Below are 230686 nucleotides of genomic sequence, written 5' to 3' on the forward strand. Positions count from 1 at the left end.
CCCCTCAGCCTCCACCATATAACTTTTATAACGACGCGGGGTGGAGCAGCCCGGTAGCTCGTCGGGCTCATAACCCGAAGGCCGCAGGTTCAAATCCTGCCCCCGCAATTAACTTTCCTTTGAGAAAGTACTATGGAACCGTGGTGTAGTTGGCCTAACATGCCTGCCTGTCACGCAGGAGATCGCGGGTTCGAATCCCGTCGGTTCCGCCATTTTTTTAATTAAATATACACCGTGCCGGTGTAGCTCAACTGGTAGAGCAACTGACTTGTAATCAGTAGGTTGGGGGTTCAAGTCCTCTCGCCGGCACCATTTTTAGTATTTACATCTGAATTTGTGATAGAATGTATATTACAAGTAAAAATTGTTAATACTAAGATTCTCTTAGTGGATGAATGGCTTACTCTATGGCGGTCGTGGCGAAGTGGTTAACGCACCGGTTTGTGGATCCGGCATTCGGGGGTTCAATTCCCCTCGATCGCCCCATGATTTTTTTAATGGGGATTAGCCAAGCGGTAAGGCAACGGACTTTGACTCCGTCATGCATAGGTTCAAATCCTATATCCCCAGCCATTTCACTATGAGTCATTAGCTCAGTTGGTAGAGCACCTGACTTTTAATCAGGGTGTCGAAGGTTCGAGCCCTTCATGACTCACCATTTTATTTTGCGGTCGTGGCGGAATTGGCAGACGCGCACGGTTCAGGTCCGTGTGGGCTAACCCCCCGTGGAGGTTCGAGTCCTCTCGACCGCACCATATATTTTGCGGAAGTGGCTCAGCGGTAGAGCATCGCCTTGCCAAGGCGAGGGTCGCGGGTTCGATTCCCGTCTTCCGCTCCAATATTTGCGCCCTTAGCTCAGCTGGATAGAGCGTTTGACTACGAATCAAAAGGCCGGGAGTTCGAATCTCTCAGGGCGCGCCATTATTTTCATAAGTATCGGGATGTAGCTCAGCTTGGTAGAGCACCTGGTTTGGGACCAGGGGGTCGCATGTTCAAATCGTGTCATCCCGATTTTTTTATTTTGCGGGTGTAGTTCAATGGTAGAACTTTAGCCTTCCAAGCTAATAGCGTGGGTTCGATTCCCATCACCCGCTTCCTAGTAACGTATAGAAGAGCCTTTGCTTATAGCAAGGGCCTTTTTGTTTTCCCCTATAAGAAAAGGTGATTCTCTAAAAGGCAGGGTCTAATATTACTTAAATAACTGATTTCATTTCGTTCACTACGCAAAAAAAGACAGGCTCCTTTCCTACGATGTACGCAGGAAGAGGGGCTTGTCTTTTTTGTTATAGCTAGCGATTAATATCTTTCCAGAATGGTCTGTGTTTTCAAGCCATCCGCAGGAATTAGCCAGTTATTGTTCTCCAGCAATTGCAGCAGTTGGGTACGCAGTCCGGATACGGCTACAGCATCATCGGTTTTGAAAGAGACCTCTACGATATTTTCAATACCTGTACCTGCTGCGTTACGGATCGGCCATACTTCGAGTGTAAGCTCTTGACCATTCCATGTACCTTCATATCGTTGAAACGTTATCGGACCATAAGCACGGGATTGTGTAAGCTGCTGTTTGCCCCAGTTGGAAGAAGTCCAGTTTTTCAATTTGCCTGGAAGCTTGTCAAGTAACATGTTTAAGGCTTCTTGCTCCGAAGGAAGTTGGACACCTGTTGCATTGGTATCGACTTTTTTGGTGTTGGAAAAGCTCAGGGTTTGTTTGCCATATCCCCAATCAATCTCAGCCTCGTAATTATCATCCGATTGATCAAAACCTTCTTGATTAGCCAAAGTTAGTGCTGCATTGATGTCGCCATTGATCACAGGGTAACGCTTTTTGTAGGTCAACTCGTAATTGTTTTTGTCATCTTTTTTACGAAAACGGACGTTCCATCCTTGTTGATCCAGTCCGAGAGAATTCGTATCGAAGTACTCTGCGTTAATGTTTCTTGGCGTGGAATTCAGGCCGAGTGTCTGAATTACTTCACTGCGTGGTGTCCCATCTGTATTCAATACAAGTTCCGGCTTGGCCAGAAATTTCACTTCATAAGCAGGAACGGCATTGGCAGCAGCTGAAGCCTGTGGTGCTCCCAGAAATGTCATTCCACTTCCCAATGTTACGATGCTCAGCATCAATGAGGCGGTTACCTTTTTCCACTTTTTCAAAACCAATCACTCTCCTAATCTGGATTAACGTACAGCTCAACTTTATCGCCCGAATATATGAAAGCGATTAACGGGGAGAGCTCATTGCGTTAACCCTGCATAGATTTGATGAATGGCAAACGATACTTTATTGAGGGTCAGGTTAGTCATGCGTGGAAAAGGGGAAAGTTGTGACTCACCTCTCGCAGTACTTCTTTGAAGCGGTTTACCTGAACTGACGGGTGGCGATCCTTGTTATGTACAGTGTAAATATGTCGCGGTGCCTGCTCTCCTGGAATGGGGAGAACCTGAATGAGCCCGTGTTGTTCCTCCCATTGTACCGCCATTCGAGACATGAATGAGACATGCCCCCCGAGTAGTACGAGTTGTTTGATCGCTTCTAGGGAATCCATCTCTACGGTGCTCCGCAAACGGATGTCATGTTGCGCGAGCCATTGATTGGTTAACCGACGAGTACTGGATTCATTGCCATGTAAGGCAAAAGGAATCTGTGCGATATGATCAGGTGTTAATATATCCTTCTGGGCTAACCCATGCTGAGGAGAACAGATTAAAACCAGGTCATCTTCACACAGTGTCTCGGCTTGCAGCGCGGGTCCAACAAACGGCTCGGAAGAGATCACACCCAGATCAATCTGATGTCGAATCAGCATCTCGCGAATAACAGGTGATGGTTTGACGGATAAGACGATACGAATGCCCGGGAATTCCTGCGAAAAGGTATTGAGCATGGCGGGCAGCAGGTATGTAGCCGGTACATAGCTTGCCCCAATGTGCAGAGTGCCCCGATAGAGACTGTCATATTCCTTTACAACCCGTCGTGCCTCCTGGGTCAAGGCATTGATTTTGACGGAATAGTGGAGTAGAGCTTGTCCAGCCTCGGTTAGAAACGTCTTTCCACTGCGCGACTCGAATAATCGCACACCCATCTCTTCCTCCAACGACTTCATATGAAATGTAACAGTGGGTTGCTTGATCCCCAGTAACTCGGCCACGCTTGTCATGTGATGATGCTTGTCGATCAGCTCAACAATTTGCAATTTGATCAGATTCAATGTCCAAACACTCCTCTCACTTCTACTAGCCCCAATATATAAGATGATCTAATGTTTTCATAAAGACGGAGAGTACAGAACCAATCTGAAGAAGCGGAGCCAAAAGCTTTCTGGAAGAAAGCTACTTTGGAAGCATATGCTTCGCCTTTATCCCCGGATTTCTCCCTTCATAAAGGGAATATAAGAAATCTGGGGATAACAGCGATCGGAAGATGGTACTGTAATCGAAGCGACAACATGAAAATTAATTTAGTTCACCTACTATAGATTTAATCTATGAACATCAACAGAATTCATCTAAAAAGTTAATTCCAATTTTACATACAAGACATACAACTCGCGAAAGCGGACGTTAGACTGAGAACAGTGCAAGAGATCAAGTAACAGAAGACAGGCAGGGATGCTTATGAAATTAGAGATAACAGGAATTCAAAAATCATTTAATCAAACACCCGCACTGCTGCCGACAGATCTAACGCTTGAACATGGAAAGTTCACGACACTGCTTGGCCCATCTGGCTGTGGCAAAACAACACTGCTCCGCATGTTGGCCGGGCTGGAACAGCCGGATGCGGGGGAGATTCGTGCAGATGGTCAGTGTATCTACTCTGCGGCGAAGCGGATTGATATACCGACACACAAGCGTAATCTGGGCATGGTGTTTCAGGATTTTGCATTATGGCCGCATATGACCGTATACGAAAATGTAGCGTTTGGCCTGAAGGCCGGAAAACAGAAATCTGATCTGCGGCAAAAGGTGAACGAAGCACTTAGCATGGTTCGCCTGCAAGGCATGGAAGATCGATATCCTCATCAGCTGTCTGGTGGACAGCAGCAACGGGTTGCTTTTGCCAGAGCCGTAGCAGTCAGACCTGGTGTGATCCTGTTCGATGAGCCACTGAGTGCACTGGATGCTGTACTCCGGGAAGAGATGCGGATTGAGATGATGTCGCTGGTTCGGGACATGGGACTGACTGCGCTGTACGTCACACATGATCAGATTGAAGCGATGTCGATGTCGGATGAGATAGTGGTGATGCAGAAGGGGCGGATATTGCAAAAGGGAAGCCCGGAGACGATCTACTCGGCGCCAAGTGATCCGTATGTTGCTTCGTTTATCGGAAAGTCCAACTGGCTCACGCCTAATCAATCGATGGTGCGTCCGGAGCATGTCACCTGGAACAAAACAGGTCATGATGATCTGTGCTATCCGGGGACAGTACTTAGTGTCAGCTATGTAGGTGAGCGTTATGAAGTACGAGTGCAGATGGAAGGGCTTGGCGTATGGACAGCCTATATGAACCAAAGAGTGCGGGTGGGAGAGCGGGTTCAGCTCTATATAGCCCCCGAACGGATATGCCGAATGGATGGTTATGATAACCCGAGTGTGAAGCACAGAGAAGTTATAGCAGCGGCCAATTAAAGTAGTGAATATCAAACAGAAACCAAGGGAGATGGAATGATATGTTAGGGATGAACACACGGAAAAAGAGCACAATGCTGTTATTAACTGCGGTAATGAGTATCAGTTTGTTTGGATGTAGTACAGGGAACACAACCACAGGCAACGCGGCACAACCCACGGGTGAAGGAAACACAGCAGCAGCGGAAACAACGAAACCGGCTGGCGGCAAGTTGGTGTTGTACAGTGCTGGCCCACAGAAGTTGGCAGATAACATCGTGAGCGGATTTACGGACAAAACAGGTATCGAAGTCGAGATGTTCCAGGGAACAACAGGCAAAATTCTGGCTCGTATGGAAGCAGAGAAATCCAATCCGGTTGCAGACGTTGTGATCCTGGCCTCTTTACCTTCTGCACAGGCTCTGAAAGCTGATGGACTGACTATGCCTTACCCGGACGCAGCCAATGCAGACAAGCTGAACAAGGATTGGTCGGATGCAGAGGGCAACTATTTCAGTAGCAGTGCTTCCGCACTGGGTATTGTGTATAACACCAAACTGGTATCTACACCACCAACAAGTTGGGCAGAGCTGGCTACGCCTGCATGGAAAGATGCAGTGAACATTCCCGATCCAACATTATCAGGTTCAGCACTCGACTTCATCACAGGATACCTGAGCGCGAACGGTGAAAAAGGTTGGGATCTGCTGAGTGCCTATAAAGCCAATGGTGTAGCGATGGCAGGCGCCAATCAGGAAGCACTTGATCCGGTCATTACGGGTGCCAAAAGCATCGTAGCGGCAGGTGTGGACTACATGGCGTATTCCTCCAAAGCAAAAGGTGAACCACTGGATATCGTATATCCTGAGGAAGGCACAGTAATCAGCCCAAGACCGGCAGCGATTCTGAAATCCAGTCCGAATGTAGAGAATGCCAAAGCGTTCATTGACTACTTGTTGTCCGATGAAGCTCAGAAGCTCGTTGCAGATGCCTATCTGATTCCGGGCCGCGAAGACATTGAAGCGACGAACCGTGCCAATGTGAAGGATATTCCACAACTCAAAGTGGATTGGAACTGGATGAGTGAGCATGGCGAAGAGACTGCGGCTCGTTTCTCCGAGACTTTTAAATAAGACATAGTACGAAAAAGACAATTAGGCAAAGGGAATACCTGCTGTCTGTGGAAAGTCATGTGAGGTGAACGTAGTGAAACCTGTTGGAATGGACAACAACCGAATTTTTCGGAGAGTGGGCGTGATTCTGGCCCTCTTTCTGCTGACCATAAGCATTGGCGTGCCGCTCTTGCTGATCTTCTGGCAAAGTGTGTATCCGGACGGACAATGGGATTGGATGGCACCGATTCGTACGATTACAGGTCATCATCTATCGGGTGTATTGCTGAACTCCGTCTGGCTTGGCATCTGCGTTGTAGCGGTAACCACACTGCTGGCGCTGCCGCTTGCCTGGATGATGGCGAAGACCCGTATGGGTGAGCATCGTTGGGTGGATGTGATCCTGATGATCCCGTTCATGACTCCGCCGTATATCGGATCAATGGGGTGGATTCTGTTTATGCAAAAAGGGGGATACCTGCAGCAATGGGTGCCCTCATCTGCAGGCTGGAGTGAGCTGTTCTTCAGCTTCTGGGGCATGGTGCTCATCATGAGCTTGCACCTGTTCCCATTCCTGTATCTGCTGCTTCGGGATGCATTGATCCGCATCGGTGGCAATCTGGAAGAAGCGGGAGCCGTGCACGGTGCACGTGCAGGATACCGTTTCAGACGCATTATTCTACCCTTGTTGCTGTCATCCTACGGCATGGGGATCATGCTGGTCTTTGTCAAAACGATTGCGGAATTCGGAACACCAGCAACCTTCGGGCGCAAGATTGGCTATTATGTCATGACCTCCGAAATTCATAAGTACATCTCCAGTTGGCCGATTGATTTCGGCAAGGCGACTTCACTGGCATCGGTGCTGCTGTCCGTGTGTCTGGTGATGTGGTATATGCAGTCTGCCATGAGCCGGAAGTTCACGTATCGTCTGGTAGGTGGCAAGGGGCAACGTTCGAAGCGATATTCCCTTCGTGGCGGAGCAGGATGGTTGTGCGGGGCGTATCTTGCGATCCTGTTGATCCTGTCGATAGGTATCCCGTATTTCTCCATCATCGCCGCTTCGACCATGAAGCTACGGGGATCGGGAATCGCTTTTGATAATCTGACCTTGGATCATTACAAAGAGCTGTTATCTTGGGGTTCGGTGAGTATGAAGGCGATCGGGAACAGTCTGGGATTATCCCTCGTGGCTTCAACCGTTGCTGTTATTATCGGTACGGGTTTTGCGCTGGCTATCGGCAGATCGTCTTCATTCATGCAGCGTGTGATTGACTTGTTCAGTCTGTTACCTAATACGGTGCCGGGCATCGTGATGGTGGTGGGTCTGATTCTGTTCTGGAACTCACCGTGGATGCCAGTCACGTTGTATAACACCTACGGTATGGTTGTGCTCACGTACGTTGTGCTCTTCTTGCCTTACACCGTGCAGTATGTAAAATCGAGCTTTACCCAGATTGACGGAACATTGTTCCAGGCGGGGCAAGTATTTGGCGGGAAGCCGCTGTATATTCTGCGGCGCATCCTGATCCCGCTGATCCTGCCCGGCATGCTCGCCGGCTGGATGATGACCTTTACGATTGCAACAAGGGAACTGGTCGGATCGTTGTTGATTCTTCCCCCGTCGATGCAGACGTCGGCTACGTATATTTTTGCCCAATTCGAACAAGGTCAGGTGTCACTCGGAATGGCGATGGCCGTTGTAACTGTAGGTATGACGGTGCTCATGCTGCTTGGAATTGAAATGCTGAATTCAAAGAGAAAGTGGAATGCATCATGATCAAACTGAACGTATGGGGCGGTGCAGGGGAACATGGACGTTCCGCCTATCTCCTGAGCGGGAGCAATGTTCGCCTTTTGCTGGATTGTGGTGTGAAAAAAGAAGGTACGGGCGAGTATCCGATGATTGACCCGGAGATTGTTCCGCAACTGGATGCGGTTCTGTTATCCCACGCCCATGAGGACCATTCGGTCGCCATTCCATTGCTGTATAAGATGGGCTACCAGGGTGAAGTGTGGACGACGAGAGAGACGAGGGCGCAGCTGCGTACGTATTTTGCCAACTGGCGCAGGTTTGTAGAGCGTGTAGGCGAAGAACTTCCTTATGATGAAGCAGATGAGCAGGCTATTCGTTATCGGTATCTGGAGGATGAGGGGGTATCCCAAACCTGGTTCGAACCCATTCCTGAAGTGAAAGTGATGTGGGGGCGGAGTGGACACCTGGCTGGATCCGTGTGGTTTGGGCTTGAAGTGGAAGCTAAGCGGATTTTCTATTCCGGGGACTACACGTCCGAATCGATGCTTTTACAGGAGGATTGCCCAGCGGAGGCGTTCTCGCAGGCAAACATGACTCGTGAAAATATGGTGTTTGATGCTCCGAGCAGCGAGCGGTGGGGTACGGAGGAACTAATCGCTATCAACAGTGGGCAAAAGGCGGGAGAATTCATAACGTCACAAGATCAGACATCTGTTGCATCAGAGGCGTCGTCAAGAACACTTGTATCCATGGAGATACCCATGAAGCAGGGGAATTTCACATCGAACGGAGCAGATGGAGCAGGCAGAGCAAACAGAGCAGAAAGAGCAGACAGAGCAAACGTAGCAGACGCTGCGCCAATATCTTCCGTCGGGCTGGTGGATCTGGCGATCGTTGATGCGGCCTACGGTACGGACCAAGATACACAGGCTGACAAACTGGAACAGCTGGAACGAGCCATTCGCCAGACGATTGATCAAGGTGGAAAGGTGCTCTTACCCATGCCCGTCGTAGGGCGTGGACAGGAGATCATACTGTGGGCACAGCAACAATTTTCGGCTGTTCCAATGGTAGTTGAACAAGGGCTGGTGGACGGCATGAAGCAGCTTATGCATGTTCCGTACTGGTTGAGGGACAAGGGTGAACATGTCACCGGAAGTTCGTTGAAAGACGATATTGATTGTTTTCTGACCGGACGAGGATGGGATCTGCCTATGACCACCCAAGAGCGGGAACAACTGTTGAAACTACATACTGCTTCGCTATGGTTCATTCCGGACGGCATGATGCAGTCCTCGCTTGCCCGTTGGTACTATAGCCAATTCTCGGACAGGGAGGAGAATCTGATTCTGCTCACCGGGCATGTTGCTCATGGTACATTTGCTGATAAGCTGCTACGGGTTCCTGACCAGTATGGAGTGTGTGAGGTGCGGAAAATACGTTATAAAGTGCATCAGGGCTGGAAGGATGTCGAGCGGATGCTGCATCGGACTCCAGCAAGGCATACGGTTCTTGTGCACGCTGACCGGGCAGAGACGGACCGATTAAAAGAAGGTTTGCTCAGAAAAAGCCCGTCACCGGGAACAGTTATACATTCACTGTCTGCTGGTGACGAGCTATATGTGTGAATTGTGCATGAATCGAATTATTGCGTTATCTGAGAACGTCCCTGGGGACGTTCTTTTTCCATTGAATTGTTATAATTTAGGATTCGCGATGAATGGGGTGCTCCAGTTCGGCATGGCCCATCAAACTATCAACGGCTTCACCGTCCACCAGTATATCCAGGCTGTTCACTTCCTCAAATTGAAACATCGTTGTTGTTAAAGCTTCCAATGCGAGCAATTCTCCACTGGTACCCAGGTTGGCTTCAGCGGGGATATGAACATCCAAAGTCACCGTACCCTCAGTATATTGGATAGAGAGCAATTCAACCTGCTCCCAGAGGGAAACGAGCTCCGAATCGGTGTTCGTTTGCATAGCTGCGAATGTTTTTTCGTATTTCTCGGAATCATCCTTGTATTCAATTTCCTGCTCTGTTTTCTCAAGCTCCAGCACCTGAGAATCTGCCAAATAAACATCGACGACTTGTGTGTTCATTTTGCCCAGATCCACCTCCGTTTCGGTTGGATTTGGTGACTGCGCCTGTCCTCCCTGAACAGCAGGTTCATTTGAACCGGATTCGCTCACTGGCTTCTGAGCACATCCAACTCCGATAAGGATCAAGCATGATAATATAAGTGCACAACCTAGTTTCTTATTCAAAGAATCACTTCCTTCATCTGATTTATTTGATGATTTACAGGCCTAAATACTCCTTGATTCCATCGGCTATCGCTTGAGCGGCTTTCGTCTGAACAACTTCGGACGACATCAGTTCTTCATCGAGTACATTACTCAAGAATCCCACTTCCAAAAGTACTGCAGGCATGGTCGTGTCTCGGATTACTTCCAAGTTGCCATTTTTCACACCACGATCTCTGAGACCCATGGCTTTCACCAAACGTTGATGAATGATAGTGGCTAATTCCTTGCTGTTACTGCGTTGATAATAATATGTCTCCGTACCTGTCGCTTGGGGGGCGGACTTCACACTATTGCCATGGATAGATACAAATACATCTGCATTTAATTGATTGGCGAGCTGCACACGCTCAGGGCGGGTCGGATAAGTATCACCCTCACGAGTCATCACCAATTCGATATTGGGTTCATTGAGCAGCAGGGCTTGTACTTTGTGAGCTAATTCCAGGTTGTATTCCTTTTCGGGTTTGTTAGTGATGCTGATCGTCCCTGGATCACTGCCACCGTGTCCTGGATCGATCACAACGACCTTGCGTCCTGAATCGCCTACTGGAGTGACAGGAGCAGGTGCGATGTTGTCTCCCGCAACATTCAGATCAATAATCAGTTTGTTGGCAATCACATTCTGGCTGAACTGGACATCCTTCACATTATTCAATTCTACGACAATTCGAACTTGTCCTGGATCTCGTTTGAAAAGCGAATATCTCACTTCCGTCACATTGGGATAACCGCTCACATCCAACTTGCCATTGAGTCCTTGATCCAGCGGTTGGGAGATATCACCAAAGGTGGCTCCAGGCAAGTCCACAACCAGACGATCAGGGTACTTGAGGGTCGTTACTACCGGCTGAACGGCCCCATCCGTGGATAAGACGAGCTGATTGTTGGCAAATTGGATATCGGTAACCTGGGCGACAGAAGAGGAGTCCCCTTTTCCAGGACTGTTGCCAGGGTCTACAGCAGGTTCTTTGCTGGTGTTTGTTAAGTATACGATCTTGTCTTGATTGTTCCATTTTACCTTAAGCCCCATTTGTTCACTGACAAATCGAATGGGCACCACCAGCGTTTTATTCAAAATTTGCGGGGCTGTGTTCAAAGTGACTTGTTTGTCCGCAACCATGGCTTGCTTTTGATCGACGGTTAGGGAAATCGTCTGTTGATCTTGCTGAATTTTTACAGTGCGTGCCTGTTGGTTCCAATCGACTTTGAATTTCAAATTCTCGGCAACGACGCGAATCGGGATCATCACGTTTTTATTGATAATCGTCACCTGTACATCACTTGGGAGGACTAATTCCTCTCCATCCATAAAGATTTTCGACGTGCTTGCAGCGGCATTCCCCTGATGAGGGAGCAAAACGAGTAAGAACAGACTCAAAAACAGTAGTAAAATGGTTTTCTTCATTATGCACCTCGACTAGTATTAGATCTATTTCTTAATTCCAGAATATACCTACATAATATAAACGGTAAAATTGTAAAAATGTTTCTTTTTTGATCTTAAATTATCTAATTTATGTATAGATGAGCACGTATTCTTTTGAACGTTGATGGGATTTCTGCTAGATGTATGTATTCGAAGTCGGAATTGAGGATGTATCTAGAACAAAGAGACGATCCTGTTGAAGGACCGTCTCCTATTACTCTTTATGACAATAAAATTATTGCAATTGCAGTGCTTTGGCTGTTCTTGCCTCAACTTCATCCAAAAGTGAAGTCATGTCCATACCTGCGTGGTTGCCGAGCAGGATAATGGTGATATCATCGGACAGATTACGTGAAAAAGCTGTGGCAAACCCGCCGCCACTACCGTTATGGAAGACGGTACGATTCGTGCCGTTTTCTTTGAGAATCCAGGCGTAGCCATAGTTTTTGTCGGAGTAAGGCTCATACATCTGTTCAATCGTATCCTGGCTTAGAATCTTGTCTGTATAGAGCGCGCGATCCCATTTGAGCATATCGTCCACCGTGGAATAGATGGTTCCTGACCCGGATTGAGACACATAGTAGGGAGCAGTTACCCATGCGTTATCTTGTTGAACAAAACCACTAATTGTATGCACTTTACGGGAAGCCTCTCCCGAATTTTTCATGCCAAGTGGTTTCAGTATTGTCTGTTGCACATAATCGGCATAACTCATGCCAGATACCTGTTCAACGACGTATGCGAGCAGAACATACCCGCTGTTGCTGTACAGATAGGCACTCCCCGGTTCGAATTTCAGCGTTTTGTGACGAATCTCTTCCACAGTCTCTTCCATAGAAGTTCCTTCACCCCGCCCGAATGCAGATGGCAGACCTGAAGTTTGGGACAACAGCATATGCAGCGTGATCTGATCTCCCTTCGGTATACCGGAGATATACTTGGAGATTGGATCTTGTACATTAATCTTACCATCCTCCACCAGACTCAAAATGGATGCAGCCGTGAAAGATTTGCTAAGTGATGCGATTCGGGTCTTCTGATCCGGGCGATTCAGCGTCAGTTCATCGGCAAGTCCGTAGCCTTGCTTCAGAAGTACTTCACCATCACGGGCAATCAGAGCCATACCTGGATAGTTGATCTCACGCAGATACGTATCTACGCTGGCAACTTCGCTGTTCAGCAGGCTGACTTGATCAGTTACCATATTCACACTCATCTGACCTGTAGCTGTGCGTTGGACTTTGATATCGGCCTTGATTGCATTAGCCATGGCCCGGACAGGGACCATCAACGTACCGTTAACTGTACGTGAATTCACACCTGTGGCCAGATCGACCTGGTTTACCTTAATGGAATTGCTGCCAGCCTGATGGATCAGCTTGTCTCTGCCAACGGTAATGGTAGCCGTCTTGGTGCGATTATCCCATTTCAACGTGCCTTTAACCGATGTGACCACATCCCTTAGTGGAACAAACGTTGAACCTTTGATTATAAGTGGTGCGTTCTTCCAGGATTGTTGCTCACCATTCACTTCAATGTGAACTGCTTGCGTCGCCTGCGCTGCGGATGCCGTGATACCGGTTTGTCCCAGAATCGGGCCTGTGCACAGGATGAGCGCTAACAGAATGCGAAACATGGATGAATACACAGTGGAAATACATTGTCTTTCATTTGACTTGCGTAAGATTTGAAACCTCTCCTTCCAATCGTTTCTTGAATAACCAGCTTATGAGCATTGTAAACGATCTCGCTTAGAGGGTCAAAACGAAAAGAAGGATAAGGTGAATCCATCTAACCTGATCCGAAAAATTAAATTTGTACTAATTTAGTATCTATACATAATATTTTCATAGCGATTGTCCGATAAAAAGATGGGTGAAGATTATGATGGGGGATAGTTAAATGAAGAAAAGGATTCGCAATTGGTTTACTTTAACCGTAAAAAAACGCCTGATTGCTGCATTGCTCCTGTTCCTGATAGTACCGAGCATCACCGTGGGATGGTTGTCTTATCAAAAAGCGGCTGACCAGGTTAAGCTGGAGATTATTCGTTCCGCACAGGCCAAAACAGAAATGCTCAGTCTGCAGATTAATCAGATGTTGGATATGGAGAAGGATAACGCAGCACAGATGGCCGCGGGTATTACTTCAAACGATATTATTAATCAATCACCTGCGCTTCAAAGGCAGATGGATCGGATGTCTCAAAATCATAAGGAATTGGGTGTGCTTACCGCAGGTGCCGAAGATGGCAGCTGGATGAAGTCCCCTGAATCCGTGGAACAGAATTATGATCCTCGAGAACGTTCATGGTATACGATGGGTATGTCTCAGGATGAACCGGTAATCTCAGATACGTTCCAGTCGGCTTCGACGGGCGAATGGGTTGTGACCGCAGCGGCCAAGCTGGCTGACGGCAAAGGGGTATTCGGAGCCAATGTCAGTCTCAGTCATCTGAAAGAATCCGTTGATCAGATACGCATTGGTAAAGAAGGAAAACTGTACATGCTGGATAACGGGGGTAAATTCCTGTTCCACTACAATATTGAATCCGGCACACAGTCGGATGAAAGCTATATTAATGAGATGTATACGCAGGAAAGTGGTACTGTGAAGTATACATATGATGGTCGCGAAGTGGAAGCTGTGTATTTTACTAATCCGGTGACGGGTTGGAAAATTGTTGGTGAGATGGTTCCTTCGGAAGCAACGGAAGCTGTAATGCCTATTTTGATCCGTTCAATTACGATTGTGGCATCTGCATTGGTTATTGGGTTGATTTTGCTTGTATTCATTATCCGCAGCATTCATCGGCCATTACTGCAATTAACGCAGGCAGCATCCCAAGTTAGCGCAGGGGATCTAACAGTACGTGTAGGTTTGCAGCGTAAGGATGAGTTCGGACAGCTTGGAGAAAGCTTCGATATGATGACGACTTCACTCCGTAGTGTGCTTGGAGAAGTACATGATACATCCTCCCAGCTGGCAGCATCTTCTGAAGAGCTAATGGCAAGTTCGGAACAGACATCCAAAGCCACAGAACAAGTGGCTGAACTGATGCAGGATGCAGCTGCAGGAACAACTTTGCAAAACAACAGCCTTGCTGCTACAGGTCAACTCGTGGGCGAAATGTCCATTGGAGTTAAAGAGATCTCATCAAGTGCTGAAGATACTGCTCGTATCGCGCTTGATGCATCCACCAAGTCGGAAGCGGGTATGGTTACCGTGGAAGAAGCAGTTACTCATATTCAACAGGTGAATGACGAAAGTAAAGCCATGTCTGTGGTCATTGAGGATCTGCGAGCGAAAAATGAAGAGATTCTTGTGATTGTGGCCGAGATTACGGCCATTGCCAAGCAGACCAACATCCTCGCATTGAATGCGTCCATTGAAGCTTCAAGAGCTGGCGAGCAAGGGCGCGGATTCGCGGTTGTGGCCAACGAAGTGAAGACACTGGCTCACAGTTCAGGTGCTTCAGCCGAGCGGATTAATGAGCTTATGCATGAGATGCAGGAGAAAACCAATGCGGTGCAATCCACCTTTGCCCGGACGGGAGAAGGTATGGTCAAGAGTTCGCAGATGGTTACGGTAGCGGGCGAAGCTTTCCATAACATTCGTACTGCCGTACAGTTGGTAGCTGCACAAGCTGGAGAAGTATCCGCGGCTTCCCGTCAGATTGATGGGGGCATGAGTCATATCAACAAGGCAGTCAATGATACGATGGTTCTGTCTGACAGAATTGCTTCTGGAACGGAAGATGGATCAGCTGCTGCACAGGAACAGTTGGCCACGATGGAAGAGGTTGCAGCATCTTCGGCAGCATTGTCACGTATGGCTGAAGATCTGCAAAGCATGATTGAACGATTTAAGTTGTAACAGTGATTGAAATGAGACTGCAGGGTTGCGCCCCTGCGGTCTTTTTCTTTTTTTACATAGGTATTCGTGATGTCTTCAAACACAGCATCCTTTTCAGTTATGTTGACATATAACAAACAAAATTATATTATGTCTATAAATAAACAAACAAAAATAATTATTTGTTAATTGATATTCGGTTAAAATAACTATAACAATGATAAAAAAAGGAGCTTTTACATGAAATCATCAGAATCCTGGTTGCAAACAGCTTCGCTGGAAGAGATCAAGCGTGGTTATATGGAGGACGGTCCCGCCTATATATGCGTCTGCTGCGGATACAGGACGGAAGTGGGGATTATCTACCCCGAAGAAGGGGTGCTCTATGAGGCAGCCCGCTATATGCGTGTTCATATTGAGAAGGTTCATGGATCGGTATTTGAGTATTTGCTGGAGTTGGATAAAAGCGTAACCGGATTGTCTGATGTCCAGCGTGGCTTGCTGGCCCAATTCTATGAAGGCAAGAAGGATGCTGAGGTACAGAAGACCCTTGGCATCGGGAGTGCTTCCACGATTCGGAATCATCGGTTTGTATTGAAGGAGAAGGAACGGCAGGCTAAGATATTCTTGGCATTAATGGAGCTTCTCAAGAGTAAAGATACCCAAGCCCCGGCTGAATGGGTATCGCCTGTGACAAGGCATGGACATACGATCCGTCGTGATTCATTTGATATTACAGAACAGGATCGGGAGAAGGTGCTAAGCAAGTATTTTCCGGAAGGCACCAGCGGTCCACTGACGACGTTTCATATGCAGCAAAAGCATAAATATATCGTGCTCACTGAGATAGCCAAACGATTCGATACAGAGCGTAAATATTCCGAGAAACAGATCAATGAGCTGCTGAAGAAAGTCTATGACGATTACGTGGAAATACGGAGGTACCTGATCGACTATGGCTTGATGGAGCGTGAGCCAGATGGCAGTCAGTATTGGCTGGGAAGTCCTACAGATCAACAGAGTGCCCAAGATAGAAAACAGGGTCGCAAAGAAAAGGGGGAGCGGGAGAACATGGATCGTCGCAAAGAATTGCAGGAACAGGCGAAGGAAGTCAAGACGGAAGCGGGCGTCTACCAGATTCGAAATGAACGTAACGGCAAAGTCTATATCGACAGTACACTTAATCTGAAAACCATTAATGGACAACGGTTTATGCTACAGATGGGCAGCCATCTGAATCGAAGATTACAGGCTGAATGGAATGAATATGGAGAGAATGCCTTCGTGATCGAAGTGCTGGAGACATTGAAGCCAGATGATAACCCATACTACGATCCCAAAGATGCATTGGCCAAATGCCTGAACCGCTGGTTTGAACAGTTAGAGCCCTATGGAAACCAAGGGTACCACGGAGATAAAAAGCAATCTGCTGAATAGGAGAGGCATTTTCATTTCTAAAGTTCCTGACCTTTCATAACCCAAAAGCCCCTTTGCCAATATGATGGCTAAGGGGCTTTTGGTATTACAGACTACTTATATAGTTTACAGCTTGAATTGTTCCACCAGCTTCTGCAGCTTGTGAGCCAGATGTGCGAGCGAGTCAGCAGAGGATGATATCTCCTGCATGGAAGCAACCTGCTCCTCCGTAGCTGCAGAGATGTTCTCCGTTCCATCGGCGTTGGTTTCTGATATGGTGTGGATCTGATCAATGGATTGCACCACTTCGGCGGTGCTTGCAGACATCTGCTGTGAGGCAGCTGCAATGTTCTCAAGCTGATGATTGACGACCCCGACAGCCTGACTAATCTGGGCAAAAGCTTCATCTGCAAATTGCACAGCGCGAATGCCGTTGCTTACATCCTGCTGCCCAATCTGTACATTATGATTGGCCATGGCAATCTCCTGTTGAATTGCTCCAACCATCTCTACAATCTTCTGGCCGGACAGGCTGGATTGCTCCGCGAGCTTGCGAACTTCGCTGGCAACAACGGAGAAGCCGCGTCCATGCTCACCTGCGCGAGCTGCTTCAATGGAAGCATTGAGTGCAAGCAGATTGGTCTGTGCAGCGATGTCTGTAATGACAGATACCATCTCGCCAATGGATGTGGAGTGCTGCTCAAGTCGCCCCGCAGTATCTGCCATACCCTGCACAAAGCGACTGACGGAATCCATCTCGGATACGGCTGTCTGCATGGTAGCATTCCCTTTATCCGCGAGCTCACTTGCTTGCATGGCAGCCTCGGATACTTGTTGTGTGCTGTTTGTTACCTGTCCCACACCTCCAGCAAGCTCATTCATCTGCTGTGCAGTATGTTTCAAGCTGCTTGTTTGTTTCTCAAGTCCAGCTGCGGATTCTTCCGTGATCAAGGCAACTTGCTCAGTTGCTTTGGTTGTCTCGGATGAATTGACTGCCAATTGTGTTGAAGAGGCAGTTAACTCGTCAGCTGTGTGACGGACGTCCTGAATGACATTTCGTAAAGATTCGCTCATCTTATTGAAGCTGGTGCTGAGTTTCCCGAACTCATCCTGTCCCAATACAGCCACCTCAATGGTCAGATTGCCATCACTAATCTCGTTGGATGCCTTCACCAGGCGGTTCAGCGGTTTGGTGATCGACTGCACAATCCAGAAAATAATGATGGAGCTTACAGCGATCGCAATCGCAATAACGATAAGGGTGGTATATAGAATGGGCCGGACAGATTCCGTCACTTCACCACTATCAATGACACCGACCACAGTCCAGCCTGTCGTTTCATTGGTGGAGAAAAAGGCGTGTTCCTGGTTTCCTTTAAGTGTATAGGTCATATTTCCGTTTTTCTGTGCAAAGATATCTTTATAGGGCTCCATGGTTCCTTCGGTTCCCGGTTTTTCGGTAGGATGTACAATGATTTTGTTGGCATTATCAATGATATAGACATAACCCTTCTCGCCGATCTTCGTGGAATTAACCGTTTGGGACAGGGCTTCAAGCGACAGGCTGACAGAGACGACACCATGGCCATCCGCTGAGGTCTGAGCTACCGATGCAACAACATTGCCGGTATTGCTTGATATGTAGGGGGTGATTACAGTAGGGACATCTTTGTTCTGTGTAGCAGCCTGATACCACGGGCGTTCGCGCGGGTCGTATCCTTCCTTATTCACCGCCGTTACAGGGGAGTTAATATATACGCCCTGATCGGTACCGATGGAGGCAAGCTCCACGTCATCATGGGTTTCCTTATACGCATCGAGCAAAGTACGAATGGTATCTGTCTCGTCACCCTGGTTGGGGCCGACATTGCCTGGATCCAGCTGACTTGCCAGGAAATCAACATTTTTACGTGTTGCCCCAATGATCTGGTCAATGGTCTGGTTGAGCACAGTAACATTGCTAATTGCGTTTTCATACATTTTCTCTTCGACCTTGGCCTCGGCTGTTTGGAACGAGATAATGCCCAGACTGATTGTGGGAATGAGTAGTACGATGGCAAATGATAAAATCAGTTTCTCTCTCATCTGCAGCGTTCTTTTGGCCCCTTGTTCACGAATCTTCTTCATACACATTCCCCCTCTGTGTAATCCAACCATTTCCCTGGTGGATATATCCAATCTGGTAAAGTTTCCAACATTTCCAGATGTTTCTGGTGCTATCGTATGACAAAATTCGAGTTTATTCAACATTATTTATGCGTTTTGTGAAAATATTTTTTTAATTTTATAGGTAATTAGGATTACATCTGTTCTATAAAAAGTAATCTGTCTCTCCCTTAGTGCACATCTTGTGGTATATTTCTGAATTAATGTGGCACGAAAAATGCACCTGAATAAGTACTCATCGATATATATCGGTTGATGGAGACAGAAATTGGAGAGGGGTTGTACCAGAGTTGGACCAAAGTACACAACAGATATCTAGACAGGAGAACACGGAAGAGGTCCAGGATCATGCTACTTTCATGCAGGGGGTGAAAGATTGTATCCCAACCCTGCTTGGCTATTTGAGTATTGGCTTTGCTGCGGGTGTCATTGAAATGACCGCAGGTCTGAGTCTGGCGGAAACGGCTCTGCTCAGCCTGATCCTATATGCAGGATCAGCTCAGTTCATTGCAGCAGGCATGCTCGCATCGAATGGGTCGGCACTAGCCATCATGTTCACCATATTTTTTGTGAATCTTCGTCATTTGCTGCTCAGTGCAGCTGTATCACCGTATTTTCGGCATCTGACTCCGCTTAAAAATATGTGGATTGGTTCACTGCTTACCGATGAGTCTTTCGGAGTGGCGATGACGCGTGCGATTGGCAGGGAAAGGCTCAGTGAACGCTGGATGCACGGTCTGAATATTACCGCATACCTGAACTGGTTCGTAGCCAATATGGCGGGAGCATACTTTGGACGCTGGATCACCAATCCGGAACGACTGGGTCTGGATTATGCACTGCCAGCGATGTTTATCGGACTGGTTGTACTCCAGTTGGTGCATCGCAAAAATAAAAAAATACACATTAATGTGGCGATTATCGCCGTGGTCTGTGTAATCTTCGCCAGTATGGCTTCACTTGGCAGCATGAGTGTTATTGTGGCTGCGGTCATTGCGGCAACGATGGGAGTGTTCATGGAACGATGGAAGTAAGATGGGATGTATTTTGGATTATTATGGGTTCAGCGTTGTTAACATTTATCCCGCGTGTACTGCCGCTGATGCTGTTCAGCAAGATACAGATTCCAATGTGGTTATTACGCTGGCTGGAGTATGTACCCGTTGCGGTCATGGCATCACTGATCGGTCAGGAACTGTTCATGTCGGACAACCAGTTAGTGCCGATTACGCAGAATGCAGCCTTGTGGGCATCCCTGCCTACGATTGCAGTAGCTATCTGGACACGCAGTCTGCTTGGAACCGTATTGGTCGGCATTGTGGCTATGATGATCTTGCGATATTGGATCGGATAATGGCTAGATTGTATTGTAAAATCCGGTAATTCCTTTGCAGGATCGGTTAATACTGTTCTATAGAGGACAGATAGCCTATCTGAGCGAAGGGAGCTGGATTCATGAGTGAACCGAAGCGCAAGCTGTTAATTACGGGAGCTGCTGGAGTCATTGGTCGCAGTCTGTTGGAGGGGTTGAGATCCAAGGGGACGTATGACATCGTCGCGGCCGATCTGCATGAAGATGAGGAAGCTGGCATTATAGCCATGGATATGACAGACGGGGAACGCTTGAAAGAACTGATGCAGGGAGTTCACACCGTTCTGCACATTGCATGGGCCAAGGATGAGGAAGATTTTCTGGGCAAAGTCCTGCCGATCAATGTAACTGGAGCCTACCATGTATATGAAGCTGCACGGTTGAACGGTGTTCAGCGGGTGATTTTCGCAAGTTCCAACCATGCGACAGGCTTCTATCCTACGGGTGAGGATATTGAAGTGGATGATCCGTACCGACCGGACAGCTTCTATGGACTTAGCAAATGTTATATTGAACTGCTGGGACGGTATTACGTCGACAAATATAACTTGTCTTCATTCAACATTCGGATAGGGAACTTCTCAGGCGATACATACCCGCACTCGGAGCGCTCGGCTCACATCTGGATCTCGCCAAGGGACATGGTTCAGCTCGCCGAGTGTTGTATTGAGGCGGATTCGGGCATGAAATATCTGAATCTGTACGGGACTTCAGCGAACACGGATAACTATTATGATATTGGCTACTTGGCGGAGAAGATTGGATACCGTCCTCAGGATGATGCAGCCGAGTTGTGGGAAGAGGCAAAACTTAAGGGCGTACCCGATAAACACGACGAGACAGCCTTCCAGGGCGGAGGCCATGTGGAGAAAGAAGCGAAAGATTCAACTTTCTGAAAGAATTGCCTGACAAGGTGACATTTTTATTTTTCGAAGTCCGATCGGTAATTTAAGTGATGCTGAGTATCTTACATGCTATAAGCTTAGTAGAAGTGAATTTGTAGAGCCGTTCAAGCGCTCTACAGAGCGTCAGTGGATCGAACAGGAAGAAAAAGTACCAGATATACTTCAATGAGCTTTCTGAGCGATTTATGCCCATTATAGAAGCCTATTGGCAAGAGGATGGGGCAGATGTAGAACTATATTGGACTGTTATGGAAAAACAAGGTATCGAAAGCCACTGCGCGGATCTGATGCTCTTTAATCAGTATTTATGGCGTAAAGCCAGGGAGCTGGAAGAAAATGAATCGGCGAATCTTAGGCGAATTGATCAGGTTTATGAGATGATCAAGGGCATTAGTAAGATATTTGAGGTTAGAGCCGGACAAAGCTCAATAGAAACAGACTCTATATATTTCAAAACAGACGATTCTATTTTCTGGCATGGGTGTTTATAAGAAGGGGAGAAGGCATGTTCAAGGCATACAGATTTATAAGGCGTGGTGGAAAGTATCTTCCACCAAACGGCAGCGGACGTTTACCAATACGTCCTAACTCATAAGGAGCAATATCCGGAAGTTCGCATTACTGCCGATCATGACGAATTTATTGCAGTTCAAGCGGTAAATGGAATTATTGTCTTCCCGAAAAAATGGGCTTTGATGGAGGTCAAACAGAAGTACATCGATGTGCCAGATACGTTTAATTCAGAAACTTTTAAACAAGCCTTGAATCGGTCTGGATTCGAAGTTGATGCTGATAAAAACTTTACGGCTTCAACAGCGCAAGTTTTTTTGACGGAGTTGTATGAGAGGGTAGATGGCGAAGAGCAACACAAATAACCGGAATAGAAAAATAGCGCCTGCATCTGCAGCCGCTACTTTTTTTATGGATGCAAAAAATTTCAACAGTCCATTATTTTTGTTACGGTTGGATTCCGTTTGCAATTCCGATCAATTGGTCAAGGTTATCGGCTCCGACCGAACTAATGGTATACATGATGTCATCTTTTATTAGGTGAACCGTCTTTCTCTTTTCCCCATCTTCAATTACAGCGGTAGCGCCATTAATTTCTTGAGTTGTTACTTGATTTGGATCATACCAGGATTTTGCCAATTCGACAGTTGCTTGTTCATTTTCCAAAACATCCTCTGATTGAGAGATGAAAATTTCTTGACCTTCGGCCAGTCGATAGGCGACATAAACTTCTTTTCCGTAAATATTCTCAGAAGCTTGAAGTTCAGTACGTTCCACAATAGGGTTGTTCTCAGTAGCATTTGTAGACATAATACCCATTGCAGAAGAATTATCCAAATCTAAGGGAATGTTTACTTCACCAATGTCTTGCAGATCAAGTGTCTTACGTTCTGCAAGTTGAGCTTCGGGAACTTGTTCTAAAGGAATTCCCTCTTCAATAGCAGGAGTGACCTCTACTTCTGTTGAAGTCGATTCATGATTTGTGGTTGGTTGCTCATCCAAGCTTGAAGCAAATGCCTGGTTATAAGCAACGCCTCCACCACCCAGCAGTAGAGTAGCCGTAGCCAACACGGCAATTAGTGTATTCTTCTTTTTCATTGTTAATGCTCCTTTCACTTTTCTTTCAATATAAAGGTATAACATTAATCTTTTTTTGCTGCTGAGTACAACTCCTGTTGAGAAAAATTCCAACCATATTTATAAAACCTGGGGGAATTTTTTTCAGGGGATATTTTGTTTACTATTGTTATATAGAAAGAAAGAAGCCCGATATATGGGCTTCTTTCTTCAATAGATTTATTCTAAGAATCGCTTTTAACAAAGTAATTGCCGTAATGAAGAATCTGTTTTGTATCAGCAGTGACATCATCTAAATTATCAACGGTTTCCTCTTCGGAAATGGAGGAGTCCTTTTTGGCTACTTTATTAAAAGTTCCAAAAGGATTAATTATACTGTCGAGACTTTCTTGACCACTCTTAATATCCTCTTCTGACAATTTCACTGAAGCTGTAACGTAGGGATTGTTTGGGTTATCAACGTCAGTGATTTTCATTTCCTTATCAGTACTTATTACGTTGTGAGTAGCAGGACTCGATGGGGTATCTGTTTTACCCTCACCATAATTATTACTAGCATAAATACTTAATGCAGTCCCTGCTGAAACAGTCATTATTAATGCCGTACTGATAAAAAATTTTTTCATTGGAGGTCACTCCTCAATCATAGTTATAGTATGCATTCGCAAATCCATTGCCCTCTAGTTCGGAACTACCTGTGTTCTCTATATACACAACATACTTACCGGGAAGTACGTTTGTCCAACCGAGCGTTTTACTCTCGTGATCGTACATACCAGTTACTGATTTACCAGAAGTCATGTTACCTGTATTTAAGTTTTTAAGGTAGTAGGTCCCTGTAGGAGGATTGCCGTAATTGTTGTACTGAACAAGGGTAAGATAAATATCGGTGTTCTTTGTTGTTGTTACAGATTGTTTAGACTCAATACTTCTACCAGCGCCCAGACCTGAAAATGAATAAAAAATATCAGACATGATTGTTATTCCGCCAGAATTTTTCCGGATGTCTTCTGGAGAAACGAACTCATTTACAGTTGCTCTCTTAGCCCTTGCAAAATCCTCTTCAGTCATTACTTTTGGTGCATAGAAATCATCGGATACAAAATTTGAATTGGCTGAAGATGCATCTAGAGATACAGACGCTCCGTTTTGTTCATTTGTTACTGCATCGGCGTGTGAAACTGAAGAAAAAGGAGTGATTAGCAAAGCGGCTGCAAGAGATACGGATAAGATAGAGGATTTTGTGATAGTTTTCAAGTTCATTCTCCTTTAATAGTAGTTTTGGTATTTCAACAACCACTATTATAACGGAACTACTGGAATAAATCTCCTTTTTTCTGTTAAAAAAATATTATTTTTGTAAACATCTGTATTAAAAACATATTGTGGGCTTATCTGGTTAACCTCTCCCCTCCTCCTCTAGGTCTTGAACAGAATAACGTTATGAGTGGCTGGAAAGTTGTAAAATATTTCAGTGTCCATAAAGGTATATCTTTAGGGACAACTTAAAACAGCACGTTCTACCTTCCTTAAAGGTATTGTTTTCCGTTTTAAAACGTTTATTATATACTCAATACCTTTTTAAACTCTTGGAGGACAAGTGATGAGAACATTCACGAGAGAATACGGATACGCCAGAGTATCAACAAAGGATCAAAACGAAGACCGGCAGTTAACTGTACTGCGTGACCAGGGAATTCAAAATGATTACATTTTTGTAGACAAGGCTAGCGGTAAAAACTTTGATCGACCGGAATATCAGTTATTGAAGCGAGTCATGCGTGAGGGAGATACGCTCTTTGTAAAATCAATTAATCGATTTGGGCGTAATAAACAAGAGATATTGAGAGAGTGGCAATGGCTGATCGATGCGAAAATTCATGTTGTGGTGATCGACATCCCAATTCTCGATACGCGGAAGTACCAGGAGTTGGAGGGGATCGGGCAACTTATTATGGATCTTGTGCTTCAGATACTTAGCTGGCTTGCTGAAGAGGAGCGTAATGGCATTAAGCAAGCACAGGCTGAAGGTATTGCTGAAGCTAAGAAAAAAGGGAAGCACTTGGGGCGTCCACAAATAAATTTGAATACTCTTACACCGGCGCAAAGGAACACCCTGGATACTGACTATCCTCTATGGAAGAATAATGAGCTTTCGGCAGTAGAATTTATGAAAAGATTGAATCTGAAGAAGAACACCTTTTACAAGATTATGAGGGAGTTTGATGTCAGAAGAAAATAAAGTATTACACTTAATCTGGACAAGCTAGTAGTTCAACTTATATAGTTATGAAAACGCTATTTTCTAATGTGGCCGAAAGGGATAAAATGGAGACTGAGGTGTTCAGTGTTTCCATTTTGCAGAAGAGGAAGGAACGATTTCAATCATGAGTACAAGTCCATCCGTTATATTGTTTCAGGGAGACTCGATTACAGATGGGGGAAGATCACGCAATGATGATCCGAATCATTTTCTCGGTCACGGGTATGCGTATCTGATCTCCAGCAAACTGGGTATGGAACTGGCCGGCAAGCATAAGACGTTCTATAACAGAGGCATCAGTGGGGATCGGGCATCCGATCTGTACGCACGCTGGAATGAGGATACGATTAGTCTGAAACCCGATCTGATCAGCATCCTGATTGGGGTTAATGATGCCTGGCGCACGATGAATGGAGAACCTAGCGGGATTACTGATCGTTTCGGACGAGCATATCGCCACTTGCTTGAAGAAACACGGGAAGTGATGCCGGATACGGGTCTGGTTTTGCTGGAGCCGTTTATTCTGAAAACCGGAGCGACTGTGGAGAAATGGGAGGCCTGGGAAGAGCATATTGGTCAGTATCAGAAGCTGGCGCAAGGTCTCGCTGAAGAATTCGGAGCTGTGTGGGTGCCATTGCAGCAAACGTTCAATGATGCTCTGAAGCAGGCGGATGCAGCATACTGGTTGTGGGATGGTGTGCATCCAACCGCAGCAGGTCATGAGCTGATTGCACGTCAGTGGTTATCTGTTGTACAGAATTCTCAACTTGCGATTGTGTAACAACAACGGAACAGTTGTGATAGGGGCAGCAGGAACGGGTATTCAGGATTGGATAAGGGTATAAGATAGCCATAAAAGCCTGTGGTGACAGGCAGAATGCAACGGAGAACCTGACGAAGGTTCTTCGTTTTTTTTTGTTAAGAAGGAGAAGGGCGTAAGATCATGGAAGGGGTTATAATGGATAATTCTTCAAAAGTATTATGAAATACGGTAAAATGAAATCGATTACATTATAATATCGGTATGACATTCCATTAACGAAGAGTGGTGAATCTAGTGAAAGATTCCATTCACGAAGTCGAAAATGAAAACATAAACAAACGTGGAAATGAGAGCAAAGCAGTGCGTTCCCTAAGTGCCGACAGACTCTTGAAGAAGTTATCCCGGCCTGAATTGACTATGCTATACACGGACTTGAAAGCTTATGGTGAACTTGCTTTGAACGAACCCATGCCTTCCTTGTCGTTCCGTCTATATCGACAATTCAGCGATACGGGTGAGCGAAAAGCCTATGAGGAAGCCTATTTTGATCGAAGGGGCAGACTGGCTGCTGTGGCGATGCTCGCATTGGACACGGCCAGGCCGCATGCACTGCAAGTGTTGGAAGATATGTTGTGGGACATATGTGGTGAGTATACCTGGTGTTTGACAGCGCATCTGGGTACGGGAGAAGTCGATCAGGTAGATGGAAACATCGATCTGTTCGCCGCAGAGACTGTACATATGCTGGCCGAAGTTGTAACGATTCACGCCGAGCGGCTGGATCGCCTTGTCATAGAGCGGATCAGATTCGAAGCCGAGCGGCGAATCTTCACTCCGCTTTACCGGGATCAACGGAAGTTCCACTGGCAGACAGCGGATCACAACTGGTCGGCAGTCTGTGGTGGCTGCTGTGGCATGGCTGCATTGTTGCTGTTGGAAGATGAGCCAACACTACGGGAATCGATCTGCCAAACAGTCAGTTGTATGAACGCATTCCTGAGCGGTTATGGCGAGGATGGCGGCTGTGCCGAAGGTATTGGATATTGGGTATATGGCTTCGGTTATTTCACCTATTATGCCGAGATGCTTCGTGAGTACAGTGAAGGCGAACTAGATCTGTTGACGGGTTCCAAAATTGCCGCAATCGCTGCCTTCCCGCTGCGAGTTCATCTGTCGGGCGGCACATTTGTGAATTATTCGGACAGTGCCGAGCAGGAAGAGATCCCTTCCGGTTTACTCTCCCTGCTTGCATCCCGGGTAGGGCTGCAGGTGGATCTGCCGCTTCACATTCCACTGCTTACCGATGATCCCTGTCATCGCTGGGCTCATCTGCTGCGGAACGTGATGTGGAGCGATCCGGCAGTATTCGGTGTTGAAGGAGCGTTTGTAGCGGCCGAACGTGGATTTATTTTTCAGAATCTGGGCTGGATGATTGCAAAGGGCACAATCGATTGTACGGGTACACAACGTGCAAACGGAGTTCCCCTTGATGTGGCTATTTCCATTAAAGGCGGGCATAACGATGAACCGCACAACCATAATGATCTGGGCCAGTTTATTATCCATTGCGGCGGTGAGAATATCCTATGTGATCCAGGAGCAGGGTTGTATAGCCAAGCGTATTTTGCACCAGGCAGAGAGCAGTTGTTCCACATCTCGTCATCCGGACATAGCGTTCCGCTCATTGAAGGCCAGGAGCAATGCTCCGGTCGGCAAGCGCAAGCCCAAGTGTTGAAGGCAAATCTGGCAAAGGATAGCGGTGAGCTGGATACAACATTGGATCTGACATCCGCATACCCGGGGGCTGCTTGGCTGGCTCGTTATACGCGGCAATTTCATTGGAGAATAGGTCCTGACAGTAGCAGAGATAGGGCAGAATTGCGTATGATTGACCGTTTTCAATGGAAAAGCAGGATTGTGTCTCCGGCTGATAGATTATCTTCCGTGGACGATTCAGGTGCAGGGTGTTCAAGCATTGTGGAGCGATGGATGAGCAGAGTGCAGCCTGAAGTGGTGAAGAGCGGTAATCTTCGCTGGCAAGGTGTACATGGAACCGTCCACATGACGTATGATGCGAGCCAGTGGCAAGTCTTTACGGAGGCAGTGGACAGCGTTGATCATGACAATGTTCCAGTCACATTCTATCGGACGTCGCTATCATGGACAGGTGTGAAAGATGAGACGGATGTTCGGATAGTACGCCCTGATCCGCTTGAAACGGTATGTGAGGTAATCTTCATCATTGAACCGAAAATGAGAGAAACTGAGGTGAACATGATTGAGTAAATATACATCTGCGTCCACGTATCCATGGAAAGATGAACTTGACCGTTACCGTACGTTGGCAGAACAAGCGGGCCCAGCTCCGACAGATGGCTGGAATCGGGATCGCAAGCTGGCACTTGTTGAGAGTGTTGTTCGCGCTTACACATCATATCAGGATAGTGATGGTGCAATTATAGATCCGTTCTCGGGTGTGGAGAGGTATTATTCAACACCAGCCTATGCGATGGCTGCGGCAGTTCTGGTTGACGCGGGGCGTACAGATCTGCTTGATTCCGCAGCGGCAGCCCTGTCACAGAGCATGGATGCCGTGGTCAAAGGTAGCGTACCTGACAATCATCCTGATTTTTATCCAGTGCTCATGATGAGAGCTTACATGTTGTTGAAGTCATATCTGCCGGAACAAGCGAAGATTTGGGCTGAGGCGCTCAAGACGATCGATCCTGAACAAGATTATGTATTTACGATGAGCAAGATGAACAATCCCAATCGCATGATCAACTGGAACGCGATTATGATCTCTGGCGAATACCTGCGGTGGCGTGAACAGCTGGCGAGTGAGGATATAAGGTGGATGGATCGTTATCTGGAAGCCTATCATGTACCTCGATTTACGGCACTTGGATTATATCAGGATGGACCGCTGGATCGACCGAATTGTCCATTTTCTTATGATATCGCCACCCGTTATCACATGGGGGTGATGCTTGAAGCAGGTTACGGGGGAGCCACTGCCGATACGTTACGTGAGCATCTTCGCCATGGTGCATTCAGCTCGCTTCTGACACTATCACCGCTAGGTGAGATTCCACCGCGTGGTCGCAGCTCTCAGCACCAATGGAATGAAGCGGCTGCGGCTTATGTATGCTCCACACATGCAACACTAGCTTTGCAGGCGGGAGATCCGGTGATGGCGGGTGCTTTTGCACGTGCGGCCAATCGGTGTTTTGCTGCTGTGGAGCGCTGGAAAATGGATGATGGGCGGCTGAAAATTGTACGCAATGAATACGCGCCAGAAGATCGTCACGGCTACGAAATCTATACTAACCATACCTGTTATAACCTGTGGACAGCAGCGGCACTGGCTCACGCTTGTCTCAGTGATCTTGGCGAAGATATAGGCGAAGTGTACCTTCCTTCCGAGGTGGGCAGCCGGGTTTTGCAGACCGATGGGTGGTTCGAAACCGTGATTGCCTCTGTACCTGGTCAGCAACTGGTATTACACACGGCGATGAATGATCCGTATACGATCCCTGGTTTGGTACGGATTCAGCAGACGGGGTTACCTGGGCTGATTGGTCCATCTGCTGCCAGTCATGTGCAGGCCGGATTCACGCAATTCGCCGAAGGGATGGTTCGTCCACTTAGCTACTGTCCTGCCTGGATGACCCCAGATGGGGTATGGCACAGCCTTGCAGAAGGCATTCCATCGGGTGGTGCCTATGATCGTGACGTTGGTTTGGACCCTGCACAGGGAGGAGGGTCCATTGTGTATGAGAAGGTGGACCCTGACACACATAACCAAGTGGAACAGCATCTGGCGGAAAGAGCGGCAGAAGATGGCGTGAACGCCTCGGAGAATTCTTTTGCCGTGACCTGGGTCGGTCCATTACCCGGAATTAAATCATTGCGTACCCATTATGTGCTACAGGCGGATGTACTGACCATAACGTATGAATTCGAAGGTGAGATCGCGGCTGCAGGTGCACTCATTCCGTTGATGTTCCATGATGGACGTGAACAGGCGGTAATTACTCATACGGATCAAAGCGTGAGAACGGAGTATCAGGGAGCGTATGTAGAATCTACAGCACTGGATCAGGGGGCCAGTATTCATCTGGAGGAGCAGGTCGTGGCCTCCCGCAATGGGTTACTGAAGGAAGCGCGGATTGAAGTGGTCGGCGCCCATAGTCTGACATTTACAATCCGCTTGGGGAGGTTACATGAAGATGTTCAGGTCGAGGGTTAATGTAATGATGACGGACAACATAACAGCAGATATGGTGAGGTTGAACTGGAGCATTAAGCAAAGCTGTCCGGTATTGAATCGAGGAGGGATATGTTCATGAACACATCAACGTCGGTAAAATGGCTTGAGGAAGCATGGCAACAGGGAGCTGCCAAAACGATTCGGAATGCGAAGCGGATTAAGGATACATTTCCACACATTGCCCCGCAAGGGATGTATGACCGGAATGATCCGGAATGGTGGACAGCAGGTTTCTGGCCTGGATTGTTATGGCTGGTCTATGGGGAATCTCCGGAAAGTGAAGCGGCGGCTCCGCTACATCGCATTGCCGAAAGCTGTGAGCGGCAACTGGAAGGTTGTCTGCGTGATCCCGAATCGGTGGATCACGATCTGGGGTTCATCTGGCTGCTTAGTGGCGTAGCCAACTACCGCCAGACGGGCAGCGCGGATGGACGGCGGCGTGGCATGCTTGCCGCCAACCTGCTCGCTGCCCGCTTCCACGTGCGCGGTGAGTTCATCCGCGCCTGGAACTTCAGCTCGTCAGCAATGGATACGCGCGGCGTAGCCATCATTGACAGCATGATGAACCTGCCGCTGCTCTACTGGGCATCCGAGCAGAGCGGCGACCCTCGCTTCCGCTGGCTGGCGGAAGCGCATGCGGACACCGTGGCGCGCGAATTCATCCGCGCTGACGGGTCCATCTGCCACGTGGTGGAGTTCGATCCACACACGGGGCAGAAGCTGAGAGAGCATGGCGGACAGGGCCATGCTCCAGGTTCCGCCTGGGCGCGGGGCACCGCCTGGGCGTTGCACGGGTTTGCGCTGTCTTTCCGGTATACGGGCGAAGCCCGATATCTGGAGACAGCGGAGCGTGCGGCCGATTTCTTCCTCGCCATGCTTGGCGAAGAGATCGTGCCGGTGTGGGATTTCCGCGCACCTGCGGAGCATCAGGTGGCGTGGGACTCGTCCGCTGCGGCGATTGCCGCGAGCGGGTTGCTAGAGCTGGCGAAGCTGTCGCCACGCGGGGAAACCTATGCCGCCGCGGGAGAGCGCATCGTCCGCGGCTTGCATGAGAACTATAGCTCCGGCGACTCGGCAGCGGAAGAAGGTCTGATCATGCAGGGAACGGTGCATTACCCGGAAGGGCGAGGGCTGAATGTGCCGATTATATACGGCGATTATTTCTATATGGAAGCGCTGGCGAAGCTGCGTGGACGTGCGGGGTTATTTTAAAGAAGAATTGAGAACTACGCGCAGTATGAAGTAAAGGTGTGAACTAATCAGTAGGGTCATATTATTAGCCTTCGAGTTGATGCATTCGATTAAAATCATAAATCAGTTATATAGTCAGTAGTTAGTAGTAGCATCAGTAGAAAATCCATCATCATCTGCCCGGGTGTGACTGTCTCCAATAGGTGGAACGATATCCCTTCTGTTGGAGACAGAGGCGGATGATGTATATAAGTGAAGGAAGACGAAAGAAGAACCTAACCTATGAAGATCTCACTCGTGCGTCTCAGAATGACAAAGTCGGCAGAAGATTGATCCGGATAGCGCTGCGGAATGATCTCATGAACTTTGAAATCAGGGTAGTCGAATAGATATTCGAACAGATTGCGGTCCTGGATTGTCTCAATCCCCGGGTTGCCGTTTTCTTTCAAACGCGTATATAGCACCACCCATGCTGTGGAAGAGTGCAGAACATCGTAGAGGGTATTGCGAAAATCTGTTTCATCCGTAATATGATACAGTACATCCAGACAGACCGTCAGATCGGCTTGCAGGAAACCTCGGTTGATCCACAGTCCTGGGGTATACAGCATGAAACTCTTGGACGGATCCTTGGCAAACTGGGAAGCACAGCGTTTTACGGAAGAGGCTGCGACATCAACCCCCAGGTAATCCTCATAGTTCATGTATTGCAACTGGTTGCCATCCCCACATCCAAACTCAATGACACGATGAATACCCTCACGTTGAATCAATCCGTTCACGACCTCGGCCTTGAATTCGGCCAATACCCCGTATGAACCCCTCCCAGAAGTCTCACCCGAACGATACGTTTGCTCCCAATATCCGATGTAATCAAAAGGTTGACGCATATGTTTCCCCCGATCCTGTGAAATGAAGTTCAAGACAATCACTATACATAGGTTATGCGCATTATTTGCAGGTATGAATTGTTGGAATAGGAAGAGCGAATGAATTAATTTCCACAGAATTCCCTGAAAATTTCCTGAAAGTCTAAACATCTGGAAAGGACTTGCCGACATTAAAGATAAGGAAAAAAATGATGATAATCGGGGGGAAATGATGTTAAAGCCAAGATTGACCAAGTACATGGTGATGATGCTGGTGTTGATGCTGAGTATATCCAACGTAGGCTTGGCCGCTGCGGCAGATAAAGAACTGTCCAAAATTGTGGTTTCCAAGAATGAGATGTCGCTCGAAGTTGGTGATTCCAGTTCTGTTACGGTAACAGGGGTATATTCTGATAATACGTCGACAAACGTAACGATCAGTTCATCCTGGAGTACCAGTGATACTTCGATAGCAACTGTATATAATGGCGCAATTACAGCCAAAAAGGAAGGTACAGCAACGATTACCGCAGCGTACCAGGGTCAGAGTCAGACCGTTCAAGTGAAAGTAACGAAGAAGGTCAAAGCTCTTTCGAAAAACGTGCAAAGTCTGGAATTGCGCACGGGAGACACGAAAGACATTATTTTGACAGCAACGTATAGTGATAATGAAACAAATAATGCAGCAGCAAGTACCGCAGAATGGTCCACCAGTGATGAGAAGGTTGCTACCGTTGTGAATGGTAAAGTAACTGGACAAAGCGCGGGTACGGCAGTGATCACAGCTAAAGTTGGCAGCCAAAGCGTGACGGTGGATGTTAACGTTGAAGTGGTTAAGCGTGTAGATGTAGATAAACAGCAAGTTAATCTATTGTTGAACAAGAGTGAAAGTGTGAAAGTAACGGCTACGTATCCAGATGGCACAACCAAAGATGTAACCGATCTGGCGGAGTGGACATCCAGCAACGAGAAGGTTGCAGACGTTCTTAAAGGTGAAATTACAGGATACTCGGCAGGTTCTGCCAAGATCACAGCCAAATACGGTACGAAATCAGTATCCGTTGACGTGGATGTGGATCTGACCAGTAAACTGAGTGTGGAGAAACAAAGTATTTTCTTCCGTTTGAGTGAGACAACCAAAACGGCTAATGTCGTTGTAACGGCTTCATATCCGAACAGCAGCGATGTGAATGTAACTGATCAGGCGACATGGACATCCAGCAACGAGAAGGTTGCAACGGTATTCAAGGGACAGATCACAGCCATTAGTGCAGGTTCGACAACGATCAAAGCCACTTATAGTGGCAAAACAGTAGAAATTGCTGTGGATGTAGATACGGCAAGATATCTGGATATCAAAGATGTGAATGACAAGCTCGCCATGAGTGTTACGGGTGATAACAAGTCCAAAACATTGGTAGCCAATGCAGAGTATATTGATGGAAGCACAGAAGTTGTAACTTCCAAAGCAACATGGACTTCAAGCAATGCAGATGTTGTATATGTATCCAACGGCGATCTGATCGCATACAAATCCGGTACAGCTACGATCACTGTAACTTATGGCGGTAAAACGGCTAAATTCACAGTGAATGTAGACGTAGCAGACAAGTATGAGATGGACAAGAAAAAAGCTTCTGTAGCCGTTGGAGGAACAACCAATGCCAAAGTACTGGCGTTGTACGGTGAAACATCCAAGGATGTATCCGAAGATGCAACCTGGAGCAGCAGCAGTGACAAAATTGCTGAGGTAGATAGCAAAGGGGTTATCACAGGTGTTGCTACAGGTAAAGCGACCATTACAGCGAAGATTGAAGGCAAAACGCTTACTCTGCCTGTTGAAGTAGGTATGGCTAGTGGACTGGAAGCAGATATGAACTTCGTTGTTCTGTCCGCCAAAGAAACACAGAATATCCTTCTAACAGGTACGGATGAAGACGGCAACACGCTGGATGTAACATCCGAAGCAACCTGGAAATCAAGCAACTCACGTGTAGCTGATGTGAAAAAAGGTGTAATCACGGGTAACAGCAGTGGTAAAGCCAATATCACGGCAGAATACGGCTCCAAAAAAGTGACCATTCAGGTTGAAGTGGATGTCATCTCACGTATTGAAGCTTCCGAACCAGCTCTTTCCCTGAAATCAGGTGATACAGCTGATCTGACGGTAACTGCTTTCTTGAGCGACGGTAGCGAGCGTGATGTTACGGACAAAGCTGAATGGAAAACCAACAGCTACAAAGTAGCTCAGGTATCCAAAGGTAAAGTCAAAGCTATAGGTTCAGGTAAAGCCAAAATTACAGCAAAATACGGCAGCAAGTCTGTAACCATTGCGGTAGATGTGGATACACTGAAATATTTGCAGACGGATAAAGTAACGTTGACCATGAAACCTGGTGAAAAGGTAACTATAGCGGCAACTGCAACGTATGCTGATGGCAGTGAAGCTAATGTGTCCAAACCGGCTCTCTGGAAGTCTTCCCGTATTGCGACAGCATCGGTGAAAGACGGCATCATTCAGGCAAATGGCAAAGGTAAAGCAACGATTACAGTAACATTTGCAGGTGTGAAAACCAAAGTGACGGTAGTGGTTGAAGCGAAGTAATTGGGTCTTCCAATGCTACGTAAAACGTGAAATATAATAAACGGTGATGCCAGCTTAATAGCGGGTATCACCGTTTTTTTGTATATAAACTAATGTAAAAAAAGAAACGTCCAGAACCTCTGCATACACCTGCAGCAGGTGTATAATCATTGATTCTGTAACGTCTAAATTACATCGTGTGCGAAAGTACCAGTGCACCATAGGCAAAAGCAATCACGATCAGAATGGCCGGATGCAGCTTGGTTTTGGTCATGACCCAAAGCGAGATGCCTGCAATGATCAACGTCTGCCAGATGCCGATGGAATTGGTGGATAGCTGACCGAATTCCCATGTAAGCAGGATCATGAGTACAGCGATAACAGGCTGCACGAGCAGGGTCATGCCTTTGACTTTCGGTGAAGTACGATGTTTGTTCAATAGACGAAGTAATATAATTAATGCGGTTGCGGAAGGTACAATTGTTGCAAAGCTTGCGATAAATGCCCCAAACCAGCCTGCCACGTGATATCCGACAAATGCAGCAATTTTGGTTGCAATCGGGCCGGGAAGGGCGTTACCAATCGCCAGTACATCACCGAATTGCTCGGTGGTCATCCATTGATAGTGGTTCACAATTTCTTCCTGCATGAGTGGAATGGAAGCCGGACCGCCCCCATATCCCAAGATATTCGCTACGAAAAATCCCCAAAATAATTCCCACCAGGTCTGGAGCATCCTTAGGACACCCCCTTATCGGACTCGCCTTTGGACTTGAAGCGCTGGACCAGATCCAGATGGAAGACACCGTATCCAAGGAAAACCGCGATCACAATCCCCGGATGGATATCCAGCAGCTGTAATAGTACAAAGGCAATTACGCCAAACAGGGCGGCAAAAACCTTGCCGAGTCCCTTCCAAGCTTTCATGGCGAATTCATAAGCCATCATACCCAGCATGACAAAAATAACCGGCCTTACGGCGGCCACCATGCCTGCTACTACTTTCGACTCGCGCAGCGCGTACATGGAACCGAGCAGAGCAATGATAGCAATGCTTGTCGGTAAAATGTGAGCGAGTACGGACACAATCGCACCCAGTACACCTTTGGTTTTATAACCCAGATATGCGGCCATCTTGGTCGCAATAGGACCGGGCAGGGCATTAGCGATAGCCAAAATCTCTCCGAACTCCTCATCACTGACCCATTTGTAACGCGTAACAGCTTCATAACGGATCAATGGAATAACCGAAGGCCCACCGCCATATCCGAGAATTCCGGTTCGGACCATTCCGATCACGAGACCTTTGTAATCTTTCCAACCCATGCTGATTTCCTCCTAGAGTCTCATGCCCATCCGGCTTTTATAGCGTTTCAACAACAGCTGTGATTCGACTTTGACGATGCCTGGCATCTTATATAGCTTTTCAAGCAAGAACTGCTCCATCTCTTCCATATCCGCAAAAATACCGTGCATGTGCAGGGTACTCGGGCCTGTCATATGATAGAGGCTGGTGACGGCCGGTTCTTCGTCCAGTTTCTCTGCGACTTCATCCAGGAAGGGCGGTTCAACATCGACATTGAAAAAGGCGGAGACCTGAAGCCCAACCTTGCCAGGGTTGATGACCACGGTGAAGCGTTCGATAATTCCTTTTTCGGATAAAGCATTAATGCGCGCCTGGACGGCTACACGTGACAACCCGATCTGTGTACCCAGATCCGTATAGGATATTCGGCTGTTATGGTGAAGCGCGGCGATGATTTTGCGATCCATCTCGTCCAGATTGTACATTTGTGGAATTTCCCCTCCCTTGGAGGAGCGTTTCTCTGACATGTTGACCATCCTTTTCTCTCGCTATATGAAATGAATTGAAATTTACTAATCATACAATGTGTATGTAGCATTCATAGTTTAATGACGAATCGTAACTGGAGTCAATCTATTTATCATGATTATTGAATTTAACCGATTTTGATCTTTCATTTTGTCATTTTGACCAATCGGAAATAAAAAGACCACTCGCACAGTCCAATAGCGAGCAGCCGTTAAATAATAGATAAGCTGGAGTGAAGCGCAAAGTACGATACGAGGCATGTCCGGTTATGCTTGTGCTGTCTTGGGCAGGAAAAGGGTGACGGTGGTTCCTTCGCCAGGCTCGGAAGAAACTCTCAACGTTCCGCCTGCTCCACGGGCACGCTCTTCCATGCTGAACAATCCAACACCATTGCCAGCGGTTGCTTCGCTGAATCCAGCGCCCTGGTCTTCAATAATAACCATCGTCATGTCTTCCGCATCTTCTACAGTAACACGTGCCTCAGCAACATCGGCATACTTCGCGACATTCGTTAAGGCTTCCTGGATAATCCGGTATATGGCAATCTCCCGGTTCATCTCCAGTCGCTTGCGCAAGTTACATTCCAGATCTACTTCGATCCCGTAGTGACGGGTATAATTCTCAATGTACGTCCGAATTGCCGGGACAACGCCGAGGTCATCCAGAACGGATGGCCTTAGTTCCCATGCCATGCCGCGCACATCTTCCATGATGCCCGTGACCTGCTTACGCAGTGCTTCGACGCCTGGTTGAGGCTGATCTGCCAGTAGCCGGTCCATCTGGATGACCAGAGAGAAGAGGCTCTGTCCGATCCCGTCATGCAGTTCACGCGAGATCCGGCGTCGTTCCTCTTCCTGAATATTCATCACTTGGGACATCATCTTCTGCAATTCGCCTTCGACAGATTTCAGCTTGGTTACCTCACTACGTACGGCCAGATATTGATATGGCTCGCCATCGTTATCGAGAAAAGGCACGATGGTGGTGTTGACCCAATAATAACTGCCATCTCTGGCCCGATTGCGAATCTCCCCGTTCCATACCTTACCTGAGGATATTGTGTCCCACAGGTTTTTCATAAAGTTTTTGCCATGGTATCCGGAATTGATGATTCGATGATCCTTACCAATCAGTTCCTCGCGTTCATACTGCGAGATCTCACAGAATTTATCATTCACATATTGGATTTTCCCTTTGCGGTCCGTGAGGGCAACAATGGAGGACTCATCCAGAGCGAATTTCAGATCGCTCAGTTGATGCAGGGAACCTTTCAACCTGCTGCGAAATTCATTATCGGTAATGTGGTTGTCAATCTCGTTCAACAGGAGGCGTACAGGCTGGTCTGCGAGTCCGCTTAGTCTGTTCTTTCGTGCACTACTCAAAGTTCAGCAACCCCTTTTTCATGGCAAACTTCACCAGTTCCGGTCGTGTACGCAGGCCAAGCTTCTCCATCAGATTGCTTTTGTGGGATTCGACCGTCTTGACACTGATGATCAGATGCTCGGCAATTTCCTTGTTGGCATATCCTTTGGCAATCCAGGACAGAATTTCCTTCTCCCGCTCGGAAAGTGTGTCATAGGGACCGGCGTTTTCCTGTTTGGCTTTGTCCAGGTATTCACTCATCAGCCGCTTGGTCGCACTTGGGTACAGATAGGCGCTACCCTCTGCTACGGAACGAATCGCGGCAAGCAATTCTTCATGCGGCGCGCTCTTGAGGATGTAACCGGAAGCTCCGGCATGAATCGCTCGGAAGAGGTACTCCTCATCATCATGCATGGTTAGAATCAAGATCGCGAGATCCGGCATTAATTTCTTCAATTCAGCAGTAGCCGTCAGGCCGTCTTTGCCTGGCGGCATACTGAAATCCATCAACACGACATCTGGCTTCAATTCTTGGGCCTTGGCAATGGCTTCGTCGCCGTCAGCGGCATCTCCAACGATATGTATATCATTCTTTCCTTCCAGTAAGGCGATCAGCCCGGAGCGCACGACAACATGGTCGTCTACAACTAATAGTTGAATCACATCATTTCCCCCTGTCCGCTTCCACAGTTCTATCTATATCATAACAAAAAAAAAGCCACTCAGAGCTTAAATCTCCGAATAGCTTCTCTCGCTCTCTAGTACAAACTTTTTATCCATATACGTGCGGCTCCAGATGTAGAGCGACTTGTTCGGTCTGCCGGATCATATTCGGTGAAAAGGTACAAGGCAGTCTGCTGCCAACGAGCAGCACGGCGCCAGGCACGCTTCCTTCCTTAAACACAGGTACCGCTATGGCACTTACCAGCCGCTCAGCAAGCATTAACGGGCAGCGACCGGGCGTATGCTCCCCGGTGGATTGTGCATCAGATCGGGCTGTGCGCCCAGTCCGAAGGGCTGTACCTACCAGATCTTGTCCGGGACGCATTTCCATGCGTTTCACCCGTTCATTACTAGCCCCAGAGGTATACTTCCAGCGTAGCATTGTCCCGTTCAGACAGGCAAGCCCGCAGAAGTCGCTGGATGTATTCAGGCGCAGGCCGTCGATCATCTCCTGAATGCCAGATGGCAGTTCATCATGCATGAGAGGACACTTCCTTTTTCGGATTATAACGTACATAACGTGGAATTATTATCATTAACCTTTGGACAGGATCATCTTAAAGAGGTTGTTCAAAAAGTTCGCTTTTGATTACGAAGAATGCCTAGTGGCATCATCATCATCGAATATGGAATTCAGCCGAAATAAGCGGGAGGCTTACGAAGTATGTTTCCTTTGGAAACATTGTAGTTGCTCACGTAGTTTTCCCTACGCTCCGCTACTCCATTTCTAGCTTCATCCCATCTTCTCGGTACTGAAAACCGCTCTTTTTGAACATGACTTAAAGTAAGGGTATTACGATGTTAGTTCTATTGTAGACCCTTTGTCGTACATTGTAATTCAGGGAAAACCCCTATTTCCGTTCCGTAATCTACTGAACTTGGGCAGTGAAGGACTCCTGAATCAGGTACACCAAGGGATTGAAGAAATGCGAAGGATGAGGCATATCGGTGAAATGTGACTTTTCTCACAGCAAATTCAGGGAGTTTCTCGTTAATGATCAGGTAATCCCCCGATAACCCTGACGCTACTTTCGCGATATGATGTATACATAAGGAATCACCGAGGGGGACGAAGGTTATGGGTACAGTATTTGTGGAAAGAACAACCCAAAGAACAGAGCAGAAACAAACGGAGGCGGGCAAAATGACACGAGAAACAGGCGGAATCCTTTCGTTCGTTACACCTGAGCAATGGGACCTGATTGAAGCGAAAATGCAACCCAAACGGGTAAAGTCGGGGTATAGTCTCTTTCTCGAAGGCGATGAAGCCGGATACCTGTACTACATTCGTTCGGGACGAGTGAAAATGACCAAGTCGACGGAGGATGGCAAGGAAATTATCCTGTCGATTCAGCAAAGCGGCGATCTCATCGGTGAGTTCGGCGGCATCGGTGGACTGAATCATAGCTATAGTGCAGAGATGGCGGAAAAAGGGGAACTGGCCATTATCTCGCTTGGCGATCTGGAAAGTATTCTTAGCAAACATGGCGACCTTGCCTTGAAATTCTTGCAATGGATGGCATTGTCGCAGCGGATTACCCAGTCGAGATTCCGTGATTTGCTGCTCTATGGCAAGGCGGGTGCCCTAGCTTCGACACTGATCCGTGCCAGTAACTCGTATGGCAAGGTTACACCGGATGGCATTGTGCTGGACATGAAGTTGAACCATACCGAACTTGCCGAGATGATCGGAGCTACCCGGGAGAGTGTAACGCGGATGCTGGGAGCATGGAAAGAACAAGGTACGCTGGATATGATGGATGGCAAACTGATGATTCGGGATCTGGCAGCCCTGCGCTGCATGTGTGGATGTCCGACATTCCCGAGCTGCCCAGTAGAGCTGTGCCGGTTGTAAAAATAGCTTGTTTCGAGGTTGTACCTTCATTGGCGATTGGGGTCGTTACGGAGAATAATAAAAAGAGCTGGCATCCGTATAATCGGTGTCAGCTTTTTTGATGTATGCGAAAAATTACATATGTAGCATTGGGTCTCCATTGGCCGCGCCATACTCCCTGGCGAGAATCGAATAAAGAACCGAGTCATGAAAGGAACCTTTGTAGAACCAGTGCTCCCGCAGCAGACCTTCACGCTGCATACCAATCTTCTTCATGACATTTTCCGAAGCCGTGTTGTGCGGGCGACATTTGGCGTAAATCCGGTGAACACCCAGTTCATTGAAACCAAAACCGAGTATAGCGAGGGCTGCCTCGGCGGCATAACCTTTTCCTTGATAAGCGGGATGGAGGACGTAACCGATCTCTGCATTGGTTTTCTCCATAACGTGAATACCTACTCCGCCAAGGAGAGCCCCGTCACTTTTCAGACATATCGCAAGTTCAAAACCCTCTCTTGGTTGTGCCTGTTGTGAATGTATTACATCTTGTACGTATGCTCGTGTATCCTCTTGGGTGTTTGGACCCCATGCTGTATGCTGTGTAACTTCCGTCATGGAGGTATAGGCATGAATTCTCTCCCAGTCCGTCTCCTGAATCTCTCGGATGATCAGTCTGTCGGTCTCCAATTGCATCGTTATTCACTCCTTCACGTTGGAATAATTTACTGTACATTGTACAACAAAATAGCCCATAACGGATTCAACGATGGAATCGGTCATGAGCTATGTTGTGTATCTATGATGATGTCGAATGCTATTGTGGTTGTTTACATTGAACAGCGGGATACGTATACGCCAGCTTACGGATAATTTCCTTTTGCCATCTCGTATCACCCAGGTTGGTTGCCAGGTTCAGAAGATCCAAATAATCGTCAAGCTGCAGATCAGCCTTTTGCAGAGTTGTATTCATTCGATGTTCGTTCCCCTTTATCTATAATATCGTAAAATTATATGCAGTAGAAAGTTACAAAGAGACAAGTTCAAGAATGATAATCATTATCACGTTTATATATTCATTATGCAATGAACGCTGGCAAAATGCAATCCCAAGTCCATAACGAATTTAACTTTTTTCAGAAAAAGGCTCGTCCACAGCATATGGGCCAATAGACTCAACTTCTAAACTTTTTCATAAACTTTACAAAAAGAAAGAGGAATTCAGCATATGAACCATTAAATTAAAGGAGGATAACCCATTATCAGGTAATTTGGAGGAGGAGAAAGGGAATATGAAGAAGGCGTTATGGCAGCACTGGATTGGGGCATTCCTGGTCTTTATCATGATGGCAACCGCATTGCTGGGGCCGGGTTCACAGAGTCCGGTACAAGCTGCAGCACCACTTACGGTATCTCAGGCCATCGCTGCCCAGAGCGGTGGAGGAACAGCAACGGTTGAAGGAATCATTGTTGGACATGCTACCGGGTCACTTACCGCGAAGTTTACATCTCCGTATGCCAATGATTTCAATGTCCTGATTGCAGATTCAGCATCAGAGCGAACCAACGCCAGATTATTGGATGTACAGATTCCCTCATCTTTCCGTTCGCAATTTGGATTGGCGTCCAACCCCAGTCTTGTAGGCAAAAAGATCATCGTAACGGGAACCCTGGGTGCCTACAACAGCTATGCAGGAGTCAAAAGTCCAACGTCCATCACGCTTTCCTTCGGAACAACCAATCCTGATCCAGAACCGAACCCGGGCACAACACTGCCGGATGGTACCGGCAAGAAAGTATTATTTGATAATACCCACGCCCAGACAGCAGGTGCTGCCGACTGGATTATTGACGGGGCATTTTCGGATTTTGCCAATGGTTTGCGAAACGCAGGATTTGCCGTGGATCAGCTGGAACGCAGCATCCCGTATACATTTGGTGAGCAAGCCATCACCTATAATAAATTGAAAGATTACCACGTCTTCGTCATCGGCGAAGCCAACGTGCCGTTCAAAGCGACTGAGCAGGCTGCGCTGGTGCAGTATGTACAGAACGGAGGAAGTATCTTCTTCATCTCCGACCACTATAATGCAGACCGCAACAAAAACCGCTGGGATTCTTCCGAAGTATTCAACGGCTATCGCCGCGGTGCCTTCCTGAATCCGGCCAAAGGCATGTCTTCGGCTGAAGCCGAATCACCAGCGATGCAGAGTGTGACGAGTTCAGACTGGCTCGCGACGAACTTTGGTGTCCGTTTCCGCTACAATGCCCTTGGAGATGTAAATGCCTCGGATATCGTTGCACCTGCACAATCCTTTGGCATCACGGCTGGTGTTAATTCTGTAGCCATGCATGCGGGATCGACCGTTGCGATTATAGACCCTAACAAGGCCAAAGGCTTGGTGTATGTACCAAGTGGTGTGTCCAAGTGGGGCAATGCCGTGGATCAAGGCGTATATAACGGTGGTGGACGAGCTGAAGGAGCCTATGCTGCCATTGCAAAGGTTGGCGCAGGCAAAGCTGCATTTATCGGCGACTCTTCTCCTGTGGAAGATGCTACTCCGAAATATTTGCGTGAAGAGACTGGCGCTACCAAGAAAACCTATGATGGATTCAAAGAAGTGGATGATGCTACTTTCCTCGTGAATACCGTGAAATGGCTCGCAGTCAAAGAGAGCTATACCAGTCTGGCACAAGTGCCTGGACTGACATTGGATACGGCAACAAGCCTGCTTCCTATCGAAGCTCCGGCTGCATCAACCGAGCCGCAACTTGAGCCATGGGCTGCACCTGCGGCAGGGTACAAATGGTATGACCCGACTACATTTAAGACAGGTTCATACGGCAAAGCGCAATAAGTGAAATAAACAGGACATCAATCATCATGCGAATAGGGTCTGACCGTGGAGTTTTGCGGACAGGCTCTTTTTTTGCTTGTTATATCAGTTACAATCACGACGATGGTTAGCTTATAGAGCCTTGCTGCCATTGCATAAATATCTACTTCGGAGGGGAAGATATGGGTACTAATGATGCGGCGTGAAGCTCAACCCAACCAGAGGAGGCGGCGAATGATGGCTCAGCAAGCAGACTGTGACAGTTCCTCGATGAAGCAGAAGCTCAAGGCAGATCTGCATCGCGTGGCGGATCGAATGAACATGACGTTATCCCGTTTTGACAATGACAGTGTTTGTCTGTTGGGGCAGTTTGCAGAGATTCGAGCGGAGATTAAGCAGATTGAGGTGCTCGCCTCTTCTTTTTATCTGGATTGTTATCTGTCACCCTTTACCGAGAAGTTTGGTGAATTAACATCGAGCGTACAGCATCTGTCTGACCGGAGATATGGTGCGCTGATTGTGATTGAACGGGAAGTTCCGTTGGAGACAATTATCCACTCAGGCGTAGCTGTGGATGCAAGAGTGACGCATGCGTTGCTGGAATCGCTGTTTATTCCCGGTGCGCCCCTGCATGATGGGGCTGTTCTCATTCGTGGCAATCAGATTGTATCCGCTGGTAATGTGTTGCCTTTATCGCAGGCGGAAGTGCATGAACGAAAGATAGGCACCCGTCATCGGGCTGCGCTTGGATTAAGTGAATTGACGGATGCCGTTGTACTGGTTGTCTCCGAAGAGACGGGACAGGCCTCATTTGCTGTGGATGGAGATCTGCATCCGATTAATGTGGTTGAGACGCTATCTTGAATGTGAACGATTCATTGGATTCCTCGGACGATTACGTTGATGCAGTTGAGGGAAGTGTACCTTTCTCCTGTAAGGGAGAGAGGTTTTTCTATTGATAGACGATAAAATTATAATCTAAAATTCGACAGCTTTGCTCCCGTCATATGAGAAACATCGACCGATGCTTCTCTAACATTGCGATGTGATTTTGCACAAAATGGGTATTCGTGGGTACAATAGAGGATGGTAAATAAATAGAGAACAATGCGATTAGATCGCAAAAATGGTTGGAGGAGACGGTTAGCACATGAGTTGGTTTGAAGCAATGGAGCAGCACGATTATGAGGAACTGGTTCTGTGCCAGGATCGAAATTCAGGGTTAAAAGCAATTATCGCCATACATGACACAACACTCGGCCCTGCGCTGGGAGGTACGCGGATGTGGACATACGCTTCAGAAGAAGCAGCCATTGAAGATGCCCTGCGCCTTGCCCGCGGTATGACATATAAGAATGCAGTATCTGGCCTCAATCTAGGCGGTGGCAAAACCGTCATTATCGGAGATCCGCGGCGTGACAAAAATGAAGCGATGTTTCGGGCTTTTGGCCGATACATTCAAGGGCTGAACGGACGTTATATCACGGCCGAAGATGTGGGAACGACGGAAGAGGACATGAATCTGATCTATCAGGAAACCGATTATGTGACAGGCATCTCGGCGAGCTATGGATCATCCGGTAATCCTTCGCCTGCAACGGCCTGGGGTGTATATCGCGGGATCAAGGCAGCAGCCAAAGAGGCATTTGGTACGGATATGCTGGAAGGCAAAACAATAGCAGTCCAAGGTGTGGGCAATGTCGCGATGCATCTGTGCAAATATCTGTATGAGGAAGGTGCACGTCTGATTGTTACGGATATCCATAAGGACTCGGTGAAACAGGCTGTGGATCGCTTCGGCGCGACCGCAGTTGATCCCGCAGACATCACTGGTGTGGAGTGTGATATCTATGCACCATGTGCGCTCGGCGGCACGATTAATGATGATACGCTCAAGACGCTCAAGGCGAAGGTGGTAGCGGGCTGTGCCAATAATCAGCTATTGGAGACCCGTCACGGGGATCAATTATATGATATGGGCATCGTATATGCACCTGACTATGTTATCAATGCAGGCGGCGTGATTAATATCGCAGATGAGCTGAACGGTTATAATGCAGATCGGGCGTGGAGCAAGATCGGAGAGATCTACACCAATCTGGAGAAAATATTTGAGAGCTCGCGCACGGAGGGGATCGCAACCTATGTTGCCGCAGATCGTCTGGCTGAGCGGCGGATCGAACAGATGAAGAATACGCGCAGCACATTCCTGCAGAATGGTCATCACGCGCTGAGTTCCCGGAGATTGCGTAAGTAATCGTAATCCATTCATCGTATAATCTGAAAACTGTCTGTTAGGTATCGGCAAATCCATTCCGAAATTGGATGTTGTCGATCTGACAGGCAGTTTTTTTTGTGCACTGTCAGAACATAACAAAGAAAAACAGTGGCAATATCTCCCTAATTGATCAATTTCGCTATGAATTTTTCCGATAATGTATTTACATCGTTTAGATGGAGATGGTTCAGGGAAGCGGGGAGAAGTGGAAAATGGGGAAAAGACAAGGGGTAGGGTATAGGCTTAAAAATGTGTCGCTTAAGATCAAGCTGCCGATCATGATCAGTGTATTGGTTGTTCTGGTTCTGCTCGGTGCAACGACCACAAGTTATATGATTTCATCTGATGTTGTGGTCAGGAAAAGCAAGGATGAGATTAATGTGATGGCTGACCGCCTTGGGGAAGGGCTTTGGACAGCGATGCAGCTACAGCAACAGATGAGTCATGCGATATCTGTACATAACACGTTCAAAGAACTCTTGCAGTTGCGTGATACGAACGAAATGACAGATGAAACCTTTTTTACAGATGAGAATCCATATTTCAACAGAGCGAATACGATTCTCACTGACAGTATATCCGACACGGTAGGCACCAAGCCAGACCTATTCGTGTTTGACAAGGAAGGAACCATGGTGGCGGGAACCATGCCGGAAGTCATTGGACAGTCACGGGGAGATCGGGAATATTTTAAGGAGTCCATACAGGGGAAATCCTTTATCAGTGACGCGGTTGTCTCTAAGACTGGCAAGAAGCTCATTATTGTATTCTCGCAGCCCATCACCGATGAACAGGGGAATATACTGGGGGTGTTCGCCATGTCGGTGGACAGCAGCTTCTTCTTGGGGCAACTGGGAGACATTAAAATTAATGGTCAAGGCAGAGTTGAAGTGCTGAGTCGAAGCGGCATTATCATGTTCGACTCACTGGACCCTTCGGTTGTGGGACAGACACTTGCAGAGGACAAGGAAGCCATGGAACTTATGGCGGACAGAGCCACCGATAAAATGAAAATCACCTCGATGGATCGAGATGATATCTACTACCGTGTTAATCAGATTCCTGACGCAGATCTCTCCGTGGTCATTATTGACGATTATGATGATATCAAACGTCCATTAGAGGATATGCAGCGCCAGATGGTTATCGTGACATTGATCGGAATTGCTCTGGCTATTGGCGTAGGATTATTGATCTCTCGTAGTATTACGAGACCTATCGTTCGTTTGATCGGGCTGTTCCAACAGCTTGCTCAAGGGAATCTGACCGTCAAGGCCAATGGTAGATATAACAGTGAATTTAAGGATCTGGCGGAGAGCTTCAATGGCATGGTGGAGCAGAACAGAAACCTGATTACCGATATGAATAGTTCGATCCATGTTCTTCAAGCCAGCACTCAGGAGCTGGAGGAAACATCCAGACAGACGGCGAGATCCATTGATGAGACATCCGCGACGTCCATGGGGATCGCGAAGGCGATGGAGGCCCAATCCGAAGATACCGAACAGATTGCAGGCAAATTCAACAGCTTCGGCGATAAAGTGGCTGCCATGAACAGCAGTGCGCAGGATGTGAAGGCGAGAGCAGATGAGATCGAATCTGTATTCCATAACGGGAATGAAGTCGTCAATGAATTGATGCGTATTAATGAGGTGAACGAACGGGAAGTCGAGAAAATCTCGGAGATTACGGTCAAACTTCAAACGAGTTCGGGCAGTATTAGTCAGATCACGGAAGCCATCAGCCAGATCGCCAAGCAGACCAATCTGCTTGCATTGAATGCTTCCATCGAAGCATCCCGGGCTGGAGAACATGGCAGAGGATTTTCAGTTGTAGCCGAAGAAATTCGCAATCTGGCAGAGCAGAGTTCCCGCCAGTCCAAGGAAATCTCCAGCATCATCGAACAGAATCTGGCCGATGTAGCCGAGAACAACCAAAGTGTTGCGGAAATTCACACCATCTCGTCCAGACAGGATGAGCTTGTCTTGCAGACTCGTCAGGCGTTCGATATGATTCTGGAGAAAGTAACGGTAATCAATCAACAAATCGCCACGATGGCAGGACAGATGCAAGAGATGTTGCAGAACAAGGATGACGTACTGGAGTCAGCCCACAGTTTGTCCGCTTCAGGGGAGCAGGTATCTGCTTCGGTTGAAGAGGTAACGGCAACCATGATAGAGCAGTCTTCAACGGTGCAGCAGTTGGCAAACATGGTCGATACGATCGATCAATTGACGCAAAAACTGGCCGAATCGGCTGCAAGATTCAAGGTGGAGTAAGCGTTAATTGAATATGTATAGTGGAAATAAAAGCAGAAGGCACTCATTATGAGTGCCTTTTGCTTTTATTTCTTATGTTCTAAGTTACCTTATCAGAACGTAATGCACTTCTGGTTCAGCAGTTTCACGAATTGATCAAGCGCACTGCTGACATAACGATCCTCACCTCGAACAAAGGTGGTTGTAGTATGTGTGAATCGCTCGGCTAAGTCGAATACAGAGAAATGATCTGGTCTTTTGTGAATAACATTGCACGGCATAATGGTAAAAGCAATTCCAGACTCCACACAACTGAGCAGGTTTTCCATCGTACTAACTTCGATGATATTACGAGCGGACAGCCCCTCTTCCTGCAAAAATTCTTCGGTCATTTCACGATACGGGCAGCCCTCGGGGAAAACAACCCACGATACTTGGCACAGACTTTCGGGTGGTGTGTCCATCTGTTTGGATATGATATGCACCGTATCTTGCATCTCGTATTCCACTTTCAGTCCTTCCTTCACACAAGCCCCGCTGATAAAGGCACCATCAATCTCATCGTCCTGTATTTTCTTGCGCAGTATTTTGGGTGAAGTAGCGTTAACGAGTGAGATGGACACCATCGGGTAGGTGGTTTGATATTCATTCAGAATCTCCATAAAGCGGCTGGATGCCGCCGTTTCCACAATGCCAATTTTCAGTGTGCCAGCAGGCTCACCTGGATCGGCCATATCCTGCTTCAGATCGTACAAAAGGTTGTGAATCTGTGTCGCATATTGGACAAACCGCTCTCCCTTGGAGGTCAGTACAACGCCTTTGGGAAATCGGTTGAACAGCTGTATTTGATATTCCTGCTCCAGTTTTTTGATGCGTGTGGTGACATTGGATTGCGCGTAATTCAGTTCTTTGGCGGCCTGTGAGATTTTGCCTGAACGTGCTACCGCGAGAACAATATCGATATCGGAGAGTTCCATGCTGTATCCTCCTGAACGTGGATTATAACTTCAATTACTTCCGCAGATGTTGATGTTAGGTATCTCTATGAGAGATACATCTATATATTTCAATCATTTTACGATATATCAAGGGCGCCTTACAATATCCTTAATGACGAAGAGAGTAGGGATATGACATGGATAACATGAATACACGTTCAACATTATTGAGACCGGTGAAGATTCATCAGTGGCAATTAAGGAACCGAATTGTGATGGCTCCGTTGACCCGGGGATTTGCTGATGATCAGGAGGGGACCGTGACGGATAAGATGGTCGCATATTATGAGCAGCGTGCGCGAGATGGTGTGGGACTTATTATTACCGAGGGCATTAACCCGAATCTGGCAGGCAAAGGCACCTATGGCATCCCCGGTCTATACACAGATGAACAGACGGCTTCTTGGAAAAGAGTAACGGATGCTGTTCACAGACATGGAGGCACCATTATTGCTCAGCTCTGGCATGTTGGCAGGTTGTCCCACTCCGACCTGATCGGAACCGCTCCACTGGCACCTTCAAGCCTTGCGGCAGAGGGGAACGTTCATAAGCTGCATAAGCCGTATCAGGTGCCCCAAGCGATGAGTGCGCAGGATATAGCGGATACGATTCAGCATTTTCAGACGGCCGCCCGCAATGCGGTTCTGGCAGGGTTCGACGGGATCGAGCTTCATGCTGCGCATGGGTATCTGATCGACCAGTTTATCAATGAGAAGACCAACCACAGAACAGACGAATACGGAGGAGGCACTGCGGGCAGATTGCGGTTCCTGCGGGATATTATTGTGGCTGTGAAAAAAGAGATCCCTGTGGATCGCATATCGGTGCGATTTTCCGAGAAAAAGGATGATGATGCATCCTATGCATGGGCAGATAAAGCTGGAATGATCGATGCATATCTGAACTTGTTCCGCGAGACGGGAATTACGATCTTGCACCCCTCGACAGATCGTTATGAGAAAGCGTGGGAAGGGGAGCAGTCCTTTCACGAGCGGATTCGAAGTCTGTGGGATGGAATCATCATCGGTGTGGGCAATTTGGATGTTCAGACCGCGGAGCACGCTATTGGCAAGGGAATCATAGATTTGGCTGCCTTTGGCAGACCGTTTATCTCAAACCCTGATCTGGTGCGTAAATTGAATGCTGGTGAGCGATTGGTCGAGTATGATGCAACTACGCATCTGCCCGTATTGGTGTAAAAGAGAAATCCGAGTAGAGAAGAAATCGAAAAAAGACAGAACGCTACTGACATACTGTTGGCAAGAGCGGTCTTGTATGATCAAGATATACAAATACTAAGGAGGACATTACATTATGTCAGCAATTGGACCCGATTTCATTTCAATTCAGGTGAGCAATCTTGAAAGCTCTGCCGAATTCTATCAAAACTATCTCGGACTGGTACGCTCACAGGCGGGACCACATCATGCTGTGGTCTTTGAAACAAAGCCTATTGCATTTGCTCTTCGTGACCTATTGCCAGGAGTCGAACTTGGTACAGGTAATCAGCCAGGACTTGGTATCGCTCTATGGCTGCATGCCCCTGATACGCAAGAAATTCACGACAAGCTTGTTGCAGCAGGCGTAAAGATTACTTCTGCACCCATAGATGGACCATTCGGGCGAACCTTTACATTCTCCGACCCAGACGGATACCAAGTTACCCTTCACAGTAAAGCCTAATACGCACAGGAGCTGGGTGATTATGACAACATAAAGGGCAGAACTGATCCTGAGGATCAGACTGCCCTTTTTCTGTCGTTCGGATTGAACGACCTATTCATTTTATTCGTTGCTGACAACTGCCGCTTTCTTTTCAGTAAAGTAATACACCAAAGCGAGCAGTGGCATGATCAGGCCAATCAGCGTTGTGAGACTCCATCCTCCGTTCTCATAAGACCAGCTTCCGAGAGAGGACCCGATAGCTCCGCCGACAAAAAAGATTGACATGAATATACCGTTCACACGCCCTCTCGCTTCACTTCCTAACGAATAGATAATGCGTTGACCCAGCACCAGATTTCCCGACACGGCCATATCCAGTGTGATCGCCACAATCACAAGCAGAATCAGTGCAAACGTGGAGTGGCTCTGGAACACATAAGCCAGACCGAATGACGCAGCAGCAATCACCATGGCAGCACCCGTCAGAATACGTGTTAGTCCGCGATCTGCCAGTCTCCCGGCGATGGGAGCGGCGATAGCACCTCCAACACCAGCCAGTGCGAACCAGGCAATTCCTTGCTGTGACATGCCGAAATCATTAGCGAGCCTGAGTGGAACCGTCGTCCAGAATAAGCTGAAAGCACCAAACAGACTGGCTTGATAGAACGCCCGACGGCGTAACAAAGGCATCGTTCTGAATAGTGTGCCCAAGGAGACGATTAATTGACCGTATTTCAAGGTGGGTTCAGGCTTGCGAGCAGGAAGAGCACGGGATAGAAGCAACATCAGAAGTGCTATGATAATAGCCGAGAATACAAAGACCGTCTGCCATCCGAAGAGGCTGGTGATGAAGCTTGCCACAGGACGAGCGAGCATGATGCCTAGCAGCAGACCGCTCATTACATTGCCGACCACCTGTCCGCGTTGCTCTTCGGAAGTAAGATATGTCGCATAGGGTACCAAAATTTGAGCAACAACAGAACCTATGCCAATGAATAGAGAGGCTGTCAGAAATACAACAGCAGTGGGCGAGAAAGCCGCAGCAATCAGGGCAACGACCAGTACGATCAGGAAAAGAACGACCAAGCGCCGATTCTCGGTGATGTCGCTGAGCGGTACGATAAACAGCAAACCAATGACATAGCCAATCTGTGTCAACGTTACAATCAATCCGGCAGCGGCAGAAGACAGCCCCGTGGTCATGCTAATCGGTCCGATAACAGTCTGAGCATAATACAGGTTAGCCACGATTAATCCACAAGCTGATGCCAGCAAAAAAATAATCCAGGTGGGCACAGGTGCCTCCTTCACTTGTTGTCTCATATCCATCATAATCATCCTCCACAGTTCTAAATTAGTAACTTCTATAAACAGTTAATATTAAAAATCGTCAATTACTAAACGTTACGTACACTAATTACAAACATATAATAAACTAAACGTTTAGTATTGTAAATAGGGATTGAAATTTTATGTGAAAATAAAAAAAGTGAGCGGAGGATGTAATTGTGTGTGCTCATCGCAGTTTAGTATAATGAACGTATCGTTTTTAAGAATATGACTGATGATGAGAACTATGAATTAATTTACATCCAGGAGGGCTCAAGATGACTGCCAAAAGAGGACGTCCGCGTAACATGGAAACCCAGAATGCCATTCTTACAGCATCGTATGAGTTGTTGTTGGAGTACGGATTCGGAGCAGTTACGATCGAGAAGATCGCTGAACGTGCACAGGTGAGCAAAGCCACTATCTACAAATGGTGGCCGAACAAAGGCGCCGTCATTATGGATGGATATATGTCAGCTGCAACGGCAAGATTGCCAGTACCGGATACAGGGTCGGTATTTGAAGATATACGCATACATGCGAGTAATCTGGTTCGTTTTTTGACCAGTCGGGAAGGCAAGGTCATTACACAGATTATTGGGGAAGGGCAGTCGGATGCAGGGCTTGCCGAAGAATACCGTACAAGATACATCCAACCACGTCGACGTGAAGCTCGGGGAATTCTGGAGAAGGGTGTGGAGCGTGGCGAATTGAAGGCAGGGGTGGACATTGGATTCTACATTGATCTGATCTATGGGCCGGTGTTCTATCGTATGTTAGTGACGGGGGAAGCGATGGATGATTCCTATGTAGAGGTGTTGCTAAATTCCCTGTTTGGAGGCATTCAGTCCGAGTAGATGTAGGGCGAGCGACGATACCGATGAGAGGAAGTAGAAAGAGGGAGGAGGGAAGAGGGCAATTCGTAGGAATCACCCTGGAAGGAACATGTGTGTATTGTACGTGGGAGAAACTTAAACCTGGAATATAGGTGAGATGGCTGTGGGCCATGAATCTGTAGCGTTGGAGGAAAGGGAGGATGAGTGCTCGCTTAACACCGGGGGTTCGTTCCACACCGAACTGGGCAGTTCACGGCGTAGTATAGGGGCTACTTCCTTGGCAAAACGCTCCGCTTGCTCCAACTGCTCGCTATGTGTTAATCCATCTACGCTGATACTCAGCACCTGATGTCCGTAAGCGGCATGATAGTCCAGAATTTTCTCAATAACCTGCTCCGGACTGCCGATCAACGCGGGACCTCGTGCAATGTTATCCTCCAGATCGGTAAAGGGAGACTGGTTATGCTGTGCGGCGGCAGTGGCATGGAACGCTTCATAATATGGCTTATAGCGGCGGATGGCTTCTTCATCGGTATCCGCAAGATAGAGACTGCCGGCACCGGAGCCAATCACTGACTGTTGCGGATCATGACCATAATAATCAAGCCGCTCCCGATAGTGATCGATTAACGCTTTGTATTTGGCTTGCGGATGAAAAGAGTTGGACGTGAAGAGCGGCTCGCCATATTTGGCAGCGAGTTCGGTGGAGACCGTGCTGGACGCACTACCATGCCAGATCGGGATGGATTGCTGAAGCGGCCTTGGCCACGTGGTCACTCCCTCAAGCGGAGGGCGATACGCTCCCTGCCAGGTTACATTCTCTTCAGACCACAGCCGTTTTAGCAGGTGGTAGCGTTCATCGAGTGAATCCCACTGTTCCTCTTCGCGGATGCCGAACAGCGGATAGTGCCGAGGGTCATTGCCTTTCCCAATGATCATCTCCAGCCGTCCACCTGATAATTGATCCAGCGTGGCATAATCCTCGGCAACCCGGACCGGATCAAGTATACTAAGAACAGTGACGGTGGTTAGTAACCGGATGCGTGTGGTTGCTGCGGCTATAGCGGTTAATACGACAGGCGGCGAGGAAGATAGAAACGGTGCACCATGTCGTTCACCGATTCCATAGGCGTCGAATCCCAGTCGTTCAGCCAGCATCGCTTGCTCTAATATATTGTGGAATTTCTGCTGAGTCGTCAGAGCTTCCCCGGTTACTGCATTAGGCAGATTCATCATGAGACTAAACAAGGCAAATTTCATCTGACCTTCTCCTTGAACTGAATTAATAATTCTGTGTCGTATAATCCTATTGAAATAGTAGGATATGTAAGTTGCATTAAATGTATCACGTTCTCTCTAATTCTTCTAATGGATTTTTTCTATAAGCAAACATTCATTTCATGCTTCGATGCATATATGTGAAGGAAATTGCCACGATTTTTATTGACCGCTGTAAAATTTAGGATTAAAATTGTGCATATCATATAAATTCAAAATTATGGATTTTCATTGTGGAGGTGGGATACATGGAACCTACAACTACGATACGCTCATATATTGAGGACTACATCAGGAAACAAGGGTACACCTTACAGTATTTTGCCGACATATCGGGGGTTAACGCCGGAACGCTCAGTGCGATCATTAAGGGGACTCGGCCCATCGCTATGGCACAGCTGGATCTGATTACCCAGGGCATGAAGCTGGAAGAAGGATATTTCTACGAGATTTATGGGGCTGAATGTTTCGTGGAATCGGCACCTCATTGGAGGAGACTGGAACCATTCCTGCAACGCTGTGCTGAATTGGACAAGCTGGAATGTATTCATAAGGTTATCCAGGAAGTGACGGATGATCGCTCGTATATCTCAGAGTTGTTCGAGATGGCCGAAGGCATGCTTGAACGTGGACAGACGAAGGCTGCACGAATGTTATATGAATGTGTGGCGGAGTGTGAGAAATATCAACACTCGGAACGTCTGGCTCTGTGCCAGTATCGCATCTTCACGTTATCTCTCGGTCAGGACCAGCATGAGAATCTTCGTGCAGCCGTACATTTTGAACCATATATTAATCGGCTGGATGAGGAACGGCAACTGGATGCGATAAAAGATTTGGCGAATACGTATGCGTCTCTTCGATATTGGGAAAAGGTATTTAATTTGGCTGAAGAATTAGATCAGAAAACGAAAATCTTGCAGTCATATACAAAGAAAAAAATAGACAAAATTGATAGACTTACCGCCTATCCTTTGTTTGTATATAGAGCTTATTCAAATTTACTTAAATCATCGGTATGCGAGAAGCAGGGGCGGTATGAAGAGGCTCTAGTCTACACAGAGTTCTATGCCAAACTTGCTAATGTCTCGGAACCGGATGAAGAAGATCAAATATTTATTGATAATTTTGCTGGATGGGCGGAAGCCAATACTTATTTATATAAATTGATGATGGGTGACCATAGTGTTTTACCTGCTTATATGGAATTTATTGAAGAAAATGAAGAGGAAATTTTACCTGCAATCATTAATATTTTGGAGGCAGCTAATAAGTTCGATAGAAATATTGATGATATTTTGTATAAGTTCAGCGATCGAATTAACTCGGAAATTAACTGTTTAAAAGGATATACTGAGCAGATGAAAAATGAAATTTATGCTGCATTCTTGTTGGAACGTTCTCTTTATCACTTAAATCGTCATGAATATCCAGAGGGTTTGAAGCAACTTATGCACTGTCTGAGAGAGTCTGTACGATTTAACAATCAAACAGATATCATTCATTGTGTTTCCTTGTATGAGAAGTACAAAAACATGGGTACCACTGAAATCGAGCATCAGTACAAACTTATCATGATGGAGGTTCAGAAATCCTATGAAAAAAAAGAAAATCTACTATATAATTTTGCTTAGTATTATGATTATTAATGTAAGTCAATTAGCTAATTTTAATAGTGATGGAATTATACAAATAATGGGTATTACACATGGAGTGGGAAAATTATAACAGTGGATATATTAAATTTTTCAAAAAGGTTTACTTTCAAGTAACGAGAGTAAGCTTTTTTGTATTTTCATAGATTGACCAATGTAAAATACAGGATTAAAATAACATTTATTGAATGAAATTGAATTATAAGTGATTCTAATGACGGAGGTGAGACAGTGGAATTGGTACCTAAAATAAGAGTACATATTGAGAAATATATGAGAGAGCAGAATCTCAAGTTGCAGCATTTTTCCGATATTACTGGAATTAATGTTGGAACTTTAAGTGCCATTCTTAAAGGCAACAGGCCAATGTCTATGAACCAACTGAATCAGATTACTTCTGTTATGGGATTAGAGAAAGGGTATTTTTATGAGAGTTATGGGGTTGAATCCTTCATAGAATCTTCGCCCCACTGGAGACGTTTGGAGCCATATCTATATGAGTGTGCTGAGCTTTGTAAGCTGGATTGTATACAACAAGTCATCACTCATGTAACGGACGATCGATCATATATAGAAGAATTATTTGATGTAGCTGAAAGCTTTTTTGCTAGAGGATTAAAAGAAGTAGCTCTTATTTTGTATGAATGTGTGGCAGACAGTGAAAAATATCAACACTCCGAGCGGTTGGCCTTATGCCAGTACCGTATTTTTCTGCTTCATAAAACACTGAATAAATTCAATAACTTAAATGCCGCAGTAAAATTTGAACCTTTTATCGAAAAATTGAATGAGGAAGTACAACTGGATGCGATTAAAGATTTAGCTAATTTGTATGGCGCGATAAATCTATGGGATAAGGTTTTTGAACTGGCTAATGAATTGATTCAAAGAACTGAATTCCAAGTTCAACTTCAATCTATGAGACGGAACAGAAAACCAAGAATAGCCTCTTATCCTCTATTTACTTATAAAGCTTATGCTAATCTGCTCATGGCAAATGTATCTGAAGAACGTAAGCAATATATGAAAGCTTTGGAGTACACAGATGTTTATGAGGATATTATGGATGGGATTAAAAATCCAACAGAGGAAGAGCAAGAATTGATAGATCGATTCAAGGGCTGGGCTGAGGGCAATCGATATTTGTACAAAATACTATCAGGTGACTTCGAAGGCTTAAACCGTTATTTGAATTACCTAGATGTTAATCATGCCGAAATTTTAACAGCACTCGCCTATATTATACAGGCGGCAAATCAGTACTCTTTTAATATTGACCATGCATTAAATAGATTCCAAAATCACATTGATCAAATTAAAGCGGCAAGACATGTAAAAGGAATATATAACGAACAGGCATCAAATTTTAGATATATACGCTTATTCTACGAACTAGCAAAATACAGATTGAATCAGAACCAAATTGAACAGGGAACAGAACATCTAATTACTAGTTTGGAACGTTCTTCTTCATGTAATGAAGATCTAATGTGTATCAAATGTATTGATTTATACGGAAAATATAGAGATCGCGCCAGTAAGACTCAGGAAGAGCAGTATACAAAACTAATAGATAAGTTAAGTGTACCGACTTTTCGATAGTAAAACATCTGGGGAAGGACGATGAAGACAATGTCCAATATACGTTCCTATATTGAAAGTCACTTGAAAAATAAGGGATATAAGCTACAGCAATTTTCAGAAATGGCTGACATTAATGTTGGTACATTAAGTGCGATCATCAAAGGAACCAGACTTATGTCAATGAATCAACTAGACCTAATCACATCAGCAATGGGTTTAGAGCAGGGATACTTTTATGATATGTATGGTGTGGAATGTTTTATTGATTCTGCACCTCATTGGAGACGTTTAGAACCATTTATATATCGTTGCGCTGAGCTTGGCAAGCTGGATATTATCGAACAAGTCATTACTCATGTGACAGATGATCAATCCTATATTGATGAGTTATTTGATGTGGCAGAGAGTCTCTATAATACAGGCATGAATGAAACGGCACTCATTATATATGAATGTGTGGCCGACAGTGAGAAGTATCAACATTCGGAGCGGTTGGCTCTTTGCCAGTACCGCATGTTCTTGCTTCATAAAACACTGAGTAAATATGATAATCTCAATGCAGCAGTAAAGTTCGAACCGTATATTGATAAATTAAATGAAGAAGTGCAATTGGATGCAATTAAAGACTTGGCAAACGTATATAATACGATACATTTGTGGGACAAGGTCGATGCATGGGCACGGGAACTGGAACGGAAAGCAGAATTTCAATTAAAAATTCAATCTCGTAGGCGAAAAAATAAAAGAAGGCTAACAGCCTATCCTCTTTTTACATATGCAGCCTATGCAAACTTATTAATATCAAGCGTTTATGATACCCGCAAGGAATACGATGAGGCCATAAATTATCTGCAAAAATACATGGAGATAATTGAAATTGAGAATCCTACAGAAGAGGATCAAAAAATAATAGATCTATTCAAGAAATGGGGAGAGGGGAATCAATATGCATTCCGAATATTGCTAGGTCAGGAGGAAGTAATCTTTCCTTATTTAGGATACTTAGAGAACAATCCAGAAGAGATATTAACTGGTTTGCTAAATATATTGGAAGCAGCTAATCAGTATGGATTTAATATTGGTCATGCTTTGAAAAAGTTTGAATATCCGATTAATTTGTTTAATACGGACTTTCATAATAAAGGTGGTTATACCGATCAAATGATAGACCATGGATATAGAGTTTTTTATTATGAATTGGCAAAATATCAAATAAATCAATATAATTATTCACTTGGAATTGATGCCTTACTTATTTGCTTAGATCTCTCTTCTTCAAGTAAAGATGAACTAATGTGCATTAAATGTTTAGATTTGTATGGGGAGTATAGGAGTGAAGCCACCGAAACACAGATCAGAAAGTACAAAAAATTAATAGAAAAGTTAAGTTTGCCGACTTTTGAATAATGAAATATCTGGGAAGGGACGATGAAGAAGATGCACAATATTCGTTCCGTATATGTTGTTTAATTATGAACTTGCAAAGTATAAATCCAGACTAAAAGTTTATCAAACCGGTATAAATGTAATTCTTAATACACTTATCTCTTTCAACGTTTAACCAAGACGATCATATGACAGTAAAATGTGTTGATTTATACGGGACTTATAGACAACAAGCTAGTTTGTCTCAGCAAGAGACGTATTCTCAATTATTTAAGACAATAAATATATAATAAAACAAACAGCCTACCTGCTTCTGAGTTAGGCTGTTTTGTGTTTTAGAAAAGCACTAGGCAGAGCACAAGGTCTTTTCTAAAGAAATGTTTTTACAAAATTATGCAAAATATATTATGTTTTTCAAAGTACTTGTCGTCATTAGCGAAACTAAATAGCCTACTCATATTAAATGTTTTTTAAGAATGTCCTAGAGGGGGACTTGCCATGAGAGAACTGAGTAACTTGAAAGACCAAATCGAGCAAGGTCGGCAAGAGTTGAGTCGCTTGGTAGATCAATATGAAATCCCAAATATAAAAGTGATTGAACAGTCTATGGCACTGGATGAGCTAATTAATGAATATAATCGAGTTACTTTAGGAGTGAACGTAAAGAGGTGTAAAGTATTGTGAAGCTAACTTAAAATCATAGTCATACTAAAAATAGTGTTTGTATGGTGATCATCAATGTTTAATAACAATAGGGCTGTATTATGGATTATTATTCATAAAAAGTTTATTTAAGTTTCTTTTGAAAATGATTATATGATTAATCTGAGCACGTTCTCAATTACAAAGAAAAGAGGTGATTGCATCGTTTTTTGATTTAAGTCGATGAAGGGAGAATTCTAGCTTCAAAGATATCACAGTCTTATGATCTTAGTTTCTTTATTAAGTTAGATAGGTTATTAACGTGACTATTTTAAAACTTATGAGGAGGTTCTATCCATGAAAAACTTTGGGAAAATTTTATTAACGGCAATCATGATTTCTTCCGCTTGTTCATCAGTGGCATCTGCTTCATCTGAGGGACAAGTTATAAGTACGAATACGCCTGAAATAGTGAGTAATAATGATATTTCTCAGTCAAGTACAATAGGTATTTTTGATCCTAAATTTAAAGAAAAAGCTATTTCACAAGGACTTGATCCTGAAACAATTATTGCAGGGTATTATGTTCCTTTTGATAGGACTCGTTCCAATCTATCAAACGATCAGGTGCTTCCTTCTGCGATAGGAGATTACTATCTGAAAAACATTGACATGACCCAAATTACTGGAAATGTTATTGAGCGTGCGACTGGAAAAGGTCCAGCGCCCTTGTCCTTGTCCGTTATTGATGGTGTAGCTACTACGTTCTCTGCTGAGATTTCTTCGAAAGCAGGATGGGGAGGTGCAGAGATTGCTGCAAAGCTAGGCACGACCTATCAGGCAACTCGTAACTTTAACAAAACATATGGACCAATCCAAATTCCTGCGAATAAAACATATACCATTTACTGCGCACCAACATACAACTACTATTCGTTTCAGATATGGAAACAAGGTTTCTTTTCTGATTCTTATATTGGTACTTATGAGTATAAAGAACCGACGGGTTTATACTTTTACTGGCAAGATACTACTGGTTGGTAACTAGACATAATTTCACAATTTTGGTAGTATAATAGCGCATATAACGGCAATATTATATTATCAAAGGAGAATTTAAATTTGAAAAGTAAAATGATTTCCTTATTAGCCCTTATCTGTTCATTTGTATTATTTGTTATTGGATTTCAGTTTATTGCTCAAAGTACTGATTGGGGTATGGACAAAGCTATGTTGGTTTTTGCAGAATACCAAAATGTTAAGTCTGATACCTCTGATATCTTTGGTAGTTTTATAAACTCAGAGATTTGGTCGTATAAAATTGAAGGAATATTATTGATATTTGTAGGGATGTTAATGTTGTATTTAGCAAATTCATTACGAAGTAAATAAGTAAAAGTATTCGGGTTCCGAATACTTTTTTTCTTATTTACAATTTAATCCGTAGTTCAACATATAAGTATGAAAAAGGTTGAATTTCTTTGAAAACTTTTGTAAATAAACATTTTATTCTGCAAAGGAATATAATATGAATTTTTTGGCAATGTATCCTAAAATGTTATACAAAGAGGGGGTGCATGCTGTGAGTGAACCGGTACAGATCACAGATAAAATCGAACGGAACAGGCAAGAGTTGAGTCGTTTGGCGGAGAATCATGGCATGCAGGACAACAAAGTCCTCCGACAGTCCATGGTACTGGACGAGCTTATTAATGAATATAATCGATTCAAATATAAAAGCCATCTTAGGAACAGACAACCGATTGCATAATGCAGTCGGTTTTTTTGTCTAAATAGTGTTCTATAGAAATAGCGTAGTCGACTGTAGCGATATAGTCGGCTTTTTTGCGTTCACCTGAAACCAATGCGGATAACTTGAGATTCCGTACCAATTCCAGGATTGGCAGGATAGCGAATGATCATTAAAACTGGATATGATGACCCCAGTTATATCCAGATTGATCTGTGAAGGGGGCTCATACAATGATCGAGAGAGGGAGGGATGAACGGAAATGATGGACAAGGTACGCATTTTTTTCGGGAAAAACGTAAACCTGCGCACCAAGTTGCTCCTGTTGTTCCTGGCGCTGACGTTGCTGCCGCTAAGTTTGCAGGGAATGATGAACTACAAGCATTTCTCGCAGACGATGGATCGCAAGACCGAGCAGTTCACCATTGATATGGTTCGCCAGATTAACGCCAATCTGAATCGGCTGCTGAAGGACTTTGAGCGGTTGTCGCTCTTGCCGCTTTACGATCAGATGGTGCTTGGCATTCTGGGCAAATACAACGCTTCAATGGGGTCGGGTGCATGGGCGAGGTCTGAGGATTATCTGAAAATGAAGCTCTACACATCTGGTCAAGCTTATGACCGACCCGAGATTCGGGGGATTCACCTGATCAGCAACAGCGGCATTCTGTTCTCCAATCTCGATTCGCTGACGGTCAAGCCAGTATGGGACAGCAGGCAGGATGACTGGTTTGCAGAGCTTGAAGACTCGGAAGGGACATGGCGCCTGCTTCCTCCGCATGAACCCGGCTATTACACGGGCGGTCAGCAAGAATCGTATATATCAGTGGGCAGAGTGCTTCGAGATCCGGGTACGCTCCAGCGATTGGGTTACATTCTGATTGACATCCGTCTGGAGGCCTTCGGCCAACTGTTATCCAATCTGAATTATGAGCAAGATGCAGGCCTGATGATTGTAGACAGCAAGCAGCGTCTTCTGTTCGAACGGACCTCAACCGGAGGAATGTCTGCGTACGATCAGTTGCTAATGCATGGACAGCTTCCAAGCTATGCAGGAAACCAAAAAGTTGTTCTGGATGGACAGCCCTATCTCTACGTACAACACCATTCCAGCTATTCCGGGCTTTCGGTGATCAGCCTTACACCTATTGCCGTAATTCAAAAGGAGTCGGGTGAGATGCTCACCTTCACAATATGGTTCGCAGTGTTGTGTATGGCGGGTATAGCGATTCTGGCGGTTCTGTTATCCTATCGTATCACCCGGCCACTGATTCGACTGAAGCACCACATGATTCGGGTGGAGCAGGGAGATTTCAGCCAGCGGGTAGCACACTTCAGCAGTGATGAATTCGGACAGATGAGCCGGGGCTTTAACCGAATGATGGAAGAGATTCATCGACTGTTCAATGAGGTGTTTCTGCTGGGCATTCAAGAGCGGGAGGCAGAGTTGTCAGCGTTGCAAAGCCAGATGAATCCCCATTTTATATACAACACACTGGAGTCCATTAACATGATGGCCATTCGCCAGAAGCATGCTGAGGTGTCGGACATGGTAACGGCGCTTGGCAAGCTGCTGCGCTATACGATTGATAAGGTGGACCGGATGGTTCCACTTGGGGAAGAACTGGCTTTTGTACAATCCTATGTACGCATTCAACAGGTACGTTACGATGGCAAGTTAGAGGTCATCTATGACATTGAAGAAGCAGTAACGGAATGTTCGATTCCCAAGCTGATGCTGCAACCGCTGGTGGAGAATGCAGTCTACCACGGCATTGAAGGGCAGGAAAATGGAGGAGTAATCTGGGTATCTGCCTTGCAATTTGACCATGAGCTGCTGATTAGCGTGCGAGACAACGGTAAGGGTATGGCTCAGGCAGAGATGGATGAGTTAAACGAAGCCATCTCCAGACAGCCTGCCCATGAGGCATTACGTTGCCATGCCGGTGATAGTCTGGGACTCAACAATATCGCCGAAAGGCTTCGCCTCATATATGGAGAAAGCGGCAGCCTAAGCATCGATGGAAGTCCCGGGCAGGGTCTGGTAGTCACGATATCCATTCAACTTCTACCGAAAGGGGATTGAAGCGCATGTATAAAGTATTGCTTGTAGAGGATGAGACGGTCATCCGTCAAGGACTGAGAGAACTGATCGTACAAGTGTCTTCTCAGTTTCAGGTAACGGGCGAAGCGTCGAGCGGTACCGAGGCGCTGGATTTTCTGAGATGTGAGGTGCCGGACGTGTTAATCACGGATATCCGCATGCGTGAAATGGACGGATTAACTTTGGTAAGCAAAGCAAGAGACATGTACCCTGAATTGCTAATGCTCATCATTAGTGGCTACGGCGAATTTGAATATGCACGCAGAGCGATGGAGTACGGGGTGTTAAACTACCTGCTGAAGCCGATCGAACGCCATGAACTGGCATTATCCATACAAAAGATTCAATTGCTGCTGGATCGCAGGTACGGTATTTCAACCCTTTTGATCACAGAGCCATCCGGGAAAGCAGAGCACGCTGGCAGAGATACGCGGAAGATTATCCGAGATGTGAAAGAGCACATCAAGCAGCATCCCGACGGGGATCTGCGGCTTCAGACGGTAGCGGCACTTGTCAACCTGAATCCCACCTATTTAAGTCAGTTGTTCAAGAACGAAACGGGAACCAACTATTCGGAATACATCGCTGTGGCACGTATGGAGCGGGCCAAGTGGCTGCTGATCAACACGGGTCTCAAAATCTATGATGTGGCACGGTTGTCCGGGCATCAGAGTCCCAAACACTTCATGCTGGTGTTCAAGCAGCAGGTGGGATGGACAGCAGGAGAATATCGAGACCGATTCAGTATCTCTTGAAAAACCATACCATTTCTGTAGTTGACGTGATTTATGAGGGAACGATGCTTTCGTTATACTTTGGTTGCACATGTATACCACGACGTCCATAAGGGGGATTTCCATGAAAAAAGCAGGACTGATACTGATGCTTGTACTCATGATGATGGCTTCAATCGCGTGCACAAGCTCCAATTCCGGCAGTGAATCTGGGGGTGCAAGCGGAGAGAATGGAGAGGTCGAGCTGAAGTTCATGATGTGGGGCAATCAGGCGCACATGGATGTATACAACAAGTTGATCGATGACTTCACAAAGGAAAATCCAGGAATCAAAGTAACGATGGAATCCGTACCTTTCGCAGAATACCAGCAAAAAATTTCAGTGCTTGCCGCCGGAGGCTCTCTTCCCGATCTCGCCTGGGTATCGGAGCGAATGGTGCCACAATTCAAGTCCAACCACATTCTGGCCGATGTATCCGAGTTCAAGGATGATGCACAGTTTAAGCTGGATGATTATATTCCAAGTACATTGGATTTGTTCCGTGATGGCGATCAGTTGCTGGGACTACCTTTTTCTACACCTCCGGTGGTCATGTTTTACAATAAAACGCTGTTCGACCAAGCTGGCCTGACTGATCCAAACACACTTGCCACCCAAGGACAATGGACATGGGAACAGTTCGAAGAGTCGGCCAAAGCCATTACCAGCAAGGATGCGAGCAACCGAGTCTATGGCGCCAACTTTTTTCGCGACTGGAAGACCTGGGCGGTGCTTTCCTCCTATTCCTGGTCCAATGGAAGCGGTCCATTCGACGAAAGCATGACAACGTTCACCTGGAACGATGCCTATGGCGTACAGACTTTTGAATTGTTGGAACGTATGATGTTCACCGATGAATCACACCCGAAGGCGGGCGAACAGGTCAGCTTTGATGCGGGTAATGTGGGCATGTTCTTTGATAATTACAGCTATGTTTCAAAAACAAGGGAGATTACGGATTTTGAATGGAGCATCGCTCCTATGCCTTCCGGCTCTCAAGGCAGTGTTCCGATGCTGGGGCAGGCCGGATATGCCATGTTCAACGACAGCAAACATCCAGAGGAAACGAAGAAGCTGTTGAAGTATTTTGCCAGTGAGCAGGGTATTCAGGCGACAGCCACCTACTTTGTACCTCCGCGTACCTCTGTTCTGAACTCAGATGCATTCATTCTTCAGCCGAATAATCCGAGCAAAGAGCATATCGTGCAGGCCGTCATTGATGAAATGCCGAAAGCGCGCTTAATTCCCGGTCATATCCGTTGGCAGGATATCGATAATGCGGTGTTGCAGGGATTTGACCGACTGTTTGCAAAGACAGCGACAGCTGAGGATAACCTGAAACAAATGCAGGAAGAGATCCAAAGTGTGTTGCAACCCTAAATAATTCAATCGAAACCGGAGGTGAGAAACGATGGGCAAATTCAAAGAATTACTTGAGCGGAAACCGCTGTCGCTGGTGGTCAGTCTGCCTGAGAATGATATTGGTTTGGCTCGGGCAGCCATGGAAGAAGGCGCTGATGCACTGAAGGTGCATTATAATGTCGGTCATCGCGCCAGCGGGAATCATTTTGGTCCATTGGATATGTATGCCGAGGTATTTCGGGCGATCCGCAGTGAGTTTGGTGGTCCGTTTGGGGTCGTGCCATCCGGCAGTATTGATGGATCAAGGCGAGAGGATGTGGAGAGGCTTTCCGGACTGGGTTTTGACTTCTATTCCATCTATGCACATCACTTGCCATCCTTCATGCTGAGTGACTTGGGGCTGGACCCAACGTTTGCGATCAATGAAGAATATGATGCTTCACTCGTAACATCGGCAGCTCACTTCGGCTTCACCGCTTTGGAGGCATCCATTGTACCTGGAAAGGAATATGGTACACCGCTGAGCTTCGCGGATGTGCTCAAATATCGCCGTCTGGTCTTACATGCCCAGGTTCCGGTATTAGTTCCTTCTCAGCGAAATCTGGTGCCGGAGGATGTTCAGGTGCTGCACGATACGGGGGTTAAAGCAATTATGCTTGGAGCGGTCGTAACAGGTAACACCGAGGAACAGCTGCGAAGGGCCGTGAATGGATTCCGCAATGCGGTGGACAGTCTGAACCGTTCGGACTATATAAGTTGATCTAAAGAATATTTACACTTGTCCACTCCGATGCCAGATAACCTTTGTAAATGTATAGTTCACCTTATACAGAATCGTCGCAGAGTTCAGCTTCGGAGGAAATTTGATACAAGGGGGAGGGCCTGATTGTGACCCATTCACGCAAGCGTACAGGAAGGGGGCCGCTCGCCAGAGAGGCCCAGATCGCAGGTTGGCTGTTTGTATCGCCGATGGTGCTTGGGTTTACCCTGCTGCTGTTATTTCCCATGGGTCTCGCGTTATACATGAGTCTAACCGATTGGCCGCTGCTGGGGGATCATCATTTTATTGGATTGGATAATTACCGGAATATTATGACAGACGCCATGTTCTGGAAAGTGCTCGCCAATACGGTTTATTTCACAGCGGGGCTGGTGCCGCTTAATATTGTGCTCGCCCTGCTGCTCGCGTTGTTATTGTCCAGAAATCTGCGGGGCATCGGAATTTTCCGAACAGCGATCTTTGTTCCGGTCATGACCTCGTTGATCGTATGGGCCATCGTGTGGAAGCTGATGTATGCGACAGAGTCGGGATTGATTAATCAGCTTCTGTTGATGCTGGGCATTAAGGGCCCGGCCTGGCTTTACAATCAGGATTTGGCAATGCCAGCGGTTATCGTGACAAGTGTGCTGAAAAATGTAGGTCTGAATATGGTTCTGTTCATTGCAGCCATACAGCAGGTACCGCGTTCACTGTACGAAGCAGCAACATTAGACGGGGCGGGCAAAAGGGGAATCTTCTTTCACGTCACGCTGCCCATGATCACGCCAACAGTGTTTTTGACAGTAGTCATGACCGTGATTGGTTCACTCAAAGTATTCGGGCAGATCTATGTGATGACTCAGGGTGGGCCGAGCAACAGCACAAAGGTATTGGTTTATTATATCTGGGAAAAAGCATTCAAATTATTTCAGTTCGGCTATGCTTCTGCTCTCGCATATGTGCTGTTCTTTATCGTGCTAATTCTGACGCTGCTGCAATGGCAGCTCCGAAAGAGGTGGGTATTCAATGAAGGCGATGCCTAGTTCTTCGGGGCGGAAGATAGGAAGTACTCTGGGGACGTATTTGTTGCTGACTCTGATTTCGCTCATTATGATTGTGCCATTTATCTGGATGATATCGACGTCATTCAAGGAGCCTCAGAGTATATTCATCTATCCACCGCAGTGGATACCGGAACCATTCCGATTTCAGAACTACATCGATGTCTTTCGATTGATTCCGTTTCACCGTTTTTATTGGAACAGTATTTACATTTCTGCGTTGGTTGTGATAGGAACAGTATTCTTTGCCTCTCTCGCCGGTTATGCATTCGCCAAAATTCCGTTTAAGGGACGTAGTGTGGTATTTCTCATCCTGCTAAGTGCGATGATGATTCCCCATGAGGTGACAGCGATTCCGATGTTTCTATTCATGCGGCAGCTGGGGTGGATTGATACCCATCTTCCACTGATACTATTGCCGATATTTGGCGCGGGCGGTGTATTTGGCATCTTTGTGATGCGGCAGTTCTTCATTACCGTGCCAACCGAGCTGGAGGAAGCGGCGATGATTGACGGTTGCAACCGATTCCGAATATATGCGCGAATTATGCTGCCCATTGCCAAGCCGGGTATGGCTACGCTGACGATCTTCACGTTTGTGACGATCTGGAATGAGTTTTTTGATCCGTTGATCTTCATTAACTCGCGCGATCTAATGACGCTGCCGCTTGGATTATCCCTGTTCACAGATGAAGTGGGTACAGCCTGGCAATATCTGATGAGTGCCACCGTCATGGCGACCTTGCCACTGCTTATTGTCTTTTTCCTGGCACAACGGCGCTTCATTGAGGGGGTTGCCATGACGGGACTAAAAGAGTAGCCGTGCAATAGGGGCAATAGAACGGAAGGAGGGACAACATTTGCGTGAACGGATGAGTATGAAAAAGGAAGAAGCAGATGTCGTTATTGTGGGAGGGGGCCCTGCGGGTATAGCGGCAGCCATTGCGGCTGGACGGCAGGGGATACGAACAGTGCTGGTGGAGCGATACGGATTCGTTGGCGGGATGTCAACCGCTGCTATGGTCTATCCTTGGATGACTTTCCATACGGAGCGCGGTGAGCAGGTCATTAAAGGCATTGCGCAGGAGATCGTTGAACGATTGCAGGCACGTGGAGGCTCCCCGGGGCATCTGCGCGATACGGTTGGATTTGTGCATACTGTCACGCCGTACCATCCAGCCATCTTTCAGGTGGTTGCAGTAGAGATGTTGCAGGAGGCTGGTGTCCGGCTGTTATTGCACAGCTTTGTGGACGAGGTGGTCGTTGTAGAGGATCGGGTGGAAGCGGTGAGAGTGACCAACAAATCTGGAAGAAAGGAGTTCCAGGCGAATGTATTTGTGGATACAAGCGGGGATGCGGATCTGGCTTATCTTGCGGGTGCTTCTGTGGCAAAGGGACGAGACGGCGACCATCAGTCGCAGCCGATGACCATGAAATTTCGTATGCGTGGTGTGGATCTTGGACGAGTAAAACAATACATGCAGGAGCATCCGGAGGATTTCTATGTGAAAACCCCCTTTGCTGAACTGGACAGCATCCCGTTAACCGGCGTGAGCGGCTTCTACTCCCAGTGGAAAAAAGCGGGTGTGCCAATTAATCGCGATCAGGTATTGTTTTTTACCGGACCGGCAGAGGATGAAGTGCTGATTAATTGTACCCGGGTGCAGGGACTTGATGCGACAGATGCCGAGGATCTGACCTCTGCTGAACAGGAAGGACGGAGACAGGTGCTGATGATCGCTGAGTTTTTACAGCATGATGTCCCAGGGTTCGAACGGGCTTCGATCTCGGCAGTAGCGCCACAGATTGGTATTCGTGAATCGAGACGGATCATTGGACATTACGCTTTGACCCAGGCGGATGTGGTTGCAGGACGAAAATTTGACGATGTGATTGCTAGAAGTGGTTATCCGATTGATATTCATGACCCTTCGGGTCAAGGCGTTGTGGCTGCCTTTATAGAGGGAGACGGGGCATATGATATTCCGTATCGCTGTCTGATCTCTCGCAATATCCGCAATCTGCTGGCGGCAGGACGATGCATCTCTACCACACATGAGGCTCATGCAACGACAAGGCTGACTCCAAGCTGTATGGCTACCGGGGAGGCCGCGGGGACAGCTGCTGCACTAACAGTGAAGATGAAGCTTGATCCGGTGGAACTGCCGATCGCGCTACTACAGGCGGAATTACGTCGCAACGGAGCGGCGATCTAGCGGATGAGCTGATTGTGGGCGAATCATTAGTAGTGGGAGTGGGTGTTTATTTAATTCGCGGTGGCGTAAATTTTAACGAACCTGAGACGTCTAATTTGGGGATATAAGCTGAAATGAAAAATGTAACGAATCTCAGTGAAGCTATTCTGCTCAAAACCCTGAAATAGGGGGGGGAAGCGGGGTGAATCGGAAGAATAGAGCGTCTACGATTCGTTAGATTAGAAACTGTACCAAAAATGGCTAAATAAGCTTTCCTCAGTTCGTTAGAAATTGGTGGGAAGCTCGTGAATTGATGAGCATAATTGTAGCCCCAAAGACTCCAAATCCACTGCATAGGTGGATCTAGAGTCTTTGGGGCGCTCTCATTCTTAACATCCATTTGGTTCTTTCCTTCATGTTCCTTCATGTTTCGTATTCTTTCATGCCTTATTAATTCATCCGTGCCTCAAGTCGCCTTGCGACAATGGACAGCGCGTAGTTGATGACAAAATACAATACGGCTGCGAGGAGCAGGGCCGGGATGATGTAATCGAAACTTTGACCGCCAAGGATCTGCACGTTGTGCATTAGCTCCGGCAGGGAGATGATGATCGCCAGTGAAGTATCCTTCAGCAGTGAGATGAACTGACTGACCATCGGCGGGGACATGCGGCGTAGCGCCTGTGGCATGATGATGCCACCGAGGGTCTGCATGTAGCTCAGGCCGGAGGAACGGGCCGCTTCCACCTGACCGCGCTCAACGGACTTCAGACCGCTACGGACGATCTCGGCGATCATCGCGCCTTCGAACAGACTCAGTCCAACAACCGTGGACCAGAAGGCGGACATTTTGATCCCGAGTTGCGGAAGTACGATGTGGATGAAGAAAATGATGAGCAGCAGTGGCAGATTCCGGATCGTATCCACGATCACTGCCACAATCTGTGACAGAATAGGGATGCGGGTATATCGCACCGTACCCAACACAGTTCCAAGCACGAAGCTGAATACAATGGATAGCCCTGCCACCTGCAGGGTGATCAGGAATCCTTTAAGCAGGAAACGAAGGTTGGGCCACGCATAGGCCCCGCTAAAGTCCATATTTTATTAGCCTCCTTCTGTGTGCAGGAATGGAATATCAAAGATCAAATAGATGGAGCATGGACTGTGTATAGAAAAAATCAAGCACCGCAGCATTACATGGTGACCTGACCTGCCGGTTTGTTCTTCTTCGGCTTGCCCTTGGTGCGTGCCTCTGCATCACTCTGTCCGAACCTGCGCTCCATATAATGCACCAGGAAGCTGAGTGGTAGCGTCAGCACCAGATAGAACAGCGCGACAATGGTGTACACACTTAGCGGCTGGAACGTATCCGAGTTGACCAAGTCGGCAAAATACATGAGATCCATCCCGGCGACGACGGCAAGAATGGAAGAGTTTTTGACCAGATTAATAAACTGGTTGCCAATGGACGGTAACACAATCTTGATAGCCTGGGGCAGAATGATCAGGTTCATGGCCTGTACATAGGACAAGCCTGAAGATCTTGCTGCTTCCAGCTGTCCCCGTGGCACAGTCTGAATGCCTGCTCGGATCGCTTCGGCAATGAAAGCGGCCGTGTAGATGGTTAGGCCCAGTGTACCGGAGACAAATCCATCCAGTGAAATGCCGAGTGCAGGCAGTCCGAGATAGAAAAAAAACACAACCAGCAGCAGAGGGATGTTCCGGATAAATTCCACAAAAGCCGTACCGATCCAGTTCAGTGGTTTCACAGGCGATATCCGAAAGATGGCCAGGATCGCGCCAAGGATAAAGCTGCCGAGCAGAGCTACAATACTCACTTGAATGGTATTCAGGAATCCTTCCAGAAAACGATCCGAGTGTCGCATCAGTACGCTGAAATCGAATGTGCCCATATAGGCGAAGCCTCCGTTCTCCAGATGTAGAAACAGCGATTACGTCTGCTCATCATTGCATCGAGCAGACGAATTCGCCGCTTACCCATCTTAATTCGGGTTACTCGGGCTTGGAGCCCAACCATTTCTCATGTAGTGTGTCATATTCCCCGTTGTCTTTTATGCTTTTGAGCAGTTTGTTGACTTCTTCCACGAAGGCAGTGTCGCCTTTACGAATGGCCATACCATAAGGTTCGCTTGTGAAATTGCCACCAACCAATTGGAAGTTGTTATCCGTCTGTTGCATGCCGATGAGGATGATGTTATCCGTGGTCAGTGCTTCGCCTTTACCGGCTTTGAGAGCGGTGAAAGCGTCCTGATAGTTATCGAATTCAAGCACCTCGGCATCCGGGGCTTTCTCGCGAATGTTCTGAGCGGATGTGGAGCCTTTCACCGCGAGCACTTTCACTCCGCTGAGGCTTTCCAGGCCGGTAATGGCACTGTCGTTTTTCACCAGCAGGGATTGGCCAGCCTCGAAGTAAACATCACTGAAATCCACTTGTTCCTTACGCTCATCCGTAATCGTCATCGTGGCGATGATGATGTCGATGTCTCCGTTTTGCAGCATGGGAATACGCGTCTTGGAAGTGACCTCTTTCAGCTCAACTTTCGTTTCATCTCCAAGGATCTGTTTGGCGAGTGCTTTGGCGATATCAATATCGAACCCCTCAACGTTACCGCTTGCGGGATCCTTCAAGCCGAATAGCTTTGTATCATATTTCACACCGGCAATGAGCTTGCCGCGTTCCTTAATCCGCTCAATTGTGCCTTTCGCCTCAGCATCACCACCACCGCTTGCCGAAGGTGTATCTGTACCTGTACTACAACCTGACAATACCAGCGAGAGAATGAGGACAAGCATAAATGATGGCCATTTCAATAATTTCTTCATGAATAAAGACCCCTTTCAAAATGGAATAGTGGATTATTCTCAATGATGAATCAGACGGCTCAGGAATTGCTGTGCTCGTTCTTCTCTGGGGTTGTCAAAAAATTCGGCGGCAGTGGCCTCTTCTACAATTCGGCCTTCGTCCATGAAGATGACCCGGTCCGCAACTTCGCGGGCGAATCCCATCTCATGAGTAACGACGACCATGGTCATGCCATTATGGGCAAGGGCACGCATAACATCGAGGACTTCCCCGATCATCTCGGGATCAAGAGCAGAGGTAGGTTCGTCAAAAAGCATGATTTTGGGCTCCATGGCGAGTCCTCTGGCGATGGCTACCCGTTGTTGCTGTCCACCGGACAACTGGGAGGGATAACTGTCTGCTTTGTCGGCAATGCCCACTCGGGTCAGATACTTCATTGCCGTTGCGGCTGCCTGTTCTTTGGGTTGTTTGCGCACCTTCATCGGTGCAAGGGTAATGTTATCGATGACTTTTTTGTGAGGATAGAGATTGAAGTGTTGAAATACCATGCCGATGTCACGGCGGAAGAGGTTAATGTCCACCTTTTTCTGATGTAGAGGGATCCCACTGACGACAAGTTCACCTTCGGTAATGGTCTCCAGGCGGTTAATACAGCGGAGTAATGTGCTTTTGCCGGAGCCGGAAGGTCCGATAATGACGACGACCTCTCCTTCTTCAATGTGAAGATGGATATCCTTGAGGACATGAAAATGACCGAAATGCTTCTGGACACCCCTAAATTCAATCAAGAGTACACCCCATCCTTTCTGCAACGTCTGTTTGTAAAAGGGATAATAAGGAATAAATTGAAACTAGTTATTTAATCATACATAGTCATCCTGCTTCTGGCAATTGGTTTGTGATAAAACATGACATAAGTAATGGGTTCCATAGGGCTATAGCCAGTAATTATGTTATATATCTGTTATGTTATTAAAAGTCTTGTGACGAATCCTGACAGAAAAATGAATCTAATCTCCTAGTTGTTTACCAACCTTTGGAATAGTTGTATAGAGTATACTGGAAGTGATGTTTGATTTATGACTCTGATCAACAAAACAAATAGCATCAAGTTCCACGTGTACATGGCAAGAAAGCTCAACCCTGCACATCACGCCGTTGATATGATGGAGCGAGAGAGCATCCGTTTGAACGTAAGTAAGGAAAGTAAAAGCGATGTATGGATCCCATAACAATCCCATTACAGGTAGAGAGGATGATTCTGCACGATGAATATATATCACTCCCCATTATCGACAGGAGCAAGTGCCCAGTCCGATGTTCGAGCTTATGAAGCCGATTTGCCTGTCATTCCTGCTCAGGATTTTCAGCTCACAGACTATGGAGCTGTTGGAGATGGTGTAACGGATAACACAGAAATGTTTCGGCTTGCCATCGCGGCGTGTGCCGAAGCAGGAGGTGGCAGAATTGTGATTCCTGCTGGGGTATGGCTAACAGGTCCAATTGCACTGCGCAGCCGAATCGAGTTACACGTGGAAGCCGGGGCGTTAGTTACGTTCAGTCGAGATTTTGATCAATACCCATTAATTGCGTCGAGCTTCGAGGGCTGGCAGGCTGTTCGTTGCCAATCTCCGATCGATGGTGATCAACTCGAGGATATTGCGATTACCGGTAAGGGGATATGGGATGGTGGCGGTGAAGCTTGGCGACCAGTGAAACGTTCGAAAATGACCACTTCACAGTGGAACCGATTGGTGGCTTCGGGTGGTGTTGTTGAGCAATCCAGTGGAGATGAAGAGATCTGGTGGCCTACCATAGCTGCACTTGAAGGTGGCACCATTGCGAATCGTTTGCACCAGGAGCAGGTACGTGATGTGGCATCCTATGAAGAGGTAAGAGACTTTTTGCGCCCCAACATGGTCAGTTTACGGAGATGCAAACGGGTATTGCTGGACGGTCCAACGTTCCAGAATTCGCCTGCATGGAATCTCCATCCTTGGGCATCCGAGCATATCACCATTCGTAATGTGAGTGTACGGAATCCGTGGTTCTCACAGAATGGAGATGGGCTGGACATTGAATCCTGCCGTCATGTAGTGGTGGAACAAAGTGTATTCGATGTCGGTGATGATGCGATCTGTCTAAAATCAGGCAAAGATGCTGAAGGTCGTGAACTGGGTCTTCCATCGGAGTACATCACCATTCGGGATTGCACCGTGTATCACGGTCATGGCGGGTTTGTCATTGGCAGTGAAATGTCCGGTGGCGTTCGGCATGTGCGAGTATCGGATTGTACGTTTATCGGAACAGACATTGGACTTCGCTTCAAAAGCGCACGTGGGCGCGGCGGGGTAGTTGAGGATATTCAGATTGAGCGCATCTATATGAAAGATATCATTATGGAAGCGATCTCGTTTTCCTTTTTCTATGCGAATCAGGAAGGGTCTGCCCGGGGCAGTGACCTGTCTCAGGAGATTAGCGAAGAAACTCCGGTGTTCCGTGATATTCGTATATCGGATGTGGTCTGTGCCGGTGCCGACACTGCATTGCTCGTGAGTGGATTGCCGGAATTGCCTTTGGATGGCGTGATCATTCAGCGCTACAGCGTACAAGCCCGCAGTGGTGTCCAATGTGCTCATGCGAAACATCTGCATATCGCTGAATTGCAGGCGCAGATCACCGAAGGTCCGCTGATTCATTTGCACCAGTGCAAAGGGGCAGAGTTAGAGAGCATTCAGGGCAAGGGTGCGGATGGCCGACTCCTGATGGTGACAGGACACGAATCTGCAGGCATTGTGTGCCGAGAAGGTGATGCAGACACAGACGGTCGCCAGATCTCTGTTGGTCCTGAGGTACGAAGTGGCGTGATCATTCGCAGGTAAAAGCTATGTAATAAGGTTTATACAAGTTGGTCAAATTCAGCCGCAGTGGCGTAGCCATATATCCAGTAATCGTGGTGCTTCACGATATAAGGAATGCGTAATCTCTGGAGCAAGGCTACCCACTCGGCTTCTATATCCAGTACCTCTGGTTCTACATATCGTCCAATGGGCTTGATCATTCGTGGTTTCACCCGAACCCATTCTACGTTATATAATCCCGGCTGAAGACTCAGCCAGTCCCCGAGATAGGTGACCTCCTCCTCCTCGAATGTTTCTGGATAGGGTCCTTGTTCCAATACGGTTTTAATTTGAAAAGGCGGACAGAAGGGCAACTCATCATAGATGGCATCCAGTAATGCGATCCATTTGGTATTATTCATGCTGGAGACCAAGTGTCTGAGCTGAACTTCTTTCATTACTTTTTGCTTGTGCAGATTGGCATTCATGGGCATGGAGATCGCTTCTTTCTCTACTATGAATATCGGATGATCTACCGGTATTCCTTGCGATAGCGCAAAGGCGTTGTACCGGTGACCTGTTTGAATGTTTTGTTAAAATGAGCCGTATGCTCGAATCCTACCTTTTCTGCGATCATTTGTACACGCTCTTGTGTGGAAAGCAGTCTTCGCTGTGCCTCTCGGACCCGGACAACACGCAAGTATTCGCTGAACCGAAATCCGGTAAATCGGCTGAACATCCGGCTCAGATAGGATGGGCTGATATAAAAGCGATTAGCTGCACCCTCCAGAGTGAGTGGTTCCGTATAGTTACTATTCACATAAGTGACAATTTCACTGATTTTGTCCTGCATCGGATGCAAAGGACCAGGGCATGACTGCCGGATGGCCTCCTCTACCCGATGAATACGGATCAAGAGTTGGGCAAGCAGACTTCGTACCGCAATCTCATAATGAGGGCGGCGTTCTTTGCATTCTTGTAGCATCTGCCACAATATGCGCTCCATCTCGGGCTGTTCCGCCTCGGGCAGACGAAGCAGTCTGGAACAATCGAATGGCAGCAGACCACATATGCCGAGCTCCATCCCCGTTGCAAAAGCAGGCGAAAAACCCATTAGAATTCGTTCAAAGCCGGGAATGCTTCCTTTGGAGGTCGTATGTACATCATGAGGATTGATCAGAATGAAATCACCCTTGCGAGCGGACAGAATCTGACCATTCATGGAATAGACTCGTTCTCCTTCGAGCAGGTAATACAATTCGTAGAATGGATGAGCGTGAGGCTGTGACATACCGTTTCCGTCATGTCTGCGCATATGTTCAATGGTAAATGCATGTTCACCGATTCGATATTTGGGTCCAATCCGATCCTCTATGAGACTCATGGTACAGCTCCTCTCTGCTTCAAGGATTAACAGCGATATCCATATCATAACGGAAAATCCATCTTTTTGTAAACGCTGTCATTAGACGGTTCATATTTCTTTAATCTTATGGAGGAATATCGGGAGAACGAATCTGCATGGCTCATGTGTGCTGTCAAGGTGACAAAACCTGAATGATGTTTTAGAGTAGGGAGAGTGAGGCGAAACTCTGGATAAGGAGTGTCTCCAATATGATTTGGAAGGAAGGAAACTGGTTATGACGACACATGAATTATCGCCATTGGTTGCTGCGCTTAATATGCAGCCTCACGTTGAAGGCGGTTGGTATAAGGAAGAATGGAAGGCATCGTATCAGATTCCACAATCCGTTCTGCCGGATGCGTACTCCGGCCCAAGATTCTCGGCTAGTTCCACGTATTTCCTGCTGCATGCACATGAAATCTCCGAGTGGCATACGGTTCTATCGGATGAACTTTGGCTGTGGCACAGCGGCAGTCCCATCGAACTGAAGCTGGGTGGCAACGGGGAGAACCCGGAGAATGAGGAAGTTCTCATCTTGGGTATGGATATTGCTGCGGGACAATCGCCACAGGTGCTCGTTCCTGCCGGCGTATGGCAGACTGCACGCCCGCTGGGTGATGAGCCTGTGCTGGTAACATGCGTGGTAGCGCCAGGTTTCCACTTTGATGATTTCAAACTGGTATCCAAAAGCGAATAGAACTTCATATCAAAACTCCCGATCCGAGATGCTCAGGGCATCCGTATCGGGAGTTTTTTGAATGATTTGAATGATGTAGTTAAAAGTTAAAGTTGTCAGGATCAGAACCAAAGCGTTTGTTTTCGTTCAGGCCGTTAATCTGCTCTATTTCTTCAGCAGTCAATTCGAAATCGTATAGATCGGCATTCGCGCGAATACGCTCAGGTGTAACGGATTTCGGTATGGTTACGATGCCGTTCTGCAGATCCCAGCGCAGGATCACTTGTGCGGGGGATTTGCTGTATTTGGCTGCGATATCTTGGAGCAACGGATGATCCATCAGATGACCTTGTCCGAGCGGGGACCAGGCTTCGATCTGAATCTGATGTTTGTTGCAGTACTCACGAAGCTCTGACTGAATCAGGAGTGGGTGAAGCTCCACCTGATTGACTGCAGGTTTGATGGTGGCATCAATCATCAGATCTTCCAGGTGGTGAATCTGGAAATTGCTCACACCGATCGCACGGATGCGTCCTTCGTTGTGGAGTTTTTCCAGCGCTCGCCATGTATCTTTGTACTTGCCCTTAACTGGCCAATGGATGAGATAGAGATCCAGATACTCCAATTCGAGTCGTTCCATGCTGGCTTCGAAGGCAGCTAGCGTGGATTCATATCCCTGATCGCTATTCCATACTTTAGTGGTAATGAACAGATCCTCACGAGCTACTCCAGATTCACGAATACCCTGAGCGACACCTGTTTCGTTGTTATACGCTTTGGCTGTATCAATGCTGCGATAACCAGCTTGAATGGCCGTTTTGACAGCTTGAACGACTTCGTCTCCGTCTTTAACTTTGAATACCCCAAAACCCAGCCATGGCATTTTGACTCCGTTATAGAGCGTGGTTGTGTCCTGCACGTGTTTCATGATCCGAAATTCCTCCTCTTATTGATCCATCATTGTTCCACTATGTAATTACCCTGCTGTTCGGCGGCCAATCGATATAGAAGGGGCCGTCTTGATTGATTATACCAAAAAGTTTCTAGTGTTGAAAAAGGAAGCGATCCATTTTTACGAACTAAACACGCCAAATGTCCTTTTTTTTGCCAAGCAGAGGTTTGGTTTTGACGCTTGTGGGTGATAAGATGAAGTATACGAAATATGGAAGTTAAGACTTCGCTAGTTGAGAGTTTACATAAGAACAGACGAAGTGCGGAATCGGACTATTCCGGGCCGTGCGATTTAATCATAAAGGAGCAAGATTACAATGGCTAAACCTAAACAAACCAAAAAAGCTGCAGCCTGGTCTCTCGTGGTAATGGGTGCGGGATTTGCTGCATCATTACCGTTCCAGGGCGTTCCTGTAGGGAAGTTGCTGGTAGGATCGTTTGAAGCGGGACTTGTGGGTGGACTTGCGGACTGGTTCGCAGTTACGGCACTATTCCGTCACCCGCTCGGCATTCCCATTCCACACACGGCATTGCTGCCGAAAAATCGCGATAAAATGACGGAAGGTCTGGTCTCCGCAGTAGAGAATAATTTGCTCAACAAAGAAAGCATCACCGAGAAGATCGCAGATTTTAAAGCAGCAGAGACGGTGCTCGATACGTTGACACGTGAGCTTCACAGTGACGGGATCAAGACCATGATTGATACGCTCTGCAAACGAATTCTGGCTGGTCTGCCGTTAGAGCAGATTGCTCCGCTCGTAGCGGGTGAGATCAAGTCTCAGGCTGGTGCCTTCGATCTGGGCCCGATTCTGGAACGGGCTGCTCACCAGATGACAGAGCGAGGTTATGATGCGAAAGCGCTGGACTACGGATTGAAGCAAGCCGAGGAGTGGCTGGTTAAGCCCGAGACGATTATGTTTTTGGGTGAAAGCGGCATGAAAGCCATCAGCGGCATACAGATGAACGGATTAATGCAATTTGCGATGAATGCGTTCCTGGGTTATATGAACGAGGAGCGTCTGGGTGGTATTTTGCAAGGATATCTCTTCGACCGGGTAGAGGATATGAAACGTGAAGGCAGTGCTCTGAGGTACAAGGTGCTTGATATGGTACGTACCCAGACGGTGCGCATCGCCATGAGCGAAGGTGTGCAAGAGGGCATGAATAGCTGGAAGAACAACATGCTTGAGGGCTGGAACGCGGAGGAGACTGTGCTGAACAAGCTCACTGAAATGAGAGATAAGGCGCTCGCCGCGATGGAAGACGGACAATATGTAGATACGTATGCACTGCCAGCCATTGAACGGGTATTATCTGACTTACGTGCAGATCATGAATTGATGACAAGCATGAACGCCAAGATTGTGGAGGGTGTCACTACACTACTGGAGAAAAACCATTCCAAAATTGGTAAACTGGTACGTGAAAATGTGGACAAAATGGACAATGCTACTTTGGTTTCGATGATTGAAGATAAGGTTGGACAGGATCTGCAATGGATTCGGATCAACGGAGCCGTTACCGGATTTGTTATCGGGATTGCGCTGACTGCGCTGCAGATGGCATTGGCATAACAGTTCAACATGGTAAAAAGGAGGGCCGCTCTTTCGAAGAGCAGGCTCTTTTTGTCGTGGAAGGGAAATTCCATAGTACTTTTATACAATTATGATGCAAAATTCAGGATAGCGGGTAATGTACACCAAAGTGTCCTATTTGAATCATATAGGAAGAAAGTTACATGAAAACGATCCTGTCAGCCGATGTGGGTCATGTTGATTTTGTACTATGATGCAGGTAACAGATGAATAGGGTGTGTATCACATAGGGAGAATGTCCCTGTTCTAGCATGAGAAAGGCATAAGCCTCGTTGAGGTTACATGCGCTTGGACCAAGAGGGGGGAGCGTTATTAAACGTACATGGACAAAGGGTTTATTCACACTGATGATGGTGTTTACTATATTTCTGGGGGGGTGTCAGAACATGAATGCAAGTGAGAAGGAAGCTCTATACCAAGAGGCTGAAGCAACCGTAATCCAGCACTTCAAACAGAAGTTCGAACTGGATGTTGTGATTACAAGCAAAGAGTTGTTGCCGGAAATGGCAGTTTCCCAGATTGGACTGAAAGGTCATGTGAAAGATCATGAAGACCAGAGCTTTGGCATTTCGTACGACTACAAAAAGAAGGTCACCAAGAACCTGGTTATCAGTCCTGAAATTGAGGAAGCAATGATGGCCAAGGGACATGATCCATACGCCAAATAAATGGGAGGTGTAGTTATTGAGTAACGGGTCCAATATTGATGATGAAACGTATAAAACAATGTCTGATCTAGCCTATCAGGATCAAAAGGCTGGAGATCGATTAACGGAACTTCCCGGATGGGAGGTCCTTGAGGGGACGGAAAGCAACAATTTTTCCGGTTTTGATGCCGTAACATTTTATAATCCCGAGACCAAGGAAGCTGTCATTGCTTATCGTGGTACAGAAGGAAGTGCGTCCTTGGATCGCTCTGTACCTGACTTTGTCATGGATGGCCGCATCGGGGGCGGAGAGTTGATTCGTAAGGGCCAGCAGGAGGCCGGGAATTTTGTCAATAATCTTACGCCGGATTGGCTCGACAAAGGGGTCGAAGGCGTCAAGGACTTCACCGGCATATCCAAAGTGGAGGATTGGGCTGGTGACAGAGTAAGAGACGTGGAGAACTGGACGGGTGATCGCGTAAAAGATATTGAAAAAACCGTCTCCCCTACAGGCTGGGCCAACCAAATGTACCAATCCGAGGACTATGCAAATCACATGCAGAACAAGCATAAGGATCTGAATTTCTCGATGACCGGGCATTCCTTGGGCGGTGGAAATGCACAATATGCATCCGCTTATACCGGAATTCCAGCCGTGACGTTTAGTGCACCATCTGTAATGGGTAATCTGACGCCAGAAGTGCGGCGCCAGGCTGAAGCGGGTGCATTTGACGGGCAGGTTGTGAACTATGCAAATCCCAGTGATCTGGTAGCTAGCGGAACGCTCGGAGGATATGATCGGCATGTGGGATCGACCTATTACATCAACTCCGATTATGACTCGGCGAATGATGGCGTGAGTATTATCGATAAAGCCAAGAACTCGTTTGGCGGGGAAAACTACCACAGTCTGGATCAATATGATTTCAAAAATGGTTACATATCCAATGACCTGTACGATCCGATTACTGGAGAGAGAATCCGCTATTCACCGCGCCTTATGGATCACATGGGACCGTTCAGCAAGAACTTCGGTCCATTACGTTCCAAGTCTGGTGGCGGTGGAGGTATGGCTTCGGCTGCTGCTGCTTCAGGTCTGATTCAGGTAACGCCGGAAGAACTGAAAAGTGTCGCTTCCCGGTGGAAGCAAAATGCACAGCAATGCAATGCCGAGCTGAATCAGGTGCGAAGCCGTATGGCCCAATACCTGCATACGAGCCGCAGTCGCAGGCTGGAGCCAATTGTCACCCAACTGGATGCGTCCATTCATGAGCTTGGCACATGGCATATGAAACACACCAGCCAGTTCCTGAACTTTATTGATGAGAAGGCGGATGCCTTCCGGCAGGCGGACGAGAGTCCGGTTCATTTTAATTAGGATTTCTGGGTGGCTAGCGTTGGTATCACGTACATAGGGGAGGGGAACACGAGTGGGTGGACAATTGCTGGTGGAATTGAATGATCTTCGGATTGCGGAAAAAGAACTGACACAGCTGCTTGCCCGTCTGCAAGCCGATGAGCAGGAAGCAAGAGTGCTATACAGTCGCTTGAACGATTGGAAAGGCCAGTCCGCAGATCATACAAGACAGCAGATTGAAGAGTTTTTTGCGGGCCTGTCCAGACGTATTCAATCCATTGAACAACAGAAGAAGAGCTTGCTGCAATACATTGAGTTTATGATCCAGACGGATCAGGAACGCTAACGAGCGTCAATGCTGTAGCCATATTGCGGATGGTAAGCAGCGTTAAAGAAGAGTGTGAACGTGGATCGTGCATGCTCAGGGAATGAAATGAACATGGGTAGCCAAATAAAGAAAGCAGATAGCTAAAAGAAGCCTATGGCACATCGGGGTTGATCCCGATGCCATAGGCTTTTTTCTAATCTCAATGTGTATCGAGTTAACGTAAATTGCAAGTTGGTTCTTAACGTTTCTTGCGACGTGTCGCCAAAGCGATTCCCAAGAAGGACAGAATCAGAGCCAGGATGGATACAATCAATGTTGCTTGTTGAAGCTTCAGTGTACCTGGATCTGAATCCGTGTTGTTCGGCTCTCCTGTAACGGTGTCATTAAGTGCATCGCCCAGTGTAGTATCATCGTTTGCATTGCTATCGTCAGTAGCCGCGTTATCACCAGCGGCTGCTTCTGTACCTGCACTATCATGCCCTTCATTGGCATGGCCTCCACCTGCCGGAGCATTATCAGCAGTAGCCGGATCTTCACTAATCGTCGTGATACTGTGCGGGTTAGCGTCACTAGGCTGGCCTGTCCATTCTACAATGCTGCCATCGCTGTAATATTGGAAGGCATCCCAAGCAACTTCAGCTTCAGCCTTAGGGTTCTGCGCAACGAAGTTGAACTGCTGGAATTGTCCTGCCAGAATGCCTTCGTTATCGTCGTCAATCTCCCAAGTAATGGATGTTACTTCATTGGAATCATTCTTCTCTGTGGTGATTTTCCATCCTGCCAGTGGTTGATATTGCTTGAAAGCAACACCTTCCGGAACTTTCATCGTGATCTTGGTTGTAGGCAATTCTTTCTCGGAAGGAATCTTAATCGTATACGTCTGCCATGCGCTTGTCTGTGCAACGGATGGGCTAACCGTAACGTGAGCGCTGGCGAATCCAGCGAATAGCATGAATGCTGCGGTACCTGTTGCAATAGTGGATGTTAGTTTGGAAATCCATGATGTTTTCTTCAAAATAAATAACCCCTCTCAGTTCTTATCATATATGATTCGGCCCATATTCTTAAAAAAGTGTCTACGTTCTGCAAAGGCAACGTTTCGATTACGAATGGTTCTTTCGACCATAAATTGAACTAAAGATGGTTTACACATGCACTCCGATGACAGAATAACCTTCCAATCGCTGTTATCCCCAGATTTTTCGATTCCCTTTTCTCAAAGGGGAAAATCCGGGAATAAAGGCGAGTGCTTCGCTTCTCCAGAATCAATTTCGTCCCCTTCGCTACATTTGCAGTTTGTAGCAACACTGATTTTAGATTGGGTCACTTTTCAATATAAACGTTGTGTAACTATGGCTTGGCGGTGTCGATCTCGAATTCAGCATCCAGTGCATCCAACGTTTTGGTCAGAAGATGTACCTTGATATTCCAACGTCCAGGCATGGAGATGTAATCTTCAGCTTTGTACACACCCGTGTCATTTTTCGGAATGGTAATCTCATAGATCCCCATATCCATGTCCAGATGTGTAAGTGACAGCGTGATCTGTTCCAGATCAGTAACCTTACTGCCATCTGCACGTTTGACGTCCACTTCGAATTGGTTCTCTCCCGTCACATTGGGACTCACCTGAAGTGTGATCGCCGAGCCATCTTCCGTAGTCTTCGTCTCCTGATACGGTCCGACCGCTGTTGGTTGTCCCGGTGACAGATGTGTCAACACGGCAGCCAGAGCGAGAATCACAGCACCGGTAGCAAGTTCGGCTTTGAGGCTGCCGGATAATCTGCTTCCCGTTGCTGCTCTTGCCAGTCGGGCATGACGCCAGGCGAAGACAAGCATCACAACAAGCAGGACGATCTTGCCGATTAATACAAGGCCATAGGCAGTAGTGAACAAGGAGGTCAGCACGGGTGCAGGCAGAATAATCAGACTGCTGTATATCCCTGTAGCAACCAGAGCGGCTACGGCGCCAATCCCCCAGGCGGTAAACCTGCGAATGGCAACCCAGTAGACTTCTCCTCGCACCTTCGATGGCAACTTATCCGCCAGTGGAGGCAGACATATCGCCATGGCGGTTAGTGCGCCAATCCAGAAAGCAGCACCAATCAGATGTATGAAGTCCATGGCGATCGCCAGCGCTCGTTGATCGGCAGCAGCCGGGTGTCCTGTCATGGCATGCGTGAACAACCAGCCGAGCACGAGCACAAGTGAACCATAGGATGACCAGATACGAACACGGATGGATCGATCCCGATCATAACCGGAGAGAATGGTAACTGCCAGCAGCATGACAATCAACATCTGTACCATCCAGATCTGACCAAAGGATGTCAGCTTCAGTGCACTTCCGATTAGTGCCCAGCTCAGTTCGCCCAGCGCCACACCCGATTCATACAATGTGTTCAGTGGCAAGCTGACCAGAGCAGCCAAAGAAGCAGCAGCATAGCTGATCCATAACAGCTTGTAGCTACCTGGAACTTCCATAGGTTCTCTAGCCATGGAAGTTGGGGCGATCCGCAGCAGCAGGAATGCGAGTGTACCCAGAATGATAGACAGCCCGAGATACTGAATCCAGTCTGTCAAGGATACAATCCATTTCAGCGGCCCACCTGTTGAACCGGAACCCGATGTAAGATCACTCAGCCCGGCAGGCGATCCGGAAGGTTCACCAATGTGGAATACATACGCTCCCTGAATCGGATGCCCATCGGCAGATACTGCTTTCCAATTGACGGCATATGTTCCGTTTCCGAGTCCTACCTGCAGACCAGTCTCCAGGATATGAGGACGATTCGCATCGATCTGCACGTTTCCGTCGTCTGCCTGATTGCCGTCAGGCCCGGTAATTTTGATATCATAAAAGGCCGTCTGCAAGGATTCGTTGAACTCCAGCGTCAACCGCTCCGGAGCGGTTACGAGTATCTCGTTCTCTCCAGGCGAAGCCTTAACAATATAAGCATGGGCAGATGCCCACTGTGGCATAACAAGGCAGCACACGAGCATCAGGCAGGTGACGAATGCCCAGTGCCGTTTGCCCCATTGCAGGGTAAAGCTTGTAAAAATCAAAAAATCATCACCCTCAGGTTATAGATTTGTAGTCAATCATGGCCTTTTGAACATAATCTAACCCATTATAACTTTGTCCAAAATGAGTGCGTATGACTACATTGGGCTATAAAAAAACGAATTGGCCTGCATAATTGTGACAAAAACATGAATGCTATGCTACTTCGCACCGATTCACCTGCTTCACCTGCTTAGTTATTTGCGAAGCTTGCGGCCTGCAAGCCCGCTCTCCAGTGCGTAGCGGGTAAGTTGCACCCGATTTTCAAGCTGCAGCTTCTGCAAAATGTTCTTCAGATGATTCTTCACCGTCTGGTCTGAAATGCCGAGTTGATCAGCAATCTCCCGATTGGTATATCCTGCGGACACCCATTGCAGAATCTCAAGCTCCCGTGCCGTTAGCGGATTATCCTGCAAATCTTCGCTGCGTGGTGCGGGGAACTCTTGCAAAATCCGGTAAGCCAGTTCTTTGCTGAGCGGTGCATCGTCACTGACGATAGCGCGCAGGTATTCAAGCCAGGTGGAAGGCGTTAGATTTTTAAGCAAATATCCTTGAGCACCTTGTTTCAGTGCTTCGAACAGGAAGGTCACATCATCCGATACCGTGACCATTACGATAATAACATATGGAAAGCGCAGCTTGATCTGACGAGTGGCTTCCAGCCCATCCATGTCCGGCATCTGCACGTCCATCAGGATCAGGTCAGGCATCCATTGTCCGGTCATCTCCAGCGCTTCCTGTCCATTCGAAGCTGTACCAATCACTTCAAACAGGCTGTCCTCCGATAAAATGCTACAGATCGCTTCACGCGCATGCGCATGATCATCAACAACTAATACACGTACATGTTCCATGTTAAGCATACTCCTTTCCAATTGTCATTCGCGTATGGCCGGGTCTTGAATCGAGGGTAAATGACCAACCCATCTCGGCAGCACGTTCCTTCGTAATTCGCAGTCCGTACCGATCCTTCAGATGAAGAGGATCTCCATCTAGTCCATTCCCATTATCCTGAATATAAATGAACCAGGCAATCGGATTACCCTCCGCGTGAATCTGAACGTGGGTAGCCTGCGCATGTTTGCGTACATTCAGCAGACCTTCCCGGATACAGGCCAGCAGTTCCACTTGCTCCTTGGCAGAGAACGTTACACCGCTTAGATCCCAATGAACCTGTGCTCCAGGTACGGTTTCCTTGACGAGCACTTCGACCTGCGCATGCAGCGAGATGTTCTCATGTACCTCAGCAGAGGCAGGAACATAACGCAACTGGGCAATGGCTTGTCTCACATATGTATTGACTTCATGCACGGTTTTCTGAATCTCCTGGATCTCGTGCTCATGTCCGCTTCCGGCCAAGCTACGGCCTGCTTTATCCGTTTTTACCGACAGCAGGAAAAGGGATTGGGATATGCCATCATGAAGTTCCCGGGCCAATTGGTCACGGGCTTCCAGTGCGGCCTTGGCAGCCCGCTCCTGCTCCAGAGCTGCCCTTGCGCCTTCAAGCATGCGGAACAATCGGCTAAGCAGTGTCACGCTGACGAGGTACACAATGACAGGTGTTAACCAGTTCCCGGCATCCATCGAAAGATAAGGCATCAGGAACTGATGGCGAATATATTCCCAGATGCCTACTGTGAAAGTCGGGATCAGCAGGATCATCCATTTGATTTGTTTATAGGACATGAATGCAGTACTCCTTTGATCTAGGATTAGCTTAATGACGCACTTTAATGATGTGGGGATGGGACCATTATAACGCAAGGTTGTCCAAGACCCTAGTCTGGTCCTCTGGAGGAACTTGGGGAGGATCAGGGAGTATTTAGAAGGATATCTAAGAACGATATGGGGTGAAATGTTGTCACGCTAGGTGAGGGTTGGTGTGCACAGCTGAGGAAGGCTGAGTCCATTTTCCCTATTGGGTGAGGTCCTCTATACTTAATAAAGAACGTGAATTCATTACAAAACATGTTAAGGAGTGACGCAACAACATGAGTCAAGAAGTATTGGAACGTCGCAGTGAATTGCTCAAAAAGAACATTCATCAGATGCTTGTTCAAGACAATCAGCACGGTATCAGTCGCCAAGACAACATGTTTTTGCAGCAGATGATTAAAGAGCTGCATCAGACCTCACATGAGCTGAATACCAAATCTTAATGTAGAATCTGCACGAGAATGAAGTTGTCTGGTGTACGATTCATTCCATGAAAATGAAAATGGCGCTATCTCCGATCAGACCGGGGATAGCGCTTTTGACTTTTCCAGGAGATGTAGAAGAAGCTCCGTCATTTTACAGCAACTGTTGATGAGCGGTTCTTTTCTCAATGTATCGAATGAATAACTCAGCCAGCTCCGGGTCGAACTGTGAGCCCGAACATGCGCGTAGCTCTCGAATGGCTTCCTCCACGTTCTTGGTCTCCTGATACGGCCGCTCTGTCGTCATGGCATCAAAGGAGTCAATCACGGTCAGCATCCGGCAGAGCCGGGGAATCTCGTTCCCCTTCAGGCCGTAAGGATACCCTTTGCCATCATAGCGCTCGTGGTGCAATTCAATATACGGAATCAGATCAGCAAAGCGATCGTTCGTAATCACCATTTTTTTTCCCCAGGTGACATGTCCTTTAATCGTTTCCCATTCTTCTGCGGTTAGCTTTTCCTTCTTGTTGAGGATGGACCAGGGAATCTCCAGTTTGCCGATATCATGAATCAGTGCCCCCAGCACGAAACGTCGTTTCTCCGCATTGTCCAGCTTAAGCAATTCACTGATATCCAGTGCATATTTGTAGACCCGTTTGGAATGTTTGAACGTATCCATATCCTTGTATCTAAACAGATTGAGCTGCTGCTCGATGTCACGTACATCCTGTACCAGGTCAATCTCATGCTCCATGCCATCATTGCTGCCGTGGCGGTGCACGTTGTTTTTGCCCTGCTTCTTCGCATAATACAGTGCTTTATCCGCCTGATCCACAAGTTGGGATTTGTTATACATATCCACCTGATAAGGGGCGACGCCAGCAGAGAAGGAGAGACATCCGTGTGGAAACACTTCAACGCCTTCAAACGGCGTGTCGTTCAGTTGTTTGCGCAGTTTATTCATGAACTTGTAGGATTCGTCCAGCTCCATGCCTGGCATGAGCAACGTGAACTCTTCCCCTCCATAACGAAAGGCTGTGATCGGTGTACCTTCCGTTTTTCGCACCAGAAAATCCCCAAGCAGGGCCAGCAGACTGTCACCTTGAAGGTGACCAAATCGGTCGTTATACTTTTTGAAATCATCAATGTCAATAAGTCCCAGACAGAGCGGGGTTCCCTGTGTGCGTGCGTTAGCCAGTTCGCTTTCCAACATGCTTTCAAAATAACTATGGTTGAACAGACCTGTACGTTGATCCGTGTTGGCCTTCTCCTCAATCGTCTGATACATCACAAACAACTGCCTGAATGCATGAGAGAGCAGAATGCTGAGACTCAGATATAAGAGCAGACCGAGTACGCCGTTATGCACAACGAGAATCGTCAGGACAAGCGCCAGGATCAGCGTACATAGATAAACTAACAGGGATTCAGTGACGAATGCCCGCTTCATCTGCTGTAATGCATCCTTCGTGGAGAAATGAAAGAACAAGCCGAGTGTGATCGTGTTAATAATGAAGTAGGCTGCGAGCGCAGCGAAATACGGAAACAGGTTATATCCGTCCAATGTTCCCGATTGCCCGCCAGTCCACTCAAACACGGCAGCTGCTCCTGTAATCATAAGACTATAGATGCTGAAGTTGACGATGTGTTTCCACCAGGTGAGTTTGCGCTCTTTGATTAGCAGGATGATGGAGACAGGGAGCAGCACAGACAGACTGAAAGCTCCGCCAAACATGAATATACAGGCAAGGTATACCGATGAGTCCATAGATTGTTGATTGCCTTTGGGTGGAATCTGAAATGTAAAATAATCCAGAATCAACGCTGCCCCCAGCATGGTGTAGACCATAACCCAATCTGAGGTGGACAGATGAAGATAAGACCATTTGTTCATGTACAGAAAAACACCGATACCCGTGCAACTAAGCAAAATAACATACAGACTGCTTCGATCTGCCTTATGGATAAGGTTACGAATAAAGTTCATAAAAAATCTCCTGCTTGGGTTTAGTCTACTCTTGATGTGTATATAATTGGTGTGCTTGTATAAAGGCATACTATATAGATGTATAACATACCAAGTTGCCTACCAAAAATCCAGAAAGAAAAAACAGGCCGCTGGCAGCCTGTTTGTCTTGTTTGGCGGTATGGATACTAGCCGCCCAGCTTGTATCCCGAAGTTAGTGCCACAACGACAGAAGCCACGATAATTGCGTTGATGACAATGCGGGAATATTTCACACCTTCAAATTTTTTCATGTAGAAGACCTCCCTTCCTTGGAGTCTGACCGAACCTCTTAAGCCTGATGAGTTTTAGCAGGTTGCACAGCCTTTTTGTCCCGATTTACCATCATGTACTGGATAAAAAGGAATATGCCAACGTTCATGACAACATCACCGATGCTGATCACCTGAGTCCGTGGATAAGGGCTGGACAGCGGGATGATATCACCGAGGAAAGGCAGGTGTGTTGACGCATCCATCATGAAATGCTTCGATACAGCTCCGCCTTCCCGGAGCATATCTACATAATAGGGTCCCAATACAGCAGAAGCTTCTACAGAAACAGGCATACGTCCACCATTGACAGCCATCACCGCAAAATTGAGAAACACCCCAATCCAGATGAGCATGAAACCAGTGTGGTGCCTGTTGAGCCAAAGAAATGCCAGCCCTGTAATGTAGACAGCGGCAAAGAGATAACCATTGATGGATGCCACCCATTCCAAGCGTTCCTGTAGATAGAAAATAAAGAACTGGATTAGCAGCAATACAGGGAAAATCCAGCCGCTTCGCAGCTTGAGTGCTGCAAACTGGTTAAGCCCATGCCGCAACCCACCCCGGAAAAACCCAACGATCAAGCCTAGAAGAATACCGTCGTATACCATGTGTAACCCCTGTTCGTTCGGAAATGTGTAAGTTGATTGCGTGTTTGTGTACTTAAGACATTCGACCTTATATTGGCAATTCCTGCATGGAAAAAGTGATTATTAGGAAGAAATTTGCAAAATACTGAACAAAAAACCGCCTTTACGAATCTATGGGTCGAAACCCTTCTAAAATTCGGTAAAGACGGCTGCTTGTGTTGCCAAAATACGAGCTTAAATTCGGATGGAAAGGGAGTTTATGTTATTCGGATCCACCGTTCAGATAATTGAAGAAAGGTTGATCTACCCAGAAGTCATACGTAGTAATGTCGGCATCAGGAGCTAGTTTCAAGAACCCTTCACGAATGGTTTTGGCATTCTCTTTCAGAGAGAAGGACTGAGCATAGTAATTGCCAAGCGCGATCTTATTATTGGAAATGACCGGATAGTTGGCCAAAGCGGTTGGTGAATAATACAACGGTTGCCACCACGAACTGAGAATCAGTGGAGATGTACTATCACTGTTCTTCTTGGCATATTTCAGCACAATATCATTGAAGCGGACTTTGTCTGCCGCATTGTTGAACTCGAATTGAATGTCATATTCCTTCGCAGAGGCAATATAATTGCCGTTCTCGATCTGTGTCACTTTATAGTCTGGCGTTTCCTTCGGCTCGCCCCATTCCTTCAAATAAATGAAGGCAGATGTCTTGGGTTGGAATTGCACATCAGCATCAATACCTTCGCTTCGCAGCAAACCAACCAACTGTACAGCATGCTGGATATTATCGTGGCCGTAAGTAAGTGTCAGCTCATCGATAAAGTTGGAATCAAAGCGGCTATCCTTCAGATTGTAACCTGTTACGAGATCATCTCGCAGCGCCTGATCCACAATCTTTCTCAGCTCAGGTGATTCGATCAGATCCGCTGTGCGATATGCAGCATACAATTTGGAATAGATGTCCGCATCGCCGGAACGCCCAATCTCATGTTTGTATTTCCCTTGACTGACCAGTACGCGTCCAAGCAAAGTATTAGCGAAATCTTTACTTGCTACGCCACCTTTAAGGAGAGCGGGGTATAGGCTTTCGGGAATCAGGCCTGTATCGATCGCCGCAGCCAGTTCCTGTGCGGCTTGTCCCTGAACACGGTTCGGGCTAATGCCAACTTTGGCAAGCGCTTTGGCTGTTTTCTCTGCAGGATATGTATAAGCCAGTTCCTTGAATCCGGCTGCTTTCACCGCGATGAAGACCGCTGCATAAGTGCTCAGATGATCCTTGGCACGTACTTCTGTACCGGAAAGAACCCCATTATTGTATAAGGATACGGCAGCATCATATGAAGAATCACCAGAAGACAGATCGGTAAAGACTGGAGCTTTGGCTTCACTGTCACTTGCTTGAGTTGCTTCCGTGATGGCTGCAATGGCTTGAATGAAATCACCTTTGGTAATCTGTTGCGGCAATTGAATGTTGTATTTCGCTTGCAAGAATTGAGCAAAATCCGCTGCGCTTTCCGTATAAGCGCCTGGCGCCTGAGCTACCGGTCCTTTGACACTTTGTGATGTGGTTGGTTTAGCCGGAGTTGCAGATGCTGCAGAAGCGGAAGCGGGCAAGCTTAGGCTGCCGAGTGTTACCGGAGCAGCGAGTAGAGCCGCCAGTGTGATCTGGGTGATTTTTTTCAAATGAATAGCCTCCTTAAAATGGGTTGGAAAATAAATAGCTTTGGGTTATAATTCTGACAATTCCTATCAGAATAGAATAATTGGATTGACTTTAGCACGGAGACGTGCTGGATGTCAACGGAAAAAAGCTTGATACAGAACGGTTTCCAAAGCTTGGTAGAAAGTGAATTGTCAATTATATTCTATTTGAGTGTATACGCTCAAAGATTTATTGACAAGGATCGACAGTATCCGCTAGGATAAGAAAAAAGAATGTTGAAAAGGGGTATTTTCAAAATGAAAAGAGGTTTATCGTTCGTCTTATCGATCATCATGTTGGCTATTTTGTTAGCAGCTTGTGGAAATTCGGCTTCCAAAGACGAACAATCCGCCCAAGGCAGTGATTCTGAGAAATCTCTTCGGATGGCCCTCGTACTTCCCGAAAAAATAGGGGTTAACCCTTTCTTTGTACAGATGGATGAAGGCTTCAAAAAAGCAGGTGAAGAATTCAAAGTAGACACCAAGACGATTGAATCGACAGACCCGGCAGCATTTGAACAAAATCTGCGTGCTGCGGTTGCCGAGAATTATGATCTGATTATTACAGCAACTTTCCAGGCAGAAGATGCATTGAAGAAAGTCGCTGCAGAAAATCCGGACAAGTCCTTTGCAATTGTAGATACAACCGTTGATCTTCCTAACGTTCGTAGCGTTGGTTTCCGTGAATATGAAGGGGCGTACCTGCTCGGTGCAGCTGCTGGATTGTCCACCAAAACAGACAAACTCGGCATGATCGCAGCAATGGATGTACCATTGATCAAGAAATATACGGAAGGTTTCAAAGCTGGATTGGAATCCGTGAATCCGGATGCAGAATTCCTCGTGAACTATGTAGGTGGATTTAATGACCCGGCCAAAGCCAAAGAATTGGCGCTGGTGCAATTCGGCAAAGGCGCTGACTTCATCGCTGGCGCATCCGCTGTAGGTGATCTCGGCGTGTTCGAAGCAGCCAAGGAAAAAGGATTCTACACATCAGGTCAGGATACAGACCGTACTGTTGAAGACCCGGAACATATCGTATTGTCTCAATTGAAGTCAACCGATACGGTTGCTTATGAGACCGTGAAAGATTTTGTAGAAGGCAACTTCAAAGCAGGTGCAGTAAACTATGGTTTGAAAGAAGACGGTGTAGGCCTGACTTACGTTACACGTGATAGCGAATCCCCGCTGAATGCTTTTGTTGGACAAGAAGTGATCGACAAGGTTAAAGCAATCAAGGATGATATCGTATCTGGCAAAATCGTAGTCAAAGATCCATTGCAACAATAGTTTTGAATGTTCTTTTCAATGAATGAGTGATGGAAATGATCAGCCGGCTGCCCGATCAGGCAGCCGGTTTTGCTGCTATTAAATGACCAGTATATGTTCAACTTATCGTTTACACGATAACGAAGAGGACAGAAATAACCTGAAGAAGCGAAGTGTTCGCATTTATCCCCGGATTTTCCCGTGTCAAAAGGGAATCAAAAAATCTGGGGATAACGGCGATCGGAAGGTTGTTCTGTCATCGTAGTGGCGAGTGTAACCTTTTTAAGTTGAACTGAGGGGAGCGAACGCGAGATATGTTGTTGGAGATGGAGCAGATTACGAAGAAATACGGCGGCTTCACCGCTAACCGGGACATCCGTTTTAATTTACGTGAGGGAGAGATTCATGCCCTTGTGGGTGAGAACGGAGCTGGTAAAACAACCCTGATGCGCATGCTGTATGGTATGGAACAGCCCACGTCAGGCACGATCAAAGTCCGTGGACGCGAGGTGAATTTTGCCACGCCGTCCCAAGCTATGGCAAGTGGCATCGGCATGGTGCATCAGCATTTCATGCTGTTCCCTTCCTTTACGGTGGCGGAGAACATCGTGATCGGACGTGAACCGGCTAAGGCAGGTGCATTTGACCGCAAAAAAGCAGCGGCTCAGGTAAACGAGCTTGGCAGAAAATATGGCATGCCGGTGGACCCGTGGAAAAAAGTGTCCGAGTGCCCGCTTGGCATGCAGCAGCGTGTTGAAATTCTGAAGGTGCTGCATCAGGGTGCAGACATCATTATATTGGATGAACCTTCGGCGGTACTGACACCGCTGGAAGTGAAGGAACTGCTCGCGAACATGAAATCGCTCGCCAAGCTGGGCAAAACCTTTGTACTGATCACGCACAAGCTGCAAGAAGTCATGGATGTAGCCGACCGAATCACGGTGCTTCGGGATGGTCAGGTGACAGGTACGTTGGAAGCCAAGGATACACATGTGGAGGAATTGTCCCGTCTGATGGTTGGTCGTGAACTTGTGCGTATGGACAAGCAGCCATCGGTTCCAGCCGAAGCCGTGCTTCAAGTGGAAGCGGTCAATCTGTCCGGAGCGAAGGATCGTTCAGCGCTCAAGGAGATCCACATGGAGGTTCGAAAAGGTGAGGTTGTTGGTATAGCTGGCATCTCGGGTAACGGCCAGTCGGAACTGATTCAGGTCATTGCCGGACTGCGTAAGGCGGACAGTGGTCGCGTCTTGCTCTCCGGGCAGGATACAACGAACTGGCCTGTACGGCGCATCCGGGAGCATGGACTTGCTCATATTCCGGAAGATCGCTACATGTGGGGAGCAGCCAAGGATGCGAGCGTTCGCGAGAACGGACTGATGGGGCACCATCATCGTTTGCAGTCACGTGGCATCATCAAAGCCAAAGCAGCTAGAACGATGGTAGAGAGTTGGATCCAACAGTTCAGCATCAAGACGGGTTCTGCGGAGACCAAGGCACAGTTTCTGTCCGGAGGAAACTTGCAGAAGTTGATTGCTGCTCGTGAATTTGCACAGGATACACCGTTTCTGATAGCAGCTGAACCAACACGTGGTGTGGATATCGGAGCGATGGAGACGATTCATGCCGAATTGCTACGCAAACGTAGTGAAGGTGCGGGCATTCTGCTTATCTCATCAGAGTTGTCCGAGATTTTGCAATTATCTGATCGGATTATTGTCATGTATGAAGGCGAAATTGCCGGAGAATTGAGAGCAGAGGAAGCGACTGAGGAACAGATCAGCTTGTTAATGGCAGGAGGGAAAGAGCGGATATGAATCGGGTAAAAGAAACACTTCGCGGACTCGTACAGCCGCTGCTTGCCGTATTCATCGGTCTGATTGCAGGGGCTGTGGCGATTCTGATCGTTGGCGGTAATGTGGTGGATACGTATGCGGAGATGTGGAAAGGGGCCTTCGGCAACTTCTACTTCTTCACGAATACGCTGGCTCGTTCCACACCAATCATCTTGGCTGGACTTGGGGTAGCGCTGGCATTCCGTGCCGGATTCTTCAACATGGGGGCCGAAGGCCAGATGATTCTTGGCGGACTCAGTGCTGCGCTCACCGCGCTCTATCTGCCAGGACCAGGCTGGTTTGTGTGTATTGCTGCGATTGTGGCAGGTATTCTTGCCGGGGGAATCTGGTCCCTGTTTGCAGGTTGGCTGGATGCTCGTTTTGGCATGAATCTGTTGATCACAACCCTACTACTTAACTATATAGCCATTTATTTCGGGGGATACATGGTCTCCTATCCATTCAAGGACCGTACAGGATCAGCGGCAATGGCACAGACTCCGATGATTGATCAGAGTATCTGGTTGCCGAAGTTGTTCCAAGGCATGGGGCTGCATGCCGGCTTCATTATTGCCATTGTAGCGGCCATTCTGATCTACTGGTTCACTCACAAAACAGTGACCGGTTACGAAATCCGTATGCTTGGTAGCAATCCTTCGTTTGCAACCTACGGTGGTGTGCGCCGCATTCGCATGATGATGCTGTCCATGGTCATCAGTGGCGGACTTGCAGGCCTCGCGGGTGCAGGGGAAGTGCTCGGTACACAGTACCGTTTCCTTGATGGCTCGCTGTCATCCGCAAGCTATGCATGGAGCGGTATTATGGCCACGTTGCTTGCCCGCTCGCATCCACTCGGTACAGCTGTGGCAGCCATTCTGCTGGCTGCGTTACAGACAGGTGCCATGGGGATGGAACGGAATACGGATGTGCCGCTGGAAGTCGGCAGTGTTATCCAGGCGGTCTTAACGTTATTTGTATCAGCTCAGATCGGTTATTCATTCCTGAAGCGGAGAAAGGAGAAAAAGTCCAATGCAACAACTGTTTGATGCAGCCATGTTTGGCTCAACCTTGCGGATTATGACTCCAATCCTGCTTGCAGCGCTCGGTGGGGCTTTATGTTCTCGTGTCGGTCTGTTCAACGTCGGTCTTGAAGGACTGGTTCTGATCGGTGCGTTCTCCGCTATTGTCGGTAATTATCTGTTTGGCAATGTACTGCTGGCTGTACTCTTTTCCATTATTATTGTGATGTTATTCTCGGCGCTGTTTGCCTTTATTAGTATTAATCTGAAGGCCAACGCCATCGTGGTCGGGATCTCGCTCAATTTCCTGGCTGCGGGGGTGACGACCTTTGCACTGCGTGCGATTTTTGATGTAAAAGGCGCATACTACGACAAAGACATGGTTGGACTTCCCAAGTGGGATATTCCGCTGATAAAGGACATTCCGTGGGTGGGCGATGTAATATCGGGACATAGTCCGCTAGTCTACCTCGGCATTGTGCTCGTGATTGCATTGCAATTTTATCTATTCAAAAGTGTATCCGGCTTCCGTCTGCGCTCGGTCGGTGAGAACCCGATTGCAGCACAGAGCATCGGGATCAAGGTACGTGGCATCCAGTATGGTGCCGTTCTGATGTGCGGCGTGTTGTGTGCTCTGGCTGGCGCACAGTTGTCGCTCGGTCAGGTGACGATGTTTACCGAAGGCATGACTGCTGGTCGTGGTTTTATCGCGCTGGTGGCAACGATGCTGGGACAAGCGAATCCGCTTGGCGTCATGGGTTCCAGTGTGCTGTTCGGATTCATGGAAGCATTGAGTATTCGTCTGCAAGGATTCTCCCTGCCAACCCATTTCACGTTGATGCTGCCGTATATTGTGACGCTGGTCGCGATGTTCTTTTTCAAAGACCGTACCTATGCACAGGATGCACTAAAAGCGGGCGGAAGCTCGCGTTAATTCCTGAATGCCTAAGTTAAAGGCAGATAAAGAAGGAGGAACCCCACTTGCATAACAAGGCTGAACGTTTGAAAAAAAGTAAAACCCCGGCAACCAAAACAGGCAATGATCATGGAGATCGTCTGCCGCCGGGACAGATGCTGACGGAGAAATTCCCGATTCTGCATGAAGGGGAAGTACCGGAATATGACCTTTCCACATGGGACCTGAAGGTATTTGGCGAAGTGGAAGAGGAGAAAGTGTTCTCCCTAGCTGAGTTGCAGGCGATGCCCCAGGTGAACACGGTGAGTGATATTCACTGTGTTACCCGTTGGTCGAAATTCGATACGTCGTGGGAAGGTATTCGCTTTTCCGATTTTGTGAAGCTTCTAGGGGTTAAGCCGGAAGCCAAATACGTCATGATTCATGCGGATCATGATTATGAAACGAATGTACCACTCGAAGAATTGATGCATGATGACGTATTGCTTGCATTCAAATACAATGGTGAGCCACTGACGCCCAAGCATGGTTTTCCGCTGCGCATGGTCGTACCCCAACTCTACTTCTGGAAGAGTGCGAAGTGGATACGTGGTCTGGAGTTTATGACCGAAGATCGTAACGGATTCTGGGAAGTGAATGGTTTCCACCATTTTGCCGATCCGTTCAAGGAACAACGCTTCTCGGGTGAAGATCTGCCGATTCCGGAAGACGAGTGGACGAAGAAGGAGTTTGATTGATATGTTGATGCCTATTTTGCAGATTCATTCGGAGGACATGCCGGCATATGCCATCGTCTGTGGTGATCCGGCACGAGCAGAGAAGATTTCCCGCAAGCTGGAGCAGGCGAGAGAACTGGCGTTCAGTCGGGAGTATCGCACGTTTGTTGGTTTGTATGAAGGGGTACAGATCGCTGTGGTCAGCCATGGTGTAGGTTCACCTGGAGCAGCTGTGTGCTTCGAGGAATTGATTCGGGCGGGTGTAACAACTCTGATTCGTGTAGGTACAGCTGGATCGTATACAGCCCATTATCCGGCAGGCAGTGTGATTGTGAGTACAGCGGCCGTTCGTACGGACGGGTTGACTCGCCAACTGGTGCCGGATGGTTTCCCAGCGGTAGCGGATATTGGAGTTACACAAGCGCTGATCGAAGCTGCTCGTGAGCAAGAAAGCGCGGACGCTGCAACATTTGCAGGCAAAGTGGGCGTTGGTATCACCGTAACGCTGGATGCATTCTTCGCAGGCGTGGAAGAGATCCCACATCGCAAATACAAGCAGGCTGGAGCACTTGCGGCCGAGATGGAAATTGCGGCGCTCTACATCGTCAGCACCTTGCGTGGCGCGCGTGCCGGAGCCATTGTCGCAATCGATGGATTCGCGGACAGCGACCTGGCTGCCGAGTATGATCCACATACGGATGCGGTTGGACAAGCGGTGGAGCGTGAGATTAATGCAGCGCTACGCGCACTTGCCACGCTTGCTCGCCAGGATCAGGCATAGGTTGGTTAAGGCAAGTATGCATTTTTGCTCAGTGTTACAAGCAAACCAGTAGATGATGTCCATTTGAGGTGGACAATATAAAAAGGGCGTCCCGTAAGGTCACGAATTTGACCCAGGGGGCGTCCTTTCCTTTTAAGTTTTCCCTTTTTAGTCAAGTGGAGCCTTTTAAATAAGCTGAAAAGAAGAGGGGATGCAGGTACAGTAGCGAATTGTATTTGCATGGCATGTCATTAAATTAGGAGAGTGATTAAATATGGGCTGGAGTGAATTACGTGAAATTCCTAATGAATACAGCGATGAGGTACAGCGGATTGATGAGCAACTTTTGAAACTGGTTGCAGCCAGAAAGGACATAACCGGAGCTGTCCAATACCAACCCCCTCAAAATACCATCGATGAATGGGTGAGCTTACTGGATATGAAGGAGGAAGATATCCGATATGTTCTCCGTAGCGTGCAACCGATGCCGCAAAGACACTACTTTACAAGTGAACCTCTTCAATTGACGAGTGTGGTGCCGATTATGAAGAAAATGATTAAAGATTCGTGTGAGTATATGATCACGCATTCGATGCAATATGAAGGTGAAAGCCTCGTTTATGTGGAGATTCAGTATAAGGGGAATGAAGCTGAGCGTATACAAATGGTTCCACATTTGGCTCTGGAAATATTCAGCGAACAGAGACATGTAACCATGAGACATGGCAGTCGTGGAGGAGGTGGGGAGACACAACTTAGTTTCCGAGTGGTTCCTGCCCTTCCTTCTTCTCTGGAAAACGTGCGATTCTCCTTGATTCCCTCAATACCAGAGTTGGAATACAAAGTAGAGGAGATCATTTTGGATAAACAGGTTGATTTCGATTAACAGGATAAATCATGAAAAATGACGTATGGATAATGCGCATGTCCTAAGGGCGCAAAATCTATACGTCATTATGTTTATCTGGGGAGATAACACCTTGTTCTTTCTCAAATTCTTCAATATGTTGTTCAATAAGATACTCAATCTGCATTGCGATAGATCGTTTGTTTTTGTCCGCAATCACTTTAATTTTCTCGAAATTCTTTTCTCGTAGCCTAAGTGTAAAGACTCTTTTATCTGTAGCCATGAAATAAAATCTCCTCAAAAAGTAATGTTCATATTGTATCATTACAAAATAATTCAATATACAATCATATTGACATCTAAGTGATGTCACTTTAGTATTTATATTCATAGTGACGTCACTTTTATGGAGGGGATCATGGAGGACTTCGAAGAAATATTTAACCAGTTCAAAGCTCTTCGTATGGAGAGTATCGGAAATCTTGTGATTTATAATTCAAAAGAATATAAAAGATTGAGTCAAGAAAGTGATCGTTTATTTATGGAGCTATGTGAATATGTTAAGCCAGAGGGGATGGCTTTATTTTTAGACTACTGTAATGTAATAACTCTTCTTCAGGGTACAGCAGAGTCAGTAATGTATGAGCAGGGGTTTAAAGATGGATTTAGCTTAATAAAGTTAATGTTTACTTCAAATAACACATAACATGTGGGAAGGCATGTCCCTCGCAAAGAATGATAAAGCAAAAAATGGGTAAGTTATATAAAGGAACATCATATTGAAGATGAACACATAAGGGAGGATTCTACGATGACACAGAACAATCAACCTCAGGACGAGGCGGAAATTCGTAACAAGCTTGATGAAGACGGGGATTCCTTGATGGAGAAAAAGAAGATTTTGAGCGGAGTGGACATTGAGCCGCAGGCAGACGAGTGGGCAGCGAAGCCATCACCTGTTGCTTTTAATGAAGGAAATGCTTCTTCAAAAAAATAAACAACATGAGAATCATATGGGCTTGATGGAATGAAGATAAATTTAGCGAAGCAGGTACCTTTATGGTATCTGCTTTTTGGTTGTATAATAATGTAAAATTCAGTAGATGAAAGAGTGATGAGGATGAGTACGGGTAAGATTAACATCAGAAAGGCAGAAATGAGGGACTACTCTGGCGTGTCATTGTTGATGGATGAACTACACCAGATGCATGTCGAGGGGCGGCCCGATCTATACAGAGCGTTAGAGACCAGAATGGAGGAAAAGGAGTTCACCGAACTGCTGGAAACGGACAAGCGTTACCTGTATGTTGCCGAGTCTTCCGAAACGGGCTTGATTCTGGGTTACGGGAGTGCACAGTTAAGTGTTATTCAAGATAACTCATTGATGGTGGATCGCAAGATGTTGTACATCCATGAACTTGTAGTGGATAACAAGCATCGGGGCCAAGGAACAGGCAAGCAGCTAATACTGGCATTAATCGAGCTAGGAAGAGAGCTTCAGGCAGATAGCCTGGAATTATCCGTGTCGACTTTTAACTCTGGGGCGCAGGCTTTCTATGAACAGATGGGTCTGGTCGTCCGCAGCAGCAGGATGGAATATACCTTGTAAGGCGGGACCAGTAGAGTGAAGGAGCATTGGCACGGAGGGGAGGGCCATGAAGGATATGGGGAACATTAATGAAGAAGAACAGCTGGGCGAGAATAGCATTCTGCAGTCTTCTGAGGATGTGGAATATCTTGTTCGCAGTGTGCAAAAACTGTTGGAAGAGCCTGACGCAGTGATACAATCTTGGGAAGTTGAACCCATCAATCCGGGGCTGCTTAATTTCACGACATCAGGTATTTATCGAATACGTGGAACGGCTACCGTAGTTGGAGTATTACTGTCATGGTCACTTGTGTTGAAATGCATTAAACCGGACTCAGCAGAGAAGGAAGATGTTACATACCATAACTATTGGAAAAGAGAAGCTGAGATACTCTCATCAGGAATAATTGATCATTTGCCGGGGCGTATCATAGCTCCGCGTTGTTTCGCTGTACAGCACAAATCGGAACATACCATTGGGTTGTGGATGGAAGATGTGTCTCGTCATTCCAAGTCTGATCATGTCTGGCCTCTGGACGATTGGGGATGGATTGCGGAACGCCTTGGTGAATTTCACGGGGCCTATCTCACGGGAACTTCACTGCCCCAACAAGAATGGATCTGTCCGCATTGGCTCAAATCATGGGTTAGGGGGTGTCGTCAGTATGCCCCTGTAATTCAAGAGCCTAAATTAGAAAGTGGACATGGTGATGATGATACTAGAGCTAGAGGAAGGCATATTGGCGTTGGAGATTCCGTGAGGTATTCCAGTGCAGGGAGTAAACATGAGCAGGCCCATTCGATCTGGCAGTGGTTCAACCAATATAGTGGGCAGATGGACAAGGTATTAAATTCACTAGATCATTTACCACATGTTCTGTCACATCAGGATTTAGCGCAAGGCAATATATTTATGCCCTCAGAACGTCTAGACGATAGCGTACTTACTCTCATTGATTGGCAATTCATGAGTATTTCTGGAGTTGGTGAAGAATTAGGGAAGCTATTTGGGGTTAATGCGAGTTTTGGGCATATTGCAGCAGAGGACATATATACAGCTAAAGAGGAAGTGTTCAATCGCTACGTACACGGACTTCGGACAGTGGGGTGGATGGGTGATGAAAGACTTGCAAGGTATGGCTACTGTGTCTCAATTGCAGCTCGAAGTATGTGGGAAGTTCCTGAGTGGTTGAAATGGGTAGAACAGTCATGGATTGCTTCAGGTATTAATGATGAACTGGAGCAGAAAATTAGTACACGTGCCCAAATCATTACTATTCAGAAAGAGATGTCATTCGAAGCAGCCGAACTAGCTCATGCTCTATTTAATCAGGAATAAGCAATCTATTTAAGCAAAATACCAGAACACCCTTGAATACCCCCGTGGGGTATGTTACTCTTAGAAAAGAACGAAGAAAAGGGGTGTTCATGATGGATCATCAGAGCCATCCCGAGGAACCTTTGCAATCCTCCTCAACTGATTCAACAACTGAAGCTTCGGATACAGTTCCAGAAGCGGCATCCTGTCATGCCGAGGGCAGTGATGGGAAGCATGTGCGCAAGAGTCACCATTCGCAGGAGATGAAGAGTAACCTGGTCTCTCGTTTGAACCGTGTGGAAGGTCAGATTCGCGGGATCAAAGGATTGATCGAAAAGGATACGTACTGTGATGATGTGCTGACACAGATTGCGGCGGCTCAGTCTGCTCTTAACTCGGTAGGCAAGCTTCTACTTGAAGGCCATATGAAGAGTTGTATCGTTGAGCGCATTCAGGCTGGTGAACATGAGGTTGTGGATGAACTGCTGGTTACGATGAGGAAGTTAATGAAGTAAGTTAGGTCAATTCAATCAAGTTATCATTTTAATATACCCCAAGGAGGAATTTACAATGTCTAATGTTACGTTGAACGTTACGGGAATGTCCTGCAATCACTGCGTGAAATCAGTTGAAGAAGCTGTGAAGAATACCGGTGCGAGTGGTAAGGTTGATCTGGCAGCGGGAACAGTAGCGGTGGAATATGATGAGCAGAAAGTGAACGTGGATCAGATCAAAGCTGCGATTGAAGATCAGGGATATGATGTAGTCTAACGGGATCACAGGCTTAAACCGAACATGCTCATGGGCACAAAGAGGGCAAACCCCTTTTCCCACGAGTCAGGTTTAAGCCTAATTTTCTGTCTGATATATACCCCTTAGGGGTATGTTTGAATGCAACATATAAAAATTGAATCGATATGAAAGGAGCTGACATGATGGATAACTCAACGAATAAACCGATGGATGGATCATCTGAACCCACCCCAATACCACCTATGGCAGAAGCACCAGGGCTGAAGGCAACACTGCACATCACGGGGATGACCTGTGCTGCCTGTTCGACGCGAGTGGAGAAGGGATTGTCCCGCATGGAAGGTGTGCATCAGGCCAATGTGAACCTTGCCATCGAACAGGCAACCGTATCTTATGATCCGAAGACAACTAACGTGAACGCGTTGCGGGATAAAGTAGAGGCGCTTGGCTACGGTACGGTGTCCGAATCGGTTGATCTGAACATCACCGGTATGACGTGTGCTGCCTGTTCTGCCCGGATTGAAAAAGGACTTTCCCGACTACCGGGGGTATCTCAGGCGAATGTGAATCTGGCGCTGGAAACAGGGCATATCGAATATGCCGCTGGTGCATTGAAACCTTCGGATATTACCGCCAAGATCAAGCAGATGGGCTACGGTGCTGAACTGCAATTGACGCAAGAAGAGACCACATCGGTTCGTGAACGTGAGCTGCAACGCAAAAAGTGGAAATGGATGATATCTGCGTTGTTATCAATTCCTTTGCTGTGGGCAATGGTGGGGCATTTCTCGTTCACATCCGGAATCTATGTCCCAGATCTGTTCATGAACCCTTGGTTCCAGCTGATTCTGGCAACGCCAGTACAGTTCGTGATTGGATGGCAATTCTATGTGGGGGCGTACAAAGCACTACGTAACCGCAGTGCCAATATGGACGTCCTCGTCGCATTGGGTACCAGTGCAGCGTTTTTCTACAGTCTCTATCTGACGTTATCCAGTGGGTACTTACCTACTACAACGATGGATCATGGGGCAATGGGAACGAGCACAGCCGCCATGCCTTCGGTAGAACTCTATTATGAGACAAGTGCAATTCTGATTACGTTAATTTTACTGGGAAAATGGTTCGAAGCTGTGGCGAAAGGTCGCTCTTCACAGGCTATTAAAAGCTTGATTGAACTGGCTCCACGTGAAGCTCGTGTCATCCGTGACGGACAGGAAGTGATGGTTCCTGCCGCATATGTTGCGGTGGGTGATCTGATCCTGGTGAAGCCGGGGGACAGTATCCCGGTGGATGGTATCGTTGAAGAGGGGCAATCCTCTGTGGACGAATCCATGCTAAGCGGAGAGAGCCTTCCCGTGGATAAAAAGCCTGGAGATCCTGTTACAGGTGCTACGCTGAATAAAAACGGGGTATTACGACTACGTGCGACCCGAGTGGGATCGGACACGGCTTTGTCCCAGATTATTAAAGTAGTCGAGCAAGCTCAGGGCTCCAAAGCACCGATCCAGCGGATTGCAGATGTCATTTCAGGCATATTTGTTCCCATTGTTGTTGGCATAGCCGCGCTGACATTCCTGATCTGGTATCTGTTTGCAAGTCCAGGTGACTTCGCTGGTTCCCTTGAAAAAGCGATTGCTGTGCTTGTCATTGCCTGTCCATGTGCACTGGGGCTGGCAACGCCGACCTCTGTCATGGCTGGATCAGGACGTGCCGCTGAATATGGCATTCTGTTTAAGGGCGGCGAACATCTGGAGTCGGCACAACAGATTCAGACCGTGGTGCTCGACAAAACAGGTACAGTAACCCAGGGTAAACCGGTGCTTACCGATGTTATCACGGCTCCGAATTGGACGGAATCCGATCTGCTTGAGCGAGTGGGAGCGGCCGAACAGAGTTCCGAGCATCCGCTGGCAGAGGCAATTGTTGCAGGTATTCGTGCCAAGGGCCTGGAGCTAACCCCAACAGAGAAGTTTGAGAACATACCGGGATACGGCGTGCGAGCTTCAGCAAAAGGGCAGGAGATTCTGGTCGGCACACGTCGTTTGCTTGCAGATGCGAAGGTGAATGTCTCTGAGGAAACCGTTCAGCAGATGAACCGTTTGGAGGAACAAGGGCGTACAGCGATGCTGGTAGCGGTGGATGGTCAGTGGGCAGGGATCGTGGCTGTGGCTGATACCATCAAGGATACCTCTCGCGAAGCCATTGGGCGTCTTCAGGCGATGGGGATTGATGTCATCATGATCACGGGAGACAATGAGCGAACAGCTCGCGCTGTAGCAGAACAGGCAGGGATCGGTAAAGTGCTGGCTGAGGTGCTGCCGGAAGGTAAAGCTGCGGAAGTGAAGAAACTTCAGGAGAGTGGCCTGAAAGTTGCGATGGTAGGTGACGGCATTAATGATGCTCCGGCACTTGCTACTGCTGATATTGGGATGGCCATCGGAACAGGAACAGATGTAGCGATGGAAGCGGCGGATATTACGTTGATGCGTGGTGATCTGAACAGCATTGCAGATGCCATTGAGATGAGCCGGCGCACGATGGGGAACATCAAACAAAACCTGTTCTGGGCGCTCGGTTACAACGTTATTGGTATTCCTATTGCGGCAGTTGGCTTCTTGGCTCCATGGCTGGCAGGGGCAGCGATGGCGTTCAGCTCCGTATCGGTTGTACTGAATTCCCTACGTCTGCAACGGATGAAGCTGAAGAGAAATAACTGACCGAACTTTGTTTGGAGATATATTCAACGGCTCATTGTCAATGAATTGAGGATGAATAAATGCGCGGTTCGCTGTGGCGGACCGTGTTTTTTGTTGAGAAAAATACAGTTGAGTCGCCAGAAAGTAAGCCTGAATCGTTGATATAGATGTTCTTTTCTACGGAGAAAGGATAGCATAATGCACGTTTGTGAAAATGGATCGATTGTATTCATGAATAAAGCTTTCATTTTCTGAATTTTTCAAAAATGAGTTGACAATATGGACATATTCACATAAAATTTAAACGATCGTTTGATTCAAACAACTGTTTAAATCAAATTAGAACTATTTGAGTAATGGAGGACACCTTTTATGTTACAGGCTTTACGTACATTGTTTAAAAAACCGCCAGTGATTGTAGGGATCGTAACAGCACTTATGTTCCAAGTGATCTTTAGCGTGATCTGGATGACCGCATATTCTGGAGTAAATGACCGTACGAAAGAATTGACGGTTGCGATTGTGAACGAAGACGGCGAAATGTCCAAAGGAATTGCGGATTCGCTCGCAGGAACACTGCCTTTTCATACCGTATCCAATCTGAGTGCGGCTGAAGCGTTGGATCAGCTGAATCATCACCAAGTACACATGGTGCTGGATATCCCGGCTGGATTTAACGAATTGCTTCAGACGGCTGGCTCAACCGCCGAGATTAAATACACCATTAATGAAGCGAACCCGGTTACGATCAAAAGCATGATGCAAGGTGTATCACAAAGTGTGACAAACACAATTAACAAACAAGCTACAGCACAAGGGGTACAGACGGTGTTGACCGCTTCAGGTGCACCTGCTGATCAGGCTGCTGAAGCCGCGACAAACCTGACTACCCGAGTGGAAGGAACGACAACGTCCATCAACCCGGTTAACGGGATGAATAATCAGATGGTGCCGATGATGATGGTACTGGCTTCCTATGTAGGTGCCATGATCATGGGGATGAACCTCCAGACAGCCATGGGTATGCTGTCATCTACCTATTCCCGATTGACTTTGTTTGGCGCGAGAGTAGTCATTAACGTGGGTTCTGCATTGGTCGTTTCCCTGCTGGGATCATCATTGATCGTGGCACTGGGAGGACAGATTGCACAAGGATTCGTTGCATTCTGGCTGTTCCAGGCGCTCTTCCTGTGCACGTTCATGTTCTTCTCCCAGTTCTTCCTGATCTGCTTCGGACCAGCAGGAAGTCTGTTCAACATCATCTCACTGTCCTTGCAACTGGTATCCTCTGGTGCAATGGTACCGCGTGAACTGCTGAACAGCTTCTATAGCGGTATTGGCCAGTACCTGCCTGCAACATACGCCGTTCAGGGTATTCTGAGCGTGCAGTTGGGAGGCCCAGGAGTTCAGTCTGCTGTAGGTTCCATCGTGATTGTACTGTTGGTTGCAGTTGCGTTGTCATTGGTCGTGACGTTGTTGAAAAAACAACGCATGCCAGCTATGGCTCCAAGCCCTGCTCAAGCGAACAACTAATACACAATAGATGTATACCATTGCTTCATAGATAGGACAAGCACCCCGATGATTTTCATCGGGGTGCTTGGTGTAATATAATAGACAGATACAGTACCTGGCTACAGCCCTTGAGCTGAAGCAGATGAAATGAACGGATAAGAGGGAGCGGGACGGAATGACTGAACCGGAATTGGATATCAAAACGAGGATATTGCTTGCAGCCAAGAAGCTTTTTGCACAGCAGGGGTATGACGGGACGAGTGTTCGTCAAATCTGTGATGAGGCGGGTGCGAACGTGTCACTGGTCTCATACCATTTTGGCGGCAAAGAAAAGGTGTTCGAAGCCTTATTTGAGCATTTTTTCCCTGGGCATATGATGAACTCGCTGGCGGAAGAATCCATGTCCTCGCCTGTGGAAGGCATCCGACGAATTATTGGTGAAGTTGTGAAGTTCACGATGACGGATCGGGAGATGAGCGATATTGTGCAGCTTGAAATTACACTTCGTACACATCGCACAGCTACCGTATTTCGTTTTCTGGACCCCGTCTGGACTCGAGTTAAGGAACTTCTGCAAGAAGGAAAAGACCAGGGATTGTTTCAGATTGAGTCCGTAACTTATGCGATGCTTCAGGTGATGGGTGTGGCCTTGGCACACAAACGGGCCAAGAATTCACGGTTTGGCTTTGAATATCAGGATATGAATACAGACGAACTCGCTGAGCAGACAATTGAGTTCGTACTTCGAGGATTGGGAGTGAACAGCCATGAATGAAACCATTGAGTTAATGATGAAACACCGCTCTGTACGCAAATTCAAGCCAGACCCGGTGAGTGATGAGCAGCTTGCAGCCATCGTAGCAGCGGGTCAGATGGCTTCTTCTTCAAGTAGTGTACAAGCCTATACCGTCATTGCTGTGACTGACATAGAGCAGAAATCCAAGCTGGCTGAATTGGCAGGCAATCAGGCCTACGTCAATGAATGTCCGGTGTTTCTCGTATGGTGTGCTGATCTGTATCGGCTGAGTGATGCTGCGAAACGTCATCTTCCTGAAAAGGAATCGTATGCTGATTCAACAGAGAATTTCATGGTAGCCACGATTGATGCTGCTCTGGCTTCCCAGAATGCCGCTCTTGCAGCGGAGTCACTAGGATTCGGAATCGTATATATCGGCGGGCTTCGTACCCGGATTGAGGAAGTAGCTGAGTTATTGGAATTGCCGGAAGGAGTATATCCGGTGTATGGCATGTGCATTGGTGTTGCAGATCAGGAAACGGGAATTCGGCCGCGTCTGCCGCTGGATGCAGTCCTGCATCATAATCGTTATAATGCCGAGCAGAGCATCAAAGGTGTTGAGCTGTATGATGAGACAACGACGGCGTACATGAAAGAACGGACTAACGGTGAACGAACGACCCCATGGTCCGAACTGATGGCGAAGCGCCTGACTGAGCCGACAAGGTTGCAAGTGAGACCGTTCCTGGAAGGCAAAGGATTCTTGAAGCGTTAGTTCTATATGTAAATTAGAAGTCAGTCGGGTAGCGAAGCCGACTGGCTTCTTTGTGCTGAACTGTAATGTGTTGTGCTGTGCTGGCAGGACAAGCGAGTGTACTTGATGTTACCTGATTGTACTCAAGTTAAGCCATAGAAACGCTTTGTGTTCTGATAAAAGAGCCGGGCGGCCCGCTCGGTTCCCATGCCAGTGATTTCACTCCATGCCTGGATGACCTGTCTGGTCATGGCAGGGTGTGTCATTCGTCCCTGAAATGGTCCTTCGAAGGGCCAAGGTCCGTCGGTCTCGGCCATCACTTGTTCTGATGGATATTGCCGGGCGAGTTCACGAATCTCTTCTTCATACACAATATCCGGCGTGAAGGAAATGAAATAACCGTTGTCCGCCATGCGCCTTATGGTTTCGCGAGAACCCTTGAACCAGTGGAAATGGGCGCGTCGGAACTGATTTTGCTCCAGCAAATCACAGACGATATCCGCATCTTCGTATACCGCATGAAGGACAAGTGGTTTGTTGTGCTTTTTGGCGAGCTGGATGAAACGTTCAAGCAACTCGATATACCCGCTCTGATCGAAGCGCTGCCCTGCCTGCTCCGCTTCCTGACGGTTGTAATAGGGGAGGCCAACTTCTCCTATGGCTGTAGCTTGTCCAATATGCTTCTCGATCCATTGGAAGAACAGGTCCATTTCTACAACGGACGGCAGTTCCTGTTCTGGATGGAAACCGAAGGCTGGATAGATGTTACGTGGATGTTGTTTTGCAAGCTCCAGATTGGCCTGGGAAGAAGCGAGATTCATGGACACGGCGATGACTGCCTCGACTTGTTGAGACGGGAAAGATAGCAGCATCTCGCGTTGTTCGTCAGGGGTATACTGATCGAAGTGAATATGAGCATCAATTAATGGTGCAAAAGCTTGAGAATGCACGAGGGAATTCCTCCTTGTGGTCATTTATATTCTAACTATGTTACGCAGAATTTCTTGTGGTGGATCACCCATTAAAGGAAAATAATAACTTAAAAACCCGCGCTATTATGATAGGCGGGCTTTCTGCTGTTCTTCTCGCATCCACTGTGCAATCTGCCGTTTACGCTCCAGAAAAGCGGATTCCTCCGTAATTTCTTCTCGTCTTGGGCGATCAAAAGGAACATGTACCTCGTGCAACACCGTTGCAGGTCGGTTGGATAATACATAGACCCGATCCGCTAGCAGCAATGCTTCTTCGATATTATGGGTGATGAACAGCACCGAGCGGCGGTTCTGTTCCCAGATATCGAGCAGCCAGCGCTGCATGTCACTGCGGGTCAGTGCATCCAGCGCGCTGAAAGGTTCGTCAAGCAGCATGAGTTCCTGCGGACTGAGCAGGGCGCGCAAAAATGCAACACGCTGCTGCATTCCGCCCGACAGCATATGAGGATAGGCCTGCTCGAACCCGGCAAGACCCACGCTGCTTAACCACTTTCGAGCCTCTGCAAGTGCTTCGGCCCGAGGTGGAGCACTTGAAGCTACTTCACCAGCAAGCAGTACATTATCTTCAATGGTACGCCACGGGAAAAGGGCGGGCTGTTGCGGCATATAACTAATCTTGCCACGCTGTCCCGTTACATTCTGACCGTTCATAAGTACTTGGCCTTCCTGTGGCTTAAGCAGACCGCCGATGATATGGAACAGGGTGCTTTTGCCACAGCCGGATGGACCAACGATAGCAACAAACTCGCCTTGCTCCACAGTCAGGGACAGGCCGTTCAGAACCGGTAGCTTGCTGCGCCGTTCACGGAATGATGCATGAACATTAACAACGTCCAGTGCAGGTGGAACCGGAGCAGGAGTCGTGTTGGCAGGTCGATCAGGCGTAGCCGAGTTAAACTTTTCACCGTGCGTTGGCTCTATTACACTTGCTCCTCGTCCAGGCTGGACTTGTTCATCCTGTTGCCGATTCATATGGTCATCACTTCCTAATATACAGATTACTTCTTTACTATCGCTTCTGTGGCCGCCAGCGCACGAGCAGCTTCTCCAGCAGGGCAATGAATAGGAAGAGCAGCAAGCTGAGCGCGACAATAATCATGATCGCCACGAATAAGCGGTCCGTACGATAAGCCGACTTTTGCAGCATCATATAATAACCAATACCCTTGTCTGCACCAATCCATTCGGCGATGATGGCACCCATCACGCTATAGGTAGCGGCGATTTTGACACCGGAGAACACGGATGGCAGCGCATGGGGGAGCTCCAGCTTCCAGAAGATATGATGACGTTTCGCACCAGCCATGCGCATATAGTTCATCATGGCCGCGTCAGTACGGGTCAAGCCGTCCATAGCCGCCACCGCAACGGGGAAGAAACAGACCAGGATGATCGTAATCAGCTTGGGCAACAGTCCGAATCCGAACCAGATTAACAGGAGCGGCGCGAGTGCGATGGTCGGGATATTTTGACTAAGAATAAGTAAAGGGTACAGGGCTGACTTGAGAAAAGGGACCAAATGCAGCATCATCGCAATCAGTAATCCGACCGCTGTGCCAGCCGCGAATCCAATCAGCGTTAACTGAATAGTTGCGGAAGCGTGCATGCCAAGCCGTTCGGCCTGAGTTGCCGCTTCGCGGGCGATGTCGGACGGTGCAGGCAGCATCCATTTCTCAATATGGAAGAGGGAGACGGCTCCCTGCCATATCGCTATAAAGAGAATAACCGCCACAATGGGCGGCCATACACTTTTGAAATAGGCATGCATTAGCGATACTTCTCCGTCAGGGTATCCATGCTGAAGCCAGTAGGGCTATGGGCGATTTTGATCTGGGAGATGATGCTTGGACTGCCAGCCTCCACAAGTACCTCGTGCATTTTACGGACAACCTCCAGCAGTTCCTCCAATTCACCTTCCATCGTTGTGTCGAGTGCGTTCACCTGATATTTCAGGCCGGATTGCTGAATAACTTCAATGGCGCGATCTACGTAAGGATAAGAGTTCTCGCCATTTGGCGTTTTGGGAATAACTTGAATGCTAAGCAGTGTGCTTGCCATGATAGATCACGGCTCCTTTCGTGATAAATTGCATGAATTGAACCAGGTTTACACTTATCACTCCGATTGCAGTACCCTCTTCCGATCGCTGTTATCCCCAGATTTCTTGAATCCATTTTCAATGGGGAAATCCGGAGATAAAGGCGAACACTTTGTTTCTTCAGATGGGTTCTGCACTCTTCGTTCTTGTGTAAAAAAGTTAAACTTAAGCAATTTTTATTGGGGTAAAAACTCGTTTGTATATGCCTTGCTCACATCGATCTGTTCATCCAGCAGTTTTTTGCTAAACATCCAGTCGGTGTAATTCTGCCACACTTCCTGTTTTTGTTCTCCCCAGCGTGGGGCGTCATCTGTGTACTTTGGACTAAGCCATTTCTGGCTTGCCAGTACGAGGTCTTTATCCAGATCCGGTACGGCCTTGATCAGAATGTTGGCTGCGTCTTCGGGATGATCAATCGCATATTGATACCCTTCTGAGGTGGCTTTCAGGAATGCTTTCACCAACTCAGGGTCGTTTTGGATCGTTTGCTCGTTGGTTACGAGGACAGGCGTGTAGTAATCTAATGCTTCTGAATAATCCTTCACATATAACATGTTGATCGGTTCCCCGCGCAGTTCGGCTTCAATACCCGTCCAGGCGTAGAAAATCCACGCAAAATCAATATCCCGTTTTACTGCGGTGAAAAAGTCAGCGTCACCCATGTTAATGTTTTTCACTTTCGATACATCGGCTCCGTCGCCTTCCATAATGGATTGCATCACGGCTTCTTCCACAGGGGAACCCCAACCGCCATAGGTTTTACCTTCAAAATCTTTCGGTGATTTGATATTCCGATCCGCCGGAGCAGCGAACCCGGATGTATTATGCTGAATAACTGCTGCGATGGAGACCAATGGAACACCCTGTGTGCGGGCTTGAGTTACACTCTCCTGATAACTTACGCCAAAAGGCACTTCATTGGAGGCAACCATTGTATCTGCGCCACCGGCACCTGGTTGTACAATCTCCACGTTCAAGCCTTCGGCCTTGTAAAAACCTTGATCTACAGCCGCATACAGGCCGGTATGATTCGTATTTGGTGTCCAATCGAGCACCACTTTAATATCTTTGAGGGCGGCAGTGTCACCTTCGTTGCTGCTTTCCGTATTTGTGTTGCCGTTCTGCCCAGCTGGGGCAGCTTCTTTGCCACCACATGCGGCTACAGTCACCATAAGCACGCACAAGAGCAACAATCCCATCGTTTTACGCCATTTCATTTGTGGTTCTCTCCTTCGGTATGTCCGGCCGATTGGCACGGGGTACTCCTTGGCTTCATATCCAATCATCTTGCATAAATCGACAGATTTATACCAGTTGAGATCTGGATAACGTCACTTTTTTAGCTCTCTGGCTATATAAAAGAACATTAAAAAAGCGCCCCGTATTCCGGGACGCGTGCAGGCGTTAGAGAGGTGGCGTTCAGCCATAGGGCTGTGCCATTTCGATATACTCCGATTCCTACGCTGGCATGATCCAGATCAGGTCTAAGGGTTAGTATCTTGGTGGGATACACTCTCAGCCGGCCAATTCCGACTCCCCTGGGAAACTATGAAGTTACGGGCATTACTAGGTGTAATTATAGGCCAGCGGGTGGAACGTGTCCAGTCAGGAACTGGATGGGGACACGTATGAACTTATCAAACAGGTCGTTATACATATGTATATCAGCCTGTTTAGATGTGTTATTTTCAATAATTATCGTGGCGAATCATATAAGGCAATCTGGCTGAGTGCAAAAGCATCGGATAGTGGGCCATAGCCTAAGTGCTGAAGATCTGGAAGGCTCCCCACAAATACTTGGATCAAATCCGATGTTTGATATCTCGTCGCATCAGGGCTACTTTCCCTATTTCAGCGATCAGCTTTTGATCGTTTGACCTTGCCCGGAGACGCTAGCTTCATTTAAACAACATAATTTAGATACAAAAGGAGATAGTACTGCTATACAAATAATTACTTTTTACATAAAAATGGGGGCGTACTGAATGATCCTTAAAACCATATTCGCAATTATTCTGTCCTATTGTGTCTACGTTTTTTTCACAGCTTACCTTTTATTTTTAGTTCCGTCTCCATCTACTATTGAAAATACGGATATGCAAAAATTGTTAACAGCAGGAAGTACGACAGATCGCGTACTGCTCTTGGAGGACGGCTTTCAATCCGGTCAGGTGAGAATCCAGACCATTCGAGAGGCGAAAACAAGCATCGACCTGGCTTATTACTCCATCCAAAAAGGAAAAACATCTCAACTCTTTTTTGCTGCTTTATTCGATGCGGCTGATCGGGGTGTTCATGTTCGAATCATTTTAGACGGGATTTTTCACAACATGCGCGGAGAATTGCGTGATATTCCAGATGCCATTGCAGCTCACCCCAATGTGGAGTTAAGGTATTATGAACCACTCAACATAGTTATGCCATGGACATGGCATAACCGTCTGCATGACAAGATCTTTCTTGTCGACAACACATATGGCATCATTGGCGGCCAAAATATTGGTGATAGATACATGGCATTGCAACCCAAAAAAGACTATGTATTCGATCGGGATGTCCTTGTTTACAATCCAAACCATAATAAAAACAGCACGGTTGTTGAAATGAAAAAATATATAGATCGGTTATGGGAACATCCATTCACCAAACCAGAAAAACATGCCAAACGTCAGCATCATACAAAGGGGTTACAAGAGCTGGCTCAGCTGGCTGAGTTATATAAAAAAGCTCAGGCTGAGAGCGATCCTTTTGTTAAAGTGTTGCCGAAGGAATGGGCTCAAGGGGCTCTTCGTTCCGACCACGTCGCTTTCATTCACAATCCAATCCAGAGGCTGTATAAAGACCCGACCATGTGGAGAGCATTTGTTCATTTCGCCAATCAAGCAAAGTCGAAAGTGTACCTTCAGACGCCATATGCCATTCCTACCAAGAAAATGAAGAAAGCCGTACATCTGTCGATGAATCCAAAAGCAGAATGGGTCATGTTAACCAATTCAATCCAGCAGACCCCTAACCCTTTGGCTTTCGCGGGATACTTAAGCTCTAAGAAACGGTTGCTTGATACCAATCTGGCCATTTATGAATACCAAGGCCCTTATTCCATACACGGCAAATCATTTGTCATGGATGATTACCTCAGCATGGTTGGTTCGTATAACCTTGATCCCAGATCCGCCTTTCTAAATACCGAATCTGCTGTGGTCATTTCTGGTTCTGCATTCGCCAACGAACTAACAGAAGCTATGGATATCAAACGTACACTTAGTACACGTGTGAATAAAGGTGAGCAACTAGCAGAATCTACGAATCAGAAAGGCTCTGTTTTCAAACGAATGGCAATCACAGCTTTATCCAAACTGTCTTTTCTCTGGAGATTTCTGTTGTAGGAAAGAACCAGCTATTAGATATAGCTACTTCCATAAATTTTAATTTGGAAAAATCAGATTTGTTCACAGAATGTTCACTTATGTGGAGGGTTTCCTCATCTCTATAATTACGAAGGTAAACAGAGAGGATGAGAGAATTGCCAACAAGCAAGAAGGAACAAATTATTTTCGGATTAATGATGTGTACAGGAATGGTTGTCGTCATGATGACATTCAATTTATGGCACAGTGGGTTACTCGGTAAGATGTCCCCGCTTGAGATACTGCTTCAATTCATATTATGTTTTGTCATCGCGTTTGTGGTAGAGTCCTTCATTGTCGGACCTATAGCGAGAAAGATTGCTTTTTCCTTACCCTTTGACAAGTCCAACAAAATTCTGGGTGTACTCGGCATGTCATTTTTTATGGTGATTGGCATGGTTCTGATCATGTCCTTGTATGGGATGGTTTCAGCATATCTCGCTGATCAATTAAGTGGGTCATCCGTATTCCGTACGTATCTCCATACCATTGCTCGTAACTTCAGCCTGGCGCTGCCATATCAATTGATCATTTTGGGACCCCTCGTCCGATATGTATTCGGTAAATTCATCAAAGGCAATGGCCCTGTAGTGCCTGTCGTTAACAAAAGTGTTTGATTCGGTTGGCCATAAGTATTTCCTGGGCAATCTTGTGCAAATGAATAGAGCGAATTCTTTCCCTTGATTTAAGGTGATCAGAGGCAAAGATGGGGCACTTGCCGCCATGATTACAGCGCTAACGAATCGAGAACATCTTATTAGGCCAGTTTTTAGGGAATAAAAAATCTAACGAATCTCAGCGGCGTTATTATGCTAAAAAACTGCAACGAGACCTTGAATTTGAGATAATTATCTATAATAACGTGTGTTAGATTTGTTAGAACAGAGTAACGCTACAAAAAAATGCCCACCGTCAGGTCATGACAGTAGACATCTCGATTTCTTTAATAGGTATATCTAATCCTCAGGACTGGATCGACACATAACTGTTAAGTCGCAGAATTCGCTATATGTTTGTTCTGCCATTGATACGTGATTACGCTAATGACAAGCAGGCCAACTGCAAAAATGGCAAGCATCCATGCAGACTGATTAACCGCCAGATGATCAAGACTCCATCCCGTAGTCAAAGGCAGAATGGCACCGCCAACCCCACCTGAGGCAATCAAAATGCTGGGTGTGGATTCTTCTGTTCCGGGCAGCAGTTTACTGGCAAAGACAAGGGCAATGGAGAATATCCCTGACATCGCAAGTCCAAGCAGTAAGATGATGAGAAATGCAGACCAGATTTGGTTTGTAAATGGAAATACCATTAACAAAAGAACAGATGCAAGACAACTGTACAGAACATAGACGCGGTATTGGAATTTCTCTGCGATATACCCGGCGAAGAGTCTTCCCACGGACATGGCAATCCAGAAACAGGTGACACTAAGCGCTGCTCCGGCTTCCTTCATGTTCATTTTCTCAATCAGGATCGCCGGCATGAAGTTCGCAAGACTCATTTCTGTGCCAACATAGAGGAAGAAGAACAGGACGAATAATACCAGAAGAGTCCTGTTACGGCCACGATAGGTTGGACTGGATGTACTTGCAGATGCGGGATGCATCTCACCCGATGTTCCAGCAGAGTGCGTATTTACGGAAGCATGATTTGAACTCTGTCGCTCCAGAAACTTATCGAGTTCACCGAATGATCCTTTTGCCCAGAAAACAAAGGTCAGCGCTGCGCAGATCGCAACAACGAGAAAGGAGAGACGCCAGTATCCGGCAGCAATGAGACCACTGGCAACGAGCGGCATGACCATCGCCCCGATTCCGAATAACACTTCCAGTCGACTCATGGCAACGGCTGTATTGTCTTTGATTGCCGCAATGATAATGGTGCCAATAACAGCTTCAACCATTCCGAATCCAAAGCCGGCAGCGGGTGCAATGACGAACATCCAGCCCCATGATGGCAGCAGCATATAGGATAATTCTGCAATACAGAGCAACGCTGTGGCGATTAACAGGCCTCCCCGTTTACCAAAGCGTCTGTTCAGCCATGGAGATAACAATACACCACCCAGGAATCCGGCAAATTGAGCAAAGATCAGCGTTCCGCCTTGGCTATAATCTTTGCCATAATGTTCAAGTGCAACCGGCAGAATGGAACCGAGCACAACGTGGGCAAGTCCAATCAGGAAATAGGATAGACATCCGATCCAAAGTAATTTTTTCATAAAGAACTCCTTCTACTTATATACATAAATTGAGGATCACAATAAAGCGCAATCTTGAAGACAAAGTCTATCATAACAGGACATGTTAAGTTGTGCCATGAATTCCTGATCGATACAGAAGGTTGCAATTAGGTCCGGCGTTCGTATATACTGAGACCAACAATTACAGATCGGACCATGCCGTTGAAGAGCATCCAACTCGGAGGCGTTTTCGCCAGGGGAGCGATATTTCCCCAAGTTAACCGGAACCGCCCGTTATCGCGGACCAAGAGGCTGGAAGCAGGATATCCTGATTCAGCAAGTTGGGTGGCACCGCGAGCAGAGCGCTCCTCGTCCCAAGGGATGAGGGCGCTCTTTGTATTTTTACAGCCAAAGGAGACGGTGACCATGTTGGAAATGAAATGGATTCGGGCACATGCAGAAGAGGTTCAGACCGCAGCAGACGGGAAAAAAATCAAGATCAACATTCGCACATTGTTAGAGCGGGATGAAGAACGTAGAGCACTTTTGCAGGAAATTGAAGAAGGTCGCAGGTTGCGCAATACGTTATCTGCTGATATTGGCAGGCTAATGCAAGCCGGGAATCGGGAACAGGCTGAAGGATTGCGGGCTCAGGTGAAACAGATCAATGAACAGTTGGAACAAATGGAAGCGAAGCTTGCCCCTGTACAGGAGGAAGTAACCAGGCTGCAATGGCTGGTACCCAATATCGTATCACCGGATACCCCCAATGGCTCGTCGGACGCGGATAATGTAGAGCTGCGACGTGTGGGAGAGGTGCCAAGGTTCGAGTATAATACCAAAGATCACGTGGAACTTGGGGAGTTGCATGATCTGATCGATATTCCTCGTGGAGTTAAGATCGGCGGTACGCGAAGTTATGTATTAAAAGGTGCTGGCCTGTTATTACATCGGGCAGTACAGCAACTTGCCCTGGATCTGTTGCTGAAGCACGGGTTTACACCGATGGAGGTTCCGCTGATGGTCAGGGAGGAAGCACTGGTGAACACCGGATTCTTCCCAACCGGTCGAGATCAGGTCTATGAACTTGAAGGGGAGAACAAGTGGCTGGTGGGAACTTCTGAAGTGCCGCTGGTCTCGTATTATGCGGATGAGATTGTCGATGTTCAAGAGCCTGTGAAGATGGCCGCGGTATCGACATGTTTCCGCAGTGAGGTTGGCTCCGGCGGACGTGATGTACGCGGATTGTATCGTGTGCACCAATTTGCCAAAGTTGAGCAGGTCATTCTCTGTGCCCCTGATGCGGAAGAATCGGAACGCATGCTGCAAGAGATTACGGGACACGCCGAAGAATTGCTGCAATTACTGGAACTTCCTTATCGTGTTGTCGCTGTATGTACCGGAGATATGTCGCAGAAAACGTACAAACAGTATGACATCGAGACCTGGATGCCGAGTCGCGGTGCATATGGAGAAACACATTCGTCGTCGAATCTGCATGATTTTCAGGCGCGCCGTTCGAATATTCGTTGCCTCGATGCCGAAGACAAGTTGGCCTATTGTCACACGCTAAATAATACGGCGGTGGCATCGCCGCGTATCCTGATTCCGTTGCTTGAGAATCATCAGCAGGAGGATGGAAGCATTCACATTCCGGCAGCCCTGCGGCCCTATATGGGCGGGGCCGAGAGCTTGATTTTGCCAGAGCAGGATGCAGTGAAGTAGAGAAGATAGGTAACGCTTTAGGAAGTGAAGAATCAGCAAAGGAACCCCTTGACCAGGGTTCCTTCTCTAGTTAAACATATGATCTGTTACCCACTGGTACTCTTGCTCAAGTCGAGCTGCCAATTTGGGACCTTCTTCGGCTGCAACTTTTCTCATGTATGTTAAATCAATCGTATCAAATTGACTGTAAATCAGGTAACGTGCCCACTCCAAGCTTCGGGCATCTGTCCAGTACTCGGAGGCTCTCAATCGATCCAAAATAAGGTCGTCTATTCCAATTACGTAACAGTAGCCTTCAGGTGTTAATAATTTGATAATCTTGTCTTTTGAACCTTCCAGTGTATCAGAAGGTATTTCGATAGGGATGTCCATTTCGGAGACATAATAATGTCTTCCTTCGTGAACGAAACCCAGATGATCAAATAAACTTCGGGCCAAATCATCTCTGATCATGACCAGATCAACATCAGCTGTCTTGTAACTTCCAGAAGTGTATAGTTCAACAGCATGTCCTCCAACAATAATGGCTGGATCTGCATCTAATTCATCAAGAATAGGAGTAATAATACCCATCACATAGAACTCTTTTAAATCACTTTTGGTCACATCAGCTGCAAGTTCCTTCAATTTTCGTTTAGCCCATTTAATTCTTTCCTGCATTTCTGGTGTTTGAATACGTTCCATGGTTCACCTATATTCTTTAACGCAGCTTCCATTCACGCTCGTTAATGATTTCAATTTGTCCAGATTCAAGGGCTTTTTTGAAACGATTGCGGGCTGTTTTCATCAATAGAACCATTTCGTCTTCAGGACGAATCTTGGTGGATGTCGAAGTGACGATAGCTTTCATACGTTTACGGTTATTTTTAGGTGAAACCATATCAAGCAAATTCTTTTCGATCATACATATCCCACCCCATTTTTTAGGTTTATTAAAACAGTATTACGCGACCTTCCCATATTATACAATGAAAATCATGAATTGTTCCAAGACTCCCACTTAAGTTATTCAACTTTATGCAATTCGTATCCGATATAATATAATAGAAGTAAAATATTGGATTATGGGAGATGGATATTGAAATGAATAGAATCAAACTGGCGCTTCGAGGCACACTTGCTCTAATGATTGCATTGACCGTACTGGTCCCTTCGTTGGCCTTGGCGGCTACTGGTGACGTGACAACGATTGAAATAACCAATAGCAGCCCGCAGAAAATGAGTGTCTCCGAAACAGCTGCACTCCAGGTGATGGCAACGGTTGAAGGTTTTGATAACAAGCAGGATGTTACCCAAGGCGTGACTTGGTCCACCAGTAATGCAGCAGTCGCGACGATGGTGAAAGGCAAAGTCAAGGCTGTGGCCGCGGGCGAAGCAACGATTTTTGCAGAAGTAGACGGGGCTAAAGCCCAATTGGTTGTGCAAGTGCAGGAGAAGATCAAAAGCATCAAAGCTTCACCGAAATCCTACAGTTTTGTTAAAGGCAGTGAAAGCACCCTTCCCAAAGTAAGCATTACACGTGCGAATGGCAAGGAAGAGGATGTGACTTCTGAGATTGTGTGGTCCGTATCCACTTCTTCGGCTGTCCTGGAAAACGGTAAAATCAAAGGCGTTACACCCGGCAGAGTATTGCTGCAAGGCAAGTATGGATCAACGATTGTGAAAGTCCCGGTTGCTGTGACGGACGAGATTACCAAAGTTGAGGTCACTCCTGCCACAATGCAGCTGAACATCAAGAAGTCCAAGGCGTTGAAGGTCATCGGCACCTACGCGAATGGCAAAACCATTAACCTTTCGAAACAAGTGATATGGACCTCTTCCAACACAAATGTAGCTATCGTGAAAAATGGAGCCGTTAAGACGCTGACCGAGGGACAAGCCACCTTGACAGGAACTTATCAAAATCAGACAATAAAGGCAGAGGTTACCGTTGTACCTTTGCTCAAAAAGTTGATTACAGGCCAGAAAAAACTTGTTTTGTCCCCACAGGGAAGTACAACGCTGAGTCTGATGGCCCAGTATGATACGGGCAAAACCACTGTTGTGACCAACAGTGCGGTGTGGAGCAGCACAAAGCCGGGCGTAGCGACAGTAACTAATGGTAAGATCGTGGCTGTAGGAAAAGGCAAAACGTCTATCACGGCCAAGTGGGGCAACAAAAAAGTGACGATCCCTGTGACGGTAAAATAAATATTTATATAATGAAGTGCTTGCATCAATTCAAAGATAAAATCAGTACATGACACGTTAATATCATCAAGGTAACAGACAACTAGGGGCGTAGACATACGCTCCTTTTTGGATATATAGAAATATGTATCTGAAATGCCTTCTGCTTTAACAACTATATAAGGGGATTGGATGGGATGAATATGAAAGCTTCGATTATAAGCTCAGACGCTAACTCTTGATCTGACTTACCTGAAATATCTTTTTCTATCCCTAAGTTCCATACTTACATTTCAACGGAGCACTACGATTGAGCGCATGAAGCAAAGCACCTATGAAAAATACAGAGAAGGTTACCATTTAAAATGTCATGGTGAAGAGGAGGTTCCTGAATGAAAGATCCATTGCAACCGGAAAATTGGCCTGCCTGGGCGACAGAGTCGGTAGAGATTGCTCCGGCCAACCCCAATTGGGATGCGCAGGCTCAGGATGAAATCGGCCAACTCAAACGTCTTCTACAGCTGTTTAATATCCATCAATTCGAACATATCGGAAGTACATCGATTCCAGGGTTACCCGCCAAACCCATCATTGATCTGATGGCAGAGGTACAGTCATGGGACGACATGAATCTGATTGCGGATCAGCTGAATCCGGTGGGCTGGAATTACGTTCTGCCTGAACTGGATGGACGGGAGTACAGACGATTCTGGGTCAGGGTTAAGGATGGCAAGAGAGCTGTACACCTTCATCTTATGCGCCCGGGAGAAGAACGCTGGGATCGTCAAATTCGGTTTCGCGATGTGCTGAGAAAACGCCCAGATCTGGTGGAAGCTTACGCCGTCCTGAAGACAAAGCTTGCTGATGAGAACAAGGAAGATAGGGAATCGTATACCGCTGCCAAAACGCAATTTATTTTACAAGTGCTTGATGAAGGCGTGTGATTGATTGAAAAGCGTACTACTTATCAGAGACAGGCTGATCTATTTCTTCGCAGTCATGATGACCATGGCGGCAGGACTCGCATCCAGACACTTTCGTGAACGATTGCCGGGTTGGGTGCATGAACATTTCGGGGATGCATGTTGGGCGGGCATGATTTATTTCGGAGTACGCATGGTGTGGCCTCATCGCAGCTTGGTATGGGCGATGTGTTTGAGCTGTGTATTCAGCTGGATGATTGAGTTCTCACAGTTGATTCAGACGCCTTGGCTGATTGAGATACGCTCTACCGTATTAGGTGCTCTTATTTTGGGACATGGGTTTCTGGTGATCGATCTGATTCGATATACGGTTGGTATTCTGTGCATGGTTATGATAGATCGTTATTTCCTGAGAAATAAGATGGCTGGATCATGAACTCAAGTGAATCATGGAGGTGTGCTGTATGAATGTAGAAAAACTTTTTGACGAATCGCCCGAATTCGAAACACAGCGGTTAAAGCTGAGGCGGCTTGCGATGGATGATCTCGATGAATATTATGCGTTTGCCTCTGATCCGCGAGTGAGTCAACAAAGCTTGTGGAACTGCCATGAGACGGTGGAGGATTCAATTCAATATATTCAGCGGGTACTGGATAATTATGAACGGCAAACGGTACATATCTGGGCTTTTATTTTGAAGGAAACAGGGACCTTGATCGGCAGGGGTGGCGTCTTTCATCTCAACGAACCCATGCAGAGTGCCGAATTAGGGTACGCGATAGCCAGTAGTCAATGGGGTAAGGGCCTCGCAGCAGAAGCGATGCAACCCATCGTGAATTATTGCTTTGGGGAACTGGACTGCAATCGGCTGGAAGGGAAATGTAATGCAGGCAACATAGGCTCTGCACGCGTAATGGAGAAGCTGGGCATGTCGTACGAAGGTTTGCTACGCAAACAGTTGAAGATCAAAGGTGTATTTACGGATCAAAAATTGTACTCCCGTATCCGGGATGATCTATAATACTTCCAATGACACATAGGGTACATCGCAGAAATTGAAGGAGGCGGAACCATGATCTATAGTATTATTTCCCGTTCGTTGTGGGAGCAAGTGTCAAAGGGGAGTGAGTATGCACCAGATAGCCTGGAGACGGACGGATTCATTCATTGCTCCACCAAGGAACAGATCCCATGGGTAGCCGGGCAATATTATGCAGGCCGCACGGATCTGTTATTACTCAGTATTGATGAGAAGGCGTTGAAGCCGGAACTGGTATATGAGGATCTCTACGAATTGAATGAACTATTTCCACATATCTATGGAGAACTCAATCTGGATGCGGTTCGTAAAGCCATTCCATTTGAACCGAATGCAGACGGCACATTCTCATTTCCTGAATAAATAACATGTGACGCTTCTGTTTGAACATGATCAGGGGTCATATTACTTTTCCGAAGGGTGGTTAACGGATGGATATGAATCAGGTTTTTCTGGAGACAGCGGAGAAGCAATTTCTGTATTACAAGCAGCTCGGGGAAAAAGCCATGGCACAACTGGATTCCGAGCAATTGTTTCAATCTTGGAATGAAGACGCGAACAGCATTGCGGTAATCGTAAAACATCTATGGGGCAATATGCTGTCCCGTTGGACGGATGTACTGACAACAGATGGTGAGAAACCGTGGCGTGAACGGGACGCCGAGTTCGTGAATGATATTTCTTCCCGGGAAGAGTTGCTCTCCAAATGGGAGGAAGGCTGGAATTGTCTACTCGAATCCATTCGTTCATTTACCCCGGAACAATTGTCTCATATCATATATATTCGGAATGAAGGTCATACCGTCATGGAGGCTATTATTCGTCAATTGGCGCATTATCCGTATCATGTTGGGCAGATTGTATTTGCCGCGAAAATGCTTAAAGAAACAGCTTGGGACAGTCTCTCCATTCCGAGAAACGGCTCTTCTCAATATAATGGCGGCAAATTTGCCAAGCCGAAGGCACGTAAACATTTTACAGAAGATGAACTTCATATAGAAAAAGGTGAGGAACAACAATGACTCAAATTGCATTGATCCGCCATGGAAGCACAGCGTGGAATAAGGAAAAACGTTCGCAGGGACAGACGGATAATCCGCTGGATCAGGATGGCAGGGAACAGGCAGTATTGCTTGCTGCGAGACTGGCCGAAGAATCCTGGGATGCCATCTATGCAAGTGACTTGGAACGTGCAAGTGAGACGGCTCGCATCATTGGTGATCGCTTGGGCATTCAGGAGATTCATCTGGACCCTAGACTTCGTGAGATGGGCGGAGGACAGGTCGAAGGAACAACGGAAGAGGAACGTATAGCCAAGTGGGGAGCGGACTGGAGTACCCTGGATCTGGGACGTGAGCTTGCAGATGCAGGGACTGTTCGAGGCAGTGCGGTGCTTGAAGATATTGTACAGCAGCACCCCGATGGAAGAGTGATTGTGGTCAGTCACGGAGCCGTCCTGCGGAATACACTGAGAGGTCTGGTGCCTGAACTGGATATCAGCGTGAAGCTGTCCAACACATCCATAACCCGGATTGCAAAGAATAAGAATACGTGGCAATGCGAACTGTACAATTGCAGCGTGCATTTGAATTCGTCCAGGGAGTCTTAATAGATGGATGCTCTGACGTTAAAACACTAGCAAACTTTGTGGACAAAAGGGGAGATGGCGTATGACCGAATTGACGTATGCATGGACCGAGGAGATCCTATCTCCGCTGGGTGAGGCAGCAGTTATCATCCAGTGCGGAGATCATTTGTCTGACGCTGTGCAGCGCAGAGTGATGTCTGTATGTGCTTTGCTGGAAAAAAGCACTTTGCCAGCCATGATCGAATGGGTGCCTTCATATACGTCCGTTACAGTATTTTATGATCCGTTCATCTCCCCGTACCCCGAGTTATGCCGGATTCTGCTTCAGCAGTTGAATCAAATGAAGGAATCCGTACAAGACAAGTCCAGAACGGTCACGATTCCCGTATGTTATGGTGGCGAGTGGGGGCCTGATCTGGACTACGTTGCCAGTGAACATGGACTGACCGCAGAGGACGTTATTGCGATTCATACATCCGGGGATTATCTCGTACATATGATAGGATTCGCACCGGGTTTTCCGTATCTCGGCGGGTTGTCTGCACAGATTGCTACGCCCAGACGTGCAACGCCAAGGCTTCGGGTTGAGGCGGGTACAGTAGGAATTGGTGGCAAACAGACGGGAATCTATCCGGTGGACACACCCGGAGGATGGCAATGTATTGGACGAACGCCACTCCGGTTGTTTCGGCCGGAAGAGAACGTACCGAGTCTGCTGGCAGCAGGTGATCGGGTTCGATTCAAACAGATTACGATGCAGGACTATCTGGCGTTGAAGCGGAAGGAGGGCGAACGATGAGTATAGAAGTGATTCGCCCTGGTCTATTAACTACCGTTCAGGATGAAGGCAGAACCGGTTATCGCCGGTATGGTATTCATCCTGGCGGGGGCATGGACACCTTTGCAGCCAGAGCAGCCAATATGCTTGTGGGCAACTCCCGACATGCGGCAGTGCTGGAGATGACGATGACGGGGCCAGAGCTTCGATTTCAGGAGAGCCAGCTAGTCTCATTATGTGGAGCTGATCTGACGGCAACCGTGGATCATCTGCCTGTACCTTTGTGGCGTCCTGTGCTAGTGCGGGCTGGAAGTGTACTGAAATTTGGCCCATGTCGTCATGGTTTGCGTGGATATCTGGCGATTGCGGGTGGAATAGCTGTGCCTGAAGTGATGGGCAGTCGAAGTACTGACCTTAAGACAGGTCTTGGCGGTATGGATGGGCGAGCCTTGCGCGTGGGCGATCTGTTATCCATAGGTGAACCTTCTGGTGAAGCGCAAGGTTGGATGCAGCGTATGGAGCAGCAGGTAAAGGAGAGTGAGCGGGACCAACGAATATTGGCGCCTGCGTGGCTTTTATCTGAACGTGAAAGACCTGACTATTATGGGCAACCTGTTATTCGTGTGATGGAGAGCAAGGATAGTTCGCTGTTCAGCCAAGAGAGTCTTGCACAATTCTATGCGGAAAAATACGTGATTTCTCCACAATCCGATCGGATGGGCTATCGCTTGCAAGGCTCCATACTGGAGCTGGATCAGCCCCTGGATCGGCTGTCTGAAGCCGTTACCTATGGCACGGTGCAGGTGCCACCGGATGGTCAGCCCATCATCTTGATGGCAGATCATCAGACGATTGGAGGTTATCCTGTCATTGCACAGGTAGCTCGGGTGGATATGCCAATCTTGGCTCAGGCTAGGCCAGGAACCCAAATTTCTTTTAAAAAGATTACGCATGATCAAGCCGGACAGTTGTATATGGAACAGGAAATCAATATGCAACTCATAGATAAGCTGATACGCAGAAGAATGGCAGGAATGGAGGGCGCTTAATGAATACCTCGAAAACCTTGGATATCAATTGTGATCTGGGCGAAAGTTATGGTATATATCGCACGCTATCGGACGAGGCCATTCTACCCTTGATTACATCAGCCAATATTGCCTGTGGATTTCATGCAGGAGACCCGGCTACAATGCGGCTGACGGTGGAGAGGGCATTGGAGCATCAGGTGGCAATTGGAGCCCACCCCGGGTTGCCGGATTTGCAAGGGTTTGGCAGAAGACGAATGGAGATTACGCCAAGGGAAGCATATGACATGGTGGTATATCAGATGGGTGCGCTGGATGCCTTTGTCCGTGCAAGTGGAGGGCGCATGCATCACGTGAAACCGCACGGTGCCTTATACAATATGGCCGCAGAAGATGCGAAGCTTGCTGAAGCCATCGCGGAGGCGATCTATCAAGTACAGCCCGAACTGTATCTGTATGGCCTCGCGGGCAGTGAGCTGATTCATTCTGCGAATCGCATCGGTCTGCGCAGTGTGAGCGAAGTATTTGCGGATCGAACCTATGGGGCGGATGGAAAGTTAACTCCTCGCAGCCAAGCCGGAGCCCTCATTGAAGAATCGGGACAAGCGATTGCTCAAGTGCTTCGGATGGTGAAAGAAGGCGTGGTTATATCCACGGATGGTACACTGGTTCCCATTAAGGCAGAGACGGTATGTATCCACGGTGACGGTTCGAACGCTCTCGCATTTGCGCAAGAGATTCGTCGCGTGTTGGAATCGGAAGGGGTTAGGCTGTCCGCGCAAACAGCTGGATAAACATCTTCAGCAGAACGACAGCTTACATTGTTTTGTTAAATTGAACTGTGAAACTTGGAAAGACAAGGAGTGAATGAACAGAATGAAACCCATACGAAACTCGGCGAAGGCCGTCATTGTGCAGGATGCACGATTGCTGGTCATCCGGCTGGAAGATCAATATGGTACAGCTTATGTGTTCCCAGGTGGGGGGCAGGAGAAGGGTGAAGAACTCAAGGATGCGGTCGCACGCGAATGTCTGGAGGAGATTGGTCAGGCCGTGAACGTGGGAGAGCTGTTACATATCCGGGAGTATATCGGTAAAAATCATGAATTCGCCGAGTGGGATGCAGATATCCACCAGGTTGAATTTTATTTTGCGTGCAGCCTGATAGATCCGGAGGCAACTGTTTTTGAAGGCTCCAATCCAGACGACCACCAAGTCGCTGTGGAATGGATTGCACTTGAAGAGCTGTCCCAGATTCGTCTATATCCAAAAACCATTGGCGAATTGCTTCTTAAATCAGGCTCTTCTTCAATCTATCTTGGAGATCTGAATTAAATTAGCCATGAAGAAATATCGTGCTAGCCCCTTTATGTAAACACTTTTATAAATAGCATTTCCAATTTTGTCACGTTTGCGTATCGGTTCATGGATTCACCATAGGTGAGGTGGGTACACTATAAGTACAGGCTTATTACACCTAACGTAAGTTGACTGTACTTATACACAGCAACGGAGCGGATAAAACCTAAAGAAACGAAACCTGCAAAGTTAAGTACAGGTTTCTGTTTGAACTTTAGCTTACCCACTCCTCAAATTGGGAGAACAGTAGACGTAGTGGAGGGGACGGAATCGATTCTGAGGAAGCGAAGCGTTCGCCTTTATCAACGGATTTTCCCTTTGAGAAAAGGGAATCAGAAAAATCCGGGGATAACAGCGATCCAAAGAACGATCCGTACCCGGAACGGCCGCCTACACAGTCCTTCCAACATTCCCTCAAACCGAAAGGAGCACTTCCCATGAACCAGACTGAATTGGAACAAAACATTGTAAAAGCATTGGAAAACAATCCCTTTTGCAGCTTCTCCACTGTGGAGAACGGTAAACCAAAATCCCGTTATATGGCGCTTTTCAACGATGGACTGAACATTCATCTGGCAACGAATCGCCGCACACACAAAGTAGAAGAGCTGGAGAATAATCCGAATGTTAGCCTTCTACTCGGTTATGAGGCTGGTGGCTCCAAGGAAGTAGTTGAGATCGAAGGAACCTGTGAAGTGACGAAGAACGAGGGCTTGCGTGAGCAAGTATGGAACGACGAACTGAAGGCATGGTTCGATGGACCTAACGATCCGAACTATGTCATTCTGGACATCACACCGGCTCGTATTGAATACACAGGGAAAGACCACGAACACCACGTTTGGGAACAATAATTCGAATATGAAAATAACCTTTGCGAAGTAGCGTCCGTACGCGGAAATACGCGCAGAGTTCAATCCAACCGTGAAAGCCATGAAGGCTTCACGGTTTTTGTTATGGATGAATAATGCTGAATTGGACATCGATGTAAGGCATATGTAATATACGTATTTTAAAACAAATAAGCACTATATACCTACTAAAATATTGAAAAAAATGTCGAAATCACGCATGATATTGTAAACTCGGTCCGGTATGTGCGGGTAATGTAAAAAATAATGCTTTTCAATGGCTGAACATTGCGTTATGATTTGGAATGTAAACGACAAGCACAGACATAAATAGATGTTCATGTGAGATAAACTTACCTGAAGTTCCGATGCATGCCATCTGAGCGTCAGTACGCACAACCCATGAAATCTATCTTTTTTCTGCGCCTGTTCGTTTGCCCATTCATGCATGATTCAATGTACATAACCGGGAGGGGTTATTTTGAAAACGAGTAAAAAAGTATTATCAAGCCTGACTGCCGCTTTGGTTGCATTAAACGTGCTTGCGGTATTTCCGGTACCTGTATCGGCTGCGGATGCTGCCAAAGTGAAGCTGCGGATCATGGAAACCACAGACATTCATACCAACCTGGTTAACTATGACTACTATTCCGACAAAGAGACAGACCAGTATGGACTCGCCAAAACAGCTACACTGATTAAGAAAGCCCGTGATGAGGCGAAGAACAGCCTGCTGTTTGATAACGGGGATCTGATTCAGGGAAATCCGCTGGGAGACTACTCTGCGAAGATTGATCCACTGAAAAAGGGTGAGACTCACCCTGTATATAAAGCGATGAATCTGCTCGATTATGATGCAGGTAACATCGGTAACCATGAATTCAACTATGGTCTGGACTTTCTGGACATGACGCTGGAGGGAGCGAACTTCCCTTACATTAATGCCAATGTCTATGTAGACGATGGTGATGATGTTGAGACGAATGATAAGAACTATTTCACACCTTATGAGATTTTGGACAAAAAAGTAACGGATGAGACTGGCAAGGAACATACGATCAAAGTGGGTGTGATCGGATTTGTACCGCCACAAATCATGCAGTGGGACAGCGCTAACCTTGAAGGCAAAGTAATCGCCAAGGATATTATTGCTACCGCGAAAAAATTCATTCCGAAAATGAAAGCCGAAGGTGCCGACATTATTGTAGCGATCCCTCACTCCGGATTTGAGGATATTCCTCAAACGGATCTGATGGAGAACTCCGTATTGTACCTGAGCCAGGTAGAAGGCATTAATGCCATTTTATTTGGACATGCTCACAAAGTATTCCCAAGTGCTGATTTTGCCGGCAAAAAAGGGGTAGACCTTGAGAAAGGTACAATTAATGGCGTTCCTGCTGTAGAGCCAGGGTTCTGGGGTGATCATCTTGGTATCATCGACCTGGATCTGGAGCTGGTTGATGGCAAATGGAAAGTGGTAGATTCCAAAACGGAAGCACGCCCAATCTATGACACAGCCAACAAAAAGCCACTGGTAGATGCGGATCAGGACATCATTGATGCGGTTCATGAAGAGCATGAAGGTACATTGGAGTATGTTCGTGGCCCGGTGGGCGAAACGACTGCACCTATCAACAGCTTCTTCGCTCTGGTACAGGATGATCCATCCATTCAGATCGTAACGAATGCACAGAAATGGTATGTCGAAAAACATATGCAAGGTACGGAATATGAGAAAATCCCTGTATTGTCCGCAGGTGCACCATTCAAAGCCGGTGGACGTTCAGGCGCTTCGTATTACACGAATATCCCTAAAGGCACCATTGCGATCAAAAACGTTGCTGACCTGTACGTATATCCAAATACGGTACATGCTGTAATGGTTAACGGCGCAGAACTGAAAGAATGGCTGGAATGGTCTGCAGGCCAGTTCAACCAGATCGACCCGGCTAAAGGTGGACAACAACAACTGATCAACAACGACTTCCCAACGTACAACTTCGATGTTATCGATGGTGTAACGTATCAGATTGATGTGACCCAACCAGCCAAATACGATAGCAAAGCTACGATTGTTAATGCATCCGCAAGCCGGATCAAGGACCTGAGCTTTAATGGCAAACCGATTGACCCAGCGCAAAAATTCATTGTAGCGACGAATAACTACCGTGCTTCTTCGTCCAAGCTGGCTAACCCGGACGGTAAACGTATCGTTCTGGCTGCACCGGATGAGAACCGTCAAGTGATCATCGACTACATCCGTGAGAATAAAACGATTAATCCGGCAGCGGACGGCAACTGGTCCCTGGCGCCAATTAAGCCATCTGCTGGGTTAACCGCAGCAGCGCTGAACGATCTTGAAGTTGTGTTTGCTTCTTCCCCGGATGCAAAAGATCTGGTTGAAGCAAACCCGGCGATGTCTTTCATTGGTACAAATGATGATGGTTTTGCTGAATACGGCATGAAATTGACTGGAGAAGCAACAACAACTCCGAAACCAGGTACGGAGCCTGCTCCTACGCCTACAAAGCCAACTAAACCTACGGAGCCGACTACTCCAACCAAACCAACGACCAAGCCACAGCCTGAGAAACCAGCGGGCGGCAAAGTGGTATATGTAGTGAAAAAAGGCGATAACTTGTACCGTATCGGCTTAAAATATGGTGTGGACTGGCGCAAGATTGCTACATTTAACGTAATTCCAGATGTGCATAACCTCAAAGTTGGGCAGAAAATCGTGATTCCCGCTTCATAATTTTAATAAGCGGTGAGGAGGAGACCGACAGTCATCAGACTGTCGGTCTTTTTTTCTGCAAATTTGAATATATTTGTTCCAATAACCGTCATACAGGAAGTCATCAAAACAGTAGAGATTAATTTCAAGACCCATGATATAATATTTACAAACTTTGGGTATATACAAGTGAACATTAATGAACATGGAATCATAAATTGGCAAGGGGGTCCTACATGAATTGCAGTGGCTGCAGTCCAATCTATCCTATAGAGGGTCAAGGTACCTTGTACCTGCGTCCCAATTCCCCCGCTTTGCTGGAAGCGCTGCAAACGCCGGGAAGACATATCGAAACGTCAGATGACATGATGTGGATGCATTTCTCGAATCTTGAGGCGGTTCAGAGCTTGATCGAGGAGATTGTGCAAATGGAGCCAACGTTAACTCACTCCCTAACCGTTCAGATTATGCCTTTATACGAAAAGGCCAGCAATGAAAGCTGGATCAGTTTAAGCATGCAGCAATCTCGTTTCAAACATGCCGATCTGGTTACCATTATTTTGGAGCATCAATTCAGCAGTCATATGCAGCCCATCGTTGATGCATCGGAGCAAATTATTGGCTATGAGTTTTTACTTCGTCCGTCTGATCATGGAAAATCCTTCAGTTCCTATGAATTATTTGAAGTTGCGCGAGCGACCGGGTTACATTCTTTTCTGGATCGAACTGCGCGTATTACTGCCATTGAGACCAGTGCCCATTTTCTGCCGCAAGGTGTTAAACGCTTCGTGAATTTCCTGCCTTCCTCCATATATAACCCCGAATATTGTCTGACACATACGTTTGAAGCGATTGAACGTCTTTCGCTTGACCCTAAAGATTTTGTGTTTGAAGTCGTGGAAACAGAGCAGATACAGCATATGTCCATCTTGCAGCATATCTTTGAGGTGTATCGATCCCGTGGAATGTCCGTTGCACTAGATGATGTAGGTGCTGGATATTCGACAATAGAGTTGATGAATCGGTTAGAACCGGATTTTGTCAAAATAGATCGAAGTCTTATTGACCGTTGCGATCAGGATTCGACCAAACAACAGAAAATTCTTCGTATTGTTGAGATGTCGAGTCGATTTGGAGGTCAAGTACTTGCAGAGGGGATCGAGCGAATGGAAGAGTTTGAATTCTGCCGTTCTATAGGTATTGAGCTTGCACAAGGCTACTATTTCGGTAAACCTTCGGCACAACCCCCAGATGGCCCGTATTCCAACACGCTGCCTAGTTTCATTGAATAAAAACAGCAACCTGTACAGTGTACAAGTCACTTCTGATCAGAAGTGGCTTGTTTGGTGTGTCTGCACTTTTTTCTCTCAAATAAATACTCTCCATTAGCCGATATATAAGATAAGCCTTGTAGATTGATCCATACATACAAAGAAAGAGGCCGTTTTTACATTTAGAGGGGGAGAAAGCAATGAGTGAAGCTCAGGATAATAAAATAGTGAAAGCAGCAAAACCCGCCAAACCCAAACAAAATAAAAATAAAAAGAAGAATAAAAAGAAAGGTTTCGTCTGGAATATAAGGAACAAACTATTGGTCTCTTTCCTGGCAGTTCTGCTCCTGCCAAGTCTGGCCATAGGCTTGATCACACTAACGATGGCTGAAGATGGCGTACAAGGACAATTAGTAGACAGCGCCCAGCAAAGTGTGAACACGGCCAATACCATTGTAGAAAGCCAAGTGAATTACAAGATCCATGACATTAACTATTTTGCGGATGCTCTTGATTCAGCCCTCATTAAAGGAGAGAACGATAGTCCTGAGATTCAGGTGAAACTGGAGCAATATCTGGGCTTGCATCCGGATGCCATGAATATTTTTGTGGGAACGACAGATGGAGTTATGGTTCGAGGTAAAGCAACAGCGAGCAGCACGCGGGGAGATGCGTATGATCCAAGGGAGCGGGAGTGGTACAAACTTGCGATGGAGAAGCCAGGTGCACCCGTCGTGTCAGCTGTATCCGTTAATACGGACGGCGTTGCCGTTGTATTTATCTCCAAAACATTAAAGGACCAATCCGGTGTGGTCGGTTTGTCTCTGGATCTGACAGATCTGCAAGAGCAGGCATCCATTAAGGTGGGTAAAGAAGGCTACGTCATGATTATGGATGCGAACAAAAATTATGTCGTATCCCCTGTAGTAGATGCAGGTACGCCGGAAACGAGTGGTTTGCTGGATGAGATGTATGAAGGTCCAGAAGGTCAATTCGATTACGTGTTCAACGATCAGCCGAAGATGATGATTTTCTCAACAAATGAAGCAACAGGCTGGAAAATTGGCGGCACGATGTTCAAGAGTGAAATAACTGATGCGAGTAAGGATATTCGGATGGCTACATTTATAGTTATTCTTGCGGCCACGTTCCTTACGCTCATCTTTATTATCTGGTTCACACGTTCCATGCTGCGTCCAATCAAGCGTCTGCAGGAATCAGCCAGAGCTGTAAGTAAAGGTGATCTGACCGTGAAAATGGAAACGGGTCGTAAAGATGAAGTCGGTGATCTGGCGAAGTATTTCGAGCGTATGGTTGATAACCTGCGGATGATGATTCTCGGTGTACAGGAGACGACAGAGCAAGTATCTGCTTCTTCACAAGAATTGACTGCTAGTGCAGAACAAACGACCAAAGCGATTGAACATTCAACGCTAGCCATTCAGGAACTGGCTGAAGGTGCAGAGCAGCAGGTGAACAGTGTGAGAGACGGATCTGCACAGATGAGCCGAATGGCAGAAGATGTTCGGATGATGTCGGAGCGTGTGCAGTCGATCACAGCGAATATGCGTAATACGTCCGGAGCGGCTTCTTCGGGGAATGAGGCAGCAGGACAGGCTGTTGTGCAGATGAACAGTATTCAGGAAACGGTGGAACAGCTCGGAACGGTAGTCCAGTCTCTGAATGCTCGTTCGGTTGAGATCGGCAGTATGGTTGATGTTATCGCATCAATCTCCAAACAAACCAACTTGCTCGCATTGAATGCGTCCATTGAAGCGGCAAGAGCGGGGGATGCGGGGCGTGGATTTGCTGTCGTAGCAGGAGAGGTGCGTAAGCTCGCAGAAGAATCCGGAAGCTCGGCAGGACAGATCGGTGAGCTGGTACACAATATCCGTCAGGACATGGATGCTGCTCTTATCGCCATGAATGCGGCTCAGACTCGGGTGGGAGAAGGTATTCAAGCTGTGAATACATCAGGACAATCGTTTGCCCAGATTCGGGAGGCGGTGGAAGATGCTGTTCATACATTGGATGACTTGTCCGAAACAACGAAGCAGCTGGAGAACGGTGCATCCCATGTTGCCAAGGCGATGAGCGACATTTCCAATGTGACCCAGGAATCGGCTGCGAATACAGAATCCGTGTCTGCATCTTCGCAAGAACAACTGGCATCGGTAGAAGAGATTGCATCATCCTCAGCACATCTGAACAGCATGGCAGAACAATTACAAGGACTGCTCGGCATGTTCAAGATGGTGGAGGATACACCGAAGGATAAGGGTAGCGATAAATCCTGATATGGGGACAGCGAAACCTACTACAGTTTATATAAAAATAAAGATAGACATTGCTCCTGCAGCCCTGTATAAATATATCGTCTGGTTCTTCCGCACATCGTGCGGTGTAATCTTTCAATATAATGATTGAATGAACGATAGAATATATTGAGACAGGGTACAGCAGGAGGCTCTATGGTATACGTAGCAATATTGATCTTTGCAGTAACGATCACCTTGGTGATCTGGCAACCTCGAGGGTTGGGTATCGGTTGGACTGCCTCAGGTGGGGCATTGCTTGCCCTGCTGTGTGGAGTCGTGAGCTTGAACGATGCCTCGGATGTGGCATCCATTGTATGGAATGCTACGCTGGCCTTTGTCGGCATTATTATGATTTCTCTTATTCTCGACGAGACAGGTTTCTTCGAATGGGCTGCCCTTCACATGGCGAGACTGGCTGGAGGAGATGGTCGCAGACTGTTCTTCTACTCCATTTTGCTGGGGGCCGCAGTGTCTGCCTTGTTCGCAAATGACGGTGCAGCACTGATTCTGACGCCAATTGTGCTCGCGATGGTGCGTGCATTGAAGTTTGATGAGCGTATGGTGCTGGCTTTTGTGATGGCGAGTGGATTTATCGCAGATACTACATCGTTGCCGCTGGTGGTCAGCAATCTGGTTAATATTGTGTCTGCTGATTTCTTTGGTATTACCTTTGTGGAATATGCAGTGCGCATGGTTGTGCCGAATCTATTCTCGATCGTAGCGAGTACGGGAATGCTGTTCTTGTTCTATCGCAAAAGCATCCCTCGTCGCTACGATATCTCTGCGGCGCGTGACCCGAAGGACGCGATACGTGATCCGCGGATGTTCCGAATCGCCTGGTTCATGCTGGGGCTGTTACTGGTGGCCTATGCATCCAGTGAGTTTCTGCCGATTCCCGTGTCGGTTATCGTTGGCTCCGTTGCGTTGCTGTTCGCTTTATTAGCACGCAAGAGCGAGGCTGTTGATCTGAAACGAGTAATCAAGGAAGCGCCATGGTCAATTGTGGTGTTCTCAGTGGGCATGTATATCGTCGTATATGGACTGCGCAATGCGGGGTTAACAGATCATCTGAGCCGCTGGCTGGATGCCATAGCGGAGCATGGTCTGCTGGCTGCTTCGCTCGGGATGGGCATCATCGCCGCCGTATTGTCATCGGTGATGAACAACCTGCCGACCGTGTTGATTAACCTGCTAGCCATCCAGGGTGCGCACACCGAAGGGATCGTTCAAGAGGCATTGATCTATGCCAATGTCATTGGTTCCGATCTGGGCCCCAAAATGACCCCGATTGGATCACTTGCCACATTGTTGTGGCTACATGTGTTGTCCCGCAAAGGTGTGAAGATAACATGGGGATATTATTTCAAGGCAGGTATCATCCTGACGATTCCTACATTGCTAATTACCCTGGCCGGATTGGCATTGTGGTTATGGATTCTGGGTTAGTAAAATTAGATTTTACATTAGGAACATCTTAAACATTCAATGTATTGTAAAAAGGCTGCTCTCAAAGCTGGTGCTACGCACTGGCAGCGAGGCAGTTTTTTTATATCCTGCTTTTGTACCTTCTATAGAAGAAACAGATTTTCTTGCTCTATCAAAGAATCAACAAAGAATTTACATAAGGTCAGCCTATTATAGGGCTGGCCTTCTTTGCCTACACCCCAGGCAAGGAGATTGAAATGCCTGAGATCCAACGAGCGCTGACACAGCGAAGGAAAACCGCGATCGTAGTGGAGGGGACGGAATCGATTCTGAAGAAGCGAAGCGTTCGCCTTTGTCTCCTAATTACAACAATTAGAATTATTGATCAAAGAAATTTGGAGACAACAGCGATCAAAAGAACGATCCGTAACCGGAACGGCCACTCAGGTATCAGCTACTTAATATTTCTATAAGTAAATTTTTTTCATGGAAATCTGGACACAATACGGATTAAAACAACGTCCGTTCCCGAAGCGACCACTTCAGCGCTAGATTAAATCCCAAATATTTCAAAATGCTGCCGATATTTTTAACATTGCGTTTACAAAACACTGATTTTAAGATGACATACTGAAACTACAATGAGTAAAGAGTTGATGGTGAACAAACAAATTCACAAAACGCCATCACTACATTGGGGGAGGAAAACAAAACATGTTTAAAAAGTTGCCGTTTATTTTGATGACCTTAACGTTCGTACTGGTACTCGCAGCATGCGGATCGAAAAATGACGCTGGTACAGAGGGTGCCGCAAGCAATGGATCAGGAGAAGCTGCTACTGAGCTTAGCGGTAACATTCTGGCAGTCGGATCGACAGCATTGCTACCTCTGGTAGAACAAGCTGGACAGAAATTTATGGCAGTTGATGAATATAAGAACGTAACGGTTCAAGTTCAAGGTGGCGGTAGTGGTACTGGTTTGACACAAGTATCTGACGGACAAGCTACAATCGGTAACTCTGATGTATTTGCAGAAGAGAAGCTGGAGGACGAAGCCAAAGTAAAAGAACTGGTTGACCATCAGGTAGCAGTAGTAGCTATGGCGCCAGTAAGCAACAAAGATGCAGGTGTAGAAGATTTGACGAAGCAACAACTGATCGACATCTTCTCCGGTAAAGTAACGAACTGGAAAGACGTTGGTGGTGCGGATCAAGCAATCGTTATTGTAAACCGTCCGAGTAGTTCCGGTACTCGTGCAACTTTCGAGAAGTATGCGCTTGGTGCAAAAATGGATGATATCCCAGGTTCGATTCAAGAAGATTCTTCTGGTAACGTAAAAAAACTGGTAGCTGAAACGCCAGGAGCTATTGGTTACCTTGCCTTGTCTTACTTGGATGACAGCTTGCAAGTGTTGAAATACGAAGGTGTAGAAGCAACGGTTGAGAACGTAGAAGCAGGAACTTATCCAGTATGGGCTTACGAGCACATGTACACGAAAGGTGAGCCGGATGCAGCAACAAAAGCATTCCTGGACTACATCTTGAGTGACGAAATTCAACAAAATGACGTGACAGAACTTGGATACATTCCAATGTCAGGTATGAAAGTAAAACGCGATGCAGCAGGTAATGTGGTTCAATAATCTTTGAACTTGCGCATACGGCGAAAGAGGCGGACTTAGGTCCCGCCTCTTTACGCGGTTTGCTCTAAAATAATCCCATATTTTGCATTAATTCTACTATAGAAGGATGGTTGTTATGGAACAGACCGAAGGGGGAACGGTAATGAATAACAAGTTGAAACCGCGCCGGCCCTTAAAAGAGAAACATTATTGGGAAGAGTGGACGGGACGGATCTATACGTCGATTTGTGTCGTTTTCCTGATCGTTGTCATGTTTTCCATTGTTTATTTTGTAGCGTCCAAGGGACTATCAACATTTTTCCAAAATGGAATAAGCATAAGTGAATTTCTTGGTGGGAAAACGTGGAATCCAACAGGGGAACCTGCTTTTTACGGGGCATTGCCGTTCATTACAGGTTCTTTCATTACAACCTTGCTTGCAGCATTGATCGCAAGTCCGCTTGGCTTGTGTGCAGCACTTTTCATGACAGAGATTGTTCCGGGTAAAGGCAAAAAAATATTGCAGCCTGCGATTGAGCTCTTGTCTGGAATCCCGTCCGTTGTGTACGGATTTATCGGTCTGAGTGTCATCGTACCCTTGCTGCGCAGTATCTTTGGTGGAACAGGCGTCGGGATTGCAGCCGGATGTCTTGTTCTCGCTGTAATGATTCTTCCTACGGTGACAAGTATTATGGCAGATGCTTTGTCCGCTTTGCCAAAAGGATTACGTGAATCATCGTACGCACTGGGTGCCACTCGCTGGCAAACCATCTACCGTGTCATCATTCCAACGACTTTGCCAGCTTTGTTGACAGGTGTCGTTCTGGGTATGGCCCGTGCTTTTGGTGAGGCACTTGCTGTGCAGATGGTTATCGGTAATGCACCGCATGTTCCAACATCCTTGCTCGAATCGGCTTCAACATTAACAAGTGTAATTACACTCAGCATGGGTAACACCACGATGGGTTCTGTTCATAACAATGCACTGTGGAGTATGGCGCTTGTCCTGCTGGTGATGACATTTGTCTTCGTCATTCTGGTTCGCCTGCTTGAAAGGAGGAACCGGGTATGAAAATGAAGGCAAAGACGGTAGATAAAATTGCAACATCTGTCATCGTTATACTGGCCCTGTTCATTGTTATTCTATTGCTCGGTCTGCTTGGCTTCATCATGTATAGAGGCATTGGACATATTAGCTGGAACTTCCTGACAAGCGCACCGCAGTTGCTTAAAGGTGGCGGCGGAATTGGTCCACAGCTCTTTAACTCTGTATTCTTGCTAATCCTGACCTTGATTGTTACCATTCCACTCGGATGGGGCGGCGGGATTTACATGGCTGAATACGCCAAACCAGGCAAGATTACAAGCTTCATTCGTCTGGTCGTTGAAGTATTGTCATCATTCCCTTCCATCGTTATTGGTTTGTTTGGTCTCTTATTGCTTGTAAATACATTTGGTCTTGGTTTCTCCCTGATCTCGGGTGCCTTGGCTCTGGCGATCTTTAACCTGCCATTGATGGTACGGACAACGGAGCAGGCTTTCCGGGCCGTTCCGAAGGAACAGAAGGAAGCAGGTCTGGCGCTGGGACTGTCCAAGTGGAAGATTATCACTTCCATTCTGCTGCCTGTAGCATTGCCGAGCTTGATCACGGGTACGATCCTGGCTTCCGGCCGGATCTTCGGTGAAGCAGCCGCGCTGATGTTCACCGCAGGTATGAGTAGTCCACCATTGGACTTCACGGATTGGAATCCGACGAGTCCAAGATCACCGCTTAATCCTTTCCGTCCGGCAGAGACACTTGCTGTCCATATCTGGAAAGTAAATAGTGAAGGCATTGGGCCAGATTCCAAAGAAGTGGCAGCAGGGGCATCCGCCGTGCTTGTCATTCTCGTGCTGGCGTTCAATCTAAGTGCACGCTGGATCGGTCGGGTTGTATTCCGCCGCATGACAGCTTCGAAATAAGGAGGAACCAACATGGCCATACCTTTTGGTACGGAACAGTTAAGCATATATTATGGACATTTCCAGGCAGTGAAGCAGATCAGTCTGACGTTTCCTGAAGCAAGCGTAACGGCTCTTATTGGACCGTCTGGTTGCGGTAAATCCACGTTCCTCCGGTCACTTAACCGGATGAACGACGAGATTGCTGGTTCCCGCACAGAGGGACATATCTGGATGGACGGTAACGATCTGAATGAGCCTGGAACCGATGTAATCAAGCTTCGCCAGAAGATTGGCATGGTGTGGCAGAAGCCGAATCCTTTTCATAAGTCCATCTACAACAATATCGCGTTTGGCCCCCGCTACCGTGGTACGAAGAGTAAGAAGGCACTGGATGAAATTGTGGAAAAAAGCTTGCGCCGTGCTGCGCTCTGGGATGAAGTGAAAGACAGACTGCATGAGTCAGCTCTGTCTCTCTCCGGCGGACAACAGCAGCGTCTATGTATCGCTCGCGCTTTGTCTGTTGAACCACAGATTCTGCTGCTCGATGAGCCGGCATCTGCCCTTGATCCAGTATCCACGGGTAAGGTTGAGGAATTGATTACCGAGCTTAAGAAAGATCTGCGGATCGTCATTGTTACCCATAACATGCAGCAGGCGGCACGCATCTCGGATTACACGGCTTATTTCTATCTGGGAAGTATGGTTGAGCACGGGGATACAGAGCACATTTTCACGAACCCGGACAATCGCCTAACGCAAGAATACATTATGGGACGTTTCGGTTAATTGGATCATGGAGTGTAACATAGAGTAATAGAGATAAAGAAATAAATAGAGATAATAGAAAGCACAATGCCTGGACAGTTGTTCAGGGGTTGTGCTTTTTAATTTATAATTTTAGTGGGATTTTCTGTATGCGAGTTAGACATTATGCTACGATATTCAGTATGAAGAGAACGTTTACATAACTTCGAAGGAGATGTTGATAATCACTACGGATAAGATGTCTTACGACCACATGGCAGCTGATATCATACAGAACTACACGATTGAAAAACCTGTCGTTTCTTATATTCGTCACAACGAGAATCTGACGTACCATGTCGTGGATGAAGCGAGCGGGCAGAAGTATCTGCTGCGTATCCATCAAGCTGCATATGCAAGTATGTCTGGGATTCAACATACGCTTCCTGCACTGGAGGCAGAGATGAATCTGCTTCATGATTTAAACGCAACGACAGCATTACGCGTGCAACATCCGGTACGCAATGTATCAGGTGAATGGGTCACGGTATGGAGAAGTGAGGAAGGGAAAGAGACCTGTTGTACGGTACTGGAGTGGATTGAGGGCAGGGACATCCAGCAGGGAGAGCGCCTGACAACAGAGCAGATCTATGATCTTGGGGCACAACTGCAGACGCTTCATCAATATGGACGCGTACAGGAGAAACCCGAAGCCATTGAGGGAACGGTTGAAAGCAGAGGAATAGTGGATAGCAACGATCATCAGCGGACAGGAAGAGAGATGAGTCAGCTAGATCAAACGAAGGTACGGCCGGCATATGGCAACATTCAAGAGAACTTGGTCATGCTAGGACAGCTGGAGGAAGGCGTCAGACTGGGGATTTTTACAACGGAAGACTTTGATCTGCTTCGAGAAACGTTCGAGAACATTAATGAGCAGTTAGAAACATATCCGTACGATACAAAGACATGGGGAGTCATTCATGGGGATATTACCCGCAATAATCTGCTGATAACGGATGAGGGCATATCTATGATTGATTTTTGTCTATACGGTTATGGTTATTATCTTTTCGATGCTGGAGGGGCAGCACTTATGTTCAATCGGGAAGAGCGTGAACAGTTTCTATCTGGTTACACGAAACAGAGTGCACCGCTAACGGATCGGGATATGCGGTTAATGGAAGGATTCATGTTGATTTTTACACTGGGTTATTATGCCTTTCAGATGGCAAATGAATCGAGACACGAATGGATGAAAGACCGCATGCCGAAGCTGTGCAGCAAGTATTGTAGACCCTATGTACAGAACGAGAGCATCTTCTACGAGTTATGAGGTGTAATCCTGATATAAGGATTCAGCTGGGAAATCGAAGAACTGTACTTCAAAGATAAGGGTTGCCAGAACACCCGAACTGTTTGGTGGATAACAACATAGATAGTAGTAAGCACATAGTTGGGTTATTTGTAGGAACACAAAAATATGCTTTATATAAGGCTCTCTTATCGTATGTATGTGATAAAAGCTGACAAATCATTCTGTTTTACATCGATGCAACAGGAAATTAGGGAAATATACCCAAAGAAATCGTTAAGTTTGTTGACACTGATCTTCCGGTCGATTAATCTTAATGAAGAAGAAAATAACGACTTCCATTACTGTTCTGACATCAGTTCAGAAATGGTTCCATACAGCGGATGATAACGAGCGGGAGAGACCTGGGTTGGCCGAGTAAAATGGCTAGAGTTCAGGCACCGAAGGAGCAAGCTGCTGCGCACCCGGCGCAGTGGTTAATCTCTCAGGTAAATGTACCATCGTTGGACGCAACTCTGGAGAGTGCGCGAACTGCGCCACCCAAGGGGTATATGATCAGTTAGCCCGGTGACCTTGCCTGTAATCGCAGGCATTCACCTTGTCCTTGGACACTGCTGATCATGAAACTCTCAGGTATCGAGGACAGAGAGAGGGCCTGGGGCCTTCTTCTGTCCTTTTTTGATGTCATCATTCAGTAAAAAAGGAACATTGTGGCATGGAATCTGGATGCAAATGACGAATACAATTGGAGGGTTATAAGGTGCGATTTAAAGATGTGTTTTCAATTATTGGCCCGTCGATGACGGGGCCTTCAAGTTCACATACAGCTGGAGCAGCAAGGTTAGGGAGAATTGCTCGTCAGTGGCTCGGTTGTACGCCGGATCGGGCACGACTGACGCTGTACGGTTCATTTGCAGATACGTATCAGGGCCACGGCACGGATCTGGCACTGATCGGCGGTCTGCTGGACTATGTCACAGACGATCCGCGTATCCCGGATGCCGAGCAATACGCAGAAGAAGCGGGCATGGAGGTTGAGTTTTATACAAGCGGCCTGCCTGCTCCTCATCCGAACACGGTCAAAATTGAGTTATGGCATGGAGAACGTGCCTGCTCCTTGATCGGGGCTTCCATTGGTGGCGGCAGCGTATCGGTACATGCGATGAATGATTTTCGTGTCCAGATCAGTGGTGAATTCCCTACACTCGTTCTGCGGCATGCTGACAAAGCAGGTGTACTTGCGTCAGTGACGTCTACGATCAGTTCATCGGGAGTTAACATCGGTTATATGCAGGTGGATCGGAAAGCTCGGGATGGTGAAGCGCTGACGGCAATGGAGATGGACGGCGTGCCTAATCCGGATATGTTGAAGCGTCTGCGTTCGCTCGACCATGTACTGGACATTCGTGTCATTGATTTGAAGAGAGGAGTTGATTCGGATGCGGTTTAAACATCTGCACGAACTGAATACGATCTGTACAGCGGAATCCAAAACCATTGCTCAGCTGATGATTGAGGAGCAGGTCCAAGAAACGAATACGCCTGAAGCGGACGTTGTGCAGCAGATGTCAGACTATTATCAAGTGATGAAGGAAGCGGTACAGAAGGGGTTAACGGAAGATACCACATCACGCAGTGGGTTAACGGGTGGAGACGGTAAGAAAATGGCCGAGTACATTCGCAAAGGTGAGACTTGCTCTGGTGATGCTTCTGCACTTGCGATGGCGTATGCCCTGTGTGTATCCGAAGTGAATGCTTCCATGGGCCGCATCGTGGCAACACCAACAGCCGGTTCCTGCGGCATTATTCCTGGTGTGTTTATCAGTTCACAGGAGCGGTTTGGCTGGACGGACGAACACTTGGTCAACGGGTTGTTCTGTGCTGGGGCAATCGGTTATGTTATTGCGAACAATTCATTTATCTCTGGTGCCGAGGGTGGCTGTCAGGCGGAAGTCGGTTCTGCGATTGGTATGGCTGCGGGTGCCATGGTTGAACTGCGTGGAGGTACACCGGAGCAGGTCGTTCATGCCGTTGGCTTGGCGTTAAAAAATACACTTGGCCTTATCTGCGATCCAGTCGCAGGTCTCGTCGAAATTCCGTGCATCGTCCGTAACGGACTGGGTGCCGTCACAGCATTGGCTGCGGCCGACATGGCATTGGCCGGTGTGCGTAGTGCCATTCCGTCAGACGAAGTCATCGACGTCATGCTGGAAGTAGGCAGTGCGATGCCGAGCCGACACCGGGAGACAGCCCAAGGCGGATTGGCCCAGACACCAACGGGACGCAAAATGATGCAAAAGCTGGCCAAACCGAAGGCAAAGCGTGCAGAGCCGGAAACACCTGATTCCCAGGTTTAATCTGACAACAGGCTATGCCGAGAGAATAATACTGCGACATATGCATAACGGCTAATCCCAAAATAAGCGTCCGCAAACCTGAATCCAGGTCATGCAGGACGCTTGTTTTGTGATGAGGCGAGGCTAGGATGTATTTCATAAAATGTGTTGATAGATGTATGTGTATTAAGATGATCTCTGACTCACAGCCGTACTCAGTACAGCATATCCATACGCAGGCAATTCAATGGCAAGCACGCCATCATCCTTGGCAGTACGATGGTTTCCGCCGAATAGCTCTGTCCATTCCCCGTCTCCTGCTTCCAGTTCGACAATGGCTGTCTCCTCTGAACGATTGAACAAGATCAGGATGCGTTCCTCATCGTCTTGCCGTTCGAGTACCAGTTGGCTGCCATCGGGGCGAGCCTGCAGGAAACGAATGGTGCCTTCCGCACGCAGGGCGGGATGAGCATGACGTAGTGAGATCAGTTTCTGATAAAAGTCGAGCAACTCCCGGTCCTGCTTCGCTTCGTCCCATTCCATGCATTTCCGGCAACCCGGATCATGTTCGCCGTCCATGCCAATCTCGTCTCCGTAATAGATACACGGAGCACCCATGTAACTGAACTGGAATAGTGCAGCCAGCTTCATCTTGCGCTGATCGCCCTCACACAGGGTGAGCAGACGCGGGGTATCGTGGCTGTCCAGCAAGTTGAATGCTACTTGGCTGGCCTGAAGCGGATAGCGGGATAACTGTCGACCGATGGAGTTCGCGAACTGTTCGGCCTGCATCGTATTTTTCACAAAAAAGGCATTTACGGCATCGGTAAAAGGATAGTTCATGGAAGCATCGAACTGATCGCCCTGCAGCCAGGCAGAGGACTCATTCCAGACTTCACCCAGAATATAGGCTTCCGGATTAGCGGCCTTGACTACATGACGGAATTCACGCCAGAATGCATCATCCACTTCGTCCGCAACATCCAGCCGCCATCCGTCCGCACCCACTTCCTTGATCCAGTACTCGGCAACCTCCAGCAGATAGGCCTTCACCTCGGAATTCTCCGTATTCAGCTTCGGCATATGCGCTTCGAATCCGAATGTCTCATACGTAGGAATGCCATCTTTCACATCCAGCGGGAATTCGTGTACATGGAACCAGTCCTTGTATTTGGATTGTTCTCCGTTCTTCTGCACATCGACGAATGGTGCGAAGGTCTTCCCGGAATGGTTGAACACGGCGTCGAGCAGTACACGAATTCCACGCGCATGGCATAGCTCAACCAGTCGTTTGACGGTATCTGCGTCTCCAAAGTGACGATCTACCCGCAGATAATCTTCTGTATCATATTTATGATTGGTCGTTGCCTCGAAGATGGGGGTGAAGTAGATCGCGTTGATGCCGAGTTCACTGAGATAATCGAGATGGTCGATTACGCCTTGAAGATCACCACCGAAGAAATTAAACGGTGTTGGCTCGCCGCCCCAGGGTTCTACATTGTCCGGATTGATATCCGGGTTGCCATTGGCAAATCGTTCCGGGAAAATTTGATAGAATATCGCATCCTTCACCCATTCAGGGGGTGTGAATACGGCCCCGGCATGTATGTAGGGGAATTGGAACATGCGGCCCGGATCGTCCGGCTCTTCTTCCTGGAAGCCCGTCTCGGTCATCCAGATCTGCTCGTCTCCGTCTTTTAATAGAAAAGAGTACTTCAGCCGATGGTAAGGAGGCTTCACTTCACCTTCGTAATAATCGAACATGGAGTCTGTCGTAAACTTGGTTAAAGGAACCAGGGCTTTGGTTTCATCCCATGCATACTTATCCCCTGTCAGTGCGTATACCTCGGTCAGATCATTCTTTTTGGAACGAAGACGCAGGCGGATTGTATCCTGATCGTAGGCATAGGCCCAGTTCCGCTTCGGTTGATGATAGATGGCTTCCAGCAGCATATTAAGTTCCCTCCCGTTATTTGTAAACATGTTATGTACTTCGTGGACTGGTATGACATGACATCACGCAAGCTAATGATTAAGATATAATTAACCCAACTGGTGTAGAAAGGAAACGAATGCGCGTATGAAAACTAAACTGTTATACATTGAAGATGACACGGAAATTGCAACATGGGTAAGGGCTGATCTGGAGGAGCGTGGTTATGAAGTGATCTGGCTCGGAAGTGGTGAAGGTGCAGCTGAAGCTGCTGTTGGCTGCTCATTGATCATTCTGGATGTCATGCTGCCAGGGCTGGATGGATTCACGGTCGGACAGCGACTGAAAAAAGAACATCCGGCTATTCCTATTGTCATGTTATCGGCGAGAACGTCTATTGACGATAAGCTGCATGGTCTTGATTTTGCCGATGACTATGTGACCAAGCCGTTTCACCCCGATGAACTGGCTGCCCGAATTGAAGTTCAGCTGCGGAAGGCAGGGACTGCGATCTCATCCGATGCGGCCTTGAAGCTGGATCATCTCTCGATCTATGAGAAAGATAACCGGATCGTCAATGATGAGACGGGGGATGAGGTTGTTTTATCGGGCAAACAGTTCCATATCTTCGCCTACCTGTTACGACATATGGGCATGATTCGAACCAAAGAGCAGATCTATGAAGCCGTATGGAACGAGCCATATCTGGATGGGGACAAGACCTTAATGGTACATATTCGACATCTGCGCGAAAAGTTGGAGCTTGATCCGGCTAACCCTGTTATTATTCAGACAGTTCGTGGTGTTGGATATCGTGTGAAGAAGCCATGATCCACTGGTTCAGAGCACGGAAGAGCAAGAAAGGAGAACAGAGCATGGATCATAATTATAAGCAAACCGGGCAGGGAAAGCTTCGATTTGGACGGTCTTTGATGTCCCGATACATTATCCTGATCCTGGCGGCTATATTGTTTGTGCCTGTTGTCCTTCCAATCATATCCGTTATCTATATTGTCGTAGTGAATAATACGAACACGGACCGAGAGGCACCTTACGGTGACGTTACCCGGATCAGTAACCTTTGGTCGCGTGAAGCGGAGAACCTGGATGGTGCTTCGGAGGAAGAGATTAGGGCCCGATTGGAGCAATTACATGGCACGTATCCCAAATCTTCCATGTATCGTGTGAATACGAGCGGCGAAACCGTCTTTATTCTTGGGGGTGAAGATGTAACGCTTCTGAAATCCCCATCGCCGGATGGCCTGACAGACACGACATTGAGATGGTCACTGGATTCCGGGCAAACGACCGAGACTCATATTCCAGCCTTATGGAATGTGAACAATACGGTGCAATTCATGAAAGAAGCTTCCTTTCGCGATCCACTGACCGTCGTTGCATATATTGGTGGAAATGAACAGGACAAAGGACAGGGATTCATGATCATTGAAGTTCCGCGGTCGCTTTTGCAAATGAGACAGAGTAACTGGCCGATGGAACTCTTGTATCTCGGTATCGTAATGACCATCATCTTTCTGATCTTCATTATCATGTCGATTCTCTTCTTCGCACGTATTCGCAAAAGGCTTATTCGGTTGCAGACGGCAATGATGACCCCGGGCAAGGCAGGCATTCCACTTCCGGTTGACATTCGTCAGTCGGATGAGATTGGTCAGCTGGAGGATTCATTTAATCAGATGGTGCATCAACTCACTGACAGTCATCACCGGGAACGCGAGGAAGAACTATTGCGCAAACGCCTCATTGCCGGGCTTTCCCATGATCTTCGCACGCCGTTAACGGTAATTCGAGGACATATGCATGCACTGCATAAAGAAAACCTCAGCGAACAAGGCATCCACTCATTACAGCGCATGGAAGCGAAGATGGAGGATCTCGGCGGCCTCATTGACAACATGTTATCCTATAATTTGCTTACGAGCGGGAAATATACACTGAAACTGGAAGAGAAAGATATGCTTCGGATCGTCAGAGAGACGGCGGCCTCATGGTATCCGGTCTGGGAGAGAGAACAATTCGAGATTGATATTGACCTGCCGGAGAAACCTTTGATATGGCAAATGGATGAACAGGGTATGCGGCGTATTCTCGATAATCTGTTTCAGAACGTGATCCGTCATGCTGCGAGCGGAAAGTATATCGGCATAACAACGCAGGAGATTCAGGGCGAGACGGCCATTGTTGTTCAGGATCGGGGTCCTGGACTGCAACAGGATTCTGACACGAAAGGTACGGGTCTTGGCTTATCCATTGTAGACCTGCTGATTCGTGAGATGGGACTGCGCAAGCGGGTAGACAGCTCCGAAGCGGGTGTCCGAACATATATCTACAGTGGTGCGGGAAGCCACAAACCAGGGGAGTAGTTTTTTTTAAACTAAACTTAAACTGGAGACTACCTTGGCTTTAACCTTGGACGGTTACGATAGTTCTGAGGTGATCATACAGTGAGTGAAAATATTATTCAAACGGCTAATCTATGGAAAACATACCGGGACCGTGCAGCGGTCCGTGAACTTGATCTGCATATTAAAAAGGGAGATATCTACGGCTTCCTCGGTCCCAATGGTGCCGGTAAAACCACAACGATTCGCATGCTTCTCGGCTTGATTAAACCAACCAAAGGCGTGATCCGTGTCTTCGACAAGGACATCCGCAAGGATCGCATGGACATTCTGCGCCGTGTTGGTTCACTGGTCGAATATCCGTCTTATTATGGACATCTAAATGCGGTGGAGAACCTGGAAACACTGCGCCGGATTATCAATGTACCGAAATCGAGAATTGCTGAAGTGCTGTCCATTGTAGATCTGACCAAGGATGCCAAACGTTCGGTAAAGGGATACTCCCTTGGCATGAAGCAGCGCCTTGGTATAGCCAGCGCCTTGCTGGGTGAACCGGAGCTGCTCATTCTGGACGAGCCGACGAATGGGCTTGATCCTGCGGGCATTCAGGAGATTCGGGAATTGATCAAGCGTATGCCTCTGGAACATGGCATTACCGTACTTGTTTCCAGCCACTTGCTCAGTGAAGTCGAACAGATGGCAAGCCGCGTCGGCATTATCCGTGAAGGCAAGATGGTACTTCAGGATACTATTGCGAGTCTGCATAGTCAGACGGGCAGCTCGATTCGGTTAACGGTTTCCGAGCCGGAAGAGGCCATGAAGCTGGCCAGAGAACAGGGTCAATTCGGTCAGCGACAAGGTTCTACGTTAACATTCCCCTATATGGATAACCCTTCGGTTGCACTGCTTGTGCGCCGATTGATTGAGCAGGATCATGATGTGTATCGTGTGGAGGAACAACGTCAGTCTCTGGAAGATCTGTTCATGCGGGTCATTGGCGAGGGGGCATCCATATGACGGGACGTGCATTGTCTTCGGATTGGCTTAAGATTCGAGGGAAGGGAATCTGGTTCCTCGTTTTCCTGGCTCCTCTTGGATTGATCGCGATGCAGGCGCTTAACTTCGGTTTGCGTCTGGACTATCTGAAAGAGCAGTACGCAGATAACCTGTGGGGCGGATTGCTCGGCAATGTGGTTGTCTTTGTACCGTTGTCACTGATGCTGGGAGCAACCATTCTCAGCTCCATGATCGCTAATGTCGAGCATGAACAGGGATCATGGAAACAGCTGCTCGCGATGCCGATTCCCAGACCAGCCGTGTATTTAGCCAAGTTTCTGCTTGCCTGTGTGTTGCTGGTGATCTCCTGTTTGCTGCTAACTGCAGGGATTATAGGTCTGGGTCTGATCCTCGGATTCCATGCCAGTGAGATCCCTTGGACGCATGCGATCAAGCTGGGGTTGCTACCCTTGGCTGGTGCGCTTCCGGTGTTGTCACTGGAGTTATGGCTCACCATGGTAAACAAGAATCAGGCACTTCCCGTGACACTGGGCATCGTTCTCGCAATAACGGGCATGTTCGCACTCAGTATCTCGCCGAACTTTCCACTAGCTTGGCCACAGATGGCTTGGAATGGACCCAATCCATACCTGTATGCAGGCATGGGTGCAGGTCTGGGACTCTTGATTCTGTTGCTGGGTATGGTGCATTTCAGTCGGAAGGATGTGGCCTGATATGAGTTTTGCGACAACGTATTTCCGAATTCTGTCCGCTGAACGGTTGAAAATGGGCAAATCCCCCATATGGCTCCTGGTCCTGCTGAGTCCACTCATTGCGCTGCTGATCGGACTGTTGTCCACTCCGTCGGGGAATTGGCAGGTATTAATGACCACCATGGTCTTCCTGCATGGACTGCTCCTGTTACCGATGCTGACCGGCGTGTTCACGTCCTTTGTCTGCCGTTTCGAGCATGCAGGAGGAGGGTGGAAGCAGATGCTCGTGTTACCGCTCACACGTTCAGGCGTGTATGCAGGCAAACTGACGATTGTACTAATGCTTCTGGCGGGTACGCAAGCATTGTTACTGATGTCCATTCTGCTGGCAGGGTTGATTCATGGCATCACGGAGCCGATCCCTTGGGGGTTCTTGGTAGGGAAATTACTGCTTGGGTTATTGGCCTGTGTACCACTTGCTGCCCTGCAGATGTTCGTATCATTGGTGTGGAGCAGTTTTGCTGCACCACTCGCACTGAATTTTGCCCTGACCGTACCAAATATTCTCATCGTGAACTCAGCGACATATGGGCCGTATTATCCATGGGCACAACCGATGATTCTGATGACACCCGTTGACGGCGGAGGTTTCGGAGCCTACAACGTGCCACTGATGACGATGCTGGCGGTCGTCGGAGGCAGTGCTGTCATTTTCATTGGAATCGGGATGATGTATTTTGCGAAAAAAGAAATTTGAATAATTGGTTATACACCGGCTTATCGTAAGATCAAGATCCTTCTTAGGCAAAACATGCAAAGCTCTATTGTATGTATGCTTCAGGAGGATTTTTTCTAATGTCTGACCCACCCATCATGAATGGTCAGCTCCCGAATAATCTTGGCTGGTGCTCCGGCTACAAGCGTATTCTCGGGGACATCTTTGGTTACTGTGCTTCCGGCAGCCACGACTGCATTTCTGCCGATGGTGACGCCGGGAAGTATGAGCGCCCCTGTACCAATCCAGGCATTATCCTGAATTACAATCCGCTTGGCGGTCTGACTTCCGTCGTCCAGCGAGTCGATCCGGTGATAGGCACTGTCGAATATGCTTGTTCGCGGGCCGATCATGACGTTATTGCCAATCGTCACCTCTACGTTAGCCGCAATTCCTACACCAGCATTGATCATGACGTCATCGCCAATGGTTAATCGTGCGCCCTTAATCACAGTTAACTGGGTTCCCCAAGGTTTACCTATGATGTTAAGCCTCTTCCCCACTTGCAAATCACCCAATTTATTCAGATATACCTTACCCCTGATTCGTGGCAGTAGTCCCATGGATGGCTGGATCTTGCCAAAAACGGCCAAGCCTCTTAGTTTGCCGTAAGCAACCTTAACTCTGTTGGGCAGCATGATTCATCCGTCCTCTCCGAAGTTCAACAACACTTTTTAACGATTATAGCCTTTTCGATACAAAATGTATCGTTAATTTTCTGAAATACAATAATTTTTAATTCAAATTCCAACTATTTCATGACACATCATGGGAATTTAATCAATAGATTGTAAGCAAAATGAGACGAGAATCTGGTAAAATAAAAAAAGCTGTTTCTAGGCTGGCTTACATGGTTATTCGAGGGTAGGCCTATTTTACAGATAATGATTAATTTCAGTTGTTAGAAGAAGATGTTGGCTGAGAAAAGAGGGGTAAGCCTTGGATGTTAATAAAACGGAAACCCTGAAACGCATTATTTCGGAGGGAAGTTCTTACCAATCATTGTTTTTCAACCATCCGGATGCCATATATGTGATGGACATCCATGGCAACTATATGGATGCTAATCCCTCAGTAGAGCGGATATCAGGGCATACACTGGATGATTTGATTCGTATGAGTCGTAATCAGATCTGTCCTCCGGACAGTGAAAATTCACGCAAAGAATATATTAAAGAGGTACTGGCTGGACGTTCAGTCAGTAATTCCATTACTTTTTATCATAAAGATGGTTCCCTGAAACAGGCACAGATTACCTATATACCAATTACAGCGGACAATGAAGTTGTCGGTATCTACGGCATTGCCAAAGATGTTACCGATATCTTGAAAGTGGAACGTGAGCTGCAGGAGACCCGGGAGAAATATCAGGTACTCGCTGACCATGCGCAAGATCTCATTACGACTTGTACAACGGATGGCGTGCTGTTATACGTCTCACCTTCCGTATACACCCTGCTTGGTTACAAGCCGGAGGAAGTCACAGGAAAGTCTTTCAAGGATTATTGTTATCCCGGAGATTATCCTGATCCTATGGAACTTTCGAAGATTGGTAATGGTTGCAAGATGCGTGTGTTACACAAAAAGGGACACTACATCTGGATGGAGACATTGGCGAAGCCCGTGGCTGGAGAACGGGGCAAGAGTACGCAGATCGTCAGCATCAGCAGGGATATTACTCAGCACAAAGATGCAGATAGACGACTTCGAGAAAGTCGGCAGCGATACAGATCGCTGTTCGAACATAATCCGGCGGCCGTGTATTCATTGAATCTGGAGGGCGAATATAGTGCGGTGAACAGCAAGCTGGTCCAAATGCTGGATGTTCCACGCAATAAGCTTATTGGCAAATCGTTTTTGTCCAATCTGGATAAATGTGAAGTTCAAAACGGTAAAACGAACTTTGACAAGGTTAAGCAAGGTGATCCGCAATATTATGAGACTCGAATTGTGAATTCAAGTGGTCGGAAGATCGAAGTGTCGGTTACGAATGTGCCCATTATTGTGGATAAAGAAGTGGTAGGTGTCTATGGAATCGTGTCCGATATTACCGAGCGTAAGGAATATACGGAACGGATTCAGGAGCTTAGCAAGCAACATGAGCTAATTCTCAACACAGTTACGGAAGGAATATATGGTTTGGATGCGGATGGAATCACCATGTTTATGAATCCTGCAGCAGCTTCGATGTTCGGTTATGAGGCGAAAGAATTCATCGGCAAAAACTCACATCCCATTATCCATCACACCCGTGCAGACGGAAGTCATTTCCCAAAAGAAGAGTGCCCCATCCACATGACCGTGTTGGATGGACAGAGACGGTCCATCAAGGAAGATGTGTTCTGGCGCAAAGATGGCAGCAGTTTTCTGGTGCAGTATCAGGTGACGCCGATTATTGAACAGGGACAGATTCAGGGCGCGGTAGTCGTATTCAATGACATGACTGGCGAACGTGAAATTGTACGTGCCAAAGAGACAGCTGAGCTGGCAGCTCAGGCCAAGTCAGAGTTTCTATCGATGGTCAGCCATGAGATCCGGACACCGATGAACGGGATCGTGGGTATGACAGAGCTGTTGATTGGAACTGATTTATCAGAAGAACAGCGTGAGTATGCCGAGATTATTCAAGACAGCGGCGATGCACTGCTGAACATCCTTAATGATATTTTGGACTTCAGTAAGCTGGAATCCGGTAAAATGGCGCTGGCTTACGAACCATTTGCATTACGCAAGATGCTGGAACAGGTTGCCGAACTGTTTAAACCTCGTGCAGATGAGAAACAGCTAGAGATCAGATTTCGTCTCAATCCAAGCATCCCTGAATTCATGGTGGGGGACTCCATGCGTATCCGGCAGATTCTGGTGAATCTGGTTGGTAATGCGCTGAAGTTCACAGACCGGGGAAGTATTGATGTGAACGTGGATATCATCAAGGGCAGGAAACCTGAAGACAGCGTGCTTGATTTTGCTGTGCAAGATACAGGCATCGGCATTCCGGCTGACAAGCTGGATCAGTTGTTCCAGTCGTTCTCTCAGCTGCATCCGGTGATTAACCGCAAGTATGGAGGTACAGGCTTGGGACTGGTCATCTCGAAACGACTTGTTGAAATTATGGGTGGCAGTATCAGTGTCGAGAGTACGGAAGGAGAAGGTTCCACCTTCCGGTTTGCTGTTCCTGCGACGAGTGTAGACGCTTCGGCAGAACAGACAGCAAGTCAATTCCATCATGATCGTACACGCCAAAGTGACAAGGTAGCCATGCGGATTCTCGTGGCTGAGGATCATCCGGTGAATCGGAAGATCCTGCGAGAATATCTGGAGAAGCTCGGTTACCATGCAGATGTATGTACTAACGGCGTGGAAGCTATTGATGCCATCTCTCAGAATGCTTATGATATTGTGCTGATGGACATCCATATGCCTGTCATGGACGGTCTGAAGGCGACTGACTTGTTACACCGACTAATTCCTCAGGATCGCATACCGCCCATCATCGCAGTGACAGGCAATGCCAAACGTGAAGAAAAGGAAGCCTGTCTGGAGATAGGCATGCGTGACTTTATTAGCAAACCGGTTATGCTGAGTGAATTGAAGCGGGTGTTACAGCAGTGGGGACCAACGGATGAACCCCAGCTTGCCCCGAGTTGAACAACAGACTAACTGTGAAAAATATAAGTGCATGCAAACACGCCAATAAACCTCCCAGAATGGAGTGTTATTGGCGTGTTTGCGTTGAGGGGATTGAAGTCGCTGAAGTCTATGAAGTTGAGAGCTGTATACGAATGGGTTATGCCAGTGTCAGACGATTGATGTTACCTGATAGGATTTCACAGGAATTGTTGAATTTCTCACGTTCCATTGCATCCAGATTCAATTCGATAATCTCTTGAATGCCATTTCCCCCGATGATTGCGGGAACACCGACGCAGACGTTGTGTTGCTCGTACTCTCCGTCCAGAATAGCCGATACCGCGATGATCTTGTGTTCGTCATTGAGGATGGAGCGGGTAATATGTGCGAGGGCGTTACCGATCCCGAATTGAGTAGAGCCTTTGCGGGTAAAGATCTCCCAGCCGGCATCCTTCGTTTTACGTGCGATATCGTCCAGATCCAGATGTTTGAAACGCTCCTTGTGCTGATCCATGATGTGCATAATCGGTTTACCGCCGATGGTAACATGCGACCAGGCCACGAACTGGGATTCTCCGTGCTCCCCGAGAGCATAACCGTGCACACTGCGTGGATCGATGGAGAAGACTTCAGACAGCAGTGTTTTGAGCCGCGAAGAGTCAATGGACGTCCCTGTACCGATCACATGCTCACGCGGCAGGCCTGATAATTTCCATACCATATAAGTTACTATGTCAACCGGATTAGCAGCGACGACAAAAATCCCGTTAAACCCACTGTTCATGATCGGAACCACGATGTCTTTGGCAATCGACTCCGCTTCCTCCAGAATATCCAGCCTTGTCTGTCCTGGCTTGGGATTCGCCCCGGCCGTTAGGATAATTACATCCATATTGCCGCAATCGGCGTACGTTCCTGCATATACTTTGGTGCGGTTATGTGTGAAGTCCATACAATGGGAAAAATCCAGCGCCTGGGCTACAGCGCGGTCATACGTCCGGTCCACCATCATAATTTCCCTGCATATCGATTGATTAATCATGGAATACGCGCAACTCGAACCGACAAGACCCGCCCCAATCACCGCTACTTTACCTGATTTGCCTAACACTGCTGTTCAGCCCCCATTACATAGATATTTATCCATTACTTAAGCGTCCTATGTTAAGTATAGTCCTTTATTTTATGCTCGAATGCATTTCTACGTTACATAAGATAACACAAGAAAAAGCTATACAGCAATGATTTCCGCTATCGCGGGAGCGTGTTGGAGTAATGGAGTTAATAAAATTGACATGAAAAATTCATAATCATATGATTTGACGGCATTTGCACCTGTATCATTCGACATGACAGCATTCATGCTCATTGTCGGATCAAGGGTTATTTGTGCGAATCATATACCTGACAAAAGTTCTTAGGAATCCGCAGAAACAGAACAAAACCGTCAAAGGGATCTGCCGAGAAGCTGACGAATACATACGGACAAGCAAAAGATAAGCATACTTGATCCATGAGACAGGTTGCCCCGATCCGATGACGGTTCCAAAAGAACGCTGAAGCCATAATGTTCTTATTCAAAAGACTTCATTCCGGGAGGGAATTAATGATGATTGAAGAAGCAGGAGCAACGACGGAAACGGCCAAGAGCCTGGGCATAGGTGCCAGTACTCTTCGTAAATATGCGGCGGCACTGGAAGAGCAAGGATACCGGTTTGAACGGTCCGCCAACAAATCCAGACTATTCAAATCCGATGACATCGAGTGCATTGAACGTCTGATGACCGAACTCAGAGAGCATAATCTGCCCCTCGCTGATGCAGTAGTGACTGTATTGGCTCCAAATCTGCCCGAAGTAGATGTACCTGTAGTAGATGTACCCGTGGTGAGTATCGAGAGTATGTCAGAGTCTTGTGCAGCAACATCGATGTCAGCAGTATTCCCTGAACAACCTGAATTAACAGGTAATCTGAGATCCTATGAGGGTCTGGGACAACTAGTAAGTGAGGTGACTTATGGTGCTGTGGAACAACAACAGGATGATCGAGTACAGCTGCTGCAACAGCGGGTCGATGAACTGGAGCTGACACTTCAGCATCTGGCAGAGACACATATGGCGCTTCAGGAACAGATGGAAAAACAGCACTTATGGATGAATGAGAAGCTAGAGGAAGAGCGGGATCGCGAACTTGTGACCAACCTGCGCAGCTTTCAGGAGAGAAAACGCAAACCAAAAGGAGTATCACTTCGCATGTTGTTCGGACTTCTGCCCAAGAAGCACAAGGAAGCTTGAGCGACAGGTTTTTGCCCTTCGTGATTTTACAGCAATGCCCTGATATAATAAGCTCCATACAACATGAAGACTGGCTACGGATTGCTTGGTATAGAAACAGACTGAGTGGATCAGGAAGCTGGCATGGGAGGATCTGTGGAGCTGCGACGAAGTTGGCAAAGATTGCTCGGGTTATGGACTGACCGTCCTCGGCGGGAAGGGACGACCATCGCTGAGCGTTATACAATAAAGGAATTGCTGGGTATGGGGAGCTATGGGCTAACCTATCTGTGTACTGACGTCCGAACCGGAAGGGAAGTGGCGTTGAAGGAGTCCAAGCCCAGCAAAGGCAGACTCTCTGCGCACTTATTGGAGCGGGAGGCGGACGTGATGAAACGTCTGTACCATCCGGCGATCCCTGATCTGTTGGATATGTTCACATCGGGGAGACGAAGTTATATCGTTACCGAGTATGTTCGTGGACAGACATTGGAAGAATGCATATTTGAGCAAGGTCTCCAATATACGGAGCGGGAATGTCTGGAACTGGCCGGTCAACTGCTGGCTCCGGTGGCTCATGTGCATGAGCAGGGATATATTCATGGAGATGTGCGTATTCCTAATGTGATTTTACGGGAAGGGATGGTGCATCTGATTGACTTTGGCTTGGCAAGACGCTTGGGGGAGCCGTTGTTGCCGGAGCTGAAGCGACGTATGCGAGAAGTACCTGAGCCTGAAGATGAACCGGCTACACCGGATCATGATCTGCAGGACATCGGACACTTTCTTCTCTTTATGCTGTATTCCGCCTATGAGCCAGAGAAGGGCCGAGAACCAGCCAGCTGGCAGGAGGAACTTGATCTTACGCCGGAGTTACACCACATGCTGGAGCGACTCCTTGGACTTCGCCCGAGTTATAAAGGTGGAGCGACGGAGTTACTGGCAGAGATGGACTACGTGTTGCAGAAAGTATGATCATAATAAGAAACAATCAAAAGGGGTGTTCTCCAGCCGTACTTATGGCTGACAGAACACCCCTTTATTCCATTTTTATTTATGGTAGCTTCCACTGAGCTGGAACGATCATTAGTTATTAAAAACAGTAGTGACAGCAGCCTAGCTGGAGCTATACTTTCTGTTTTTGTAATAACCAGAACCACTGCGGCTGTCTCTATATTTCACATCCGAAGACGAATAGCGCTTGTAGGAACGCTTGCCTGAGGAACTGCTGTGACGTTTATAGGAGCGCCTGTCTGAGGAGCTATAACGTTTGCGGTGAGATGAAGATTTGGAATCAATAAGTTTGCCAATAATCTTTTTGAACATGAGCTTTCACCCTTTCGACTTCAACTGTTTTAAGCATATACGCGGCCAGATATAAAGGGGTTTCGAGTTTTTTATGGAAAATTATATTCATTGGACAGGAGCCAGACGTATAATAGGATGTTGATGATTACATGGAATTTTTTATTTTGAGCGTTTCGCGTTACAATAGAGAACAGGATAAGATCTTAACGGACAAGGAGTAGTTGTAATGATTACGTTGAAGACCAAAGAACAGATTGAATATATGAGAAAAGCCGGAGAAATTCTCGCCGCGTGCCATAGAGAAATTGCGAAAATGATTCGTCCAGGTATTACGACACAGGAGATCGACCAGTTTGCAGAGGCTTTTATGAAGAAAAATGGCGCTACGCCGGAACAAAAGGGATACAACGGATACCAATATGCGACATGTGCGTCGGTTAATGATGTGATCTGTCACGGGTTCCCGGGGAAATACGCACTGAAAGACGGCGATATCGTCACAATCGACATGGTGGTTAATCTGAATGGCTGGCTGGCCGATTCGGCTTGGTCTTATGCTGTAGGTGAAGTGACTCCGGAAGCACAACATCTGTTGGAAGTGACCAAAACCTCCTTGTACAAAGGGATTGAACTTGCTGTGGTTGGCAACCGGATCGGTGATATCTCCCATGCCATTCAGGTGTATGCAGAAGGTGAAGGTCTGTCGGTTGTACGTGAGTTTATTGGACACGGCATTGGGGAGAAGATGCATGAGGAACCACAAGTCCCTCACTATGGTCCACCACATCGGGGTCCACGTCTCAAGGAAGGCATGGTGATTACCATTGAACCGATGCTGAATATCGGTACGTACCGCAGCAAGCTGGATTCGGATGGATGGACTGCGCGTACTATGGATGGAAGTCTGTCTGCCCAGTATGAACATACGATTGCGATTACAGCAGACGGTCCTGTGATTTTGACAGCACAATAATAGCTAAAAGCAGCTACAATGTGACGATATTTGCATATTTCAAGGCGGCCCACGTTTGTGATCCGCCTGTTTCGGTTTAAACTATTAAGAAGTGATAACACAGAGCCAGTGGTGAATGATTTCAGCTGACAAGGGTTAACCTTGCGTCCACTTGGCAACAAGGAGGTAATTTTGGTGTCTGTAAATAAACAGATCGTACTTGCGTCTCGTCCCGAAGGTGCCCCAACCAGAGAGAATTTTAACTTCATTGATGCACCTCTTCCTGAACCGGAAGCTGGGCAAGTCCTGGTACGTACATTATATTTGTCGGTCGATCCGTACATGCGGGGCCGCATGAAAGATACGAAATCTTACGCTGCACCATACGCGTTGAATGAAGTGATTAAGGGGGGGACCATTGGGCAGGTTGTGGAATCTTCGGAGCCGAATTTGCGCAAAGGAGATCTCGTATCCGGCATGTGGGGCTGGCAGCAATATGCTGCAGTGAATACGGCTGATCTTTCGCTGATTGATACCGAAGAAGCACCGATCACGGCTTACCTGGGTGCGCTGGGCCTGACGGGTCTGACGGCTTATTTTGGTATGGAAGACATCGGCAAACCCAAGGACGGCGAAACGGTAGTTGTATCGGGAGCAGCCGGAGCGGTAGGCATGATTGCAGGTCAGATTGGTAAAATTGTAGGAGCACGCGTGGTTGGCATTGCAGGCTCTGACGAGAAGTGTGCGTATCTGAAAGAAAAGCTGGGCTTCGACGTGGTCTTGAACTACAAGAAGGAGCAGGATATGTCAGCGGCTATTGAACGGGCTTGCCCGGATGGCGTGGACGTCTACTTTGACAACGTTGGCGGTGATATCTCAGATGCAGTGTTGCGCCACATTAATCGGAATGCACGTATTCCGTTATGCGGACAGATCTCATCCTATAATCTGGAGAAGCCGGATATCGGCATGCGTCCACAGACGTTGCTGTTAACGAATACGGCATTGATGAAAGGCTTCCTGCTGGGTGATTACACCAAATCCTTCAAGGAAGGCCGCGCCAAGTTGGCGAGATGGATTAAGGAAGGTCTTATCCAGTACGAAGAGAACATTGTGGACGGTTTCGAACAGACACCGGAAGCATTCATGGGTCTCTTCTCAGGAGATAACCTGGGCAAGCAGCTGGTGAAAGTTGCAGATCCTGAATAGATATCGAATGATCTACATCTCCAATCTCCAACCAGGTTGAAAACAAAAAAAGACATGTTCTGCACACCAATGGTGTAACAGAATGTGTCTTTTTTTGTGAACCTGTGCGTGGTCTGTATATGTGACTAGTGTTCGGCCACCAGCACTTCTTTGTAGTGTTTGTACATATATACACGCCAGCGTACAATCATGCCGAAGGCCAGCAGGAAGAATAATCCGCCTGTTTGCGGAATGCTTACATATCGCTGAATGACTTCATGCAGGATCAGGCGTACAGCCAGCAATCCGAGCAGAATGAAAGCAAAGCTGCGGGAACGCGTGGCAAAAATCTCTTCACCTACTCGTTCAAACCGTGTACTGCGAATGAGGGGATACGAGAACAAGAACCAGCCCACCAGCAACGCAATAAATGCCCAGAGTAAAGGAACATGTGTCTCCGGTACAACAAACATGAGAAATCCTGTGCTCATGCCGAGCGGAGGAATAAGGATTTTGCGAATGGTCACCGGTCTGTGACTGGCTTTCATGCGGATGAAGATGGCAAGCAGGGCCATGACAAGCATACCTACGGTTGCCCCGATTTGCAGGTAGTACGGACTGATTTGAGCCACGTAGAACTCCCTCTTTCTGGAATAATATGTTATCCGGAGATCCGGAAACCAGTACGAATTGCCGGAATTTTCAGTTCCTATTATATCACAAACGCAGAAAGCCGATAGAAAGCTTAGTGTATCATATACCCGATATGTATTCCCAGGGTGTATTTGAAAATTTTGTATTATTGTGCCCGTTGTAAGGCCGTTTATTCGATTAAGGGGAAATCGTGCAATGATTGGACAAAAGTGGATATTCATTAAGCTCATCGGTTCACATCATAGAGGATGGCTTGCGGGTAATACGGATTGGTTAGTACATGTGGTCAGCCTTATATGTGCAAGTGTACTCATTTTTTTGCTGGTTATCTATGGGCACATCTTATGGATGAAATATAGTGGTAGACGCAGGGAAAAGGTTAAAACGGCACGGATGCAGGAAATGCTTTCTGCAGATTCGGTACTACAGCGGTATTTGGGCCAAGGAGAAGTTAAAGTAGACTTATTGAATATGAGTAAAGATCAACAGATGGTGTTACAGCAGTTATTGTTGCAACGGCTCGCGCAAGATGCGGAAGAACTGGAGATTTTGCGGATTCGCTTGTTATCTTGGCAAGTCTTTGGAAGTTCATACCGAACGGTTCTGAAGACGGGAAAGTGGAGTGAACGGGTTAATACCTTGTTATATATTGAACAGTTTCATATGATGGAGCTTCTGCCCAGATTAGAGGATATGCTGCGGGTTACCTCTTGTACGCCACTTGAACGATTCATCATTCTGCGCATATATGCCAGAACCGGTTATTTCAGAATTGTTAAGGAATTGATGCGTGAGCAGGACGTATTATCCGACTCGCAGTATCTGCAGATTCTGTTGTTGCTAACCGATTCATCATGGGCCCGTCTGAAGGATCATTTCAAGGATGTACCTTATCAGGTCCAGTCTAATATCATCCATGCCATTCGTATTCGCGATGACCAGACGGATGGAGCTATTATTCTTCTGGAAAAACTCATTCGTGGAGAGGATTCGCAGCTGCGTACTCGTTCATATCAGGCCCTGGCTCATGTGGGCAGGGGGAATGAGGATCATCTGAGAGGGCTATTGCTGGTATGGAACGAACACGGTGAGGAACGGCAGCGCTCTGAACGATTGACAGTGGCCCAGCTCATGGGCAGCGTTCATGCGGATTCTTTTATTCCTCGTCTGAAGGTGATGATGGGTGATCCTTCTTTTCAGATCAGGCAGGAAGCGGCGAGCTCCCTTGCTCGGTACGAACAGGGGCATGTGGAACTTCGGGATGCGGTTGCACATCATCCGGATAAATATGCAAGGCAGATAGCGGAAGAAATGCTGGAAAGGATGCAGTATGGACGAGAGATGGATTGAGATGCTGCGGAGTTTTGTTTTGGCGTGTTACGAGGGAATATTTATCTATCTTGTGCTAGCAATTACGATGTGCAGTGTGCTGGTGGTTGCAGCAGCTCGGACATTGATCCGCAGGAGAGACCTGGACCCGCTTCACTATCATGAGATGTTGGATACAGAACTGGCTCCGGCGGTATCCCTGCTTGTTCCGGTGCGGAATAACGAAGATACGATTATACATCGAATTGCCAGCCTGCTGGATATTCAATATGCAATCTATGAAGTCATTATCATTAATGATGGATCAGAGGATGGTACAATGCGGTGTTTAAAGGAGACCTATGATCTGATGCCCATTCAGAGTAAAGTTCATTATTCGGGACTCGGTCAGGAGACAGGTCAGATCCAACGTATCTACCAATCCAGGCTGCATGATCGTCTGATTGTGATCGACAAGGCGTATGGAGGACGAATGGACTCGCTGAATGTAGGTCTGAATATCTCACAGTATCCTTATATCGCCTCCGTTGGACCCCATACCATTCTGGAACGGGATGCATTGGTGAAGATCATGAAACCCGTTATGGATGCTCTCCCGGGAGAAGAAGTCGTTGCTTGCAGTGGACGAGTAGATCTCATTGCTCCCAGCCATACGAATCATAAGAATTCTGCCGACTCTACCGACTATCGTACAGGACGGACGGGCAGAACGTTGTATGTGATGCAGACCATTGAATATGTGCGTGCTTTTCTAATTAGCGGCGTGGGACTCGTTCGTTACAATATTAATGTGCTGTTATTTACGTCCGAAGTATTCGGGGTATTCAAAAAGAACCGGGTGATGGAAGTCGGCGGCTACAAGCGCCATCACCAGGCCGCTCACATGGAACTGGTTATGCGGTTACAGAAACATATGAAGCTGATTCGGGCCCGGGGGCGTATGATATACATACCCGATCCAATCTGCAGGGTAGAAGTACCCGGCACATGGCGACAACTGTGCAGACAGCGTATCAGTTGGCACAGTCAGCTTGCGAGCAGTTTATGGGCCCAACGGGGCATGATCTTCAATCCGGCCTATGGCTGGATGGGGATGGTGTCCATCCCGTATTTTATTTTTATCGAATTGTTGGGACCTGTGCTGGAACTAGGAGCGATCTTGCTGTTCATTACAGGCCTAGGGCTACAGTTGGTAGATATGAACCTGTGCATCATTCTCGCTCTGCTGCTGACACTTTATGGTTCCCTGCTGTCTGCAGGGGCAGTGATGTTGGAAGCGTGGAGTTCACGAAAGGCGCATACGTCCCGAGAGGTTACACATCTGCTTGTGTATGCCTGTTCGGAGACGTTCTGGTTCAGGCCGCTGAACAACCTGTCCCGTATATATGGAATGTTACAGGCTATGGGGTTGAGGAAGGAAGAAGAGAAGAACAGCGGAAATGGATTGGGCTGATCTATCGACCGATCCATGACATTACCTTGGAACAGAGCAAGGAGGAAGGTGCTTCATGAAAAGAAGTTACAGGCCAGTCACGATGTGGACGTTGGCTTGTTTTACAGTGGTATCGGTGGTGCTGGTTGTCCCCTGGATTATGTGGCAATCCCAGGCCCCGGTTCCGCTGAATATCATGATTATTGACAAGAGCAGACCGGACTTGTCCTATCAAGGACACAAGGGATTGGTCTGGCTTCTGAATCAACAGAAGATCGTACAACATACAGGGGAACACTACTCGTATGAAGAGGATTATTACGGCTATGACATTCAGGATGGACTTATTCAGATAAAGCGATTGCTGCCTGATGAGGTGACGGACACGGATCTGATCTATCTGACGGCGAATCGGAGTAGCCTGTCTACACCGAAGAATGAACGGAGACAGGATGCAATCTATGAAGGATTAACGATATATGATGTGCAGAAAATTCGCGAGGCTGCCTATAAAGGTGTAACGATTGTCGCCGAATACAGTGCATTAGCAAATACAGCTTCCAAGATGACAAGAGAGCAACTGTATCCCATCTTGGGAGTGGACAGCAGTGGATGGCAGGGAAAGTCGGTATCCAATCTGCAAAGTAAGGGAGAAGTACCCCGGTGGGTTCGGACGAACTATGAGCAACAAGAGAAGAAAAAATGGTCTTATCACGGGGCTGGCATTCTGCTGGCGCATGTGGATGGACGAGTCGTGGTGCTGGAGAAAGGTCCGGATGTAAAGACAGGTAATATACAGGTTGCATTTACACCCGAAGGCAGAGATTGGAGCGGCATAACGCAGGATATTCATTACACGGACTGGTTCGATATCATTGTGCCGCAAGAGAAGAATTCCATACTGGCCTGGTATAAGACGGATCTGACGGAGAAAGGCAAGCAGAAGCTGGGGGATGCAGGGATACCCGCGGAAGTTGCTGCACTTGTCCGATCCGATGACTATAATCGATCATATTACATGGCAGGGTCCTTCGGAGAGATGAAGCATTACTCTTTCTGGCGCCGAATCCGAGGATGGGATGTCATCCGGGCCAAGCTTACGCCAGATCAGAAAGAGATTCCTGATATGTTTTACTGGAAGGTGTACGTGCCAGTGATGAAGCATATTTTGCAGGAGGTAGAGGAAGGTAGGCAGCAATGGCCGTAGGGGTGGTTGTAGAGAAATCGTTCCGATGGAAAGGGACGGGAGATGTACATATTAGAGAAGCACGAATTTGTGAGTGGCTGGCGACAGACGCAAGACGAATAACAGATAATAGATGTCACATATCGATTTGAATGTGAAGAAGATACAGCATCTGGGTGGCAATATTAAAAGGACTGCAGTGGATCTGCAGTCCTTTTTCGTGATGCAATATGCCTTGCTATTCCTGGTGAAGATGCCGGAGTCCGTGCAGGAATGCAGATACAGTCAGACGCAGACTTTCGTCTGGATCAAAGTCCATGCCGAAGCCGCCTTGTGCCTCAATGGAGGCAAACCCATGGCAGAGGCTGCGCAAACCACGAACGGCATGCAATGCTTCCGCTTCGGTTAGCGAGTAGGGCTGCAAGCTGTGCAGCAGCAACTCCAGCGTGGCTGTGCTGGCCGCGGCGAGCTGTGGCTCCTCGCGGTCCGGGGCATGAAATGAGGCTTCGTACAGTCCAGGGTGCTCGCGGACGAAGCCAATGTATGCCGCAGCGATGGCCTGAATGGCATCATCGCCAGTGCGGTCAGCAATAGCTGCGGTTAATGCGCGGCTGAGCTGCTGCACGGACATCAGCGCCATTTCCTGGCGAAGCCCGGGAAGTCCGCTGATGTGGTTGTAGAGCGACGGCGAGCGCACATCCAGCCGCTGGGCGAGAGCGGCGAGTGTCAGCGCCTGGAAGCCGTCGCTGTCAGCAAGCTGGGCGGCGGCGCTGAGCAGAGCGCCGCGATCCAGCCCTTGCCGGGGACTCACAGCTGCCCCCCGGCAAGGCCGAGCCGCTGCTGTGCATCGGCAGCTGCCGCGCGCATGGCGGCCGCGGGCTGGCGCAGCATCCGTCCGTGGCCTACAGCCAGCACGGACGGTTCCAGCTCCGCCAGGCGCTTCGCGCTGGCCAGAGCCGCTTCGCGGTTCCACGTCGCCAGCGCGGGGAACGGGAAGAGCGGGCGCACGCGGCCGGATACAGCCAGGCCGCCTTGCAGCTGGTACGCGTCGCCAGCGATGAGCACGCGGCTGCGCGTATCCATGAAGGCCATGTGCCCCGGCGTATGGCCTGGTGAGGCAACGGCAACCAATGAACCTATCCGGTCGCCGTCATCCAGCAAGTGGTCCGGCTGGGTGCGAACCGCTTGAGGTTTGGGTACACCGCCGCGTACCGGGGTCTGTGGCTCACCTGGGAGCAGGGAAGGATCCCCCGCCAGTAGCCGGGCATCCCGTCTGGAGATGAAGACTTCCGCTTGGGGGAGAGCCTCTTTGAGAAGGTCCAGTGCACCGATATGGTCGCTATGAGCGTGAGTTAGAATGATTCTGGTGATGGGTTTGCCAAGGGACTGGGCAGTTGCCAATATCCCCTTAAGACTAAAGGGCATTCCGGCATCAATTAAGGTTAATCCATCTTGCTCTTCAACAAGATATACGTTCACAGGGAAGAGCTTTGGAAGGAATGTAACTTGAATGACATCAAATTCTCGGGTAATGCGCATCGATAAACCCTCCTTAAAACTAATGATATTAGTATAATAACTAATGCCATTAGTTTTAGCAATACCTGTGATATATTTGGTTCGAATAAAAAAAAATTTAAATAATGATGCACTTTACAAAAAAAGCGTTTTCAAATTGAAGATTACCGATTATAATAATCACGTAAGCCCTTTCATATGTCTATCTTATTGGAGCCCTTCGCGTAGCGAAAGGCTCACTTTTTTGTTCTTTTTAGATTGGAATGCCGATAGGAGGTGCCATCTTGTCTTGATTTTGTAGAGGGCTGTAAGTATTGGTATAACAGGAAAAAACACGTGCGATTCCATCCTGAGCGAAAGTTGACAAACATAACTGTTATTCATATAATGACAGTTATACTTACCTTGGGTTGAAGTTCATCGGTGTAGTATGCCGGGAAGGGAGTAAGTTATGAACAGTGAATTTACCATTGCGGTGCATTGTCTTGTTTTTCTCTCCATGAGAGATGAGTGTATGGCCAATAGTGAAGACTTGTCCCAGAGTGTGGGTACGCATCCGGCCAGAGTCCGCAAGGTACTTAGTGTTCTGCGCAAGCATGGTTACCTTACAACGAAGGAAGGTGCTCATGGCGGGTACTTGCTTAGCCGTCCAAGTGAAGAGATTAAGCTTGGAGAACTGTACAGACTCGTTGCTGGCGGTTCACTTGGTCCGAACTGGTGTTCAGGGGAGTCCGGTTCATCGTGCGTGGTATCTTCCAATATGCAGGACGTGATGGGGGACATTTACGACGGAGGCGAAGAGGCACTAAGCGCCTATTTTGATCGCATATCCATAGCGGATGTGAAGCAGCGTATAGGTCATGGAAAAGCATGTAACTTGTCGCTGGATGGATTGCCTGACAAAGAGAAGTCCTGACGGATTCCACAACCAATGGTCCTTTCTGATGTGACCTTGGTTAGTCAGGCATGTTGGACAGGTTCGTGATCGACTGGTTATGGGATGGGCGTATGCTCCGGTGAAAGATCCATGGATGGTTTCAAGCGATTCCGGGCATAACGTGAACACAGATGAGGAGAGGTCGTCTGCGCTGATGTTATTTTCGGAGGGCAAGTCTTTGGTAGAGTTGGTATCAAGATCGCCTTGCGAATGTAAAAAAAGAAGAACAAACAAAATAGAGTCTGGGGAGTGGAACACATGTCAGGCATTGAAAAAAATGAAACACTTCGCGTTATTAGCGAACGTCATGCGGTCAAAAAATACGAAAAAGGTTTTGAATTGCCTGAAGCTGATCTAAACGCAATCTTGACAGCAGCTGGGGAAGCACCGTCTTCATGGAACCTGCAACATTGGAGATTCCTGGTGATTGAATCCGAAGCTGACAAAGCTAAATTGCTGCCAGTTGCTTATGGTCAAAGTCAGATCGTGGAAAGTTCCGTTACGATTGCTGTTCTCGGAGATTTGGAAGCAAACCGTAACAGGGTAATCTACGATCAAGCTGTTGAAGCAGGCGCACTGACTGCTGAGGTTCGAGACGCATTGGTTGGACAGATCAACGGTGCTTACCAAAGCCCACAAATCGCTCGCGATGAAGCGATCCGCAATGCATCTTTTGCTTCCCAAAATATTATGCTTGCTGCACGCTCCCTGGGTTACGATACATGTCCAATCGGTGGATATAATCCACAAAAACTGATCGAAACATTCAACATTCCTGCACGATTTGTGCCAACGTTGTTGATTACTGTAGGTAAAGCTGCACAGCCAGCTCGCCCGTCAGGACGTTTACCGTTGTCTGAGGTTGTTGTTAAAGGTTCTTTCTAAGTTAGAAAGTTAAATCTGATGATTGCATCAGTGATATAGGTATAATATAAACGGCCGCACTTTCCTGATGAGGGAAGGTGCGGCTGTTTGGCATATTGGTGTTTTATGAAAAGACCGCTCACTGGGGCTCTAATAGATCGGCTTCCACCAAGGTATTATTACTTCTCAGGTGTTTCCGGGATTTGCGGTGCATGGAAAGATTCCAGATACTCGATTGCGTTATACATCATAACGGCTGCTTCGGCACGAGTAATTGTTTGTTTGGGATTGAAGTTGCCGTCGGCATCCAGTGCATTGATTTTGAGAACCAGGGAGCGCTGAACGGCACCTTGATACTCCGGCGTAAGTTCCTGTTCGTCGGTAATGTCTACAGGTTTGATATTAATCATCGGCAGACCGCCTTTGGCTTCAATGCCTTGCATCAGGAACAGGGTGTACTGTTCACGAGTGAGCGCTTTGGACGGATCAATATCCTGTGACATCTGAATGCCATTATATTGAGCCCGGATAAATGCATCACTGTACCATATGCCATCTTTTACATTGGCGAAGTGGTCACTTGGCAGCGGCTGTTTGATAAAACGAATGGTGTCCAGATTCAGATTCAGTCCGTCCGCAATCAATTGGATGCCCTGAGCGGTATTCAACTCCTGTTCAGGCTTGAACAAGCTGTCGCTCACGCCTTTGATGAATCCATCCTGATGAAGAGATTCGATTTTATCCGCTCCTGCCACGCCTTGAATATCCGTAAATTGGGCCGGCGCCGCGTTCATTGGTCCTGCACTTAGAGAGAGCGTGAGCAGAGCTCCCGCAGTTAATGTAGCAATCATATTTTTTTTCATGATAGTCCCGCCTCACTTTTCCAGGGATAATCCCTTTATATAAAAGTTATTTGTCCCTATAGACGACCTTTCTGTACAAAAGGTTGCTGCAATTTTCCAACTGAATTCATGATCATTCAGAAAGGGTTAAGTGAAGTCAAGGTCTCTAACCTTTGGATTTATTTCGATAATCCGTGGGTGAACGTCCCATCATTTTGCTGAACAGACGGGAGAAGTAGTAGGGGTCCTTGAAACCAAGCTCGGAACTGATCTGCTTCACGGTCCAATCGGTAAAATCCAGATAGCGGCAGGAATGCTGGATCTTGAGCCGCAGAAAATAATCGATGGGCGAATGCCCGGTAGCTTGCTTGAACAACTGTGAGTAATGAGGGACAGACAGCCGTGCGTGTGCCGCCAGTTCCTTGAGGGTGATTCCGTTCTCTAGATGCTCCAGCATATACTGGACAGATTGTTCAGCCGCACGTTTGCTACTGACGCCCCCGCCATCTGTTCCTGTCGTTTCTGGCCCATGAGCGAGCATGCCGAGCATATAACCAATAATCTGGGAGGCATAAGTCATCGTCTGTATGGAGTAACCCGTCTCTAACGCGCCGTAACATTCATGGAAAAGCTCAAGCCATTTCTGAGCCTTGGCTGGTGGCATACTAGAAATATGATGGGTTAGCAATGGTTCTATGTAGGATAAAGCATGTTCCCCGCGTAGATGAATCCAGAAGATGCTCCATGGTTCAGCTGCGTTGGCACCATATACATGAGGAACATGTGCAGGCAATATGATGAGGTTTCCCGGGCGTACTTCATATGTCTTGCCGCCATCTATCGTATACCAGCCTGTGCCTTGGGCACAGTACATCAGAATATGTGATTCACAACCATCGGGACGATCACGGTAATGATGTTCTGCTTCGTGAAAGTAACCGATATCCGTAACGTATAACCCGGACGTGACGGGATAAGCTGCGGCTTCTTGCAGCAGCGAGTCCGGAAGCACAATGAGTTTTTGCATACGAAATCCGTCTGATTTACGAAGTATGGGTGGTCTGTTGTTAGGTCTCATACTCTGTATTATGGTGAGAGGGAATAAGGGAGTCAATGACAGAATGAGAGCGCTCACCGGTTATGATAATTTAGAAAGCCACGTTATAGGAAGTGAAGCAGTTGCCCGTGAATTGGGTAAGTACATACCAGTGGGAAGAATCAGATCAATGAATATACAGGATAAGGGAGAGATTAGATATGGAACCAGTCACAACACAGGAAACGTTTTTCTATACAGGTACGTATGCTTCATCGGAAGAACCAGGCATATTCCTATGTGCGTTGAATGCGGATACAGGAGAGATGCGAATCGTGAATCACATGGAGGGTGTGAGCAATCCTTCTTATCTGGCGCTATGCCCCGATGGAAACTGTCTATATGTGGCGAGTGAGACGGACGAGGGAGAGGTGTTGGTCTATCGGAGAGATGCGGCAACGAGTGAACTGCACCTGATGGATCGAAAGCAGACCAGAGGGGCTTCCCCATGTTATGTGTCTGTCTCGAAGGATGGTCAATGGGTATTCACATCCAACTATAGCAGCGGCAGTGTCAATGTATTCCCGGTAGGCGATCAAGGGACGCTCGGAGAGATGAGTGCATGGGTGGAGCACACGGGAAGTGGAATCAACGAAGAACGCCAGAAAGGGCCGCATGCACACTCCATCCAGCCAGATCCGTCCGGACAATATGCTGTCGTATGTGACCTCGGTCTGGATCAGATTATTGTGTATCGTTTGGAAGAAGGACGTCTGGTCACGCATCGTGAGATGAATCAGCCGCCAGGGGCTGGTCCAAGGCATCTTGTGTTCCATCCCAACTCCAAGTGGGCTTATGTAATCAATGAGTTGGACAACACGGTTACCGCATTCCTGTACGATGAGCGCAGAGGTGAGTTCACTACGTTGCAGCACATCTCGACACTTCCAGAAGGGCATAAAGGAGAGGGTACGGCTGCAGACATCCGTGTATCTCCATGTGGTCGTTTCCTGTATGCATCCAATCGGGGAGATGACAGCATCGTACTCTATCACATTGATCAGGAGAGCGGTAAGTTGGAAGCCGTAGAATGGACGTCCACGATTGGGCAGACACCGCGTAACTTCAACCTGCTTCCAGGTGGCATTCTGGTGGTGGCGAACCAGGACAGCAATAACCTCGTAGGTTTCCAGATCAGTGAAGAAGACGGACGTCTGACGCATAACGGGTTCAAGCTGGAACTGCCTCGTCCGGTATGTATTGCGCCTGTGGTATGAGTTGTAATACGGTGAAGTTAGAAGTGTAAGTGGAATATTACATCTGAAAAGTGATCTATGAGCTGTGAAATCATGGGGGAACGCATGGTTTTACAGCTTTTTTAGTCTTTTTATACAATTAACTTGAAAATAGTGGCAATTATCACATTTTTTTATTGACCATCGTTCGAACGTTCATTATGATCAGAATATATAGTGATGAAACCTAAAATCTGGATGTTGCACGAAGGGTGGTGCTTTCCTTGGAACCTGCAAATTCAATTCGGGAGCAATTAACCCAGTTTATGGATAAGAACAGCATGACGCTCTCCCGATTCTCGGAAGTATCTGGCATTAATACAGGCACAATTAGTCGTATTTTACATGGGAATCGTCCCATATCCGTGAGCCAACTAATAGCGATCTCATCCGGAATGGACGTGGCAGCGGATCATTTTTTTGCCGACTATGTAGAGGAATGTTTCGCTTATTCCGTATCCATGCGGCGGATCAGACCGTTCATTCTCCGAAGTGCCGAACTGAATCGGCTGGACTGCATTGAGCAGATTCTTCATCGGCTACTGGACGACCTGGATTATGCGACAGAACTATTTGAGATGGCAGAACAATTGTTTGAACGAAATCAGTGGTCTGCCGCGGCATTGTTATATAAGAGTGTGAGTGAGGTTGAGAAATATCAGCATTCCGAACGGCTTGCCATGTGTCAGTATCGCATGTTTCTAATTGGACAAGGTGAGAACCTGGAGGAAAATCTAAGGATGGCTATCTTGTTCGAGCCCTATGTGGATCGACTGGATGAGTCGTATCAACTGGATGCGCTGAAACATTTGATTCATGTGTTTATGGCAGTTCATAAATGGAATAAGGTTAGCGAGCTTTCTGACAAGATGTTGCTTTTAGCCCAGATCCAGTATGAGGCAACTAACAACCGCAAACGTAAGAATCAGGAGATGAAACGGACAGAGCGTCCCCTATATTTTTATATACTATACTCCTGGCTGATCCAATCCACTGTATATGAGGAACACAGGGACTATGTTCGAGCACTGGACTTTGTGAAGTTATATGCTGACGGACAAAGATGGGTGAAAGAGAACGATGAAGAATCCCGTCGTATATTGAAGCAGTTTGAAGAGTGGGCTGTAGCCAATACGTATCTCTATCGTTTAATGTCTGGAGAAGTGGATGTTATTCCCGATTATGCGGATTATATTGAGGGACGTAAAGACGAAATTTTCATTGCACTTCGATATATAGTCCGAGCTGCAAATAAATTTGGCGTTAACATTGATCACATTTTGGATCGCTTCTCTGATCATATTCCCCTACGTACAAACAAGACGGAATTCGGGGAGTACAATCATGCGATTATGGGTGAGAGTTACGCACAGTTTTTAAGTGATTTAGGAGTATATAATCTTACAAATCAACGGCGTAATGCAATTAATCTAATTTTGGAAGGTTTGCATTTTTCAGTTAAAATAAATAGTGATCGGAATATTATCACGTGTATGACCTTGTTTGAGCAATACAGGGATCAGGCCGATTCAGTTGCAAAACAGAAATTCAAATCTCTAACAAGTGAGGTGCATCGGATCAATGCAGAAAAAAGTATCGTTTTTGTTGACTCTATGTAGTGTTTTAATTGTAATGAACCCTATAATCAATACATTAATGGGACATGGAGCAGGTGGCGGCTAATTTTAGTAGTAATGAAAATTGTTATTCAAGTGGTTTAAACAGCATTCTCAAATTTATTGAGAGTGCTGTTTTTTTTATGAAAATTTATTATCTACATCAAATTTTTCTTTTAATTACTAAATTAGACCTATAGATGGAATTATATGATTAATTTAAAATGAATATATTAAAGCGCTTACATAAGAGATGGCGCTACAAGGGCATCGGGCTTACCAATACAATTGGGGAGGCAATTGTTTATGGGAAATCGATCATCACTGTGGAAGCGCACATTACGTACAGCCGGAGTATCGTTGTTGAGTTCCGCGTTGTTGGTTACTTCGCTTGGCTTGGGCAACACGCCAGTAACGCATGCAGCAGGTGCAAGGCAGATGGAATTTCTGGATCGCGGTGTGGTTGCTGTAAAGACCGGGACAGGTGTGTTTGTCAGTTGGCGACTCTTGGGTACGGAAGGTTCGAATGTATCGTTTAATGTCTATCGGGATGGAACCAAGGTGAACGCATCACCCATAACGAACAGCACCAACCTTCAGGATGCAAGCGGGACAAGCAGTTCCAAATACACGGTTCGCGCTGTAGTCAGTGGAACGGAGCAGGCTGCTTCTGCGGCAGCGAGCGTATGGGGCAACAACTATCTATCTGTACCGCTTAGTGTACCCGCAGGTGGTACAACGCCCGATGGAGTAGCCTACACCTACAGTGCCAATGATGCCAGTGCAGGTGACCTGGATGGTGATGGTGAGTATGAATTGATCGTGAAGTGGGACCCCTCCAACGCCAAGGATAACTCTCAGAGCGGTTATACGGGGGAAGTCTTTATCGATGCCTACAAATTAAACGGAACACGCCTCTGGCGAATTAGTCTGGGCAAAAATATTCGTGCGGGTGCTCACTACACCCAGTTCATGGTCTACGATCTCGACGGTGACGGCAAAGCCGAGGTCGCAATGAAAACGGCCGATGGCACCAAGGATGGCACTGGTGTGGTCATCGGGGATGCAAGCAAGGATTACCGCAATTCCAGCGGTTATGTGTTGTCTGGCCCCGAATTCCTGACGGTATTCAATGGGCAGACTGGCAAAGCGCTCTCCACAGTGAACTATGAACCGGCACGCGGCAATGTGTCCGACTGGGGAGATAACTACGGCAATAGGGTAGACCGATTCCTTGCCGCCATTGCTTATCTGGATGGGGAGCGGCCAAGTCTGGTCATGGCTCGCGGGTATTATACGCGCAGTGTGCTCATGGCTTATAACTGGAGGAATGGACAGCTGACCAAACAATGGACATTTGATTCCAATACATCCGGTAATTCGGGTTATGCTGGGCAGGGCAATCATAATCTGAGCGTGGCGGACGTGGATGGGGATGGGAAAGACGAGATCGTCTATGGTGCCATGGCGGTAGATGACAACGGCAAAGGATTGTACACAACAGGACTTCATCATGGGGATGCCATGCATCTGAGTGATCTGGACCCGGATCGCCCCGGACTTGAGGTATTTCAGGTTCATGAGACACCATCCAATGCCGGAGTGGAATTCCGTGATGCAGGTACAGGTCAGTTAATCTGGGGAGTCAAAACAACGAAGGATATTGGACGCGGCATGGCAGCAGATATCGATCCAAGATATAAAGGCGCTGAAGTATGGGCAGACGGCAGTCTGTACACAGCCAAAGGGCAGAAACTCGGAACAACCCTGCCGTCTTCCACGAATTTTGGCATCTGGTGGGATGGGGATCTGCTCCGTGAACTGCTGGACAGCAACCGAATCGACAAGTGGAACTATGCCAACAGCACAACGGTGAACCTGCTCACCGCATCCGGCGTATCGTCCAATAACGGAACCAAGTCTACGCCGAATCTACAGGCCGATCTGTTCGGGGACTGGAGAGAAGAAGTGGTATGGCGGACGAATGACAGCTCAGCGCTGCGGATCTATACCACAACAGCAGTTACGGACAAACGCATCTACACGCTGATGCATGATCCGGTGTACCGTCTTGGCGTCGCTTGGCAAAATGTAGCCTACAATCAACCGCCGCATACCGGTTTCTATCTGGGAGAAGGCATGAGCACACCACCGGTACCCAATATCCGGTATGCGGGCAGATGAGGAATGGACTAGGCAGGGCGGCCCAATTCCGCCCATGTTTACACTAGACAGCGAAGGATGGGAATCGCTGAGGGGAACAACGGACGTTGGTTCGTTGCTCCTCTTTTTTTGCCATTGGTGCAGAAATCCGGTAAAAATCGGAAAAAACGTTTGACAGGTATATAGACTGCCTTTATTATACGTATATAACATACTAAACAGGTAGGAATAATAAAAAATGAATCTGTTTTCATTGTGAGAGCGGTCATTTTACAGACACATGCAACAATGCAACCTGAACAGAATAACGTTCTCACCGTATAGACGGAGGAACACCGTAGCGCATCCTTACCGGATGAAGCATGCACGGCCTTAAGCTGGCATGACTTTATGGGGAGAAGTGCGCGGGGGTTCCTCCGTCTTCTTGTTTTTTTATGGGGCGTTACATCCTGTTCAGCCGGCCTGAGGTAGTCATGCAGATCTATATCGGGGGAGTGTTATTTAATGAAAAAGAGAATTCACAAGGGTATTCTGGTTGGTCTGGCACTGGTGTTAACAGGAGTTCTGGCAGCATGCGGATCGGATAGCGGCGGGTCCAGTGCGGCAGGAACATCAGGGGGAGCGGAAGGCGGCACAGAAGGCGCCAAGGCTATCGAACTGCTGAATGTTTCCTATGATCCAACGCGGGAACTCTATGAGCAATATAACAAAGCGTTTGCGGCGCATTGGTTGAAAGAGAAAGGCCAGGAAGTGACCATCAAGCAATCCCACGGGGGCTCGGGTAAACAGAGTCGTTCTGTCATTGACGGACTGGATGCGGACGTGGTGACGCTGGCATTGGGATACGACATTGATGCGATTGAAGATAAAGGTCTGATTAACGAAGGCTGGCAGGATAAATACGAGCATAACAGCGCGCCGTATACCTCTACGATTGTATTCCTTGTACGTAAAGGCAATCCAAAAGGCATCAAGGACTGGGATGATCTGATCAAAGGGGATACACAAGTCATCACCCCGAACCCCAAAACGTCCGGCGGAGCACGTTGGAACTATTTGGCAGCATGGGGATATGCCCTCAAGCAAAATAACAATGACGAAGAGAAGGCGAAGGAATTCGTTGGAGAATTGTTCAAACATGCGCCTGTGCTGGATTCGGGTGCTCGCGGTTCTACGACGACGTTTGTTGAACGTGGCATCGGTGATGTGCTGCTTGCCTGGGAGAATGAAGCTTTCCTATCTGTAAAAGAGTTGGGTCCGGACAAATTCGATATTGTTGTGCCTTCCGTCAGTATTTTGGCTGAACCACCGGTAGCGATTGTGGACAAAAATGCAGACAAAAAAGGAAGCCGCGACGTGGCGGATGCCTATCTGAAATATTTGTACAGTGAAGAGGGACAGACGATTGCTGCTGAAAATTATTACCGCCCAACGCTGGATAGCGTGGAGGAAAAATTCAAGGATCAGTTCCCGGAGCTTGAACTGTTCACATTGAATGATGTATTTGGAACATGGCGGGATACCCAAGCCAAACATTTCAATGACGGTGGTATCTTCGACCAGATCTATGTTCCAGGCAGCTAAGGTTGCTCTGTCCAATGAACAACCGATCAATCGCGCTGTGAGCGGCCAACCAGCCTTACCGGCTGAAGGCAGAGAGGATGAACGTGCATGAGCAAGGTGATGGTAGCGCGGAGACGCACATTGCCGGGATTCGGATTAACGATGGGTTACAGTGTACTCTACCTGAGCCTGGTTGTACTTATTCCATTGGCTGCGCTGTTGTTTAACTCCACAGGGCTGACGTGGGCAACCATGATTGAGGTTGCGACCAACCCCAGAGTGCTGGCTTCCTTCCAGGTCAGCTTCCTGACCGCAGGCGCAGCGGCCCTGATTGATCTCGTGCTGGGGTTACTCCTGGCATGGGTGCTTGTTCGGTATGAATTCCCAGGTAAAAGGCTGTTTGATGCAGTCATTGATCTGCCCTTTGCCTTGCCAACGGCAGTAGCAGGGGTTGCCCTTACGGCGATCTATGCCGGCAATGGCTGGATTGGACAGTTTGTAGAGCCTTTGGGTATCAAGTTGGCCTATTCGCAGGCCGGGATTACGCTGGCGCTGATGTTTATCGGAATTCCATTTGTGGTGCGTACAGTGCAGCCTGTGCTGGAGGAACTGGAGGCGGAGGTCGAAGAGGCGGCTGCCACACTGGGAGCAGGGCGATGGCGGATATTCCGTACCATTCTGCTGCCGGATCTGATTCCACCGCTGCTGACCGGGTTTGCTCTGGCTTTTGCCCGGGGCATTGGCGAATATGGCTCCGTTGTGTTTATCTCAGGTAATATGCCGATGAAAACAGAAATTGCCCCCTTGCTGATCATGGCCAAGCTGGAGCAATTCGATTATGCAGGCGCTACAGCCGTGGCTTTATTACTGCTACTGGTCTCTTTCATTCTCTTGCTGATCATTAATTCCTTGCAGCGTTGGAGCCGGAAGGCGGGCAGGGCATGACGATGAAGCAAGATGGAATAAGGGTACAAACAGATGTCACTCACCCAAACATAAGGAGGTGCAGCATATGGCGGGTTCCATCCCACTGAGCCCTGTTCCACCTGTGAAGACCGGCCGTGGAACAAACCGTGCAACGACGGAAGCTCCATGGGTCAAATGGTTGTTAATCGGATTGGCGAGCCTGGTATTGATATGGCTGCTGATTCTACCGCTGGCAATCGTGCTCATGGAGGCGCTGAAGCAAGGCTGGGGCGTATATATCGCGGCTCTTACCGAACCGGATGCCATGTCAGCGTTGAAACTCACGTTATTGGTTGCGGCGATTACCGTGCCGCTGAATACGGTATTTGGTGTGGCCGCTGCCTGGGTCATTACCAAGTTTCAATTCAAGGGCAAGGGACTCATGATCACCCTGATTGATCTTCCTTTTTCGATCTCGCCTGTGGTGGGCGGGTTGATCTTTGTATTGGTCTTTGGTTCGAATGGGTGGTTTGGGCCGTGGCTGTCCGAGCATGATATCAAAATCATTTTTGCGCTGCCAGGCATTGTCATTGCAACGTTGTTTATTACCTTCCCCTTCGTAGCGAGGGAGCTGATTCCACTAATGGAGGACCAGGGAACCCGGGAAGAGGAAGCGGCGGTTACGCTGGGTGCTTCCGGGTGGCGAATCTTCTGGAGTGTGACTTTGCCCAACATCAAATGGGGGCTGCTGTACGGCATTATTCTGTGTAATGCCCGTGCTATGGGCGAGTTCGGAGCGGTATCTGTGGTGTCAGGACATATCCGCGGGGAGACGAATACGCTGCCGCTGCATGTGGAGATTTTGTATAACGAATATCAATTCTCGGCTTCGTTTGCCGTAGCGTCCTTATTACTTATTCTCGCTCTCGCCACATTGCTGCTCAAGAGCTGGCTTGGACACAAAGCGGTTTCAGAAAAGTGATACAAAGCGAATCAATTTCATAATATGAGAAGAAGAAAATACAGATTGACAGCTACTGGAAGCCCTGCTAATGTATAAACCAAGTATATAGGTTGGATAAGAATGAATTATAAATCGGTTGGATGATAACGCATCGAGGACTATAGCGGGCAGTAGCCCGAGAAGAGGAGGCGGCTATATGGCTAAGCCGTTAAAAGTGGATGAGGTATGGTTGGACCGAATTGCCGGACAGCTGAATGACATGGAGTTTGGTTCATTACACATCGTGGTACACGAAGGTCAGATTGTACAGATGGAGCGGACCGAGCGCAAGCGTTTTGAAAATACGCCCTCAGGCAGCACCTCCAAATCCGGCAGCACTGCACGAAGCGCTTCACCCCGATCCCTGCGCGGATCCAATGCGAGTGCGAAGGGATAGAGAGTGACGTGGCTTCCAATACGTCCCGCCTATTGGGCAGGATTTATCTCCAAATTCTCCTTATACCAGTCATTCGCTTCAAGTAACATCTGTTGCCCACCTGCATCCATGAATTCTTCCACAAACGTATCGAAATAACCCACAGGCTGATCGCCAGTGATGATGGAGATGTACGCTCTGTCTCTCATGCGAATCAACTCAGCTGAATATTGAATCAGGGCAGGGGTTGCAACCTCCAGGCGATTATAGATACCACGCTCCGTTAATCCTGCAGATGCAGCCCACTGTTCACGTTTGTCCGAAGGCGTACCAGGAACCGTCATGCCGATACTTGAGCCAATCATATTGGTGTAATTCTCCATACTGCTATATGGAGGGAGTAAATGAAACGATCTTGAAGGTTCAGTGCTCCAGTCCCAGTGCTTTCCTGGAAGACCATACTCCATTTTGATCTGCTCGGCCGGATCGGGGTTGGCACTTACATAATCCAGTATCTCCAGAATTTTCTCCAGTTTCCCCGGCTCGTTCGCAGCCTCAGCTCCAATAGCAATAAAATTCATCAACAGATTATTTCCTTTAGAACCGCTCTGTCCATCTGGACCAACAACAGGAGAACCAAATACAATCTCTGCAGCTGCGTTCTTCTGTAGCAGCTCATTCACATTGAACGAGGCTCTCACTGGAGTTTCTTGGCCATTTTCGTTGGGGACACTGTAATCTCCCGATTGATTCCAATGATAGTAGTTGCCCATCGAGGTCATCCCAATTTTGCCATTAATAAAAGCATGGGATAGATGCTTATAGCCGCCTTTATTCTCGCCGGTTATAAACTCAGGGTCGATAATCCCGTCCCGATACCACTTTTGCATATAAGTCAGGGCCTTTTTCATCTCAGGCTCCAAAGCGCCGATTACGAGTTGGTCGTTTTTTTCATTAAAGTACAGCTGCTCGGTAAAAACGGACTGTCCAAAAGCGCCAAATACAACGTTCAAGCCCTCTTTGGATAGGCCATACGTATCCTGTTTACCATTTCCGTCCGGATCATCTTTGGCAAAAGCATACATCACCGTTTCGAATTCATTTAATGTCTTCGGAACATCCAGACCAAGCCGCGTAAGCCAGTCCTCTCGGTATACGACAGGGGTTCGATAGATATTAGTCTGATTGATGACCGGAATCCCATATAAGCCGCCATTTATTTTTCCGTACTCCAAGTAACGTGAATCATAATCGCGGATTCGCTTTACAATATTCGGTGCATATTGTTCGAGGACATCCGGGGAGATTTCCGCTAATACCCCTTGCATCTGATACTTGAGCAGATCATGCGGCTGCCTGATCCGGAACAGATCCGGTATCTTCCCTTGAACCAGCTCCAGTTCCATCAGCTCTTCATAGCGCTTGTTCTCAAGGTTCCACACCTCCAGATTGACATCAAACCGATCCTCAATATAGGCAATCATCTCAGCGTTCTCAGGAACAGGGACATTTTGATGCATGGTCCAGGAAATCGTATATTGAGGAGCTGTATCCTTCTCAGAGCTTGCTGAATGTTCCTGCTGTTGCAACTGTGCTGTTTCTCTCCCTGAAAAGGTACACCCACTTGTGAATACGAGAAGGATGAGCATGGTGGAATATAGACATAACTTTCTTGAAAGGTTAAGGTTCATAGCAGCTCCTTTACTAATTTTAAATTCTATATAGCTTCAATTTAACATTTACACAATAACGGAGAGGACAGAAAGAACCTGAAGAAGCGAAGCGTGCGCCTTTATTCCCGGATTTCCCCTTTAGAATAGGGATCAAAAGAAATCTGGGAATAACAGCGATCGGAAGGTTATTCTGTCATCGGAGTGTCCGTGTAAATATTTCTTTAATTGAACCTATATAGATCCCTGTTCCATTAGACTGCGCATGAAGTTTTTCGGTGTACAGCCGTGAATTTCTTTGAACTTCTTAATGAAATAAGCAGGGGTACGGTAACCAACCGTATTTGCGACCTGCTCAACCGTAATTTCGCGTTGTGTCATAAGTTCTCGTGCACGTTCCATCCTCTGGTTCGTTACATATTCCGAATAGACAATCCCGGTTTCTTCCTTGAAAAGTTTGCTGAGATATTTAGGGCTGATGAATACTTGTTCTGAGACATGATCCAGCGTGAGATCGCCCGATAAGTTCTCGTGAATATAGGCTTTGACCGCCGAGATGGTATCCGCACTCCGTACCTCGCTTCGCTTCTCCATATGCATCACAAACTCGGTCACGAGATGGATCATCCATTCCGAATAGCGGTTGATATTGTAGAACAATGAAAATTGCTTGTACAAATTCAATGAACTGGCATCGGTGGGCTGCCAACGCACCTGACTGATACACTCAGAATAAATGGAGACCGTTTTTAATAATATGATTCGACTGTATTCAGCTGAATACATGCCTTCCTTTATCGTCGCGACCAACGCCTGAATGGCCTGAACTGTGCCGTGCACATCACGAGTCTGCAATTTTTTCTCAAAGTTTACGAGGTATGTGTCCGAAATTTCCAAACTGCTGGTTTCCCTGTTCAGAAGATCAAGATCCTGAATGGCAGATTGATCGGGAAAGAAATAGCTATATCGAATCAAGGTATTCGCCTGATGATAGCTGGTGTGGATCTTCGTGAAATGCTCTACCCATCCGCCCAGTGATAATGCAAAATCCAGACCGAACCTGTTTCTTGCCTCAGTGTGAATAAAGTCCACAATGTGATCAGAGAGAGGTTCTTCGGGTTGGTTGGTACAGATAATTACTGCTATTTTGTGATCCTGCAATTCCTCTGCCAGCAGTTGAGTTCCGTCCATTTCTGCGATCTCCAGCTGCTGGATCATCGTATACAACGTATGCTGCAACTGTCGTGGCTGCAGATCCTTCCACTTCTCATTGACGGGGTCAATGACGATACAACGGAAGCGAGAGTAGGCCATTGAAATGTGAACAGATTGCAGTTGCTCCGTAAGTTCCTCGGGTGTGAATCGATTATTTAACATATTGAGCATGATGCTATGCTTAATCATTTTGTGATTGGCTTGCAGTGTTTCCTCCAGACTATCCACTTTGTTGGACAGGCTGTTAATCGCCGTATCAATGAAGCGATATTCATTCTGTTTGAGGCTGGTGGGGCTATCCATCCGGCTCCTGATATTATTCAGGATTCGCTTTAGAGGGCTATAATTGGCGGTCGTAAAGATGGACGACATCGCAATCCCCACCGCGATAGCTAACAAGCAAAGAAGAATTGAGATTTCTTTCAAGCTATCCAATTTATTATAGAAACTTTTATTGGGTGTGGTGGTGTAAATCCGCCATCCATTCCCTTTGAATTGATCTTGGGACACGACATAAGAGCCATGGTTAAATACAGGCGTGAAGCTCTCATCTGAAGAATGAATGGAGAGCAACGACTGAGATAAATTCTCCTCTGTGGAGCTACCTAGCAAGGATTTGTCTGCGGCAGAAATGACGGTCCCGTCCTGATCTACGATTAATGTACTATCATAGTCGGAAGGAATCATATTTTTAATGATCTGACTGATCGCTGATTCTTTGATATCAATGGCAATCATGACCTTACTGTCTTGTCCAGAAGATTGAAACGGGTAGCTGTGGACATAGGAAATCAAAGGATTCACGTTGGTCTGATCAGATGATTCGATATACGCATCTTGAGGCACCATGCGAGTCTGCATCCATAAGGAGCTTTCTTCAGTTTCTTTCATCGCAACAATCCAATCCGTGGTATGATCCGCAATCGAAGGCGTGTCCTCATAGAGCAACAGCCCATATACAGATGAGATCATCCAATGGTTCTTCGCATCGTACACATGAATGGCTTCAATGAGGTCGGAATAATTTTGCACCTTATTTTGAAGTAACTGTTCGATGTCCAGAATCTTGCCATGGTTTCCTTTGATGTTATCTAAATCAATACTGACAGAGCTGCCCAAAGCCAGAGAAAGATAGACCTGATTCACCTTCTGGATGACGGAGCTTTCAATATAATTGACGGTATTTTTCAGCGAGAGCTGATTATTGATTCGAATTTCTTTGCTGTATTGATGGGAGAAGAAGAGATATAAAATGGAACCGAAAAGAAGCGAGATGACAAGGACAACAGCGAGATAGGAAAAAACCATCCTGGATCTCACAGACTGAAATGGCTTACGCATCTTTTTTCCCCCTTCACTTCTCGTATCTAAACAACTTCATCATTATATAGTAGGCCGAGGACTAGAAATCATGTTGACCGAAATTTAACAAACTCCCACTCCATAATTTACTTTCAGTTAATAAAGCGTTTACAAAAGTGGGTACTTTAATTGATAAATGTAGTATCTAACCCCATTTTTCTTGGATATAAGCTCCGGAACGTACGATTTTGATATAAAACGGAATTTGTTCTATAGATGCGAAACGCTCCCTAATGCTACAGTAACGGCAGATCAGACATCTGTATAGAGTCTTTCTTACTCATTTGCAGATGCAGAAGCAAAAAATTAATTTACTATAATGGGAGCGTGTATTTGCAAGCCATGAGAAAACCACTTAAAAAGTCACTGGCACTACTTCTAATGTTGTCTATGGTAGGTCCGACATTTGCAGAGAAGAGTTTTGCAGCCGATCAGAAGATTCAGTTCTCTGATATTAAGGGACACTGGGCGGAAGCAAATATTCAAGCCTGGGGTGATGAAGGATTAATTCGAGGTTACCTGGATCGTTCATTTAAACCGAACACGTATATTACTAGAGCAGAATTTATGAATTTGGTAAACGGTGCCTTTGGATATTCCGGACAAGCTAAAATTACCTTTAACGATGTGTCTGAGAGTGCATGGTATTACGAAGCAATTTCTATTGCAAATGCGAATGGATATATAGATGGATACACCGATGGCACCATGAAGCCGCAAGATCCGATCACACGTCAGGAAGCAGCTAAAGTGATCGCTGGCATTCTGAATTTGGTGTTAAATGAAACAGCTGCGAATGTGTTTAGTGATTCATCGTCTATTGCGGTGTGGAGCAAGGGAGCTGTAGGTGGAGCGGCAGCAGCTAAAATTATTGCCGGCTATGCAGATGGAAGCTTCAAACCGCTTAATTCCATTACTCGTGCCGAAGCAGTGTCTGCGCTCGTTAAGGCTGTAGAAACGGATTCTACGACAGCTGCCAAACCAGCTAAGCCAAAAGGAACGGCAACCGTACTGAATGTTAATCCCCCAGCAGATGAAGCTCGTTTATCTGCCGTGGAGCATGGAGCCAATGCCGGAGACGACACCTTGAAAAATATTGCTGAAACCAATCCGTTTATTGATATTTTGGACGGTTTCGATCAAGTATGGTCCATGAACCAACCCGAATGGAGAGATGGAACAGCGGCAACAACACCTGGAGTTAATGATAAGGTTGCAAAGTATGGCGATGGACCGACCCCATATTATGACGGCTTTAAAAACGATCCAACAGTAGCAGTTGCTGATCAGAAAACATTTGCGAATGCAGAGATCCGAAATAAAGCGACTTGGGAAGCCAATATCAAATATGTAGAAGATGTCACGCAAAACCGCACGGGTGAAGAGGCTTTGGCAGCCTACTACGATGACCAAAGAGATAAGATCTATAGCATGATCGAAGCCTTTGGTCCGTTGGCTAATACGTATGTAGATGTCGTTAAGCCACAGACAAACGTTGAACGAAGTGTGGAAGAGATGAGTATTTTATTGACAGAAGAAACGACGGAAGATGAAAGTCAGGGTATCGGAAGTGACTGGGCTAAAACGGAGCTTGCCGACATGGTCGCTTTAGTTGATCTGGTTCGATTCAAAATTCCTGCCTCATCTAACCCAGCGAAATACTTCTACTCTTCCCCAAGACCATGGAGAATGAATTCAAACGGAGAAGTGAAAGAGGTTGTTGATAGTAAAGGACTGCCTGTATGGGAAAAATTGGGTGAAGGTGAGACGGAAGAAGTACCTTTGGCTTCGGGAGGAAAGAAAACAACAGGTGAAAAACAGTACCAACAATATGAAACGAACGTTGAACTTATTCCTGCATTAAGCTATGTCAAACGAATCGCTGAGGATGGAAGAGGAAAAGACGGCGGATATCCAAGCGGTCATACAAGTGCATCATACTTATCCGTGCTTCCTTTTGCTTACGCTACGCCAGAACGATTCTCTGAATTCTTAACCAGAGCAGCTCAGATGGGTGAGAATCGAATTGTAGCAGGGATGCACTCACCGCTTGATGTTATAGGTGCAAGAATACAAGCAACAGCTATGACTGCATATGCATTCAATCAGGCTGAGAATAAGGAATTGTTAGAGAAGGCCTATGAAAATGCAGGAGAGGTATTTGGAGCAGAAGCCAAGGAAAAAAATATGAGTTTGTATGAATATGCACACACCGTAACAGAGGATTATAATTTCAAAAGTGCATACGATGAGGATAAATGGGAAGATCACGATGCCAATAAAGCCTTCTATAGAGAAAAGCTGACGTACGGTCTACCACAAACAGGAACCAAAGGTTTGGCTCCAGTTGTACCGCAAGGAGCAGAAGCTCTGTTAGAAACACGCCAACCGTATTTAACAGATGAGCAACGCAGGGAAGTATTGTATACAACATCCATTGATTCCGGTTATCCTGTCCTGGACGAATCCAAAGGTTGGGGTAGATTGGATCTGGTATCAGCAGCGGATGGATACGGTGCATTCTTGAACAATGTAACTGTGGATATGGACGCTTCCAAAGGGCGATTCAATGCAGAAGACTGGTGGAGAAATAATATCACGGGTACAGGAATGCTTACGAAAAAGGGCACAGGAACACTTACATTGACAGGGGAAAATAGCTACACAGGCGGAACGTTACTGCAAGCTGGAACACTGGTAGCTGAATCTGCGACTGCTTTTGGTACGGGTGATCTGTATGTAGAAAATGGAACAGTTGTCGTCGATGTTGACGGAGCACTCAACTTGAATAGAAACTTTACCATAGATAAGGGTACGTTGGAATTGGTTGTGACTGATGACAAAAGTCAACTGAATGTTGGCAGAAAGCTCTATATTGATGGAGGAAGTCTGAATCTGGACTTGTCCAACTATAAGATCGAAGGTTCCAAAGATATTACGTTAATCACTGCTAATGGAATTACAGGTGAGTTCGACAGTGTAACTGCAGATGGTTATGACGTGACTGTCACGTACGAAAACGGTCGTGTCATTGCACATGTTGTAGCCAAATAAGTGAAGTAATTATCCATTATATAAAGTGAACCCAAGACTGTTACACATGCCACTTCGATGACAGAATAATCTTCCGATCATTCTTCGCAAGAAAAGATCATAGGAAAAGGGCTGAAACTACAATGTAGTTCCAGCCCTTTTTGCGTATAGACACGTTGTATATAGAGGGTGTTTTCAACACCTACTGAAAGCTGAGGCATAAATGAAAGGGTCCAGAGTAGGCAAGCGTGCATACTGAATGTATGAGTGAGCCAAGCGATCAGGACGTCGCAAAAGCGACGCGCTAACGAATCTGAGGCATCTTATTCATGGATTTGAAACACCCGCAGGAATATAAGGAATCTGAGACTCGTTATATCGTGATGTACGGCATTTTATAGCGTTTTTGTAGAGAGATTTTGGGGAATAGCGTGTCTGATGTTCTTTACAATTTTGAAAGAGGACGTAGAGGCCATATAAGACGTCCTGAGTTCTTTAGAAAATCGTCTGGCTATTCACCAAGATCACCCTGCCTGGACCTTAAGATTTTATGGACGCTGACATCCATCATCGTATAGATTGCCTGAGTTTGAAGACACGCCCTGAACGAAGAAAATCCAGCCGAGAAGGGTGATGGGCTGGATGCGTAAGTTATTCGCCGGTGTTGGTACCAGGATTACGACGTGTATTCACTTCAATCTCCGTAGAAACTTCCTTCGTTGGTTCCAGTTCGGTATGCCCTGCATATGGACGATCACTGCGAGAGCGTGTTCCGGTCAGTCCGAAACCTGTGGTGAATAAGATCAGTTGTAGTCCAAGGGCATAGGGGGCGGCAACAAGTCCAATCAGATGGATCAAGGAGCATAGCGCAATTAGTAAAGAGAGCGTTTTGGTGATTGTACCCGACGTATCCTGACGTGGGCTGGCCCAGAGCAGATAACCAAACATTATTGTGATCATCAGGGAAACCGCGCGAATCCATGGCAACATGCTGTCCCATGAGTCCACAGGGACGGCCAACATCCGCTGACGAAATACCAGATCTGCGACCAGAAACCCTGTGGCTGCTACTGCCGCTGGTTCGGCTATGGGCCGAAGGATCGTCCAGATTGCTGTGCCCCAATGGTCTGCTTGTGTATCCCGGCTGAGTTCATCCGATAATACGGTGCATTCTCGTTCCAGTGCTCTGTGCATGAGTCCAAGTTTGGCAGGGTCATGTTCCTTGATACAGTCACGGATCTGATCCTGTAGTTGAGGGGAAAGGTAAGATGCAGCTTTGCAGGCTAACATTGCCGTTATCAGATCGTTATGTTCATGTTCCGACGGTTCATATTTCCGATTTCCCTGGATGGTAAGTTGTCCCAAGAGGGCTGTACTTATGTATAATGTATCTCGTATCCTTCTCATTCGCCTTTCGTGGCTACGGCGAACTTCAGTGGCAGACCATATGTATATCCCCAGAAGCAGTGCTATGATTCCAAATAGCACGGCCACAGCGCCTGGACGCGATGTTAGATCTTCAATCCAACGTTGAAACACACTTTTTCCTCCTTTGCACCAACTTCACGTATCATGAAACACGCTTCACGTAAGCTTTCTCTCACTATTACACAGGAAGTAGATGAATTCAAGCAGAAAGGGGCACAATTCATGGATCATGTGAATATTGAACACACACCACCCGCAGCAGTGGAGTATCTGGCCTTGCGGCAGATTGCCGGCCTTAGTCCAATGAGCAGAGAGGGGGCTGAGATTGGGCTGCCGAATAGTCTGTTTGCCGTATGTCTGCGTGAAGAAGATATGCTGGTAGGCATGGGGCGAGTGATTGGAGATGGCGGTTGTTTCTTTCAGATCGTCGATATTGCTGTACACCCGGATGTTCAGGGAATGGGGTATGGAAAACTGATCATGAGCGAGATTATGAATTATCTGCGTGAAGCAGTACCTGCCCGTGGTCTGGTCAGTCTGCTGGCGGATGTTCCGGCTGATCGCCTGTATGCTCAATTTGGATTTGAATACACCAGCCCGAAATCGGAGGGCATGTGGTGGAGGCAGGGAGAAGAAGGACCGACTACCTAGCGGAACGGAAACTGAAATTTTGAGATAAGGATAAACTTTATGTCGTATGAAATTATCTTAGTACAGCCGCATTTAGCGGCTTTTTTTCATGATTCGTGTTGGGTGCTGGCGGAGAGAGGGGATACTTAAGAGTGTTGGTGCTTCTTCCGCTAGTTGAAGTAAAGATTATTTTTCTACATATAAGCTGTAAGAGATAGGTTTACAAGTTGTTCACATCCGGTTTAAGATGGCGTGAGCCGTTTAAGGTATATAACAATAGGATTAAGTATTAAAATAACGGTAAGTTGACGAGATGATATTTACAGAAAAGAGGGATTGAATATGAAAGTTGCGATTTTTGGAGCAACCGGAGCGATTGGCAAGACGATACTGTGGGAGTTGATGGATCGTGGTCATGAAGTGACTGCGGTAGTGCGTGATCCGTCGAAGATTGAGATGGTACATGAACGTTTGCGTGTAGAACAGGGAGATCTGATTAACCCGGATCAGGTGGCTGATTTTGCAGCAGGACAAGAAGTGGTAGTGAGTGCGTATGGACCGAAGTTTGGAGAAGAAGAAGAAATGCTGGAAGTCACACGCTCATTAATTGAAGGTGTGCGCCGTGCAAAAGCAGGGCGTCTGGTTGTGGTTGGTGGAGCAGGAAGCTTGCTGACTGATTCCGGTGATATGCTGATGGATACGCCGGGATTCCCGGAAGAAGTCAAGCCTCTGGCGAAAGCTCATGCAGCAGCATACGATCTGATTGAAGCATCGGATATTCACTGGACGTATATGAGTCCTGCTGCAACGATCACAACAGGACGGCGGACAGGCCAGTTCCGGGTTGGCATGAACCGGGTGATTACGGATGATATCGGGGAAAGCTCCATTTCCGTTGGTGACTTTGCAGCCGCTTTGGTGGACGAACTGGACGACCCACAGTTTATTCAATCGCGGTTCACGGTCGGTTATTAAGCGTAGACGCGCTTTGGAAGGCTGAATGACTAGGTCTCATTTACGGGGATCGATAGAGCTTCCAATGATACATGGAGCGCATCATGGTAACTGGATGTGGTAAGGGAGAAAGATGGCGGTACACGTGTAGGATGCAGTGTTTAGGTGCGAAGTTGTTGCTTTTAGATATGAGATGAACTTGTCTCCGGGGAGGGATGAACGTTGTTTATCGTAACGGCTGAACAGATGAGGGCTGTAGACGAGTATACCATTCAAAAGTTGGGTATTCCTGCTGTGAGTCTGATGGAGAATGCAGGACGAGCCATTGCTGAGGAAGTGATCAAGCTGTGCCGGGAAGAGCAGGAAGAAGGCTGGCTTGCGGATTCAGGGCACCTTGGCTATAGCAGCAAGACAGATGCGCGGCGGGCACACACTGGGCCCGGTGATCGGCACGGTTATGGTGGCGACATCATCGCCGATCCGGCGCTGGTGATGGAGCGCCCTGGTGATCAGCAGTGGTACATGCTGATCGGCAAGGGCAATAATGGCGGCGACGGACTGGTGGCGGCGCGCCATTTGGTTGAAGCGGGGTTTGGCGTGACATTGGTCTACGCCGATGCCCCTGAGGTACTGCGGGGCGAAGCCGCTGTGCAACGGGATGCCGCTGCGCAGCTCGGCATCCCCGCCCTTGTCCACGGGCGCGAAGCCGTGGACTTCAGCCGGTGCACAGGCATCGTGGATGCGCTGCTGGGCACCGGCTCGCAGGGGGCGCCGCGAGGAGCTTACGCGGCGCTGATCGAGGCGGCGAACGACAGCGGCAAGCCGGTCGTGTCCGCCGATGTGCCGAGCGGGCTGGACGCCGACACCGGAGAGGTGTACGAGCCCTGCATTCAAGCCCGGGTGACCGTATGCCTCGCGCTGCTTAAGCGCGGGCTTGTGCAGTACCCGGGCGCTTCTGCCGCGGGGCGCATCGTGGTGCGCGCCATCGGCATTCCCGCGCGCCTTGCGCCAGAGCATGGCCCCTCGGTCCGTCTGCTGACGGACGAGGTGCTGCGCGGTGCGCTGCGCGTGGATACAGGCCGTCTCCGGGCACCGGACGGCCAAAAGGGCACCTACGGCCACGTGTTGCTGGCCGCAGGAAGTCTGCCGATGAGCGGCGCAGGGCTGCTCTCGGCCAAGGCCGCGCTACGCGCAGGCTGCGGGCTCGCCACATGGGCGCTGCCCGCGGTACTGCTGCCGCATGTCATCGGCACCGTGCCCGAGCTCATGCTCGCTTCCGCCGCCGATGGCGACAGCGGCGAATGGAACGCGGCTTCCGCGGGCGCCGTGCTGCGTCTCGCGGAGAGCCGCGACGTGCTTGCGACCGGCCCGGGCCTCGGCCGCTTCCAGGGGGACACAGACTGGCTGCGCCGTCTGTGGCAACAAACGGATCGTCCGCTCGTCATCGACGCGGACGCCCTCAACATGCTGGCAGACGCTGGCCCACATGGGCCTCGCGACTGGGGCCAGCGAAGTGCGGCGACGATCCTGACGCCGCACCCTGGCGAGATGGGCCGACTGCTGGGCATGTCGACCCCGGAGGTGCAGCGTGACCGGATTGGACACGCTGCACGATACGCCCGCGAGCAGGGCGTGACCCTTGTGCTCAAAGGAGCACGAACGGTCATCGCAACGCCATCCGGCGAGGCGTATATCAACACCACCGGGCACGCCGGCATGGCGACTGGCGGCGCCGGAGACGTATTGACCGGCATCATCGCCGGTCTGCTTGCCCAAGGGCTCAGCGCGGAGCAAGCCGCCGCGTTCGGCGTATATCTCCATGGACAGGCTGCCGAACGAGCAGCCCTGCTACGAGGCGATCCATCATCCCTGCTGGCTGGAGACATTATCGACGCACTGTGAGGACGGGACAGGTGTGGGACAAGTTCACGATTTTGGGCTACTGCCGATGACGACTCAGATCCAAACTCAAAATCTAACGAACCTCATCCACGTTATTTCTGTGTATTTCAGAGAATATACCTGAAAAACCGGGCTGAATTAGGGAATAGAGTGCCTGAGATTTGTTAGTTTTTATAATCTGCAATTAGTGGCCCAATAAGGCTTGCTCAGTTCGTTAAACGTTTGGATCTGAAACGCTGATGCCTTGTTATCAACTTTCGTGTCTGGTTACCGACTTGCGCGTGTCTTAGGAACAATGGTTAGATGAAACAATGATTTGTTACTGAATAGGGGAGCCCTGTCATGATTCATGACGGAGGCTCCCCTTTATTTGTTGTATGTTCATGCTGCCTGATCTTGGCTCACCTATAACCTGTATCTAACCTGCATTTAAATTGCATCCCAACTACGTCCGGTCCGAATTTTTCCGGCATCCTGCTTACAGCCGGAATCGAAGCAGTTCCTGATGCATCTCTGCACTGATATCACGCAGTGACTTGACCTTAACACTCGCATCGGCGAAGGAACGTTGTTGTTCGGCCGTGGAGGCCGTAATCTCTTCACTGCTGGCGGCCGACTGCTCAGTGATGGCACTGATATTTTCGATGGCCTGCTGCACCTGTGTGCTGAGTTCGTTCGAATGCTGCATGTCCTCCGCAAGCTGGTGGATGCCGGTGCTAATGCGCTCCACACTATCACGAATGGCGGAGAAGGATTCCCGGGTCTGGCCTGTAGCTTGTTCCTGTTCGCTGAATAGCTGCATGCTCTGCGCTACAGAGTTCTTCACCTTGTCCATGGAGGTTGTAATCTCGCCAACTGCCGCATAGATATGCTTGACCGATTGCGCAGACTGTTCGGCGAGCTTGTTCACCTCTCCAGCTACGACAGCGAAGCCGCGCCCGGCTTCTCCGGCACGAGCAGCCTCAATGGATGCATTTAACGAGAGCATGGTCGTTTGCTTGGCAATCTCCGATACATATGCAGTCATCGTGGTGATTCGAACCGCGCTGTCTTCCAGTTCCCGGACCGTCTGCTCCACCTCGGACATCGCCAGACGATTCACTTCAGCCAGGCGGAGTTGTTCCGCAACGGCCTTATTACCTTCTTCAACGGTAGTTAATACTTCACGGCCATCGATCACGGATTGGGATGTAGCCTTCAGATTACTATTGAAGGTAGATTGCATCTGGTCCACAACGATGACCGTTTCACTCAGGTCCTCGGCAATCTTCTGACTGCCAACCGCCAGTTCCTCGGTTGTACGGGATACTTGCTGCACAATCGCTTGAGACGTATCATTCCCACGGTCAATGTCTTGCGCCATCAGATCGACACGATGACCTGCTGCACCGATCGATTGAATAATGCTGCGGATATTATGAGTCATGATACGGAATGAATGGCTCAGGTCATCGAGTTCATCTTTGCCCCGAGCTTCCGGTAATTGCAGGGTAAGGTCACCATCCGCAATCTGTCCCGCCGCGTCTTTGAGTGTACGAATACGCCGGGCGATCTGGCGTGAAGTATACATATTGAACAACATCACGGCGACGAGCAGTACGATGGCTCCGCCGAGAGCGACTTGCCACGTTTGCTGGATGTCACGCTCCAAATCGACGGTATATTGATCATATCGATCTCGCGTTATTTCATCCAACGAATAAATATCGTTCTGTATGCCCCGAACCCGTGTGCTGTAACGCTTGGCTTCTGCACTGTTCATTTCGGTCATCGCTTCGGTGGCTCCCTGGTTCAGAGCTTGTAATTTTGTCTGGATGGACTGAATAAGCTGCAACTGCTGATCCGTTTCCAGTAATCCGCCTGTAAGCTCCTGGATCATCGATTGTCCTTCATCCAGCAAGCGGAGTACGGCATCCTGATTTCCTGCTGTCATGGAGAACGAATAAACATCCAGTGCCTGCTGGGTTTGAATCTGATTGGCATTCAGTTCACTAACCTTAAGCATGGCAGGGACCAGATTTTGATTTTTGGCATTCATACCGAGCAATTCCATGATGATATAGGCTACCAGCGCAAGGCATAGAAGTAGCGAGATCAGAGCATTAAGTATCAGTTTTCCCTGTAGTTTCATATGCGTACCTCCTCGAATCCGATGGGTTATTGATCAAGCGTAATTGTGATTTGACCGGAAGAGATCTGCTTTTTCAGATCATCGAAGGTTTTCTGTTGTTCATCACTAAGCGTAATATTATGTAGAGCAGTCAGACCTACGGCGTTCTCTGCCAGCCCCTCCACGATTTCCTTTTGAGGGAAGGTGTGATTGTTTTGAATAAACGAGTTAACGGCATTATAGATGGATACATCCACATTTTTCAGCATGGATGTTAGAATGGCTTTTTCCGCTAAAAAGAACTGATCCGTATCTACGCCAATGGCGTATTTCCCTAATTTCTGAATCTCCGTCAGTGCACCCACGCCTGTGAGACCGGCAGCTACGTAGATCACGTCAGCGCCCTTTTCCTGAATCATCTGTGCAGCGAGCTGTTCACCCAGATCGGCATTGCCGAAGTCCCCTGCGTAGACGACATCCACTGTTGCATTCGGCTTGACAGCGAGGACACCTTGCTCAAAACCCTGCTCGAAATTGCGAAGAACGGGTATCTCCATGCCGCCCAAGAAACCGACACGATCTTCTGTTGAAGCCATAGCGGCAATAACGCCTGCCAGATAACTTCCTTCTTCCGCCCGGAATGAGATGGAAGCAATATTGGATAACTCGGACTTACTGTCAATCATGAGGAACTGCTGGTCAGGATATTTGGCTGCAACCTTCTCCATATCCGCTTGGACCGTATCACTCAGGCCGATAATCAGGTCGAATTTGGCCACCGCAAATTCCTCAAATGCAGCTTCAGCAGATCCATTCTCGCCCGGTTCGCGATAGTCAAAGACAATACTTTTCTCGTCTCTGGCCTGAACCAGCCCATCAAAAGCAGCATCATTAAAGGAGCGATCGCCCAGGCCAACCTCCGTAAGAACAATACCGACTTTCGTTCTGGTATCTGTTGTCGTTGTTGTATTATTGGCTGAACAAGCTCCCAGCATCAGCACCGTCAGGATCATCATTAGGGTGAGGCCTGCGCGGTTGCTCTTGTTTGTTTTCATGTGTGGTACCCTCATTTCTGTAGTCGCTTTTTGCTGATTCCAGGTGTTCTTCAGATGTGGAGAAATATGCATATATGGATGACACGTATGGTGAGATTCCCCTTTATCTTTATCGGACAGAAGGGTACTGTGATTTATGGTATTCACTGAAAATTTACGAAAATCGTAGTATGTTTCATGAATTATACATGGGTTTTACATTTATCTGGTTAAAAGGGTGCCTATATGACCTCAGTCTGTTGTTTGCTGATGTCGAAACTCAAAAAAAGACACAATAGAGATGAATCATCTCTGTTGTGTCTTTGAATTTGAATAGCAGATATGTGAAGCATAGCAGGATAATCTTACCCGTCCTTATGGTAGAAATTACGAGAGTTTTACCAAGCGGCAATCGATCCATCGGAGCGGGTCTCCGTACCCCCGCATAATACGCCATTGTCCGGGTTGCGCCAGATGATCTGACCACGTCCAAACTGGGATGGATCGAGCGCCACTTGAATATCATGTCCTTTGCGGGCGAGTGCCTGTGCAATGTGCTGCGGGAAACCCGGCTCCACGAGTATCGTCTTGCCCTTTGTCCACTGCCAGCGTGGAGAATCCAGTGCAGCCTGTGGGTTCAGATGATAATCGATCGTATTCATAACCACCTGTACATGACCTTGCGGTTGCATGAAACCGCCCATGACACCGAATGGCCCAACCGCTTCGCTGCCGCGGGTGAGGAACCCAGGAATAATGGTGTGATACGTTCGTTTACCCGGTTCCAGGGCGTTTGCATGACTTGGGTCCAGTGAGAAATTGTGCCCGCGATTCTGCAATGCAATGCCTGTCCCCGGAACAACCAGTCCGGCCCCGAAGCCCATATAGTTGCTCTGAATTAAGGAAACCATGTTGCCTTCACCGTCCGCTGTAGCCAGATAGACCGTTCCACTTGCGCGTGGATCGCCTGCCTCAGGTGTACGTGCAGTATCACCAATGAGCTTGCGCCGTTCTTCCGCGTAGGCCTCGGACAGCAGTTCCTCCACGCTCACGCCCATTTTGCGCTCTTCAGTAATATATTTCTCCCCATCGGCAAATGCCAGCTTCATGGCTTCAAGCTGCTGATGATAGGCCAGAACGGATTCTTTCTCGTCGAATGCGTAACCTTTCAGCAGATTAAGTGCCGCCAGAGCAATCAATCCTTGTCCATTCGGTGGAATCTCCCATACATCGTATCCACGATAGGAGACGGAGATGGGATCAACCCACTCCGGCTGAAAAGCTTTCAGATCTTCGCGAGTCAGATAACCACCGTGCTCTGCCATAAAGGAATGAATGCGTTCGGCCAGTTCTCCTTCGTAAAAGTCTCGCGCTTCGCTCTCGCCAATCTGGCGCAAAGTCGCCGCATGATCCGGCGAGCGCCACATCTCTCCAGCTGCGGGAACACGCCCGCCTGGAGCAAATGTCTCAAACCACGCACGCCCTGCTTCCGCATCCCCCTGGCGTGCATAGATATCGGCTGCCCTTGCCCAGTGGCGGGCCAGCCCTGGCGCAAGCGGGTAACCTTCCTCCGCATAGCGGATGGCCGGTTCCAGCGCTTCCGCCAGCGTGAGCCGCCCGAAACGGCGGCTCAGCTCAGCCCAACCCGCCGGTGCGCCAGGCACCGTCACCGGAACAACTCCCAGCTTCGGCATCTCCGTATGGCCTGCCGCTTGAAGCGCCTCAATGGATATGCCCTGAGGCGCAGGGCCGCTGGCATTCAGGCCATGCAGTTTGCCCTCGGTCCAGACGAGGGCAAAAGCATCGCCACCAATGCCATTGGACGTGGGCTCCAGCACCGTCAGCGCTGCCGCAGTTGCAATGGCGGCATCAATGGCATTGCCGCCTTTTTTCAATACATCCAGACCTGCTTGTGCAGCCAGTGGCTGTGACGTGGCGACCATGCCTTGTTTGGCGTACACGGGCACGCGGTAAGAGGGGTACGGTTGGTAGAGTGGATCGAAGTTCATCAGGTTGTTCAGCTCCTTGTCGCAAGATGTCAGGCTCCGGTATAACCGGATCATACTCCTAACCTTCTTCGCAACCGGACAACCGATATCCTGTCACACCTGCCAAATCCAACCTGACATCAGCAGCACATCGTTCAGATATGTTTTTACCAAGCGGAGTAACATCAGTTAACGATATCACTCTACGTCGTTACCATATCGCCGCCGTTCACATGAATGCATTCACCTGTGACGTAGGATGAATCGCGGGAAGCGAGATAGACGTAGGCTGCCGCCAGTTCGTAAGGCTGACCAGCCCGACCCATGGGCGTATCTGTTCCAAATACCTGCACGTCTTCAGCAGAGAAACTGGCAGGGATGAGCGGGGTCCAGATCGGTCCCGGGGCGACAGAGTTCACGCGAATCCCCTGTGCAGCGAGCGACTGGGCGAGTACACGAGTCAGCGACACGACAGCTCCTTTGGTGGAAGAGTAGTCGATTAATTGGGTGTTGCCTTTGTATGCTGTAACGGAAGCTGTATTGATGATGGAGGCACCTTTGCACAGATGCGGGAGAGCGGCCTGGATCAAAAAGAAGTAGGCGAATACATTCGTCTGAAAGGTGTGATACAGCTGTTCTTCTGTAATATCAACGATGCTTGGCTGCACATACTGTACGCCATGGTTGTTGACCAGAATATCGATCTTCCCGTAGGTTTCCATGGTCGTGCGAATGACAGCCTCACAGTTTTTCTTTAAGCGGAGATCAATTTCAATTAACAGACAGCGCTGCCCCAATTCTTCGATCCGCTGGCGAGTCCTTTCGGCATCTGTCCGTTCATATAGATAAGCAATGACGATATCTGCCCCTTCTTTTGCAAAAGCGATAGCAGCCGCCCGGCCGATTCCACTGTCACCACCCGTAATAATGGCAACCTTTCCTTCAAGTTTGCAGCTACCGATATAGGCAGGGTCTTCACTGATTGGTTCAGGCACCATCAGGGTTTCCAGACCAGGTTGCTGGTCCTGATGCTGGGGTGGGAATGCCAGCTTTTGCTCCTTACACACCGTTTTCTCACCATAAAAAGGATAAACAGGATTCATGCGCTTTACATCCTCCTCGAACGTTCATTGATACGGATAAACTATGCATTCGCCCAAAAGAAGGTGCGGGAGGAAGCAGCAGAGCGGTTGTTTTTATTGCACAGAATATACCATAATAAGGATAGATCCTTAAATCGATGGAGGTGTCAGGAGCCACATGAATATTCAGGGAATTAATCATTTGTGCTTTTCCGTATCCAATCTGGAGCGGGCCATTACCTTTTATGAGCAGGCTCTCGGTGCCCGAATTCAGGTGAAAGGACGCAAACTGGCTTATTTTGAGCTTGCCGGTCTGTGGATCGCCCTGAATCAGGAGGATGTTATTCGCAATTATACGGAACGAACCTATACCCATATTGCATTTACAGTCAAAGAAGAGGAGTTCGAAGAGTCGGTGCAACATCTGCGAGCAGCCGGAGCGGACATTCTTCCCGGAAGGCCAAGAGATCCGCGGGATGCAGCATCTGTATATTTCACTGATCCGGATGGTCATCTGTTCGAACTGCATACAGGTACGATGAAGCAAAGGCTGGATTATTATCGTGAGGATAAGGCTCATATGACCTTTTATCCTTGAGATGAATGTGCAAATGGAGGTAAATGGGAATTAACGTATTTTAAATCATAGCCATTATTCGTACAATACGTCTTAGGTTCATGGGAATCGATGTAGTGGTCTGCTATCCATTCATAAACATGAGGAGAGATGAGCATGGAGAGTAAAAGAAGCAAATTGGTTACAGCCGCAAGTGAACTCTGCATGGTTACCATCATGCTTCTACCCTTTGTTGCAGAACAGCTTCACGTTTCAGGGGCACAATCAGGATCGGCTCAAGCTTTTGGCCAGCAGGCACACAAATATGGCATATCAACGGAAACTCTGCTAGATCTGAATGATCCTGTGCCTGTTCGATGAAGGGCTGAAGACGATCCTGTGTCCCTAGTTGTTAGCTGAAGAAGATATCCGCTTTATTTGATAAATGACTTATAATCGTCATAGTTCATTTTACGCTCCTGTTGGCTTAGCAAAAGGAGTTGATGGCTGATGTCAGCCTCGCGACTTGCATAGATGCGTTTCAGCAGATCGTGACTCATTCTTAGAAAATAATAGCCTTCATTGCTGTTGTTTTTCTCATGAAATACAATACCAAGCAAGCGATATAGTTTGGCACGGAGCATCCCTTCATCTTGCTGATCCAGCAGTTGAAGGGCTTCTTTAATGATGGCCTCTGCTTGTTCTGGCTCGCGCTGCTCCAAATATACTTTACTGATTTCCTCCAATATGGAAGCCTTCTTGTGGGGAAGATTGCGTTTGTCGTAAATCACGGCGCATTCATTCAACAAGGGGATGGCTTCTTTTTTTTGCCCCATATGAAGCTGGATCACAGCGAGGTTGTGAAGCGCCAGAACGTAGGATTCACTGCGCGCCTGTTTATATGCCTGTACAGATCTCTTGGTCCAGTCATAACTTAACAGCATATGTCCGTCCTGTTCAGACATATAGTACGCTTTGCCTAAACCGAGCGTAATCTCGCCATACAGTTCGGGTTGTCCCAACATCTGGGCTTCCTTCTCCGCTTTGAGATAGTAATTCAGCCCCTCATTTACATTACCTAGCCGTAAATGGGTCGTGCCAAGAAAGGTGAGCGAATGGATGTGTTCTTCCTGTAAATGTTTGAGTCGGCTGCTGTAAGTATACGCCTGTTCATAATATTTCCGGGCAGCATGAAACAGCTCCGCATGAAAAGCCGCTCTCCCCATCTCTAGATAATATTCAACGATCCGCGCCCTGTCCCCCGAGCGAATGATTGTAAATGCTGCAGCTTCCCCTTCATCCAGAGCTTGGCGGTACTCCCCGAGTCGATTATGACTTTGCACAATGAGGAGGTACGCCTCAGACTGACTGAGTGTATCCTCTGTCAGCGTTAGTACTTTATGAGCAATACGGATGCAAGCAGAATCATTCTGTTCAGCATAATAGGCTTTGGCCTTGTCCAACACAGCCTCGCTAATATCCGTATCTGTCGATGCACTGTTTCCCAAAAAAAACTCCATAGGTGTATTGAGCCTGCGGGCAATAATTCTCAACATACGCTGTGAAGGAACGGCCCTGCCTTTTTCGATGAGGCTAATGTAAGAACGCGTCATATCCTCACCTGCCAGTTGCTTCTGAGACAGACCAAGCTGCTCCCGGATTTGCCGGATTTTGGGTCCGAGCATGATCGTTCACCGTCCCTTAATATAGTTTGATTTGGATTGGAGATGTGCTTGGTATGTTGGTTCCATCGAATGTGCATAAACAGGGGTAAGGCGAGTGAGAGGTGCATTTACCTCCATTTACAGTTTAAATCCAATTTGGAAGATTATAGAATCAGAGTATCTAAGATGAGAGGAGGAGATATGAATGGTCATTAAAGCGACTCCCATTACACTGGAGCAACTGAAACGCAAAGAAATTGAAGCAGCACAATTGGAAGTGAGTGGACTGGGCGAAGCACGAGAAGTCAGTGCACGCGCGGTTGAAGCTCGCGCAGTTGAAGCTCGTGCTGTAGCAGCTCGTGCCGTAGCGGCTCGTGCTGTCGAAGCTCGTGCAGCAGCAGCTCGTGCCTGATTTTTCCTACTTACTTATCGTATTACGCTAGATTCATAGATGAGAGCTTCTGCGGAAGCTCTTTATCTCCCTATATTTCAGTGAGATTCGTACGTTAGTGATAACGAGGTGTCTGAAGCCGATGCATATCAAGCAAATATGGTCTTACATTCCGGAGCACATTGTGCCGATCAGGGAACTGAATGAGGTTCTGGGGCTCAATAAAGCCCAGACTAAGGTACTGGAGAAAATTCACGGTTTGAAACAGGTTCGGCAAGACAGGGATGGAGATTTGGCTTCGTTGCTTGGACGCGTATTAACCCAGGTTGTAAGTAACCCTGAAGTAGCTCCCAACTCGATTAAGTATATCATTTATTGCCACACAATTCAGGAAAATTTCCCCTTTCCTATGAAAGTTCTGCAAGTCCTGAAACAGACTTACGGGTTGCAGCATGCCATCGCGTTTTCGCTTACGCAGCAGAACTGTGCATCGGGCTTGATCGCCCTGAATGTTGCCGAGACATTGCTGCCTTCATTGGAAGCGGATGATCATATTTTAATTTTGACAGGTGAAAAAACATTTAGTCCCGTTGTGCAATTGATCCCCAATACCACGGTGATGGGAGAGGCATCGGCTGCAGTACTGGTTGGCAACAAGGGGAGTGGAAGTCGTGTCGTTGGACTTACGAGTGTTACACTGGGCCAATTCTGTAATGTACTAACGGGAACCCCGCAGATCCTCAGAGAGTTTCAAGAGATCTACACCCCCCGGTTATGTGAAGCTATTCTTGCCGCCGTAGAGCAGGCGGGTCTGACATTACAGGATATTCGTTATATCGTTCCACACAATGTGAATCTATCCTCGTGGAAGAAGGTGGCTACTCGTTTATCCTTTCCCCTTGAACGCATATATACGTCCAACGTGCAGGAGATCGGACATTGCTTCTGCTCGGACCCGTATATTAATCTCCAAGCCATTTTGGAGCAGAAGCTGTTGCAACCAGATGATTATTATCTGCTGGTTACGGTCGGACTTGGGGTTACATTCAGCGTAGCCGTGATGCAATATGCAGGAATAGGAGGAGCTAGTCATGACTACCGTGTTGACCGATTTTTCGAGCAAGCTCAAGTGGGCGTTAACGGGCCAGCATGATGTTACTTTTGTCTATCTGAATAATTTTGAAGTGGAGGAGTACTGGAGTGAATCGGGCATTCTCAAACTGCCTTCATTAAGCATAGGCTCGGCTGCGAACGTTGTTAATCGTATGGAGGAACTCGGTGTTTTCCTCGCCGGAGAGAATGATATTATCCTGCTCAAGGATCTTCCGAATCAGGAATTCATGACAGATGCACAGGCTCTCGGATTCGGTCGCTCCCAATGCATAACTGCAGAGCACAATGATCCGGCATTGAATATTACCGCTAATCTTCTGCAGTGTCCAAGAACGATGGACAAGCTGCGGGAGCTTTCACAGGTTAGCGATTCCCCTGCTTATCTGGTTCCCTTCGGTACCTCGGACCAGGAAGAGGAATTATCACGCCTTACCGGTATTCCGCTGGCTGTGCCTTCTTCAGATATCTTCCGTAAGGTGAATGACAAAGGGTATTCCCGCCGTCTGAACGCGAAACTGGGCATTCGCCAGATTCCCGGTGTTGAATGCACGTCTTTGGACGAACTTGCATCCGGTTTCAACCAGTTGAAGTCTGTGCTAGAACAGGGTGGACGCCTTGTACTGAAGGATTCCATGGGTGTATCGGGCAAAGGCATCACCGTCATTGCCGATGAAGCCAGGTTCCACAAATGCATGAGCATGCTGGAGAAACAGGCAAGCAAAAAGGGAATTCGACTCATTAACTACGTGCTTGAGCAATGGATTGATAAAATCTGTGACCTGAATTATCAGATTCTCATTGATCGATCCGGTGGAGTCGAGTTTCTGGGCGTGAAGGAATCGTTGGTAGAGCAAGGTGTGCATCAGGGACATCTCATGCCTTCCCGGCTCAACGATGTTCAACTCGCGGTCATTCGTGAAGCTGCCATGCGAATTGGAGCCGCCCTGTATCAAGATGGATATTATGGCATTGCCGGCATGGACGCCATTCTGGACGAGGCGGGTACAATCTGGCCCAATCTGGAGATCAATGCCAGGTTTAATATGTCTACCTACCAGACCAACATCCAGCATCAATGGCTGGCTGAAGATCAATGTGGATTGGCCAAAAAATATACACTTCGGCTTAACCACCTGCTGGAATACGGGGTACTTCGTTCATGTCTGGGTGAGTTGATGTTTGAACCGAAACGCGGCGAGGGATTATTGATCAATAATTTTGCCACAGTTAATGCGGCATTCAGAAGTGAGGGGACCTTGTTCTCCGGACGTCTGTATGGCGTGATTATTGCGTCCTCTCCTGAACGGCTGGGAGTGATCGACGAAGCGATAGAAGCCGTCCTATCTTCCATTAACGAGGTGATGTGAGTGTCTACGGAATATCAGATTCAGCAGTTGCCTGTCTCGGACATCGCCGAGAAGTTCGGAACCCCGCTGTATGTATATGACGGGGATGTGTTGCGACAAGTGTATACAGAGCTTCGGGAATCGCTTACGTCTCATGTGGAGCTGTTCTATTCATTGAAGGCCAATCCAAATATTTCAATCGTACACATGCTGCGCGAGATGGGAGCACAGGCAGAGGTGTGTTCTCTGACAGAGTTGCATACGGCTGTACAGGCCGGAGTAGCACCAGAGAGTATTATTTTCCTGGGGCCAGGTAAAAGTGATGACGAGATTACTGCATGCATACGTCTGGGTATATATGCAATTGTGTGTGAGTCATTTCAGGAATTGGAGCGCATTGAGATCATTGCTGCAAGTGAGGGGCGGATCGTGCCAGTGGCGCTGCGAGTGAATCCTTCCTTTTCTGTCAAAGGTTCCAGGCTGACTATGGGTGGCAAACCGCGGCAGTTTGGTATGGATGAACAAAGTGTGCTCCAGGGGAAAGAGCAGTTCGAAAGCTTCTCCCACTTGGAGATCATGGGACTTCACGTGTACATGGGAACCCGCATGTTGGAAGTAGAGCCGATCGTGCAGAATACCCGTCATATACTGGAACTGGCGGATCGAATCGAGAATGAGCTGGATATCACGCTGCGTATGGTTGATGTAGGCGGGGGATTGGGCGTGCCCTATCATGAAGGCGAGCAATTCTTATCGATAGCCACACTCACAGAACAGTTGAATCCAATGTTCGAATCGTTTCGGTCCAGTCATGTGAATACCCGGCTGTTTATGGAGCTTGGGCGATATCTGGTAGGCACCTGCGGTATGCTGGTTAGTCGTGCCCTGTACGTGAAGCAATCGTATGGAGAACACTTCGTCGTAACAGATGGTGGAACAAACTGCCATATGGCGGCGGTAGGCACAGGCTCCTACGTGAAGCGCAACTTTCCGATCGCCTCGCTGACGCGTTATGGTGATTCCCCCGTGGCCGAATATAACATTACAGGTCCCTTGTGTACGCCCAACGATGTTATTGGTAAGCGTGTACTGCTTCCTCCTGTTGAACGAGGGGATCTGATCGGTGTTTTTCATTCGGGAGCCTACGGACCAACGGCTTCTCCCACCCATTTTTTGAGTCACGGAAGTCCGGCGGAAGTGCTGATTGTTGGCGGGGAGGCCCACTTGATCCGTGAGCGGGATACTCCGCAGGATTTATTGTCCAAGCAACGCCTGATTCAAGTATCCCACACGGCAATAACCAATTAATGAGGAGAGATGATGATCATGACGACTGCAGTATTGCTTGAAGAGATCAAGATTGCCCTTGCTGAAGTATTGAATACCGAAGCCAGGCAGGATATCCAATTGAGCACGTCTTTATTTGACGAACTTTATCTGGATTCGACCTCGGTTCTGGAACTGTTGATGACGCTGGAGGACCAGATTGAAGGTCTGGAGATTGACCCGGATGATCTGGAGCCCGATGTGTTCGATACGGTAGGCTCCCTGGCTGCTTATATTGAGAAGCAGCTCATCGCGGCTTGATGGCTTCGCCCATTGCCATTCGGGAGATGGGAGTCAGACTGTTCTCGGAGAAAAAGCCTCCGTTTGATCATCCGGAGCTGCTGCGCTTTCATCAGGATATGCTCGCAGGTACTCCGATCAAGTACGACGTTCAACTTTTGCAGGGGCGTAACAACAATGCCTATCACGAGATGAGTGTGGAACTGTTGGAAGAAACGGGACTTGATCGGGTCATGCAGGATGTGGATGTGCTACTGCTGGCTTACAATTTTCCGAATACCCGCCCGGATATATCGATTGTGAATTATTTGATGGATCGTTATCAGGCTCGCTTTATCAGTTTTGCTGTAAATGATCTTGGTTTTGGTGCTCCTTTTGCTGCTCTGCACATGCTTCAGCACTATCTGGGCAGAGAAGGATACTCAAAAGGCATGCTGCTGATCATGGATCAGACAGCTCTCCCCTATGAAACGGTGGAGCTGGAAGCGCCACTTGGGCCGGACACCGCAGCAGCCATATACCTTGATCGGATGACAGGCGTAGGACCATCGCTGCTTGGTGTAGAGATGCGACATGCTGAGGATTCCATAACGGATACTGCGGAAATAGTGCTGGATCGATTATGTGTCGGGGCATCCATTCACCGGAGCCGGATTAATCTGCTCATCCATCCTGATCTGGAGCAGCTGTGCAATCAGGCTGCCTGGTACGGCGAAATTGGATCAAAGAGCTGTTATGATCCATCACACTGGAGTGCCGCGCCATTCTTCGCATTACAGGAGTTACTGAATGAGAAGGACGGGGGAGAGTACATATGTCTTATGCATCTGGAACAGACGGATTCGTTTATTCATGCCCTGCTGATCCGGTCCTGTGAATGGAGCATGAATGGACACTAATGGAAGAGGGAGGGAGAACATTGGGTTTCGGTATTGTGGATATCGGCGTCTATCTGCCTGAGCAGATTCAGCAGCCGGAAGAGGTGTTAGCTGCCATGGAGCTAGGGAAAGGCGAACTTCAGTTTCTGCGCAAGTACCACCGCCTGGAAGGCGTGCCTGTAACGGAATCGGACCAGATGCTTGACGATACGATCGCGCAGGCTGTGGAACGGCTTCAGAGTAGACATTCCCTTTCCGAGATCGACCTTGTTCTCTATGTCCATTCCTTCCAGGTGCAGACACCGAGTGATTATAGGCTCGGGCAGCGTATCCTCTGTCGCTTTGGGCTGGAAGATGTACCGTTCTATGGTATATCCCAAATGAACTGTGCATCGTCGATAGCTGCTCTTCAATGGCTTGAACGAATCTCGCGAACGCAGCCTCACATTCGGAATGTGTTGCTGATCTGTGCGGATCAATTCAATTTTTTGCCTCCCGAATGGCGGTATCTGCGCAAGTCGGCCATTCTGGGGGATTCCGCCGTAGCCGTTCTATTAAGCAGAGAAAGTCGCCAACATGTCGTTCAGGCGTCGCATGTGCTACGAGACACCCGGTTCCACACGGGCTATCATGCGACTGCCGATGAGATCTCGGCATTTAATCGATTGTATGTAGACCATATCATTCAAGGGATGGAAGAGCTGCTGTCAATGCAAGGCCTGAGTTTCGAGGATGTGAATCATATTTTCCCCCATAATGTGAACTGGACAACTTGGAAGGAATTCTCGCGACGTACGGGAGTTGGGCTTGATCGGATATATCTGGATAATATTCAGCGAATCGGACATACCTTTTCCAATGACCCGTTTATTAACCTGAGTTCGGGATTGGAGCAGGATTGGGTGTGTATGAAGGGGCGCTCCATCATGGTCAGTATCGGGCTTGGCAGTTTTTTTGGCTTTGCATTGGTGGAGCATGGAGGATGCGAAGAAGAATGAACAGGAGGAATGGCAATGCACGTTATTGAATTCCAGGGCGCAGATGCGAAGCCTGTTGGATCAAAGGCAGCAGGTAACCCCGTTGCTCCGATTTCGGAAATGTTCGAGGCGAAAACCTGGCTTGTGAGCAATCGTCCAGTACTTTTGGCAACAGGTCCATACGTATTGGCGACCGCTCAGCTCATTGAACAAGATCCTTTACTTTGGCATGAAGCATCAGCCGGATTGTATCGTTGGAACCAACTACATGCCGATCCTGTACAGGATCGGATGCTGGAGCCCTCCGGATTACAGCTATACCGGGTGCAGCCGAATGAGGACGAGAAGGCTAACATATCAGGCGAAGGTGTGAATTCGAATGAACTGAGAACACGCCTGCTTGAGTTCCGTGCAGAGCTGTGTAAGGCTGGCCTGGAGCAGGTTCGCAAGCATTTATCGGTGCGAATATCGGGTGGGCAATCCACGTTTCAGCACCAACTCGTGAAGGGCATGGTTGCTGACATTCTGACCACGCTATATATGGTGGAAACGTTACCTGAAGACCGTTACTTGTCCGCGAATCCTGGCATCCCATCCGTCCGTGTTCATACGTGGATACATCAGGAGTTGGACGAGGCCTTCAGGCAGATCCAACGTCTTGGCGGTGGTTTTGGTTTTTTGAGACAGGGCGTATCTGCCTATACATATGTCGGCCAACTGGTGAAAAACGTACTGTTACCAGGTAAGGAGGAGTATTGATGATTACACCCTCAACAATTGCGGTGTTTGAGCGTGAGATGAAACAGTATGCTGCGGAACTTCGTCAGATCGGCCTGATCATTGACCAGGAGCCAGACCGGCTCACCGAGTTTTTGCACACGTCTGCTCTGCAGGCCATCAATCATATGATGATTCCCCCGGAGTATGGCGGTCAGCCGATCGTAACGATAGGTCAGGATCGATATTATGGACTTTCTTCGCTGGAAAGAGTTATTACAATCGAGCAGTTATCCGCAGGAGATGCGGGAGTCTTTCTGGGGGGACCTGGCCCTTCCATGTCCAGTATCGTCATGATTGACTTGGGGGATGAGGAACAGAAGGAGCGCTTTTATAGTCACTTCCTGAAAGGTGCCGCTTGGGCTGTCTTTGCCTTGTCTGAGCCTGAGAAGGGTTCGGATGCAACGGAGATTAGTACGCGGATTACGCGTCATCCGGATGAGGGAATGGAGTTAACCGGACACAAATTTTATATTGGAAATGGACACCGGGCGAGTATCGGTCTGGTATTTGCCCAGACCAATCGCACGCCTCTGGGTATTCAGGTGGCGATCGTTGACCCTTCCGTGCCGGGCTTCACAGCAACTCCGCTGGACACGATGGGTCTTCGCGGTTTGCAACTCAGCCATCTGCAATTCGAGGCATACCCACTGGAAGAGAAGGATATTCTCGGTCGTCATTTAAGCCCAACCAAGCGTGGGTTGTGGGGAGCGTTGCGGACATTCCACCGGATGCGTCCCAGCGTCGCAGCATTGGCGCTTGGTGTTGCACAGGCTGCGTATGATTATGTTGTGGAGCACAGAACGTTCTTCACAGAACGCGAGAAGACAGAACTGGAGCGGCTGGAGATGCGTCTGCACGCGCTGCGCAGCATGATTCGTAACGCTGCGGCCGAGATTGACCATGATGCAAATAAGGGATATCTGGCTTCCCTTAGTAAAATACGAGCTGCGGCAGTTGCCGAGGAAGCGACGGAATGGGCACTGGAGATGATGGGGCCAGGTTCCTTGATGGAACATCCTCTGCTGAACAAATGGTATCGTGATGCAAGGGCCTTTGAGTTCATGGAAGGCACAACGTCCATTCAAAAGATTAACGTTTTTCAGGCATATGCCAACGGGAAGATGCAGAATGCCTGATTCACTTCATGATGATATTGGCGTGCCCACCTATGTGGATCATATATGCTGGCTTACGGCGGAGGATCATCTGTATACGCTGGATTGGCCAACCCCGGATGATTATGTATGTGTTTCACCGCACATATACATGGAGGATCACTACTATGGTCACGTGGGGACGTTGACCCGCTCCCTTATGTCCAATGGGCGACGTGTGACAGCCGGTGATCTTGTGCTTATGGTGCTGGAGCGATTGTCTACGAAGCCATACTGGGAATGGCTGATCCTTGCCCAGAGCTGTCCCGAACGCCATGCGCTGAATGCTCCGCTTGCCCGAATACTTGAAACGGCTCCATGGCGAGTTGACCATCCACTGGGGATTACCCATATGGGTGCACTCGCGGGTACTGAGGCCATTCAGGCAGCTCTCTGGAGTATGCTTCCCAATGAACGCACTGCGATTGTGATGGTGGAGCAGCGAATTCTCCATGAAGATGGGCAGATTGGGTACGGTCAGCGATCCGAACCTTACGGTGAACTGGGTGACATGGCGGTTGCGCTGGAGGCTGGTCTGGGTCAAGGTGCGTTGCAGGTATACTACTCGGGAAAAAGGATCATCAGGTCAAATGAAACTACGACTTTTTCATCCGAAGCACTTGGCGTTATTCGGGAATGGATGGATGTTTATGCAGCCGAGCACATCATTCTTCAGTCAAGACTGGGATTACGCATCAGTGGAAGTACTGTTTTGCATATTTCGCCTTCCAAGACCGTCTGCGTACCGCATACCGATTATCAGAGCGGGGATGTGTGGATACAACTGGCAGATAAGCTGGAGCGTGGCATCATCAGGCCAGATGATCGGGTCATGCTGGTCTCATGGGATAACGACCGGATGATATCCGGTTGTTGTGTGCATGTGGTACATCTGCCATTGCTCAGCAGACTTACATTGAATCAAGAAATCAAGACTTCATGAATCGTGGAGGTGAACACCATGCAGGGGATCGATTATACGGCCGGCTCGATCCATCGTTTGTTATTTCGTACGGCCGTTCCGATGCTTCTCGCTTCTCTGGTTAACGTGATTACGCAACTGGCCAATGTATTTTTCATGGGTCACACGAGTCAAAGTGTACTGTATGTACTCTCGTTGTACATTCCTGTCTCATTCGTCATGATAGCCATCATCGAAGCGATGCAGCTCTCTGTTCAGGTAGCAGTGGCACGAAGCCGTGCCGGGGGCTCCCGCGCATTTACCCAATTGTTCTTGCACATGATGGGCAGTGCAATGCTGCTTGCCACTCTGACCGGGGGAATTGTGATGCTGCTCACCCCAGTGCTTTCATGGTTTTACCGCGTGCCTGCCGACATCGGGCCCATGTTTACGCTGTACGTAGGGGGCATGATGGCAGTGAGCATACCGGCTGTCCTGGCGGCAGTGAGCAGCGCGGCGCTACGAGGACTGGGCCGGGCACAGGCTGCTTCATGGAGCTCGGTTGGGATGGCGATGCTGAACATTGCACTCGTGTACACATTTGTGTCGATCTTCGGGCTGGATTTGAAGGGTATCATCTACGCCAACCTGATTACTTCGACCCTGTCATTGGCCATCTCCCTGCTGATTCTGTTTATTCGCAAGGAAATGGTGTTTGAACGCTTTGCTTTTGCACAAAAGCATCTGGTTTCCCTCAGGCATGTAGGTATTCCTGTGTTCATTTCGTACTGCATGATTTTTCTGAGTACATTTTTTTTTAATAAAATTGTCAGTCACTTTGGCGAAGGGGCAGTAGCCGGGTTTGGCGTCGGTTATCGAATTCAAACGATGGCAATCTTGCCGGGAATCGTAATTGGCTCCGCTATCGGTATTATCATCAATCATAATTTGCAATCCCCACATCGGCCAAGAGCCTATGCAAGCTATCGTCAGGGTCTGTTGCAATCCTTTGCGCTGTACGCAATCATTGCCATTGCCGTCTGGATCTGGCGAGATCCGCTTACAGCATTCCTGATTGAAGACGTGGCAACCCGAGCTGAAGCAGCGCGGTATCTGTCCATCGTTGCTCTTTCTTATATTGGCATGGGCCCCATGATGACAACCCTGCTGACGATGGAACAGAGCGGACGCGGATATCAGGCCATCCTCCTGAATGCAATATATTTCCTCATTATTATCGCACTTGGCTGGGGATTGACTCGAGCCTTCAATGAAGTCATCTATTTCTATGGAGTTATCGCTGGCATGAATGTTGTTGGCATGTCGTTCTTCCTGCCTTTCATGCGAATGCTGAAACGGGAATACGTTGAACCATCTGCGGATAAGGATATCGCTGCAGAAGGGGACGCGACGTTGCCGAATAAGGGCTATTCCACACAGACTTGACTTTAACTACGTACAGGAGGTTTTTGCATGAAAACATCAGAACCTGCTTATCTGGTACGTCGGATTGCAGATGCGTGGATTGCTGCTGATGAAACGTTCAGCCAGTTTTATGAGCTGGAACCTGCGAAAGAGCTGGAGCCACAACTCCCCCCGGATTTGCCGGGGGTGGAACCCGCGCAAGCGCCTTTTTTTTTGTATGAGCCTCTGATCGGTCATCGGTCTCCTCAACTGGGGATCTTGGGTATCCCCTATTCTGGGGGGACAAGCATGTTACATTCCTCTGTTTCCGGATTCGCGCATGCGTTACGCGTAGAATCATGGAAAAAGGTCATATACCCATCGTTGCGAGAGTCCGGGAATTCGAGCTTGTACGATATTGGAAGTGGAAGACGATTGCTTGAGAACGTAGCCCTGCAGGATTGGGGGACTTGTCTGATGGATGAAGTGGGAGCGGATACAGCTATTCCCTATAAAAAAGGGCTTGTCGCCGCACTGGACCATGCGCTTGATCAACAGGCGCTATTGTGCTGCATTGGCGGAGACCATTCCATAACGCATACAGTACTTCAATGGATGGCAAAAGCCCGAGGCAGTCGAAGGCTTCTGGTCCAGTTCGATGCCCATCATGATTGTGGTATCGATGCCATCCATCAGGAGCATACCAGTCACTCCAATTTTGTAAGACATCTGCTGGAGGAGGGTACGGTTGCCGCTGTTGTACAGATCGGCCTGCGTGGTCTTCGCTCAGCAGATCAGATGTACAGCCATCCCGGCTTGATCCAGATATCGGCAGAGCATATGACACCCGAGAGGGTAAGCCATGTTCTGAACGAGGTGAGGCAGAAGTATGATGCCGATTCGGCTTATTTAACTTTTGACTTGGATTCCCTTGATCCCGGAAGCTTCCCATATGTTGATTTTCCAATTGCTGCAGGACCAACGTGGCAGAATATTCGAGACTGTGTGATTGCAGCGCTGGAAGTCCCGATATCTTATCAAGGGATAGATATGGTTGAAGGACAGGGTGTGCAATCAGATCGGCACATTCCTGGACAATATGAGCTGGCGCTTCGGATGCTGGTCTATATGATGGATGGTATCGACCGGAATCGTCGTCGGTTTGAATCGTCTTTCTGTGCGAGTGCAGCTAGGGAAGGAATGGCATCGGGAGTGGGATCATTTCTAAATCAGGGCATAAAGGAGGAGGTGTGAGTATGGAGGATTTTCATACATTATATACGCTACATCGGGAACAGGTCAGAGAGGAGCTGCATAAGGAAAAGTCAGACGGAATTCAACTTGGATTCCTCTATGCACTGATGAATATTGTTAAAGAACTTTCGCCTCTTCAGCCGGAGTCGTCACCGGAGTCGATCTGGATGGATTATCTGGCTTTTTTGCGGACGATCGACGAACACAAAAAAAGCCCGTACTCCTTTATGGATTGGGACGAAGTTGAGGGACTTGAACATCTGCAAACGACGTTGCAGGAAGGAGGGGCTCTGTTGACCTGGCATTATGGATTCGTCAGGCATAACATGATCACCATCGGACAAGAGATTCGCGCAGGTCACATGAAGTCTGGATTACCCTTCTATCTGGTGGCTGAAAAAGGCACTGTAGAACAGGAGCAGAAGTTATCCTCGTGGAACACCCTTCGGCAGTTTGCAGGAGCTGACCTGCTCAACGCCGAGGATGAGATGATTGGCATACGATTATATTCTCATTTGCGGAAGGGAGGTTCATTCAACCTTTTTGTAGATGGACAGACTGGGTTCAATACGGATAACCGTGCAGTGGAGCTTCCGTTTCTAAGTTCACGAATCCGGACGAGGAGCGGCATTTTTCGTATTTTGGCTAAGACACGCAAGCCGGTATGCCTCTATTTTATGACGTTGACTGAAGATTTTCGTTCCAAAATTGTCTTTTTGCCGCCGTTCATATTAGAAGGAGATATTCAGGAGTCAGCAGGACGTGTATATGAGCCGTTTCGCAATCAACTGCTGAAACAACCTGCATTATGGAGATTCTGGGACCGTCATCATCAGCAGGTGATTCACTGGAAAGAGGATGAGCCTGCCCTTCACTCAGCTGAAGCCGAGGGTGGGGTGGACTGGTTCTCCAAACCGCTGGAGGGATTCGGTCAGATCGGACTGAACATGGCGAGCGGTACGATCTACAATTTGGGTTAACCGTCAGATAAGGGAGGAGGCAAGGATGCAGTCTTTCATTACGGAGCAGTACAATCGTCTATCGGTCCATGTGATGCCAACAAGCAAATACGCAAATCGTTATTTCCATCTGGGCATTGTTAACGAACAGGGGAGAATTCCACCAGCGGTGTTTGCAGTCATTGTGCGGCTACTGTTCAGGCAGGATTCGCGTGGCAAAACAGATCTACAACAGCACTTGTGGTTCATGTATGCAGATGATCTAAGATGTGAATTGGAGCAGAAGGGGGAGAATCAACTTGCATCCATCCGGTTGCGTATTCCCGCGGGGGCGCTGCCCGGAACAGAGGCACGAACGCTGGATGTGCTGAAGCTGCTCGCAGACCTGCTGTTTGGATCGAATCTTAAGGGTGGATTTGATTTTGATGAAGCGCAGATCCAGGAAGAACTTGCCTGGGCAGAACATCATGCTGGCTATGATGTTTCCCAATGGGACAAGGTGGTGCGGGGGCGCAGTCTGGAATGGCTTGGGTATGCAGGGCGAAGCAGGGATGATGACTTGGAGCACCTGCAACGTTCTGTGCGTGATGGTGAACTGCAGCAATGGTACCGGGAGATGCTTTGCAGCCCGCTCCATATTCATGTGATTGGTGATTTCCAGGCGGATGAGATGATAGCCCAAGTCATGGAGACCTTTTTACCTTCGGTTATCACGGCTAAGGGGGAAGTAACTCCACCTGTGATCGGGAATAATCAGCCTGTTGAACACCGGGAGGAAGGCGAGATGATGCTTGAACTGATGGATGTTCAACAATGCAAGATTAATGTGACCTTTACCACCGAAGTGACGTATGGATCGTCGGATTATCCTGCGCTGTTTCTTTTGCATTCCCTGTTTGGCGCAACGCCAGCCTCCAGGCTTCAATCCGAGCTTCGTGAACGAAAGCAATGGGTGTATCAGATCTACAGCACGCTGGATGATTATCGGGGAACGCTTCATGTGACAACGGGAACAAGCAGTGGTTATGTGACAGAGGTTCTCGAAGCGATTGATGCTGAATGGCTGAGGATATGCAGCGGAGACATTCAGGAAGTGGAGCTGAATAGAGCCATTCAGAATGTGATGCATTATGTGCAGGTGGGTTACGATCTGCCTGAGCAGGTAGTCAATCTTCATATCGATCGGTTGCTCAATCAAGTGCAGATGACCACTCCGCAATTCCTGGATGCCATATCCGGTGTTACTGCAGAACATGTAGCCGTGGTAGCCTCTGGCATGAAAAAGGCGATCACCTGGATCTTGTATCCTGAGAGTGAATATTCCGCACCAGTACAGGAGGTGACTCATGAATAGGATTGTTAATATCGCTCCTGTCCGCAGGCGCTTGTCCAATGGTTTGTCGGTTCACATTTTCCCTGAACCTCATTTTCACCATACTTTTGTATCGTGGTCCGTGTCCTATGGCTCAATTCATGATGCGGCCCTGCCTGGAAGAGCACATTTTCTGGAGCATATGATGTTCTACAATCCGGATAGACAACCTCTCAAGCCGCTATTCCATACGCTGGGAGCTTCGACATCCGCATTGACACGTTACGATGTAACGACCTATCAGCTGGCTTGCACAGGTGAGTTGAAACGAAGTCTGGAGTTGTTCACTGGCATGCTGGCGGCTCCCTATTTCACTCCGACACATATGGAGCAGGAGCGGGCCGCCATTCATCAGGAACTGTCGATGTATGCAGATCAGCCCTCGTGGCTAGCCTTACAGCAGTTAACCCAGATGATGTATGGTAACAATCACCCCATCGCGATGGATGTTGCAGGTACACCGGACAGCCTATATCGAATAACACCTGATGAACTGAGTGATGCCTACAACACTCGCTATGTCACAGGGAGAATGGCAGTAGCTGTGGCTGGTCCGGTTGAGGCGGAGGACATTGCGAATATACTGGGACAATTCCCTGCGATGGAACCACCAGATGCTTCCTACCTGCCAGAACTTACACTCCACGATGTGAGCGAGGATACCGATAAGCAATATCGGGAGATTGAAGCTGGAATGCCTTTGCCGCTTGTAAGGTATGGGTTCCGTGCTGACAACGGAATGCAGTTGAAGGAGCAGATCGCTTGTATGATCGCCATTGAAGCCTTGTTGGGTGCAACCTCTGATTTTCTTTTCGGTTGCAGAGAGTCAGGCCTGCTACATAAGGGCGCAGAATGGGACCACTATTATCGCAAGGAATTTTCATTTTCGAACACTTGTGCATATTCAGCTGATCCCGTTTCTTTGTATGCCCGGGTTGAGGAAGCTTGCGATCGTATTCAGGAAGGAACGCTACCCCTATTTAACTTGAACGATGCACGGATGAAGTGGTTAAGCAAATACTATGCAGATATGGATGTGTTAAAACAGCGATGTATGAACGTCTCGGAATATGATGTGATCGGACTGGATTATATACAGCTCGGCGCATATGCACTCGAATTGACAGAAGAAGAGATATGGAGTGGCCTGAGGAATATAGCAACGTCAGCCCGTTTGCGGATGGTTGTTATACGATAGCATACATGCCTACGCGAAAAGGAGGGCTTATGGACTTATGGATTCCAGAACTGCAACAATCAGCAGCCTTCTATTCATGAGAGAACAAGAAAATGATGCGCTCACGTCAATCAAAGAGAAACCGGAGGTCCATATCTGGACACAAGCCTTGCCACTAAGGGAGAATCAACTGCAATCAGCATTTGCCATGGATTCCGATACACTGACTTTAGAGGAACGTGAACGTATTGCCAAAATCAGCAAAACCTCCAAGCTAAAGGCATGTTGCTGGATGATTTCAAGGCTTTTCCTTAGAAGCGTGCTGGCACATTACACGCAGCTGTATGCCCGGGATATTCTATTTGAATACGGGGACGCTGGAAAGCCTTATCTTGAGGGAGGTCCACAGTTCAGCCTTTCGCACACGAACGGGCTGTGTGTACTGGCGGTTACATCCAGTAACTGCGAGCTTGGAATAGACGTGGAATGGATACGTCCGCTGTTGCGAGAGCAAGCCGTTATCCAACGATTCCTGACGGAAGAGGAGCAGGATTATGTCAGGGAAGCCAGGTGTTCCGAATATGATTCTTCCTGCCTGCTGTGGGAAGTCCTAACAGGCAAGGAGGCTTGGATTAAGGCAGCGGGTCAGTCTATATGTGGGCAGTGGAGGAACTTAAATACGGTACAAGCCTTACGGAACCATGAACAGTTGCTGGAACGGGCAGGACAGCATTATGTATTGCAACCCCTGAATCTGGGTAACGATTACTCCGCATCATTATGCATAAAAGGGGCGGCGAGACCGTGTATACGCCGGATGAACATAACTGATGATATGCAAATTTACAGACAAATTGGAAAATAAATCTTACATATCTATTGTCTAACCATTGGAACTACCTATAGTATGGACAAAGGGTACCTTAATTTACCAATGTTAAATTCATTGGTTCAATCCAAGGAGGTTTGTCATGATTCAGTTCCCCAAACCGGATGTTGAGCAATATTTTCAGACGTATCGGATTTCGCATTTTGCCGTATCAGCTGACGAAAAACGTTTGTTCATGGACAGCAATCTGAACGGTCAGCCGAATATTTGGGCGATGGATTTGCCCGGAGGGTACCCGTATCCTTTAACGTACTTGAATCAGAGCAGTCAATTTATCAAAGCAGACCCGCAAGGGCGTCATCTTCTTACCGCGTTTGATCAGGATGGTGATGAGAACTATCATCTGTATGCACTCAAACCGGAAGGCGGCGTTCCACTGCCCGTTGTGAAGGCTGAGCGGGATGATCGTTGTTATTACGCCCACTTATCGGAAGATGGAGAGCGATTGTATTATATAACCAGCGCAGGTAACCCGAACTATCTCAATTCACGCCGACTTAATCTGGAGACGGGAGAGGATGAGCTTCTGCATCAGGGAGAAGAGGCTACCAGCCAGCTGGTTGCTGTAAGCGCGGATGAACAGGCCTATGTTATCTTGAAAGTATATTCGAATACCTACCAGAAGGCCTATCTGTATCGGAATGGTGAGTCCGAATTAATTGTGCCCGATTCAGATCGGCAGAGTCAGGTTCCATATGTACTTTTTGCAGATGATAATCGCCTTCTGCTGATTACGAATGATGACTCGGCATATTCCTATGTGGCTGAGTACCGTATCGATACCCGTGAGTTCCGTCCATTGTGCAGAATCGAAGGGGAAGATGTGGAGATTATCCGCTGGCACCAGGCTTCTGAGACTTTATACTACTGGACACTTACAGGGCCAGAGAATCGCATGTATGCACTATACAAAAATGCGGATCAGCCTCGGCGCGTAGACATGCCGCTGGATACGGTCGAGCAGGTGACCGTTACCAAGGCTGGCAATGTGTATATTTTGGGACGTGGAGCAATTCAGCCGCATAACATTTATCGCAAAATGGCAGGTGTCGAGTCCTGGGAGCCGCTGACTGCCAATCGGGTAACCGGACTGGACCCAAGTGATCTCGTGTACCCTGACGTTATTCGGTATAACTCCTACGACGGACTGGAGATCGAAGCTCTTTTGTTCAAAGCAAAACCGGAGCAGGCCAATGGCTACACCGTATTTTGGCCGCATGGCGGGCCGCAAGCCTCGGAAGCGAAGTTTTTCCGGCCGATGTTCCAGATGATGCTTGCTCAGGGCTATCATATCTTTGCACCGAATTTCCGGGGCAGTACCGGATATGGAGCCGAATTCGTCAAGATGTTTGAGCGGGATTGGGGTGAAGGCCCAAGGCTGGACTGTGTTGCCGGGATCCACTGGCTGTTTGAACAGGGAATTACCTCCCCAGAGCGCTTGTTTGTGGTAGGTGGAAGTTATGGAGGATATATGACCCTGTTGCTGGCAGGACGCCATCCGGAGCTGTTCCGGGCTGCGGTTGATATTTTTGGGCCATGCAACCTGTTCACGTTCCTGGATTCTGTGCCGGAAGACTGGAAGCCGATGATGGATAACTGGCTGGGGGATCCGGTCCGTGACCGCGAACGGTTGACGAAGGATTCACCAATCACATATCTGGATCAGATGGTGAATCCGATGCTGGTTATTCAAGGGGCGAATGATCCAAGGGTAGTAAAGGCTGAATCTGATCAGATTGTGGCTGCGCTCCAGTCGAAGGGACTTGATGTGGAATATATCGTTCTGGACGATGAGGGCCACGGATTCTCCAGAAAGGCAAATGAGATTCTCGTATACCGCCGGATGTTGGAGTTTTTGCAGAAACATCAGGAGGCATCGGTCGCACAAGCTTAAGTCACGTGAGATTCCGTCGTTGACTGAATATATTGTGGTATGACAAAAGCCGCCAGAGATCATGATTGATCTTTGGCGGCTTTAAGCGTGCGCCCGGATATATTGAGTCGACACATCCGAACCTCTTAATCCAGCAATGCGAGAATCGTTGCGATGTCCTGCTCCGCCCACTGGGCAAAAGGTAATTCCTCGGACCATGTCACTTGTCCTGTGGCTTTGGCTTCACCCCACCACAAGACACGTTGATAGAGCAGATGTACACTCAGACGTGAACGGAATTGTTCGTATTTTTCCACATCCGCTGTGCAGACCAGATCCCGGTAACAGCGAAGGAACTGTGCGGCGAGCTCTGGTTGACCCTCATGAACATATCTGGTGGACATTTTGCTTAAATCAGCTGTACCATCTCCGAAATAGGAGGTTGTAAAATCAAACAGACCACTAATCTGCCAGTCTGCAGAAGGGGAATCCATTTTTTGGACCAAAACATTCTCGACCTTGAAGTCTCCCATGACAAACCCGGGAACGGTCATGGACTCGAACGCCGGTTCCGCATTCTTGAATTGTTCGTCCACCCACTGAACATCTTCATCCGTAATCACCGAGTACTTCTCAGCATCATGTAACCAGTGCCGAATGGTTCCGTACAACCAGTCCAGATAATTACCTGCAAAAGAAACAATCTGCTTCGCTACAGGATCATATTCTCCCGCATCAGGCACCTTCCAGCGGTGCAGTTCAGCCAAAGTATGAGCAAACATGCAGGCGATCTCTTCCTGATCTTGCTGTGTTAGCGTAGCCTGGAATGATGGATCATATAGGTGATTGCCTGGCAGGCGTGGCATCATAGCATAACTCCAGCCCAGAAGATCGGTATCTTCATGTAATAAATAGGGGGCAGGGACGGGCGTGGAGGTATGTTTCCCCAGTTGTTCTACGAAAAATTTTTCTTCCTCTAGCTGTCCGGGGTATAAAGGGTTACCTTTCAGAATGTACTCTCCGTGAGAAGAACGAATGAGCAGTGTCTGGCCCATAACTCCCTTTTCTGTTCGACGATAATCTTCAAGGGTTCCCAGATCGAACTCATTCAGCGCATCTTGCAATGAAGCTGCGGCCACGTCACCGAGTTGATTGGAACCAAAATATATACGGGTTGTCATACGGTCCGACCCTCCTGGGTTTAGTCCTCATCCTCTTCATCAGACAGGTCATACGTATCCTCATCGACCAATCCACGGATGAAAGCTTCAAAATTTGGCGCAAGATATGTAATTTCATAATCATTTTCCTGATCCACATGAACAACACAGGGCTCACCTTCAGGACCACAGAATCGATAATCCAGCATGACGACATCATGACCAGCGGATGGACAATCACAGATCACAATCCCCAGATCCGGATATCCCCAATCTTCAATCATGAACCGGCTTCCCAATTCACCACCGAGCGCGTATATTTTATCGTGTCCGATCCCCATCAGGCTTGAAATGGCAATGTGATCCTCAGCCCAGGAAGTCGCTTCTTGGGTTGGGATTACCGTGAGTGCGGGGATACCGCCGTTTTGGGTATTCATCAGTTGAATATAGGAAGCGGGTAGCTTGTAGCCCAATTCCTTCTCAATAGACAGAATTTGTTCTTCGTCAAAAGGTTCCGAGACATGATTTTCCTGCGCATACTCGCTTTGTACCCAGAACGTTGCTGGAGCGTAAGTCCCTGATGCGGCTCTTAGATGATTCTGTGTACCACTCTGCTCCAATGCTGCAAGATTCTCTTCATGACGTTGGCGATCCAGCCGCATCTTCTCTGCTCTGGGACGAATCTGGCGAAGGAATTCAAGCGTAGATTCATCATGGGGCAGGAGTTCGTCAGCTCTTTCAAAAGCGAGTAGTGCATGTTCATAGCTTGCTATGTGACAGTATGCGTAACCCAAGCGGTATTGCCAGAGTGGGTCGTCTGCTCCTCGCTCTTGGACAGACAATAAATGTTGAATAGCTTCACGGTAGCGTGCGTCATTGTTATAGGCTCTGGCAAGGTGGCCGATCAGATCATAATCCCGCTCTGAGGCAGGGATACTTTCAATACGTTCAATTATGAGACTGAATTGGTCCTGCTCATGCCATAAGTTGAGTTGTTCCAGCAGTTCTTTTTCCATGAATAGGCCTCACTTCCGTAGGAGGGATGCGAATCTCTTCCAAACTATCTTACAAGGTTAAGAGACAAAAAAACACTCCCGCATGCAGATAGCCATGAAGGCGTTCCATCGAAGGGAGTGTTTTATTTTGTATTTATTTATATCGGAAATACTGAATCTGTAGGGTTTTACAAATCGTCAAATCCGTTATCGTCGCCGACTTTACCGTAGTTACGGGATTTGGCTTCGAAGAAGTCTGTTTTGGTTGCATTCAACGCTTCATCGGAGAATGGTTTAATCCAAGGCATGCAGTTTACGTCCACACCTTCATATGCTTTTTCCATACCCATCAGACGCAGACGTTTGTTGGCGATGTACTTAATGTAGTCTTCCAACTCGTTCAGGTCAATGCCGCGTACGTTGCTGAGCGTGTAGTGTGCCCAGTTAGTTTCGAGCTCAACAGCACGATGGATTGTTTTGTATACGTAGTCCATGTTCTCAGGTGTGTTCAGTTCAGGGAAGTCTACCAGCAGCTGTTTGTACACTTCAGCAAAGAAGTAACAGTGTTGGTTTTCATCGCGCTGGATATAAGAGATCATCTGGCTGGTTGCCATCATTTTCTGGTCACGGGCCAGATTATAGAAGAAGGCAAACGTACTATAGAAGAAGATACCTTCGAGTACCAGATCGGCTACCATAGCTTGGAAGAACGTCTGTGGAGACGGCTCGTCCCGGAAAGTTTGGTAGATGTCTGCGATGAAACGGTTACGGTCAAGCAGGACCGGATCATTTTTCCAGTATTCAAAAATTTCCTTTTGCTCCCGATCAGATACGATCGAAGACAGGACGTAGGAGTACGATTGGTTATGAACGACTTCCTGTTGTCCGATAATGGCCGAGATCGCTTCGAGTGAAGAATCGGTAAAGTAACGTTTTACGTCACCGACAAACATCGTCTGCATGGAATCAAGTACCGCGAGCAGAGAGATGTTGATTTTAAACGTACGTTGTTCTTCCTCGTCCAATTGGGCAAACTGGGAAGCATCTTTGGACATTGGAATTTCGTCTGCGATCCAGTGGTTGAGCAGCAATACTTTGTACAACTTGTACATATGAGGCATGCGAATGTCGTTCCAGTTCAGGATACCGGAGCATTCACCTTCAATAATACGGGTCGATTGGTTAGGGGCTTCGGTGTTGAAAATTTTCTGTACTTGCATAGTCCGTTCACTCCTTGAAATTTCATAATGTTCTGCCGACAGAACTTTGGAAAATCATCTATATCAACATCTTGCGATGCTGTGATCGTGTTTTAGGCAAAAAAGAACCAGGGCAACGCCATTTTGCAATCAAAACAGGATGCCCTGGTGGTCATCGTGGATCTCGTCAATCTTCTCTATTACGGTCAAAACTTAGCTTGCGCAAGAATCACATTCTTCAATGGTTAATGCCCGGCTACGGACATAATAAGTCGACTTCATGCCGGCTCTCCAGGCATGCAAGTGCAGTTCCAGGAATTCCGTTGCTTTGATATCCGGACGAACATACAGGTTGAAGCTCTGTCCCTGATCGACGTGGCGCTGACGGGCAGCAGCCATATTGATGGAAGCATGTTGATCGACCATGAATGCCGTTTTGTAATACCAGATCGTTTTTTCGGACAGATCCGGTGCCGGATTAGCAATCTTGTATGTGGTTTTCTCTTCATAAGACAACAGCTCATAGAGCGGATCAATGCTGGCTGTTGAACCGGCAATGATGGATGTGGAACCGTTAGGCGCAATGGCGAACAACCAGGCATTACGTACACCGTTTTGCCGTACTTCAGCTTGAAGTTCTTTCCATTGTTCGGTTGTTACGAACTCGCCTACGCGCTCACCTGACGTGTATTCGCGTTGGTCGAAGTAGTGCCCACTTTCCCAATCGGAACCTTTGAATTTCGGATAATGTCCTTTTTCTTTGGACAGCTCCATGCTGGCTTTCACGAGCAGATAGTTAATTTTTTCGTACAGATTATCGTTATACGTTACCGCTTCATCGGACTCCCAACGAATACCCTCGAGGGCAAGCAGGTGATGAAGTCCGAACGTTCCCAGACCGACTGCACGATATTGGCTGTTGGTGTATTGGGCTTGCAGCACTTCAATATTGTTAATGTCGATAACATTGTCCAGCATACGTACCTGAATCGGTACCAGACGCTCCAGTACATTGTGAGGCACGGCACGTGCCAAGTGAATGGAGTTCAGGTTGCAGACAACGAAGTCGCCAGGCACTTTAGAAATCACGATGCGAGTCTGTCCATCTTTGGTTACGAGTTCTTCCTTTTCTACCACAGTGGCAGATTGGTTCTGCATAATCTCGGTACAAAGGTTGGAAGAGTAAACCATACCGTGTGCACGGTTCGGGTTCGCACGGTTAACGGTATCCCGGTAGAACATGTACGGCGTACCTGTTTCCAGCTGGGATTTCATCACACGTTTCATAATGTCAATCGCCTGAACTGTGATACGGGACAACAGCGGGTGGTTGACCGCTTCTTCGTATTTATCACGGAACGCACCTTCGCCAAAGGACTCATCGTAGAAATCTTCCAGTCCGAGTGCACGACCATTCTCGTCTTTCCAACCCATCACTTTCTTCGTTTCGTGCGGGCAGAACAAGCTCCATTCACCGCGGCTGGATACCCGCTCCATGAACAAGTCAGGCAGACAGATTCCGTGGAATACGTCATGCGCACGCATCCGCTCGTCACCGTTGTTCAGCTTCAGATCGAGGAACGCCAGAATGTCTTTGTGGAAGACGTCCAGATATACGGCAATAGCACCTTTACGTGTACCGAGTTGGTCTACGCTGACCGCTGTATTATTTAGTTGGCGAATCCAAGGGATTACACCGGAACTTGTGTTTTTGTGACCACGGATATCCGATCCACGTGCTCTGACTTTACCAAGGTACACGCCGATGCCGCCGCCCATTTTGCTCAGACGCGCTACATCGGTATTGGAATCGAAGATACCTTCAAGTGAGTCGTCAACCGTATCAATGAAGCAACTGGAGAGTTGTCCAGCCACTTTTTTGCCAGCGTTGGACATCGTAGGTGTAGCTGCTGTCATATACATGTTGCTCATTGCCCAGTAAGCTTCCTTGACGAGATCCATACGTTTCTCAGCAGGCTCCTGATGCATCAGGTACATCGCGATAACCATGTAACGCTCTTGTGGCAACTCCATTACTTTTCCGTCAAAATCGTGAGCAAGGTAACGTTCTGCCAGTGTGAGCAAGCCGATGTAATCGAAGAGCAGATCGTTGCGGTAGTCAATGCACTCAGCAAGTTCGTCGATCTGTTCTTTGGTGTAACATTCCAGCAATTCTTCGCGGTAGATGCCTTTCTTCACGAGATCTACAAGAAGAGGATGGAATGCGCCATAAGGCTCGTCCGGGTAAGACTTGTATCTGCGGTTGGTAGCCGCTTTTTTGTACAGGGAAGTGAGCAGGGAGCGTGCCGCTGCAAATTTCCAGTTAGGCTCCTCTTTGGTTACCAGTTCCAGTGCGCTCATCATAAAAGCGTTGCTGATCTCGTCTCCGGTAACTTCATCACGGCGGAGCTTGCTGTTTACCCCACGTACCAGACGTTCCTTGTCCAGCATATCCAGTCCTTCCAGAATACGGTCGGCATATACCGAGATGCGCATATCATCAAAGGCAAGCTGGCGATTGTTCGGCTTGGTCACAACTTGTGGCATGAATATTCCTCGCTTTCGCATGTTTAAGAGATAAATTGGAGAAATTCTTTATATAAAGAATTGAGTGTCTTCTTACGGTGAGAAAAAGATATAGGTTGCGTATTGCGGACTGAAACGGCGGTGACAGGTCTGTCTTAAATCGCTCAACTTGAGGAGCACAAAGCAGCACAACGCAGAACATGCTCATATAAAAAGCATTCTCCCGCCTCGCGGCTGAAAATGCCCATGGATGCTCTGGCTTCCTCACTGTCTTAGCATTCAGAATATCGACAGAAAAGGGTGCTTATGTAAGCTTTTGTCTATTGCAGATATACCTGTGGTTTTGAGGATACCGGATGCAGTCCAAACAGCCCCGTTAACCTCCATGTCAACTCTGTTTCGAGAAAGCGATTTACACCTACAGGGACGTGCCTTTGAAGGTGATTTCATCCTGTTTTTCACGAGATTGCAGAAGGTGACTAATAGAAGCGGAGAAATCCAGTGTTACTACATTTTGTAGCTGTCAACATACTGTAACCCAACATATTGTGTTTGTAAAGTGGGCCGATACAGTAAAACGTAATTCCGAGTATACCATTTAAGCCGAGAATCCGCAAAGGAAAAGGACTGGAAGATTTGAAGATTTATCAAAAAAAATTTTTGGGCAATTCCAATGACGTCTTCACGTCAGTTTGAATTATGACGTATTGAACTGGTAGAATAAAAACAGTCAAAAATCGACTAAAATAAGCGGCAGCGGTTGTTCACGGGGCCCAGAGGAGGCGTAGCACAATGGCAATAGCAGAAGTGACTGTCATTCCAATTGGAACGGCCACGACCAGTCTGAGCAGTTATGTGGCAGATATGCAGAAGGTATTGGAACATCAACGGGGCATTACATATCAGTTAACTTCCATGAGTACCATTATTGAGGGCCCGCTTAACGAGATTTTTACAGCAATAGCGGCTCTGCATGAAGCGCCGTTTCTGTCAGGAGCTCAGCGTGTCTCTACATCCGTCAAGATTGACGACCGTCGTGATAGACCCGATGCCTCAAGCGTACAGAAGTTACAATCGGTTCAGGACAAACTGACATCGCTCCAGGCGCATCCGAATTAATGGTTTAGTGTAAACATCCGTATATTCGGTTATTCAGTATGTTATGAGTGTATGTTATAAGTTATTAATTAAAGCTTAGATTGTGTATATGTGTAGTTAACGTGAATTTCTGACATTTATAAACTGAAAGACAAAAAAGACCAGCTTAGCGTTCATAAGCTGGTCCTTTGTGTACACACATTTATCATCAATTATTCTGCAACTACCAATGAGGCTCCAATCAAAGTGGCGTTGGTGTAACCACCACCAACATTTTCAAAAGAGAAGTTGGTAATTGGAGCACCGATAACCGTGGCATAATCACCATCAAGCAAATCTCCGGTCGTTGCAGGATATAACGCTATAATATCGTTTCCGTTCTCATCCATGACATGAACGATAGAGAAGGTTGCCCCGAGAGAGTTATCTTCCTCAACTGAAATGACTTCACCGCTGACTTGCACGAATTGATCATAATAGTTAGCTACATTTTTATTCAGATGACGGGTCGTTACATTGTTGTCAACGAGATCCTTTGCCTTTTTGCGGAGTTCTGCTGTGCTGGCAGGGAATACATCGCTATGCTTGCCAAAGAAATCATAGGAAGCCTGCTCCATAAAGGCTGTATCTTCCGTAATGTACGGAGTTAACTCATTAAAGAAATCGGCAACTGATGCTGTGGCAGATGAATTTCCAGTCGTTGCAGTTGGTGCTGTTTGCTCCAGAGAAGCAGTAATGCTTAGGGAATCAAGAATATCTTTGATCTCATCCTGATTATAAGTATCCTTGGTGTAGGTTAACGTCATGGTATAGAGTTCTGTATTGGTCGGAATCAGATACTGCACAAGGATAACATCTGTACCCGAGGAATGCTTATAGGCTCCTTCCAAGACACCAGCGCTATATTCTTTATAAGGCTTGTTCGTGTAGCTGGTTTTTGTATAATCGGAAATGCCGATGCTTGAACCGTTTTGTGTGTAATAATCAAATATATTATTGGCGTATTCTTCAGGATTGATTGAACCGGTTGAGCTGGCCTCAATCGTCAGATTCATATTATCTGCAAATGTGACTGATGAAGATTGGTCTGAAAAAGCAGCTTTAATGGATGGAGCATTCATTTGACTGGTATCTACGCTTTTCCAGGATTCAGGATAGGCAAAAGAAAATCCTTCTCCACTATATGTAGTGTATTTCGTAGCTTTTGCTTCAGCTGATACAGTCTCTGTTGTATTGTTTACTTCCGAGGTTGAGGTGTCTGCTGTTTTGTTAGTTTCTGCATTTCCACAAGCACTAAGCAATGCCGCTAGAGCCAAAATCGTAATAAGCTTCTTCATTATGTTTAAGTTCTCCTAATGTGCTTCCCATCGGTTGGGATTTTTTCTAAGGTCATCATCTCGTTTGGGATAATCAAGTTTAGATGTTAGGTGTTCGTAATTGCTCGCTAATAAATTAAAAAAACTGCCTGGTTTCATTCTGAAGCTGATCCGGAGCATGGAGATACTCTCTGAAGAAGGCTCCATGTACAGGATGTTGTAGATAAAAATGAACGTGTTCATCCAGATCTGGGGAGACATCAGAAAAAGGGATTTTGGTAAGTCCGATAAGGTAATCAGCGGCTGTTCCCAAAACATTCACCAGGCGACCCAAAGCATCCGGGTCAGGTTTCCTGTGATTGGTTTCATACCCGGACAATTGGACTACAGTAAGATCGGTTAATAGTGATAATTCTTTCTGCGATAACCCCATTAATTCCCGTAAGTACTTCATGCGTTCACCAAGAGTGGGCATAGCAACTCCTTTCTACGTTATTAGTAAAATAATAACATTAATAAAGATTTCAGTATTCATAATTACCAAAAAGGTAATTTGTATGAATTTAACATGTATGCTTCTAATAATATACCGTATTGGTATCAATATTGAGCAATAGTACACTCATTTTACATTTATAACTGTGAGGTTTATTCATGACCTCAACGTATTCGAACATAGCGGACAGACTTAAGAACTAATCCTGTATATATGCGCAATGCGAGAATAATCTGTGGAAAAAGAACAGCCCATTTTCAATCTGAGCCCGGTCCCATATCGGATCGGTGCATATAGTGAACTGTACCTCAAATCAAAGGAGGGGTTTACATGAGTGGAGTAGTAGGTGGATACGGCGGCGCATGGACATCGACTGGCGCGATTCTGGTTCTTTTCATCTTGTTGGTCATCATCTCTAAAGCATTCTTGATCTAATAAACCGCTTGGACCCTAATATATTGGTAAAGGAGGGTTCTGTATGAGTGAAGTAGTCGGAGGCGCAGGATACGGCGGCTGGACATCGACTGGAGCAATCCTCGTTCTGTTCATTCTGCTCGTAATCATCACTAAATCTTTCTGGGTATAATATGGCGAGCTCTGCCGGGCAACCGGTAGGGTTTTTTTGGCTATGGACAAGCATGAGGGAGAGCCGCGGTGATATAGACTGCGGAAGGACGGCGATGCGGCGATAATGGGGAAGCTAGTCCATTGGCTAAACGCCCATTTTATCAAAATGAGGGCGATAGCCCGGTCCAGAGGTAGGCAGAATACATAGCTTAGGGGTGTAGGCAAATGTTAAGGAGGAATGAACAATGAGCGAAGTAAAACCAAACTCACCGAACGGACAGGGGCATGTATACGGACATATGGGAGGTAATGAACACATGTATGGATATCAATACACAGGTCACACTATGCACGGATATGGTTGCGGTACAATGCCGATGGGCTACGGCTACGGTTACGGACACCAGCCTAACCAGGCTCCAATGATGCACGGTTATCAACAGGGCTGTGGAGTATCCTATGGTCATGGTGGCTCAAGCTGGGGTTCCATGGGTACGATCCTCGTACTGTTCATCCTGCTGGTGATTATCTCCAAAACAATGTTCATCTAATTGGAAGTCAAGAAGGCTTTGCCGATTGTGGACCGTTACAATGGGGCTGGTATCAAAAGCTCTAAACCTTGAGATTAATGCTAGGCGTAACGCTCTTATAATCAGATTGGGACAGCGTAGGGATTCAACCTGCGGTGTCCCTTTTTTGTTTCTGGCAGTAGGTGGAGGAGCTATTGGTATGAGAATGGAAAAAGGGGAAGCTGAACTTATCTGGTGAGTTTAGTGAGCGGATGAAAAAAGTTTTCTTACCATATGGACTGTTCCCAATCGTGGTGTTGGGAGCGGTATGTAGACATAGATAAACACCCGGAACCCAATTCCGGGTGTTTTGTGTATGTTTTCAATCTTCTCAAGAATAAGTGATATCCAAAACAACAAAAGCCCTACCTCTCTTTTGTCCTTGCGGCTCCGAAGACCGCGCCAGTGTGAATGGGAACATCTTGTGAAACTCTGTAATACCGGGTTATTGTGATTCAGGTTCTTCAATCTTCATAGGTTGATTGTACTTAATTCGCTGCGGTCGCAGCATGAAGAAAATATTCCGGGGTTTAAAGAAGACAGAAATCATATGAGGTTGTTTAATACAACTTTTATAGTATACCACAGGCTGTAATTATTTGCAATAAAAAGGAAAGCGTAAGCAGAATAACATGTTTACGGGCTTTCTTTCAGTCGAAAGTTGAGTGGCTAGTTTGAAAATATACAGAAACTTTTTCAAAGTATTTCTCACTAGAGGTAATCTTCTTCAAAAGTTTCTGCGTAGGTTATAATAATGAGGGAAGAAACAGAAAGGGGCCCTCGCATGACTGAATCGATGGAGGACAGCAGGTTAATGCGGCAGATTGCGGAACGTGATGCTTCCGCACTGGAGCTTTTATATGACCGTTATGAGCGTGCGGTATACTCTTTTGCCTACAGGATCGTTGGCGATCCCATGACGGCGGAAGAGACCGTTCAGGAACTTTTCCTGCGGGTCTGGAATAATGCTGAACGATACGATGCTTCACAGGGGAAGCTGACCACATGGATGTTTGCGATAACACGTAACATTGCAGTGGACATGCTGAGGCGGAAATCGAAAGGGGCAGCGGCTACTTCAGTTGAACAGGAGACACTGGCGGCCTATGCCGATGAATATACAAACACGGAAGAAGAAGTGCAGCGTAAATGGGAAGGCACCCGGATTAAAGAGGCGTTGTCCCAATTAAATGGTGATCAGCAACAAGTCATCGAATCCATATATTATGCGGGATTAACCCAGCAGGAAGTATCCAGCCGATTCGGGATTCCGCTGGGTACAGTAAAGAGCCGTGTCAGGCTTGCCATGCGCCAGCTCCAAAAGTTGCTGGCCGATGCTGAATTGCATCCGGACGCGGGAAGGGAGGGCATACATCCATGATAGAACGACATGAGGAGTGGTCTGATCTGGCACCGATGTATGTGCTGGGCGGACTGGAAGCAGAGGAAGTGGCGGCATTTGAAGCGCATATGGCGACTTGTGAATCTTGTCGCCAGGAAGTGCGGGAATTGCAGGAAGTGACTGGCTTCCTGCCACTGGCGGCGGAACCTGTAGCGCCGCCGACAGGCATGCGAGCACGTGTACTGGGCAACGTGCTCGGACATACGCAGGAGAGCGCCGAGGCGAAGCCAGCGGCTGCTCCTGCAGAGCCTGAAGCACCCGTGGTGCTTCAGGAGGACCTTGCGCCGCAGCACGAACGTGCGGCGCAGCCCGGGCCAGGCTTGCCGCCGGTAACGGCTGTGCCTGCGGCCCGGGTGGAAGAGGCTGCCCAGGCACAGCCAGGGCAGCCACAAGGGCGCGCGCGTGCGCGCAGCAGCCGCGCATGGCGCGTGGCCAGCGCCGGCCTTGCGGCAGCAGCGGTGGTGCTCGGCGTGTACGCGGCACAGCTGCAGAGCCAGATCGACTCGCTGACGCAGCAAGCGGCGGGTTCGTCGGCTACGCAAGAGCAACTGGTGCAGGCACAGGCGCAGAATGCGCAGCTGCAAGAGCAGCTGGCATCAGCTCTGAAGCCTGCACAGGGAATGCAGACTGGCGAGGCAGTGAAGCTTAATCCTGCAACGCAGGACATTGTAGCCCAGGGTCTCGCAACCATCGTTATCGATAGCAAGGGCACTCACTTGGTAGTGCAAGCTGAGAACCTGCCGAATCTGGAAGGCAATGAAGCGTTCCAGGTCTGGTTGATCAAGGGGGATACACCTCAGAATGCCGGAACATTCCTAAGTCGTGATGGGACGGGAGCGGTGTACTATACATTGGATTCGGTCAACGACTATGATACGGTTGCGATCACGCTTGAACCCGATGCCATGGGAGATGAGCCGCGCGGTACAATGATTCTGGCTGCCAAGATCAAAGGATAACTATAGGGATATCACAAAAGGCTGCTCCTTCGTGGAGCGGCCTTTTTATTTTTTTAGAGTACCACCAAGTTACTGTGGAACGTGGCGGATTTTTTAAACGATTCGATAGGTGGAGCTTCAGTATCTGATCAGGGAATTTTATTAATTTTTTTAGTCTAGATAACCGATAAACAAATAGAAGGCAATACCCTTAATCTCCCCATGTCTCAAGGGAGAAGTGGTTGCACATAGAGAGTGAGGGGTTCAGTTGGAAGTATACCGTTCATTTATCTTTCGCCTGATACGCAATTATCTGATCGGTTCACTGGCAGCTGTTTTTGTTGTCGGTACAGTGGCTATGGTATCTACCTTACAGATACCCAATATTCAATTTGTCCGACTCATCGTCATTGTGTTGATATCAATCTTGTTCATGCTGGTCGCAGAATTGATTACGTTATGGGTACAGTTGGGCCCTATCAGGCAATTTTTTGCTTCAGAACATCATGAAAAAGATGATTTGAATCGCATGTATGAGAGTATTCATCGTTTTCCGGGACAGACCATATATCGGATTATGGGTCCGCACATGCTTGGTTTTTCACTTCCGGCAGCTGGACTAACCATATGGATGATATCCACAGGGTGGCTTGAGTTCCCTTACGGGTATATTGTGGTGGCCGCAGCGTGCGCCTTTTTGATTGCCATCATGCATGCGCTGATTGAGTATTACCTAACGGTACGGGCGATTAGACCCCTGTTACTTGAGATTCGTCATCGAGGCAAAGTCCAATACGGGATGGAGCCTTCACTGGGAGGGCGCATCCTGGTATCGATTCAGCGTAAATTTCAGCTAAGTACGGCACTGATCGGCTTATTTCCTCTATTTTTATTTTTCTTGGCTACATATATCCGGCTGCAGTATATGGACAAAGAATTTGCGAAAGAGTACATTCTGTGGGGAATTCTCATCGTTGT

At 47.6% G+C, this 230686-nt stretch carries 208 protein-coding genes, 11 tRNA genes and 3 riboswitches (1 of these 222 cut by a window edge); of the genes, 152 read left to right on the plus strand and 67 right to left on the minus strand.

Annotated features, from left to right (window positions below):
* Nucleotides 1–34 precede the first annotated feature (34 nt).
* The 11 genes from WFI24_RS20865 to WFI24_RS20915 all read left to right on the plus strand — a co-directional run bounded on the left by WFI24_RS20865 (nt 35) and on the right by WFI24_RS20915 (nt 1094).
* A tRNA-Met gene (locus WFI24_RS20865) sits at nt 35–108 on the plus strand.
* Nucleotides 109–134: 26 nt separating this feature from the next.
* Nucleotides 135–212 (plus strand) — tRNA-Asp (locus WFI24_RS20870).
* Between the two features lie 24 nt (nt 213–236).
* Nucleotides 237–312, plus strand: a tRNA-Thr gene (locus WFI24_RS20875).
* A 98-nt stretch (nt 313–410) separates the two neighbouring features.
* Nucleotides 411–486 (plus strand) — tRNA-His (locus tag WFI24_RS20880).
* A gap of 12 nt (nt 487–498) precedes the next feature.
* Nucleotides 499–573 (plus strand) — tRNA-Gln (locus WFI24_RS20885).
* A 9-nt stretch (nt 574–582) separates the two neighbouring features.
* A tRNA-Lys gene (locus WFI24_RS20890) sits at nt 583–658 on the plus strand.
* A 9-nt stretch (nt 659–667) separates the two neighbouring features.
* Nucleotides 668–755 (plus strand) — tRNA-Leu (locus WFI24_RS20895).
* A gap of 8 nt (nt 756–763) precedes the next feature.
* Nucleotides 764–838: transfer RNA gene (locus tag WFI24_RS20900), tRNA-Gly, on the plus strand.
* A gap of 6 nt (nt 839–844) precedes the next feature.
* A tRNA-Arg gene (locus WFI24_RS20905) sits at nt 845–921 on the plus strand.
* Nucleotides 922–937: 16 nt separating this feature from the next.
* Nucleotides 938–1011: transfer RNA gene (locus tag WFI24_RS20910), tRNA-Pro, on the plus strand.
* Between the two features lie 12 nt (nt 1012–1023).
* Nucleotides 1024–1094 (plus strand) — tRNA-Gly (locus WFI24_RS20915).
* Nucleotides 1095–1296: 202 nt separating this feature from the next.
* Here WFI24_RS20915 and WFI24_RS20920 read toward each other — a convergent pair.
* Entirely contained in the window at nt 1297–2157 is an 861-nt protein-coding gene (locus WFI24_RS20920; RefSeq protein ID WP_336763885.1) for a CYTH domain-containing protein, read from the minus strand.
* A gap of 146 nt (nt 2158–2303) precedes the next feature.
* Nucleotides 2304–3212, minus strand: a complete 909-nt coding sequence (locus WFI24_RS20925; RefSeq protein ID WP_336763886.1) for a LysR family transcriptional regulator — start codon at nt 3210–3212, stop codon at nt 2304–2306.
* Nucleotides 3213–3618: 406 nt separating this feature from the next.
* Here WFI24_RS20925 and WFI24_RS20930 point away from each other — a divergent pair, with 406 nt between their 5' ends.
* The 4 genes from WFI24_RS20930 (at nt 3619) to WFI24_RS20945 (ending at nt 9110) form a co-directional block, all read left to right on the plus strand.
* Entirely contained in the window at nt 3619–4635 is a 1017-nt protein-coding gene (locus WFI24_RS20930; protein ID WP_336763888.1) for an ABC transporter ATP-binding protein, read from the plus strand.
* A 41-nt stretch (nt 4636–4676) separates the two neighbouring features.
* Nucleotides 4677–5747 carry an ABC transporter substrate-binding protein gene (locus WFI24_RS20935; RefSeq protein ID WP_336763890.1) on the plus strand — a complete coding sequence of 357 codons (1071 nt, stop codon included), beginning with the start codon at nt 4677–4679 and terminating at the stop codon, nt 5745–5747.
* Between the two features lie 88 nt (nt 5748–5835).
* Nucleotides 5836–7506, plus strand: a complete 1671-nt coding sequence (locus tag WFI24_RS20940; RefSeq protein ID WP_336764275.1) for an ABC transporter permease — start codon at nt 5836–5838, stop codon at nt 7504–7506.
* Nucleotides 7503–9110, plus strand: coding sequence for an MBL fold metallo-hydrolase (locus tag WFI24_RS20945; protein WP_336763892.1), 1608 nt, complete (start codon nt 7503–7505; stop codon nt 9108–9110). Before WFI24_RS20940 ends, WFI24_RS20945 begins: the two co-directional genes overlap by 4 nt.
* A 76-nt stretch (nt 9111–9186) precedes the next feature.
* Here WFI24_RS20945 and WFI24_RS20950 read toward each other — a convergent pair whose 3' ends face one another.
* The 3 genes from WFI24_RS20950 to WFI24_RS20960 form a co-directional block, all read right to left on the minus strand.
* Nucleotides 9187–9747 (minus strand): GerMN domain-containing protein, encoded by a 561-nt coding sequence (locus tag WFI24_RS20950; protein ID WP_336763894.1) that lies wholly within the window; start codon nt 9745–9747, stop codon nt 9187–9189.
* 34 nt (nt 9748–9781) lie between these two features.
* Nucleotides 9782–11194: an N-acetylmuramoyl-L-alanine amidase family protein gene (locus WFI24_RS20955; protein ID WP_336763895.1), complete on the minus strand. Its 1413-nt coding sequence runs from the start codon at nt 11192–11194 to the stop codon at nt 9782–9784.
* Between the two features lie 256 nt (nt 11195–11450).
* Complete coding sequence (locus WFI24_RS20960) at nt 11451–12851, minus strand: serine hydrolase (protein ID WP_336763897.1); 1401 nt, start codon at nt 12849–12851, stop codon at nt 11451–11453.
* Nucleotides 12852–13117: 266 nt separating this feature from the next.
* On the opposite strand from WFI24_RS20960, the gene WFI24_RS20965 reads away from it, so the two are divergent.
* Nucleotides 13118–15091 carry a methyl-accepting chemotaxis protein gene (locus WFI24_RS20965; protein ID WP_336763899.1) on the plus strand — a complete coding sequence of 658 codons (1974 nt, stop codon included), beginning with the start codon at nt 13118–13120 and terminating at the stop codon, nt 15089–15091.
* A gap of 219 nt (nt 15092–15310) precedes the next feature.
* A complete protein-coding gene (locus WFI24_RS20970) occupies nt 15311–16507 on the plus strand; it encodes a DUF2087 domain-containing protein (RefSeq protein WP_336763901.1) in 1197 nt (398 codons plus the stop codon).
* 105 nt (nt 16508–16612) lie between these two features.
* Here the strand turns inward: WFI24_RS20970 and WFI24_RS20975 are convergent, their stop codons facing one another.
* A complete protein-coding gene (locus tag WFI24_RS20975) occupies nt 16613–18613 on the minus strand; it encodes a methyl-accepting chemotaxis protein (protein ID WP_336763903.1) in 2001 nt (666 codons plus the stop codon).
* Nucleotides 18614–19011: 398 nt separating this feature from the next.
* On the opposite strand from WFI24_RS20975, the gene WFI24_RS20980 reads away from it, so the two are divergent.
* From WFI24_RS20980 to WFI24_RS21000, 5 genes are all read left to right on the plus strand, one after another.
* Nucleotides 19012–19686 (plus strand): AzlC family ABC transporter permease, encoded by a 675-nt coding sequence (locus WFI24_RS20980; RefSeq protein ID WP_145325773.1) that lies wholly within the window; start codon nt 19012–19014, stop codon nt 19684–19686.
* Nucleotides 19677–20006 (plus strand): AzlD domain-containing protein, encoded by a 330-nt coding sequence (locus tag WFI24_RS20985; RefSeq protein WP_145325747.1) that lies wholly within the window; start codon nt 19677–19679, stop codon nt 20004–20006. Before WFI24_RS20980 ends, WFI24_RS20985 begins: the two co-directional genes overlap by 10 nt.
* Before the next feature lie 101 nt (nt 20007–20107).
* Entirely contained in the window at nt 20108–20920 is an 813-nt protein-coding gene (locus tag WFI24_RS20990; protein ID WP_336763905.1) for an NAD-dependent epimerase/dehydratase family protein, read from the plus strand.
* Between the two features lie 194 nt (nt 20921–21114).
* On the plus strand, nt 21115–21420 hold the full coding sequence (locus WFI24_RS20995; RefSeq protein ID WP_336763907.1) for a hypothetical protein: 306 nt from the start codon (nt 21115–21117) through the stop codon (nt 21418–21420).
* A gap of 42 nt (nt 21421–21462) precedes the next feature.
* A complete protein-coding gene (locus WFI24_RS21000; RefSeq protein WP_336763908.1) occupies nt 21463–21804 on the plus strand; it encodes a hypothetical protein in 342 nt (113 codons plus the stop codon).
* A gap of 82 nt (nt 21805–21886) precedes the next feature.
* On the opposite strand, the gene WFI24_RS21005 is transcribed toward WFI24_RS21000, so the two are convergent.
* From WFI24_RS21005 to WFI24_RS21015, 3 genes are all read right to left on the minus strand, one after another.
* Nucleotides 21887–22537 carry a hypothetical protein gene (locus WFI24_RS21005; RefSeq protein WP_336763910.1) on the minus strand — a complete coding sequence of 217 codons (651 nt, stop codon included), beginning with the start codon at nt 22535–22537 and terminating at the stop codon, nt 21887–21889.
* Between the two features lie 203 nt (nt 22538–22740).
* Nucleotides 22741–23142, minus strand: coding sequence for a hypothetical protein (locus tag WFI24_RS21010; RefSeq protein WP_336763912.1), 402 nt, complete (start codon nt 23140–23142; stop codon nt 22741–22743).
* Between the two features lie 13 nt (nt 23143–23155).
* The gene (locus WFI24_RS21015) at nt 23156–23773 is read right to left on the minus strand and encodes a hypothetical protein (protein WP_336763913.1); all 618 of its coding nucleotides are present in this window, start codon (nt 23771–23773) and stop codon (nt 23156–23158) included.
* Between the two features lie 346 nt (nt 23774–24119).
* Here WFI24_RS21015 and WFI24_RS21020 point away from each other — a divergent pair, with 346 nt between their 5' ends.
* The 5 genes from WFI24_RS21020 to WFI24_RS21040 all read left to right on the plus strand — a co-directional run bounded on the left by WFI24_RS21020 (nt 24120) and on the right by WFI24_RS21040 (nt 31027).
* Nucleotides 24120–24758 carry a recombinase family protein gene (locus WFI24_RS21020; RefSeq protein WP_336763914.1) on the plus strand — a complete coding sequence of 213 codons (639 nt, stop codon included), beginning with the start codon at nt 24120–24122 and terminating at the stop codon, nt 24756–24758.
* Between the two features lie 145 nt (nt 24759–24903).
* A complete protein-coding gene (locus WFI24_RS21025; protein ID WP_336763916.1) occupies nt 24904–25560 on the plus strand; it encodes an SGNH/GDSL hydrolase family protein in 657 nt (218 codons plus the stop codon).
* A gap of 276 nt (nt 25561–25836) precedes the next feature.
* Nucleotides 25837–27828 (plus strand): heparinase II/III family protein, encoded by a 1992-nt coding sequence (locus WFI24_RS21030; protein ID WP_336763918.1) that lies wholly within the window; start codon nt 25837–25839, stop codon nt 27826–27828.
* Nucleotides 27821–29794: a glycosyl hydrolase gene (locus WFI24_RS21035; RefSeq protein ID WP_336763920.1), complete on the plus strand. Its 1974-nt coding sequence runs from the start codon at nt 27821–27823 to the stop codon at nt 29792–29794. The genes WFI24_RS21030 and WFI24_RS21035 overlap by 8 nt, the downstream gene beginning before the upstream one ends.
* 96 nt (nt 29795–29890) lie before the next feature.
* Nucleotides 29891–31027 carry a glycosyl hydrolase gene (locus WFI24_RS21040; RefSeq protein WP_336763922.1) on the plus strand — a complete coding sequence of 379 codons (1137 nt, stop codon included), beginning with the start codon at nt 29891–29893 and terminating at the stop codon, nt 31025–31027.
* Between the two features lie 254 nt (nt 31028–31281).
* On the opposite strand, the gene WFI24_RS21045 is transcribed toward WFI24_RS21040, so the two are convergent.
* Nucleotides 31282–31896 (minus strand): class I SAM-dependent methyltransferase, encoded by a 615-nt coding sequence (locus tag WFI24_RS21045; protein ID WP_336763924.1) that lies wholly within the window; start codon nt 31894–31896, stop codon nt 31282–31284.
* A 208-nt stretch (nt 31897–32104) separates the two neighbouring features.
* Between WFI24_RS21045 and WFI24_RS21050 the strand changes: the two genes are divergently transcribed.
* Complete coding sequence (locus WFI24_RS21050) at nt 32105–34480, plus strand: Ig-like domain-containing protein (RefSeq protein WP_336763925.1); 2376 nt, start codon at nt 32105–32107, stop codon at nt 34478–34480.
* A 169-nt stretch (nt 34481–34649) separates the two neighbouring features.
* On the opposite strand, the gene WFI24_RS21055 is transcribed toward WFI24_RS21050, so the two are convergent.
* From WFI24_RS21055 to WFI24_RS21080, 6 genes are all read right to left on the minus strand, one after another.
* On the minus strand, nt 34650–35195 hold the full coding sequence (locus tag WFI24_RS21055) for a chromate transporter (protein WP_076329890.1): 546 nt from the start codon (nt 35193–35195) through the stop codon (nt 34650–34652).
* A 2-nt stretch (nt 35196–35197) separates the two neighbouring features.
* Nucleotides 35198–35785 carry a chromate transporter gene (locus WFI24_RS21060; RefSeq protein ID WP_076216557.1) on the minus strand — a complete coding sequence of 196 codons (588 nt, stop codon included), beginning with the start codon at nt 35783–35785 and terminating at the stop codon, nt 35198–35200.
* A gap of 12 nt (nt 35786–35797) precedes the next feature.
* Complete coding sequence (locus tag WFI24_RS21065; protein WP_036616550.1) at nt 35798–36292, minus strand: Lrp/AsnC family transcriptional regulator; 495 nt, start codon at nt 36290–36292, stop codon at nt 35798–35800.
* Between the two features lie 267 nt (nt 36293–36559).
* Entirely contained in the window at nt 36560–37675 is a 1116-nt protein-coding gene (locus WFI24_RS21070) for a PAS domain-containing sensor histidine kinase (RefSeq protein ID WP_336763933.1), read from the minus strand.
* On the minus strand, nt 37668–38318 hold the full coding sequence (locus WFI24_RS21075; RefSeq protein WP_336763934.1) for a response regulator transcription factor: 651 nt from the start codon (nt 38316–38318) through the stop codon (nt 37668–37670). Before WFI24_RS21075 ends, WFI24_RS21070 begins: the two co-directional genes overlap by 8 nt.
* 109 nt (nt 38319–38427) lie before the next feature.
* On the minus strand, nt 38428–38859 hold the full coding sequence (locus WFI24_RS21080; RefSeq protein WP_336763935.1) for a GAF domain-containing protein: 432 nt from the start codon (nt 38857–38859) through the stop codon (nt 38428–38430).
* Between the two features lie 597 nt (nt 38860–39456).
* On the opposite strand from WFI24_RS21080, the gene WFI24_RS21085 reads away from it, so the two are divergent.
* A complete protein-coding gene (locus WFI24_RS21085; RefSeq protein WP_260871186.1) occupies nt 39457–40233 on the plus strand; it encodes a Crp/Fnr family transcriptional regulator in 777 nt (258 codons plus the stop codon).
* A gap of 114 nt (nt 40234–40347) precedes the next feature.
* Here the strand turns inward: WFI24_RS21085 and WFI24_RS21090 are convergent, their stop codons facing one another.
* A complete protein-coding gene (locus WFI24_RS21090; protein ID WP_336763938.1) occupies nt 40348–40905 on the minus strand; it encodes a GNAT family N-acetyltransferase in 558 nt (185 codons plus the stop codon).
* Between the two features lie 121 nt (nt 40906–41026).
* Entirely contained in the window at nt 41027–41182 is a 156-nt protein-coding gene (locus WFI24_RS21095; RefSeq protein ID WP_017691064.1) for a hypothetical protein, read from the minus strand.
* 370 nt (nt 41183–41552) lie between these two features.
* On the opposite strand from WFI24_RS21095, the gene WFI24_RS21100 reads away from it, so the two are divergent.
* From WFI24_RS21100 to WFI24_RS21115, 4 genes are all read left to right on the plus strand, one after another.
* Nucleotides 41553–43067 carry a DUF6359 domain-containing protein gene (locus WFI24_RS21100; protein WP_336764276.1) on the plus strand — a complete coding sequence of 505 codons (1515 nt, stop codon included), beginning with the start codon at nt 41553–41555 and terminating at the stop codon, nt 43065–43067.
* Between the two features lie 213 nt (nt 43068–43280).
* Nucleotides 43281–43910 carry a sporulation-specific diadenylate cyclase CdaS gene (gene cdaS / locus WFI24_RS21105; RefSeq protein WP_336763945.1) on the plus strand — a complete coding sequence of 210 codons (630 nt, stop codon included), beginning with the start codon at nt 43281–43283 and terminating at the stop codon, nt 43908–43910.
* A gap of 286 nt (nt 43911–44196) precedes the next feature.
* Complete coding sequence (locus tag WFI24_RS21110) at nt 44197–45303, plus strand: Glu/Leu/Phe/Val family dehydrogenase (RefSeq protein WP_169480902.1); 1107 nt, start codon at nt 44197–44199, stop codon at nt 45301–45303.
* A 233-nt stretch (nt 45304–45536) separates the two neighbouring features.
* Nucleotides 45537–47603, plus strand: coding sequence for a methyl-accepting chemotaxis protein (locus WFI24_RS21115; RefSeq protein WP_336763949.1), 2067 nt, complete (start codon nt 45537–45539; stop codon nt 47601–47603).
* Nucleotides 47604–47695: 92 nt separating this feature from the next.
* On the opposite strand, the gene WFI24_RS21120 is transcribed toward WFI24_RS21115, so the two are convergent.
* Nucleotides 47696–48559 carry a LysR family transcriptional regulator gene (locus tag WFI24_RS21120; RefSeq protein ID WP_336763951.1) on the minus strand — a complete coding sequence of 288 codons (864 nt, stop codon included), beginning with the start codon at nt 48557–48559 and terminating at the stop codon, nt 47696–47698.
* 158 nt (nt 48560–48717) lie between these two features.
* On the opposite strand from WFI24_RS21120, the gene WFI24_RS21125 reads away from it, so the two are divergent.
* The gene (locus WFI24_RS21125) at nt 48718–49779 is read left to right on the plus strand and encodes an oxidoreductase (RefSeq protein ID WP_336763953.1); all 1062 of its coding nucleotides are present in this window, start codon (nt 48718–48720) and stop codon (nt 49777–49779) included.
* A gap of 115 nt (nt 49780–49894) precedes the next feature.
* Nucleotides 49895–50263 carry a VOC family protein gene (locus WFI24_RS21130; protein ID WP_336763955.1) on the plus strand — a complete coding sequence of 123 codons (369 nt, stop codon included), beginning with the start codon at nt 49895–49897 and terminating at the stop codon, nt 50261–50263.
* Between the two features lie 102 nt (nt 50264–50365).
* On the opposite strand, the gene WFI24_RS21135 is transcribed toward WFI24_RS21130, so the two are convergent.
* The gene (locus WFI24_RS21135; protein ID WP_336763957.1) at nt 50366–51577 is read right to left on the minus strand and encodes an MFS transporter; all 1212 of its coding nucleotides are present in this window, start codon (nt 51575–51577) and stop codon (nt 50366–50368) included.
* 275 nt (nt 51578–51852) lie between these two features.
* On the opposite strand from WFI24_RS21135, the gene WFI24_RS21140 reads away from it, so the two are divergent.
* A complete protein-coding gene (locus WFI24_RS21140) occupies nt 51853–52431 on the plus strand; it encodes a TetR/AcrR family transcriptional regulator (protein ID WP_145325722.1) in 579 nt (192 codons plus the stop codon).
* Between the two features lie 114 nt (nt 52432–52545).
* Here WFI24_RS21140 and WFI24_RS21145 read toward each other — a convergent pair whose 3' ends face one another.
* On the minus strand, nt 52546–53670 hold the full coding sequence (locus WFI24_RS21145; RefSeq protein ID WP_336763959.1) for an LLM class flavin-dependent oxidoreductase: 1125 nt from the start codon (nt 53668–53670) through the stop codon (nt 52546–52548).
* Nucleotides 53671–53936: 266 nt separating this feature from the next.
* On the opposite strand from WFI24_RS21145, the gene WFI24_RS21150 reads away from it, so the two are divergent.
* The 14 genes from WFI24_RS21150 to WFI24_RS21215 all read left to right on the plus strand — a co-directional run bounded on the left by WFI24_RS21150 (nt 53937) and on the right by WFI24_RS21215 (nt 68982).
* A complete protein-coding gene (locus WFI24_RS21150; RefSeq protein WP_336763961.1) occupies nt 53937–55322 on the plus strand; it encodes a helix-turn-helix transcriptional regulator in 1386 nt (461 codons plus the stop codon).
* Between the two features lie 252 nt (nt 55323–55574).
* Nucleotides 55575–56945, plus strand: coding sequence for a helix-turn-helix domain-containing protein (locus WFI24_RS21155; protein WP_336763962.1), 1371 nt, complete (start codon nt 55575–55577; stop codon nt 56943–56945).
* A gap of 30 nt (nt 56946–56975) precedes the next feature.
* Nucleotides 56976–58334, plus strand: coding sequence for a helix-turn-helix domain-containing protein (locus WFI24_RS21160; RefSeq protein ID WP_336763963.1), 1359 nt, complete (start codon nt 56976–56978; stop codon nt 58332–58334).
* 477 nt (nt 58335–58811) lie between these two features.
* Nucleotides 58812–58997, plus strand: a complete 186-nt coding sequence (locus WFI24_RS21165; protein ID WP_336763965.1) for an aspartyl-phosphate phosphatase Spo0E family protein — start codon at nt 58812–58814, stop codon at nt 58995–58997.
* A gap of 315 nt (nt 58998–59312) precedes the next feature.
* Nucleotides 59313–59999, plus strand: a complete 687-nt coding sequence (locus tag WFI24_RS21170; protein ID WP_336763967.1) for a hypothetical protein — start codon at nt 59313–59315, stop codon at nt 59997–59999.
* A 78-nt stretch (nt 60000–60077) separates the two neighbouring features.
* Nucleotides 60078–60347 (plus strand): hypothetical protein, encoded by a 270-nt coding sequence (locus tag WFI24_RS21175; RefSeq protein WP_336763969.1) that lies wholly within the window; start codon nt 60078–60080, stop codon nt 60345–60347.
* Nucleotides 60348–60537: 190 nt separating this feature from the next.
* Nucleotides 60538–60726: an aspartyl-phosphate phosphatase Spo0E family protein gene (locus WFI24_RS21180; protein ID WP_036616818.1), complete on the plus strand. Its 189-nt coding sequence runs from the start codon at nt 60538–60540 to the stop codon at nt 60724–60726.
* Between the two features lie 241 nt (nt 60727–60967).
* A complete protein-coding gene (locus tag WFI24_RS21185; RefSeq protein WP_336763972.1) occupies nt 60968–62791 on the plus strand; it encodes a sensor histidine kinase in 1824 nt (607 codons plus the stop codon).
* 5 nt (nt 62792–62796) lie between these two features.
* Nucleotides 62797–63564 carry a response regulator transcription factor gene (locus WFI24_RS21190; RefSeq protein WP_336763973.1) on the plus strand — a complete coding sequence of 256 codons (768 nt, stop codon included), beginning with the start codon at nt 62797–62799 and terminating at the stop codon, nt 63562–63564.
* A gap of 103 nt (nt 63565–63667) precedes the next feature.
* The gene (locus WFI24_RS21195) at nt 63668–64963 is read left to right on the plus strand and encodes an ABC transporter substrate-binding protein (RefSeq protein WP_336763975.1); all 1296 of its coding nucleotides are present in this window, start codon (nt 63668–63670) and stop codon (nt 64961–64963) included.
* 31 nt (nt 64964–64994) lie between these two features.
* Nucleotides 64995–65705, plus strand: a complete 711-nt coding sequence (locus tag WFI24_RS21200) for a hypothetical protein (RefSeq protein WP_336763977.1) — start codon at nt 64995–64997, stop codon at nt 65703–65705.
* Nucleotides 65706–65833: 128 nt separating this feature from the next.
* A complete protein-coding gene (locus tag WFI24_RS21205) occupies nt 65834–66748 on the plus strand; it encodes a carbohydrate ABC transporter permease (protein WP_336763979.1) in 915 nt (304 codons plus the stop codon).
* Nucleotides 66732–67586 carry a carbohydrate ABC transporter permease gene (locus tag WFI24_RS21210; protein WP_336763981.1) on the plus strand — a complete coding sequence of 285 codons (855 nt, stop codon included), beginning with the start codon at nt 66732–66734 and terminating at the stop codon, nt 67584–67586. Before WFI24_RS21205 ends, WFI24_RS21210 begins: the two co-directional genes overlap by 17 nt.
* Nucleotides 67587–67644: 58 nt before the next feature.
* A complete protein-coding gene (locus tag WFI24_RS21215) occupies nt 67645–68982 on the plus strand; it encodes an FAD-dependent oxidoreductase (RefSeq protein ID WP_336764277.1) in 1338 nt (445 codons plus the stop codon).
* Nucleotides 68983–69411: 429 nt separating this feature from the next.
* Here WFI24_RS21215 and WFI24_RS21220 read toward each other — a convergent pair whose 3' ends face one another.
* From WFI24_RS21220 to WFI24_RS21235, 4 genes are all read right to left on the minus strand, one after another.
* Nucleotides 69412–70062, minus strand: a complete 651-nt coding sequence (locus WFI24_RS21220; protein WP_336763983.1) for an amino acid ABC transporter permease — start codon at nt 70060–70062, stop codon at nt 69412–69414.
* A gap of 95 nt (nt 70063–70157) precedes the next feature.
* Nucleotides 70158–70877 (minus strand): amino acid ABC transporter permease, encoded by a 720-nt coding sequence (locus WFI24_RS21225; RefSeq protein WP_336763984.1) that lies wholly within the window; start codon nt 70875–70877, stop codon nt 70158–70160.
* Nucleotides 70878–70977: 100 nt separating this feature from the next.
* Complete coding sequence (locus tag WFI24_RS21230) at nt 70978–71808, minus strand: transporter substrate-binding domain-containing protein (protein WP_336763985.1); 831 nt, start codon at nt 71806–71808, stop codon at nt 70978–70980.
* A 39-nt stretch (nt 71809–71847) separates the two neighbouring features.
* Nucleotides 71848–72576 (minus strand): amino acid ABC transporter ATP-binding protein, encoded by a 729-nt coding sequence (locus WFI24_RS21235; RefSeq protein ID WP_336763986.1) that lies wholly within the window; start codon nt 72574–72576, stop codon nt 71848–71850.
* 480 nt (nt 72577–73056) lie between these two features.
* Between WFI24_RS21235 and WFI24_RS21240 the strand changes: the two genes are divergently transcribed.
* Nucleotides 73057–74670, plus strand: a complete 1614-nt coding sequence (locus WFI24_RS21240) for a glycoside hydrolase family 28 protein (protein WP_336763987.1) — start codon at nt 73057–73059, stop codon at nt 74668–74670.
* Nucleotides 74671–74687: 17 nt separating this feature from the next.
* Here WFI24_RS21240 and WFI24_RS21245 read toward each other — a convergent pair whose 3' ends face one another.
* Nucleotides 74688–75122 carry a DUF6678 family protein gene (locus WFI24_RS21245; protein WP_336763989.1) on the minus strand — a complete coding sequence of 145 codons (435 nt, stop codon included), beginning with the start codon at nt 75120–75122 and terminating at the stop codon, nt 74688–74690.
* Between the two features lie 38 nt (nt 75123–75160).
* Nucleotides 75161–76012 carry a helix-turn-helix transcriptional regulator gene (locus WFI24_RS21250; protein ID WP_336763990.1) on the minus strand — a complete coding sequence of 284 codons (852 nt, stop codon included), beginning with the start codon at nt 76010–76012 and terminating at the stop codon, nt 75161–75163.
* A 256-nt stretch (nt 76013–76268) separates the two neighbouring features.
* On the opposite strand from WFI24_RS21250, the gene WFI24_RS21255 reads away from it, so the two are divergent.
* A complete protein-coding gene (locus tag WFI24_RS21255) occupies nt 76269–76730 on the plus strand; it encodes a cupin domain-containing protein (RefSeq protein WP_336763991.1) in 462 nt (153 codons plus the stop codon).
* 79 nt (nt 76731–76809) lie between these two features.
* On the opposite strand, the gene WFI24_RS21260 is transcribed toward WFI24_RS21255, so the two are convergent.
* A complete protein-coding gene (locus WFI24_RS21260) occupies nt 76810–77637 on the minus strand; it encodes an aldo/keto reductase (protein ID WP_336763993.1) in 828 nt (275 codons plus the stop codon).
* Between the two features lie 340 nt (nt 77638–77977).
* Here WFI24_RS21260 and WFI24_RS21265 point away from each other — a divergent pair, with 340 nt between their 5' ends.
* From WFI24_RS21265 to WFI24_RS21280, 4 genes are all read left to right on the plus strand, one after another.
* The gene (locus WFI24_RS21265) at nt 77978–79234 is read left to right on the plus strand and encodes a DUF445 domain-containing protein (RefSeq protein WP_336763994.1); all 1257 of its coding nucleotides are present in this window, start codon (nt 77978–77980) and stop codon (nt 79232–79234) included.
* Between the two features lie 407 nt (nt 79235–79641).
* Nucleotides 79642–79923 carry a hypothetical protein gene (locus tag WFI24_RS21270; RefSeq protein WP_145325697.1) on the plus strand — a complete coding sequence of 94 codons (282 nt, stop codon included), beginning with the start codon at nt 79642–79644 and terminating at the stop codon, nt 79921–79923.
* A 16-nt stretch (nt 79924–79939) separates the two neighbouring features.
* Nucleotides 79940–81280, plus strand: a complete 1341-nt coding sequence (locus WFI24_RS21275) for a hypothetical protein (protein WP_336763995.1) — start codon at nt 79940–79942, stop codon at nt 81278–81280.
* 52 nt (nt 81281–81332) lie between these two features.
* On the plus strand, nt 81333–81605 hold the full coding sequence (locus tag WFI24_RS21280; RefSeq protein ID WP_336763997.1) for a hypothetical protein: 273 nt from the start codon (nt 81333–81335) through the stop codon (nt 81603–81605).
* A gap of 220 nt (nt 81606–81825) precedes the next feature.
* On the opposite strand, the gene WFI24_RS21285 is transcribed toward WFI24_RS21280, so the two are convergent.
* The 4 genes from WFI24_RS21285 to WFI24_RS21300 form a co-directional block, all read right to left on the minus strand.
* Nucleotides 81826–82602, minus strand: coding sequence for a YcnI family copper-binding membrane protein (locus WFI24_RS21285; RefSeq protein ID WP_336763998.1), 777 nt, complete (start codon nt 82600–82602; stop codon nt 81826–81828).
* 335 nt (nt 82603–82937) lie between these two features.
* A complete protein-coding gene (locus WFI24_RS21290; protein ID WP_336764000.1) occupies nt 82938–84653 on the minus strand; it encodes a copper resistance CopC/CopD family protein in 1716 nt (571 codons plus the stop codon).
* Nucleotides 84654–84848: 195 nt separating this feature from the next.
* Nucleotides 84849–85505, minus strand: coding sequence for a response regulator transcription factor (locus tag WFI24_RS21295; protein WP_336764002.1), 657 nt, complete (start codon nt 85503–85505; stop codon nt 84849–84851).
* 1 nt (nt 85506) lies between these two features.
* The gene (locus tag WFI24_RS21300) at nt 85507–86337 is read right to left on the minus strand and encodes a sensor histidine kinase (protein ID WP_336764004.1); all 831 of its coding nucleotides are present in this window, start codon (nt 86335–86337) and stop codon (nt 85507–85509) included.
* Between the two features lie 305 nt (nt 86338–86642).
* Here WFI24_RS21300 and WFI24_RS21305 point away from each other — a divergent pair, with 305 nt between their 5' ends.
* The gene (locus WFI24_RS21305; protein WP_017691019.1) at nt 86643–86810 is read left to right on the plus strand and encodes a hypothetical protein; all 168 of its coding nucleotides are present in this window, start codon (nt 86643–86645) and stop codon (nt 86808–86810) included.
* 133 nt (nt 86811–86943) lie between these two features.
* Here WFI24_RS21305 and WFI24_RS21310 read toward each other — a convergent pair whose 3' ends face one another.
* The 3 genes from WFI24_RS21310 to WFI24_RS21320 form a co-directional block, all read right to left on the minus strand.
* Nucleotides 86944–88776 (minus strand): bifunctional diguanylate cyclase/phosphohydrolase, encoded by a 1833-nt coding sequence (locus tag WFI24_RS21310; protein ID WP_336764009.1) that lies wholly within the window; start codon nt 88774–88776, stop codon nt 86944–86946.
* 310 nt (nt 88777–89086) lie between these two features.
* Nucleotides 89087–89677, minus strand: a complete 591-nt coding sequence (locus WFI24_RS21315) for a DUF5317 domain-containing protein (protein ID WP_336764011.1) — start codon at nt 89675–89677, stop codon at nt 89087–89089.
* A 241-nt stretch (nt 89678–89918) separates the two neighbouring features.
* Nucleotides 89919–91340: a hypothetical protein gene (locus WFI24_RS21320; RefSeq protein ID WP_336764013.1), complete on the minus strand. Its 1422-nt coding sequence runs from the start codon at nt 91338–91340 to the stop codon at nt 89919–89921.
* 276 nt (nt 91341–91616) lie between these two features.
* Between WFI24_RS21320 and WFI24_RS21325 the strand changes: the two genes are divergently transcribed.
* The 7 genes from WFI24_RS21325 to WFI24_RS21355 all read left to right on the plus strand — a co-directional run bounded on the left by WFI24_RS21325 (nt 91617) and on the right by WFI24_RS21355 (nt 98756).
* Complete coding sequence (locus tag WFI24_RS21325) at nt 91617–92648, plus strand: BMP family lipoprotein (RefSeq protein WP_221823881.1); 1032 nt, start codon at nt 91617–91619, stop codon at nt 92646–92648.
* A 293-nt stretch (nt 92649–92941) separates the two neighbouring features.
* Complete coding sequence (locus WFI24_RS21330; protein ID WP_145325688.1) at nt 92942–94441, plus strand: ABC transporter ATP-binding protein; 1500 nt, start codon at nt 92942–92944, stop codon at nt 94439–94441.
* Entirely contained in the window at nt 94438–95505 is a 1068-nt protein-coding gene (locus WFI24_RS21335) for an ABC transporter permease (RefSeq protein WP_100528174.1), read from the plus strand. The genes WFI24_RS21330 and WFI24_RS21335 overlap by 4 nt, the downstream gene beginning before the upstream one ends.
* A complete protein-coding gene (locus tag WFI24_RS21340) occupies nt 95489–96412 on the plus strand; it encodes an ABC transporter permease (protein WP_017691011.1) in 924 nt (307 codons plus the stop codon). Before WFI24_RS21335 ends, WFI24_RS21340 begins: the two co-directional genes overlap by 17 nt.
* Nucleotides 96413–96459: 47 nt before the next feature.
* Complete coding sequence (locus WFI24_RS21345) at nt 96460–97131, plus strand: sulfite oxidase-like oxidoreductase (RefSeq protein ID WP_145325687.1); 672 nt, start codon at nt 96460–96462, stop codon at nt 97129–97131.
* A 1-nt stretch (nt 97132) separates the two neighbouring features.
* The gene (locus WFI24_RS21350) at nt 97133–97891 is read left to right on the plus strand and encodes a nucleoside phosphorylase (RefSeq protein WP_336764021.1); all 759 of its coding nucleotides are present in this window, start codon (nt 97133–97135) and stop codon (nt 97889–97891) included.
* 253 nt (nt 97892–98144) lie between these two features.
* The gene (locus tag WFI24_RS21355) at nt 98145–98756 is read left to right on the plus strand and encodes a hypothetical protein (protein ID WP_336764023.1); all 612 of its coding nucleotides are present in this window, start codon (nt 98145–98147) and stop codon (nt 98754–98756) included.
* Between the two features lie 58 nt (nt 98757–98814).
* On the opposite strand, the gene WFI24_RS21360 is transcribed toward WFI24_RS21355, so the two are convergent.
* Nucleotides 98815–99000 (minus strand): Arc family DNA-binding protein, encoded by a 186-nt coding sequence (locus tag WFI24_RS21360; RefSeq protein ID WP_336764025.1) that lies wholly within the window; start codon nt 98998–99000, stop codon nt 98815–98817.
* 135 nt (nt 99001–99135) lie between these two features.
* On the opposite strand from WFI24_RS21360, the gene WFI24_RS21365 reads away from it, so the two are divergent.
* The 10 genes from WFI24_RS21365 (at nt 99136) to nfsA (ending at nt 108101) form a co-directional block, all read left to right on the plus strand.
* Entirely contained in the window at nt 99136–99423 is a 288-nt protein-coding gene (locus WFI24_RS21365) for a hypothetical protein (protein WP_336764027.1), read from the plus strand.
* 105 nt (nt 99424–99528) lie between these two features.
* The gene (locus WFI24_RS21370; RefSeq protein WP_017691007.1) at nt 99529–99714 is read left to right on the plus strand and encodes a hypothetical protein; all 186 of its coding nucleotides are present in this window, start codon (nt 99529–99531) and stop codon (nt 99712–99714) included.
* 123 nt (nt 99715–99837) lie between these two features.
* Nucleotides 99838–100326, plus strand: a complete 489-nt coding sequence (locus tag WFI24_RS21375; protein WP_336764031.1) for a GNAT family N-acetyltransferase — start codon at nt 99838–99840, stop codon at nt 100324–100326.
* A gap of 46 nt (nt 100327–100372) precedes the next feature.
* Complete coding sequence (locus tag WFI24_RS21380; protein ID WP_336764033.1) at nt 100373–101644, plus strand: hypothetical protein; 1272 nt, start codon at nt 100373–100375, stop codon at nt 101642–101644.
* Between the two features lie 92 nt (nt 101645–101736).
* The gene (locus WFI24_RS21385; RefSeq protein ID WP_336764278.1) at nt 101737–102138 is read left to right on the plus strand and encodes a metal-sensitive transcriptional regulator; all 402 of its coding nucleotides are present in this window, start codon (nt 101737–101739) and stop codon (nt 102136–102138) included.
* A 55-nt stretch (nt 102139–102193) separates the two neighbouring features.
* Nucleotides 102194–102394, plus strand: coding sequence for a copper ion binding protein (locus WFI24_RS21390; RefSeq protein WP_036673156.1), 201 nt, complete (start codon nt 102194–102196; stop codon nt 102392–102394).
* 224 nt (nt 102395–102618) lie between these two features.
* On the plus strand, nt 102619–105096 hold the full coding sequence (locus WFI24_RS21395) for a heavy metal translocating P-type ATPase (protein ID WP_336764279.1): 2478 nt from the start codon (nt 102619–102621) through the stop codon (nt 105094–105096).
* A gap of 351 nt (nt 105097–105447) precedes the next feature.
* The gene (locus WFI24_RS21400) at nt 105448–106608 is read left to right on the plus strand and encodes a YhgE/Pip domain-containing protein (protein ID WP_336764036.1); all 1161 of its coding nucleotides are present in this window, start codon (nt 105448–105450) and stop codon (nt 106606–106608) included.
* A 157-nt stretch (nt 106609–106765) separates the two neighbouring features.
* Nucleotides 106766–107365 (plus strand): TetR family transcriptional regulator, encoded by a 600-nt coding sequence (locus tag WFI24_RS21405; RefSeq protein ID WP_076216037.1) that lies wholly within the window; start codon nt 106766–106768, stop codon nt 107363–107365.
* The gene (nfsA, locus tag WFI24_RS21410) at nt 107358–108101 is read left to right on the plus strand and encodes an oxygen-insensitive NADPH nitroreductase (protein WP_336764038.1); all 744 of its coding nucleotides are present in this window, start codon (nt 107358–107360) and stop codon (nt 108099–108101) included. Before WFI24_RS21405 ends, nfsA begins: the two co-directional genes overlap by 8 nt.
* A gap of 122 nt (nt 108102–108223) precedes the next feature.
* Here nfsA and WFI24_RS21415 read toward each other — a convergent pair whose 3' ends face one another.
* The 5 genes from WFI24_RS21415 to WFI24_RS21435 all read right to left on the minus strand — a co-directional run bounded on the left by WFI24_RS21415 (nt 108224) and on the right by WFI24_RS21435 (nt 112387).
* The gene (locus tag WFI24_RS21415; protein ID WP_336764039.1) at nt 108224–109054 is read right to left on the minus strand and encodes a TatD family hydrolase; all 831 of its coding nucleotides are present in this window, start codon (nt 109052–109054) and stop codon (nt 108224–108226) included.
* 81 nt (nt 109055–109135) lie between these two features.
* Entirely contained in the window at nt 109136–110044 is a 909-nt protein-coding gene (locus WFI24_RS21420; RefSeq protein ID WP_336764040.1) for an ABC transporter ATP-binding protein, read from the minus strand.
* 37 nt (nt 110045–110081) lie between these two features.
* Nucleotides 110082–110840: an ABC transporter permease gene (locus tag WFI24_RS21425; RefSeq protein ID WP_336764042.1), complete on the minus strand. Its 759-nt coding sequence runs from the start codon at nt 110838–110840 to the stop codon at nt 110082–110084.
* Nucleotides 110840–111130, minus strand: a complete 291-nt coding sequence (locus WFI24_RS21430; protein WP_017690996.1) for a thiamine-binding protein — start codon at nt 111128–111130, stop codon at nt 110840–110842. Before WFI24_RS21430 ends, WFI24_RS21425 begins: the two co-directional genes overlap by 1 nt.
* 216 nt (nt 111131–111346) lie before the next feature.
* A complete protein-coding gene (locus WFI24_RS21435; protein WP_336764046.1) occupies nt 111347–112387 on the minus strand; it encodes an ABC transporter substrate-binding protein in 1041 nt (346 codons plus the stop codon).
* Between the two features lie 220 nt (nt 112388–112607).
* Nucleotides 112608–112720, minus strand: a riboswitch (TPP riboswitch).
* Between the two features lie 435 nt (nt 112721–113155).
* Here WFI24_RS21435 and WFI24_RS21440 point away from each other — a divergent pair.
* Together WFI24_RS21440 and WFI24_RS21445 are read left to right on the plus strand one after the other, a co-directional pair.
* Nucleotides 113156–114556: a phospholipase D-like domain-containing protein gene (locus WFI24_RS21440; protein ID WP_336764048.1), complete on the plus strand. Its 1401-nt coding sequence runs from the start codon at nt 113156–113158 to the stop codon at nt 114554–114556.
* Nucleotides 114557–114684: 128 nt separating this feature from the next.
* Complete coding sequence (locus WFI24_RS21445) at nt 114685–115194, plus strand: hypothetical protein (RefSeq protein ID WP_336764050.1); 510 nt, start codon at nt 114685–114687, stop codon at nt 115192–115194.
* A gap of 371 nt (nt 115195–115565) precedes the next feature.
* Here WFI24_RS21445 and WFI24_RS21450 read toward each other — a convergent pair whose 3' ends face one another.
* The gene (locus tag WFI24_RS21450) at nt 115566–116801 is read right to left on the minus strand and encodes an MFS transporter (protein WP_336764052.1); all 1236 of its coding nucleotides are present in this window, start codon (nt 116799–116801) and stop codon (nt 115566–115568) included.
* 387 nt (nt 116802–117188) lie between these two features.
* Between WFI24_RS21450 and serS the strand changes: the two genes are divergently transcribed.
* On the plus strand, nt 117189–118487 hold the full coding sequence (gene serS / locus WFI24_RS21455; protein ID WP_336764054.1) for a serine--tRNA ligase: 1299 nt from the start codon (nt 117189–117191) through the stop codon (nt 118485–118487).
* A gap of 66 nt (nt 118488–118553) precedes the next feature.
* Here serS and WFI24_RS21460 read toward each other — a convergent pair whose 3' ends face one another.
* Together WFI24_RS21460 and WFI24_RS21465 are read right to left on the minus strand one after the other, a co-directional pair.
* Entirely contained in the window at nt 118554–119171 is a 618-nt protein-coding gene (locus WFI24_RS21460; RefSeq protein WP_237177605.1) for a hypothetical protein, read from the minus strand.
* A 16-nt stretch (nt 119172–119187) separates the two neighbouring features.
* A complete protein-coding gene (locus tag WFI24_RS21465; protein WP_076253873.1) occupies nt 119188–119391 on the minus strand; it encodes a hypothetical protein in 204 nt (67 codons plus the stop codon).
* A 179-nt stretch (nt 119392–119570) separates the two neighbouring features.
* On the opposite strand from WFI24_RS21465, the gene WFI24_RS21470 reads away from it, so the two are divergent.
* The 23 genes from WFI24_RS21470 (at nt 119571) to sdaAA (ending at nt 143951) form a co-directional block, all read left to right on the plus strand.
* A complete protein-coding gene (locus WFI24_RS21470; RefSeq protein ID WP_336764061.1) occupies nt 119571–120677 on the plus strand; it encodes an Ig-like domain-containing protein in 1107 nt (368 codons plus the stop codon).
* Between the two features lie 371 nt (nt 120678–121048).
* Nucleotides 121049–121600: a GrpB family protein gene (locus WFI24_RS21475; protein WP_336764063.1), complete on the plus strand. Its 552-nt coding sequence runs from the start codon at nt 121049–121051 to the stop codon at nt 121598–121600.
* Between the two features lie 4 nt (nt 121601–121604).
* Nucleotides 121605–122015, plus strand: a complete 411-nt coding sequence (locus tag WFI24_RS21480) for a ribosomal maturation YjgA family protein (protein ID WP_336764065.1) — start codon at nt 121605–121607, stop codon at nt 122013–122015.
* A 28-nt stretch (nt 122016–122043) separates the two neighbouring features.
* Entirely contained in the window at nt 122044–122601 is a 558-nt protein-coding gene (locus tag WFI24_RS21485) for a GNAT family N-acetyltransferase (protein WP_336764068.1), read from the plus strand.
* Nucleotides 122602–122652: 51 nt separating this feature from the next.
* Entirely contained in the window at nt 122653–122982 is a 330-nt protein-coding gene (locus tag WFI24_RS21490) for a DUF952 domain-containing protein (protein ID WP_221823921.1), read from the plus strand.
* A 68-nt stretch (nt 122983–123050) separates the two neighbouring features.
* Nucleotides 123051–123641, plus strand: a complete 591-nt coding sequence (locus WFI24_RS21495; RefSeq protein ID WP_336764070.1) for a DUF1572 family protein — start codon at nt 123051–123053, stop codon at nt 123639–123641.
* Nucleotides 123638–124228 (plus strand): histidine phosphatase family protein, encoded by a 591-nt coding sequence (locus WFI24_RS21500; protein WP_336764072.1) that lies wholly within the window; start codon nt 123638–123640, stop codon nt 124226–124228. Before WFI24_RS21495 ends, WFI24_RS21500 begins: the two co-directional genes overlap by 4 nt.
* Nucleotides 124229–124289: 61 nt before the next feature.
* Nucleotides 124290–125006, plus strand: a complete 717-nt coding sequence (gene pxpB, locus WFI24_RS21505; RefSeq protein ID WP_336764074.1) for a 5-oxoprolinase subunit PxpB — start codon at nt 124290–124292, stop codon at nt 125004–125006.
* A complete protein-coding gene (locus WFI24_RS21510) occupies nt 125003–126034 on the plus strand; it encodes a biotin-dependent carboxyltransferase family protein (RefSeq protein WP_336764076.1) in 1032 nt (343 codons plus the stop codon). The genes pxpB and WFI24_RS21510 overlap by 4 nt, the downstream gene beginning before the upstream one ends.
* Entirely contained in the window at nt 126034–126807 is a 774-nt protein-coding gene (locus WFI24_RS21515) for a LamB/YcsF family protein (RefSeq protein WP_336764078.1), read from the plus strand. Before WFI24_RS21510 ends, WFI24_RS21515 begins: the two co-directional genes overlap by 1 nt.
* 82 nt (nt 126808–126889) lie before the next feature.
* A complete protein-coding gene (locus WFI24_RS21520) occupies nt 126890–127348 on the plus strand; it encodes an NUDIX domain-containing protein (RefSeq protein ID WP_336764080.1) in 459 nt (152 codons plus the stop codon).
* 461 nt (nt 127349–127809) lie between these two features.
* Nucleotides 127810–128226 carry a pyridoxamine 5'-phosphate oxidase family protein gene (locus WFI24_RS21525; protein ID WP_017690978.1) on the plus strand — a complete coding sequence of 139 codons (417 nt, stop codon included), beginning with the start codon at nt 127810–127812 and terminating at the stop codon, nt 128224–128226.
* 478 nt (nt 128227–128704) lie between these two features.
* Entirely contained in the window at nt 128705–130978 is a 2274-nt protein-coding gene (locus WFI24_RS21530; RefSeq protein WP_336764084.1) for a bifunctional 2',3'-cyclic-nucleotide 2'-phosphodiesterase/3'-nucleotidase, read from the plus strand.
* Between the two features lie 215 nt (nt 130979–131193).
* Nucleotides 131194–132249, plus strand: coding sequence for an EAL domain-containing protein (locus tag WFI24_RS21535; protein ID WP_336764085.1), 1056 nt, complete (start codon nt 131194–131196; stop codon nt 132247–132249).
* 179 nt (nt 132250–132428) lie between these two features.
* Nucleotides 132429–134525 (plus strand): methyl-accepting chemotaxis protein, encoded by a 2097-nt coding sequence (locus WFI24_RS21540; RefSeq protein WP_336764087.1) that lies wholly within the window; start codon nt 132429–132431, stop codon nt 134523–134525.
* A 174-nt stretch (nt 134526–134699) separates the two neighbouring features.
* On the plus strand, nt 134700–135992 hold the full coding sequence (locus WFI24_RS21545) for an arsenic transporter (RefSeq protein WP_336764089.1): 1293 nt from the start codon (nt 134700–134702) through the stop codon (nt 135990–135992).
* A 693-nt stretch (nt 135993–136685) separates the two neighbouring features.
* Nucleotides 136686–137612 carry a phosphate ABC transporter substrate-binding protein gene (locus WFI24_RS21550; RefSeq protein WP_336764091.1) on the plus strand — a complete coding sequence of 309 codons (927 nt, stop codon included), beginning with the start codon at nt 136686–136688 and terminating at the stop codon, nt 137610–137612.
* Between the two features lie 115 nt (nt 137613–137727).
* Entirely contained in the window at nt 137728–138663 is a 936-nt protein-coding gene (gene pstC, locus WFI24_RS21555; protein WP_017690972.1) for a phosphate ABC transporter permease subunit PstC, read from the plus strand.
* Between the two features lie 2 nt (nt 138664–138665).
* The gene (pstA, locus tag WFI24_RS21560) at nt 138666–139553 is read left to right on the plus strand and encodes a phosphate ABC transporter permease PstA (RefSeq protein ID WP_336764280.1); all 888 of its coding nucleotides are present in this window, start codon (nt 138666–138668) and stop codon (nt 139551–139553) included.
* 12 nt (nt 139554–139565) lie between these two features.
* Nucleotides 139566–140321, plus strand: coding sequence for a phosphate ABC transporter ATP-binding protein PstB (gene pstB, locus WFI24_RS21565; protein ID WP_145325655.1), 756 nt, complete (start codon nt 139566–139568; stop codon nt 140319–140321).
* 232 nt (nt 140322–140553) lie between these two features.
* Nucleotides 140554–141615: a phosphotransferase enzyme family protein gene (locus tag WFI24_RS21570; RefSeq protein WP_336764095.1), complete on the plus strand. Its 1062-nt coding sequence runs from the start codon at nt 140554–140556 to the stop codon at nt 141613–141615.
* A 363-nt stretch (nt 141616–141978) separates the two neighbouring features.
* A riboswitch (glycine riboswitch) is annotated at nt 141979–142103 on the plus strand.
* Nucleotides 142104–142107: 4 nt separating this feature from the next.
* Nucleotides 142108–142242, plus strand: a riboswitch (glycine riboswitch).
* Between the two features lie 112 nt (nt 142243–142354).
* On the plus strand, nt 142355–143044 hold the full coding sequence (sdaAB, locus tag WFI24_RS21575) for an L-serine ammonia-lyase, iron-sulfur-dependent subunit beta (protein ID WP_145325650.1): 690 nt from the start codon (nt 142355–142357) through the stop codon (nt 143042–143044).
* Nucleotides 143034–143951 carry an L-serine ammonia-lyase, iron-sulfur-dependent, subunit alpha gene (gene sdaAA / locus WFI24_RS21580; RefSeq protein WP_145325649.1) on the plus strand — a complete coding sequence of 306 codons (918 nt, stop codon included), beginning with the start codon at nt 143034–143036 and terminating at the stop codon, nt 143949–143951. Before sdaAB ends, sdaAA begins: the two co-directional genes overlap by 11 nt.
* Before the next feature lie 165 nt (nt 143952–144116).
* On the opposite strand, the gene WFI24_RS21585 is transcribed toward sdaAA, so the two are convergent.
* Complete coding sequence (locus WFI24_RS21585; RefSeq protein WP_336764098.1) at nt 144117–145883, minus strand: alpha-glycosidase; 1767 nt, start codon at nt 145881–145883, stop codon at nt 144117–144119.
* A gap of 127 nt (nt 145884–146010) precedes the next feature.
* On the opposite strand from WFI24_RS21585, the gene WFI24_RS21590 reads away from it, so the two are divergent.
* From WFI24_RS21590 to WFI24_RS21610, 5 genes are all read left to right on the plus strand, one after another.
* Complete coding sequence (locus WFI24_RS21590) at nt 146011–146694, plus strand: response regulator transcription factor (RefSeq protein WP_336764100.1); 684 nt, start codon at nt 146011–146013, stop codon at nt 146692–146694.
* Nucleotides 146695–146738: 44 nt separating this feature from the next.
* Entirely contained in the window at nt 146739–148247 is a 1509-nt protein-coding gene (locus WFI24_RS21595; RefSeq protein WP_336764102.1) for a sensor histidine kinase, read from the plus strand.
* 81 nt (nt 148248–148328) lie between these two features.
* Nucleotides 148329–149243 (plus strand): ABC transporter ATP-binding protein, encoded by a 915-nt coding sequence (locus WFI24_RS21600; protein ID WP_336764104.1) that lies wholly within the window; start codon nt 148329–148331, stop codon nt 149241–149243.
* The gene (locus WFI24_RS21605; RefSeq protein WP_336764106.1) at nt 149240–149956 is read left to right on the plus strand and encodes an ABC transporter permease; all 717 of its coding nucleotides are present in this window, start codon (nt 149240–149242) and stop codon (nt 149954–149956) included. Before WFI24_RS21600 ends, WFI24_RS21605 begins: the two co-directional genes overlap by 4 nt.
* 1 nt (nt 149957) lies before the next feature.
* Nucleotides 149958–150692, plus strand: a complete 735-nt coding sequence (locus tag WFI24_RS21610; protein WP_336764108.1) for an ABC transporter permease — start codon at nt 149958–149960, stop codon at nt 150690–150692.
* Between the two features lie 95 nt (nt 150693–150787).
* Here the strand turns inward: WFI24_RS21610 and WFI24_RS21615 are convergent, their stop codons facing one another.
* The gene (locus WFI24_RS21615; RefSeq protein WP_336764110.1) at nt 150788–151348 is read right to left on the minus strand and encodes an acyltransferase; all 561 of its coding nucleotides are present in this window, start codon (nt 151346–151348) and stop codon (nt 150788–150790) included.
* 301 nt (nt 151349–151649) lie between these two features.
* Here WFI24_RS21615 and WFI24_RS21620 point away from each other — a divergent pair, with 301 nt between their 5' ends.
* A complete protein-coding gene (locus tag WFI24_RS21620; RefSeq protein ID WP_336764112.1) occupies nt 151650–154358 on the plus strand; it encodes a PAS domain-containing hybrid sensor histidine kinase/response regulator in 2709 nt (902 codons plus the stop codon).
* A gap of 139 nt (nt 154359–154497) precedes the next feature.
* On the opposite strand, the gene WFI24_RS21625 is transcribed toward WFI24_RS21620, so the two are convergent.
* Entirely contained in the window at nt 154498–155451 is a 954-nt protein-coding gene (locus WFI24_RS21625; RefSeq protein ID WP_336764114.1) for an L-lactate dehydrogenase, read from the minus strand.
* Between the two features lie 495 nt (nt 155452–155946).
* On the opposite strand from WFI24_RS21625, the gene WFI24_RS21630 reads away from it, so the two are divergent.
* Both WFI24_RS21630 and WFI24_RS21635 read left to right on the plus strand, forming a co-directional pair.
* Entirely contained in the window at nt 155947–156633 is a 687-nt protein-coding gene (locus WFI24_RS21630) for a hypothetical protein (RefSeq protein ID WP_336764116.1), read from the plus strand.
* A gap of 123 nt (nt 156634–156756) precedes the next feature.
* Nucleotides 156757–157587, plus strand: coding sequence for a serine/threonine protein kinase (locus WFI24_RS21635; RefSeq protein WP_336764118.1), 831 nt, complete (start codon nt 156757–156759; stop codon nt 157585–157587).
* Nucleotides 157588–157728: 141 nt separating this feature from the next.
* On the opposite strand, the gene WFI24_RS21640 is transcribed toward WFI24_RS21635, so the two are convergent.
* Entirely contained in the window at nt 157729–157938 is a 210-nt protein-coding gene (locus WFI24_RS21640; protein WP_145325636.1) for a hypothetical protein, read from the minus strand.
* A 208-nt stretch (nt 157939–158146) separates the two neighbouring features.
* Between WFI24_RS21640 and map the strand changes: the two genes are divergently transcribed.
* Entirely contained in the window at nt 158147–158893 is a 747-nt protein-coding gene (gene map, locus WFI24_RS21645) for a type I methionyl aminopeptidase (protein ID WP_336764121.1), read from the plus strand.
* Between the two features lie 174 nt (nt 158894–159067).
* Complete coding sequence (locus WFI24_RS21650; protein ID WP_336764123.1) at nt 159068–160081, plus strand: NADP-dependent oxidoreductase; 1014 nt, start codon at nt 159068–159070, stop codon at nt 160079–160081.
* Between the two features lie 125 nt (nt 160082–160206).
* Here WFI24_RS21650 and WFI24_RS21655 read toward each other — a convergent pair whose 3' ends face one another.
* Complete coding sequence (locus tag WFI24_RS21655; protein WP_264933607.1) at nt 160207–160692, minus strand: CcdC family protein; 486 nt, start codon at nt 160690–160692, stop codon at nt 160207–160209.
* A 217-nt stretch (nt 160693–160909) separates the two neighbouring features.
* On the opposite strand from WFI24_RS21655, the gene WFI24_RS21660 reads away from it, so the two are divergent.
* Genes WFI24_RS21660 through WFI24_RS21670 form a run of 3 tightly spaced genes read left to right on the plus strand, consistent with a single transcriptional unit; the run spans nt 160910 to nt 164682 of the window.
* The gene (locus WFI24_RS21660) at nt 160910–162064 is read left to right on the plus strand and encodes a HEAT repeat domain-containing protein (RefSeq protein WP_336764127.1); all 1155 of its coding nucleotides are present in this window, start codon (nt 160910–160912) and stop codon (nt 162062–162064) included.
* On the plus strand, nt 162045–163496 hold the full coding sequence (locus tag WFI24_RS21665; RefSeq protein WP_336764129.1) for a glycosyltransferase family 2 protein: 1452 nt from the start codon (nt 162045–162047) through the stop codon (nt 163494–163496). The genes WFI24_RS21660 and WFI24_RS21665 overlap by 20 nt, the downstream gene beginning before the upstream one ends.
* Before the next feature lie 55 nt (nt 163497–163551).
* The gene (locus WFI24_RS21670; RefSeq protein WP_336764131.1) at nt 163552–164682 is read left to right on the plus strand and encodes a hypothetical protein; all 1131 of its coding nucleotides are present in this window, start codon (nt 163552–163554) and stop codon (nt 164680–164682) included.
* A 217-nt stretch (nt 164683–164899) separates the two neighbouring features.
* Here the strand turns inward: WFI24_RS21670 and WFI24_RS21675 are convergent, their stop codons facing one another.
* Both WFI24_RS21675 and WFI24_RS21680 read right to left on the minus strand, forming a co-directional pair.
* Nucleotides 164900–165472, minus strand: a complete 573-nt coding sequence (locus WFI24_RS21675) for a TetR/AcrR family transcriptional regulator (RefSeq protein ID WP_336764133.1) — start codon at nt 165470–165472, stop codon at nt 164900–164902.
* Nucleotides 165469–166200: an MBL fold metallo-hydrolase gene (locus WFI24_RS21680; RefSeq protein ID WP_336764135.1), complete on the minus strand. Its 732-nt coding sequence runs from the start codon at nt 166198–166200 to the stop codon at nt 165469–165471. The genes WFI24_RS21675 and WFI24_RS21680 overlap by 4 nt, the downstream gene beginning before the upstream one ends.
* A 430-nt stretch (nt 166201–166630) precedes the next feature.
* Here WFI24_RS21680 and WFI24_RS21685 point away from each other — a divergent pair, with 430 nt between their 5' ends.
* Together WFI24_RS21685 and WFI24_RS21690 are read left to right on the plus strand one after the other, a co-directional pair.
* A complete protein-coding gene (locus WFI24_RS21685) occupies nt 166631–167095 on the plus strand; it encodes an RrF2 family transcriptional regulator (protein WP_336764137.1) in 465 nt (154 codons plus the stop codon).
* Between the two features lie 279 nt (nt 167096–167374).
* Complete coding sequence (locus WFI24_RS21690; RefSeq protein ID WP_336764138.1) at nt 167375–168001, plus strand: nitroreductase family protein; 627 nt, start codon at nt 167375–167377, stop codon at nt 167999–168001.
* A 158-nt stretch (nt 168002–168159) separates the two neighbouring features.
* Here WFI24_RS21690 and WFI24_RS21695 read toward each other — a convergent pair whose 3' ends face one another.
* Both WFI24_RS21695 and WFI24_RS21700 read right to left on the minus strand, forming a co-directional pair.
* Nucleotides 168160–168843 carry an S-layer homology domain-containing protein gene (locus tag WFI24_RS21695; protein ID WP_336764140.1) on the minus strand — a complete coding sequence of 228 codons (684 nt, stop codon included), beginning with the start codon at nt 168841–168843 and terminating at the stop codon, nt 168160–168162.
* A gap of 145 nt (nt 168844–168988) precedes the next feature.
* Complete coding sequence (locus WFI24_RS21700) at nt 168989–169849, minus strand: AraC family transcriptional regulator (RefSeq protein ID WP_336764142.1); 861 nt, start codon at nt 169847–169849, stop codon at nt 168989–168991.
* Between the two features lie 230 nt (nt 169850–170079).
* Between WFI24_RS21700 and WFI24_RS21705 the strand changes: the two genes are divergently transcribed.
* From WFI24_RS21705 to WFI24_RS21735, 7 genes are all read left to right on the plus strand, one after another.
* Entirely contained in the window at nt 170080–171135 is a 1056-nt protein-coding gene (locus WFI24_RS21705; protein WP_336764144.1) for a lactonase family protein, read from the plus strand.
* A gap of 242 nt (nt 171136–171377) precedes the next feature.
* A complete protein-coding gene (locus tag WFI24_RS21710; protein WP_336764146.1) occupies nt 171378–172772 on the plus strand; it encodes a helix-turn-helix domain-containing protein in 1395 nt (464 codons plus the stop codon).
* Nucleotides 172773–173075: 303 nt separating this feature from the next.
* Entirely contained in the window at nt 173076–174953 is a 1878-nt protein-coding gene (locus tag WFI24_RS21715) for a rhamnogalacturonan lyase (RefSeq protein WP_442956247.1), read from the plus strand.
* A gap of 483 nt (nt 174954–175436) precedes the next feature.
* Entirely contained in the window at nt 175437–176516 is a 1080-nt protein-coding gene (locus WFI24_RS21720) for a sulfate ABC transporter substrate-binding protein (RefSeq protein WP_145325622.1), read from the plus strand.
* Nucleotides 176517–176603: 87 nt separating this feature from the next.
* Nucleotides 176604–177440 carry a sulfate ABC transporter permease subunit CysT gene (gene cysT / locus WFI24_RS21725; RefSeq protein WP_145325621.1) on the plus strand — a complete coding sequence of 279 codons (837 nt, stop codon included), beginning with the start codon at nt 176604–176606 and terminating at the stop codon, nt 177438–177440.
* A gap of 67 nt (nt 177441–177507) precedes the next feature.
* Entirely contained in the window at nt 177508–178383 is an 876-nt protein-coding gene (cysW, locus tag WFI24_RS21730) for a sulfate ABC transporter permease subunit CysW (protein ID WP_336764150.1), read from the plus strand.
* A 178-nt stretch (nt 178384–178561) separates the two neighbouring features.
* Nucleotides 178562–178801: a YezD family protein gene (locus tag WFI24_RS21735; protein ID WP_145325619.1), complete on the plus strand. Its 240-nt coding sequence runs from the start codon at nt 178562–178564 to the stop codon at nt 178799–178801.
* 29 nt (nt 178802–178830) lie between these two features.
* Here WFI24_RS21735 and WFI24_RS21740 read toward each other — a convergent pair whose 3' ends face one another.
* A complete protein-coding gene (locus WFI24_RS21740; RefSeq protein WP_336764153.1) occupies nt 178831–180369 on the minus strand; it encodes an extracellular solute-binding protein in 1539 nt (512 codons plus the stop codon).
* A 315-nt stretch (nt 180370–180684) separates the two neighbouring features.
* Entirely contained in the window at nt 180685–183006 is a 2322-nt protein-coding gene (locus WFI24_RS21745; protein ID WP_336764155.1) for an AraC family transcriptional regulator, read from the minus strand.
* 363 nt (nt 183007–183369) lie between these two features.
* Between WFI24_RS21745 and WFI24_RS21750 the strand changes: the two genes are divergently transcribed.
* Nucleotides 183370–186081 carry an S-layer homology domain-containing protein gene (locus tag WFI24_RS21750; RefSeq protein WP_336764282.1) on the plus strand — a complete coding sequence of 904 codons (2712 nt, stop codon included), beginning with the start codon at nt 183370–183372 and terminating at the stop codon, nt 186079–186081.
* A gap of 630 nt (nt 186082–186711) precedes the next feature.
* Here the strand turns inward: WFI24_RS21750 and WFI24_RS21755 are convergent.
* Nucleotides 186712–187599: a hypothetical protein gene (locus WFI24_RS21755; protein WP_336764157.1), complete on the minus strand. Its 888-nt coding sequence runs from the start codon at nt 187597–187599 to the stop codon at nt 186712–186714.
* Between the two features lie 111 nt (nt 187600–187710).
* Between WFI24_RS21755 and WFI24_RS21760 the strand changes: the two genes are divergently transcribed.
* The 3 genes from WFI24_RS21760 to WFI24_RS21770 all read left to right on the plus strand — a co-directional run bounded on the left by WFI24_RS21760 (nt 187711) and on the right by WFI24_RS21770 (nt 190974).
* Nucleotides 187711–188139 carry a GNAT family N-acetyltransferase gene (locus tag WFI24_RS21760; RefSeq protein ID WP_145325615.1) on the plus strand — a complete coding sequence of 143 codons (429 nt, stop codon included), beginning with the start codon at nt 187711–187713 and terminating at the stop codon, nt 188137–188139.
* 321 nt (nt 188140–188460) lie between these two features.
* A complete protein-coding gene (locus tag WFI24_RS21765) occupies nt 188461–189093 on the plus strand; it encodes an NAD(P)-dependent oxidoreductase (RefSeq protein WP_145325614.1) in 633 nt (210 codons plus the stop codon).
* A gap of 201 nt (nt 189094–189294) precedes the next feature.
* Nucleotides 189295–190974, plus strand: a complete 1680-nt coding sequence (locus tag WFI24_RS21770) for an NAD(P)H-hydrate dehydratase (protein WP_336764162.1) — start codon at nt 189295–189297, stop codon at nt 190972–190974.
* Between the two features lie 478 nt (nt 190975–191452).
* Here WFI24_RS21770 and WFI24_RS21775 read toward each other — a convergent pair whose 3' ends face one another.
* The 4 genes from WFI24_RS21775 to WFI24_RS21790 form a co-directional block, all read right to left on the minus strand.
* Entirely contained in the window at nt 191453–193105 is a 1653-nt protein-coding gene (locus WFI24_RS21775) for a methyl-accepting chemotaxis protein (RefSeq protein ID WP_336764164.1), read from the minus strand.
* Between the two features lie 26 nt (nt 193106–193131).
* A complete protein-coding gene (locus WFI24_RS21780) occupies nt 193132–194139 on the minus strand; it encodes a BMP family lipoprotein (protein WP_336764167.1) in 1008 nt (335 codons plus the stop codon).
* 377 nt (nt 194140–194516) lie between these two features.
* A complete protein-coding gene (locus WFI24_RS21785; protein WP_336764283.1) occupies nt 194517–196127 on the minus strand; it encodes a gamma-glutamyltransferase family protein in 1611 nt (536 codons plus the stop codon).
* 182 nt (nt 196128–196309) lie between these two features.
* On the minus strand, nt 196310–197209 hold the full coding sequence (locus WFI24_RS21790) for a glucose 1-dehydrogenase (RefSeq protein WP_336764169.1): 900 nt from the start codon (nt 197207–197209) through the stop codon (nt 196310–196312).
* A gap of 157 nt (nt 197210–197366) precedes the next feature.
* Here WFI24_RS21790 and fosB point away from each other — a divergent pair, with 157 nt between their 5' ends.
* Both fosB and WFI24_RS21800 read left to right on the plus strand, forming a co-directional pair.
* A complete protein-coding gene (fosB, locus tag WFI24_RS21795; protein ID WP_145325609.1) occupies nt 197367–197786 on the plus strand; it encodes a metallothiol transferase FosB in 420 nt (139 codons plus the stop codon).
* A 135-nt stretch (nt 197787–197921) separates the two neighbouring features.
* A complete protein-coding gene (locus WFI24_RS21800) occupies nt 197922–198125 on the plus strand; it encodes a hypothetical protein (RefSeq protein ID WP_336764172.1) in 204 nt (67 codons plus the stop codon).
* Between the two features lie 53 nt (nt 198126–198178).
* On the opposite strand, the gene WFI24_RS21805 is transcribed toward WFI24_RS21800, so the two are convergent.
* Complete coding sequence (locus tag WFI24_RS21805; protein WP_336764174.1) at nt 198179–199429, minus strand: helix-turn-helix domain-containing protein; 1251 nt, start codon at nt 199427–199429, stop codon at nt 198179–198181.
* A gap of 184 nt (nt 199430–199613) precedes the next feature.
* Here WFI24_RS21805 and WFI24_RS21810 point away from each other — a divergent pair, with 184 nt between their 5' ends.
* The 17 genes from WFI24_RS21810 (at nt 199614) to WFI24_RS21890 (ending at nt 217463) form a co-directional block, all read left to right on the plus strand.
* Nucleotides 199614–199820, plus strand: coding sequence for a hypothetical protein (locus WFI24_RS21810; RefSeq protein ID WP_336764176.1), 207 nt, complete (start codon nt 199614–199616; stop codon nt 199818–199820).
* A 121-nt stretch (nt 199821–199941) separates the two neighbouring features.
* Complete coding sequence (locus WFI24_RS21815; protein WP_336764178.1) at nt 199942–200952, plus strand: 3-oxoacyl-[acyl-carrier-protein] synthase III C-terminal domain-containing protein; 1011 nt, start codon at nt 199942–199944, stop codon at nt 200950–200952.
* Nucleotides 200891–202279, plus strand: a complete 1389-nt coding sequence (locus WFI24_RS21820) for an ATP-binding protein (RefSeq protein WP_336764180.1) — start codon at nt 200891–200893, stop codon at nt 202277–202279. The genes WFI24_RS21815 and WFI24_RS21820 overlap by 62 nt, the downstream gene beginning before the upstream one ends.
* Nucleotides 202280–203566, plus strand: coding sequence for a diaminopimelate decarboxylase (gene lysA, locus WFI24_RS21825; protein ID WP_336764182.1), 1287 nt, complete (start codon nt 202280–202282; stop codon nt 203564–203566).
* An 18-nt stretch (nt 203567–203584) separates the two neighbouring features.
* Nucleotides 203585–203845 carry an acyl carrier protein gene (locus WFI24_RS21830; RefSeq protein ID WP_336764184.1) on the plus strand — a complete coding sequence of 87 codons (261 nt, stop codon included), beginning with the start codon at nt 203585–203587 and terminating at the stop codon, nt 203843–203845.
* Nucleotides 203842–204723, plus strand: coding sequence for a hypothetical protein (locus WFI24_RS21835; protein ID WP_336764186.1), 882 nt, complete (start codon nt 203842–203844; stop codon nt 204721–204723). Before WFI24_RS21830 ends, WFI24_RS21835 begins: the two co-directional genes overlap by 4 nt.
* Before the next feature lie 20 nt (nt 204724–204743).
* Nucleotides 204744–205700: a 3-oxoacyl-[acyl-carrier-protein] synthase III C-terminal domain-containing protein gene (locus WFI24_RS21840; protein WP_336764188.1), complete on the plus strand. Its 957-nt coding sequence runs from the start codon at nt 204744–204746 to the stop codon at nt 205698–205700.
* A 15-nt stretch (nt 205701–205715) separates the two neighbouring features.
* Nucleotides 205716–206438, plus strand: coding sequence for a hypothetical protein (locus WFI24_RS21845; protein WP_336764190.1), 723 nt, complete (start codon nt 205716–205718; stop codon nt 206436–206438).
* Nucleotides 206438–207595: an acyl-CoA dehydrogenase family protein gene (locus WFI24_RS21850; RefSeq protein WP_336764192.1), complete on the plus strand. Its 1158-nt coding sequence runs from the start codon at nt 206438–206440 to the stop codon at nt 207593–207595. The genes WFI24_RS21845 and WFI24_RS21850 overlap by 1 nt, the downstream gene beginning before the upstream one ends.
* Nucleotides 207588–208556, plus strand: coding sequence for a hypothetical protein (locus tag WFI24_RS21855; protein WP_336764194.1), 969 nt, complete (start codon nt 207588–207590; stop codon nt 208554–208556). The genes WFI24_RS21850 and WFI24_RS21855 overlap by 8 nt, the downstream gene beginning before the upstream one ends.
* Nucleotides 208557–208574: 18 nt before the next feature.
* Nucleotides 208575–209960 carry an MATE family efflux transporter gene (locus tag WFI24_RS21860; RefSeq protein ID WP_336764196.1) on the plus strand — a complete coding sequence of 462 codons (1386 nt, stop codon included), beginning with the start codon at nt 208575–208577 and terminating at the stop codon, nt 209958–209960.
* A gap of 27 nt (nt 209961–209987) precedes the next feature.
* Nucleotides 209988–211172 carry an arginase family protein gene (locus WFI24_RS21865; protein ID WP_336764198.1) on the plus strand — a complete coding sequence of 395 codons (1185 nt, stop codon included), beginning with the start codon at nt 209988–209990 and terminating at the stop codon, nt 211170–211172.
* A 2-nt stretch (nt 211173–211174) separates the two neighbouring features.
* Nucleotides 211175–212152 (plus strand): hypothetical protein, encoded by a 978-nt coding sequence (locus tag WFI24_RS21870; RefSeq protein ID WP_145325594.1) that lies wholly within the window; start codon nt 211175–211177, stop codon nt 212150–212152.
* 25 nt (nt 212153–212177) lie between these two features.
* Entirely contained in the window at nt 212178–213485 is a 1308-nt protein-coding gene (locus tag WFI24_RS21875) for a M16 family metallopeptidase (RefSeq protein WP_336764200.1), read from the plus strand.
* On the plus strand, nt 213478–214701 hold the full coding sequence (locus WFI24_RS21880) for a M16 family metallopeptidase (RefSeq protein WP_336764202.1): 1224 nt from the start codon (nt 213478–213480) through the stop codon (nt 214699–214701). The genes WFI24_RS21875 and WFI24_RS21880 overlap by 8 nt, the downstream gene beginning before the upstream one ends.
* A gap of 37 nt (nt 214702–214738) precedes the next feature.
* The gene (locus WFI24_RS21885; RefSeq protein WP_336764203.1) at nt 214739–215545 is read left to right on the plus strand and encodes a 4'-phosphopantetheinyl transferase family protein; all 807 of its coding nucleotides are present in this window, start codon (nt 214739–214741) and stop codon (nt 215543–215545) included.
* A gap of 106 nt (nt 215546–215651) precedes the next feature.
* Nucleotides 215652–217463 carry a S9 family peptidase gene (locus WFI24_RS21890; protein ID WP_336764204.1) on the plus strand — a complete coding sequence of 604 codons (1812 nt, stop codon included), beginning with the start codon at nt 215652–215654 and terminating at the stop codon, nt 217461–217463.
* Between the two features lie 125 nt (nt 217464–217588).
* On the opposite strand, the gene WFI24_RS21895 is transcribed toward WFI24_RS21890, so the two are convergent.
* From WFI24_RS21895 to WFI24_RS21910, 4 genes are all read right to left on the minus strand, one after another.
* Complete coding sequence (locus WFI24_RS21895; protein WP_336764205.1) at nt 217589–218623, minus strand: phosphotransferase family protein; 1035 nt, start codon at nt 218621–218623, stop codon at nt 217589–217591.
* A gap of 20 nt (nt 218624–218643) precedes the next feature.
* A complete protein-coding gene (locus WFI24_RS21900) occupies nt 218644–219618 on the minus strand; it encodes an SMI1/KNR4 family protein (RefSeq protein WP_336764206.1) in 975 nt (324 codons plus the stop codon).
* A 167-nt stretch (nt 219619–219785) separates the two neighbouring features.
* Entirely contained in the window at nt 219786–220817 is a 1032-nt protein-coding gene (locus WFI24_RS21905; RefSeq protein ID WP_145325587.1) for a ribonucleotide-diphosphate reductase subunit beta, read from the minus strand.
* A 192-nt stretch (nt 220818–221009) separates the two neighbouring features.
* Entirely contained in the window at nt 221010–223343 is a 2334-nt protein-coding gene (locus WFI24_RS21910) for a ribonucleoside-diphosphate reductase subunit alpha (protein WP_145325586.1), read from the minus strand.
* 771 nt (nt 223344–224114) lie between these two features.
* Here WFI24_RS21910 and WFI24_RS21915 point away from each other — a divergent pair.
* On the plus strand, nt 224115–224441 hold the full coding sequence (locus WFI24_RS21915; RefSeq protein ID WP_336764207.1) for an MTH1187 family thiamine-binding protein: 327 nt from the start codon (nt 224115–224117) through the stop codon (nt 224439–224441).
* Nucleotides 224442–224632: 191 nt separating this feature from the next.
* Here WFI24_RS21915 and WFI24_RS21920 read toward each other — a convergent pair whose 3' ends face one another.
* Both WFI24_RS21920 and WFI24_RS21925 read right to left on the minus strand, forming a co-directional pair.
* Nucleotides 224633–225757, minus strand: coding sequence for a PsbP-related protein (locus tag WFI24_RS21920; protein ID WP_336764208.1), 1125 nt, complete (start codon nt 225755–225757; stop codon nt 224633–224635).
* A gap of 115 nt (nt 225758–225872) precedes the next feature.
* A complete protein-coding gene (locus WFI24_RS21925; RefSeq protein WP_336764210.1) occupies nt 225873–226211 on the minus strand; it encodes a helix-turn-helix domain-containing protein in 339 nt (112 codons plus the stop codon).
* Nucleotides 226212–226562: 351 nt separating this feature from the next.
* Between WFI24_RS21925 and WFI24_RS21930 the strand changes: the two genes are divergently transcribed.
* The 6 genes from WFI24_RS21930 to WFI24_RS21955 form a co-directional block, all read left to right on the plus strand.
* The gene (locus tag WFI24_RS21930; RefSeq protein ID WP_017690880.1) at nt 226563–226667 is read left to right on the plus strand and encodes a hypothetical protein; all 105 of its coding nucleotides are present in this window, start codon (nt 226563–226565) and stop codon (nt 226665–226667) included.
* A gap of 43 nt (nt 226668–226710) precedes the next feature.
* Nucleotides 226711–226818, plus strand: coding sequence for a YjcZ family sporulation protein (locus WFI24_RS21935; protein ID WP_221825910.1), 108 nt, complete (start codon nt 226711–226713; stop codon nt 226816–226818).
* 226 nt (nt 226819–227044) lie between these two features.
* Nucleotides 227045–227350, plus strand: coding sequence for a hypothetical protein (locus tag WFI24_RS21940; protein ID WP_336764211.1), 306 nt, complete (start codon nt 227045–227047; stop codon nt 227348–227350).
* An 802-nt stretch (nt 227351–228152) separates the two neighbouring features.
* Entirely contained in the window at nt 228153–228749 is a 597-nt protein-coding gene (locus tag WFI24_RS21945) for an RNA polymerase sigma factor (protein WP_336764213.1), read from the plus strand.
* Entirely contained in the window at nt 228746–229729 is a 984-nt protein-coding gene (locus WFI24_RS21950) for an anti-sigma factor (RefSeq protein WP_336764215.1), read from the plus strand. Before WFI24_RS21945 ends, WFI24_RS21950 begins: the two co-directional genes overlap by 4 nt.
* A 247-nt stretch (nt 229730–229976) precedes the next feature.
* Nucleotides 229977–230686, plus strand: the beginning of a protein-coding gene (locus WFI24_RS21955) for an HD domain-containing phosphohydrolase (protein ID WP_336764216.1). Its footprint extends 802 nt past the window's final position; the window shows 710 of its 1512 coding nt (coding positions 1–710); the start codon lies at nt 229977–229979; the stop codon falls past the right edge of the window.

The sequence above is a fragment of the Paenibacillus sp. USHLN196 genome (assembly GCF_037144955.1).
GTDB lineage: Bacteria > Bacillota > Bacilli > Paenibacillales > Paenibacillaceae > Paenibacillus > Paenibacillus xylanexedens_C.

Coding starts and splice junctions, on each gene's coding strand:
- WFI24_RS20930 (WP_336763888.1), top strand. CDS start 3,619: ATGAAATTAGAGATAACAGGAATTCAAAAATCATTTAATCAAACACCC.
- WFI24_RS20935 (WP_336763890.1), top strand. CDS start 4,677: ATGTTAGGGATGAACACACGGAAAAAGAGCACAATGCTGTTATTAACT.
- WFI24_RS20940 (WP_336764275.1), top strand. CDS start 5,836: ATGGACAACAACCGAATTTTTCGGAGAGTGGGCGTGATTCTGGCCCTC.
- WFI24_RS20945 (WP_336763892.1), top strand. CDS start 7,503: ATGATCAAACTGAACGTATGGGGCGGTGCAGGGGAACATGGACGTTCC.
- WFI24_RS20955 (WP_336763895.1), bottom strand. CDS start 11,194: ATGAAGAAAACCATTTTACTACTGTTTTTGAGTCTGTTCTTACTCGTT.
- WFI24_RS20960 (WP_336763897.1), bottom strand. CDS start 12,851: ATGTTTCGCATTCTGTTAGCGCTCATCCTGTGCACAGGCCCGATTCTG.
- WFI24_RS20965 (WP_336763899.1), top strand. CDS start 13,118: ATGAAGAAAAGGATTCGCAATTGGTTTACTTTAACCGTAAAAAAACGC.
- WFI24_RS20970 (WP_336763901.1), top strand. CDS start 15,311: ATGAAATCATCAGAATCCTGGTTGCAAACAGCTTCGCTGGAAGAGATC.
- WFI24_RS20975 (WP_336763903.1), bottom strand. CDS start 18,613: ATGAAGAAGATTCGTGAACAAGGGGCCAAAAGAACGCTGCAGATGAGA.
- WFI24_RS20980 (WP_145325773.1), top strand. CDS start 19,012: ATGCAGGGGGTGAAAGATTGTATCCCAACCCTGCTTGGCTATTTGAGT.
- WFI24_RS20985 (WP_145325747.1), top strand. CDS start 19,677: ATGGAAGTAAGATGGGATGTATTTTGGATTATTATGGGTTCAGCGTTG.
- WFI24_RS20990 (WP_336763905.1), top strand. CDS start 20,108: ATGAGTGAACCGAAGCGCAAGCTGTTAATTACGGGAGCTGCTGGAGTC.
- WFI24_RS20995 (WP_336763907.1), top strand. CDS start 21,115: ATGCCCATTATAGAAGCCTATTGGCAAGAGGATGGGGCAGATGTAGAA.
- WFI24_RS21005 (WP_336763910.1), bottom strand. CDS start 22,537: ATGAAAAAGAAGAATACACTAATTGCCGTGTTGGCTACGGCTACTCTA.
- WFI24_RS21010 (WP_336763912.1), bottom strand. CDS start 23,142: ATGAAAAAATTTTTTATCAGTACGGCATTAATAATGACTGTTTCAGCA.
- WFI24_RS21020 (WP_336763914.1), top strand. CDS start 24,120: ATGAGAACATTCACGAGAGAATACGGATACGCCAGAGTATCAACAAAG.
- WFI24_RS21025 (WP_336763916.1), top strand. CDS start 24,904: ATGAGTACAAGTCCATCCGTTATATTGTTTCAGGGAGACTCGATTACA.
- WFI24_RS21040 (WP_336763922.1), top strand. CDS start 29,891: ATGAACACATCAACGTCGGTAAAATGGCTTGAGGAAGCATGGCAACAG.
- WFI24_RS21045 (WP_336763924.1), bottom strand. CDS start 31,896: ATGCGTCAACCTTTTGATTACATCGGATATTGGGAGCAAACGTATCGT.
- WFI24_RS21050 (WP_336763925.1), top strand. CDS start 32,105: ATGATGTTAAAGCCAAGATTGACCAAGTACATGGTGATGATGCTGGTG.
- WFI24_RS21055 (WP_076329890.1), bottom strand. CDS start 35,195: ATGCTCCAGACCTGGTGGGAATTATTTTGGGGATTTTTCGTAGCGAAT.
- WFI24_RS21060 (WP_076216557.1), bottom strand. CDS start 35,785: ATGGGTTGGAAAGATTACAAAGGTCTCGTGATCGGAATGGTCCGAACC.
- WFI24_RS21065 (WP_036616550.1), bottom strand. CDS start 36,292: ATGTCAGAGAAACGCTCCTCCAAGGGAGGGGAAATTCCACAAATGTAC.
- WFI24_RS21080 (WP_336763935.1), bottom strand. CDS start 38,859: ATGCATGATGAACTGCCATCTGGCATTCAGGAGATGATCGACGGCCTG.
- WFI24_RS21085 (WP_260871186.1), top strand. CDS start 39,457: ATGGGTACAGTATTTGTGGAAAGAACAACCCAAAGAACAGAGCAGAAA.
- WFI24_RS21090 (WP_336763938.1), bottom strand. CDS start 40,905: ATGCAATTGGAGACCGACAGACTGATCATCCGAGAGATTCAGGAGACG.
- WFI24_RS21095 (WP_017691064.1), bottom strand. CDS start 41,182: ATGAATACAACTCTGCAAAAGGCTGATCTGCAGCTTGACGATTATTTG.
- WFI24_RS21100 (WP_336764276.1), top strand. CDS start 41,553: ATGATGGCAACCGCATTGCTGGGGCCGGGTTCACAGAGTCCGGTACAA.
- cdaS (WP_336763945.1), top strand. CDS start 43,281: ATGATGGCTCAGCAAGCAGACTGTGACAGTTCCTCGATGAAGCAGAAG.
- WFI24_RS21110 (WP_169480902.1), top strand. CDS start 44,197: ATGAGTTGGTTTGAAGCAATGGAGCAGCACGATTATGAGGAACTGGTT.
- WFI24_RS21115 (WP_336763949.1), top strand. CDS start 45,537: ATGGGGAAAAGACAAGGGGTAGGGTATAGGCTTAAAAATGTGTCGCTT.
- WFI24_RS21120 (WP_336763951.1), bottom strand. CDS start 48,559: ATGGAACTCTCCGATATCGATATTGTTCTCGCGGTAGCACGTTCAGGC.
- WFI24_RS21125 (WP_336763953.1), top strand. CDS start 48,718: ATGGATAACATGAATACACGTTCAACATTATTGAGACCGGTGAAGATT.
- WFI24_RS21130 (WP_336763955.1), top strand. CDS start 49,895: ATGTCAGCAATTGGACCCGATTTCATTTCAATTCAGGTGAGCAATCTT.
- WFI24_RS21135 (WP_336763957.1), bottom strand. CDS start 51,577: ATGATGGATATGAGACAACAAGTGAAGGAGGCACCTGTGCCCACCTGG.
- WFI24_RS21140 (WP_145325722.1), top strand. CDS start 51,853: ATGACTGCCAAAAGAGGACGTCCGCGTAACATGGAAACCCAGAATGCC.
- WFI24_RS21145 (WP_336763959.1), bottom strand. CDS start 53,670: ATGAAATTTGCCTTGTTTAGTCTCATGATGAATCTGCCTAATGCAGTA.
- WFI24_RS21150 (WP_336763961.1), top strand. CDS start 53,937: ATGGAACCTACAACTACGATACGCTCATATATTGAGGACTACATCAGG.
- WFI24_RS21160 (WP_336763963.1), top strand. CDS start 56,976: ATGTCCAATATACGTTCCTATATTGAAAGTCACTTGAAAAATAAGGGA.
- WFI24_RS21165 (WP_336763965.1), top strand. CDS start 58,812: ATGAGAGAACTGAGTAACTTGAAAGACCAAATCGAGCAAGGTCGGCAA.
- WFI24_RS21170 (WP_336763967.1), top strand. CDS start 59,313: ATGAAAAACTTTGGGAAAATTTTATTAACGGCAATCATGATTTCTTCC.
- WFI24_RS21185 (WP_336763972.1), top strand. CDS start 60,968: ATGATGGACAAGGTACGCATTTTTTTCGGGAAAAACGTAAACCTGCGC.
- WFI24_RS21190 (WP_336763973.1), top strand. CDS start 62,797: ATGTATAAAGTATTGCTTGTAGAGGATGAGACGGTCATCCGTCAAGGA.
- WFI24_RS21195 (WP_336763975.1), top strand. CDS start 63,668: ATGAAAAAAGCAGGACTGATACTGATGCTTGTACTCATGATGATGGCT.
- WFI24_RS21200 (WP_336763977.1), top strand. CDS start 64,995: ATGGGCAAATTCAAAGAATTACTTGAGCGGAAACCGCTGTCGCTGGTG.
- WFI24_RS21210 (WP_336763981.1), top strand. CDS start 66,732: ATGAAGGCGATGCCTAGTTCTTCGGGGCGGAAGATAGGAAGTACTCTG.
- WFI24_RS21215 (WP_336764277.1), top strand. CDS start 67,645: ATGAAAAAGGAAGAAGCAGATGTCGTTATTGTGGGAGGGGGCCCTGCG.
- WFI24_RS21220 (WP_336763983.1), bottom strand. CDS start 70,062: ATGGACTTTAGCGGGGCCTATGCGTGGCCCAACCTTCGTTTCCTGCTT.
- WFI24_RS21225 (WP_336763984.1), bottom strand. CDS start 70,877: ATGGGCACATTCGATTTCAGCGTACTGATGCGACACTCGGATCGTTTT.
- WFI24_RS21230 (WP_336763985.1), bottom strand. CDS start 71,808: ATGAAGAAATTATTGAAATGGCCATCATTTATGCTTGTCCTCATTCTC.
- WFI24_RS21240 (WP_336763987.1), top strand. CDS start 73,057: ATGAATATATATCACTCCCCATTATCGACAGGAGCAAGTGCCCAGTCC.
- WFI24_RS21245 (WP_336763989.1), bottom strand. CDS start 75,122: ATGCCCATGAATGCCAATCTGCACAAGCAAAAAGTAATGAAAGAAGTT.
- WFI24_RS21250 (WP_336763990.1), bottom strand. CDS start 76,012: ATGAGTCTCATAGAGGATCGGATTGGACCCAAATATCGAATCGGTGAA.
- WFI24_RS21255 (WP_336763991.1), top strand. CDS start 76,269: ATGACGACACATGAATTATCGCCATTGGTTGCTGCGCTTAATATGCAG.
- WFI24_RS21260 (WP_336763993.1), bottom strand. CDS start 77,637: ATGAAACACGTGCAGGACACAACCACGCTCTATAACGGAGTCAAAATG.
- WFI24_RS21265 (WP_336763994.1), top strand. CDS start 77,978: ATGGCTAAACCTAAACAAACCAAAAAAGCTGCAGCCTGGTCTCTCGTG.
- WFI24_RS21270 (WP_145325697.1), top strand. CDS start 79,642: ATGAATGCAAGTGAGAAGGAAGCTCTATACCAAGAGGCTGAAGCAACC.
- WFI24_RS21295 (WP_336764002.1), bottom strand. CDS start 85,505: ATGGAACATGTACGTGTATTAGTTGTTGATGATCATGCGCATGCGCGT.
- WFI24_RS21300 (WP_336764004.1), bottom strand. CDS start 86,337: ATGTCCTATAAACAAATCAAATGGATGATCCTGCTGATCCCGACTTTC.
- WFI24_RS21305 (WP_017691019.1), top strand. CDS start 86,643: ATGAGTCAAGAAGTATTGGAACGTCGCAGTGAATTGCTCAAAAAGAAC.
- WFI24_RS21310 (WP_336764009.1), bottom strand. CDS start 88,776: ATGAACTTTATTCGTAACCTTATCCATAAGGCAGATCGAAGCAGTCTG.
- WFI24_RS21315 (WP_336764011.1), bottom strand. CDS start 89,677: ATGGTATACGACGGTATTCTTCTAGGCTTGATCGTTGGGTTTTTCCGG.
- WFI24_RS21325 (WP_221823881.1), top strand. CDS start 91,617: ATGAAAAGAGGTTTATCGTTCGTCTTATCGATCATCATGTTGGCTATT.
- WFI24_RS21330 (WP_145325688.1), top strand. CDS start 92,942: ATGTTGTTGGAGATGGAGCAGATTACGAAGAAATACGGCGGCTTCACC.
- WFI24_RS21335 (WP_100528174.1), top strand. CDS start 94,438: ATGAATCGGGTAAAAGAAACACTTCGCGGACTCGTACAGCCGCTGCTT.
- WFI24_RS21340 (WP_017691011.1), top strand. CDS start 95,489: ATGCAACAACTGTTTGATGCAGCCATGTTTGGCTCAACCTTGCGGATT.
- WFI24_RS21350 (WP_336764021.1), top strand. CDS start 97,133: ATGTTGATGCCTATTTTGCAGATTCATTCGGAGGACATGCCGGCATAT.
- WFI24_RS21355 (WP_336764023.1), top strand. CDS start 98,145: ATGGGCTGGAGTGAATTACGTGAAATTCCTAATGAATACAGCGATGAG.
- WFI24_RS21360 (WP_336764025.1), bottom strand. CDS start 99,000: ATGGCTACAGATAAAAGAGTCTTTACACTTAGGCTACGAGAAAAGAAT.
- WFI24_RS21365 (WP_336764027.1), top strand. CDS start 99,136: ATGGAGGACTTCGAAGAAATATTTAACCAGTTCAAAGCTCTTCGTATG.
- WFI24_RS21370 (WP_017691007.1), top strand. CDS start 99,529: ATGACACAGAACAATCAACCTCAGGACGAGGCGGAAATTCGTAACAAG.
- WFI24_RS21375 (WP_336764031.1), top strand. CDS start 99,838: ATGAGTACGGGTAAGATTAACATCAGAAAGGCAGAAATGAGGGACTAC.
- WFI24_RS21380 (WP_336764033.1), top strand. CDS start 100,373: ATGAAGGATATGGGGAACATTAATGAAGAAGAACAGCTGGGCGAGAAT.
- WFI24_RS21385 (WP_336764278.1), top strand. CDS start 101,737: ATGGATCATCAGAGCCATCCCGAGGAACCTTTGCAATCCTCCTCAACT.
- WFI24_RS21390 (WP_036673156.1), top strand. CDS start 102,194: ATGTCTAATGTTACGTTGAACGTTACGGGAATGTCCTGCAATCACTGC.
- WFI24_RS21395 (WP_336764279.1), top strand. CDS start 102,619: ATGGCAGAAGCACCAGGGCTGAAGGCAACACTGCACATCACGGGGATG.
- WFI24_RS21400 (WP_336764036.1), top strand. CDS start 105,448: ATGTTACAGGCTTTACGTACATTGTTTAAAAAACCGCCAGTGATTGTA.
- WFI24_RS21405 (WP_076216037.1), top strand. CDS start 106,766: ATGACTGAACCGGAATTGGATATCAAAACGAGGATATTGCTTGCAGCC.
- nfsA (WP_336764038.1), top strand. CDS start 107,358: ATGAATGAAACCATTGAGTTAATGATGAAACACCGCTCTGTACGCAAA.
- WFI24_RS21415 (WP_336764039.1), bottom strand. CDS start 109,054: ATGACCACAAGGAGGAATTCCCTCGTGCATTCTCAAGCTTTTGCACCA.
- WFI24_RS21420 (WP_336764040.1), bottom strand. CDS start 110,044: ATGAATCGGCAACAGGATGAACAAGTCCAGCCTGGACGAGGAGCAAGT.
- WFI24_RS21425 (WP_336764042.1), bottom strand. CDS start 110,840: ATGCATGCCTATTTCAAAAGTGTATGGCCGCCCATTGTGGCGGTTATT.
- WFI24_RS21430 (WP_017690996.1), bottom strand. CDS start 111,130: ATGGCAAGCACACTGCTTAGCATTCAAGTTATTCCCAAAACGCCAAAT.
- WFI24_RS21435 (WP_336764046.1), bottom strand. CDS start 112,387: ATGAAATGGCGTAAAACGATGGGATTGTTGCTCTTGTGCGTGCTTATG.
- WFI24_RS21440 (WP_336764048.1), top strand. CDS start 113,156: ATGATCCTTAAAACCATATTCGCAATTATTCTGTCCTATTGTGTCTAC.
- WFI24_RS21445 (WP_336764050.1), top strand. CDS start 114,685: ATGAGAGAATTGCCAACAAGCAAGAAGGAACAAATTATTTTCGGATTA.
- WFI24_RS21450 (WP_336764052.1), bottom strand. CDS start 116,801: ATGAAAAAATTACTTTGGATCGGATGTCTATCCTATTTCCTGATTGGA.
- serS (WP_336764054.1), top strand. CDS start 117,189: ATGTTGGAAATGAAATGGATTCGGGCACATGCAGAAGAGGTTCAGACC.
- WFI24_RS21460 (WP_237177605.1), bottom strand. CDS start 119,171: ATGGAACGTATTCAAACACCAGAAATGCAGGAAAGAATTAAATGGGCT.
- WFI24_RS21465 (WP_076253873.1), bottom strand. CDS start 119,391: ATGATCGAAAAGAATTTGCTTGATATGGTTTCACCTAAAAATAACCGT.
- WFI24_RS21470 (WP_336764061.1), top strand. CDS start 119,571: ATGAATAGAATCAAACTGGCGCTTCGAGGCACACTTGCTCTAATGATT.
- WFI24_RS21475 (WP_336764063.1), top strand. CDS start 121,049: ATGAAAGATCCATTGCAACCGGAAAATTGGCCTGCCTGGGCGACAGAG.
- WFI24_RS21485 (WP_336764068.1), top strand. CDS start 122,044: ATGAATGTAGAAAAACTTTTTGACGAATCGCCCGAATTCGAAACACAG.
- WFI24_RS21490 (WP_221823921.1), top strand. CDS start 122,653: ATGATCTATAGTATTATTTCCCGTTCGTTGTGGGAGCAAGTGTCAAAG.
- WFI24_RS21495 (WP_336764070.1), top strand. CDS start 123,051: ATGGATATGAATCAGGTTTTTCTGGAGACAGCGGAGAAGCAATTTCTG.
- WFI24_RS21500 (WP_336764072.1), top strand. CDS start 123,638: ATGACTCAAATTGCATTGATCCGCCATGGAAGCACAGCGTGGAATAAG.
- pxpB (WP_336764074.1), top strand. CDS start 124,290: ATGACCGAATTGACGTATGCATGGACCGAGGAGATCCTATCTCCGCTG.
- WFI24_RS21510 (WP_336764076.1), top strand. CDS start 125,003: ATGAGTATAGAAGTGATTCGCCCTGGTCTATTAACTACCGTTCAGGAT.
- WFI24_RS21515 (WP_336764078.1), top strand. CDS start 126,034: ATGAATACCTCGAAAACCTTGGATATCAATTGTGATCTGGGCGAAAGT.
- WFI24_RS21520 (WP_336764080.1), top strand. CDS start 126,890: ATGAAACCCATACGAAACTCGGCGAAGGCCGTCATTGTGCAGGATGCA.
- WFI24_RS21525 (WP_017690978.1), top strand. CDS start 127,810: ATGAACCAGACTGAATTGGAACAAAACATTGTAAAAGCATTGGAAAAC.
- WFI24_RS21535 (WP_336764085.1), top strand. CDS start 131,194: ATGAATTGCAGTGGCTGCAGTCCAATCTATCCTATAGAGGGTCAAGGT.
- WFI24_RS21540 (WP_336764087.1), top strand. CDS start 132,429: ATGAGTGAAGCTCAGGATAATAAAATAGTGAAAGCAGCAAAACCCGCC.
- WFI24_RS21545 (WP_336764089.1), top strand. CDS start 134,700: ATGGTATACGTAGCAATATTGATCTTTGCAGTAACGATCACCTTGGTG.
- WFI24_RS21550 (WP_336764091.1), top strand. CDS start 136,686: ATGTTTAAAAAGTTGCCGTTTATTTTGATGACCTTAACGTTCGTACTG.
- pstC (WP_017690972.1), top strand. CDS start 137,728: ATGGAACAGACCGAAGGGGGAACGGTAATGAATAACAAGTTGAAACCG.
- pstA (WP_336764280.1), top strand. CDS start 138,666: ATGAAGGCAAAGACGGTAGATAAAATTGCAACATCTGTCATCGTTATA.
- pstB (WP_145325655.1), top strand. CDS start 139,566: ATGGCCATACCTTTTGGTACGGAACAGTTAAGCATATATTATGGACAT.
- WFI24_RS21570 (WP_336764095.1), top strand. CDS start 140,554: ATGGCAGCTGATATCATACAGAACTACACGATTGAAAAACCTGTCGTT.
- sdaAA (WP_145325649.1), top strand. CDS start 143,034: ATGCGGTTTAAACATCTGCACGAACTGAATACGATCTGTACAGCGGAA.
- WFI24_RS21585 (WP_336764098.1), bottom strand. CDS start 145,883: ATGCTGCTGGAAGCCATCTATCATCAACCGAAGCGGAACTGGGCCTAT.
- WFI24_RS21590 (WP_336764100.1), top strand. CDS start 146,011: ATGAAAACTAAACTGTTATACATTGAAGATGACACGGAAATTGCAACA.
- WFI24_RS21595 (WP_336764102.1), top strand. CDS start 146,739: ATGGATCATAATTATAAGCAAACCGGGCAGGGAAAGCTTCGATTTGGA.
- WFI24_RS21605 (WP_336764106.1), top strand. CDS start 149,240: ATGACGGGACGTGCATTGTCTTCGGATTGGCTTAAGATTCGAGGGAAG.
- WFI24_RS21610 (WP_336764108.1), top strand. CDS start 149,958: ATGAGTTTTGCGACAACGTATTTCCGAATTCTGTCCGCTGAACGGTTG.
- WFI24_RS21615 (WP_336764110.1), bottom strand. CDS start 151,348: ATGCTGCCCAACAGAGTTAAGGTTGCTTACGGCAAACTAAGAGGCTTG.
- WFI24_RS21630 (WP_336764116.1), top strand. CDS start 155,947: ATGATGATTGAAGAAGCAGGAGCAACGACGGAAACGGCCAAGAGCCTG.
- WFI24_RS21635 (WP_336764118.1), top strand. CDS start 156,757: ATGGGAGGATCTGTGGAGCTGCGACGAAGTTGGCAAAGATTGCTCGGG.
- WFI24_RS21640 (WP_145325636.1), bottom strand. CDS start 157,938: ATGTTCAAAAAGATTATTGGCAAACTTATTGATTCCAAATCTTCATCT.
- map (WP_336764121.1), top strand. CDS start 158,147: ATGATTACGTTGAAGACCAAAGAACAGATTGAATATATGAGAAAAGCC.
- WFI24_RS21660 (WP_336764127.1), top strand. CDS start 160,910: ATGATTGGACAAAAGTGGATATTCATTAAGCTCATCGGTTCACATCAT.
- WFI24_RS21665 (WP_336764129.1), top strand. CDS start 162,045: ATGGACGAGAGATGGATTGAGATGCTGCGGAGTTTTGTTTTGGCGTGT.
- WFI24_RS21670 (WP_336764131.1), top strand. CDS start 163,552: ATGAAAAGAAGTTACAGGCCAGTCACGATGTGGACGTTGGCTTGTTTT.
- WFI24_RS21680 (WP_336764135.1), bottom strand. CDS start 166,200: ATGCGCATTACCCGAGAATTTGATGTCATTCAAGTTACATTCCTTCCA.
- WFI24_RS21685 (WP_336764137.1), top strand. CDS start 166,631: ATGAACAGTGAATTTACCATTGCGGTGCATTGTCTTGTTTTTCTCTCC.
- WFI24_RS21690 (WP_336764138.1), top strand. CDS start 167,375: ATGTCAGGCATTGAAAAAAATGAAACACTTCGCGTTATTAGCGAACGT.
- WFI24_RS21695 (WP_336764140.1), bottom strand. CDS start 168,843: ATGAAAAAAAATATGATTGCTACATTAACTGCGGGAGCTCTGCTCACG.
- WFI24_RS21700 (WP_336764142.1), bottom strand. CDS start 169,849: ATGCAAAAACTCATTGTGCTTCCGGACTCGCTGCTGCAAGAAGCCGCA.
- WFI24_RS21705 (WP_336764144.1), top strand. CDS start 170,080: ATGGAACCAGTCACAACACAGGAAACGTTTTTCTATACAGGTACGTAT.
- WFI24_RS21715 (WP_442956247.1), top strand. CDS start 173,076: ATGGGAAATCGATCATCACTGTGGAAGCGCACATTACGTACAGCCGGA.
- WFI24_RS21720 (WP_145325622.1), top strand. CDS start 175,437: ATGAAAAAGAGAATTCACAAGGGTATTCTGGTTGGTCTGGCACTGGTG.
- cysT (WP_145325621.1), top strand. CDS start 176,604: ATGAGCAAGGTGATGGTAGCGCGGAGACGCACATTGCCGGGATTCGGA.
- cysW (WP_336764150.1), top strand. CDS start 177,508: ATGGCGGGTTCCATCCCACTGAGCCCTGTTCCACCTGTGAAGACCGGC.
- WFI24_RS21735 (WP_145325619.1), top strand. CDS start 178,562: ATGGCTAAGCCGTTAAAAGTGGATGAGGTATGGTTGGACCGAATTGCC.
- WFI24_RS21745 (WP_336764155.1), bottom strand. CDS start 183,006: ATGCGTAAGCCATTTCAGTCTGTGAGATCCAGGATGGTTTTTTCCTAT.
- WFI24_RS21750 (WP_336764282.1), top strand. CDS start 183,370: ATGAGAAAACCACTTAAAAAGTCACTGGCACTACTTCTAATGTTGTCT.
- WFI24_RS21760 (WP_145325615.1), top strand. CDS start 187,711: ATGGATCATGTGAATATTGAACACACACCACCCGCAGCAGTGGAGTAT.
- WFI24_RS21765 (WP_145325614.1), top strand. CDS start 188,461: ATGAAAGTTGCGATTTTTGGAGCAACCGGAGCGATTGGCAAGACGATA.
- WFI24_RS21775 (WP_336764164.1), bottom strand. CDS start 193,105: ATGAAACTACAGGGAAAACTGATACTTAATGCTCTGATCTCGCTACTT.
- WFI24_RS21780 (WP_336764167.1), bottom strand. CDS start 194,139: ATGAAAACAAACAAGAGCAACCGCGCAGGCCTCACCCTAATGATGATC.
- WFI24_RS21785 (WP_336764283.1), bottom strand. CDS start 196,127: ATGAACTTCGATCCACTCTACCAACCGTACCCCTCTTACCGCGTGCCC.
- WFI24_RS21790 (WP_336764169.1), bottom strand. CDS start 197,209: ATGAATCCTGTTTATCCTTTTTATGGTGAGAAAACGGTGTGTAAGGAG.
- fosB (WP_145325609.1), top strand. CDS start 197,367: ATGAATATTCAGGGAATTAATCATTTGTGCTTTTCCGTATCCAATCTG.
- WFI24_RS21800 (WP_336764172.1), top strand. CDS start 197,922: ATGGAGAGTAAAAGAAGCAAATTGGTTACAGCCGCAAGTGAACTCTGC.
- WFI24_RS21805 (WP_336764174.1), bottom strand. CDS start 199,429: ATGCTCGGACCCAAAATCCGGCAAATCCGGGAGCAGCTTGGTCTGTCT.
- WFI24_RS21810 (WP_336764176.1), top strand. CDS start 199,614: ATGGTCATTAAAGCGACTCCCATTACACTGGAGCAACTGAAACGCAAA.
- WFI24_RS21815 (WP_336764178.1), top strand. CDS start 199,942: ATGCATATCAAGCAAATATGGTCTTACATTCCGGAGCACATTGTGCCG.
- WFI24_RS21820 (WP_336764180.1), top strand. CDS start 200,891: ATGACTACCGTGTTGACCGATTTTTCGAGCAAGCTCAAGTGGGCGTTA.
- WFI24_RS21830 (WP_336764184.1), top strand. CDS start 203,585: ATGACGACTGCAGTATTGCTTGAAGAGATCAAGATTGCCCTTGCTGAA.
- WFI24_RS21845 (WP_336764190.1), top strand. CDS start 205,716: ATGCACGTTATTGAATTCCAGGGCGCAGATGCGAAGCCTGTTGGATCA.
- WFI24_RS21850 (WP_336764192.1), top strand. CDS start 206,438: ATGATTACACCCTCAACAATTGCGGTGTTTGAGCGTGAGATGAAACAG.
- WFI24_RS21855 (WP_336764194.1), top strand. CDS start 207,588: ATGCCTGATTCACTTCATGATGATATTGGCGTGCCCACCTATGTGGAT.
- WFI24_RS21860 (WP_336764196.1), top strand. CDS start 208,575: ATGCAGGGGATCGATTATACGGCCGGCTCGATCCATCGTTTGTTATTT.
- WFI24_RS21865 (WP_336764198.1), top strand. CDS start 209,988: ATGAAAACATCAGAACCTGCTTATCTGGTACGTCGGATTGCAGATGCG.
- WFI24_RS21870 (WP_145325594.1), top strand. CDS start 211,175: ATGGAGGATTTTCATACATTATATACGCTACATCGGGAACAGGTCAGA.
- WFI24_RS21875 (WP_336764200.1), top strand. CDS start 212,178: ATGCAGTCTTTCATTACGGAGCAGTACAATCGTCTATCGGTCCATGTG.
- WFI24_RS21880 (WP_336764202.1), top strand. CDS start 213,478: ATGAATAGGATTGTTAATATCGCTCCTGTCCGCAGGCGCTTGTCCAAT.
- WFI24_RS21885 (WP_336764203.1), top strand. CDS start 214,739: ATGGATTCCAGAACTGCAACAATCAGCAGCCTTCTATTCATGAGAGAA.
- WFI24_RS21890 (WP_336764204.1), top strand. CDS start 215,652: ATGATTCAGTTCCCCAAACCGGATGTTGAGCAATATTTTCAGACGTAT.
- WFI24_RS21895 (WP_336764205.1), bottom strand. CDS start 218,623: ATGACAACCCGTATATATTTTGGTTCCAATCAACTCGGTGACGTGGCC.
- WFI24_RS21900 (WP_336764206.1), bottom strand. CDS start 219,618: ATGGAAAAAGAACTGCTGGAACAACTCAACTTATGGCATGAGCAGGAC.
- WFI24_RS21905 (WP_145325587.1), bottom strand. CDS start 220,817: ATGCAAGTACAGAAAATTTTCAACACCGAAGCCCCTAACCAATCGACC.
- WFI24_RS21910 (WP_145325586.1), bottom strand. CDS start 223,343: ATGCCACAAGTTGTGACCAAGCCGAACAATCGCCAGCTTGCCTTTGAT.
- WFI24_RS21915 (WP_336764207.1), top strand. CDS start 224,115: ATGGCAATAGCAGAAGTGACTGTCATTCCAATTGGAACGGCCACGACC.
- WFI24_RS21920 (WP_336764208.1), bottom strand. CDS start 225,757: ATGAAGAAGCTTATTACGATTTTGGCTCTAGCGGCATTGCTTAGTGCT.
- WFI24_RS21925 (WP_336764210.1), bottom strand. CDS start 226,211: ATGCCCACTCTTGGTGAACGCATGAAGTACTTACGGGAATTAATGGGG.
- WFI24_RS21930 (WP_017690880.1), top strand. CDS start 226,563: ATGAGTGGAGTAGTAGGTGGATACGGCGGCGCATGGACATCGACTGGC.
- WFI24_RS21935 (WP_221825910.1), top strand. CDS start 226,711: ATGAGTGAAGTAGTCGGAGGCGCAGGATACGGCGGCTGGACATCGACT.
- WFI24_RS21940 (WP_336764211.1), top strand. CDS start 227,045: ATGAGCGAAGTAAAACCAAACTCACCGAACGGACAGGGGCATGTATAC.
- WFI24_RS21945 (WP_336764213.1), top strand. CDS start 228,153: ATGACTGAATCGATGGAGGACAGCAGGTTAATGCGGCAGATTGCGGAA.
- WFI24_RS21950 (WP_336764215.1), top strand. CDS start 228,746: ATGATAGAACGACATGAGGAGTGGTCTGATCTGGCACCGATGTATGTG.